The organism is Bacillus daqingensis (genome assembly GCF_042654445.1).
In the GTDB taxonomy this organism is placed as follows: domain Bacteria; phylum Bacillota; class Bacilli; order Bacillales; family Salisediminibacteriaceae; genus Alkalicoccus; species Alkalicoccus luteus.
In genome coordinates, this window is the sequence record NZ_JBHSGK010000004.1 from 112,605 (window position 1) to 312,190 (window position 199,586).

Consider the following 199,586-nt stretch of genomic DNA (forward strand, 5'->3'; position numbering starts at 1 on the left):
CCTTTTTCGTCCATCCGTCTATGCGAAGGCACGGCATCGGACGCAGGCTGCTGGAGGCGGTCTGGGAAGCGGCCGAGGTTGACGCCTACATTGAGCAGCTGAACCTGTACGTCACTGCTCAGAATCACGCTGCTATTTCGCTGTATGAGGAATTTGGTTTTTCGGTGACCGGCAGAGAAGTGGAAGCACTTTTTGTAGACGGCGTGTATTATGATGAGCTGCGCATGACGGCGAAGCTGGAGGAATCGCTGTGAACCCGCTGGATCATCTGGAGCTGTACGTCAGCCGGCTGGATGAATCCGAGGCTTACTGGGGTTGGCTGCTGCAGGAGCTTGGATTTACCCCGTTTCAGCATTGGGAAGAAGGGAGAAGCTGGCGCCATGGCGACTTTTATCTCGTCATCGTGCAGACGGAGGAGCGATTTCAGGACGTTCCGTATCATCGCTGCCGCACCGGGTTGAATCATCTCGCCTTCCGGGTGCCGACGAAAGCCGACGTTGACCGGCTGACGCAGGAGGTCAAAAAAAGAGGGATGCCGATCCTGTACGAGGACCGGCATCCGTTTGCAGGCGGACCGGATCACTATGCGCTTTACACGGAGGACCCAGACCGGATGAAAGTGGAAATTACAGCGGAAGAAGCTTAGTGAGGCAGCTCTAACGCCCGTTTCCGCCAGCGCTCAAAAACGACTCCGAATACCAGCAGGAACGCTAGAAAAACAGCGCCGTAAACGAGGCTGAACAGGAGCTCGCCGGTGCCTATTAAAAAGAAAAGACCGAAATGAACGGGAACCGCGGCAAGCAAAGCGGCATACACCCAGCGCATTTGTTTCACAACGGAGAGCAGGTAGGCGTTTGGCCGTCTGCGGAAATAGAACATGAATAGAAGCAGGCCGATGACAAGGGCCGTCAGCCAGAACGCATAGCGGCCCGGATCGTTCCAGGATCCATACATAATCGGCCACTGCAGGAAAAAGAGCGGGACGAGCATCCCCTGGGAAAGCAGCGGAGCAAGGCCGAGGTTTCGGGGCTGAAACTGCTCGTCGTACCGTTCCTGCTCGGATTCATTCCATTCCGCAGCAAGCTCAGAAGGAGGCGGAAACTGACGCACGGCCAGCTTCTCCGCCTGAACGCTGTCCTCGCCGTGCTCGATAAGCCCGGACTTTACTTCCTCTAACTCCTCACGCACCTGCCGAAGAACCGGTTTTTTCTGCCGGTCCGTAAACATATAGAGCTTTCCGGAAAACGCCCGCAGATAGTCTTCAATCATCTTTCTTCCTCCCGTTTCTAACGCGATCTCTTCTGCAGTCTGCAGCTAATCAAGCCCGCCTTCTGTTTAATAAATTCCCTCAAAAAGTACGGTATATGGTAATCATATTCCAATTTTAGGGCGGGTGTCAACTCGTCTTCTTCCTTCAGCGTACGTGAGAAGCTGAGGAGCAAGGAAAATGTTCAACTTTTTCCGCGAAAGCGTTAACCTCGTCTGGCAAATGTTCAACTTTCGCCCGCAAAGCATTAACCTTGCTGCGAAAGTGTTCACGAGCATCAACTTAGAACTGTTATAACGAAGAAAGCGTTAACTGGCGGAGGAAAACATTCAACTTTCACGGGCAACCGTTCAACTTTTCGAAGGCGAGAGTTAAGGTCAGCTTTCCGAGGGAAGAAAGTTGTTACGGATGTGCGCAAACTTATTATTTGGAGCATCAAACATTTCAATCTCGGTTCTGAACTTATGATTTCCAGGCTGAAACTTGACTTTGTTATCAACTGGCGTTCTTGATAACGAAAATCTTATCACGATCGTGCCGGAAGTTTTCATTCTGGATGTTCAAGTTATCATTTCACCGCTGCGTACTCATATCCGGCGCCTGCAAAAAAGACCGGCACGAAAACGTCGAAAGCTGAACTTGAAGCAGGCGTAACCCCTGCAAAAAACGCTGCCTCTCCGTATAAGCCCGATCCTTCCCCCGCCATAGTCGTTCCCGCACAAAAAAAGGGCCGTCCCGGGCAGGGGGACGGCCTCTCAAGAAAGGGGGAGAGGGGTGTTACTTACTTACTGATTGATGGCGTCGACAGACTGAATCAGACCATTTCCGTAGTCACGCTGGGCGCCGAGCGGTTCTGCTGTGTCGTTCAGCAGCTGGCGTAGCTGGACGTTGGAAAGGTGCGGTTTCGCCTGCCAAACCTGGGCAGCGACACCCGCAACGTGCGGTGCTGCCATAGACGTACCGTTCAGGGCATCGTAGCCGTTTCCAGGCACGGTGCTGAGCACGTTTACACCTGGAGCTGAAATTTCAACGGCTGGTCCGGCGCTGGAGAAGGAAGCTGTGTTGTTGTTCTCATCCACAGCGGCGACAGCCATCGCGGACTCATACTGAGCCGGGAATCCGACTGTATCAAAGAAGCCCATCCCTTTACCGTCGTTACCGGCTGCTGCGACGACAAGAATGCCTTCGTCATAAGCGAGATCGGTAAAGTTTTCAAGCACAGAGGAGCCGGAAGAACCGCCAAGACTCATGTTGATGATGTCCATGTCGTTTTCAATCGACCACTCAATGCCGCGTGCGATGCCGTCGAGGGAACCGCTGCCTTCGTTGCTGAGTACTTTGACCGCGTACAGATCTGCATCCGGCGCGACGCCGAGAACGCCGAGATCGTTTTCAACAGCTGCAACGGTTCCGGCTACGTGCGTTCCGTGGCCGTTTCCGTCAGAAAATGGATTGGAGTTAGCGGAATCACTGAAGACGGAAAAGCCGCCCTGGACGTTAGCTGCCAGATCCTCGTGGCTAATGTCGATCCCTGTATCCAGAATCGCTACATCCATGCCGTCTCCGCGGAAACCGAGCTCCTGCGCCTGCACACCCTGTACGCTTTCAATGCCGTAAGGGATATCCTGCAGCGTTGTTACTTCTGCGTTCTCATCAAGCGCCGCGACGTGCGGGTGATCCTCGAGCGCTTCTGCCTGGCTGTCTGTCAGTTCAACGAGGTTAACCGGGAGGTAATCATATTCGTAAAGCACATCCTCGTCTTCTACGCCGAAAGCATTCATTAAGCCCGCTTCCGCCGGTCCGTCGAACTGGATCAGGTACTCCTCTTTATCGCCTTCCGTTTCCACTTCAGCCGTTTCAGCACCAGCCGTGAACGGAATTAAAAGCAATGCAGCAGTAAGTCCTCCAAAAGCAGCTTTCTTCATCCAATCATCCTTTCATCAAATAGTAGGAATTTTAGTCTTCATAAGGCAGGTCCATCGGCTCGACTGAATCTTCGTAAGGCAGATCAGCCGCTGTGAGAGAGCCTGAGACGGCACCTCCGGCAAACGTGACAATGAGTGCTGCCATGAGCAGGTATTTCATGATTCGTTCACCTCCTTTAAAAAGTACGGTATAGTGAAAAGACCAAGTCCAGAAACAGGTGATGCATAATGAACAGTCAGATGCTCGGGTCTACCATCGCTGCGATCCGCAAAGAAAAAGGAATGTCACAAAAGCAGCTTGCCGACGGAATTTGTACCCAGGGTGCCATTTCCCAAATCGAGAAGGGCGATATGATCCCGAAAATTGATACACTTTACTACCTGGCCCTTCGTCTTGATACACCGCTGACGCTCTTTATCGATGTCTTCATCGAACCTGACTTCGAAGCGCGCGATCAGGTCGTCAGTCAAATTGAAGCGGCTGCCCGTGAACGGAAGCACGAAGAGATTTACGAGCTTATTGAGAAGCTGCGTGCAGAGAGTGCAATTGAAGATGCTTCTCTCGACTGCTATCTCACCTGGTTTCACACCGTCTCCAGCTACTACACTGGGCGGATTGATACGCGGGAAGCGATCCACCGGCTGCGCTATTTGCTTGAAGAAGGAGACGATACGGAAATTCGCCGCCACCATCTTCACCTGCGTATCATGAACACCCTCGCGTACCTTCATGCGTTTGAAGGACGTCCGCTGCAGACGATTTACTATCAGGATCGGATTTTAACCACTCGAGTCCGGACAAAATCGGCAGCTAACGAGCTGGACTATGATGCTTTTCTGATCCGCGTCATGTACAACAAAGCGAAAACGCTGTATGACATGGGTGAGATCGATCAGGCACAGCAGGTGATCAGCCGTGCCATAGAACGTTCGATTGAGCAGGAAAACATGTCGATGCTCGGTCAGCTTTATTACTACCGGGGCCAGTGTCTCGAGCGCACAGCACCGGGAGAGAAGACCGAAATCGAAGAAGCCTACCAGCGGGCGCTGCTGTTTTTTGAAATCTTAAATAAGCGCCAGTATACAAAGCTGTTATGGGAGCAGAAGGCGCAGTACCTTGTGTAAGCTGCTTCTGCCTCTGCGCTAAATTCAGAATACTTGCAACAGTAGGAATTATCAATGCTGTTCGGGCGACGAAATATTAGTGTACTAATATCCAGATCATGGGGAGGAGGGACTTTCATTGATCAGATGCTTCTAAAACAACCGGCACAGCAGAAAACAACCTTTATTAACCGTTTTGGGACTTTTATCGATAGCAGAAAGAGCAACGTCTGTCTTGCATGCAGGTATATGAAGCGCTTTCTTTAAATTGAAAAACATGGTAAACTGCTTGTATAGTCAAAAACGGCTTTTCTTTTTTATTTCGGGATGCAAACGATTGCACAATCAAACAGCGCTGTAAAAGCCGTTTTATCCGTGAAGGGAGATGCATATATGATGAAGCCTTATGTAAAGCAGGATCCATGGTCCATAATTGAAGAGGGATTTGATCCGCAGAAGCAGGAAATATCCGAGAGCTTGTTCAGTATCGGCAACGGCCATACCGGTCAGCGCGCAAATTCCGAGGAAACTTACAGCGGCTCTTCCTTGCAGGGCAGCTACATGGCAGGCGTCTACTATCCGGACAAAACGCGCGTCGGCTGGTGGAAAAACGGCTATCCGGAATACTTTGCAAAAGTATTGAATGCGACGAACTGGATCGGCTTGAAGCTGATCATTGACGGAACAGAGCTTGATCTGGCAAAAGTTGAGGTGACCGATTTCCGCCGAGAACTGAACATGAAGGAAGGCTTCCTGAAGCGGACGTTTACAGCAAAACTCAGTCCGGAAAAACGCGTTCATATTAAGGCTGTCCGCTTTGTGAGCATGGCGCGCAAGGAAATTGGCGCGTTGTCCTATGAGCTGACACCGGAAGGATTCAGCGGGCAGCTGGAGCTGGAATCGTATCTCGACGGCGACATTAAAAATACTGATGCCAACTACGATGAGAAGTTCTGGGATCCGGTGAACCAGTCTGTGAACGGCATGCGCGCCTCTGTTACCGTGAAGACAAAGAAGCTTGATTTTCACTACTGCACGGTGAAGGAAACAGAAATCCACCAGAACGGCAGCTACACCCCGATCGAATCGACACCTGTCCTCCGCGATAAATACGCGGGTGTCCGGGCAGATATCGCGTTGAAAGACGGGGAAGCAACGACGATTTACAAGTATACCGCACACGTGACGAACCGCGATCATGCGAAGGAAGCGCTGCAGGCGAAAGCGGAGCAGGCGCTGGAGGCTGCGCTTCAGGCCGGCTTTAAGCAGCTTCAGAAAGAGCAGGCAGAGGCGTGGGAAACCAAATGGCTCGACAGCGATATTGTGATAGAAGGAGACACGGCAGCGCAGCAGGGCATCCGGTTTAATATCTTCCAGCTGAATCAGACGTATACCGGCGAAGATGCAAGGCTCAATATTGGACCAAAGGGCTTTACCGGCGAAAAGTACGGTGGCAGCACCTACTGGGATACAGAAGCCTACTGCTTGCCGTTTTACTTGGCGACGGCTGATTCCCGCATCGCCCGCAATCTGCTCGTCTATCGCTGGAATCAGCTCGGAAAAGCGAAAGAAAACGCAGCGAAGCTTGGTTTTACAAAGGGTGCCCTTTATCCGATGGTCACGATGAACGGGGAAGAGTCCCATAATGAATGGGAAATTACGTTTGAAGAGATCCACCGCAATGGGGCGATCGCTTATGCGGTTTATCAATATACGGACTATACGGGGGACACCTCTTATATAGAAGAAGCGGGAATCGAGGTTCTCGTGGAGATTTCCCGATTCTGGGAGGATCGCGTGCTGTACAACAAACGGCGCGGGGCATACATGATGCTTGGGGTTACCGGTCCGAACGAGTATGAAAACAACGTGAATAACAACTGGTATACGAACCGGATTGCCGCCTGGACCCTTTCCTACACGCTTGACACGCTTACTGCGTGGAAAGAGAAACAGCCGGAGCTGTTCACAACATGGCAGAAGCAGCTGGGTATAACCGATGACGAATTGACTAAGTGGGGCGACATCCGCTCCAATATGTATGAACCGTATGATGAGGAAACGGGCGTGTTTTTGCAGCAGGACGGGTTTCTCGATAAAGAGCTGATGGCTGTCAGCGAGCTGGAGGAAAAGCATCTTCCGCTTAATCAGAACTGGTCGTGGGACCGGATTCTTCGCTCCTGTTTTATTAAGCAAGCTGACGTTCTGCAGGGGCTGCACTTTTTAAATCACGAGTATGATGACGAAACGAAGCGCCGCAATTTTGATTTTTATGAGCCGATGACGGTGCATGAATCATCGCTTTCCCCGTGTGTGCACGCGGTGCTCGCCTGTGAACTCGGCTACGAGGCAAAAGCGTACGACATGTATCTGCGGACGGCGCGGCTCGATCTCGATAATTACAACAACGATACGGAAGACGGCTGTCATATTACAAGCATGGCCGGCACGTGGATGGCAGTGGTACAAGGCTTCGGTGGTATGAGAGTCCGTAATGGAGAGCTGCACCTGAATCCTGTTCTGCCGGAAAACTGGGACGGCTATTCATTTAAAATCGTCTTTGGAGGCGCCCGCCTGTTGATTCGGGTAGCGAAAAGCGGGATCACAGTCATCAATGAAACAAATCAGAGCGTGGAGCTGTCGGTCAACGGCAGCCGGATCACCGCTTCTGCCAATCAGGAAGTGAAGGCGGGCTGACGGCGGTGCGGACGAATGCTGAGATGCTCAAGCTGATACTGGAAATGGCTGAAACGATGGAGACGGTGCGGGCGGTGACGCTCCACGGCTCCAGAGTTTCCGGAGCCCCGGAAGACGAGTGGATGGACTATGACGTCGCCTATTACGTCACAGAGGTGGAAGATTTGCAGCGGGATAGAGCCTGGCTTGCGCCTTTTGGAGAACGATTGATCATGCAGCGGCCCGAGCTTTCCACACTGGCTGAACCGCACGGACTCGGCTGGTTCCCGATTCTCATGCAGTTCGCCGACGGCAGACGCATTGATCTGACGCTCGTTCCGGTCAAGCTGGCAGAGAACTACCTGCAGCAGGGTGAGCCGGGCAGGATGCTTCTCGATAAAGACAACTTGCTTCAGCATGTTGCCCTCCAGCAGGAACCTGGTTTTACAGTGGCTCTGCCGACAGCAGCTGAATATGCCGACTGCTGCAATGAATTCTGGTGGGTGTCTCCCTATGTCGTCAAAGGGCTGGCAAGAGGGCAGCTGCTCTATGCGTTGGAACACGTATCGATACTCCGAAAAGAATATCGGCGGATGATCAGCTGGAAGGCAGCTGCAGAAGCGAACGAACCAGTCTATGCTGGAAAGCACGGAGACAGCCTGTCAGCGATTGTACCGGGAGCAGAGTGGCAGATGCTTCAACGAACGTATATACGAGCAGATCGAGCGGAAATTGCCGGGCTTCTTCCCGAGATCTGGCAGGCTTTTTCCTCGGCAGCCAGTGAAACAGCAAGCTTGCTCGGATTTTCATTTCATGCGGAAGAACGGTTTCAAACCTGGCTCCATAACCGACTGATGGATAATCAATACAAATGAAAAGCGGTGCCGAGGAGCTGATTCAGCCCTCCGGCACCGCTTTTCTGACTGAAAGCCTCGAGCATTCACGTCCGGCCGCGGAGCAGCAAATAAACAAAATAAGGCGCACCGATTAAGGCGACGACGACACCGGCAGGAATCCCGTCCGTTACCGGCACTGTGCGGCCGATCGTATCCGCCAAAACGAGCAGAAAAGCGCCGATAATCATGGCGAGCGGAATCGTCCGCCGGTAATCGGCCCCGGAAAAGGAACGGGCAATATGCGGCGCCATTAAGCCGACAAACGCGATACCGCCGGTAACGGAAACAGCAGCGGCTGCAAGCGCCACGGCACAAAGGATAAGCAGAATCTGCGTCCGCTTCAGAGCAACGCCAAGACCTGCCGCTGCCTGTTCACCAAGGCCGATCACGTTAAGCGATCTGCTGCCGAAAAGCACAAGCGGAACGAGCAGCAACAGCCACGGAGCAAGTGCCGCAACGAACGGCCAGTCGGTTCCCCAGACGCCGCCGGCAAGCCAGCGGGCAATGAAGTCCACCTTCATGCGATCGGTGCCAGAAATGAGCACGATCATGAAGCCGGACAGTGCTAAGGAAAATCCGACGCCGATTAGCACGAAGGAAGTCGGCTCCAGGCCGGCACCTTTTTGATAGGCAGCTGCATAAATACAAACGGCTGTGACCAGTGCTCCTGCAAAGGCCACGAGCGGAAGAACATAGATAAAGCTGCCCGCATTGATCGGGAAGAACAGAAAAAAGACAGCTACTGCTGTTCCTGCTCCGGCATTGATGCCGATGATGCCGGGGTCTGCCAGATCATTTCTCGTCAATCCCTGCAGCACTGCACCGGAAACGGCAAGCGCTGCACCTGCCAGAAGCGTGACCAAAATCCGCGGGAGACGGATGTCAAAAAGCAAAAACGACTCGGTTTCGGTTCCGAATCCGAAGAGCACCGGAATCATTCTCGAAAGCGGAAGCGATGCCTGACCGAGAGCAGCGGAGCCGGCGGCGGTGAAAAGGAGTAATAGAATGCTGACGATGAGCGCGCGACGATAACGAGGTGTCATGTTCGGCCTCCTTTTCTGATCAGCCATAAAAAGAAGGGAAGACCGACGATTGCCGTCAGCGCGGCAACCGGTGTTTCGTACGGTGCATTCATCGTTCTGCCGAGCGTATCGGCAATCAGTAAAAAAGCAGCACCGACGAGCATCGAAAGCGGCAGAATCAGCCGGTAATCGGTGCCGGCGACTTGCCGGACGATGTGCGGAATCATGAGACCGATAAACGCCATATTTCCCACAAGCGCCACCGCTGAACCGGCCAGTACAATCACAATAAGAAAGAAAGCCGCTTTGATCAGTTCTGTGCGCTGGCCGAGGCCGACAGCTGTCTCTTCATTTAAGCTGAGCACAGTCAGCTGCCTCGATAGCAAAAGAGCCACAGCCAGCCCGGTTACAATGAGCGGCGCGACTACTTGAACTTGAGTCCAGTTCGTGCCAATTAATCCGCCGGCAGTCCACATGGAAACCTCCTGTGAAATACGAAAGAGCAGACCAAGCCCCTCCGCCGCGGCAGCAAAAAAGGCAGTGACGGCAGCTCCAGCGAGGACGATTCGAAATGGCGAAACCGGACCCCGGGCGGCACGGCTGATACCGAAGACGATCGCTGCTGCTATAGCAGCACCGATCATCCCGGCAATCATCGTGCCAAAATAGGTGGTTGTAAAAAAAGCGATGGATACAGCGAGTGCCAGATTCGCTCCTGCTGTCAGCCCGAGCAGTCCCGGGTCGGCAAGCGGATTACGCGTCATTCCCTGTAGGATTGCGCCGGAAGCAGCAAGCGCCGCTCCGGTCAGCGCCGCTGCCGTTTCTCGCGGCAGCCGCATGCTCCGGATAATATCACGATTCTCTCCGCCCTCAGCTGTAAAAAGAGCCCGAAGCACATCTGTTGGGCCAATCTCTGCAGCACCGAGAAACAAGGACATAAAAAAACAGACTGCCAGCAGAAGAAACCCGGCCGGCAGCAGAACAGCAGGAGGAAGGGCACGTTTCATAGCAGGCATGCCGTTCGTCCTTCCCATGGCTTAGTTGAGAAACTCTTCTTCAAATACGTCCAGCTGGTAGTCGAGTGTCAGCGGATCGTTAAAGTAGAACGACATAGCGTCCACTTCGATGACGTTCCCGTTCTCGACAGCAGGAATGTTTTGATAGGTTTCCGTTTCTGTAAACGAGTTGTCAGTATCTGCTACTTTACTGAAGATCATATAGTCACCAGCGAATTCTGGCAGCACCTCAGCAGACAGCGCGTAGTACCCTTCTTCAAGCGCTTCTTCCTCTACGCGCTCCGGCATGGCCATCTCCATTTCCTGATAGAGGATTTCGGTACCGCGGCCCCAGTTATCACCGAAAACATACAGCTGTTTATCGAAGTTTTCGAAAACGGAAATCGTCGCGTCTTCTCCTATTTCAGCTTTGATCTCATCACCCAGTGCGGAAGCTTCCTCCTTAAAGTTTTCGACCCAGGAAGCTGCTTCTTCTTCTTTGTTTAGCAGCTTGCCGATTTCGATATGCTGCTCCAGGTAATCCACCTTTCCGTACTCATATGTGACAACCGGCGCGATTTCTTCCAGCTGGCTGATGTTGTTGATGTTATCAAGACCAATGATTAAATCCGGATCCAGTTCAATCAGCTGCTCGATATTTTCATCGGAAATGGCTTCTGCACCTTCCAATTCTTCTGCGAACTGCGGGTTATCCATACTCCAGGAGTCAACGCCGACAAGCGGCACATCCAGTGCCATAACGTTACCGGCAAATGTTGAAAGCACAGCGACTCGCTGTGGATTTTCAGGCACTTCGACAGGACCGTTTTGAGATTCGTATGTAAACGTCCCTCCGTTGTTCTCATTCGATGCTCCTGCATCGTCTCCAGAACCACAGGCAGTCAGTGCAAGCGTCGAAACAGACAGCAGCAACAATGCTTTTTTCATCCATCATACTTCCCTTCACGATTTATATTGAAAATGATTCTCAATTTCAGTACAATGATTATCATAGTGCGAATGAGAATCGTTGTCAATAAAAGTTTTTACATATTGAATGCAGGAGGCGCAGCTATGAAAGATGTAACGATTATCGGCGGAGGCCCGGCAGGGCTGTATGCCGCTTTTTACAGCGGTCTGAGGGGCATGAGCGTACAGTTACTTGAAGCACAGTCGCAGCTGGGCGGTAAAGTGCGGCTCTATCCGGAAAAAATCATTTGGGATGCAGGCGGAATGCCTCCTGTAACCGGGGAGGAGTTTTGTGCCGGGTTGATTCGGCAGGGTAGAACGTTTGATCCAGAGGTTCATCTTGAAACGGTTGTAGCGAATATCAAACAGACCGAGAATGGCTTCGAGGTCTTGACCGAAGGGGGAAGAACCTTTTCATCTTCATCGGTGATTGTCGCTGCAGGCGGAGGCATCATTACTCCGCAGCGTCTGGAAGTGGAAGGGGCGGAACGATTTGATATGACGAACCTGCATTACACGGCACAGGGGCTGGAAACGTTCCGGAACAAAACGGTTCTCATTTCCGGAGGCGGGAATACAGCAGTTGACTGGGCGAACGAACTGGAAGGAATTGCGGCAAACGTCATGTTAAGCTGCCGCAGTGCGCTGAAAGGACATGAAGCAGTCGTCGAAAAAGTCATGTGCTCCACGGTCGACTGTATGCTGCAAACGTCGATTCAGCGGCTGATTGCCGATGAGAGCGGTACGAGAATCAAACAGGTGGAGCTGCAGTGCGGCCTGGATGCAGGCAGAATTGTTGATGTGGATCACGTCCTTGTGAACCACGGCTATGAGCGGGAGCTGGCCTTTTTGAACGGCACGAGTCTTGCGCTCGAGATGGAAGACCAGCGGATCACCGCCGCCGCGAACGGTGCGACGAGCGTACCCGGCCTGTTTGCCGCTGGCGACGTAGCGGTTCATCCAGGTAAAATCAACTTGCTTGCCGGGGCTTTCCATGACGCAGCCAACGCGGTGAATGCAGCGAAAACGTTTATCGATCCGGAAGCGGCAGCCTCCGGCATGGTCTCGTCTCATCACAGTGGTTTTGCAAAACGGAATGAGGCGTTAAAAAAAGCAGGGCAGGTGTAGCTGAAAGCAGGCTGGGAAGGCAGGGGCACGCTGGAAGCTATCCGTTGAAAGAAAACGCGGCTCGACGGAAATCGACTGAACGTCGCTCGAAAGGAACGTTATGCCGCTGAAATAAATGCAGCGTCAGGCTGACTAGGCGAAAAAAGGCTGTATCAGGAGGAATAAATATGCTTGCAGATGGACGTTGTTAACAGTTCAAAACGGGCCGGACAATACTGCCGGCTCGTTTTTTGCGTGATAAAGCAGCGGATGACCGATCAGGAGCGGCCGAGAAAGCGGATGAATCTGGCTGCTGGATGAATCGCGAGACTTTGAAGCAGCAGGGATAAAAAGACGACGCTGAAGGCAACCGCCGCAATAAGCTCTGCCTGATCAGCCGCAGACTCCTGGATCGTAAGGATTAAATAAACGGATACCGCTCCCTTGACACCGGAAATACTGACGAGAAATCGTTCGGAAAACGTTGGCTTATGAATCGACGGCGTCGCACGCATGATCAGCTCGACAACGATCCAGCGAAGCACGACCATAAAAAGAAAGAAAAGAATGATGACGTGCCAGTAGCTGTTCCAGAGAGACGGACCGGCAGCGATACCGATCAGCAGGAACAACAGCGATAAAATGGAGAGCTCAATGATTTCCCAGAAGCCATCAAGTGATTCCCGCAAATGGCTTTCACGGCTGCTTGCTTTGATCCGGTGCGAAAGAAAGAGTCCGGCAGTAACGACTGCGAGAACTCCGGACGCGTGCACCGCCTCTGCAGCAATAAACGAAGCGTAAGCGATTATAATGCTGAGCATAATCTGATAGCTGCGCTCGTGCGTGTAGTGAAGCGCGAGACTGAACAGCCAGCCAAAGGCAGCTCCGATCGCCGTGCCGCCGAGCGAGGTAACGAGAAGCTGACTAGTCCCCTCCAGAAATGTAGGCGGGCTTTGCACATACCAGCTGAAAACGAGCGAGAACACAACGATACTCGTTCCATCATTGATCATCGACTCGCCCTCGACGACGCTTGTTACGAGCTCATCGTCTAAATCTGAAGAGAGAATTTCAATCACAGAAACCGGATCCGTCGGAATAAGAACAGCTGCAATGAGCAGCGCTGCGATAAATGAGATCGTCATGAACGGAAGCGACACGGCAAAAAAAGCAGCAGCCGTAAGAAAGACCGCGGCTACAATTCCGGCGGTGCTCAGCAGCAGAATAAAACGGCGGTAGCGGAAAAACTGCTGAACGGGAAACCGATAGGCCCCGACAAATAAAAGGGCGGGAAGCAAAATGTGATAAATGAATGAGGCGGTGATTGGCACCTCGGAATAAAACGGAAGAAAGGAAAGCAGGAGCCCAATCAAGACGAGTACAGGCGGAGCCGGAAACGCCTGCTTGTTTCGGTCAAGTGTATAGACGAGATAGCCAATCATCAGCAAGCTTACAAACAGCGCGACATCCTCCAGCATCATTCTACCTCCCCTCTCAGTTTCATTCCTATACCCTATTCTGCACCTCTCCCACCGTCAGAAATGCTGGTGAAATTTCGTATAAAGGGGTGAGATTTAGCCTTACTCGTTGTACACTGATAAAAGAAGTCGCGAAGGAGATTGTTATGGTGAACCAACCCCGAATCCGGCCAGACATACTGGGCGGTGCTGTTTTGCTGTTTATACTTATATTATTTTTATTTCAGGATGTACTGACGCTCGAAACCGCGCCCTCTGCGTGGATCAATGTCAACACGATCTTTCTCGGTATTGTCATTGAAGCAGCGCCGTTTCTTTTGATCGGTGTACTGCTTTCCTCCATGATCCACCTGTACGTTACCCCCGAACAGATCGCACGCTGGATGCCCGGTAAGGGAATTAAAACCCTTGTTCCCGCAGCGCTTGTCGGCACTATTCTCCCGCTGTGTGAATGCGCGATCGTCCCTGTCGTCAGGCGGCTGATTAAAAAAGGGGTCCCCTTTCAGGCAGGGATGGTCTTTCTCGTTGCCGCCCCTATACTGAATCCAGTCGTCCTGGCATCGACCTTTTTTGCGTTCCGCAATCAGCTGGAGATCGTCTATGTCCGCTTCGGTCTTGCATTCGTGCAGTCCCTTGTCATTGGATTGATTTTATATCTTGTATTTAAAAATAAAGGCCCGGTGATCCGCACCAGGCCGGGGGAAGTGCATGTGCATCATCACCACGAGCATGGTCGTGGAATGGCAGCGCGGCTGAAGGAAATCTGCTCTCACGCAGCCGAAGAATTTTTTATGATGGGAAAGTATCTGCTGATCGGTGCTTTTATTGCCGCGCTCTTCCAGACGTTTCTCGACAGATCGGTGCTGCTCAGCGTCGGATCTGATGAAATAGCCTCTGTAGCGGTGATGATGGCATTTGCCTACATTTTATCGCTCTGTTCGGAAGCAGATGCGTTTGTAGCATCATCATTTGGAAATCAGTTTACACCGGCATCGATTTCAGCCTTCCTGCTCTACGGCCCGATGCTTGATCTGAAAAATACGATCATGCTGTTTGCTTTTTTCCGCACGAAATTTGTCATTGTGTTTATCATTACCGTTACTGCCGCTGTTTTTGCAGGCGTCCTGCTGACGTTTGCGGTCATCGGCTGATAAGGAGGGGAAATTATTGTCCTATGCCTTTTTACGAGGTGTCATTCTGATGGGATTCGGCCTGCTGATACTCGGGTTGATTCTGTCAGGCGGCATCGTCTATTACATTGCACCGATTATGATGCCGTTTATTTATTTCGGCATGGTCACGTTTTTTATTCTTGGAGCGGTGCAGCTGTTTCAGGATAAACAGGATGATCATCCGCAGCCGTGGCCGGTGTATATGCTGTTTCTCATACCGCTTACAGCGGGATTCATTCTGCCGGAACGCGGGCTGGACAGCTCCGTAGCTGAAAATCGGGGCGTGCAGTATGGGGCGGCAGCACATGGCCCGGGACTGGCTGCGGAGGAGTCTGAATCCGATACCCCGCGTGCTGACTCCTATCTTGATGATCCGGACGGGTATATGGAAGCGCTCGGCGGAACGGAAGGTGAAGAGGAAGCCGAAGAGCACGCTCCGCTAGATTATGAAGATGAAGAATGGTTTGAAGGCTATTATGAAGAATTGTTTGATACGTACGAAGGGGCAGATGAAATTGCCGTAGACGAGGATACGTTTATCGATGTTCTTACCCTGCTGGATCTGTATACCGATTCATTTGAAGGCGCAGAAGTAGAGGTGTATGGATTCGCGTTTCGCGAGCCGGATTTTGATGAGAACAGGCTCGTGGCGGCACGATTCGGTATGACCTGCTGTGTAGCGGATGCAGGTGTCTACGGCCTTATTATCGATTCTGAAGAAGCGGCTGACTTCGGCGATGACGCGTGGTTCCAGGCACGAGGAACGATTCGTGCCGGCACTTACAACGGTCAGGAAGTAGCCATCCTGGAAGATGCAGAGCTTGAGCCGATCGAGCAGCCCGACAGCCCATATGTGTATCCAGGCTACCAGTAAATTCAACTGTTTTATGAAAAGGGAGCTGCGGTCAAAAACAGAGCCAACGTTAAACATAAAAAAACAGGCACGGCCAGAGGGGTTCAGACCTTTGGCCGTGCCTGTTTGATTAGTAAATTATCCAGTCGAATCAGCTGTCTTCTTACGCCCGAAGTAGAGGATGCCGAACAGAAGCCAGAAGAGCGTCATTGCGGCAGAACCGATTAAAAACGGGATGGCTCCGAATTGGAAGATGAGCGGCATCGCCGCAGCGGTTACCAGTCCTCCACCGACGAACGGTTCGAACAGCACCTGCTTATAGCCGAACCCTTCCAGCGCCGGGGTTTCGTTATTCGGATCGGCTACTTTCATGAGAAGCAGGCCGGTAGCGGCAATACCGGTTGCCTGGCCAAAGTCACCAAGTCCCCGTTCAAACCAGTAGCTCGGGATCATCTTCGGAGCGAGGTAAAGGAACGCGAGTACGTTCCACACAACACCTACAATAGCGAGACCGAGGAAAGCAGCCAAGTTATCGCCGATGACCGCAATGGAAATGGTGGCGAGCGCACTGACGATCAAAATATCCAAGGAAAGACCGCTGACCCGGTTTATCGTTTTGCGGTCGATCAGCTGGAAGCGGTCAAACTTCTGAGAGAACGCCTGCACGATAATGCCGCCTACCATGGCGAGCGGGAAGAGCGGCACGTACTCGAATAAATAAACATCGGTTGCCTGTCCATACGTCACGTCCTCCAGCCAGACGAGAGCCTCCAGCAGCACCCAGCCGACGCCGATCGCGAGTCCAACGTAGGCGATATGAACGGAAAACGGATCAATCGATTCCGGACGTGTTGTCATATCGGCACTGGCATCACGGTTGTCAAGGTCTACAATGCCCGTCTTCCCTTTATCGGAAAAGGACTGCTTACCACCGACAAATTTCGCCTTTCCGGTTCTCGCCCCTATGTTAATTAGGATAATACCGATAATGACCCCGCTTAAAATACCGATTGTCGCAAGTCCAATCGACAAATCGTACCCTTCAGAGAATCCGAGCTCGTTAAACGTTTCTCCGAGGCCGGCTGCAGTACCGTGTCCTCCAACAAAGCTGATTTCAATCAGGGCGCCTGCAAGCGGATTCGTCCCGAATAATGGAGCTAGTACAAGCAGAACAAGGACGATTCCGATCACGTACTGACCCCATGAAACCATCTGCCCCATTGCTACCTGGGGACCGCCGACAATCCAAACTTTCTGAAGATCAGGCAGCCGGGTTCCTAAAAACAAGGAAGCGAATACAATGTTAATAAACAGCCCGGGCAGCTCTGCCCAAACATCGATCATAAAAGCAGGGAACATTCCGCCTGCAAAAACCGATTCCGGTGCAAACTGGGAAACGAGGCTGCCCAGTACTTCCGGTCCAAGAAGGAGCGCGAGCGCTCCCGCGATGATGGAAGAAGGGAGAAACAGCTGCTGCAGTTTGACTGAATAAACCCGAATCCATTTGCCGATGATAAGAAGCATTCCAATAATAATAAAGCTGAAGCCTATTTCATTAGGGCTCATGGCAGGCACTTCCTTTCCATATTATGTAGTCCTTCACTTGGCTATACCCGTGATGTGGGAAAATAGATATGGGAAAATGTGAAATATTTAGCAGGTTGTCATATGCAGCTAGATGATACCTTGATAAAAACGGGTACAGGTACGTAGGAGGTGCTGCCGCTATGCTTGTGTATAGAATTGGATGGATTGTGTCTCTGCTGGCAGCTGCAGCTGGATTCGCAGGTTCAGCGTTCCGGGAGGACGGACTGCTGCTGACATTAGGTGTAGCCATGCTGTTTTGTGCAGCGATATTGTTTTTTCTGGATCGAAAGGGGTTATAGAATCTTTTAGAGTTTTATAGTTTAGTTTGACATGAAAAGCCTGCCGAATCGGGTAGTGTGCAGGATGAATGACTAATACAGACAAAAAGGGTGAGTCAAAACATGAAAAAATCAATTGCATTGACAGGTGCGGTTACAGCGTCACTTGTACTGGCTGCTTGCGGCAACGCAGAAAATAATGGTGCGGAAAACGAGGGTGCAGACAACAATGCCCCGGAAAACAACGCAGCGGAAGAGAATAACGCAGAAGAAAATGACGAAGCGGATGATGTTAACAACGCTGATGATAACGATGAAGAAGCGGAGGACGGCGGTGACATTGAAGATCTTGCTTCCGAATACGATATTGATGTGACGGTCGGTGAAGGGGACGGCGGTGCAGAAGCTTCTATGGAAGAACTGGAAGAATACTTTGCGGCAGTCGCTGCTGCAAGGGACGCAGACATGCTGCCGAAAGACGAGTCACCGGATGAAGGAGAAGGAGAAGAATCCGGCACAGCTGAAGGACATTATCTGATCCCAGGTGCAGAAGAGTCGGATATGCGTGTGCTGCTTTCATTCTCTTATGAGCTCGAAGGCGACCTGGAAGATGAAAGCCGCTTCCCATCGTTCGGAGACGTATCTGATTCTGACATAAGCGTAGATGGATCTGATGTTCTCAGCTGGAACGCTGATTCCGTTGAAGAGGAAATTGTGTCAGCCGGCACAGGAGCTGAGTTCCAGACAGCTGGTGCATGGCACATCGAGGCAGAGGTCGATGGCCAGCACGTAGAAGCGGAGGAAGAGGACGAATTTATCCTCGAATTCAGTACAGGCACCCTCGTCGGACTCGAATAATAATAAACAAAAGAGCTGTTCCACCGGATTGTCCGGGGACAGCTCTTTTCTCTTATCCTAAACGTCTTCTTCTGCAAGCATTTTCCGCGTGAAGCGGTCTACGTTCCCGTTTAACTCATCGATAATATCGTCCATGGATGCAGCATCATCAAGGTGCATGACGACTTCCCCGTTCTCATACAAGATCAGGCATGGAAAGTGCTCAGCGTGAAAATAATCCGGAACCTCCGGATAGTCAGACGCTGAAACGATGTGTGGCTGAATGATATCGAGGTTGTTTACTTCGAGCAAAGCATTGTAGTAAGGGTGGTTGTTCTGATCATTAGAGTCTTCAATCAGTACGATGGCGTGCAGCTTATTGTCTTCCTCAATTTCCGGTATAATGTCATAAACGGACTCCGATCCGCAACCAAGCATTGCTGCGCTCAAACCGATTAATAGGATGATCAGTTTCATGATGTCTCACCTGCTTACTTCTATTTGTCTCTATCATACTGCCTGAACACCAGAAATGGGTAAACGTTACAGAATGATAACGAAACTGTCATCATTCTGAGAAGTGAACGCCGGCCTTGTAGTACGGCTGTCATACAATTAGAGATTGAGCGAGATTTTTCCCGGCATCCAGCAGGAGCTTTTTGCAAAAATGAGGTATACTTGCTAGTAGAAAGAAGGAGCGGAGGAAGCTGATGAAACAAATGGTGAAAACGAGTGCTGCCGTTACTTTTTCATTAAGTGCAGCAGTGATTTTTTTCGTTCTGTTGTTTGCGGTTTCGCTGGATGAGCGAAGCGGAGAGGAAGAAGCAGAACCGGAAGAGCAGCGTACGATCTATATTGCAGCAGAAGAAGTGCCGGAAGAATATTTGGAAGCTTATCAGGAAGCTGCAGAAGCCTACAGCATTCCGTGGGAGCTGCTCGCAGCCATTCACCGGGTGGAAACAATTTTTTCCACTATGGATCCGCTTGTGAGTCCGGTTGGCGCAGAAGGACATTTTCAATTTATGCCGTGTACCTGGACAGGGTGGGGTCATCCCAGCTGTGAAGGGCTCGGCGAAGGGGATATTCCGGAAGAAGAAAAAACCGATCCGGAAGTGATTGAAGCTTACGGTGGCTATGGCCAGGACGCAGAAGGAAATGGAGAAGCTGACCCGTTTGATCTGCACGATGCAATGCACAGCGCGGCCTACTATCTGGCTCGCAACGGTGCAGATGAGGGCAACTACGAACAAGCGGTTTATCAGTACAATCGGGCTGAGTGGTACGTTGACGATGTGCTTAGCTATAAGGAAGCGTACGAAGAGGGCTATCGGCTGTTTAACCTTGAAGAACGTGAAGCGGAATATGCAGGCAGCAGTGATGGCATATCATAGAACGATCAGCAGAAGGGCCCGCAGCGGTCCTTCTTTTTTATAAGCTCTGTTAACGTTTCTTGATGATAGAAGGACTTGTCCCAACAGTTCGGCAGGGTTGCCGTAGTCGAGCTCCTTCGCTTCCTCGCTGCGCTGCGGGATCTTCCCTGCTCATTCTTGCCCAGGCGTCCGCCGGGTTTCGCTTTGCTATACAAAAGAGAGGTCGTTTCGTTCTTTACCTTTCCACTCCGGAAAAGTAAAGGCAAGTTGATTTTTCAGGACGCCCGCGGAAAGAGAACGCGTGAAGATCATCTCTTATGCAAAGAAAGAAGAGCGGAAGGACTTTTTTACCGCAAGTGAATAAAAGCATTTGCAGGATTAAATTATTTCCATTAAAACTAGTCATTAACAGAGTTTTTTATACAGCAGAGCGTATGCCCGGGGCTTTCCATACTTGCATAAATCACGTACAATAAAGGTATGTTTCGAAAATCGAAATATTCAGACGGAAGGTGGAGATGACAAGATGAAAGAAACGCTCGACAGAACGCAAATACCAGAAGAAGAAACGTGGGACTTAACTGATTTATTCAGTGACCGCAGCACGTGGCTCAGTGAGGTGGCACAAGTACCGGAAGCACTCGCAGAGGTAGCAGCATTTAAAGGGAAGAGTGTACAGGATGCTGCGACGCTCTTGCAGCTGCTGGAAGCGAAGGAAAAGCTGGAAGAGCGGCTGACGCGTATTTTTACATATGCGATGCTGAAGGAATCATCGGACGGAGGCAATCCGGAGAATCAAGCAGATGCAGCCCGGATCGCAGCTCTCGGGTCGGAGGCAGGTGCGGCGACGTCGTTCATCAAGTCGGAGATTCTCGAGCTCGATCCTGACACGCTGGAGAAGTGGCTGAATGAGGAGCCGGGACTGGAAGATTTCCATAAAACGCTGAAGGACCTTATGGAAGAAAAGCCGTATCAGCTGAGTGCAGAAACTGAAAACGTTCTGGCTGCTTTCGGTGAAGTCCATGATGCGCCTTTTATGATTTACGAGCGGAGCAAAACATCGGATATGACGTTTCGTTCATTTCAAACGGCTGATGGCACGGAGTATCCGCTCACATTTAATACGTTTGAAAGCTATGAATCGCATCCGGATACCGACGTGCGCCGGAGCGCTTACGAAGCATTTTCCGATGGCCTGCGCGCCTACCAGAATACGTACGCGGCTACTTATGCGACAGAAATCACGCGCTCCATCACAGAGTCCAGGCTGCGCGGATATGAATCCGTGACGCAGATGCTGCTGCACGGCCAGCAAGTAACTGAAGACATGTATCACCGCCAGCTCGATACCATTCAGGAGGAGCTGGCACCGCACATGCGCCGTCTTGCCGCTTTGAAGAAGAAAATGCTGGGATTAGAGAAGATGACCTACGCCGATCTGAAGGCACCGCTTGATCCGGATTTTGACCCGGACATGTCGTATGAGGAAGCGGGGGATATGATCTTAAAATCCCTTGAGATCATGGGAGACGAATACATGCAGTTCATGGAAAAAGGATTGAAAGAGCGCTGGGTCGACCGTGCCGATAACCACGGAAAGCGATCAGGTGCCTTCTGCTCCAGTCCGTACGGCGTTCATCCGTACATTCTCGTGACGTGGAATGATAATATGCGTGACGCATTTACACTTGCGCACGAGCTTGGACATGCAGGCCACTTCAGCATGGCCGGCCGCTATCAGCGCATTTCCAATACGCGTCCGTCGCTCTACTTTATCGAAGCGCCGTCGACGATGAATGAAATGCTCTTAAGCCGTCATATTCTTGATCAGTCCAGCGACACGCGCATGCGCCGCTGGGTCGTGCTGCAGTCATTAGGAACGTACTACCACAACTTTGTCACGCACATTCTTGAAGGCGAGCTGCAGCGTCGTATTTATGCCCTCGCTGAAAAAGGAGAAGCGATCACGGCCCAGGTGCTCAATCGGGAAAAGCGCGATACGCTGCAGCAGTTCTGGGGACCGGATGTAGAGATTGACGAAGACGCAGGATTGACGTGGATGAAGCAGCCGCATTACTACATGGGACTGTATCCGTATACGTACTCTGCTGGTCTGACAGCGTCGACCGCAGCTGCTCAGCATATTCAGCAGGAGGGAGAGCCCGCTGTGGAGCGCTGGCTCGCCGCGCTGAAAGCTGGCGGAACGAAAAAGCCGCTGGAGCTGATGCAGCTCGCTGGTGTCGATATGACTACAAAAAAACCGATTCAGGAAGCGGTTGCCTACGTAGGCACGCTCGTCGATGAGTTGGAGCAAAGCTTCGAAATATCTTAATCTTTTTAAAACAAGAGCCTTCACCCCGGTTGCGGGGTGAAGGCTCTTCATTTTGAATTTGAGATAAAGCTCAGGTCACAGGTATACTTCATACGTGCGAAACAGCATGGCTCCCTTACGTTTCGAATTGGCAGTACTGGAAAGATTTATCTGCGTTTTTCTCCACATTTAAGCCTTAACAGCAGGAAAACAGTCTTCTCTGCCGAACTATTTTAGCAGGATAAAACGGAAGGGGAGATCGGTCGTGAAACAGTGGACGCTGCAGCGAATGAGCAGAAAGGACGCGGATGAAATCAGCAGCTGGATATACGACCCGCCTTACGAACGCTACAGTTTTGAGCCGACTGCTGAGACCTATGAAACGCTTCTCGGCGGCAGCTATTTCAGTATCAGGCACGTTGACGGCAGCCTGATAGGCTTCTGCTGTCTCGGTCGCGAAGCGCAGGTACCGGGCGGACTGAAGAGCAACGTTTACAGCGAGCCGGCTGTCGACATTGGGCTTGGGTTAAATCCTAGTCTGACTGGAAAAAAGCTCGGAGCCCCTTTTACAGCTTACGTTGTACACTGGGCACGCAATGCGATCGACTGCCGTATGCTCCGTCTTTCTGTTGCTGATTTTAACGTCAGGGCCCGAAAAACGTATGAAAAAGTAGGTTTTAAAAAGCATCAGGAATTCACTAACCGCGGCACGCTCTTTTACACGATGCTCCTTCCGGCCTCAGCAATTAAAGATAAAAACCGCTTGGAAGCAAAGGTGGATTGAGAGGTTACATGTATGCAAGTCAGGGAATGGGTTACTAATTCAGCATAGATAAAAGGAGGTTCCTCATGGCGAAATGGCTTAAAGCGGCTGCTGCCGGAGCAGGTGCAGCGGCATTATCCGCAGGGATTGGAGCATTGACCGGATCGATGACGGTATTCGTTCTGCTTATGCTGGCAGCCGTTGCGGTGATGACAGCTCCGGTGGTAATCCGCTTATTTACTTCACCGGGAAGCGCCAAACCTACTGTTTACGGAACATCCACGCCAAATTCATATACGACTATCAGCAAATCTGCAGAGTCGAAGGGACCTAAACCGTTCGACGGCATCCCCGGCATACTCGCTATCGCCGCCTTGATCGTATTTGGGATTCTGCTTTTGACAGCCCTGATAGCTCCGGCTGTTGTTTAACAGAAAAGCTGCTTCAGAAACCATCTGAAGCAGCCTTTTTTTGTGTGAGCGCTTCACATTCAGGCAGCATTGTTCGATATATTCCTTATGATGGAAAAAACGTATTGATAAAGGGGATGTCTGAACGGTGAGTATCGTGACTGAAATGAAGGAGAAGGATTTGCAGACGAAAAACAGGCTCGCTGTCGGTCTTTTTGCAGTTACTGTTGCAGCAGGCGGTTTTATGAACCTGATACTCGGGGACGGACAGACGACGCTTGTTTACGGAATCCAGTTTGCAGCACTATGGGGGCTTTATGCGGCTGCAGTCTATTTCCTGCGTAAGCCGGAACTGGTGCCGCTGCTGCTGATCATTGCGGCGCATGTATTCGTAACGTCGGCCGTTTTTCTGCTTGGAGGAGGAATTGGGGTTGCCGTCATTTACTATTTCCTGCTCATTTTGGCAGTTCTGCATCTATACCGGCACGTGCTGATTACGGCTCTCGTGCTTGGATTGGCTGGCCAGATAATTAATGCTTTTTACAGTACGGCGGAATCTGCGGTGATCAGTGCGAACCTGCCGACCATTTTGCTTACATACGTGCTTGCGGGAGCTTTAGGAGGCGCCGTTATTCTTATAGGCAGCCGCCAATCTGCCGTGCTGGAACAGCTTTTGGATGAATCTCAGCAGGAAACGGAAGCCAAAGAACAAAAAGCAGCGTTTTTACAGGAGCAGGCAGCGGCGCTTCGGGAGTCGCTGACGGGGACAAATGCAGCTGTTCAGCAAAATATCAGCTCCTACAAAGAAATGACGGCCGCAGCTCATGAGCTGGCAGAAGGAGCAGAAGCCCAAAATAGCGATGTCCAGGTATTATCTGAAGAAGCAGAGCGTACGGCAAGAGAGGCAGACAGCATGCAGCAGGAGGTGCTGGAAGCGTCAGCATCTGCAGACACTATGGCAGAAGGGGCGCAGGCATTCCGAACGGAGCTTGAAAAACTGGAAGGTGAAACGGTCGAAATGAATGAGCGCTTTGGAAGGCTGGAGCAGGAATTTGCAAGGGTAACGGCAAAAATAAATGAAGCAGACAGCCTTTCAGCATCGATCATTAAGGTCGGAGAACAAACGAACCTGCTTGCGCTGAATGCTTCTATTGAAGCAGCGCGTGCAGGTGATGCAGGACGCGGTTTTGCTGTCGTAGCCGATGAAATAAGGAAGCTTGCAGAAACATCCGGTCAAGCAGCAGAAGGAATCACTCGGGTGCTTGAGGAGCTGGAACAGGCGAACGGCAATGCGCGCGATGAGATGAAGCGGAGCGGCGAAGCAGCCGGAAATCAACATGAAGCCGCAGCGTCGATGCTGCAGGCCTCTGCAAAAATGGAGCGCGGTATTCATCAGTTAAAGGCCCTGACGGCCTCTCTCACGGAACGTGCAGCTTCTGTGCAGCAGGCGGCCTCCTCCATGAATCAGTCGACTGCCGGGCTTGCAGGCGGCATTGAGCAGTCATCAGCCGCCGTTGAGGAAGTGAGCGCCTCCATTGAAGCGCTGCACGAGCAAAACGAAGGCATCGGCCGGGAAACAGCTGCAGCGGAAGAAGCGGTAGAACGGCTCTCAGCAGAATAGCGGGATTAGTTTGTCAGAGAGGGCAGCTCTATACGAAACCATGCACCTCGATCGTTTCTATTACCAGCAGCAACTTGTCCGCCGCTTGCCAGCACGATTTGTCTTACAATCGCAAGTCCCAGCCCGCTTCCAGGCACTGCAGAGCTCCTCGCCTCATCTGCTCTGTAAAAACGATCCCAGATGTGAGGGAGTTTTTCAGGCTGGATGCCCGGTCCTTCGTCTTGAAGCAGGATGAAGCTTCTGTTTTCATCACAGTTGATCTCCCATGTAATTGCCGTGCCGGCGGGAGTATAGCGGACTGCATTTTGAAACAGATTGAACAGTGCCTGCTCAAGTCGGGCTGGGTCGGCGTATATGGTACTGTCCTTCTGACATATAACGTGTACACGGTGCCCGGTTTCTTCGGCTAAAAGCTGATGATGCCGGGCGATTTCATGTAAAAACGAGCAAAGTTGAATCGTATCCGGCTTAACAGACAGTGCGCCGTCTTCCATTTTTGTTAAGTCGACAATATCTGTAACCAGCTTTTCCATCCTTGCAGCTTCCCGATGGATCACCTCTGCCTGTTTGCGTTCATCTGCCGCAAGCTTTTCTTTGAGCAGGGAAGAGTAGCCTTTTACATACGTTAACGGAGTGCGCAAATCGTGGGATATATTCGCGAGCAGCCGTTTTCTGGAGGCCTGATAAGCTGCCAGGCGTCCGGCCATTTGATCAATGCTGCGGCTCAAATCCCCTATCTCATCCGTGCGCTTCCAGGCCAGCTCAGAAGTGAAGTCACCATTTGCGATGCGGCTCGAAACAGAGCGTATTTGGTTTAATGGAGTGGTAATCCAGCGAGTTAACAGGATCGTTAACCCTCCGGCAAGAAGCAGGCCGAGAAGCATGATGATGCCAGTCAAATAAATAAGGGTTTCCCTCGTAGCGGCAAACTCTCCCGAAGCCTGATCAACAAACAGATATCCTTCGGCACGATCCGTTTCAAACGCGTGGTATGCATAAACGTGCGGCTCATTATGTGTCGAAGCTTCCGTGATAGCTGCTTCCGAGTCGGATTGCTCAATCCAGTCCCAATACCTGGCTGTATCAGCTGGAGTAAGGCGGTCTGAACTTCGCAGGGCTTCTCCGTCAGCTGAAAATTGAACGAACACGACTTCTCCCTGTGCTTCCTCCATTGTTTGTATGTGCGCAAAGGCTCCATCATGATCATCCTGTTCCAATACCCGCCCGTGGGCTGTCATCCGATCGGAAACATCATGAAGCAGACGATCTTCATAAAACTGCCTGGAAAGTTCATAGAAGGCAGCGCCCATGATCAGTAAAAGCAGCAGGATAGCGGAGAAAAACAGCAGGGCAATTCGTAAGGAAAGTTTCATATCCCGGCACCCAGGCGGTATCCTATTCCCCAGACGGTTTCAATCAGCGAAGAAGAGCCGCCTGCACGACGGACTTTTTCGCGTATATTTTTCATGTGCGTGTCCACTGTTCTGTCTGAAGCGGCGCTGCCGTGGTCATCGATCTCGTCCAGCAGCTGCTGGCGCGTAAATACTTGACCTGGCCTCTTTACGAGAAGTGCCACAAGGTCGAATTCTTTTTTGGTAAGCGTAAGACAGGAGCCTTCGAACTCGGCTTCCCGTCTCACGCTGTCCACTGACAGGCCGTTATAGCTTATCACGCTGCCCGTATGCGGGTGTTTTCTCCGAAGAACCGCTTCCACTCTCGCTGCAAGGATAGCAGGCTCAAAAGGCTTCGTCACATAATCGTCAGCACCATTCTGAAGGCCGCGCACAATCTGATCATTGTCACCTAATGCCGTCAGCATGATGATAGAGGGAGGCGCTGGGAGCTCCGCTGTCTCTTTCAGCAGCTCCCACCCGTCAGGAGAAGGCATCATGACGTCCAGTATGACAAGATCAAACGTCTCCGTTTGCAGCTTCTTTCGTGCTGTGGCAGAATCTTGCTCAGTCTGAATGTCGACTGGCAGCAGCTGCAGGCAGTCTGTTATAAGCTCCAGCATTTGCGGCTCATCGTCGACGATAAGAATGGTCGTCATGCTTGTATCCCTCCCTGGCGGAGAAGGCATCAATGATCTGCGTGGCCGCCCCCGTCTTCTGCTTCAATTTCCATTAGTGTATCAATTAATCCTTGCGTATGAAAAGAGATGTCCTCTTCTGTGCCAAGCAGATAGCTGTGATTATAAGGCCCTTCCATCGGGTTATCAGTATAGGAAGGCTTGATCGTTGCTAAATAATCGCGATGTTCGTCATCCAGCTCTCCCTCTTCAAGCCAAAGGACAGGAGCATGCTTGCCTAAATGCGCAAAAGGGGCCCCGGCAAGAGCAAACTCAGGACGATCCGTGGAAGCAAAGACGAAACCGTGTCCCGGCTCTGTGATTCCCCAGCCGAATCCGTCTTCTTCAAATTGGGCAAAGGCAATAGACAGTTCGGCTGGTGTTTCGGCGTCGATCCTGGAGGTGTTTCCAAATTCACTTAGCTCCTGTTCGGTTTCCCCGGATATAATTTCCTCACTTCCGAGCAGATACATCGCTGCTTGATCCCGTTCTGCCAATGCTTCTTCCGTTTCAGCGGGAATACCGTCATCATCTACAAACAGCACTGGTTCATTCATGTGGGAAATCCAGCTTCCGGCGGTCATGGAAAGCAGCTGATGCTCCTCTTCAGAGGAAGCGATTAATACTTTCTCGGGAAATTCACCCAGTGTATCAGCAAAAGCAGCATCTGCTTCCTGGGCAAAGGCAGCAGGAGAGTCAGCAGTCATTTCCGACCACTCATAATCAGCGAGCATCTCTTCTTCGTCAGCTGTCAGTTCTGCAGCGGCAAGGACTTCCAAACCTTCATCATTCCCGAGCGGTGCTAACCGTTCGATTTCCGTCAGGAGCTCTTCACTCAGTCCATCCTCCATCAGCAGAACGGGGCCGTCGTTAGGATGGTGCACGAGCGTAAGTGCACTGAGCGTCTGCTGCCATTCGTCCGGATTGGCAAGAATTACTGTGCCAGGCTGGTTCGTTTCATGAGTGGCAGGCCAGATCGTTTGGGACACCTGTATCGAGAAGTCCTCCGGCTCTTCCTGATCGATTCGAGTAACGTTTTTTGTATTTGTCGTAAGAAGGTTCTCAGGTGCCCCTTCATTTTCAGCTGGAAGCTCGGCTGCGCTCTCTTCGAAGGAATCTCTGCCGCCGTTCGTGCCGTGGTCCATGTCCTCGTTATCGTGGTTCATATCCTCATTCATATTCTCATTATCATGGTTCATTTCATCATGGTCCATTTCATCGTGGTTCATATTGTTGTCATTATTCATATGGTTCTCATCTGAGTGCTGATTTTCGTTCTGTTCGTTTGTTTCGTCAGAGCTCATATTGTTTTCAATTTCGGCATTGCTATTCGTATTCGTTTCCTCTGCATTCGAGCAAGCAGCCAGTGTCAGCAGCACACCAGCACTTAAGATCCAAGTCTTTTTCATTTGCCAATCACTCCTTTACGTTTAAGCCTACTTCCTAAAAATGAAGAAAGTATGAAGCTGCATTGAATTCGAGTTTTTCCCACATTTAGGAGGGGAATAGAGAGGAAAGCATGATACATAATCTGACAGCTTTTCACGTGGGGGCAATGCGGTCTGCTACGGTTGAATAAGAGAGGTGGGGGATGACGATGGCAGTAAACGTAACGTCTGAAATTGGCCGGCTGAAAAAGGTGCTGATCCACCGGCCCGGAATTGAAATTGAGCAGGTGACACCTGATGCGATGGGGCAGCTGCTGTTTGACGATATACCGTATTTACCGGCGATGCAAAAAGAACATGACCGCTTTGCAGAAGTTCTTCAAGAGCAGGGAACGGAAATCGTATATATAACCGATCTGCTTGAACAGTCGCTCCAGTCACACGAGGAAAGGGAGCAGTTTCTGGAGAAAATGATGACAGAATCACGATTAACGGTAAATGGCTCCTCAGAAGCGTTAAAGGAATACCTGCTTGACTTTTCCACAGCCGACTTCGTTCGCAGCATGATCGGCGGTGTGCTGAAGGAAGAGCTGCCAAACCGTAAGAAAAAGCACTTATATGAGTGGATGGACCGGCACTATCCGTTTTATTTGGATCCGATGCCGAACCTTTACTTCACCCGAGATCCGGCAGCAGTCATTGGGAATGGCATCTCGTTGAATCCGATGAGTCAGGAGGCAAGGCGCCGCGAATCGCTTTTGATGGAACATATTATTACCAGTCATCCGGATTATCGTGATGCCCGCGTGCCAACGTGGATAAACAGAGGCTACGATTTTCCGATTGAAGGGGGAGATGAACTCGTCCTTAGCGACACCGTGCTTGCAATTGGCGTCAGTGAGCGCACTTCTGCCCGGACAGTCGAAAAGCTGGCGACGGAGCTGTTCACCTCCGGCTCAGGGTTTGAAAAGGTGGTAGCGGTGGAAATTCCGAAGCGCCGTGCTTCGATGCACCTGGATACTGTCTTTACGATGATTGACCATGATCAGTTTACAACGCATGCCCAGGTGGTCGATAAAGACGGAAAGATGAACATATTTATCCTGGAACCAGGTGATCCGGTACGTATTACGAAACGGTCGAATTTAAAGGATACGCTGAAAGAAGTGCTCAAGCTGGATGATGTGAACCTGATCCCGTGCGGAGGCGGAGATAAAATTGCTTCTGCCCGTGAACAGTGGAATGATGGCTCCAATACGCTTGCCGTTGCTCCGGGAACGGTCGTCACGTATGAACGGAACTATGTCTCCAACGAGCTCCTGCGGCAGAATGGCATCACCGTGCTGGAGGTGCCGAGCAGCGAACTCGTCCGCGGCAGAGGCGGACCGAGATGCATGAGCATGCCGCTCGTCCGGGAACCCGTCTGATTTATCAGCAAAGCACCTGCCGTCTATCCATGGCAAGGTGCTTTTTAGTGTTCAAAAAGCTGTTGTGACGGGCTTTGAACTTCGAAAAATAGGCCGAAAAACAGCTGGTTATTTTCCTGTTTCAGGATTATACTGGGATTATCAGACAGGGAGGTGGAAGGCTGTGGAGATGGAGCGCAAGCTGCGGGAATGGGAACGGGAAAAGCTGCTCAATCAGGAAACGGCTGCAACGATCTTAGCATATGAAAAGCAACAGCATCCTGCCGGTAAAAAGGCGAGGATGCCGCTGCTGATGATTGTTGGTCTCGTTTTTTTTACACTTGCGGTGTTCAGCTTTATTGCTGCAAACTGGCAGGTCATGCCGCCTCTCTTGAAAAGCGGACTCGTGCTGTCGCTGATGTGGCTGTTTTACGGGTTGGGCATGGCGTCTGAAAAGCGAGGCTTTGGAAAACCGGTGCTGTTTCGGCTGATCGGACTTGCCATGTTCGGCGCCTCCTTGATCGTCACAGCCCAGGCGTTTCATTTATCGACATCCGGTGCCATATTACCTTGGGCCGTGTTTCTTGCAGCGCTCTTCCATTACGCGATATGGCGCCATAATGCGTTCGTCGTCGCCGCATTTATAATGGGAGGCGTCACGCTCGGAATGTCTGTTCCGGCCGTTACCTGGCTGGAGTGGAGCTTGTTTACACTGGCAGCACTGATCTGGCTGGTCGTCAGCCGCGAGCAGCTTTCGCTCATTTTCAGCTGGATTCTCGTGTTTGGTTCCGGTCTTAAGCTCTGGGCAACGCCGGCATACGAAAGTCCTTTCTGGCCGGTCTGGACACTCTTTTTCCTCGTGATGCTGCTGTTCGTGCTTCAAAAAGAGCAGCGGCGAATGCTGATGCCGCTCTATCCGATATTCGGCGCCATGACGCTGCTCGTTTATCTGGCGGTTCGCGGCGAAACGGAGGGCATGCTGCCTGACTTAAGCTGGATCGAAGCATGGGGACTTGCTGCTGCGGGAGCTGTTGTACTCGGTATTAGCTTGTGGAAGCTGCGCCCGGTTGTCTGGACCTCGATATTAGGAGCAGTGGGGCTGATGCTGTTTGACCAGTCGGCGATTCTGCTTGCTGTCACAGCGGAAGCGACGGCGCTTGGCTATTTAGTTTATGCACAAAAGCGGGGCATGGTGCTGGCACCGGGATTCGTTTACTTCGTGCTTGTGCAAGCAGTCATTTACGTAATCTTTGCATGGGGACGCCTCGATATGGCCTTGTTCTTCCTGATTGGCGCCGTGCTGTTGTTTGCTCTCTCAGGCGTCGCCTGGTGGGTTAATCATCGCAGGGAAGAGGCCGTATCATGAAAAACTGGGTGATGCCGGCATTGCAGACGCTGTTTACAGTTTTGGTGATCACAAGCTTTTTTGCTGTCAGCTGGTTTGGGGAGTCCTTTACACTCCGGGCAGAGCCTTACGATCCGTTTGATCCATTTCTTGGCGAGTACGTGATGCTGCAGTACCCTGACCTTGAAACGCCGGCTGGCTTGCAGCACGGTCAGGTCTATTTCACCCTGACAGAAGGGGAAGACGGCTACGCCGTCATTGATCAAGCAGACGACCGGCCGTTTTTTGGAGCGATTGAAGGATATTCCTTTGATCAGACGATTACTGCCCCGCAGCTCGAGCAGTTTTACGTAGAGCAGGGCACGGGACCGGAGCTTGAGCGGGAAGAGAATCTTCAGGTCACGATTGATGTAGCTCCATGGGGCGCCATCCGTCCGATAGAGCTGGACGTACGCAACGAATAAGGTGAGCGGCTGTGAGCGGCCATTCGTATGCTCTAGAACAACGTTATCTCATTAGGGAAGGACCCGGCTCGCATTCTGAGCCGGGTCCTCCTTCGTTGTGCATCAGCTATTGTGCATGCTTTTTTGCAGGCTTCGCGGATTCCGACTCCAGCAGCCCGTTGCCGAGTGTGCCGTAAACCTCGTTTCGGGAAGGGTCGATCAGGTTATCACCGTCGAAGTAAGGGCGCGGGGTTTTCCATAATGCAAGAAGCGCCTTGCTCATCGGCATTTCATGATACAGGTGAGGCCAGTATTCTTTAATTTTTTGTTTCACAAGCGGATAATACTTAGAGTTAACCGCAGGAAACAAGTGATGTTCGGTATGGTGGGAGAAGTGAAAGTGGATCACGTCGACCCATTTAGGCACCGTTACCGTCAGGCTGTTTGCAAGTGGATCATTGATCTCCACCTGCGGGTTCAGCCGGTGATTTGTTGAAATATACGCCATCACGATTCCATTGGCAATCAGTAATGGAATCAGGAACATGTAGATCCAGTTGGTGACGCCTGCAATGAACAACAGGGAAATCCAGGTAGCCCAAGGCAGGATCAGCTGCAGCCAGAGCGCAGGTGCGGACGTTGCCTTGAATTCGGATACGTATGTTTTAAACATGCGCAGGGAGTGAAGCGAGAACATCACCGTCTGTGTAGCAAATTCAAAGAAAGCACGAACCGAAAGCGGCAGTCTGTAAATGAAACGCAGCATAGGGTTTCTGTGTACAGCAGCTTCCGTCAGCCATGTGTCAGGATCTTTTTCTTCATGCTGGGTATGAACGTGATGGCTCATGTTGTGCCATTTGCGCCATAGACGCGGTCCGGTGCAAAGAGGCCAGAAAAACAATCCGCCGAGCGTGTTGCGTAAAAACGGAGAACGGACGATCGTTCCATGTAAAATCTCGTGGCCAAGGAAGCCCATAGCGGCAAAGCTCATGCCGATGATCAGAGAGAGAAGCAGGTTAACGGCAAGCGGCAGGGACAATAAGACAATGCTGAGCATGGCAGCTGCCGTGATAAGCAGGTAAGCTGCACCGCCGAGAAGCTTGCCCGGGTCCGGACGGAATGCCTTTTTAGGGAGATGTTCCTTCAGCTGCTTGGCATACCAGCCAAATGAATGAAGTTCGCGCATGATCTTCCTCCTTTTATGTAATACTGCTGTGCTGAGTAAAAGCGTTGACGCGCACAGCTTACCATTATCCCCTCATGTGTACAATAGACTATTATACCTGGTACTAATGTTTCCGCCGAAAAAACCTCTGTGCTGCCGGGCCGGGCAGTACAGAGGTTTTTTTGTGAGACAGGATATACAACATGAGCGGCAGCGGCTGCTTTTATCAACGAGACCTGCAGCAAAATGGCATGGGCAGTGCCAACTGTCAGCTGACAGAAGCTGCATACACACAGGAATAAAGGGGGTATAAGTCCGCCGGCTTACCGGCTGGGCAGGCCGCTGCCTGTTGAATATATTCAGCTTAATATATTCGTTCAACGAGCAGCAAGCGGCTTCGGTAAAATAAATATTAGTATACTAATATTTAAGTTCGTTATCAAGAACGGAAGCGATTAAAATGGGTTTGTTCCCCAAAGTGCAGCAGTTTTTATGAAGGTGCGCTGTTCGAGCTTTAAGGCGGCTACCATATACTCGGCGAGATCCTCCGGCTGCATAAACTTATCGGGCTGCCGTTCTTCGCCGGGACGGGTCATGTCTGTTTCCACGAGACTCGGTGTCAGTGTAGAAACGCGGATGTTGTCGTGTCTGACTTCCTGCATTAAGGCTTCACCAAGTCCGATCACGGCAAATTTCGATGCGCTGTAAGCACTGGAGCCGCGTGTCCCCTTTAAACCAGACATAGAGGAAATATTAATGATATCGCCTCGCTGCTTTTTCTGCATACCGGGAAGAACGGCCTGCGTGACGTGCACGATTCCCATCACATTTGTCTGTAGTACTTTCTGCCAGTCGTCAGCGGAGAGCTCCATGAAGTCCCCTTTGCGGCCAATGCCAGCATTGTTGATTAAGATATCGAACGAACCAAGCTCTTCTTCAAGTTTGCGCACGGCTTCCTTGACGTCAGCTTCATCTGCCACATCTGCTGCAGCAGATGCGGAGGGGACACCAGCTTCTGCGACAAGCCGCTCCGTTTCATGGAGCGGGCCCTCCGAGCGGGAGAGCAGCCCGATCCTGCAGCCTTCAGCGGCCAGAGCCTTTGCCGTTTCCCGTCCAATACCTCTTCCAGCACCTGTAATCAAAACATTTTTTCCTGCCAGTGATTGCACGACGAACACATCCTTTCAGCATAGTATCCTGCGTTTTCATCATAGCAGAAGAAGCAGCGGCAAAAAAAGAAGCACATCGTTATTGACTTACAAAAAGTAAGTGTATATAATGAAATTATCTCGAATTCAAACTATTTTCAGGTGTATATTTTCGGCTGAAAAGGAATAGGATGCCGGAGAGTACAGAAATCAGAGGAGGCTTATAACTATGAATGGATTAAAAGGCCTGCACCACGTAACGGCTATTACGAGCAGTGCAGAAAAAAACTATGAATTCTTCACGTTTGTGTTAGGCATGAGGCTCGTCAAAAAGACGGTAAACCAGGATGACATTCAGACGTATCATCTGTTTTTCGCCGACGATAAAGGTAGTGCCGGAACGGATATGACGTTCTTTGATTTCCCGGGTATTCCAAAAGGAAGCCACGGAACGAATGAGCTCTATAAAACCGGATTCCGGGTGCCGAGCGATGAAGCACTGGAATACTGGCAGAAGCGCTTCGACAGGCTGAAGGTGCAGAACAGCGGTATAAAAGAAATTTTTGGGAAGAAGACGTTGTCCTTTGCCGATTTTGATGATCAGCAGTATATGCTCGTGTCCGACGAGCATAATGAGGGCGTTCCTGCAGGCACCCCATGGCAGGATGGACCGATCCCGCTTGAATATGCGATTACTGGACTCGGACCGCTCCACATCCGCATCGAACCATTTGATGGATTTAAAGAAATTCTGGAAAAAGCGTTTGAATTTAAGGAAATAGATGCGGACGGTTCTCTCCATTTATTTGAGGTAGGCGAAGGCGGGAACGGCGCCCAGATTATTGTTGAGAAAAATGTTGTCCTGCCGCCAGCCCAGCAGGGGTACGGTACAGTGCACCATATGGCGTTCCGCGTAGAAGACCGAGATGCTATTGAGCACTGGATTGAGCGTCTGCATGGCTTCGGCTTTCAGACTTCGGGATACGTTGACCGCTTTTACTTCAAATCGCTTTACGTGCGAACCGGTCCGCAAATCCTGTTTGAGCTGGCGACAGAAGGTCCAGGATTTATGGACGATGAGCCGTATGAAACGTTAGGGGAAAAGCTGGCTCTTCCGCCAAAGCTGGAGCCGAAGCGGGAGGAAATTGAACAGTACGTACGCCATATTGATACGGTCAGAAGCACAAAAACGATTGAAAAAGAATACGAGTAACGATACAGCTTTCGTCCGGCTCTACTCCGGACGAAAGCTTTTTATGGTGTTTATTCAGCAAAAATGAAGCGGCAGTTACAGAAGCGTTTCACACTCTCTGGCAAGCATATATTTGTAATATAATCTATTTTTGTTTACAAATAAACAAACAAAACATATAATTGTTCATAATAATTGTAGAATAGGAGTGGTGTGGATGTCCTATATGGATGAGGCTTCAATAGACGAGATTACACAAGGCTGGCTGACGCGCAACGGCATGAACTCATGCCTGTTTTGCGGATTTCAGACGGAGAACGGAGTGGTGTATCAGCATCAGGGTCACTTGTTTGAAGCAGCAAAACGAATGAGCGTACACATAACGGAGGCGCATCAGTCAGCTGCCGCAGCGCTGCTCGCGATGGACCGCCGCTATACCGGCCTGACGCAGGTACAGCAGGAGGTACTCGTTCACCTGCAAGCTGGCAGCACAGACAAACAGACAGCGGCCAAGATGGGAATAGCAGAAGCGACCGTGCGCAGTCACCGCTTTAAATTGAAGGAAAAGGAAAAGCAGGCGAAGCTGTTTCTGGCACTGATGGCGCAAAAGCCGGAGCGGGAAAAGCTGGTACCTTATCATGAGGGGGCCGTTATGAGAGACGAACGCTATGCCGTAACCGAAGCAGAAGCAGAAAAAATACTCGACACCTATTTAAAGGAGGGGAGGGAGGGGCCGCTCAGCTCATTTCCCCGCAAAGAAAAGCGGAAGCTTGTCCTGCTGCGTCACCTCACTGAGCAGTTTGAGCCAAAGCGGACGTACAAAGAGAAGGAAATAAATGATCTTTTAAAACAGAAGTATGACGATTTTGTGACGCTGCGCCGCTACCTGATCGAGTACGGGTTCCTGGACCGCAGCCGTGACGGGTCCTCCTACTGGGTGAAGCACAGCCGTCCGGCCCCGCAGGATTTCTGAAACCTTCTATGCGCCTGTCCGTACATCATGTATAATAAATATGGATTACAGACGGGGAGGAAATGACAAATGGGTAAACGCATGATGCTGTTGATCGCGACGAACATCCTTGTCTTAACGACAATTGTGATCGTCTGGTCACTTATTGTAAATTTCACTGGTATAGGAGCAGGTGGCTTTGATACAGGTGAAGGTACGCTGGGTATTGATATAGGCGCTCTAGCGCTGTTTAGCTTAATTTTCGGGTTTGCAGGCTCTTTCATTTCACTGGCTATGTCTCGCTGGGTAGCCAAGAAAATGATGAAGGTCGAAGTACTCGATCCGGAAGGCAGCTTGTCTGCGCGTGAGCGTGCGGTAGTCGAAAAGGTACACCGTTTCTCAAGAGCAGCAGGTTTGGCACATATGCCGGAGGTGGGGATTTACCGCTCGCCGGAAGTGAACGCCTTCGCAACCGGGCCGTCGAAGAAGCGGTCGCTCGTAGCGGTATCGGAAGGGCTGCTTCAGAACATGGATGAAAATGCAGTGGAAGGCGTTATCGCTCACGAGGTGGCGCACGTAGCCAACGGTGATATGGTTACGATGACGCTGCTTCAGGGGGTTGTGAACACGTTCGTTGTGTTCTTCTCCCGTGTGGCTGCCATTCTAGTGTCCCGGCTTGTCCGTTCGGAGCTGCAGTTTGTCGTTCGATTTGCGGCAATCATTATTTTTCAGATTCTCTTCTCCATACTCGGTAGTCTGGTCGTTATGGCCTTTTCCCGCTACCGGGAATACCATGCGGACCGAGGCGGGGCAGATCTTGCCGGAAGAGACAAAATGGCACACGCCCTACGCTCTTTAAAAGCTTACGTGGAGCGGGCGAACGTGAAGAACGACCGCACGGACGATTCCGCCATTCAAACGATGAAAATCAGCGGGAAAGGCGGCGTCTCCAAGCTGTTCTCATCCCACCCGGATTTGGATGACCGGATTGCACGACTCGAACAACGATAACGCAAAAAAAGCTGTTCCTGCACGTTCACGTGCGGGAACAGCTTTTTTATGTATGATAAAGCATGTTCAACTGCTTTCACCAGGAAGCTCAACGCCAAGCTCCTGAAATAAGTCCCGGGCAATCCGCATGCCGGACGCTGCTTTCGGAAAACCGGCGTAAGCTGCACAGTGCAGAATAACTTCGACAATTTCCTGAGGAGAGATACCCAGGTTGATGGCAGCACGTATATGAAATGGCAGCTGCTCGAACGCTCCCTGACTGACGAGAGAAGCCATCGTCAGCATCGTGCGCTGCTTTAATTCCAGTGAACCCGTCGTGTATACAGTGCCGAACCCGAAGGAAATCATCATTTCCGTAAATTCAGGGGAGATATCCTTGTAGCTTTGAATCATGGAAATACCATGTTCATCTGTCAGCTTTTTTAATACATCAATCCCTTTTTCATATGACTCCTTATTGTTCACGTCCATCCCTCCAAATAAGAATTATCCTCTCCGCATCGTAGGCGGTATTTCATCCGGGTCTGTCATGACTTCCAAAACCGTGGTCTGTTTTAGGGGGAACAGGTTTTTCATAACTGAACGCAGGCCGTCCTCGGAATCGATTCTGTACGCGTCTGCTCCGAGTGATTCTGCAAACGAAGTGGCGTGGAGCGGTTTTTCATAGGTGGTGCCGGCAGCCCGGCCAATATTTACTTTCATCCCTTTATCAACCATATCCAATGCCTGATTATTGATGACGATAAACAGCAGTGCGGCTCCTCCGGATACAGCAGTGGATACTTCAGCGCCGTGCATGAACATACAGCCGTCGCCGGTGAGGCAGACGATATCGGCATCAGGGTCAGCAAACGCTGCCCCAACAGCGTAGCCGATTCCGTGTCCCATCGCACCAAACACATCATCAAAGAAAAAGTGACCCGGCTCGCGCACGATATATCGCTGGATGGCATAAAACGTGTGGCTTCCATCATCGCCGTAAATGAAGGCACGATCAGGAAGCATCTCGTTCAGAACGTCCATGACGGAACCTGCTGAAAGCCAGCGTCCTCCTCTGCGGTCTTCTGGCTTTTGAACAGCAGGCAGGTGAATCGGCGAAGCAGGGACGGCTTCCAGACGCAAAAGCTGCTGCAGATTTAAACGGAGATCTCCGGCGATCGTGAGAGAAGGACGAGGAAAAGACATTCCGGTGACATGCTGCCGGGCATCAAAGTGAATGATCCGCTCCGGATAATGTTCCGGCTTCCATCCGGCGACGCTCATGTCACTGAGCGATGAACCGCAGACGATAAGCAGATCCGTTCCCTGCTCGATATAAGCATGTGCCTGTTCAGTCCCGCCAAGTCCGAATGCACCGAGTGAAAGGGAATGATCATCCGGAAACGTTCCTTTGCCGCCTGGTGTTGTCATGACAGGCAGCTGATACAATTCGGCAAATGCCCGCACCTCTGAATAAGCTCCGCTCGTGTGGACGCCTTTCCCGAGCAGAAGAACCGGGCGTCTGGCTGAGACCGCTGCCGCCGGAAACTCTTTAATGCGCAGAGAATAGGTGAGATCAGGCTCGGGCATATCGTAGGAAAACGGCTCTGCTTCAGCCATCAGTACATCGGCAGGGATGCTGAGATGGACCGGGCCCGGGACGCCCTCGACAGCTGTTTTTACAGCGTGAAGCAGCATTGGACCGACTTGGTCAGCCCGCTCAACCTGCGCACTGAATTTTGTCACAGGCTTAAACAACGCTTCCGTATCGGTGCCAAAAAAACTTGAATCCTGTCCCTGTGGCTTACCGGTGTTTCCTGCCGACGGGTGGCCGGTGAAGAAAAGAACCGGGAGACCGGACGCTTTTGCCTGAGCAGCGGCAGTCAGCATGTTCGTGGCCCCGGGACCGGATGTGCCGACGGCTGCACCGAGTCCTCTTACCTGCATGGCATAGCCCGCTGCTTCATAGCCTGCGCCGCCTTCATGCCGGCTGAGTACGAACGTGATGCCGCTGTCTTCAGCAGCAAGAATGAACGGGACGACAGGTTTTCCAGGTATGCCGAACAGGTGGTGAATTCCCCAGCGGTGAAGCTGTTCCGCGATCAGTAAAGCCGTTCGTTTCATTCGTCATGACACCTCTTCCAATAGATTGGTCAGCCTGCCGTTTTTTCCGCAATACGTTGCTGCAGTTCATGATAGGAAGTGGAGATCGTATCGGGAGAGATCGGCTCCATAAAATAATAGCCTTGAATATACGTGCAGCCGAGGTCGCGCAGCGTTTTAAACTGGCACCACTCCTCGACTCCTTCTGCGGTTACGTGCAGCTCCAGCGCTCCAGCCATCGCTATGATCGTTTTAATCAGTGCAGCGCCATTGCTTCCGGCTGCAAGATCATCAACAAAGAACTTGTCGATCTTCAGCGTATCAATGCGAAACTGCTTTAAATAGAAAAGAGAGCTGTACCCGGTTCCGAAATCGTCCATGCTAATTGCCAGACCGAGGCCTTTCAGCTCTTCCAGTACGCTTGCGGCATAGTTGGAGTCCATCGCCATCGATTCGGTGATTTCAAAATCGAGATAGCGCGGATCAATCCCGGAGCGGGTGATCACGTCAGCTGTAAATTCGGTGAAATCCTGCTTTAAAAACTGCTGTGCTGAAAGATTGAGGCTGATTTTGAGTGGAGGAAGCCCTTCGCTCAGCCATTGCATATGCTGCCTGCAGGCCTCCTGAATCACCCAGTCGCCAATTGGAACTATCAGTCCGGTTTTTTCTGCAAGCGGGATAAAGGCTGACGGACTCAGCATCCCTCTTTCTGGATGCTGCCAGCGGATCAGTGCTTCGAAGCCGGAAATATGTCCGGTATTGGTTTCCACAAGCGGCTGGTAAAACAAGCGCAGTTCATTGTTTCTAACTGCAGCCCTCAGGTCATTTTCTAAAAGCAGCTCATCGCTGGAGTTCACGTACATTTCCGGTGAGAACATACGGTAATCGTTTTTCCCCTGGGATTTAGCTTTGTACATTGCCGCATCGACGTGCACCATATAGTCTTCAAGACTCGGGGGAGCCTCTTCATACACCGCCGCCCCGATGCTAGCCGTCATATAAAAGCTTCGTTCTCCAAGGTAAAAGGGCTGCTGAAACTGATCCAGCAGATGTTTCGCAAACTGGTTGACAGAGGTCTCGCTGGTTACATCGGTGAGCAGCACCATAAACTCATCACCGCTTATGCGTGCCAGAAGCTGCGAACTGTCCACACAATCCTGGAGCCTCTCAGCGACAGATTGAAGCAGCTTGTCGCCGTTGGAATGGCCGAACGTGTCGTTAATATTTTTAAAGCCGTCTAGATCGATTAAAAGGAGCGCCGTACCGGTCGCATCTTGTTCAATCAAATCTTCCAGCTCACTTTGAAAGTAACGCCTGTTCGGTAGCGTGGTCAATTCGTCGTGGTAAGCGAGATAATTGTACTGCTCCTGGAGCTGGTAACGCTCTGTAATGTCACGCAGCTGCGCAAAAGCACCAATGATCTTTGCATTTTTCGCGTCGTAAATCGGCTGCGCATCAAACAGGCAGATATGTTCATGATTCAGATTGTTGATAAATTTCATTTCAACATCCTTAAACTGCTTTTCGTGATGCAGTACCTGATAAAAATAGTCTCCGGTGATATCGGATTTAAAAATATCACGGCCGATTATCTCCTCCCGCTTAAAGCCGGAGAGCTTTTCGGCAAAATCGTTGTATTCCGTCACCGTTCCTTCTGTATCCGTAATAATGACAGCGTTCCGAGTACGCTGCAGCATAATCTGATTCAAAATGTTTAAACGGCGGTTCTGCTTCCGCAAAAGCAGCTCGCGTTCGATCGAATCGACGACGTTCATCAGCATGTTCAGAAACAAGCTGTTCTCAAGCTGGATGCCCGTCATAATCGAAACGGTTCCGAGCAGATTGTCCAGATCTGTATAGTGAAAAGGGGCAGAATAGCAGGCAGAGCCGTGCAGAAATTCGAAATAATGATCGTCGCCGATTAAAGCGACGGGATGCTCCTGCTGCAGCGCAAGTGAAATAACGTTCGTTCCAAGATCCTCCTGTGTAAAGCGGACCCCTGTCTCAATCCCGAGCTGCTGCACGGTTGAGCGGATCGTGTCATCTCCGTCAATTTTTAAAATATATCCTCGTTCGTCCGAAATGACGATCAGTACCGGTGTTCCGGCGAGTGAATGAAGCACCTTTTTAGCAAAGAAATCGACAACTTCCAGTATTTCTTCGTATTCGTCCCGCTTCTCTGCAAGCTCTTCAGCAGACATTTTTTCTTTCGGTATCCGGATCTCAGCAGGATCCATGCCGGCTTCCTCGCACATTCTGCGTGACTGCTGTACAAAATCTTCTAAAGATGCGTCCTTCATTCGTATCACCGTCCTTTGCACTCATTATACTCGTTCTTCATGAAGAACAATACTCACAACTGTTCAGATTGATGAAGAGAGGTGAATGGACCGGTTCTTTATACCTATAAAACACCGAGCGAACTTGAAGCTTAAGGGACCTGTGGAAGATCAGGCAGCGAGCCTGGTGCCGGCTGCTTTAAACGAGCCGACTGGTGTGTGTTACGATAGGCATATAAACCTTTAGAACGGAAGGGTGACCTAGATGATCACGCTGCATCGACTGCAAAAGGAAAACTGGCCTCAGGCAGCGGCTGTTTATAAAGCTGGTATGGATAATGGGGACGCAACGTTTGAAACAGAAGTGGCAGACTGGGAAACCTGGAATCACAGCCATCACGCCTTTGCACGGATTGCAGCCTGCTGGAACGGTACGTTTGCCGGATGGGCTGCCCTGTCACCGGTTTCTCCGCGACTGGTTTATGCCGGCGTTGCCGAGGTCAGTGTTTATGTGGATCCAGACTTCAGCGGTAAAGGTATCGGCTCCAGTCTTCTTAAGGAAATCGAACGGGAAGGTGCTGTAAACGGAATCTGGACGCTGCAGTCGGTTATTTTCTCATCCAATAAAGGAAGTCTGCATGTACATCAAAAATCAGGGTTCCGGACTGTCGGCTATCGGGAAAGGATAGCAGTAAGGGATGGCGTCTGGCACGACACCGTGCTTATGGAAAAACGACTGCCCGATCAGCCAGCACAGAAGGAGGTTCACGATGAAATACAGCACAATCATGTATGATGCATATGGTACATTGTTTGATCTTCGCTCGGTAGAAGGAGCACTGTCAGAATACTATCCTCAGCAGTCCGCTTCCATCGGACAGCTCTGGCGAAAAAAACAGATCGAATACGCCTTTACCGTCCAGATGAGCGGAAGCTATCGTCCGTTTTCGGTTATTACCGAAGAGGCACTGCGGACAGCACTGCATGCGGAAACTGGTTCAACTGCTGCTGATGCGGTGAACCGGGGCATGCGGGCTTATGAAAAACTGAGCCTGTTTCCTGAAAGTGCACCTGTCTTGCAGCAGCTGAACGGACCGCTCCACATGATCGTATCTAACGGCTCCAGAGATATGCTTGAGCCGTTGATTGAACAGTCGGCTGTCGCACCGGAAATAGACCGGATTGTGAGCGTCGATGATATCAAGCAGTACAAGCCGTCCTCAGCCGCCTATTATCACGCGATGAGAGAGGCGGGCGTTTCCAGAAGCAGTATTCTTTTCGTATCCTCCAATACATGGGATATCATCGGTGCGAAGACATTTGGATTTGATACATTGTGGATCAGCCGAGATAAAGCAGCTTTTGAGTCCGTGCCGGTGCAGCCGGACTATATCGCAGAAGATCTTCACTTTTTAACCGAGCTTTTTGCGGATTAAGCACAGATCGCAGCACGAATGCAAATAAAACCGTTCTGCCAGGGGAAAGCAGAACGGTTTTTTAAAGTATGAAGCGAATGGAAAGGGCAGGCTGTTCTCACAAAGAAAGTATATACCTTTCAGTGCAAAAGCATGAACCTCACAGTCCCTAAAGCTTCAGCTTTCCGCTAACAATGGCCGGCAGCTTGTTACGAGCATCAACATAGAAGGGCTTAGCGATTAAACAAATTAGCTTTTCCGTCAAAAACGTTCAACTATTTAAGAGAGGCAGCTTCTTATGCCGTCCGTTTCTTCTCAGAATCGGGCGGCTTTTTCAGGCTGCGGCGGGCGCAGCCAGGCGCGAGTGCATGATATACACCGCCAGCAGAGCGAAGGAAGAAATGCCCCAGAAAGTCAGCAGACCCGGTACGAAAAAGAACAGCGTAAGCAGAGCAGCTGTGCCGCCTGCAGCTTTTACAAACAGCAGCGGTTTGCTGAATGGGACAAACAAAGCGGCCTGCAGCGAAATGCTGAAACGTTTTTCGGAAAGCACCTCCTGGGCTGGAAAGAAAAAAAGAAGCACGATCAGAAGCAGCACGGCACAGATGATCATGCCCGCAAGCAGCAGCGGAACAGCCGGTCCATTTAACTGAAATACAAGCATGGTATTGAGCGTGATAATGGCAGCACCAGCCCAAAAGAAAAGTCCGTACACGTTCGCACGCCGGAAGCTGCTTCGGTACACGTTCCAGAAGGTAGGCATGACATCGTTCAGCGTTTCACCTGCCACCAGCCGTCTCAGGCAGTGGGAAAGCGCGGCGGAAGCTGGAAATAATCCAAGCAGGACGCCTCCGGCAGCCGTGAAAAGAACCCAAAGAAAATTTAAATAGGCAAGCTTCACCATCCAGTCGCATGCAGCATACACCGGGTTTCCCATCCACGTGATCAGCATGGTTATTCCTCCTCATATAAAAAGTAATCAAAGTCGGCGGCACGCTTCATGCCGCTGTAATCTTGACAGGCCATGCCGACAAAGGTGCCGGTAAAGCGAACCTGCGCAGCTGAGTCGTCCGACATGTGAGTCGTATCCAAAACTGGTCCGATCCGTGTCCATTCCGTCGTACGTTCATCTTTATAGGAGAGAGTCATCGTATCGTGATCGATATCTGCGCGAAGCTGCACGGCTCCTGTTTGAGCCGTTCGGACCGGTGCCAGCAGCAGCTCTTCATACTCGCCGCCTTTTGTACGAATGATCTGCAGGACTCTTCCTTTTTCTTCGTGCCCGGTTAAGTGCAGGTATACATGATCCTCTGTGTCGTAATATATAACGAGGCCCGCTTTATGCTGATAGTATTCCGGGTCAAAGGATACAGAGGTTTCTGCCGTGCAGCGAAAGGATGTCTGCCGGCGTGCAACAAGGCTTTGGTTGTGTAAGGAGCCAAGAGATTCACGACCGTAGAGACGCAGCCAGCCCGGGTTGGCTGACAGCGAACACCATGACTTATCCATCGGTACGCGCAGGGAATTCCAGTGGCCGCTCAGCTCATCGGCATCAAAATCATCCTTGGCATTCTCTTGCGGATAGGGCTGCACCGGCAAATCTGGAGCAGGTGTCTCCATATCGGGATAGCGTGTGCCATTCGCAAGCCGGAGCCAGCCGTCTTCTGTCCATTCGACTTTCTGAATCGCCGTTTCTCTTCCGAGCGTGCAGTAGGAGCCGTTTAACGGCCGTCCGCAGAGATGGACGAAATACCACTCACCGTTCGGAGTATCGACGAGGCTGCCGTGTCCTGCTTTTTGAAGGCCTGAATCAGGCTTTCCCTGAGCGGTGATGAGCGGATAGTCCGGGTCTGTCTCATAGGGACCCCAAATACTGCGGGACCGGGCAACAGTTTCAGCGTGATCGTACTCTGTTCCGCCTTCTGCGACGAGCAGGTAGTACCAATCATCTTTTTTATAAATATGAGGCCCCTCCGTCAGCTTGATCTCCGTTCCGGTATAAATCGTTTTAACCGGCCCGGTGAGCTTTTGCTCCGCTTCGGAAAACTCCTGCAGGACGATGCCGGCGAATGGATTTCGTCCGGAACGGTAGTCCCAGATCATATTCATGAACCATTTGCGTCCGTCATCATCATGGAAAAGAGAAGGATCGAAGCCGCTGCTGTTCAGATAAACCGGCTCCGACCACGGCCCCTCAATGGCAGGCGCAGTCACAAGATAGTTATGTGCATCCTTGTAGGCGCCGTGCCACTGCTTCACGTCTGTGTAAATCAAGTAAAATGTGCCGTTGTGATAGGAAAGGTCCGGAGCCCAGACGCCGCCGGAATTCATGTTTCCTTTCATATCGAGCTGGGAACGGCGCGTCAGCGGAGAAGCAGCAAACTGCCAATTTTGCAAATCTTTGGAGCGGTGAATCCGGACGCCGGGAAACCACTCAAACGTCGAAGTAGCGATATAAAATTCGTCTTCAACACGCAAAATGGAAGGGTCGGCATGAAAGCCCGGGAGAATTGGATTTTGAATGGTGGACATAAACAAACACTCCTTCAGCTAAAATAAACAGCACCTATGTAAGGGAGGAGAGAGGAGAATCCTCCCTCCATGCGGCTATCCTTTTACAGATCCGCTCGTCATCCCTTCTACAATTTTATTGCTCAAAATAAGAAACGCGATCAGAATCGGCAGCATGCTGATGACGAGGGTAGCACCGATGGCGCCCCAGTCGGTTGAGTACTGGCCGATAAAGTTCTGAATCCCGACGGTCAGCGTTTTCAAGCTGTCCGAGCTGATAAACGTATTAACAAAAACGAACTCGTTCCAGTTGTAAATCATATTGATGATCGCCGTTGTTGCAACGACCGGAGCCGTGATCGGCAGGATGATCCGGAAGAACATCCGGTGAATCGAGCATCCATCCATAATGGCTGCCTCTTCAAGCTCACGAGGGAGCGTATAATAAAAGCCGAGCAGAATCATCATCGTCAGCGGCAGGTTAAACGCCGTATACGTTAAGATAATCGACAAGTGATGGTCCATCAGGCCAATCGTATTGAAAAAGCTGAACAGCGGAATCAAAGTGGAATGGACCGGGATCATCAGGCCGACCATAAACAGTCCGAGGACAAGTTTATTCAGCTTCCACTGCATTCTTGTGATCGCAAACGTCACAAGGCTTGCAAGCAGAACCGTCAGAATCACAGCGGTACCGGTCACGATGACGCTGTTAAAAAAGTACAGTCCGATATTGCCATCCGTCCACACTCTCGCATAGTTACTCCACTGCGGATCAGCAGGGAGAGCGAACGGAGCGAGGTTAAACACTTCCTGGTTATCTTTTAGTGAAAAGAGCACGAGCCAGATCAGCGGAAGGATCTGAAGCACCGCAACAAGGCCGAGAATGACATAGAGCAGCAGCTTTCCCGGACGAATCCGCAGCGATCCGAGGCGAAGCCCTTCTGTTTTTTCAACAGCAGCAGTATTAGAAGGCATCTGCAGTTCCTCCTTTAATTAATATTGAACTTCATCTTTGGAAGCCGTTGCTTTGCGAATGAGATAGGTCACGATCAAAATGAGCACGAGCAGGAAGAAGCCGACGGCACTTCCATAGCCGAAGTCATTGGATCGAAACGCAAGCTTGTACATGTAGGAGGCCATTACTTCACTGGCTCCGTTCGGGCCGCCGTCAGTCATAACATAAATCAGGTCAAAGTATTTCAATGAACCGATCACGGCAAGCACAATAGTCACCTTAATGATGCCCGATATAAGCGGGAGCTTGATTTTATAGGCGATCTGAAGCGGGGAGGCGCCGTCGATCTTCGCGGCTTCCTCAAGCTCCTTCGGAATGTTTTTCAGCGCTGCGTAATAAATAATGATGTAGAAACCGGCATACTGCCAGATGATTGGAACAAAAATCGCGAATAGAACGAGACTCGTATCGGCAAGCCACATCGGTGGATTTTCAATTCCGATCGATGTTAAAAACCGGTTCATCACCCCGTTGGATGGATGATAAATACGGATCCACAGCTGGGCGATCGCGACGCTTGAGAGCAGCATCGGAATGAGAAAAATTTTACGGAACATATCGGCGCCTTTGATATTGCCTGCCAATACGAGGGAAACCGTTAAATAAAGCGCGAGGCTTCCAACCGAGAAAAGCGCGAGCAGCAGCGAATGCCAGGCACTGCGCCAGAACATCGTATCTCCGATTAAATTTGCATAGTTTTCAAGCCCGATAAACTCCATGCCGCCAATCCCGTCCCAGTCCATCAGGCCGTAATAGCCCGTCAGGACGATCGGAACATAGATTAACGTAAGTATAAGAAGCAGGGCAGGCAGCGTGTATAGTGCGATCACGCGCTTATCCGACATGATCTGATTCATAAAGACGAACCCCTTTCGTTACGGTCAGCTGGATTAAAAATGCCCCGTAAATTCACGGAGGAACTTACGGGGCGGACGTGCGTGTTTATTCGTCTTCCTGGAGCGCTTCCTCATGCGTCTCTGCAAATTCTTCCGGTGTTACATCCTCTCCGAAGAGGGACTGAATCATATTCAGATGTGTTTCTGCTACGCCTGAGCTCATCTGAACATCTGCAAAGAGCGTAATATCTGACGCGTTGTTCAGCTCATCCAGCACATCAATGAACAGGTCTGGAAGATCTACTTCGTCTGTGTTTACCTGTGTGCCCGGAATCACGCCTGCATCTTCCACAGACTGCTTGCCCCATTCTTCTGTGAAGTGCTTGACGAATGCTTTGGCTTCGTCTTTCACGTCGGAGTTCTCCGCTACGAAAAGTCCGACCCCAGGTCCGCCGACCCAGCTGTTAATATCGCCGTCGCCGCCGTCAACTTCAGGGAACTTAAAGAAGTCGATGCTGTCACGGAATTCCTGCGGTACTTCTTCATTTGTCGTGTAGTTAGGCAGATCCCATGAACCGATCAGGTACATCGCTGCGTTGCCATTCATGAACTCTGCTTTTGCTTCCTGGTCAGAAAGCCCATTAAATCCGGAGATGAAGGCATCATGGTCCACCATTTCCTGAATTCGGTCAGCTGCTTCTACAAGGCGCTCATCGGTGAAGCTTCCGCTGCGGTCAATAGCTGAGTTCAGTGCTTCTGATCCGCCGATGCGGTCAGCAAGGTACATGTACCAGAGGGAGCCTGTCCAGCGATCGCGGTTTCCGAGGGCGATCGGCGTCATGCCGCCTTCTGACAATGTATCAATCACTTCAATTAAGTCATCATATGTTTCCGGTACTTCCACCCCGTACTCATCAAAGATTGCCTGGTTGTAGAAGACAGGCGCTATGTTCAATTCGAGCGGGAGCGCGTAAGCTTCATCATCCACGGAGTATGCTTCGATCGTTCCGGCTACGAAGTCGTCACGCATGTTGTCTTCTTCAAGCACATCATCAAGCGGAGCAAACAAGTCACCGTTGACGTAGGGCTCAAGGAAGCCTGCCGGCCACGTCATTCCAACATCAGGGAGCTGATTGGAAGAAGAGACAACCTGCAGCTTGTTCTTATACTGCTCGTTTTCCAGTACTTCCATTTCAACCGTGACGTGCGGATGCATTTCTTCAAACTCTTCAATGATTTCTGTTACGATCCGGTAGTGGTCAGGGGAGCTTCCCTGCGGCCACAGATGCATAAAGTCGAGCGTGACTTCTTCCTGCTCAGCAGCTTCGTTCGTGTCGCCGCCGTTGTTGTTCTCATCTGCGCTTGCTGCGTCTTCCGAGTCATCGGCTCCGCATGCGCTCAGTGCAATCAGTCCAGCAGTGGAAAGGGCCATCAGTGACAAAAATGATTTCTTTTTCAATTTATTTCCCCCTCAGCGATTTGGTGTAAGCCAAGTATAGCAAGGATGAAAGCGCTTTATAAGGTAACGGTGATTAGGTAAAGTACCACTTTATTTATATGATTGAACTATCATTTTTCGACATCTGTGCTGCTCTCACGCCTGTAGCGGCTGGGCGTCACGCCTTCGTGTTCACGGAAAATGCGGATAAAATACTTAGACGTCTGGTATCCTGTCTGCTCGGCAATATCGGCGATCGGCATAGAGGTAGTAAGAAGCAGCCGTTTTGCGAGCTGGAGACGTTTTTTCGTGACGTATTCGCTGAAGGTCATCGTCATGTGCTCCTTGAACAAGACGCTGAGATAGCTAGGATTTAAGTGCACCTGCTGAGCTACCTCTTTTAAGCTGAATTTCTCGCTGAGACGGCTGTCAATGTAAACGGCAGCTTCTTGAAGGGGCTCCGGCAGCTGATCAGCCGGGACCACATCCGGCTCCTGGAACGCCCGGTCGACCCGCTCGATCTGATCCAGGCGGGACCTGGTTTCAAGTGCCTCCTGCACCGCCTGAAGAAATGCCTCCTTTTTCACCGGTTTCAGCAGATAGTTAACGACGCCCATGTGAAGGGCCTCCTGTGCATAGGAAAACTCCGAGTAAGCGGAAATCACAATGAACACCGGTCGACGCTGAAAGGATTTCGTTTCCGCAATCAGCTCAAGCCCCGTCATTTCCGGCATACGTATATCGGTGATCAGCACGTCAATGTCATGTTCCCGAAGCAAGTGCAGCGCCTCAGGTCCGTCGGAAGCGGTATAGACATGAAGCAGATCATGCTCCCATGTTTCCAATCTCCGCTTCAGACCGTTGCGGGAGCGGGGCTCATCATCTACGATCAGTACTTGTTTCGTGCGCATGAGGAAGACCTCCTTTAATCGGAATTAAGAGCGTGATCGTCGTTCCTGTATGCTCGATGCTGTCAATCAATAGCTGCGGATCATCGTCCGGATAAACGAATTCCAGCCGCTGCCAGACGTTGCGCAGCGCCAGGCCCGTACCTTTTGTATCCACCTTCTCCCGGTTATCGAGAGAAGCCCGCACGCGCTCCAGTACCTCTTTGCTCATGCCGCAGCCGTCATCAGCTACGCTGATTTCAAGATAGCCTTCTACTTTTGCCTGACTGGCTGTAACGGTTACGGTGCCGCCGCCGCGGCACGTTTCAATCCCGTGCAGCAGCGCGTTTTCGATCAGCGGCTGAATCAGCAGCTTTGGAATACGCTGTTCCCGGTAAAGGGGATCGATCTCCACCCGCCAGCTGAGACGGTCCTCAAAGCGGAGCTGCATAATCTGCAGGTACCGCTCTGCGTGCTGCAGCTCTTCTTCAAGTGTCACGAGATCATCATCTGTTTCCGAAATGGTATAGCGGAACAGGTCGGATAACGAAATGATCACTTCTGCCATTTCTTCATCCCGTTCATCAAGCGTCCAGTGAATCGCTTCCAGCGTATTAAACAGGAAATGAGGGTTAATCTGCGCCTGAAGTGCTCGAAGCTCTGCTTTTGTTTTCAGCAGTTCCTTCTCATAGACGGCTTTAATAAGGTGATTGGTTGTTTCTACCATTTCGTTGTACGTGTCATTTAGTTCATTCATTTCGACAGTAGAGGAAATCCGCCGGCTTTTACGCAGAGCACCAAGCGTCCCAAAGCGCATCGCATGAGTCAGCTGCCGAATCGGTCTCGACAAATAGCTTGAAACGATCCAGGAAGCAGGAATAAACAGGATCAGGCCGGTTCCGCCGGCGATTATGATCGCCGTGCCGATACCGGGCAGGCCTTCCAGCAGGAGGGAAACGGGACTCAAAATCACGAGCGTCCAGCCCGTGTTGTCGGAAATCGCCTCAGCCCGGACAAACTCCTCATCGTTATAGAGGACGGTTTCGCTTCCGTTCAAGCTGTCATCTCGCAGTTCTTCCGGCATGTTTCCTGCAATTTCCTGTCCGTTCTGATCCAGAAGTAGCGCATACTCTTCCTGGATATCAAGCTGCTCAGCCGCACCGGCAAGATTAAAGTACGTGTCCTGAACGACGGTGATCAGGTAGCCGCCTCGCTGGAAATCCTCCTCCGGCATATTGATTTGCTTAATCGCAAGAAAAGCCTGAGCATCAAGCGGATCTTCACCGGCCCAGAGGAGCCGGCCGCGTGCTTCTTCAGCAGCGTCAATCCATTCCGGGGATACACGGATGGAAAGGGGAAGTTCATTTAACGGAAACAGCCGGCGCTCATCGGTAAAATACAGTTCGAATGACTGCAGGCCAGTCGTATAGGCCTGGTAGCTGTTGATGATTTCATTCATCGACTGGCGTTCCGCAAAGTTAGCCTGCATCCCGGCAGTTTCCTGCTGCAGAAGCTGCTGGACAGCGGGATCAGTTGCGATTTGACTCGTAATCAAATCGATCGTTTCATACTGCGTATCGATGCGTCCGAGTGCCTGCACAGCCGTCTGCTCGATCTGGCCTTCCGCATTTTCTTTAATGATTTCGGTCACCAGGTTATAGGCGAGCAGGCCGACTGCACCGAGCACGATAACCATCACGGCAGCAAAAACAGCTAATATTTGATTCCGCATCGTGTTAGCCGGCTTTAAAAACGAGAATCGCACCGGAAAGCCTCCTCCTGTCTCAATCAAGTCTTCTTTCATTGTATCGGAAATCAGGCTGGAGACGAACAGCAGATATAATCAGTAATAGTTTTTTCATTAAACTTATGATAGTTGTTTTAGCATGAGAAAACAAGAAAGCGCTTTAGTTCCTTTCATGTGTTCCCTTGTTCTGAATCTGGAAGGCAGCTTAAAGCGCTGAAGGACAAAAAGAAAAGCTTATACTAAAAAACGCCTCCGGCTTTACGACACCGGGGCGCTTGTATGAACTATGATGGAGTAGAGCCTGCTGCTGCAGGAGGGAGAAACTGCTTTTGCAAAAATGTTTCAATGTTAAAGGCAGTCAGGCCGTAAGGAGCAGCGTAGTAATAGGAACGGCTGAAGCTGATATCTGTCTGGTTATACAGCTGTGGAAGCGTTCGTTCCTTCACGGACTTATACATCGCTTCCGCAATAAACCGTTCCGCTTTAGCGAGGCGGTTGCCGATCACGATTTTTTCGGGATTAAACGTATGAATGATATTTGTCAGTCCGACTCCCAAATAGTAGCCAATTTCTTCAAAGGCATTGCGGACAGCTGCATCTGTTTCAGCCTTGCTCAGCAGGTTTTCAAGATCGTGTCCGTTTTCAGGGAAAGAACGGAGCAGCGCCATTTCAGAGGCATACATTTCCCAGCAGCCCTTGCTGCCGCAGCGGCAGGAACGCCCTTCATCCTTAATCGTCGTATGACCGATCTCACCGCTTAATCCACCGGCTCCCATCATAAGACGATCATCGAGCACAATGCCGGCGCCGATTCCGATTCCGGCGCTTACATAGACGAAGGAGCTTGTGTGCCTGGCGCTTCCGAACGTCTTTTCACCGTATGCGCCTGCGTTTGCTTCATTTGTGACGACGACAGGAACGCCGTACTGATCCTCAAAGATTTCCTTTACATTGGACTGCGTCCAGTCCAAATTGGGTGTCGTCAGAATAGTCCCGTTTTTATCGACGAGGCCGGGTACACCAAAGCCGATCCCGACAAGTCCGAACGCAGTATCTTCAGCTTTAGCGAGACATTCATCCAGCATAACTTTTATTTCCATCACGGTACGAGTGAAATCATTTGTATCGAAGGAACGCGAGATTTCATGAATGACAGAGCCGCGGAGATCGGTCAGCACGGTCAAAATGTAATTGACACCGATGTCACAGCTGAGAGAATAGCCGGCCTTTTCGTTAAACTGCAGCATGAGCGGACGTCTGCCGCCGCTTGATTTGCCAAGACCCGTTTGGTAACAGTATTGTTCATTGATCAATTCTTCTACTAATGAAGAAACAGTAGCTTTTGTAAGGCCGAGTGTCTGGGCGAGGGCTGCACGTGAAATGGGTTCCTGCTCCCGGATCGTATTTAAGATGATGGATTTGTTCGCCAGTTTAACCGTTTGCTGATAGGCAGCCATATCGATTCCTCCTACATTGTTTAATGAAGTGCACGGGTTCTTCGATTTAATCAATTGATGAACCGGTTAACATAGTTTAGTTATAGCAAATAGTCGGCTGTGCATTGCTCTTATTATCATTCTACCGCACCTTGCCGGCTGTTACCTAGCAAGAACGAAAGAAGAACCTAAAAAAAGTTCTCTTTTTTTATTAGTTAATTCAATGGACAAACTAAGTTTACCCTGCTACAATACAAATATCAAGAAGTTATCTATAACTTAGGAGGTCATGATCATGGCAGAAACAAGAACGACGTACTTTTCGAATATTCCTGAAATCGCTTACGAAGGTCCGCAATCAGCAAATCCGTATGCATTTAAGTATTATAATCCGCAAGAGAAGGTTGGCGGCAAGACGATGGAGGAGCAGCTTCGCTTTTCAGTCGCTTATTGGCATACGTTGACGCAGGATGCATCTGACCCATTTGGAGCAGGCACCGCTCAGCGTCCATGGGATCACTACAGCGGAATGGATTTGGCAAAAGCTCGCGTTGAAGCAGCGTTCGAATTTATCGAAAAAATCAAAGCGCCGTTTTTCTGCTTCCATGATATTGATATCGCGCCGGAAGGAGATACGCTCCGCGAAACAAATCAAAATCTTGATACGATCGTGGCAATGATCAAAGAGTATATGAAAACGTCAGAGACGAAGCTGCTCTGGAACACAGCGAACATGTTCACACACCCTCGCTTCGTTTCCGGTGCAGGGACGTCAAGCAACGCGGATGTTTACGCGCATGCGGCTGCAAAAGTGAAGAAAGGACTTGAAACTGGTAAAGAGCTCGGAGCTGAAAACTACGTGTTCTGGGGTGGCCGTGAAGGCTACGAATCACTTCTAAATACAGACATGAAGCTGGAGCTTGATAACCTTGCATCGTTTTATCATATGGCTATCGACTATGCGAAGGAAATCGGTTTTGATCCGCAGTTTCTGATTGAACCGAAGCCGAAAGAGCCGACCACGCATCAGTATGACTTTGATGTAGCAACGGCGACCTCTTTTCTTTACCAGTACGGTCTGCAGGATCACTTCAAGTTTAATATTGAAGCAAACCATGCAACGCTTGCCGGCCACACGTTCGAGCATGAGCTTCGCACTGCACGCATCAGCGGAATGCTCGGTTCCGTTGACGCGAACCAGGGTGATCCGCTGCTCGGATGGGATACGGATGAATTTCCAACAGATCTTTATTCCGCGGTCCTTGCGATGTATGAAATTTTGAAAAACGACGGGCTTGGACGTGGCGGCCTGAACTTCGATGCCAAGATCCGCCGAGGCTCCTTTAAGCCGGAGGATCTCTTCTATTCTCATATTGCAGGCATGGACAGCTTTGCAGTCGGCCTGAAAGTGGCGCAGAAAATGATCGATGACCGTTTCTTTGAATCGATTGTGGAAAAGCGCTATGAAACGTTTAACGACGGCATCGGGAAAAAGATTCGCGAAGGTACTACGTCGTTCGCGGAGCTGGAAGCATATGCCCTTGATCAAAAGCAGATTGACCACGCCTCCGGCCATCTGGAGCGGATCAAAGCAGGGATCAATCAATACATTCTTTCTGTCAATTCCCTTTAATCGGGTTGATACGGGCCGTCTCAGTCCCCCTTCTGAGGCGGCCTTTTTTAACAGGAGGAAACGGCAGAAACGGAAATAGTACACAAGAGAGGAGATCGTATATGGCTTACGTACTTGGTGTTGATTTAGGAACGAGTGCTGTTAAGGTGCTGCTCGTAGATGAACAGGGAACAGTTGCGTCAGAAGCTTCAAGAGGTTATCCGCTGTACCATGACGAGCCGGGTTGGAGTGAACAGGAGCCCGAAGACTGGGTGGAAAAAACGATTGAGGCGGTCGCAGAAGCAGTGCGGGATGTCGACCCGGAACAGGTGAAAGGGATCAGCTTTTCCGGTCAGATGCACGGTCTCGTTCTGATCGATGAAGCGGGTGCTCCGCTGCGCCGTGCGATACTATGGAACGATACGCGGACGTCAGAGCAGTGCCGAAAAATTGAAACAGAGCTGACGATTGATACACTGCACCGCATTACGAAGAATCCTGCGCTGGAAGGGTTTACGCTGCCGAAGCTGCTTTGGGTCCAGGAATACGAGCCTGATTTGTTTAAACAAGCAGCAGCCTTTCTTCTTCCGAAGGACTATGTACGCTTCAGGCTCACCGGTGAACTAGGAATGGATTACTCGGACGCAGCCGGCACGCTTCTGCTGGATGTAGCAGACCGGGAATGGAGCCGCACAGTAGCAGATGCGTTCCAGCTCGATACGTCGCTTTTCCCGCCGCTATTAGAAAGTCATGCCGAAGCCGGGACACTGCTCCCTGAGATGCAGGAGCAGACGGGTCTTGGCAGCGTTCCGCTGTTTGCCGGCGGGGCAGACAATGCGTGCGGGGCACTCGGAACGGGCATTTTACAGGAAGGAAGTGTGCTGAGCAGCACGGGTACTTCCGGTGTCATGCTTGCCTTTGAAGAAGACGGCAGCAAGGATTTTGGCGGATCCGTTCATTACTTTAACCATGCGGTGCCAAACGCCTACTACACGATGGGCGTAACGCTCGCTGCGGGTCACAGCCTCAGCTGGTTTAAAGAGCAGCTGGCCCCTGATCGTTCATTTGAAGAGCTGCTTGCGCTTGCAGAAGCATCGCCCGCGGGATCCCGGGGACTTCTGTTTACTCCGTATATATCCGGAGAGCGGACCCCGCATCCGGATGCAGACATTCGCGGAAGCTTCATCGGCCTGCACACCTCGCATACGCTCGGAGATATGACGCGGGCTGTTTTAGAAGGCATTACCTTTTCCCTGAATGAATCGCTTCAGCTTTTCCGTGAGCAGGGGAAGCAGGTTCACACGATTATCGCTTCGGGAGGAGGAGCGAAAAGCCGGCTGTGGCTGCAGATGCAGGCCGATATTTTTGGTGCAGCGACAGAGAGGCTGGAAAGCGAGCAGGGACCGGGACTCGGAGCGGCGATGATTGCGGCTTACGGCCTTGGCTGGACAGACAGCTACAAAGAGTTATCAGACCGGTTCACGAAATCAGCAGACCGCTGCGAACCAGACCCTGAGGCGGCAGCTGTTTACGCCGGTCTGTTTCCGATCTATCAGAAGGTATACCGTGCCACTGAAGAACTGTCGAGAGCGTTAAAACCGTTCCGGCAGGCAGGAAGCAGACAGGGAGCTGAAACAACATCTTAACAGCATGTCATCATGAACAGCCTGCCTCTTATATTGATAAGAAGCAGGCTGTTCTTTTTCGTCAAAAAAATACTGTATTTTGCCGAAATGTTAGAAAATACTACACAGAAAACAGCGACCATTTAAGCAGTAACAGGAGTATACTAAAGGTGTATATATGCTGCTGCAGACGCTTTTTTCATACATATGCCGGTATTTTTGGCATGGCTGAATGAAAGAGGTGAATAAGATGGGAAGAAAGCTTGTTAAACTGATACTGTCCTTTGTGCTGCTGTTCGTTACTGCCTTTGCAGCTTTTCCAGAAACTGCTGATGCAGCTGCTTCCAAGTGGATCACAAAAGGAAACACGACGAGTAAAGTTGTGGCTTTGACCTTTGATGACGGTGCGGATGGAACGAACCTATCCAACATACTGAATACGCTTCAGGATCATAATGTGAAGAGCACTTTCTTTTTAACAGGTACGGGTATGAACCATCACCCTAAAACGGTAAAACGAATCACTGATCATGGACATCAGATTGGCAACCACTCCTACTCCCATCCGGATTTCACCAAGCTTACAGCTACACAGATGAAACGAGAGCTGGAAAAAACAGAGGCGCTTGCGAAGCAGGTTACAGGGAAATCGACAAAGCCGATATTCAGAGCCCCGTACGGAGCGGTAAATAACGCAGTGCTGCAGGCTGCCGGAGCAGCAGGCTATACGCACACGCTTCACTGGGATGTTGATACTGTCGACTGGAAAGGTGTTTCGAAAACGCAGATCGTCAATAAAGTAGTGAACAATGTGAAGCCAGGGTCCATCGTCCTGATGCATACCGGTGCAGGAGCATCGGGAACACCAGGTGCTCTCCCGGAAATCATTAAGCAGCTGAAGGCGAAAGGATATAAGTTTGTGACCGTATCAGAGCTGTTGAAGCTGGAGACGAAGCCTGCAGGCACGTCTGGAACAACCTATACGGTTAAATCAGGTGATACGCTCTATGCGATTGCCCGCAAGTATAATACGACGGTTGCGGCACTGACCTCTTTGAATAAATTAAGTGACCCGAACGCCTTAAAAATCGGACAGGTGCTGCAGATTAAAGCAGCTGCTTCGATTCCGCAAGCCTCCACTTATACGGTTAAGTCAGGCGACACGCTTTATGCGATTGCTGTCAAAAACAACACAACCGTACAGAAGCTCACGTCATTGAACGGTATATCAAATCCTAACCTTATTCGAGTCGGACAAGTACTGAAGCTACCGGCATGACAGTAAAAAAAGAAGCGGGTAACACCTCCTGCCAGCTGCGGCGGGAGGTTGTTTCGTCTTGAGATTTTGCAGCAGTAAAGAGCGACAAAAAAAGCTTGTACAAAGCGTGGTTCCTGCTTTACGAAGCTTGCCGGCTGGATTATGATAAATGCACCAACAGCAGAGGAGGCGGCGCGGATGAGCAGAGTAACAATCGCAGCTTATGATCCAGCATGGCCCCGGCTGTATGAAGAGGAGGCGGCTCAGCTGCGGTCTGTATTCCAGTCCCGCTTAAAGGAGCTGCACCATATCGGCAGCACGGCAGTGCCTGGAAGTGACGCCAAACCGGTGATTGATATCATGGCGGTCTTCACTTCCATCGATGATTCTGACGCAAGTGAAGAACTTCTGAGAGCTGTAGGATACAGCAGATGCACGTCGACAAGCAGTCCGGGCAGGCTCTTTTTCAGAAAGCGCACGCCCGCTGCTTTTCATCTGCACATCTTTCCAGAAGGGAGCAAAGACATTATCCGGCACCTCGCGCTCCGGGACTATCTGCGGGCGCATCCGGCGCGGAGAAAAGCCTACGCAGGTTTGAAAAAGTCCCTCGCCTGGGAATATCCTTTTAATATGAGTGCCTATGCGGAAGGCAAACATGATTACGTCAAAGAACTGGAATGCCGCGCACTGCGCTGGTACCGCAGCCCGGCTTCCAAAAGGAGAGGATAAGGATGCGCGTACTCGTTATTGGAGCGAACGGACAGATCGGCCGTCATCTGGTCAAGCTGTTAAAAGACAGCGACAAGCATGAGGTCAGGGCAATGGTCCGCAAACAGGAACAGGCGGATGAATTCAAAGCAGATGGCATTGAAGCGGTTCTCGCAGACCTCGAAGGGCCGGTGAGCGACATCGCTGCAGCAGCAGATGGTTGTGATGCCGTTGTCTTTACAGCCGGTTCAGGCGGAAGCACCGGAGCAGATAAGACTCTGCTGATTGATCTGGACGGCGCCGTAAAGTCTGTAGAAGCGGCCGAAGAAGCAGGAGCTGCACGGTTCCTGATGGTAAGCGCGATTCAGGCGCATAACCGCAGCAACTGGAGCGAGAAGATCCGACATTACTTTTCGGCGAAGCATTATGCGGATCGAATGCTGATGAACAGCAGCCTGACGTACACGATTGTTCGTCCCGGCGGTCTGACAAATGACAGCGGAAGCGGTAAAGTAAAAGCAGCCGAGAATCTGGAGCGGGCAGATATCCCCCGTGAAGACGTCGCAGCCGTCTTGTATGCAGCACTGGATGAAGAAAATACTTACCATAAAGGCTTTGACCTTGTTTCCGGTGACGACACCCCTGCAGAGGCATTAAAAAAATTGTAGCGTACGATAAGAGCAGAAGCCTGTTTTGGGCTTCTGCTCTTCGTCAGTTTGTTACGCGAGAAAAGGAACCGCTATGCGTATGGTTGGATTTTCCTTCCGCTTCAAGACGCTGCTGCCATGAAAAGAGCGGCAGTGCTTCAGCTGTGTCTGGTGCTTGCAGACAGCCAGCTGCTGTACGCAGCCGTGACAAAAGGAGACAGCCACAAAAAGACCGCTGCCGGTGCGTAGGCTGTAACGGGCACTTGTATAATCGTGCTGCATAAAATAGCAAGCAGGCTCCAAGGGACGAGCCCGGCGAAGACAACAGTGGAGTCGGCAAGAATTCGTGCCAGATGAGACGCTCCGTACGACTGCCGCCAATAGGGCAGCATCGTTCGGCCTGCCAGTAAAATCGGGAAAGACTGATTAGGCGAAACGAGCGCAACGGAAGCTGCAGCCCCCGTCGTTTTCAGCGTGGCGGTGCTTAATGATTCAGAGCCGTGAAAGACTTTCTTCAACAGAGGCTGCAGCATGTCTGTATCTTCCAGCAGCTGACAGAAGGCCCCGACGATGAGAATAAACAAAACAAAGGGGAGCATATCCATTAGGCCGTTAACCCTCTCGGTACCCCTCCAAAGCACGATTATCCAGGATATAGGGTCGCCGCCTCGCAGGAAAGCAATCGCAGATCCTGCTGCAATCGCGGCAGTAAAACAGGTGTACATGCTTTTTCCCCGTACAATCAGGCCAAGCAATAAAAGCGGCGGCAGGAGGGAGAGGAAAAGCGGACCGGCTGCAGGCATGGCCTCATCTGCGAGACCGGTTCTTGGTGCTGAAAGGAGGTCAATGACAAGAAAAAGACATGCTGTAAGCGGTACGGAAATCAAAAGCGTTGGCGTAATCGTGCGCAAGTGATCTCTTGTTGTCAGCCCCGAAGCAAATGCCAGCAGCTGAAACGAGCTCGAAAGGGGAGAAGTTCTGTCGCCGACAAAAGCACCGGAAACAAGCGCTCCGCCTAGCAGGAAAGGTGAGACGCCAAGAGCCGTGCCAGCCCCAATCAATGGGATCCCGACGATGCTGAGGGAGCCGACAGCGCTTCCGACAGTGAGAGACATGACGGTAGCGATCAGAAACGAGGCGGTCAGGAAAAATCCGGGATGAACGCCGGCAAGAAACAGCTGATTCAAATCATCTACAATGCCGGCATAGGTCCAGGCAGGGAGCAGAAGTCCGATGAAGACAAGCAGCCATGCGATCGCCCGGCTGCGGCTCATGCCTTTTAGAATGGTTCGTGAAACAAAGGAAACGGGTGCGCCTTTGTAAAGAATCGCAGCGGCAGCGGCAGCCAGACCGGGAAGCATCGCCGGACCGAGCGGAAGCTCAAACGCAGCTGCGGTCATAAGCGGTGCGATAGCACATATAAAAACGACTGCAATCAGCCTGGTTGAATAGGTGTGTGTCACTATGATCATCTCCGTTCGTCATTGTAGCATATGATACGCACAGCGTTGACAAATAGAGCGGGTGACTATATGCTGAAGAAGAATAAAAACGGAAAGGGTGAAGCAGGCCGATGAAGTAATCTATCCTGAGCAGAAGCTGAACACGAAAGGACGGGCATACAAGGCCCCTTTATGTTCAGATCAGGATAGGGAACGGCTCTGCAGAGTCCATAAACGGGTGTTTTGTATGAAAAATGACCGGCAGATTGCCGGCTGCGTCGAACCTGGATATCAGGATATCAGGCGGCGTATACTTTCATGCACCCTTTTTACCTCTCCTGGTCGAACGACAGCGCTGGGAGAGGTTTTTTGTCTTTCCCGTATTAAAGGAGGGATGCAGCATGATGCTGCATGCACAACAATTATCGGCGGAAGTCAACGGAAGAGAGCTGTTTACAGATCAGACATTAACGGTGCAGGAAGGGGACCGCATTGGATTAATCGGAGCAAATGGAAGCGGCAAATCAACGCTTCTGCAACTATTGGCAGGCCAGCGGCCCCCTGATCACGGCAGCTGTCACGTTGAAAGCAATATCGTGTATTTGCCGCAGCTGAAAGAAGCAGAGGCGAAGAGCGGAGGTGAGCTGACACAGGCCTGGATTCAGAAAGCTTTCGCAGAGCAGGGAGGCTTGCTGCTGGCAGATGAACCGACCACAAGCCTGGATGAGGCTCACATTCAATGGCTGGAGGACAAGCTTCAGCATTGGAAAGGCGCCTATATTATCGTATCCCACGATCGTGCTTTTCTGGATCGGACTTGTTCGTCCCTTTGGATAATCGAACAAAACGCCATTCACACGTTTTCTGGGCCGTATCATCTTTACGAGGAGCAAAAGCGGCGGGAAACGCGTGAACAGCAGCAGGCGTATGAATCGTATGTCAGACAAAAACGTTCACTGGAGGAAGCTGCACGCAGGCGCGAAGAGCGTGCAAATCAGCTGACAAGCACGAAAAACGTCAGCCGGTCAGAAGCCTCCATCACTGGAGCAAAGCCGTACTTCGCTAAAAAGCAGAAAAAAATGCAGCAAACAGCAAAAGCGATGGAAAAACGGATGGAACAGCTGGAAGAGGTAGACAAACCTTGGGAGGAAAAACCGTTGAGAATGACGCTTCCACGCGGCAAGGGCAGGGATCGTCAGGAAGAAGTGTTTGTTAAGCATATGACGGCTGAGGCTGGCGGAAAAAGGCTTTGGACCGTGATGCCTTTTCCTGTGAGGCACGGCGAAAGGCTGGCGCTGACGGGCAGCAATGGATCTGGAAAAACGACGTTTCTAAAGAAGCTGCAGCAGGGAGACGGGGTCACGAAAGCAGGCTGGAGCAGACTCGGCTTTTTTCAACAGGATTTAACCATGCTCCGCTTAGACGACACGGTGCTGGAAAACACGGAACGCGAGGCTGTTCAGCCAAGAGAAGTCATTCGAACGATTCTCGCCAGGCTGGGTTTCCGCGGACGGGATGCAGAGAAAAAGGCAGCAGTGCTTAGTGGAGGAGAGCGAGTGAAGCTGTCTCTTGCGATGCTGATGACGGGCAGCTATACAGGGCTGGTTTTGGATGAACCAACGAGCTTTCTCGACATCGAGGCAGTAGAAGCATTGGAAAGACTTCTGGCAGACTATCCGGGCACACTGATTATCGTTTCCCACGACAGGCGCTTTAGAAGCAGAACGACAAATCTGGAAATTAATATCGAGGCGGGCCGGCTTTGGCGGCCGGATATGCAGGGAAATGCTCAGACGGAAGCAGATGAAGAACTGATGCGAATTGAAACGAGGCTGGCAGAGGTCATCGGCCGGCTCAGCTTGGAGCCTGATGCCGAGCTGGAATCAGAGTTTCAGAAGCTGTTAAAAATGAAAAAAGCCTTTGCAGGACGAAGCTGGCAGCAAAGGTAACTGAAACAGCCCGGGCTGTGGAGCAGCACCGGGCTGTTGCGTGGAGCATCAGCCGTACTTTTTCTGATGCTCCTTTTTCATTTTTAAGTATGTCTCATCTTCGCGGATTTGAATCCATTTCTTTTCGAAAATCTTCGCGGACGCTGCCTTTTCATCGTCGATCTGCCGTTTATTTATATTCCCCTCTTTATCATACTTTTTTCCGCCCTTATAATTAGCGTAGCGTCGTGCGCGCGTATAGCCCATCTGAATAAATTTTCGTGCCATGTCCATCCCGACAAAATCGTTCTTTTTTTTATAATCGAGGTACATATCGTAAATTGCCTCAGATGACTCTTCTGCAATATCCGGCGTCTTGAACCGCCAATGCGGAAGAATTTCGCTTTTATAAGGCTCGACCATCAGGACACCTTGTTCGCCTCTGCCGACGCGGTATTTATGGGGCTCTTCGCGAAAATCAATGTTCTCAAAATCAGCATCGTAGTCAAAAGCCAACCGGGTCACCTCCCTTTCTTGCGGTTCTATACCCGGTTGGAAATTAACAGTAAACCTACCATATAAGGAGAGTGATGCCTTGTGAAGTCCAAACGACAGCTACGATCCGCTATGTGGCAGGAAATAACGAATACGTTACAGTGTCCATTTTGCAAGGAATCTGCTGCAGCTGAGCAGGGAGCGATTGTCTGCAGCCGCGGACACCGATTTGATATGGCGAAAAAGGGCCAGCTGTTTATGCTGCGACGTCCAGCATCAGGAGGCTATGAACAGGAGCTTTTTGCCGCTAGGCAGCGCGTGATTCATGCTGGTTTTTACAAACCGATGCATGATGCGCTCGAGGCCGTTCTGCCGGAGCATGGGCTGGTGCTGGATGCAGGCTGCGGAGAGGGATCTCATTTAATGATGCTGCGAAACCGGAGGACATTCGCAGGAATTGGCATGGATAATGCGAAGCCTGGTATTGAGCAGGCCGCAGCCACTGACAGCAGCCTGATGTGGGTGACAGGCGACATCACCTCTATTCCGCTGCGGAACAATACAGTGGATCTGCTGCTGAATTTGTTTTCTCCTGCTTCGTATCAGGAATTTAAGCGGGCAGCTGGAGAAAGCGGCCTTGTTGTCAAAGCGATTCCCGGGCCGAGGTATCTGAAGGAGATTCGCCAGCTTACCGGAGAAAAAGCCTACAGCAGCGAAGAGGTGGAGGAAGGCTTTTTCACGGCTTTTCCGACAGGAGAAGCCGACCATCTGCAAGCCGAATGGTCTGTTCCGGCTAACTTGAAACAAGACGTGCTGCGAATGACACCGCTCACGTGGAAGCACCGGCATAAGCTGCATGAAACAGATGGACCGGACCAGCTGACGCTGGATGTCCGCCTCCTATTTTCCCGGCCTGTTTGACACAGATCGGCTAAAAGCTCCGTCGCTCGTCATCGAGCGGCGGAGCTTCAATGTGTGGATAACGTTCGTTCAGGTGAATAGCCTTGCATCGGCCTGTATCTGCGGTCCCGCGTTTTTCATTTGAACCAGCTTCAGCTTGTTAAAAGCGGTTCAATATCCTCTCGAATCTTGCGCGGAGCTGTTTGAGGCGAATAGCGTTTGACGACGCGCCCGTCGGCATCGACAAGAAACTTCGTAAAGTTCCACTTTATTTCAGATCCGAGCATCCCCTTCTGCTGAAGTTTCAAGTGCTGGTACAAAGGATGCGCGTCCGACCCATTTACCTTTGTTTTTTTAGCAAGCGGAAACGAAACACCGAAGTCGCGGCTGCAAACGGCAACCATTTCTTCATCTTGGACCGGCTCCTGATTCATAAATTGGTCAGATGGGAAGCCAAGAACAACTAATCCGCGCTCCTGATAATCCTGATAAAGCTCCTCCAGCTCTTCAAATTGAGGAGCGAGCCCGCATTTTGTTGCTGTATTTACGATCAGCATCGGGCGTCCGCGATATGTATCAAGCGGCATTTCCTCCCCTGCAGAAGTGATCATCGTAAAATCATAAACAGTCTCAGCCATTTGTTACCTGCTCCTTTCATCATCGTAGATTCAATGTCAGTATAGCTGAAGCTGTTCGCAACGGTCTTTTATTTTGCTCAGCCATTGAAAGGGAGAGAAAATTATGTTTAAATAGTAATGATTACGATTTGAGGAGAGGTCAGAATGAATAAAATACCGGTTACCGTGCTGAGCGGTTATTTAGGAGCGGGAAAAACGACGATGCTGAACAACCTGCTTGCAGAGAGGGGAGCGCGGCGCACCGCGGTTATCGTCAATGACATGAGTGAAATTAACGTTGATGCGGGGCTGATTGAGCAGGGTGGTTTCAAACGGACTGAAGAAAAGCTTGTTGAGATGTCAAACGGCTGTATTTGCTGCACACTGCGCGAAGATTTGCTGGAGGAAGTGAAGCAGCTGGCGGAAGCGGGCGGCATAGATCACATCTTGATCGAATCATCTGGAATCAGCGAACCAGTCCCGGTTGCCCAGACATTTACGTACGTTGACGAGGAAACCGGCATCGACCTTACCGAGTTCTGTGCGATTCAATCGATGGTAACCGTCGTGGATGCCAACCGGTTCTGGCATGACTTTCGTTCAGGAGAATCGCTGCTTGAACGGCAGCAGGGTGCTTCAGAAGACGACGAACGGGATATTGCGGACTTGTTAATCGACCAAATTGAATTTTGCAACGTGCTGATTTTGAACAAAACGGACCTTGTATCCGAAGAGAAGCTGACCGAAATCGAGCAGGTGCTTCGGAAGCTGCAGCCGGATGCGGAGCTGATCCGTACAACGCATGGAAAAATAGACGCAGATGTCCTTCTGGCTGAACGCAGGTTTGATTTTGATCAAGCCAGTATGTCGGCCGGATGGATGAAAGAGCTTCAGCAGGAGGAACATACGCCGGAAACAGAAGAATATGGCATATCGAGCTTCGTTTACAGAAGTCGTACTCCGTTTCATCCGCAGCGCTTCGTTGACTGGATGCAGGAGCTCCCGGAAGAGGTGGTGCGAATGAAGGGGATCGTCTGGAGCGCCGCCTACGGCGATATGGCGCTCTCGCTTGCTCAGGCTGGTCCGTCCGCTTATCTGCATCCTGTTGCTTATTGGGTGGCAGCGCTGGATGAGGAGGAGCAGGCTCATTATCTTCGGGAAAATAAAGATCTGCGTGACGAGTGGATGGAGGGAATCGGTGACCGGAAAACAGAATTTGTGCTGATCGGACTGCACATGAATCAGGCGAAGCTGCAAACGCAGCTTGATGCTTGCCTGCTGACAAAATCAGAAATGCAGAGCGATATCGTTTATACGGATCCGTTAAAAGAACTATTTCCCGGGAAATAGAAGCGTTTAAAGCGGGCACCCTTCTTACAGGGTGTCCGCTTTTGTAGGAGGAAGCCTGTCAGACTGCCTGGCCTCATGCCGTGCAGAAGCTGGTGAGGTGCGGTATAATAAAGCAATATATATACTGCGAAAGGAGACGCCGGCTTGGTTGATACAACTCAAATTGATACGTATTTGATTTTAAGCGCCTTTATTTTAATCAGCGGTGTTCTCGCGGCAAAGTTTTCCAACAGAGTGGGACTGCCGTCTCTCGTGTTGTTTATTCTTCTCGGCATGCTCGTTGGCAGTGACGGCCTCGGTATCGTGTATTTTGACAGTCCGGAGCTTGCACAGCTTGTCGGTATTTTTGCCCTCGTCATCATCTTGTTTGAAGGTGGTCTGCAGACGAAATTTGCGACCGTTCGCGCCGTAGCGCTTCCTTCGATTTCCCTCGCGACAGTTGGAGTGATTTTAACATCAGGGATCGTCGGTCTGGCGGCGTATCTCATATTTGACATTACAATGATGCAGGCACTGCTTCTCGGTGCAATTGTCGGTTCGACCGATGCCGCTGCCGTATTTGCTGCCCTAAAGGAACGGAACATTAAGGCGAAGATGGGCGCGACGCTGGAGGCTGAATCAGGGACAAACGATCCGATGGCGGTCTTTTTAACAATTGGCTTTATCGAGCTGATTATCATTCCGGAAACGGCCTGGTGGGCGCTTCTGCCGGAATTTGTCTGGCAGATGGGGATCGGTCTCATCGTTGGTATCGCTGTCGGTAAAATTGCCTCGATCGCGATTAACCGGGTGAAGCTGGATTCAAGTGGTCTGTACCCGATCTTTTCGGTAGCGTTTGCGCTGCTTACATACGGGGCAGCATCCGCAGCGGGCGCAAGCGGATTTCTGGCGGTTTACATTGCGGCCCTCGTGATCGGGAACTCAGAGCTTACGTACCGGTACTCTATTTTCCAATTTAACGAAGGATTTGCCTGGATGGCGCAAATTCTGATGTTTATTTTACTCGGCCTGCTCGTCTTTCCGGCAGACTTGTTCAGCCTTGACATTATCATCGGCGGACTGCTTCTTTCTGCAGCGCTGATCTTTATCGCGAGGCCGGCAGCCGTTTATTTGTCCACACTCGGCATGGGCTATAAAAACAATGAAAAGCTGTTTCTGTCGTGGGCAGGTCTTCGGGGGGCGGTTCCGATTATTTTGGCAACCTTCCCGATCGTGGCAGGGGTGGAGAACAGTGAATTTTTCTTCAACATCGTTTTCTTCGTTGTGCTCACATCCGCTCTCGTGCAGGGAACGACGATTTCGCCGCTCGCGAAAAGGCTTGGTCTCATGGGACCGAAGAAGGACAACCCGCACCACTCCATTGAATTGATATCGATGGGGAAAGCAAATGCAGAAATGGTCCAGTTTAAAGTGGACGGCGACGCACTGATTGCAGGACAGAAGCTAAAAGACGTTGACTTTCCGCGTAAAGCATCGATCAGCGCGATCGTAAGGGATGAAACGTTAATCACTCCTTACGGAGAAACAGAAATTCAAAACGGGGATTTTCTTTATATTCTCGTTGCTTCCCGCTATAAGCGAGAACTGAAGCGGGCACTCGAACAGAAAAAATCACCGCAGCCACCGTATTCCTGATTCAGGAATACGGCTGCTGAAAAGGCGGACCGATCAACATCGGTCCGCCTTCCAGAGGGTTGATAAAGTCATTTTAAGTGAATAAGATTGCATCTGCCTGTATCTGCGGACACTCGCTTTCCGGAGGGAACGGGCTCAGCTAACCGCTTCCTCCTGCTGTCGGAAGCGCTGGATCTTCGCCTCGTTCTGATCCTCCCGGAGTCGAGTTCCTTCGACGTCGGCAGCTGGCAGTGCGTTTCACGTGCCTGGCTATGCATACACAATCGGCTTCCATACAGGTAAACCTTCCCGATGAAACGTTTCGATGTTAAGTAGGGAAGTCCGTCCTTCATCGAATTCATGATAAACGTAAAAAAGCAGCTGCGTCTGCCTGTCGTGACGTTGTTCTCCACGAATCAGAGCCGTTTTCCCGATGTGTCCGGCGTACACGTGGAAACAGCGCAGTCTGAAGATGCCGTGCCGTTCAGATCTGCGAACGGCATGAAAAGCGCGAGCGGAGCCGGACTGAGTCTTGAAGGCTTCTTGTGAGAAGCCTGAGTCCGAGTGAAGCCGCGCCATCCTCCCGTTCCTTTCTTCTCTTCATACAGGGGTCACCCTGAGAAGAGCTGAAGGCCAGCCCACGGCAGGCTAGGTAAGCAGAAGGAAAATACAATCATACGAATAAACATGTAAGTTGATAGACTTTTTCAACAGCCTGAAAGGCGGACCGATCAACATCGGTCCGCCTTCTTTTTTATCGATTAGCACGGGCAACCGGCGGGCTTACGCTTATCTGAGCCGCTTTATGTTGTATTTGCCTCAGGCTGTTTTCGCTTTCGTGGCGCTTGTGCCGTTTTATTCGTTATAACGATTTTGTTAGGCCGCTCAAGTTCGTTTTTACAACAGGGTTGCTTACAAGGAGGTCTTAACCGGCATGATTCGATTTGCAGGCTCTGCATCGAGCTTTGCAAATTCCGTTAACTCGCATATACTAGGACGCAGCAGATGCAGGTGTTCAGCCTGCCTGAATAAAAGGAGGAATTGACATGGCAGAACAGCGAGGCATGATGCTGGTGCAGACAGGTAACGGGAAAGGAAAGACGACGTCGGCTGTTGGAACGGCGGTTCGGGCAGCCGGACGAGGGATGAGCGTTAAAATGCTGCAGTTTATCAAATCGCCGGAGCGTACATACGGGGAAACAATATCGCTGCGAAAGCTGGGGGTTGAAGTAGAGCAGCTTGGCATCGGCTTTACGTGGACAAAAACGCCGGAAGAACACCGTGAAGCGCTGCGTGCGGCTTGGCCGAAAGCAGTAGAAGCACTGGATGGGAGCTACGATGTCGTCATTCTGGATGAGCTGAACAACGCGCTTGCCATTGATTCCTTTCCAATTGACGATGTGCTTCCGCTCGATGATGTTCTCTCGGCACTGACCAATCGTCCGAAGCACGTCCACGTTCTCGTAACAGGTCGAAACGCACACGAAAAAATAAAAGAAGCCGCTGATCTCGTTTCAGTCACAGAAGCCGAGAAGCATTATTACGATGAGGGCATTCCGGCGATTAAAGGGATTGAATTTTAATGAAAGCAGCGCCGCTGATGATTCAGGGTACGCATTCCGATGCAGGAAAAAGCGTGCTGACTGCCGGCCTCTGCCGTGTATTTGCGCGTCAGGGCTTTAAGACAGCGCCGTTTAAGTCACAAAACATGGCACTTAATTCGTATATCACGGCGGATGGTCTTGAAATCGGCCGGGCACAGGGCATGCAGGCCGAAGCATGTGGAATGGAAGCGGACACAGACATGAATCCGATTCTGCTTAAGCCATCCGGCTATAACCGGTCGCAGGTCGTTGTAAACGGCAAGGTTCTTCGCGCCATGGAAGCAACGGAATATCGGGAGCAGTACTTTGAGAAAGGCCTTCAGACGGTGACGAATGCCTATAACCGCCTAGCCTCCAGAACAGAGCGGATCGTGATAGAAGGAGCAGGGAGCCCGGCAGAAATTAATTTACAGGACCGGGAAATCGTGAATATGCGCATTGCCCGCATGGCCGAGGCACCTGTCCTGCTTGCAGCCGATATCGACCGTGGCGGCGTTTTTGCATCGATTGTTGGCACGCTTGAACTGTTGAGTAAAGCAGACAGAAAGCGTGTGAAGGGCTTCATCATCAATAAATTTCGCGGAGATCAGTCTTTGCTTCAGCCGGGACTTGACTGGCTGGAGGAGTATACCGGAAAGCCGGTCGCAGGGGTGATGCCCTATCTGCCGGACCTCCGCCTGGAAGAAGAGGATTCGCTTGGCTTGGAGACATACGGAAGGGAAACGGCCGGCAGGGATCTCGATATTGCGGTTATTCGCTTTCCTTATCTATCCAATTACACGGATCTGGACCCGTTCCGGTTTGAACCGGACTGTGCTGTTCGATTCGTCGAGCGGCCTGAGCAGCTAGGCGAACCTGATTTGCTTATTCTGCCAGGCAGCAAAACGACGGTTGCCGATGGACAGTTTTTGATCAGAAACGGATTGAACGAAGCGATTGCAGAAAAAGCGGGAGAGATGCCAATCATCGGAATTTGCGGCGGCTATCAACTGCTTGGCAGAACAGTCGAGGACCCGGCAGCTGCGGATACAGAGCTGAGAGAGTGTCAGGGGCTGAATGTGATTCCGGATATGAAGACGGTGATGGATCCAGTGAAAACGACAGTGCGTATCTCAGCGAGCGTTAACTGGGAGCGTAAGGTGCATTCGCTCACTGGATATGAATTGCACATGGGGCAGACCGTTCACGAAGCTCCGGAGTGGTTATCCGGCGGGATTCATGGCAGCAGCGCGGCAGTGAACAACGTGTACGGCACGTATATGCATGACATTTTTCATAACGATACATTCCGCCACGCACTGCTGGACAGCTTGAGACGTCAAAAAGCGCTCCCGCCTGTCCGGAGAGTGAACGTTTCAGAAGAGAAAACGAAGGCGTTTGACCGCCTGGCCGATGCAGTCGAAGCACATCTTGATATGGAGCTGATTGAACGGCTGATGAACGAAGGGAGACAAACGGATGAACTGGCGTGAAGCGGCAGAGAACATACCTGAGATCGATAAACTAGCAGCTGAAAAGATGCGGATGCATCTGGATACGTTAACGAAGCCGCAGGGAAGCCTTGGACGACTGGAGGAACTTGCTGTCATGCTTGCGGGCATGCAGGGAACGGTTCAGACAGACAAGCCTGCGGTGCTTGTATTTGCAGGTGACCACGGGGTGACAGCTGAAAGGGTCTCGCTTTACGGATCAGAAGTCACCGCGCTGATGGCGCAGAATTTTGTGACCGGCAAAGCAGCGGTTAACGTTCTCGCGAGACAGATCGGAGCAAATGTTTATGTGTATAACGTGGGGATTGATGCAGCTGATACGGCAGCTATCAACCGCAACGTTCGTCGCGGTACCGGAAATATAGCAAAGGAACCGGCGATGACTGCAGCAGAAGTGAAGCAGGCACTTCAAATTGGAGCCGACGCCGTTGAAGCTTCAAAGGCAGATATTATCATCCCCGGGGATATGGGCATCGGCAATACAACGGCAAGCAGCGCGCTGCTGTGTGCGTACACGGGACTTTCTCCGGAAGCGGCAGCGGGCAGTGGGACAGGTGTAGAGGGGCAGCAGCTCAAGCATAAAATCGAGGTGATCGGGCGAGCGGTGAAGCGGTCTGATGCGAAGGAACCGCTTCACATATTAGCTGATTTAGGCGGTTTGGAGATCGCGGCTATGGCCGGAGCCATGGTTCGCGCGGCTTCAATGCGGAAGCCGGTTCTCGTAGACGGGTTTATTGCAACTGTTGCCGCTATAGCTGCAGCAAAACTTGCACCAGGAGCAGAGCGCTTTTTTCTTTACGGACACAAATCTGCAGAAGCAGGTCATGCAGCGGCGCTGGAAGCAGCTGGCGGAAAACCGCTGCTTGATTTAGGGATGCGTCTCGGCGAAGGGACCGGGGCGGCCGCTGCTTATCCTCTGCTAAAAATGGCACAGGCGCTGACGGAAGAAATGGCGACGTTTGCCGATATCGGCCTTGCCTGACAGAACAGATGTAGACTTTTTCCAGCAGTCCATACTATAATACAAAGTAGAACTGAAAAACGTAACGCTCGTCAGCAGAGAGGTGTCGGCATCAGCCGATGAAAAGGGAAGCCGGTGTGAATCCGGCACGGACCCGCCACTGTAAACGCACAGGCATTTCACAATCCACTGCATTCCGCGGGAAGGGTGAGGCTGCCGTTTATGCGTAAGTCAGGAGACCTGCCTCTCTGTCGATTTAAACACCTTCGGGAAAAAGGTTGTTTGAAGTGCAGACGAGGAGATTTCCGGGAATCTGAAACGGCTCTCTTCATGCATTTTATTCAGCGCAGTCCTTCGAAGGGCGGCGTTTTTTTATGTTCCACTACATAATCATGGGGGAGTAACGATGAAAAAAATGACGGCACCGCTTCTGCTATCAGCCGCGCTCATCATCAGCGCATGCGGGACAGAGGAAAACAATGAGAACGGGAATACGAACACGGACAATCAGGAAGCAAACGAAGACACGACTGGCAACAATGAGGCAGCGGAAGATGAAGAAGGAGCTGCAAATAACACAGAGAACAATGTATCAAACGAGGAGCAAAATGATGAGGATAATGAAACAGCCGGAGAGTTCCCGGTAACGATAACGGATAACGCAGGCAATGAAGTGACGATCGACGAAGAACCGGAAACTATTGTTACGCTGCAGCCAAGCGATACAGAAATATTATTTGAAATCGGCGCAGGCGACAGACTCGTAGGGGTTTCGGAGTATTGCAATTATCCGGAAGAAGCGCTCGAAATTGAAAATGTCGGGGCGCAGGACATGGATTTGGAACGCATTCTCTCTTTAGAGCCTGACATGGCACTCGTTTCGGATTATCACGCCTCCAGTCATGATGATAGTTTAGAGCAGTTGCGTGATGCCGGAATTGATGTCGTTGTTGTGCGGAATGCCGAATCGTTTGAAGGCACTTATGACACGATTGAAACACTCGGCATGCTTACCGGAACAGAAGAAAATGCAGAAGAACTCATAGCGGAGATGGAGAGCGGCATGGAAGAGCTCGCGGAGCTTGGAGAAACGATCGACGAAGAAGAGCGCAAGCGCGTCTGGGTGGAAGTAGCACCATCTCCGGATATTTTCACTACTGGTACCGGCACCTTCATGCATGAGATGCTGGAGACGATCGGGGCGGAAAACGCAGCGGAAGAGCATGAAGGCTGGGTGAATTTGACCGAAGAAGAAATTGTCACGCTCGAGCCGGACACGATTGTCACTACCTACGGATACTATGTGGAGGATCCTCAAGAAGAAGTAATGAACCGCGATGGCTGGAGTGATGTTCCTGCTGTGGCAAACGAGGACGTACACGATGTGCAAAGTGATATCGTGACGCGCTCCGGTCCGCGCCTTGTAGAAGGAACCCGTGCCGTAGCTGAGGCTGTATATCCGGATGTTTTCGAATAAAGCGTGGCTGTACTATGCAGGGAGCCTCGGTCTTCTTGCTGCTGCGATAACACTTGGACTGTTTTATTCAAGCGTAACGGTCCCGGTTCCGCATATTTTGCATATTATTCTGGATAAAACAATCGGCGCTCAGCTGCTGGATGACGTTCCGTCCAACCAGTACTCGATTATTTGGGAAATCAGGCTGCCGAGAGTGCTGCTGGCTCTATGTGTTGGCGCGTCTCTCGCGCTTGCCGGAGCAGCATTTCAGGGGTTGCTGAGAAACCCGCTTGCGGACCCATATACGATCGGCGTTTCCTCCGGTGCGGCCCTCGGCGCTGTTTTCGTTATCTTTTTCCAGCTCACGATCGTAGGACTTGGTGCATTTACGCTCCCGGCTGTATCGATTGTGAGCGGGTTTCTCACGCTCATGCTTGTGTTCGGGCTTGTAAAGCTCAGCAGCAGAAGTTTGGCGATCGAAACGATTATCCTTGCGGGAATTATCGTCAGTGCATTTATCGGATCGATCATTTCACTGATTATCTCGCTCGGCAGCCAGGATGAAATGACGCAGATTATTTACTGGCTGTATGGGAGTGTTGGTATGAGAGGCTGGAGCTACGTGCAGCTGATCGTACCGTTTCTGATTATCGGTTCCATTATGCTCGTCACCCGCTACCGGGACCTGAATGCACTTGCGCTCGGAGAAGAAGCTGCCGGTCATATTGGTGTAAACGTCGGCCGCGGGAAAGTGTTTATTCTTGGCGGCGCGTCGCTGCTGACTGGTGCGGCCGTTGCTGTATCGGGTACGATTGGCTTTGTTGGTCTAGTTATCCCGCACCTTGTAAGGCTTGTTACGGGACCAGATCACCGGCATGTGCTGCCAATTTCCATGATCATCGGAGGGGCCTTCTTAATCTTTGCAGATATCACGGCAAGAACGATTATTGCACCAAAGGAACTGCCAATCGGTGTGATCACGGCGCTGATCGGCGCACCAATGTTTGCGTTTCTGCTTATTAGAAACCGCATCGGAAAGGGGAAGAAGCTGGCATGAACATCACCGGACTGAGCGGCGGCTACGGCGGCCCTCCAATCATTGAATCGATGGACCTTCATATAAAACAGGGAGAATTTTTCGGCCTGCTCGGTCCGAATGGCAGCGGAAAAACGACGCTGTTTAAGCTTGTCAGCGGTTCCCTTAAGCCAGACCATGGAGACGTATCGCTTCAGGGTGCTTCGCTGTTAACGATGTCTCCAGTGCAGCGTGCCAGAAAAATAGCCGTTCTCACACAAGAAACAAATGTCTCCTTCGATTTTACTGTCGAGGAAGTGATCCGGCTCGGCCGCTATGCTTTTCAAAAAGGCCTGTTTAAAATGCTGAGCCGGGAAGACAGGGCGCTCATCGATGAAATTATGGCGCTGACCGACACAGAAAAATTTCGCGATACGTCGTTCTTCCGGTTAAGCGGAGGTGAAAAGCAGCGGGTACTGCTCGCAAAGGCACTTGTGCAGGAGCCGGAGGTGCTTCTGCTGGATGAACCGACGAATCATCTTGATATTCGTCATACGTTTGACATGCTGAACGTATTGAAAGAGCGGCAGGAAACGCAGGGACTAACCGTCTTTGCCATTTTGCATGATTTAAATATTGCGGCCCTTTACTGTGACCGCGTCGGACTTCTTCATGAAGGAAAGCTTCAGGAAACGGGTCCGGTCGATATTATGCGCCGTTCAGAGCGGCTGTCCAGTATTTACGGAGTAGAAACGTGGACGCAGTCGCATCCGACATTGCCGCGGCCGCAGCTGCTCATGAACCCGAAAAAGCAGGATGAATCTGCCATGTCTCTTCACGACAGTGTCACCGTAGAAGCTGATCGAAATCTGGTCCAAATTTCGAGTCCAAAGCCGCTCCGGACAATTTCCAACGGGGTGGCCGGTGAGGGAATTCAGTGGATTCGCCACATTGCCAATTTTCACGTCGACAAACAATACAGCAGCCGTACTCCGGAAGCTGATATGAAAGCGTGGCTGGAAAAACGCAGTCTGCCGGTTGAACAGTCGATCGGCCTGATGACCGCTGTGAAAACAGAAATGGCCGTTGTCCGAAAAGAAACCATCAATGGCATCGCGTTTACCGCTGTCGTGACGGCAGGCACCGGAAACGCGGTTGATATCACTTATGACGGTCCTGAATTGGAGCGGGAAAAAATCGGTACGATTAATACGTTCCTGGCGGTGGATGCGAACCTGACGGACGGGGCGCTCGTGAACGCGTGTATGTCTGCAGTAGAAGCGAAGGTGCAGGCACTGCGGGATGAAGATGTTCGTGATCCTCAAACTGGAACTCCCGCCACAAGCACTTCTACGGATGCGCTCGTTATTGCCGCGACCCAGCAGGGAAAACGGACGCCTTACGCAGGGTCTGGAACCCCGGTCGGGCGGGGGATAGGCCGTATCGTCTATGAAGCGACGAGAGAAGCGGTGCGGGCAGACAGGCGCTGGAAGGAGACGCACACATGATCATTCCGGGATGGACAGCTGCGGCGGCTCTCATCGTTGACTGGGTAATTGGGGATCCGAAACGTCTCCCGCACCCGGTTTCTGGGATGGGACGTTTGATCGCATTCGGCACCCGGCATCTGAATCATGGGTCGAACCGAGCCAGAAGATGGAAAGGTGTTTTGCTCGCTGCTTTCGTACCAGGCTTCGTCTGGTGTGTCTCCGCTTTGCTGCTTTATGCAGCATGGGTGCTTCATCCGGCTGCCTCCATGGCAGCAGGGGTTCTCATGACCGCGTCAACGATTGCCTGCCGCGGTTTAAAGGAAGCGGCCTATGCGGTCATGACGCCGCTCGCAAAAGGAGATTTACCAGCAGCCAGAGGTGCGCTTTCGATGATCGTCGGTCGGGATACGGCCCAGCTGAGCGAGTCGGAGATTGTACGGGGTACGGTGGAAACAGTTGCAGAGAACACAGTGGACGGCGTGACCGCTCCACTGTTTTATGCGTTTATCGGCGGACCGCCGCTTGCGATGGCCTACCGCGCTGTCAATACGCTCGATTCCATGGTCGGGTACCGCAGTGAACCATACGCTGCCTTTGGCTGGGCTTCTGCAAGACTCGATGATGTTGTAAACTGGCTCCCGGCGAGGCTGACGCTGCTGCTCATGACAGGAGCAGCACTGGTAATGAATCCAAAGCAGGCAGGTCAAGGGTTTCGCTGGGCCTGGCAGGATGCAGGAAAACATCCCAGCCCGAACAGTGGCTGGTCCGAGGCATTTATTGCTGGATTTTTAGGGGTCAAGCTCGGCGGAACCAACTATTATCACGGGGTAGTTTCCCGTCGTGCGGAAATGGGACCGGGGGCGAAGGTGCTTGAACGAACCCACATTATCTCTGCTGTCCGGATGCTGTATGGCGCTTCGCTGCTCGGTGCAGCGGCTGGCGTCACTCTGTTTGTTTTGATAGGAGGAATGTAAATGGTGCAATGGCCTGATCACGGCGGCCAGCCGGATTATCTAAAAGCGTACACATCCGGCAAGACGCAGTGGCTTGATTTCAGTGCAAATATTAATCCGCTCGGTCCTCCGAAAGGGATGCTGGAGCTCGCTGCCAATGCGTTATACGAAACGGACCGTTATCCGGATCCGGCCTATACAAACTGCCGCGGCCAAATCGCAGCGGCAGAGCAGGTAGACCGGGAGCAGGTCTGTGTCACTAACGGTGGAGCGGAGGCCATATTTCTCGCAGCCTCGCTTTCTGCCGGTAAAACAGCGGTGATGGCAGAGCCGTCATTTAGTGAATACCGGCGGGCTTGTCGTCACTACGGTATTAACGTCTATGCAGTTGACGGGGCGGTTGACCACGGAATCTGCGAAAAACTGGTGCAGGAAGTGGAAAGAACCGGAGCAGACTTGCTGTTTTTAAACCGCCCGCACAATCCGAGCGGAGTTGTACTGCCTAAACGGGACGTTCGCCAGCTATTGGAGCAGATTCCAACTACTACCATAGTGGTGGACGAAGCATTCGTTGATTTTCTGCCCGAATATGAAAAGCTGAATGATCTGCTGGTTCAGCATGATCACCTGATTTTACTGCGTTCGATGACAAAAATGTTTGCCGTTCCGGGACTTCGCTGCGGGTTTGCTCTTGCAGGGGAAGAACTGGCCGGCCGGATGAGAAACAATCAAATTCCGTGGAGCGTTAATACGATCAGTGAAATCCTGCTCGGCAGCATGATGCAGGAACATGCATTTATTCGTCAAACAAGGCTGTGGCTGCAGGAGGAACTGGAATGGATTCAAACACAGCTTCCAACGAGTATGACGATGTCGGATACGAGCGTGAACTATTATCTGCTTCAGGAGGCATCGCTTTCTGATCATGAACCATTGCTGGCACATTTGGCCGAAAGCGGAATCGCTGCCCGGCATACATACGGCTTTCGAGGAATTGAGGGACGTGCGCTTCGGCTGGCTGTGCGTCAGAGGAAAGAAAACAAGCGACTGATGGAGGTGCTCCAGCAATGGGCAGATCCGAGTTGACGTTTATCAGCGGAGGCGCGCGATCCGGCAAAAGTGCCTGGGCAGAACACCTCGTTCTTACCCAGGCAGAGCATCCCGTATACTTGGCGACGGCCAGCGTGACAGACGCGGAAATGGAAGCACGCATAAGCAAGCACCGTGAGGATCGGAACAGCCGGTTTCGTCTGATTGAGGAACAGACAGATCTGATCAAGGCGCTTCCGAAACAAGGAGCTGTCCTGCTGGATTGTTTGACAATCTGGACGGCAAATTTATTGTATCAGCAGCATAATTCAGAGCATGATGTCATAGATGCGGTCACGGCTCTTCTGGATGAAGCCCGGCGGAGGGAGCTGATGCTTACGATCGTGTCTAATGACGTAAATGAATCGGTGCTGCCACGTGCAGAGGAGGTACACCGCTATGTGCGGGTGCTGGAAGCTGCCCACCGGCAGCTTGTAAAGCGCGCCGATCATGTTTATCAGGTGCAGGCGGGCATGCCCGTCTGCTGGAAGGGGAGCCCATTGTGAAGCAGGCCGGCTACGGATTTATCTTAACGATGCAGTTTTTAACAAGAGTACCGATGCCGATTCAGGCTGACTGGAATAAGACGTCAGCCAGGTGGGCCCTCCGCTTTTATCCATTAATCGGGTTGCTGATCGGTCTGCCGGCAGCCGCGCTTGCTGCGCAGACTATCACCTCATCAGCGGTCACAGCTGCGCTTATTCTCACTTATTTCATCTGGATCAGCGGAGCGCTGCATCTGGATGGCTGGATGGATACTTTTGATGCGATAGGATCCAATGCCCCCTTGGAGCGCAAGTGGGAGATCATGCAGGATCCTCGGGTTGGAAGCTTCGGCATGGTAAGCGTTATCGTGCTTTTGCTCTGGAAGCTGATTCTAATCCATGAACTGCTTTCCGCAGACATCAGCCCGTGGCTCTTTTTACTAGTTCCTGCAGCAGGACGAATGACGGCTGTTTATTTACTCGTGTTTACGAAAACAGCGCATTCGGACGGTTTGGCAGCAGTGTGGAAACAGTACACCAAGCCTGCAGACGCCTGGATCGCTGCTTTGCCTTTGGCGGCTGTCTGCATCGCAGCAGGAACACCGGGAGTGCTGGCCGGACTGGCGTTGGTTTTGTTCTGTGCGGGCATTCGCAGCTGGTATCTTAAGCAGTTTAGGGGCATAAACGGGGATTTGGCAGGAGCTTCAATAGAAGGAGGAGAGCTATGGATTCTAACGACACTATTTATCTGGACATTGTTCGTCATGGCGTAACGGAAGCGAACTTGGCCAAGCAGTATTTGGGGTGGACGGATGAGCCGATATCGCCACAGTCCGCACCGGCATTAAAGGAATTGAAGCGGCTGCTCGTTCCGGCAGAGTGGCAGGAGGTGCACGCAAGCGACCTGCTGCGCTGCCGGCAGACCGCTGCAGCACTAGACCTGACGCCTCAGTTTGATGAGCGGCTCCGCGAAATGCATTTTGGAAAATGGGAAATGCGCACGTATGAGGAGCTGAAGCATGAGGAGGCTTACCGGAGGTGGGTGGACGACCCTGTCACGAGAAGGCCCCCGGGAGGCGAATCATGGAATGATTTGAATGAGCGAGTTGGAGACTGGTACGCAGACATGCTTGAACGAGCGCCGGAGCGGGTAGTCGCTGTAACCCATGGAGGCGTTATACGAACGCTGCTCATGCTGACAGGGGCCGCTGAGCATCTCTGGCAGTATAAAGTCCGGCACGGAGGCGCCTTCCGTCTAACGATAAGCCGGCAGAAAGAAGGGTGGATATGCACATCATTATCGGCGGTGCCTACGCTGGAAAAAGGGAGCATGCCGATCGAAGCTACCCCGAAGCAGAATGGATAAATGCAGGCGGGAAACGTCCGCCGAAAGCAGATGTCACGATCGTAACCGGCTGCTCAGCATGGCTGCGGAGCGGACATACATCAGCAGACGTAATCGACTGGCTTGAGACGCTTTCCGATCAAACCTGCGTCGTTGTCATTATCGAAGAAATGGGAAACGGCATCGTACCGGCTGACGCCGGCGACCGCCGGCTGCGTGATGAAAACGGCAGACTTGCTCAAAAGCTTGTAAAGGCAGCCGAAACGGTAGATTACGTCTGGCACGGGCTCGTGAAGCGAAAAAAGCCTTAAAAACAAATGGAGTGGTAACAGTCTTCCTCGGGATGTACAGCAGCAGTCTGCCTGGCGGCATATCACGTTCTCCTCGCAGAGGGACGGCTTCCTGTGTAAAATAAAGAACAGGGGGGAGACAAATGATCCTGAATTATATCCTGCTTGTTTTGATTTTCTGGCTGATTTTGTTTGCACTGCTCCGGGCAATGGTGTTTGTGACGAAACGGCCCTGGAAAAAAGATTTACAACTGACATTTTTCCAGGCGATCCTGCTGACAGTGCTGTGGCTGATCCTCGCCGGCTGAGCTGGGACGGGGAAGTCGAGACAAACTGCAAAACATGATACACTGTCACCAATGACTGTTTGAAGGAGGCGGTACGATGGCACAAAAAATGAACGTAGAAAGCTTCAACCTGGATCATACGAAGGTGGACGCACCGTATATTCGCCTGGCAGGCAAGGTGGAAGGAACGAACGATACGATTTATAAATACGACATCCGCTTCTGCCAGCCGAATGAGGAGCATATGGATATGCCGGGGCTTCATTCACTGGAGCACATGATGGCCGAGTTCAGCCGCAATCATCACGAGCGCATCGTTGATGTTTCACCGATGGGCTGTCAGACGGGCTTTTACTTGAGCCTGATTAACGATGACCATTATGAAGGTGTGCTGGAGCTGGTAGAAAAAACGCTGAAGGATGTTCTCGAAGCCGAAGAGGTTCCTGCCTGCAACGAGGTGCAGTGCGGATGGGCAGCTTCTCACTCGCTGGAAGGAGCAAAGGAAATTGCTTCCGGGATGCTTGAGCGGCGCAGTGAATGGACAACTATTTTTAAACATGCGTAAAACGAAGAACGGGACGCACGGCCTTTGCTGCCGGCGTCCTTTTTTTGGCGGCTGGAGGTAACGCCGCCTCCTTGGTGCAACGAAATAATCGAAGGGCACAATCATTGACGAGCAATTAATAATATTATATTATTAATACAACTTAAGAAGAGGAGGAACATATCCATGCTGAATGTATTTAAGCTCGGTTATGTGGAGTTCAATGTTCAGGATCTTCAGGCGATGAAAACGTATTATGAGTCCATTGTCGGCTTTCGCTTAACGGACGAGAGAAATGGAAGCGCTTACTTCAGTAGCTCGACGGATCACCATAACATCATCCTGAAAGAAGGCGCTGAGAGCGGAATCAGCAAGTTTGGCTTTCAGTATACGGCAGAGGGAGACATTCACGACGTAAAAAATCATCTCCAGTCGCTTGAGATTGAGGCAGAACTGTTGCACGATCCGGCCCCTGGAGTAAAAGAGGCGCTGCAGTTCAAGGATCCGGACGGCTACACCGTAGAGCTTTATCCAACGATGGATCTGGCGGAAGAACGAGGATTCCAAAAAGAGGGGATCCGTCCGAATAAGGTAGGTCACCTGTCGATTCGTGTATCTGACGCGAAAAAGCAGGTAGCGTTTTACGAAAAGCTCGGGTTTTACAACACGGACTGGATCGAAGACTTTTTCGGATTTATGACGTGCAACCGGGATCACCACGTACTCAACTTCTTTACGTCGGAGAAGAAGGGCATGCATCACTTGGCGCTTGAGCTTCGAAACTACAGCCACCTCGTTGAAACGCTCGATTTTATGCGTCTGAACGGCGTTCATCTGGAATGGGGTCCTTCCAGACATGGGGCGGGCCATAACATTGCCTGCTATCATTACGATCCGGAAGGCAACCTGATTGAGCTGTTTACGGATGGCGATGTATTCATTAAAGAGCTGGGCATTTTTGATCCTCGACCATGGCACCGGGATTTTCCGCAAAAGCCGAAAGTTTGGAGCACGGAAGAATGCTTGTCTCTTTGGGGCGTTGATTTCGAAAAAGCGCTCGTTTAACTTCAGGACTTCACAGACTGCGTCTTTCAGCTTATGCTGAACGTACCGATTCAGGAGGAGAGTGGAGTCTATGCCTAAAAATTTGAGTGAACAGCTGCTGCATGAGCTTGGGAGCAGCATTGTCCAGGGAAAGCGCCAGCCAGGGGAGCTGCTTCCTAAAGTAGAAACACTGAGCGAAATGAAAGGTGTCAGCCGCACGGTGGTGCGTGAGGCTATGAAAGGACTTAGTGCAAGGCGGCTGATCGAGTCGTCCACGCGGACTGGGACGGTCGTGCGCCCTCGCGAAGCGTGGCTTTGGTGGGACCCGGACATTATCTCTTGGGCTGCAGCCGCAGAAGAAAATCAGTCGTTTCTCATGCAGCTGACAGAAGTCCGCCTGGCGATGGAGCCGGCAGCTGTCAAACTGGCTGCGAAAAATGCAGACGAAGAAGACATTGCCGCGATCCGGCACCGGTACGATCTGCTGGAGCAGTCGGTAAACAGCGAGGACGAGTGGGTAGCAGCAGACGCGGCCTTTCACGAAGCGATTCTGCACGCTTCCCACAACGAGCTGATGCAAAGTTTGATTCAGACGCTGCAGGAAGGGCTTTACCAGAGCAGGCATACAACGATGAGAATTCTCCAACGCGCAGGGGACAGCAGCAGAAGGATGGCTCTGGATCTGCACCGGGATGTGATGACAGCGGTAATTGAAGGAAAGGAAGACGAGGCAAGGATGCGGATGGAAACGCTGCTCCATACAGTAAGCCGTCTCCTGAAAGAATACGAAGCAGAAGTGAAAAAGGAGGCGCCAAAATGAACGGATACAAGCTCATGCTCCTGCACGGTGCAGGGGGCAGCCCCGCTAAGTGGCGCCGGCTTTCTCCTAAGCTGGAGGAATACGACGTTCAGGCAGCTGACTTGTCTCAAGGCGATACGATTCAGAAAAAGAGTGCAGCTCTTTCAGTAGATACCAGCACCGTCCTGATCGGCCATTCCATGGGAAGCCTGTGCGCGTTGGAGGCTTCTGGCATACAGCAGCCGGCAGCTGTTATTATCGTAGCCGGACACCCCGAACTGCCGGTACACGAGCATGTGTTGAAAAAACTCAAGGAAGGTACGTATCCGGCTGGCCTTTTTCATGCATCCTATGGAAAAAAGGTAGATGCTGAGCTGCTGGAGGAAGAAAAAACAGATACGTACGGTGGATCACCGCAGCAGGCATATATTGATTTCAAAGCATGCGCTGATTACCGGAACGGCTGGAACCGGCTGGATCAGCTGAAGGCTCCGATTTTGTTTGTATATGGCAGCGAAGACCGGCTTTTGCCGGAGCAGGCTGTGGAAAAGGTCCGCGGAGTAAAACCGCAAGCTGACGTGAAAGTGATTGAAGAGAGCGGACACTACGTGATGCTGGAAAAGCCGGAGGAAACGGCAGAGGCGATTCTCAGCTGGCTTGAGGAACGAAAGGAGCACTTATGATATGAAAACAACTGTACTTGTAGGCAGCATCCGCAAGAATTCTTATAACAGAAAGATCGCGGATTTTATGAAGAAACGCTACGGTGATACGTTTCAAATGGACATGCCCGATCTCGTCAACCTGCCGTATTTCGATCAGGATGCAGAGGAATCTCCTGCAGAAGAAGTGACGGCATTCAAGCAGCAGATTAAAGACAGCGACGCGGTGATCATTGTCACACCCGAGTACAATCATTCCGTTCCGGGCATGCTGAAAAATGCACTGGACTGGCTTTCCAGAGTCGATAAAGTATTGACCGGCAAGCCAGTGCTGATCGTTGGGGCAAGCCCCGGCTTCCTCGGAACAGTCCGCTGTCAGATGCATCTGCGGCAGATTCTTGCAGCTCCAGGCATGAGTGCACGAGTACTGCCTGGGAATGAAGTGTTTATCGGCGGCGTGCATCAGAAATTAGCTGAAGACGGTTCGATTACCGACACCGGAACCGTTGATTTTCTCGATACCGTGATGAAAAACTTCGAAACATTTGCAAAAACAGAGCCAGCATTGTAACGGCTCAACAACATGAATGGAGGCGGATACAGCATGGGTAAGCGAATTGTACGTTATGAACATGATGGAATTCATTGGGGGCTTCTGACGGAGGAAGGGATTTATCCGGCAGGGCAGTTCGATACGCTGGCAGCCTTTCTGGAGCACGGAGCCAAACAAGCGGAGCCGGCCGGCAATCCGATTAATCCGGAGCATGTAACCTTGCTCAGTCCGGTAACAACGCCTGCGCAAATCGTCTGCCAGGGGGCCAACTACTCTTCGCACCGTGAAGAAGGGGGGCTGGATGCCGGACGTCCTCCGTTTAATTTGATCTTCACGAAAGCAGCAAGCTCGATCGCACCGCCGGACACCGAGATCGAAAGCCCTGCGCACGTCACGCTATTGGATTATGAAATCGAGCTTGGGCTTGTGTTCGGGAAGAAGCTTGATCAAAAGCTGCCGGACGACTTCAGTGCACTCGGTGACTACATCGCAGGCTTTGTCATCACCAACGACATTTCTTCACGTGACATACAATTTGCAGAAAACCAGTGGTATAAGGGGAAAAGCTTCCGTACCTTCTGTCCGACCGGCCCTGTTCTGTATCTGTTTGATAAAGATGAAGCACAGCACGTGCACGACCTGGAGCTGACCCTGAAAGTGAACGGAGAAATACGCCAGCAGGCCAACTCCTTTCAGCTTTTGTATAAGCCGGAGGAAACGCTGGTCGAGCTCTCAGGTATGATGGACTTCTGGCCGGGAGATCTGCTCATGACTGGCACCCCGGGAGGCGTCGCGTTAAAGCTTTCGCCGGATGAAATGAATGAGCTGCTGAACCCGTTTGAAAAAATGGATAAAAAAATGGCAACGTTAAATAAAAGTCAGGAAAAGAATGAGCATTATTTGCAGGACGGAGACATCATCACCAGTGAAATCAGAAGCAGAGACGGCAGCATCGATCTGGGAAAGCAGACGAACCGCGTAACGTTTTTAAGCTAGGAGGCCCACCGTGCGTATCGTAATTAAGCGAGCACCTGATGGAAAGATTACGCTGCAGGAAGGCGCCGGAATCGCCGTCATCACAATCAGCCGGCCTGAAGCGAGAAATGCACTGACCACCGCTATGTGGAAAGAGCTCGGCAGAACAGCAGCAGAAATACAGGAAAACCCGAAAAATAAAGTGGTTGTCGTCCGTGGTGTACCAGGGAACTTCACCGCCGGCTCGGACATCAAGGAATTTGCCGGGATGACAAAAGAAGAGGCAGACAATGCATTTCGAACGATGGAAAAGACGATAGCAGCCTTTGAAAACTTGAAAATGCCGGTGATTGGAGCGATTGACGGACCGGTGTACGGAGCCGGGTTTATCTTGTCTCTTACCTTCTCGCTCCGCCTCGGGACTAAGCACACAAAAATGGGCATACCGGTTGCAAAGCTGGGTATCCGCCTCGGACCGGAATTTCTCGAAAGAATCGACCGCTTTCTCGGCTCCCACCGCACGAAGGAGCTTCTGCTGATGAGTGAAATTTACGGACATGAAACAGCCGCAAGACTCGGACTGCTCAACCGGATCGTTGAACGGGAAGCACTTGATAAAGAAGTGCTGGAACTGGCAGGAAGCATTACGAAGTTGTCGAAAGGGTCAGTGGACGCTCTTTTTGCACCTGAGGCCTACGGAACATTCCACTATGCGGATGAAACCGATTTTCGGGAAGGCTGCAGAGCATTTATGGAAAAGCGGGTTCCGGATTTCCCGTCAAGGAGAAGGCGTTCGTGAAGGTCTACGGTCTTCACGGAAAGAGCGGTACCGGGAAAAGCCACCGTGCGACAGAGATTGCTGAACAGACGGGAGCTGCGGCGATCATTGACGATGGTTTGCTGATCAGGGAAGGCAGAAGACTTGCAGGACGATCCGCTAAAAACGAGCAGCTTCTGCTTGCGGCCGTCAAGCGGGCCGTGTTTCATGCAGAAGCGCACCGCGATGAAGTGAAGCAGGCCCTGGCCGAGCACCAGCTGCACTCCCTGCTCGTGATCGGAACGTCGAAGCGGATGGTGCGTACGATCGTCCGAGCGCTCGATCTTCCTGAACCATCCGAATGGATTGCGATTCAGGATGTACAGTCAGAAGATGAAACGCTTTATGCCGGACAGCAGCGGAACCGGAACCTGCACGTCATCCCTGTCCTGCCGGAAGAAGCGGGCACAGCCTTCGCCGGCAGCTGGTTTAGAAAACTGCTGATACGGCTTCGCAGAAGGGATCAGGAAGTGCTTGTCGTCAAGCCTGTTTACACCGGAAAAGATCGTATCGTCATTTCTCCGAAGTGTTTAAAGGATATGACAAGAATTCATGAACAGCCCGGGATCCGGCTTGATCAGATTCAGACAGGCTTCGAGCAGATTGCCGTTCAGATTTCAACTAGCCCGGAAATCACGATCGCAGATATAGCATCATGGAAAAAGCATCTCGAACAAGCAGTGCGCACACAGCTCGGTATGATTTGCACGGTGCACATAAAGTGGAAAAAAATCATGATCGATCATGCTTAGAGAGGAGCGGTATGTATGAGTAAAAAGTTGATTAAAGGCGGTATGATCCTGACAATGGATCCGGCAAAAGGGGATTTTAAAAAAGGGGACATTCTCATTGAAGACGGGAAGATTGTAGATGTTCACCACGACATTCAGGCAGAGGACTGTGAAGTTATCGATGCTGAGAACATGATTGTTATGCCAGGCCTTGTCGACAGCCACCGGCATACGTGGGAATCAGTCATTCGCAATACAGGAGCAGACTGGTCCCTGCAGAAATATCTGGGCAGCATTTATTACGGCAACATTGGTTCTAAAAGGCGGCCGCAGGACGACTATATTGGCAACCTGCTTGGCGCACTGGAGGCACTTGAAGCCGGTGTGACGACGATTTTGGATTGGACGATGGTCATCTCCAAGGATCACGCTGAAGAGATGATCCGCGGCCTGCAGGAATCCAAAATTCGCGGCGTGTTTGCTTACGGATGCCCTGGTGACGGGGATTATTGGAACAGGGAAAGCACGTTGACCAACGGAGATGACGCACGTTCGATTGCCAATCAATATTTTTCCTCAGGCGATCAGCGGCTGACGATGGGACTTGCGATCCGCGGTCCTGAGTTTTGTTCCTGGGATACGTCAGTGGAAGAGATAAAGCTGGCAAGAGAACTAAACGGCGTAGCGAGCATGCACCTCGGATTTGGAACGTGGGGGGCGATTGACAGATCGATCGAAAAGCTGCATCAGGCAGGCTTGCTCGGATCAGACCTCAACTTTGCTCATGCAAATGCCGTCAGTCCGGAAGAAATGAAGCTCTTGGCAGAGCACGGCGGATCGATTTCAGTCACGCCTGAAGTTGAAATGGCGATGGGACACGGGTATCCGGCAACAGGGCTCTGCCTGGAAAACGGCGTAAAGCCTGCGCTCGGTGTCGATGTTGTTACTTCAACAGGCGGGGACATGTTTGCCCAAATGAAGTTCGCGCTCCAGGCAGAGCGCTCCCGCATCAATGATCAGCTGCTTGCAAAAGGAGAAATGCCTGGACCACCTTTGAATATTCATGCGCATCAAGTGCTGGAAATGGCTACAATTGAAAGTGCGAAGGCGCTGAAGCTGGATCACAAAACGGGCAGTCTCACTCCAGGAAAAGAAGCCGACATCATCATGATTCGAACAGATGACCTGAACCTCTTCCCCGTCAACGATCCGATCGGTGCTGTCGTTACAAGTACGCATACCGGCAACGTAGACTCCGTGTTTGTCGGCGGCGAAGCAGTAAAGCGAGACGGAAAAATGGTTGGACTCGATTATAAAAACCTGCGCAGACAAGCTGTGGAGGCCCGTAATCACATTTACAGCGAATTCGGCAATCCAGATGACCTGTGGCTGCATGAGAACAACTGAGTAATGAGGATGGAAAACCGGAAGCAGTTCATGCTTCCGGTTTTTGACGCTTCATAAGCGTGGATCTTTGTTTTGAAGCCGAAAAGGGAAGGAGAGATGAGAAAGTCTCGTGTTATTCATAAAAAATCACGACAGATTTAGTTCCTATTACTCATATGAACGAATCGGCTAAGGGGTATAATAGTAACAAAAATAACATGTGACAAAGGCAAACCAATCTGAAAAGATGGGACGCAAAGCCGTGAGCCTAACCGCTGAATAGCGTATGGTCGTCAGGTTGCCGGGCCCGTTTCTGTGAGCCTCGGCTGGCACAGAAAGGGGTTTTTTGCGATGAAAAAAGTCCTGTTACTGCTGGTGGTGACTGCTATGGCAGCTGGAATTTGGGCGGCTCCCGCTGGAGCAGCTTCAGCTCCGAACGCAACTTGGCTCTGGAACCCGTGGATGTTTGTCGAAGATGAGAGTGGAACCATTGCCTTTCTAAAAGAAAAGAATGTCGAGCGTGTATTTGTACAAATTGATCGCAGTGTCCCACAGGCTTCCTACAGAAGTTTTATCCGTCGTGCAGGAACGGAAGGAATCAGCGTCTATGCCCTCGATGGCGCACCGGAATGGGCGGCACCAAAAGGAGATCGTCATTTGACGACAATGATGAACTGGCTGGGAGACTACCAGAAGCGTGCGGGAGCAGCAGAACGCTTTCAAGGCGTTCACTTAGATGTAGAGCCGTACCTGCTTAGCAGCTGGAACAGCAATCGTGCGAAGACGATCGCCGATTTTCAATCACTTCTGCTGACAGCGAAAAGACAGAGTGCTGCGGCAGGACTGCCGCTGGAAGCAGATCTGCCATTCTGGTTTGACGAAATCAGCTTTAAAAACAAAAACGGAAGCGGGAATCTCGCAGAATGGGTGATTCAGCAGCTTGATGGCGTGACACTTATGGCTTACCGGGATACAGCTTCTGCAATCAATGAAATCGTAAAAAATGAAATGGCCTTCGCAGCAAAGCACAAAACGCCGGTCACCGTCGGAGTGGAAACCATGCAGTCTCACGAAGGCAATCATGTAACGTTCTTTGAAGAAGGCGAAGCATACATGAAGCAGCAGCTTGACCTGGTATCGGCCCGGTACGCGGGTCCCTACTATGGAGGAACAGCGATCCATCACGTCGACAGCTGGAAAACGATGAAGCCGTAAGGCGCTTTCGGCAGTTTCTCTCGACCACTCACCTTTAGCAGGTGGGTGGTTTTTGTCGTTTCCCAAAAAAACAAGGTTCCACGTCTGATTTGCCGCTTTTCCACATGAATCCGAGCTGTTGTTTACAGTTGATATATGATCTTTACAAGACGTTAATAGGAGTTCAGGCTGGTGATGCGGTACGATAGAGAAAAAGAGGAGGGTGACAGATGAAACCAGCTATCGTTGCACATCGAGGATTCTCACGCGCGTTTCCGGAAAATACCATGATCGCTTTTCGGGAAGCAGTTGCTGCTGGCGCAGAGGGGATTGAATTAGACGTCCAGCTGACAGCAGATGACGAACTCGTTATCATTCATGATCACACGCTTGACCGGACAACAGACGGTCATGGAGCAGTCAACCAATCTACTCTCAAGCAATTGTCGGGCCTGTCTGCAGGCAGCTGGTTTGACCATAAATTTGCATCTGAACGGGTTCCAGCTCTTCAAGAGGTGCTGAAATGGGCTCAGCCGCAGAATATCCAGCTGAATATAGAACTAAAGCATTTACCCGAGGATCGAGAACGAACGGCAATGGAAGCGGTCAATCTGCTGCAAAAATATCCGCAGAGAAGAAGACCCGTATTCTCCTCTTTCGACCACCCCGTGCTGCCCATGCTGAAAGGAGCAGAAGCTGATACAGCATTGCTCAGCCTGGGAGCGGTTTTGGAACCGGATCGGTACAAAAAAGAGCACGGCATCACAGGGCTGCACATTCAGTACACCATGATGACACCGGCAGAAATCTGTGAGCTGGAGAAACGCGGCATGGCAGTCCGTGTGTACACCGTTAATCACCCGGACGATCTGGAAAAGCTTTGCCGCACCGGATGCACGGCTGTCATCACGGACGACCCGGCTCTTGCGCTCAGAATACGAACCACGGTAGAACACTCGGTTAAATAACAGCTTAACAGAGCATGAAAACGGGAAAGGGAAGGGGGAGCATGGCACGGGTTGAAGAAGGGCAGGGATTCGCGATGACCGCAAAACTGAACGTAGGCCTTGGAGCCGTAGTTATTGTAATTTGGCTGTACATAGCAGATGTCGATATCGTGTCAGCTGCCCTCGTGCTGTCGTTTCTCATATTGATTCCGCTTCTCCTGCATATCGCTGTTCCGAAGCGGCCGAATATGAAAGCAGAGTTCATATTGCGCTGGCTCTCCCAGCGCTCCTTTTTAGCAGGCATTTTCGGTCTGGCCTCGGTCACGTTTGAACCGCTGGTGCTGTCGATCGTGCTGGCATCCATCTGGTTTTTGTTCATGCTCGTCGTTGCGCTATGCGGCGCATGGAGAATCTACCGCAGGGGGCTTTATCCGGCTGAGGAAACGATTATTGATGTTGGCCTGCTTTTTACCGGGGTCGGAGGTATCTGGCTGATTCTTTGGCAGGCTGGGATTGATCAAGTTCTTCCATATGATGAACTGACGATGTCGCTGACGACGGTGCACTATCATTATTCGGCGGTCGTTATTCCTGTATTAACAGGGGCCTTCGGCCGGCTTCTCGTGTCGCTGCGCGGCGATACCGGCACGGCATACCGGTTTCTTGCAATCGGTGCGGCGATCGGTTCCCCATTGATTGCATTGGGTGTTATCCAAGGTCCGCCGCTGGAGCTGGTTTATGTTACGATTTATGCAGGACTCCTTTACTGGCTCAGCATCTGGTGGCTGATGCTGCTGCCGAAGATGACTCTTCGCACGAGAGCGTGTCTGCTGCTTGCGTGTACATCGCTGCTCGTATCGATGGGCGTCACGTTTCTGTATGCGTTCGGCGTGACGTTTCAGGTGGACATTATTTCGTACAGTATGATGTTTGTCTGGCATGGTGCAGTCAATGCGATTGGCTTTTCCCTGTTTGGTGTGCTGGGCTGGTATTTGCTTGGATCACTCCCTAAACGAAAACGTCTCGGCAGCGGTATCGTCAATCCAAAAGAGGCCGGGCATCATGAAGAACTATAAGGAAGGAAGACATGTATGACGAAACGAATTATTGTAGGCATTTCCGGCTCGACCGGACCAATATACGGTATCCGTCTGTTACAGGCACTTCAGCAAATGAACGATATTGAAACACATCTGATCGTCAGCTCATGGGCGGAAAAGACGATCCGGATTGAAACAGACTGGACGGCAGAAGAAGTGAAGCAGCTGGCAGACGTCGTGCATCCGCCTGAAAACCAGGCTGCCCGTATTTCCAGCGGATCCTTTCAGACGGATGCGATGGTCATCGTACCGTGCAGCATGAAAACCTTAAGTGCGGTTGCTCACGGTTTTGCCGATAATCTGATTGCGCGCTCAGCTGACGTGGTGATGAAAGAGCGCAGGAAGCTGATTCTTGTACCGAGGGAGACACCGCTGCATGATATCCATTTGGAAAATATGCTGAAGCTCAGCAGAATGGGTGTGCATATCGTTCCTCCAATGCCGGCGTTTTACAACCAGCCTGAGACGATTATGGATATGGTGGATCATACGGTAGCAAGGCTTCTCGATCAGCTGGATATTCCGAACAACCTTACAAAACGCTGGCTGGAAAAATAAATCTATTCTGTTATTCACCGAAACCGCTCCTGAAATCACGAGCGGTTTTCAGGCTGTTAAAAAAGTCTTTCCACTTACATGTTATTCGTTTGGTTGTCTTTCCCCTCTGCTTACCTAGCCTGCCGCGGGCTTGCCTTCAGCTATTTCTCAGGGTGACCCCTTTTAGCAGGGAGAATGGCTCGGGAGGATGGCGCGGCTTCGCTCGGACACAGGCTTCTCACGAGAAGCCTTCAAGAGCCGGTCCGGCTCCGCTCGTGCGTGGATGCCGTTCACAGAACTGAACGGCACGAAATCTTCAGACTGCTTGTTGCGCCTCCGCCGGACACATCAGGAAAACGGGTCTGCTTGTTGGAGAACGACGTCACGATAGGCAGACGCGACTGCTTTTTTTACATTTATCATAAATTCGATGAAGGACTGGCATCCCTATTCAATATCGAAACGTCTCTTCCGGAAGGTTCTATCTGTACGGAAGCCGATCGTGCAGGCCTAATCAGGTACGTGAAACGCACTGTCAGCTGCCGACATCGAAGGACCTTGGATCAGAACGAGGCGAAGATCCAGCGCTTTCGACGGAAGAAGCGATTAGCTGAGCCTGTTCCCTCGGGAAAGCGAGTGTCCGCAGATACAGGCAGATGTAATCTTATTCACCTAAAATGACTTTATCGACACTCTGGAAACCGCTCCTGAAATCAGGAGCGGATTTTTAGTCGGAAAAACAGAAAGCAGCTTCATACCCTGATCGAAACGTATGCGGAGCCTATTTCCTTCTCCGCATATCAGTTGAAAGCGCCTGATTATGTCGTCCATAAAAAACAGCGCAATTTTAGTGTCGCTGTAACGTTTGAATGCGGTTGAACAGGGAAGATGTCTAGTATAATAAGCCTATGAAAGGCGTATATTGGAAAGGGGATGGGACGCAGTGACTGTAAAGGATACGCAAATGCTGATCAAGGATATGATGAAGCGGCTCTATGAGGATGATACGTTTCTGCCGGAGGAAAACGGCGATGCACGAGAACGATTTTTCCAAAGCGGCACCGAAATACTGACAACAACCGATAAAGTGATTAAAAGCTACATTCGGGTATCGCGAGATAACAGAGAGATTGAACGCATCCCCGCTTACCGCGTACAGCACAATAACATTGCCGGTTTTTATAAAGGCGGAATCCGTTTCAACGAGCATGTGAATGAAGAAGAAGTAGAAAATCTGGCAGTGCTCATGACGCTGAAAAATGCTCTGCATGATCTACCCTATGGCGGAGCAAAGGGAGGCGTAGTCGTTTCACCTAACCAGTATTCGACGCGGGAACTGAATATGATCAGCAAAAAGTACGTCCAGCGCTTTGCACCGGATATTGGTCCGACACACGATATTCCGGCTCCGGACATGGGAACAAATGAAGAAACGATGGACTGGATGGTCGGCGAATTTAAAACAATCCATCCAGGTAACAACTACATGGGAGCTTTTACAGGTAAAAGCGTCGCGAATGGCGGAGCACAGGGAAGACGGGAAGCGACCGGGAGAGGTGTTTATCACAGCTACCTGTGGCTTGCTGACAGCTGGGCCTCGAATGTGAAAGAGGAAGAGGTGCCTGAAGGCGTTCACCGTCAGCAGCTTCGGTCGCTGCACAGAGTACGGAATAAAAATGAATCAGGCGAGCCGATTACAGCAGCCGTTCAAGGGTTTGGTAACGTAGGCAGTGTGGCCGCGCAGATGGCAGACAGCTGCAGCAGGCTGAATCACCGCATCACCGCTGTCAGCGATCATCAGGTGACGCTTGTTAATGAAAGCGGACTTGACGTTGACCGGCTGATTAAATATCAGGAGAAGCATCGGGAACTGCCGGTGTCAGAAGAGCTTCTGAGCCGCATCGGCGTCAAAGCAGACATTCTTCCTCCTGAAGAGCTTGTCTATCAAAAAGTGGATGTGTTATTCCTTGCAGCGGTGGAGGATCAGATCACGGCGGATAACAAAGAACTGATTCACGCGGATATTTTCGTTGAAGGAGCGAACGCCCCTATTGATAAAGAGGCCGATCGTTATTTGCACGAGCAGGGAAAAGTGGTAATCCCTGACGTTCTTGCAAATGCCGGCGGTGTCATGGTCTCCTATATCGAGTGGAAGCAGGATCGCGTCACCTATTTGTATTCTGAAGAAGAAGTGCTTAAAGATATGACCGATCATATGTCGAAAAGCTGCGAAAAAGTGTTTGACTCTTATTTTAGAGAAGGGCTGTCAGGCATCCGGAACACGTGCTACATGCATGCATTGAAGCGGCTCTTTACGCTGCTGTACCGGCACGGTAAGTTATTCTGATAAAAAACACCCTTCGTCCGGTAAAGGCCGGTACGCAGGGTGCAGCTTCAGCGGTTGTGCGGAGAATCTTCATCAGGCTCCAGAAATTCAATCCGGTTGCCGTCCGGGTCCCGGACCCAGCACTGACGGTTTTGTCCAACACCCCTTTTTGGCTCTGTATCCAGGTGAAGGCCCCGGCTTTTCAAGCGCTCTGCGACGTCATCCACGCTGTCCACAAGCAGACAAAAGTGATGCGGCCCGATTTCCTGCTTCTGGGGCTCGTAAACGCCGCTGCCTCCATAAAACAGCTCAATGTATTGACGAGGAGCGACTTTTATATACTCTATCCACGGTTCGCCTTTATCATTTTTTATTTGAAAAGCGTGTTCGAGTCCGAGATCTTCGCAGTAAAACTGAAGCGATTTGTCCATATTGCCAGTAACAAACGCTGTATGTGCAATGCCTTTAATCATCTGCTTCACTCCTATCGGTCTTGATCCATCGTTACATGCAGATACATGTTCCCTTACCATAGCACAATCAAGCAGAAATACGCGGAAATTTGTAAAAAATACCTTATTTCGTTTCTCAAAGTCGGATAACGGGTAAAACCATTTCTGTAAGCAATTTTGGAAAGAAGGTGAAGGATATGGCTAAATTCAGAAGACTGATCGCCATCGTCCAGTTAGTTGTTGTAGCGTGGCAGCTCGTGCAGAGACTGCGTAAAAAATAGGCTAGTAAACAAGTAAAGGAGTGCAGGTTATCTATGAGTAAAATCGCTTGTGTGATGACAGATATGTTTGAGGATTCTGAGTACACGTCGCCGCTGGAAGCTTTCCAAAAGGACGGTCATGAGGTAACAGTCATTGGCGATGAGAAGGGCAAAAAGGTCACCGGTAAAAACGGGGATGCTACAGCAGAGGTGGACCTTGGCATTGATCAGGCTGACCCCGCTGACTATGATGCGTTGTTTATTCCGGGCGGGTTCTCGCCGGATATTTTACGGGGAAATGAAGATTTTGTTACGTTTTCCAAGCATTTTATGCTTCACGATAAACCCGTCTTTGCTATTTGCCACGGGCCGCAGCTGCTTATTACAGCTGATGTTTTACAAGGGCGCAAAGTAACCGGATTTAAATCCATTCACATGGATCTGCGTCACGCTGGAGCGAATTTGTTTGACGAAGAAGTGGTCGTCTGTGGCAACCTTGTCACAAGCCGCACCCCGAATGATCTGGAAGCATTTAACCGTGAATCAAAAGCGCAGCTTCAATAACAGCTGCTGCTATAGTACCTGATACAAGACAGGCTTCAGAATTCGTCTTTTCTGAAGCCTGTTTCGCTATGTATAAAAAGGAGGAGTTCGATGATACAGGCAGATCGAATATGGGTAGGGGCCCGCGTATTGACGATGGAACCCGGTGAAGAAATAATTGTCGATGGTGCAGTAGCTGTAAAGGATAATCGCATAGCAGGCGTCGGTACGAGTGAAGCATTGAGACAGACCGTAGAAGCAGCCGAAATAATCGATGCACGAGGGAAGCTGATCATGCCGGGACTGATCGATGCTCATATTCATTCCAGCTATGCGGTAATCCGCGGAGTCGCTCAGGATATGGATCACTGGATGCAGAAGGGTATTTGGCCATGGATGAAATACATGACGATGGAAGATCGGCTCGCCGGGTCTTATATGAACATTATCGAAGGCATCCGCGCCGGCACGACAACGTTTGCTGATTACGACAGAAAAATGGACAGTCTGCTTGAACAAAATGCCTCACTCGGTGTCCGCTTTCATGCAGCAGAAATGATTAACGAACTGCCGGATGATATTGGAGACCTGCCGGTATCAGAGCTGTATCCGTTGGACAGAGAAGCGGGAAAGCGCCGGTTGCTTGCAGGTACAGACCTTTATGATAAATGGCACGGTGCAGAGAATGGACGCATCACTGTGCTGCTCGGACCACAGGGACCTGACATGATGAGCCTTGAGTTGCTCCAGCAAACAAAGGCTGAAGCAGATAAACGAGGAATCCGTCTGCATATGCACGTCTGTCAGGGGGACCGCGAGCTGTACCAGCTTGAAAAGCGGTACGGTAAACGGTCGATTGCTTTTCTGGAGGAGCAAGGTTTATTAAATGAGCGGTTAACAGCTGTGCATTTGACCGAGGCAGACGAGGAGGAGACCGCTTACGCTGCTTCAAAAGGCGTGAATATGATTCACTGTCCCGGCAGCATTGGCATTATCGATGGCATCGTCCCGCCGGTGCAGGCGTTTTTGGAAGCCGGGGGCAAGGCTGCGATTGGGACCGATCAAGCGCCGGGCAACAACAGCAGCAGTATGTTTCAGGAAATAAAAGCAGCAGCAGTGCTCAATAAAGTAAAGGCTCGCGATCCGAAAGTCTTTCCCGCACAGCAGGCTCTCCATATGGCGACGCTGGGAGCAGCAGAAGTCCACGGACTGGACCATGAAATAGGAAGCCTGCGCACCGGTAAAAAAGCGGATTTGATCGTTGTTAACTTAGAAACGCCGGCCCTGACACCGGCATTGACGAAACCAGTTGATACCATTACCCCGAATTTGGTGTATGCGGCTTCTGGTGAGGAAGTAGAAGATGTAATCGTGGACGGCCGCTTCGTGATGAAGCAGCGTAAGCTAGTGCATGCTGATGAAACAGCTGCTGCTCAGCGTGCGCAGCAGCGTGCCGAGCAGTTAGCCCGGAAGGTAAAAATCTAGCTTGCCAGCGCACAGGACATCTCGTAGAATAGATGGAGCTGTGCTGAAATTATCTGGAAAGAAGGACGTTTTACCATGTGGGAAACTTTAAATATCATCGGGACGATTGCTTTCGCGCTGAGCGGTGTCAATGTGGCGCTTGAAGAGCGGTATGATCTGATGGGGGTGTATATACTTGGTTTTATTACGGCGTTTGGAGGAGGTGCAGTCCGCAATCTGCTGATCGGACTCCCCGTCTCTGCGCTGTGGGACCAGGGCTGGCTCTTTACCGTGGCGTTCGTCGTCATGACGTTTGCTTTTCTGTTTCCTCGGCTCGTACGCTGGACGCTGCTGCGAAGAGGCGTTTTCTTTGATGCGATTGGGCTTGGGGCCTTTTCTGCTCAGGGCGCACTCTTTGCCGCATCGATGGGGCTGCCGTTAAGCGCATCGATAGCAGCTGCAGCGCTCACCGGAACAGGAGGCGGCATGATCCGGGATATACTGGCCGGCCGCAAACCGTTATTCCTGCAAAAGGATATTTACATTGCCTGGACGCTGATTCCAGGCGTGGTAATCGGCATGAACTGGGTTACCGGCGGGGCAGAGGTGCTTGGTATCGTTGCACTCGTCGTCATCATGAGGCTGTGCTCCGTTTATTTCGAATGGTCACTCCCAAGTCGGGAGCCGGAGAAAGCTGCATAACAAAAGGCGCTGCGGATTATCCGCAGCGCCTTTTTATAAGTGGGATGGTGTTTACAGCGCCATTCCGTCCGGAGCATTCGTGACAACAATAATTACTTTTCCGTGGTCAAGCTTTTCTTCCAGCTCGCCGGCCATGTCTTTGGAGAATCCAAGCTCCTCAAACTTTGCGCGAAGCTCATCGCCGGGCTTACGGAAAATATTTTTAGCCGCAGTACCGAAGTCCATGTCGCCAGTGCTGACCGTATTTGCATCTGCATTATCAGCAACACGCTCCGTGCGGTCGTCATCGTGCGTCAGAATGTAAATATCATCTTCATTTACACCTTTTTCTTTAATTCCTGTTACAGCATCTACTACTTCCTGATCGTTATAAAACTCTTTGTAAAGTGGATTCATGCGTATTCATTCCTCCAGTTCAATTTTAATGGTAAAGAACATCCTGGTGACGTCCTATTCGTATTAATACCATCAATAGAGGAAATTAAAACCTGAAAAGGTAAAAAACTGCCGGGAAGCTTGCTATGGCAGGGAATCAATCATTTTTTCTGCAGCACGCCGGTATAAATTACTTTGATGAATAAAGCTTAAAATCAACAGTACCTGCTGCACGTAAGGATCTGCCTCTTTTTTCTCCATGTCTGCTGCCTGTTTAATCATCTCACTGCGGACGAGCTCTGTTTTTTCATCTGCACAGTTCAAATAGCTGCGATAAAGCGAAGCAGCACTTCCGTTTTTAGGCTCCTGTGCTGTCACGCCGGCTGTGTCGAGAACCTTCTTAATATCCTTTAAAGAAAGCGCGCCTTTCATTTCGTAAATCATGCTGATCATCATGACATGCTCCTTCGTATACCGCTTGTTTTTAGCAGGCAGCAGAAGGTGCCCTTTGGCATAATTGTTAATCATTGTTTTCGTCATGATTTTTTCTTTTTCATCCCGCTTTAAATCCTGATAAGCAAGTTCGAACAGCTGAATGACCTGGTCCATATACAAATCCAGATCCGGCAGCTGCTCAACGTGTACGTGCCGGTCCAGCATCATCGCCTCTACTTGTTTTCCCAATGACATTGTTCGTCACTCCTCCTGTTTGCATCTACGTGTTATTGTACCTTACTTTTGCGTGAAGCAGGCCAAACGGTAAAAAAGCGAAAGGAAAAACTGGATTTCATCATAGAGGCATGGTATTATGTAGTTATCGAAACTACGTTATGGTTTATGGAGGTTGCGAATGAGTACATTCACATTTACGAGAGAAGAGGAGAAGGTTAACGCCGCCACACACGGGGTCGGCATCGTGATCAGCCTTCTTTCCTTAATTCTGCTCACCGGTTACGCGGTAGAGCATGGAACGACGACACACGTGGTCAGCTTCGCCTTGTTTGGCGTGTCTATGCTGCTTTTGTACACATCTTCCACGCTGCTGCACGCTCTGCCGGAAGGGCGAGCGAAGGATATATTTGAAATCGCAGACCATGCCTCCATTTATTTCTTTATAGCAGGCACCTATACACCGTTTCTCTTCATCGCCGTACAGGGCTGGCTCGGATGGGCGCTCTTCGGCATTGTTTGGGGCTTTGCTCTGCTTGGTACGGTGCTGAAAATCTTCTTTGTTAAAAAATACATGTTTTTGTCAACGCTCGGCTATGTTATTCTCGGCTGGCAGATTGTTTTCGCCTGGAGCAGCATATCAGCTGTGCTTCCGGCGGCCGGACTGCAGCTGCTTGTGCTTGGAGGAATATTGTATACCGGAGGCGCGGTCTTTTATATGTGGCGCGGCTTCAAATACCATCACGCCGTCTGGCATCTGTTTGTGCTTGCCGGAACGATTTCCCATATCGCTGCCGTCGCACATCTGCTCATGATTTAAAACGAGTAGAACCCCTTTCCGAATCGCTTATCCGGAAAGGGGTTCTTTTGTGAAAGGCTTGCTTTATCCCGCTTCTTTTTCGAGGTTTTTTTCCTTGCGCATGGCATTGATTTCTCCGCCGATAAGCAGGATAAGGGAAATGAGATGAAACCAGACCATCAGGGCAATGACGGCTCCAATCGTCCCGTAAGTAGCAGAGAAGTCGGCAAAACGCGATACAAACGCAGAAAAAAAGTACGAGGCTACCTGCCATCCGACAGTTGCAGTGAGTGCACCGATATACACATCCCGAAACCGCAGCATTCGGCTTGGACCAGTCCAATACAGCAGCATAAATACAGCAAAGAGCATAAGGGACGTCAGACTCCAGCGGACGAGATCCATGTTAAACAGCATCAGTTCAAGCTGCAGCCAGTCCCGTATATGCACCCCGACCACTTGGAGAACAAGTGCTGCAATAATAACAAAAAACATAGCAATCGTGAGGAGCAGGGCAATCCCTCTTTCCTTCAAAAAGGGGCGGGTTTCTGTCGTGTTGTAAGCCAGATTTAAGGAGCTGATAATGGAGTTCAGAGCAAGAGAAGCTGTCCATAGCGTCAAGAGCGCCCCAACTGATAAAAGGGCAGGCTGCGTATCTGCTGTCAGCACATTCCACTGGCTCTCTACGACCTCAAGCGCTCCTGGAGGGACATAAGCATTCTGAAGCAGCAAAAACACGTCAGAGGGCCGAAACGGCAGGTAGGATAAAAAAGCGATCACAACAAGCAGGAAGGGAAACAGCGACAGGAGCAGGAAATAGGCGCACTGCGCACCGAGATTTATCAGCTGATGATCTTGAAATCTGCGCCAGAATTCCTTCATGTGAACCGCTCCTTTCTAAGCAAACGCCTTTTTCAGACGCTTTAAGCCTTCCTTGACTGTATCCCGCGGACAGGCGATATTCATGCGGACAAAGCCGGATCCGGCTTCCCCGAAGCTTTTACCAGGATTCAGGGCAAGCCGTCCCTTCTCCTTTAACGCCTTGTTTATTTCAGCATCGGACAGACCGGTTTTGCGGCAGTCAATCCACATGAGATAGGTTGCTTCAGCCGGAACGAGTCTTAAGTCCGGTAGCTCCGCCTGCAGATAGGAATCAACGAGCTTCATATTGTCCTGGAGATAATCAAGCAGCTCTTCCAGCCACCGTTCTCCCTTTTCATAGGCAGCTTCCATCGCAAGAATACCGAACGTGTTCAACGTGAAAAATCCATTTTTCTTATCGATCTGCTCCATTTTTTTTCGAAACGATTCGTTTTCCGTCACGATAAAGGAGGCCTGCAGTCCCGCCAGATTAAACGTTTTACTCGGCGCTGCGAGCGTGATGGTGCGTGCAGAGGCTCCGGCGATCGAAGCGATCGGAATTTGTTTATATGGACCAAAAACGAGATCACCATGTATTTCGTCAGAGACAATGATGACATCATGCTTCTCGCATAACTCTGCGATCCGGGTCAGCTCATAGTGCGACCAGACCCGGCCGACAGGATTGTGCGGCGAGCACATTAAAAACATGCGCGACTGCTTCAGCTTTTCTTCAAAATCGTCAAAATCAATCGTATACGTTCCTCCGGATTCTACGAGAGGAGAATCAATAACGGTTCTATCGTTATCTTTTATCATAGAGAAGAACGGCGGATAGACCGGGGACTGCAGGAGAACACCGTCTCCACGCTCTGTTAGCGCCTGTACAGCCTTACCGATCGATGGAACGACGCCGTGACTGAACTGGATCCATTCCGGTTGAATCGTCCAATCCATGCGCCGCTGCATCCAGTCCACAATCGCCTGCTTTACGCTGTCGGCAATGTATGTATACCCAAATAATCCGTGGCCAGCACGCTCGCTCACGGCCTGCCTGACAGATTCGGGAGGGTGAAAATCCATGTCAGCCACCCACATTGGCAGCAGTTCATTTTCTGCATGATAAAGCTGCTTTACTTTATCCCACTTTACGGAATACGTCTCGCGACGGTCGATAAATTCCTGAAAATAATTCATCATCATTCCTCCTTCTGTTTTCATTATACAGAATCAGCTGGTTGCTGACCCGTGCTGTGCATTCTATGCTACAATACGTGTGGCGGAGGTGTTAGGATGATCTGGACATGGATCGGCATCACAGCTGTAGTCGCCGTCCTTATTCTGCTTACAGCAGCGGTGCTGAAGGAAAAGCAAAAGCTGCAAAAGCTCGAAAAGCAAACGCAGGAACTCCGCGATGAGCTTCACAGGAGGAAAACGAAATGAGAAAAGCTGGCATCTGGGTATGGGAGCTGACAAAGCTTGCGGGCGTCATGTTTGTGGCACTGCTCATCTACAGCGTGGTTAATGCCCTGCTGCTTGAAGCAGCTGGAGGTATGGAGGCGCTGGAAGCGAGTGGGCTGTTCACCGTCTTTTTCCTGCTGCAGACAGGCGGCGTACTTGCTCTGATTACCGTTTATTACCGAAACAGACTGCTCCCGCGTTCAAAACTGCAGCTTCCTGCCCGGGAGCCCTTGTCACAAGCCTGGACACGCAGGCTGATCGGCATCGGGGTTGCTGCTATTACAGCATCGTATATTATTTTGTTTATGATTATTCTTTAAGACAGGGAGGGAAGTCTGGTGCTTCAAGCTTTACAAGGGGTACTCGCAGTGCTTGCGCTGATGTGCATCGTTCCAGCTGTTCTGTTCGGCTCTCAGGGATTTGTCTACGGGGCCATTGCCCTGGCATTTGCGGCCTTTATCGTTCAAATCGTTTCGAGGCGAAAAAACAATGCAGAAGATAAGAGCTCTTCCTGAGGGAAGGGCTCTTTTGTGGATAGTCAGCCGTCAGATGATCCGATGCCGCCCCAGGAGATTAAAAAGACAAAAAGAAGAAGACTGGAAAACCAGCCTTCTTCTGTTCCACTTCATAAGGGACCCAACCGTCTCTGCTTTCCTGCTTCCCGGCTCAACATAGGCTTTTCCGTCGATTCTCATCGTTGGAACGGATCCGCAGAGTGTTATTCCGTGGTATCACGTTAGATTACTCAGCGCCTTATCCATTATCGCAGTACAAACAAAATTCGTACACGATCTATTCACACGGAATGACGAGGCTGAGTCTCTTATAAAGTGGAGCTACTTTACAATACCCGCTATGAGAAAAAGCAAAACATACTTTTTGGTTTTTTTCAGCAGACGAAATGGTCATGCTGCTTGAACAGCAAACAACGGGGGTTTTGGCGGTAGGCGTGCTACAATAAGGCTGTCGATAAGATTAAGTCGTTTAGCAAAGGGTGATAGTCGAATGCAAATTGCAATAGCTGGAGCAGGACTGGCAGGCGTGTTCGCAGCACAGACACTTGCCGCTGCTGGTCACGAACCGTTTTTAATCGATAAAGGCAGAAGTGCCGGCGGCCGGATGGCAACGAGACGAATTGGGCAGGGCAGGGCCGATCATGGAGCTCAGTTTTTTACAGTCCGGACAGAAATCTTTCAGAAGGAAGTGGACCGCTGGCTTGAGCGAGGCCAGGTTAAAAAGTGGTTTGGTGACGACCATCCGCGATACATGGCACCTGACGGAATGAATACGTTAGTAAAGCAGATGGCTTCTGCTTTTGACCTCCACTTGGAAGAAAAGATTGTCCGAATGGAAGCGGAGGCGGACAGTATTCTGCTCGCAGCAGATTCCGGCAGCATTTTCCCGGCAGATGCCGGAATCGTCACGTTCCCCCCTCCGCAGACCGCAGAGCTCATGCACCGTTCTGCTATTCCGGGCACCAAAGAAACGGTGAAAACGTTGGAAATGTTAACCTTCCGCCCTGCCATTGTTGGACTGGTGACGCTAAAGCAGCCGGCAGAAGCCGGTTCACATGGAATGTTGGACCGGGATTTACCTGAAGGGATTGAGAAAATCATTGCCGCCGATCAAAAAGGACTGACGTCTGAACCGATTTTATCTGTTTACATGACAGCAGACTGGAGCAGGCGCTACCTGGATGAACCGGATGAGAAGGCAGCCGAAGCGCTCAATAACTCACTCGCTGAATGGAAACAGCTTGAAGTAAAGGACTTGCAGGTTAAACGCTGGCGCTATTCAGAAGCAGAACAGACACACGCAGGTGCATGGCTGCAGGCAGAGTCACTGCCGCTGTACTTTGCGGGAGACGCCTTTTTACACAGAGATGATGCAAGTGGAAGAACCCGTGTTGAAAGCGCCGTGCTTTCCGGCATTGCAGCTGCCGAGGCACTCATCAAACAGCATGGTTAACTATAGCAACTGTATTCACGAACCGAGCAGCATCTTCGGCCTGTCAGACAACTGACAGGCTTTTTTGTAAAGCGATTTTCTTTCATGCGGGACGTTGATTGGCCCCAATCTGAACGTGCACATCTGTATAATGCAGCGTGTCGAAAAAGAAGTACCGGAAGACACAGCGGGTCGATTCCAATTTATATCAATAATAGGTCGATTGGACAGCAAAAAAATAGGAGATACTTACACTATTTCTGAAATTTTAGTTAATTCATTGAACTTACTAACTTTCGTGCGTATGCTGAAAGAGAAATGATAGCGCTGTCATGATCCGGGAAGGCTGGTGAAAAGCAGAAGGTGTGATCAACAAACAGCACATGAATAACAAACTCAGCATCTCATAAAAGGAGAGGGTTTTTTGAGACAGGTAAAACGAACGATCGCAGCTGTAGCCGCTTTATCGCTTACGGCACCATTTGGAGCAACAGCTTTTGCCGACAGCCACAGTCCTCATGCGCTCGATGCAGACTCCATGCAGGAACGGTTTGCAGACTCTTTTGATATTGGTGCAGCCGTAGAGCTTTATCAGCTGGAAGGTGAGCATGGAGATATATTGAAGCACCATTATGGAAGTGTAGTCGCAGAAAATGTGATGAAGCCGCTTTATATACAGCCTGAAGAAGGGGAGTTCTACTGGGATGAAGCAGACCAGCTGGTATCATTTGCTAATGAGCATGATCTGGATCTCAGGTATCATACGCTCATCTGGCACAGTCAGGTTCCAGAGTGGTTTTTTATCGATGAAGAAGGCAATGAAATGGTAGACGAAGAAGATCCGGATCAGCAGGAAGCAAATAAAGAACTGTTGCTGGAGAGGCTGGAAACGCATGTTAGCACAGTAGTTGAGCGATACAAAGATGACATAGATGCTTGGGACGTGGTGAATGAAGTCATTGATGATGAAGGCGGATTACGCGAATCAGAGTGGTATCAAATCACCGGAGACGAATACATTAAGCGTGCATTCCATACCGCTCGTGAATACGGCGGGGAAGATGCGAAGCTGTTTATCAATGATTACAATACAGAAATCAATCCGAAGCGCGACGATTTATATGCCCTCGTGGAGGAACTTCTCGATGAGGGAGTACCAATTGACGGCATCGGCCATCAGTCTCATATTCAGCTTGACTGGCCGACGCTTGAAGAAATTGAAGAGTCGATCCGCTTGTTCGATGGCCTTGGGCTTGAAACGCATATCACGGAATTAGATGTCAGTCTTTACGGCTATCCGCCGACCCCGGCGTTTGATACGTACGCTGATATTCCGGATGAGGCGTTTGAGGTTCAGGCGGAGCGGTATCATCAGCTCTTCACGCTTTACGAGTCGCTGGATGAGATGATCACGAACGTGACGTTCTGGGGCATTGCAGATGACCATACGTGGCTTGATGATCGTGCGGAGGAGTTTAATGACGGCATCGGAAAAGACGCTCCATTTGTATTTGATGTCGACAAAAACGTGAAGCCTGCCTACTGGGCAATGATGAGCGATGAACCGGCGACAGAAGCAGAAATGGAAGCAGGCGTTGAACCAGTAGACGTGGAAGAACACGGAGATGAGCTGCCAGCTACAGCGACTAATATGCCGCTGTATGGATTGCTGGGGCTTGTTGCAGCTGCCGTGGGCGTCATTCTTCTTAAACCGAGAAAAACAGAAGAATCACGCGCATAAGCATAAATTAAAAGCACAGTCCGTCGTTGCGGACTGTGCTTCTTTTAACAAGTTATTCAGCTGATTCGATCTGCCATGAACCGTTACGGCGCGGGTCACCACCGCCGTACATGCCGGACACATTTCCATCTTCATCAAGCGTCAGGCCGAGGCCTTGAATGCCGCCGTAGAAAAGTGGGGAGGTGTGCTCAACAACAGAGTAGTTCATTGCCTGCAGCTCCTGAACCGCTTCCGGATCAAAATCGGTATCCTCTACATAAATGACGTTATCTTCATTATAGAAGCGAGGATGTTCAATCGCTTCCTGCAGAGACATCGATTCACCGTCGTCATTTACTCCGTGCTGGTAGCGCATAATCGTCTGCAGCACCATAGCGGGAATACGACGTCCGCCAGGTGAGCCCATTCCGAGAACAGGACGTCCCTGCTCTTCAAAGATCATCGGTGCAACAAACGTACGCGGACGTTTACCTGCCTCATAATAGTTAGGAGATTCCTCATCGAAGCTGAAGTTATCTACCTGGTTGTTTAAGAAAAAGCCGTTCGTGTATATACCAGATCCGTAAAACTCCCCAAGAGAGTGCGTTGCAGATACCATCCGACCATCGGAGTCTACAATGACAAAATGAGTCGTATGCCGGGCATCCGCTGTCTCAGAAGGAGTGTCAAACAAGTCTGTATCAGTTTCGCCGATCTCTTCTGCAGAGAAATTGTCGACGAGCGTATCGATGTAGCTGTCAGCTGTCAGCTGATCGTTGTCGACATTTGTATAGGCCGGATCACCAAGCGTATCAAGTCTGCTTGCATACGTGATACGCGTGATTTCATTAATCATGTGCGTGTAGGCAGCTGCATGCTCGGGTTCGCTGGCCAACTCCTCAAGTGTCACGTCACTTTCTTCTGCAATGCGCTCAGCCATCTGAAGCGCCTGTACAACTACAGCACCGGAAGATGGGGATGCACCGCCGTGAACGACCTGTTCGCCAACCTCAGCTGAAACCGGATCGTTTTCCTGTGCTTCATAATTTGCTAAATCGCTCAGCTCAAAGGGAGAACTATTGTTGGCTCCAAAATCCGGGTTATCGATAACGCGTTCCATTTCTGCGACGATTGCTTCCGCAATCTCGCCGGTATAGAACCCGTCCGCTCCTTCTGCCTGAATCGTTTCCAGGGTATTTGCAAGTTCATCCTGAACGAGCGTGGAGTTTACTTCGAACGGCTGACCGCCCGGGAAAAAGATTTCCCGTTCATCAGGCGTGAGCGTATTCAGGCGGCGAGCCGCGTTACCAGTCGTTTGATTGAGCACGTTTCCAACGTCAAAGCCTTCACGGGCTGTTTCGATCGCGGGATCAAGCAGTTCCTCCCACGATAGCTCAGAATGGTTCTCATGGATCATTTCCATCCCTTTTACGAGGCCTGGCACAGCGATGCCTCGCGGCGTACCTTCGCTGTTCTCTACCATGTCCACGTCAATACTTTCAGCGGCAGCCTCCCGGTAATCGTAGCTCAAAATGCCTTCTTCGGGATCGTGGACGAGCATAAGCCCGCCTCCGCCAATCCCGGAGCCGTATGGCTCGACGACGTTCAGCATGAAGGAGATCGCAACGGCGGCATCAACTGCATTCCCGCCGTTTTCCATAACTTCCATACCAACATCTGCAGCGAGAGGATGTACGGAGCTGACGCCGTACACGCCGATTGACGGCTGCGTTTCTTCTGAATGATTTGTATTCGAAGTGTTCTGTTCATTGTTCGGCTCTTCAGTCTCATTGCTTCCGGATACCTCAACAGAGTCTGTCTGCCGATCCTGAAAGGCACCGGAGTATGGTTCGCGGAACGGATCGAATTCGTCCGCAAAATAAAGGTTCCATGCGACGAGTCCTACAAAAATGACGGATGCTGCTGCATAGGTCCAGCGGAGATATGGTTTGTAATTCATGATGGTCCAACTCCTTCAAGCACTCCAGCAGCGTCCAGATCCACCTTGAGGCGGCCATCCTCGACTGTCCACAAGTCGGAATCAAGTTCTTTACGCAGCGTACGGAAAATGCGGAAATCGTGATAGCTTTTTAACGGTCCGGCCGTTTCATACGGTTTTGTATCTCCAATCCGGATCGGCACAAAGGACATTTCCGTTGAGCCGTCATCCAGAAAGTCGAGCTGGGCAATGACCGATTCCTTCGTACGGGACCAGCCCTGGTCAAATACGAAATTTCCTAGGCTGTTCATGACAAACGTGCGGTGGCCATCGTTATTTTCAACAACTGTTAACGGCTCCAGCACGTGGCTGTGGTGACCGATGATAATATCGGCGCCGTAGTTGTTCATAAACTGGGCCAGCGCTTCCTGGGTCTCGTTGTAGCCTACCTGATACTCATCGCCCCAGTGCACGTGCACCATCATCACATCAATGCCAAGACCGCCGTCTTCTTCAGGAAGTTTTGCCTCCTGCAGCTGTTCCCGCAGGATGGTCAGTCCGACATATTCGGATGTAAAGACCCCGCCGACGTAATCAGAGGCGCTGAAGCCTTGTACGAAAACGTCGGTGAAACCGATAATGCCAAAGCGGACGCCGTCTTCATTTTCAAATGTTTCAATGCGTGAAGCATCGAGATCCCCTGTATCCTCTTCATCAATGTTCAAAGCATCCCCAATGCCAACCAACTCAATATCTGCATCGCGCATGTGGTCAAGCGTTTGATTTAATGATAAGTCACCGTAGTCGAGCATATGGTTGTTCGCCAAGTTCACAGAATCAAAGCCGGCATCGATCAAGGCATCAACGGAGTCCGGCTCCGCAAAGAAATGAATATCCTTATTGTGAAGCTCGGCGTCTTCTATTTGCGGGGCAATTTCCGGATCATCGGGGTCCATCACCGGATTCTCAAAATTTCCCGTTGTGTAGTCAGATTCGTGAAAGAACGGTGTCACGTAGTCAAATACGCGGTCAATTGGTTCATTTGCCTGGTTTGCGGCCTCCAGCACGTGCCGGCCCATCATCATGTCTCCGACCATGGATATGCGGTAATCAACGTTATCCGGTCTCGTATCCTCTGCTTCCTCAGCAGGAATGAACCAGCTGTACCCAAATAGGGGGACAGAGATGACAGCCATGGCAATGAGGGAATCACGCAGGGCCGTTTTTTTATGTTTGATTTGGAGCAGCTTCATGCGCTCCTGAAAGGTAAACTTTCTTTCCATAAACTATTCTCACCTGCTTTAAAATAAATGAAACACTGTGATAATAACAAAGGTAGCAAAGGCTATGACAAAGGTGGACGAGAAGGTGGGCAGAACGCCCTGCTTTTGAATCGAATTTGCTATCAGCCCCGGCACGATAACACCTATGCCCCGGAGCTCAAATATCTCGAACCCGACAAGCGGATAAGAAAAGTCAACGGCCATTTTTAATAAAATCCCTACCGTCAGCATCGCACCAAACTTTCGTCTGCCGTATAAAACTGTCATGCGTCCGATCACCTGCGTGACGATTAAATATGTAAGCAGACTGATTGCGGCAACAATCACTAAGTACATAATCTGATCAAATACGAGGGCCAGATAGCCCGGTACAACAAGTCCTGCAGGAACAATTCCTGTTTTCTCTGCATAAAGAAGGGATAGCAAAACCCCGACAACAATCGCAATGTATAAATCCGTACCAAACAAGCTCAGCCAACTCCTTTAAAATAAGTGAAATATGCATGCCGAGAAGGCTGCCCCGTAAAAGAACAGCCTTCCACGACTTGCCGATTAATGCTGCTCGGCCAATACGCGGTCCCGTCGTTTCGGAAAGTAAGCTGCACCTGACTGCTTGCCAGGATCTTTCCGTTCGGCACCGAGTTCTTCCATGGCGTCAGCAATTTCCTGACCGCCGCCGTGAATATTTCCAATCCCATAGAGCAGCGTCTCATCCGGGAGCTTTTTCAGTTCATCAATAACTTCCTCTGTGTCTGCTTTTTCCAGGTTAATCAGCTTATTCACCTGGATGCTGCCTTCCTCATAAGCGCGGACAATGGGCTGGACGGCTTTACCAGCTACGATCAATGTGTCCATTTTCAGCTCGGGAAGCACTTCTTCAGCAAACTGAATCGTTCTGTCAACACGGTCATCCCGGCAATTCATGATAACTGCCTTGTGCCTGTGACGGTAGCCAGAGGCAAGAATTTTATTCCAGATATTCCGCGTGGAAGTAGCATCATTTGCAGCGAAACCATTAAAGAAATAGCTCGGTTCAGATGCTGTACCGAAGGAATGAATTTTCATCGCACCCGGATCTACCGGTGCATTCAGCATCCCCCGCATCGCTGTGTCACGGTCTATTCCAAGAATGCCGGCAACGGCTAAACCAATCGCCGCATTTTCCGCAAACATCATGTAAGGGAATTTCTTCAAGTACGACTCATCAATGCCCTTCGTAGAATAGTAGACCACTTCAGAGCCGCGGTTTTCTGCGATATCCTCAAAAAAATCATTATAGTCTGTTTCCGGCATGACGACATATCCGTTTTTCGGAATCGTACGGGAAAAGGCTTCAGCAATCTGATCGAGGGTAGGACCCATGACATCAAGATGATCTTCCACAATATTCGTGATAACCGTAATGTGCGGACGAACAAATCGGTCTTCGAATACCTTCTGATACTCCGGGTTTACTGCCATACACTCTGCAACAAACGTGGAAACGTTGCGGTCAGCTACTTGATCATTGATGATTTTCTGCTCAGAAATGTTAGCACCCTGCAGGCTTCGCATAATCGGTTCTTCCTCTTCAGAATCCCAATAAAACAAACGGGGAGAGGTGCCGGTTGTTTTACCAGCAGTTCGCTGTCCATCTTCTTTCGCGATTCCCATTAAGAGTCGGGTGACGGTTGATTTTCCTCGAATTCCATTTACAAGAATTCGTGTCGGAATCTTTTGCAGCTGCCGATCCATTTTTCGGCGTTCCTTGATGCCAATATAAAAAATGACTGCTGCAATGACTCCGAGATACATTAATTCGGCCATTCCTGCTACCTCCTGAAATAACTTGCACCTTCTGTTCTGTCCAGTAAGCGGACGTTCTCCAATTATAAGAACGTCAACCATCCTGTTATGTTTCACTCAACAGAGAAAGTTTCTTATAGTAAGGACGTCAGCTGTGTCAGACTGGAAAATAGAACGGAAAAGACACTATCCTTAGAACTATTCCCTTGAAAGCATGCCCCTAACCGCTGAATTTACATGAAATATTTACCATGAGGCAGGCGGGAGTAAGCTTCAAGCATTTCTATTATACGCTGTACCTGATACACTTATACAGGAATCCTAATGAAAAATCTATTATTTCGTCGAACTGTAAAAGGAGCTTAATATTCATGAAGTCGATTTTAATTGTGACAGCGGTTGAAAAAGAGCGTGAAGCAGTAAGACGAGTGTTTGCGGAATCAGAAGCTGCAGTGGAACTGTGCGGCTTTGGACCGGCAGAATCAGCAGCGAGAACCATGAAGGCTGCACTGACACATAAACCAGACGTGATCATCAATGCCGGTATAGCCGGAGCATTTCCCGGAAGAGCCGTAATCGGTGACGTCATCGTTGGCACACACAGTATTTTTGCGGATTTAGGAGCGGAATCAGAAGCTGGATTTTTAAGTACGGATGAATTAGGATTTGGAACGTCTGCTTTTTCTTCAGAGGCTGCCTCTCAATTTGCGGAGCTTCAAGCACACTATCTCCCTATCTTAACAGTTTCTACTGCTGCTGGAACAGAGTCCCGAGTCTCAGAACTTATGGTGAGGTATCCTGAAGCCGGAGGAGAAGCGATGGAAGGTGCAGGAGCTGCTCATGCCGCGTTAATCTGTGGGATTCCATTTGTTGAAATTCGTGCGGTTTCAAATATAACTGGGCCGAGAAGCTTACAAAAATGGGATATCGAGCAAGCGCTTAAACAGCTCTCGCTCGTTCTGCAGCAATGGAAGGAGAGAGTAGAATGAAAATTGCATTTTCACCATGCCCTAACGACACATTTATTTTTCACAGCCTGGTCAATGGATCTGTACCGGGGTTCGATGATGTTAAAGTCACATACGCTGATATCGATCAAACGAATGGATGGGCTGCTGAAGGAGAAGGTCCATCTGTCATGAAGATATCATTTGCCGCACTCCCGTACGCGGCGTCGGACTATGACCTGCTGCAATGCGGCGGCGCGCTCGGCCGAGGCTGCGGGCCGCTTTTGCTGATGAAGCAGGAAGATACATCTGACTGGCACGAAAAAACGATTGCCGTGCCGAGTGACAAGTCCACTGCCTATCTGCTCTTCCGCCTCTGGCAGAAGCAGCAATTCTCAGGTGTTAAGGCAGCAGTAACGGTGATGCCGTTTGAAGACATCATGCCGGCAGTGGAGCGCGGTGATGTAGATGCAGGTCTTGTCATCCATGAAGCGCGATTTACGTATCAGAACTTCGGCCTGAAAAAGCTGGTGGATCTTGGAGACTGGTGGGAACAGGATACCGGCACACCTATTCCGCTCGGGGCGATTATTGCCAAAAAGGGAACGGACACAGACATGTTGGCAGCCGGGATTCGAACGTCACTCACCGCAGCGTGGGAGAATCCGGAGAAGGTTATGCCTTACGTGATGGAGCACGCGCAGGAAATGTCCGAGGAAGTCGCAAAATCGCACATTGATCTCTACGTGAACGAATTTTCATTCGCGCTTGGCAGTACCGGCCGGGAAGCAGTCGAACAGCTGCTTACCCGTGCAGCTGACGAAGGTCTCGTACCAGAAATGAATTGGGACGATCTCTGGAATAAACAGAGCTAGGCAGAGGCGATCCCTTTGTCTGTATGTAATCAACGTAATTCAAAAAAAGCCTGCTGTGAAGGTGCACAGCAGGCTTTTTGTTATGAAATGCAGGTATTATCAAGAAGGCTTGTAGGTTTTTTGGGTAGAGCCGTCCTGTTTCTGGACGATAACCGACGTTTCTTTATTCCGAGCAATCTCCTCGGCCCGGGAGACGGCCTCCTGTTTTTCCGAAAAGGTGTCTGAAGGCTGTTTCGCACTTTTTGATTGAACCGCCCAGCCATTTTCGTGGGGTTTTACGTAAACATCCTTATCCGTTAACTCAGGGCGCGCGGAATCATCACCGTCTGCGGACTCGATTTCCTTTTGGGATGCTTGCTTAAGCTGCTCGATTTCCTTGTCAGATGCATTTTTCTGCCATTCCTTAGCTTGTTCGGTCGCAATCGGGATTGCTTCCCCTTCCTTATAGCCTTCTTCGAGCATCGTATTCGCGATATCAATTGCTTTTTTGCGCACGGCAGTATCTAAATTTTTCAGAGAGCTTGGGTAATCCTGCATATTCCATGGCATGGAGGTCACTCCTTCAGAATGTAGTGTACAGCTCTTTTCCCAGATCCCTTTTAAAATAATCGTGTTTAGGAAAAAGAAGGGAAAGGAAATAGAAGCAGTAATGAAACCATTAAGAGGAGGAATGCTTCATGAATGAGATTCAAAAAGATGAACTGATGAAAGCATTGCATGACTGTATGGAAGCCTGCAACAGATGTTTTGATGAATGCTTAAAGGAAGACGACGTTAAGATGATGGAAGCGTGCATCCGAATCGACCGTGAATGTGCGGATGTCTGCTCCTTTACCGAACAGGCTGTTTCCAGAGATTCTCCGTTTCTTGATGAATATTTAAAAACATGTGTGGTCGTTTGCAAGGCTTGTGCTGATGAATGCGGCCAGCATGATCACGATCACTGCCAGCACTGCGCAGACATGTGTAAAAAATGTGCTGACGTATGCGAGCGGTTTATCGCTTAATAAATAAAGAAACGGAAAGCATCGACCACTCAGGTGCTGTCTCTACTACAGGGGCAGCACTCTTTGCTGTCTGCGGGAAGAAAAGATGCTAAATACGTTTGCCGAAAAAGGATACCTGCTATACTTTTGGAGGGGAGGGGGAACTTCATGCAAAATACAAGACTGATCACCTTAACAGCAATGCTTACAGCTATTGGAATTGTCGGTGCAGCATTTATCTGGTTTCCAGCTGGTGTTGCCCGAGCGTATCCTGTCCAGCACGCGGTAAACATCATTGCTGCCGTCCTATTAGGGCCCGGGCCTGCGGTGCTGATTGCATTTTTAATCGGGCTGCTTCGAAACCTGCTCGGACTGGGAACGATTCTGGCCTTTCCCGGAGGGATGGCAGGAGCGCTGCTGGCAGGATTGGCATACCGATGGTCACGTAAAACGTGGGCGGCAGCTGCTGGAGAAGTAATCGGAACATCCATTGTCGGAGCGCTGTTGGCTGTACCAATCGTCATTTTCTTTTTAGGAGATTCAGCAGCTATCTTTGCTTTTGTACCAGCATTCTTTGTAAGCAGTGCAGCGGGTGCCGTCCTAGCTCTGCTTATTTTAAGCCGCTGGCGGCCGGATCGAAAAAGAAACGAATCGGAATAAAACGAAGAAAACAGAGTAGGGCCAGTGCCTTCCCGGCGACGTGCACTTCCCGCGCCTCGTCAATTCTTTAAGGCGTCGAGCAGTTAACATCAACGAAAAAGTCTTTCCACTTACATGTTTATTCGCTTGATTGTATTTCCCCTCTGCTTACTTAGCCCGCCGCGGGCTGGCCTTCAGCTGTTTGATCCCTGTTATGAAGGGAAGAAAGGCACGGGAGGATGGCGCGGCTTCACTCGGACTCAGGCTTCTCACAAGAAGCCTTCAAAAGCCAGTCCGGCTCCACTCGTGCGTGGATGCCGTTCACAGATCTGAACGGTACGAAATCTTCAGACTGCTTGTTGCGCCTCCGCCGGACACACCGGGAAAATGGCTCTGATTCGTGGAGAATAATGTCACGACAGGTAAACGCGACTGCTTTTTTACCTTTTATACGGAATTGTAGGAAGTACGGACACCCCTGTTCAACATCGAAACGTCTCATCGGGAAGGTTCTATCCTGTATGGAAGCCGATCGTGCAGTCCGAACCAGGCACGTGAAACGCACTGCAGCTGCCGGCATCGAAGGAGCTCGGATCAGAACGAGGCGAAGATCCGGCGAAGGGAAGAAGGGAAAGCCGAGCCCGTTCCCTCTGGAAAGCGAGTGTCCGCAGATACAGGCAGATGCAACGTGATTCACCTAAAATGATGTTATCAACACTCTGAAAAGCGAGCCGATCATCATCGGCTCGCTTTATTCTGCAGTCACAGGCGTAAAATCAGAATGCCTGTGAGCTGAAACTTGGGATAAGAAGGCGTTCTGCCGTTCGTCGATACGAACGGCAGAAAATATTTATTGCTCAAGCTCTGTATACACGACAAGTCGTTCACGGTGGGTGCCAACATTGCGGTCAAATTCTCCGGTGCACGTAATTAAGTTTAAATTGCGCGACGCCGTGCCGCCAAAAACCTGGTCAACTGGTGCATCGTCATACGGATAACTCTCCATTGACTGTACAATAAAGGTCATCTGTTCACCGTCTTCGTCATACAAATGAATGCTGTCACCTGGCTCTAACTCTTTCAGGTCATAAAATACGGCCGGACCTTCATAGTCATCAACATGGCCTGCCAGAACCGAATTACCTTGCGCTCCTGGTTTGGCACCTCTGTTAAACCAGGCAACTGTTTCACCCTCATCCGGAACAGCCATTTGACCCTCTTCGTTCAATCCATACCCGTCCACGACCGCATCTACATCGATTGCGGGAATTTCAATGCGAACCGGTTCCATTCCGGAAGAAGTTCCACCAAGAACAGGTTGAATCGGCTCTGCCTCCTGAACGTCTTCAACTGTTTCTTCAGCTTGATTTTCTTCGGGATCGTTCTCTTCTTCGGAAACTGCATGTTCCTCAGGCTCGTTCGACTCGCTGCTTGATGCAGTTTCTGAATCTGGCGCATACTCGGCATCCGCGTCACCGGGTTCAGCCTCAACCTCTTCTGATACAGCCGGCTCCATTGGGCTCTCAGGGGACAACGAAGTTTCCGGAGAAGAGAAATTGTCCTCCCCGGAACCGGAACAGGCTCCGAGGAAGACAAGAAGACTTACCCAGTAAAGGTTACGCTTGTGGAGCAAAACGTCTGCGGAAGAATACTGCTGCAGCGAGAGCCCCTGCTGCAATTGTCAATGCAATCGGCATCAGGCTGGAAGACTGGGAAGCTCCGCCCATACCAGTTTGCGGCATATCAGATGGAGCAGCGTGTGCTTCGTCAGCGACGAGAACAACATCCAGCTCATCAGCATCTGCGCCTACTGCGTATGCAGAGTACACCATATCTGCTTCAAGCGTTGTACCGGAAAGGTCCAGAACAGCATCTTCCGTACCAGCTGCACGGATTTCCAGATCATACGTGTCTGGGTCAAGCTCGAGGTAGTCCGTTACTGCGAAGAATTCAGCACCTTCGAAAAGGGAATCTCCACCGACAAGCCCGACGTCAACAGCTGGTGCACCTGGAGACAGGTGGCCGACACGTATTTTCGTCATACCTTCTGTTACCGTGTTATCGTCAGCAAAAGCTTCAAGACGGAGGTTTTCAAGCGTGTCGACAGCAGCTACTGTGTAGTACATGCCGCCTTCGACTGTGAGTGTCTCTTCAATGACAGGATCACCTTCGCCGCCTTCACCGGCTGGGAAAATCGCTACGTCGTGATCGCCTGCAGGAAGTTCAAGGTAGTCAGTGATATCCTGGAATGCTGCTCCTTCAACTGCTGCATCACCGTTCACATACACGTCTACTTCCGGAGCATCAGGAGAAGCATGGAATACCCTCACCATCGCGTTGTCGCCGTCATCCCCGTGACTGTCCGCAAATACAGGAGCTGCTGCGCTTCCAAACATAAGCATAGCAACGAAAACAATCATAAGCCACTTCAACTTTCTCAACCTCATCATCTCCTTGATCATTTTTGTATTGGTTGAATAACTTCTATACAATGTATGTAAAGAGATTGTTCAACCAACGTATAGACTATATATCCCGTTTGTACAAAAGGTAAACCAATAATCTGAAAACTTTTTTATGTTGCTAACAATGTCACGAAAGAAGCTGTGACGATCGTGACTATTTGGAATACGTGTCATTTAAAAAAGTTTTTATCTTCCATATAAGTAACAGTCACACAGAGATTATTTCTTTAAGGAGAACCGTTGCTTTATTGAAAAGACTCTATAAATGACTGATATCGGAATAAAGAAAGTACGCCTGCGGCACTTCCGTCCGGAAGGATCGACTCGTCACGCTCTCTTTTTCTTCAGGCCTGCGAAAAAGCTGGGAAGTTCATGCAGCTTGGTTCCTTCAATCAACCAAGGGCGTGAAATTAGTAAAATAGGATATACAGCTGAACGTGTTAGCATCATGACAACTCGTAAAGAAGGATGAATATCGTTGCAGTGCAGCAAGGACGTGCCTGAGCACATTCGTTTCTCTAAAATGTACAAAGTGAGTTAGACGCGAAAAATTTAGTCGTCATCATTCATTGACGTAAAAGACAGCGCTTCCAGCAGACTAAGCATTGCAATCGCTGCGATTTTCCCTTAGAATGAGGAATTATCACGTTAAACTAAATATTCTGACGAACTTTCTTATCAAGAGAGATGGAGGGACCGGCCCGTTGATATCTCAGCAACCAGCCTTTGGCAAGGTGCTAAATCCTGCAGTTTCCGAAACTGGGACTGTAAGATAAGAAGAAAAATCACGACACTTTCTTCTTTATCGCAGCCGGTAAAGAAGTTTTTTATATTTACAGACTCGTTACCAGACTCGTCAGTCTATAACCAGAGAAGGGAAGAGCGCAGCCATGACAGACCGGAAGTACTCACTGGAAACAAAGCTTGTACAAGCAGGGAACCGCAGCGATCAGACAACTGGAGCCGTTAATGCTCCCGTTTATTTTTCCACTGCCTACCGGCATGAAGGAATCGGCCAGTCCACCGGCTTCGATTATTCACGAACAGGAAATCCGACTCGCGCGGTGCTGGAGCAGTCCATTGCTGAGCTGGAAGGTGGCGTGAGAGGACTGGCCTGTGCATCGGGGATGGCCGCGGTACAAGTAGTCCTGTCCTTATTCGAACAGGGTGATGAAATTATTGCGACAAGCGATCTGTACGGCGGAACGTACCGTCTCTTTGAGAACGGCTGGACGAGATGGGGTATCACGTTTCATTATGCAGAGCCTGACCAGCCGGATTCCTTTGAGGCTAAAATCAACGAGCGCACGAAAGCGCTGTTTATCGAAACACCAACGAATCCGCTCATGCAGGAAGCCGATCTGGCTGTCTACGCAGCGCTTGCGAAGCGGCACGGTCTGCTTCTGATCGTGGACAATACGTTTTATACGCCGGTGATTCAGCGGCCTATAGATGAAGGGGCTGACATCGTTATTCACAGTGCCTCCAAGTATTTATCCGGACACAACGATGTCATTGCCGGGTTAATTGTCGCAGCAGATGAAAAAGTTGGAGAGGAGTTGTTCTATTATCATAACAGCATCGGAGCTGTACTTTCTCCGTTGGATTCGTGGCTCGTGATCCGCGGGATGAAAACGTTGCAGCTCCGGATGGATAAGCATACCGAAAACGCACGGATTATCGCTGACTTCCTGGAGAAGGAAGACCTCGTCACAGACGTTATTTATCCAGGAAGGGGCGGGATGCTATCCTTCCGGGTGGAGGATGAAGCGATGGTCAATCCGATCCTGCAAAACTTGTCGGTTATCTCATTCGCCGAGAGCCTCGGCGGAGTTGAGAGCCTTATGACGTATCCGGCTACGCAGACTCATGCAGATGTTCCGGAAGAAGTGCGTATGAAGCTTGGTGTCTGTAACAGGTTGCTCCGATTTTCGGTAGGCATCGAATCAGCTTCAGACCTGACAAACGATTTAAAAGCGGCATTTCAACAAGCAGCGCTGGAAAGGAAGATATAAACCATGACCCACTATTCTAAACAAACATCACTTTTGCATTCGCCTCATAAAACCGATCCGGTTACTGGTGCAGTAAGTGTGCCAGTACAACACGCTTCCACGTTTCACCAGCCTGATATTGAACAATTTGGTGACTATGATTATGCACGATCCGGCAATCCGACGCGTCAGGCTCTTGAAGAGACGATTGCCGGGCTTGAGAACGGCACTCATGGATTCGCCTTTGCTTCCGGAATGGCGGCTATTTCGACCACATTTATGCTTCTTTCCACTGGTGACCATCTGGTCATTACAGATGACGTGTACGGCGGCACCTTCCGTTTGACCACGAAGGTGCTTCATCGGCAGGGAATAGAGCATACATTTGTCGATATGACTGATCCTGAAGCAGTTAAAGCAGCGGTTAAGCCAAATACAAAAATGATTTTTATGGAAACACCGTCAAATCCGACGATGAATATTACGCCGATTCGTGAAATCGCTGAATTTGCAACAGACAACGGCATTTTGACGGCGCTTGATAATACATTTATGACGCCGGTTCTGCAGCGTCCGCTTGATCTTGGAGTCGATGTTGTACTGCACAGTGCAACTAAATTTATAGGCGGGCACAGTGACGTCGTTGCCGGACTCGCTGTCGTAAAAGATGCCGATTTGGCAGCAGAGCTGCAGTTTCTGCAGAACAGCTTCGGTGCGATTTTAGGTCCTCAGGACTGCTGGCTTGTCATGCGGGGGCTGAAAACACTGCATGCAAGAATGAGTGTGTCGGAACAGTCGGCGCATGAACTGGCAGCCTGGTTTTTAGAGCAGCCCGAAGTAGAGCACGTGTACTATCCCGGGCTCGAAACGCACCCTGGCTATGCAGTGAACAAAGAACAGTCAGAAGGAGCCGGTGCTGTTTTATCTTTCCGCCTGAAAGATAAAGAGGCCGTCCGCCGTTTCGTGGAGCACGTGGAAATTCCGGTGTTTGCAGTCAGCCTTGGTGCGGTGGAATCGATTCTTTCCTACCCGCGAACGATGTCCCACGCCGCGATGTCGGACGAAGAACGGCATGCGCGGGGCATCACGGATGGCTTGCTCCGTCTGTCCGTCGGACTGGAAAAGACAGAGGATCTGAAGCAGGATTTCGCCAACGCATTTGCTGCTGCCAGAAAGGAGGAGCAGGTATGACCCTGAAGGAAAAACTGAGTACAAGCCTCGTCATCGGTGACGGGGCCATGGGGACCCTGCTCTACCAGAAAGGAATTCAGGGCTGCTTTGAAGAGCTGAACGTATCCGATCCGGATCAGATTGAAGAAATTCACTGGCTTTACATCGAAGCTGGAGCAGATCTGATTCAAACAAATACCTACGCGGCGAATGCCTCCAAGCTGGCACGCTATCAGCTTTCCGACTGTGTGGAGGAGCTGAACCGGGCTGCTGTCACTATCGCAAGGAAAGCTGCGGCGGGTCGTGCCTATACAGTCGCAACAATTGGCGGTGTTGCGACGATGCATCAGGAAAAAACACCGCTGGACGAACGGTTATCCGTCCTGCGGGAGCAGGCGGATGTCCTGCTTGATACGGATGTGGACGGTTTTTTGTTAGAAACCTTTTATGATTTTGAGGAGCTGAAGCAGATTCTAACATATGTCCGGGCAAAGACCACACGGCCGGTCATTGCTCAAGCCACACTCGGTGATATCGGCGTGCTGCACACAGGAATGCCCCTGCAGCAGGCACTTGAAGAGCTCGAAGAACTTGGCGCTGACGTCTGTGGAATCAACTGTCGCATGGGACCTTATCATATGCTGCAGTCGCTGGAGGAGACAGCTACCTTAAGCAGGGCGGTATTGAGCGTTTATCCGAATGCAAGTCTGCCAAACGTCCGCGACGGGCGTTTTTCCTATCAATCCAATCCGTCGTATTTCGGCGACATGACGACCTCTCTGGCAGCGGAAGGAGCAGTCTTGATCGGAGGCTGCTGTGGAACGACACCTGAACACATTCGAGAAATCCGAAAAGCAGTGACAGAGCACGAATTGCAGCCGGTCACGAAAACAGAGCCGAGCAGAAGGCGGGCAGCTGCCGCTCCAGAATTGGAAGGGGAACGAATTACAAAGCTGACAGAGCCGAGCGGACAAACGTCCGTCATTGTCGAGCTGGATCCGCCAAAGGCGCTTTCTGGTGTTCCGGCATTTATGGAAGGAGCGCGCAAGCTGACGGGAGCTGGAGTCGATGCGGTCACGTTAGCGGATAATTCACTAGCGTCGTCGCGGATTGATAATCTTGCGCTCGGTGCTCGTATTAAAGCAGAGGGCTCTCGGCCGCTTCTGCACATCGCCTGCCGGGACCGCAATATCATCGGCTTGCAATCCCATCTGCTTGGGATGCATGAGCTCGGCATACGGGATATTCTTGCGATTACAGGCGACCCGGCAAAGGTCGGCGATTTTCCAGGGGCTACGTCTGTATATGATATGTCCTCTATGGACTTAATCCGTTTGATTAAACAGTTGAACGAAGGCACGTCCTTCTCCGGAAAGGACCTTGGGGCGAAAACCGACTTCACTGTAGGAGCTGCATTCAATGCTAATGCAAGACGACTTGATCGGGAAGTACAGCGTCTGGCGAAGAAGAAGGAAGCCGGAGCTGATTTCTTTATGAGTCAGCCGGTGTACAGCAAAGAACGAATCGAAGCAGCAGCAGAAGCCGTAAAGGATCTTGAGGTGCCCGTGTATATTGGAATTATGCCGCTCGTCAGCAGCCGAAACGCTGAGTTTCTGCATCATGAGGTGCCGGGTATCACGCTCACAGACGATGTGCGCGAGCGGATGAAGCAGACCGACGGAGACAGAGAAGCAGGAGAGCGGGAAGGGATTCAAATGGCAAAAGAGCTGATCGATACCGCGCTGAAGCATTTCCGAACCGTGTATCTGATTACGCCGTTTCTGCGTTATTCCATCACAGAAACACTGACGGCGTACATTCGGGAGCAGGAGAAAACAGCCGTCATCAGCGGACGGGCAGCAGGGAGAGGATGACAAGCATGACGACAGCATTTGAACAGCAGCTGCGCGAACGAATTTTGCTTTTAGATGGAGCGATGGGAACGATGCTTCAGGAAGCAGACCTTCACGCCGATGATTTTGGCGGGGAGGAGTATGAGGGCTGCAATGAATATTTAAACGAAGTTTCCCCGGATGTCATTCGCCGGATTTACCGAGCTTACCTGGAGGCGGGTTCGGATATTATCGAAACCAATACGTTCGGGGCCACCTCTATCGTACTGGCTGATTATGATTTGCAGCATAAAGCCTATGAACTGAACGTCGCAGCAGCCAAGCTTGCGAAGCAGGAGGCAGAGGCCTTCTCTACGCCGGAGAAGCCTCGTTTTGTAGCTGGTGCAATGGGACCGACAACAAAATCGCTGTCCGTTACCGGAGGAACGACGTTCGAGGAGCTTGCTGAGACTTATGAAGAGCAGGTGCGCGGACTTGTGGACGGCGGTTCTGATCTTTTGCTGCTTGAAACAAGCCAGGACATGCGGAACGTCAAGGCAGCCTATGTGGCGATTGAACGGGTGCAGCAGGAATATGGGCGTACATGGCCGCTCATCGTATCCGGTACGATCGAACCGATGGGCACGACGCTTGCAGGGCAGAGCATCGAAGCATTTTACATTTCGCTGGAGCATATGAATCCGACCGTCGTCGGACTGAACTGTGCGACCGGACCGGAATTCATGCAGGATCATCTGCGCTCGCTGTCTGATTTGTCCACGACCTTCGTTCATTGTTATCCAAACGCAGGGCTGCCGGATGAAGAAGGGCATTATCACGAATCCCCTGACATGCTGGCTAAGAAATTAGCCGGGTTCGCAGAGAAAGGGTGGCTGAATGTCGTCGGTGGATGCTGCGGAACGACGCCGGAGCACATTCGCGTCATGGATGAAACACTGAAAGCGTACAAGCCTCGTGCGCTTCCAGAACGGCACGGCCATGTCGTTTCCGGCATTGAACCGCTCGTCTACGACGAATCCATGCGCCCGCTGCTGGTCGGCGAACGGACAAACGTTATCGGGTCCAAAAAATTTAAGCGCCTGATTGCAGAAGAAAAGTTTGAAGAGGCGTCTGAGATCGCAAGGGCGCAAGTGAAAAAGGGAGCCCACGTAGTGGACGTCTGCCTGGCCGATCCGGATCGCGACGAAATGGAGGATATGGAGCATTTCCTCAGCCAGGTGATCAATAAGGTTAAAGTGCCTCTTATGATTGATTCGACCGATGAACACGTCATCGAAAAGGCGCTCACGTACTCGCAGGGAAAAGCGATTATTAACTCCATTAACCTGGAGGACGGAGAAGAACGCTTTGAAGCGGTGGCACCTCTCATACGGCGATTCGGAGCTGCTGTCGTCGTCGGGACAATCGATGAGGAGGGCATGGGCGTAACCGCACAGCGGAAGCTCGATATCGCGAAGCGATCCCATGACCTGCTGACAAAAAAATACGGAATTCCTGCAGAAGACATCATCTTTGATCCGCTCGTTTTTCCGGTCGGCACCGGAGACGAGCAGTATATTGGTTCTGCAGAAGCAACCGTGCAGGGGATTCGGATGATTAAGGAGGAGCTGCCGGACTGTCTGACCATCCTTGGAGTCAGCAACGTTTCCTTCGGTCTGCCGCCCCTTGGGCGCGAGGTGCTGAACGCAGCCTTTACGTACCACTGCACACGGGCTGGACTTGATTATGCGATCGTGAATACAGAAAAACTCGAGCGGTATGGTTCTGTTTCAGATGAAGAAAAGCGGCTCGCTGACGAGCTGCTGTTTGACACAAACGATGAGACACTGGCCACCTTTACTGCGTTTTACCGGAAAAAGAAGCCGAAGGCGGAGCAGGCTGCCGAAACGATGACGCTCGATGAACGTCTCGCCAACTACATCGTAGAAGGTACGAAAGAAGGGCTTTATGCGGATCTGGACATGGCGCTGGAAGAGTATGACGAGCCGCTCAGCATCATCAACGGTCCGCTCATGACGGGCATGGATAAAGTAGGAAAGCTGTTTAACGACAACGAGCTGATCGTAGCAGAGGTGCTTCAAAGTGCCGAAGCGATGAAAGCAGCCGTTGCTCACCTGGAGCCGCATATGGAGGAAAAGAAGGACGATCGCGGGAAAGGAAAAGTGATTCTTGCGACCGTTAAAGGCGATGTGCATGATATCGGAAAAAACCTCGTGGAAATTATTTTGAAAAATAACGGTTTTTCCATCGTCAACCTTGGGATCAAGGTAACGCCGAACGAGCTGATCCAGGCAGTGGAAAAAGAACAGCCGGATGTTATTGGGCTTTCCGGGCTGCTCGTAAAATCAACACAGCAGATGGTGATCACCGCGAATGACCTTCGGGAGCATGGCATTGATCTGCCAATTCTTGTCGGCGGTGCCGCCCTCACCAGACGATTTACAGATACAAAAATTGCCCAGCAGTATAACGGCATGGTACTGTATGCCAAAGATGCGATGAACGGACTCGATATTGCCAACAAGCTCGTGAAGCCGGAGGAGCGGGAAGCACTTCGTTCTCATACAGAAGAAAAGCAGGCTCAGGCACGAGAACGAGTGGCGGCTGACGCGGAAAAGAAGCAGGCAGCGACAGCTGTTGCAGAAAAACCTGTTTCAGACGTTAATCGACAAGCACCTCTGTTCATTCCCGAGGACTATAAGCCGCATATTATGCGCGACTACAGCCTGAAGCATCTGTATCCATATGTGAACATGCAGACGCTGCTTGGTTCCCACCTTGGTCTTCAAGGAAACGTGAAACGGAAGCTGGAGCGTGGAGATGAAAAGACAGAAGAGCTGAAGGCGCGGGTAGACGGCTTTTTACAAAAGGCTGCAGCTGAAAAACAGCTGCGCGCAGACGGCATGTATCAGTTCTTTCCGGCTCAGTCCGAAGGAGACAGCGTGTACATTTATGATCCGGCAGATCCGAAGCGCGTCCTGGAAACGTTCACGTTTCCGCGTCAGGATAAAGCGCCCTACCTCTGCCTCGCCGATTTCCTTAGAAGCAAAGAGAGCGGCGTCATGGACCACGTTGGGTTTCTGGCTGTGACTGCAGGTAAAGGCGTACGCAACCTTGCAGAAGAAGCGAAAGAAGCCGGTGAATATATGGACAGCCACCTCATTCAGGCAGCAGCGCTGGAGCTCGCGGAAGGATTTGCAGAGCGTGTTCATCAGATGATGCGTGACAAGTGGGGTTTCCCGGATTCGCCGGACTTTACGATGCAGGAGCGCTTTTCTGCAAAGTATCAGGGAGTACGGGTTTCCTTTGGATATCCGGCATGTCCGAATTTGGAGGACCAGGAGAAGCTCTTCAGCTTAATCCAGCCCTCCCAAATCGGGATGGAACTGACAGACGGCTTTATGATGGAGCCGGAGGCAAGCGTCACAGCGATGGTATTTGCCCATCCTGAGGGACGGTATTTCGCTATATAAGCTCTTTAGGTCCCGCTTCGAGGGTGGAGAAGGAGCCGTCTGCACGATGTTTGAAGAAGGACGCAGCGAAACAGGGTGAACGTTTTCCTGGGAAAGTGGAACATTTGGCTGCTGTAAATAATGGCAATTTCGTTATGCCAGCCTTAAGTTGATGCTCGTGAACACTTGCCGGCAAGGATAAAGCTTTCATAAGAAAAGTTGTAGCTTTCAGGAGCGTGATTAATGCTTTTCCTCAGAAAGTTAAACACTTGTGAAACCATGTTTCACAAGTGAGAAGCTGTTTCACCGATATATGCGGCAGCCGCGACTGTGAGCTGCAGCGCAGCCCTGCTGTCGAGCGCTGCTCCAGTATAGCAGGGACCACCTGTGAAAGAGCGCAGGTACAGGATGTCTGCTTTCAATACCGAAATATGGTATACTCAATCCAGAATGGCACCCATCACTTCCGAAAAGGCTTTTGCGGAGAGGTGCACTGACGGAAACCATGAATTCGGACGATCGTCTTTGGAAGGGCGGGAGGAAGCATGCGGAAAAAAATTGCAGTGCTGCTGATTACAGGCGGACTCGCCGGAGCAGCTTGGAACGGTTACGCTTGGGCCACAGAAAGCTCTTCCGGTCGTGAAGCACTGGATACGGCTGATATTGTCATGCAGGAGCCGGAGCCCGAGCCGGAAGAAAGTGCTGAAGCAGAGGCTGAACCGGATGAATCAGCTGAGCTGCCGACGCCTGCTTTTGATTCGCCGGAGCCTGGAGAACCGAGAGTGTACGACGAGTATGACAATGGAGATGACATTGGCTGGCTGCTGATTCCGGCGGTCGATATGAAGTACCCAATCTATTGGGGTACAGACGATGAAACGCTGAAGCAGGGGGTCGGCTACCACGAAGGTGATTTTACCGTTCCGCCAGACGGCATGGGACATACCGTATTGTCTGGACATCGTGATACGGTATTTCGAGAGCTCGGCGAACTCGAAGACGGCGACAGTATGTATATCCAGTTTGAAGGCGTCCAGTATGAATACGAAATCGATAAAACATGGATTACGGACGCCGAAGACCGAACCGTTATCGTGGATAAAGAGGAACCGATTTTAACACTCACGACGTGCTATCCGTTCACGTTTATCGGACCAGCACCGGACCGCTACATTATCGAAGCTCCGCTCGTAGACACCGTCCCTATGGAAGATGAATGATAAAGCTCTCCGGCTTGCCGGGGAGTTTTTTTGCCGGATGAGGACTCATCTTTTGCAAAGCTCTCAGAGTTGTGTGCTGGACGATTGGTCAAGCTTGTGAAGCGTTGTCTCCAGGCTGTTCGTCAGCTGACCCCTGCTGCTCCCATAAAAAAGGCGGTCGAGGTTTCTGCACCGTTGGTCTGGTCTGCTCTGATCAGGAATGATAAAATGAAGCGGGAAACATTACTACAGCTACTACTAAAGGAGCGGTCTTCATGAACAAAGAAAAGAAGCTCATTTTTGGACACAAAAATCCAGATACGGATACGATTGCCTCAGCGCTTATTTATGCAGACTTGAAAAAGCAGCTTGGTGAAGAAGTGGAAGCAGTCCGCCTCGGAGAAGTGGGAGCAGAAACGCAGTATGCGCTCGATCATTTCGGGATAGAAGCTCCGCGTCACGTCGAGCGTGTATCGGATGAAGTGGATACGGTTATTCTCGTCGATCATAATGAATTTCAGCAGAGCGCCGATGACATCCGGGACGTGCAGGTGGCAGAAGTGATTGACCACCACCGGATTGCCAACTTTGAAACAGAGGGGCCGCTCTACTACCGGGCAGAACCTGTAGGCTGTACCGCAACGATCCTGAAAAAAATGTATGCGGAACACAACAAAGACATCAGTAAAGAAGTGGCGGGTTTAATGGTTTCAGCGATTATCTCCGACTCTCTCCTGTTTAAATCACCTACGTGCACAGAGGAAGATAAGCGTGCAGCAGAAGAGCTTGCTTTAACAGCACAGGTCGATCTGAAGGAATATGGACTTGACATGCTAAAAGCCGGTGCTGACATGAGCAGTAAATCAGTTGATCAGCTGCTGACGATGGATGCGAAGGAATTCACGATGGGCGCTCACACGGTCAAGGTGGCTCAGGTAAACGTTGTAGATGCAGCGGATGTGCTGAATCGAAAAGAAGACGTGCTGCAAGCAATGGAGCAGGAAGTTTCCAGCAACAGCTACGGTCTGTTTGCGCTGGCTGTTACGGATATTCTCTCCAACGATTCCGTCCTCCTTACTGCCGGCGGAGAAGAGAAAGCCGTTGAACAAGCATTCAGCGTTACGCTGAACGATCACGAAGCGGTGCTTGAAGGCGTCGTTTCCCGTAAAAAGCAGATCGTACCACCGCTGACAAATGCATTATCCTGATTCACTCAGAAAAGGAACGACACGGGAGGCGGAGGCATCCCGCCAGGCTGTTGAAAAAGTCTTTCCACTTACATGTTTATTCGCTTGATTGTATTTCCCCTCTGTTTACCTAGCCTGCCGCGGGCTGGCCTTCAGCTATTTCTCAGGGGGACCCTGTATGGAGGGAAGAAAGGCACGGGAGAATGGCGCGGCTTCACGCGGACTCAGGCTTCTCACAAGAAGCCTTCAAGAGCCAGTCCGGCTCCGCTCGTGCGTGGATGCCATTCGCAGATCTGAACGGCACGAAATCTTCAGACTGCTTGTTGCGCCTCCGCCGGACACAATGGGAAAACGGCTCTGCTTGTTTGAGAACAACGTCACGACAGACGCGACTGCTTTTTTCCGTTTATCATGAATACGATGAAGTACGGACACCCCCTATTCAACATCGAAACGTCTTATCGGGAAGGTTCTATCTGTATGGAAGCCAATCGTGCAGTCCGAACCAGGCACGTGAAACGCACTGCAGCTGCCGGCATCGAAGGAGCTCGACTCCTGGAGGATCAGAACGAGGCGAAGATCCAGCGCTTCCTACGGAAGAAGGAAGCGGTTAGCTGAGCCCGTTCCCTCCGGAAAGCGAGGGTCCGCAGATACAGGCAGATGCAACCTTATTTACCTAAAATGATGTTATCAACACTCTGACGGGATGCGGAGGCATCCCGCTTTTTTACAGCTATAAATGGAAAATAAAGGATTTAGGAGGGGTTGGATGACAAACGTTGCGTTAGTTACAGGGGTAGGCAGGAGAGCAGGGCTTGGGGCTGCTATCTGCCGCAAATTAGCAGCTGATGGTTTTCATGTTGTGTTTACATGGTGGGGAAGCTACGATTCGGAAATGCCCTGGGGAAAAGATGAACAGACGGTAAATGAATTGATCAGGGAGCTTGAACAGAACGGCGTGAAGGCAGCAGCGATTGAAGCGGATCTGGAGCGGCCGCAAGCCGCAGTGGAGATTATGAAGGAAGCCGAAGCGGCCATGGAACAGGCGCCGTCTGTTCTTGTCAATAACGCAGCCGTTTCGATTAATGATCACCTTGGAAATGTGACAGCAGAAGCGCTCGACCGTCACTATGCAGTAAATACGCGAGCGGTCGTGCTGCTGATTCAGGCGTTTGCGGCTATGCTTCCGCGAGGAGAAAAAGGGAGTATCGTAAATATTGCAACCGGCTGGTCTAAAGGGCAAATGCCGGATGAGCTTTCCTATGTGGTAACAAAATCAGCCGCAGAAACACTCGTATATTCAATCTCGTCCCAGCTGATGAAGCGGGGAATCCGTTTAAATGGTGTCAATCCGGGACCGACTGACACCGGTTGGATGACGGAAGAGATCAAGGAGGAACTGAAGGAGCTGTTCCCCGACAAACGTATTGGCGAACCAGAAGATGCTGCACGGGCAGTCGCCTGGCTTGCGGGAGAGGAGGCTCGCTGGATCACCGGGCAGGTGCTTCATTCTGAAGGCGGGTTTTTAAACCGGGACAGTCCGGGTACAGAGCTGTAAGACAAATTTCGGAAGGAGTAGATGACGAATGGAAATGGCAGGCGCGTTAGGCATGCTTTTTTTCATCGCCGTTTCTTTGCTGCCGCTCATTCTCGCCATTCTGCTGATTGTTTGGGTTTATCAGCTGAAGAAAAACTCAGACCTGCAGGCGGAGCAGATGAAGCGGGTGATCGCGCTGCTTGAGCAAAAAAGCAGTTCAGCAGGAAAAGATCTGGATCGAGACCGGATGTAAAAAAGCACCGTCCCCCATTCTGACTGGGAAGACGGTGCTTTTCGTCTGGCTGCTATAAAGCGCCGTAGCGCTCGTATCGCTTTTCCAGGTAATTTTGCAAAAGCGTCATTACGGAGCATACTGCCCAGTAAATCAGCGCTACAAGAATAAACATGGTCATGTAATCCATCTCTCGTCCTGCTACAATCCGCGAAAGCTGGAAAATTTCCGGAACCGTAATCATCGCAGCGAGAGAGGATGCTTTAATTAAATCGAGCAGCACGTTTGTCAGCGGCGGAACAGCAATTCGTGAAGCCTGCGGCAGAATGATCCGGCGCATCATTTTCGGATAGGTGAATCCAAGTGAGCGGGCGGACTCCCACTGCCCCCGGGGGATCGCGGCGATCGCCGAGCGGTTGATTTCCGCCATGTAGGCAGCACTGTTTAAGCTGAAGCCGATAATGGCAGCAGTAACGGCAGCAAACTCGATTCCAATGAACGGAAAACCGAAGTAGAGCAGAAATAAAATGATGAGAATCGGCACGCCTCGCATAAACGAAATATAAACGCGTGCCGGCCATCTCAGATAGAAGCGCGGAGAAGCTCGGGCAACCGCAAGCAGCAGGCTGATCACAAGTCCGATCACCATACTGACGAGAGAGATGAGCAGCGTCAGCCCAAGTCCCTGCAGCACGTAAGGAAGTGAATTCCATGCAAGCTCAATATCAAAAATGTGCTCCCAGCGAACAGAACTCACAGCCAGCTCCCCCTTCCCATTTATTCCTCGAGCTCGTCAAGGTCTTCTTCTTCATCCATAAAGGTTTCATCGTCTGCAAAGTCGACATCCGGCTCCTGGGATACATCCTGGCCACCGAAAAAAGTCTCGGACAATTCTGTGATCGTTCCATCTTCCATCATCTCGGCAATCACCTCATTCAGCTGATCGCGAAGCTCTGTATTTTCCAGGTCCATAATCATGGCCTGATTATTCGGATGGTAGAACAAGTCCGGATGCACGGTAACGTCAATGTCAGGCAGTGCTTCAACAGCCAGAGACTGCAGATAGAAGTCGTTCAGAACAACGTCCGTTTCGCCTCGCTCCACGTCGCGCAGGTACACATCGTTCGTGACATTCTCGTACACAACACCCTCAGCGCCAAACTCTTCGGAGATCTGCATGTAAATCGTAGTAGCAGCACCTCCCGCGCGTTTTCCTTCTAAATCCTCAAGCGTTTCAATGCCGGAAAGATCGTCTTCCCGGACGACCATGCTTCCATATGAGAATTTATACGGATCAGTAAAGAGAAAATTTTCTTCCCGTGCCGGATTAACGTCAATATCATTGACAGCAAGATCGACCTGTCCGTTGTTGATAGACGTCAGCATCCCGTCAAAGCCCATTTCCGTAAATTCGACGTCAAGATCAAGGCGCTCGGCTGCTTCTCGGACAACCTCTACTTCAAATCCAGTTAACTCATCGGAATCTTCATCCCGGAATGATGTAGGGTACAGAGTGCCGGAGGTTGCAACCTCGAGCACGCCTTCCTCTTCAATCTGTTCCCATCCGGAAGCATCATCTGTTGTACCGCAGGCAGAGAGGAGCAGAACCGCTCCGGCGCCTGTCAAAACTGCTTTCTTCATCTATGTTCCTCCTGTTATCATAATGAGTGAAAAAGTGAACATACAAAACATAGCATGTCACCCTTCCGTCTGGCAATGGAGCTGCTTCAAGTTCTTTTGCAAGAATTGAAACAGAGGGTTAAAATGGACCGGTACAGGGTATAGAACGTTAGTTTAGGGGTGGAAAGGAAGCGTTGAAGATGGGACGAGCGAAAACAATCGATGAGGTGCAGCTTTTCCAGGAAACAGAAAAGCTGATACTGGAGTCCGGTTACGCCGGTTTTCACTTCAAAGCACTTTCGGAAAGGCTTGGGGTGGCTAGAAGCACCATCTACAATTACTACTCGAAAAAAGAAGAGCTGATCACGGCTTTTATGGTCCATCTGCTCGAGCAGGTCGTTGAAAACATGGACCGGGCCAGCCACGCAGGCAATCCGGTACACGCTCTGATTCAGCTCTGGGGACGATACGCGAACATCCATCAAATGATGCAGGTGATGCCGTATATTGATAAGGAAGCATCACCAAAGGTTCAAAAAAGCGTAGAAGCGATGTTTCAACTTCTGCAGCAAATGCGTTCCAAGATTAAAGATATTCTGATTGAAGAGCAGCAGCGCGGCAGCGTCAGGGAAGATGTACCGCTGGACACACTGGCCGGCTTTGTTATGTCAGCGGTTCAAATTCCGTTCCGGCATGAGTCGGAGGAGGCATGGGCGGACGAAGTGTATAAGCTGATCCGAAGCGGTCTTTCTGCTTAGCAGTACATTCTGCTTTTCATAAAGCCGCTTATTGCTTATAGTTATAAATGACACTATCGTCATAAAAATGGAGGGCATCAGCATGATTGACAAAATTATATCGAGACCGAAAATTACGATGATGTTTATCAGTATTTTTATCCTGTTGGGGGTACTGACCCTTTTTCAACTTCCACAGCGGGAAATTCCAGAGATTTCGTTCGACGTTGCTAACATATCGACGCCTTATCCCGGCGGTGCCCCTGAAGAGGTAGAGCAGCAGGTAACCGTTCCGCTCGAAGGAGCTGTTGAAGGAATCGACGGTATTGCCGAGATTCAGTCAGTTTCGACTTCCGGCTTTTCGACCATTACTGTGGAGCTGGAGGACGGGGTTAACCGGAGCGAAGTCTTCACAGAAATCCAGCAGGCGGTTGCGCAGGCAGAGAGTGAACTTCCGGATACGGCAGAACCGGAATTTGCTGAGGTAGAAGGGCTTGGAGGGCTGTCGAGCTACCATATACTCGGCGATGACTATGAAGAGCTGTACGATCTTCGCGAGTTGATCGAAGGCTGGGAAGAAGAAATTGAATCGATTAATGATGTAGCCTCCGTTGGCATAAAAGGCTTTCCGGATCAGCAGCTGCTGATCGATGTTGATGCAGATGAGCTGTTTGACGCGGGCCTGCAGCTGCCGGACGTCATTGATGCCATAGGGGGTGAGCTGAATCCGCAGCCGCTGGGTATTCAGCAGGCTGACGGGGAAAACGTACAGCTGGAGCTTTCGACGCTGCAGAGCTCTGATGAGATTGGCTCCATTTTTGTAGGGAACGATCTGGACGGCGATCGGGTCTACATAGAGGATATTGCCGAGGTCGGCATTGATCTCGATGTCCCGGATGACCTGATTACATTTGAACAGACCCCGGCACTCGCCTTCACCGTCTTTCCGGAAGAAGGAGCCAATATTCCTACCCTGCATGACGCAGTGGATGAGCGGATGAATGAGCTTGGCGAACAGCTGCCTGGCGGTGTGGAGCTGGACCTGTTTTATACACAGGTGACCATTGTAGATGAAATATTTGGTGATCTCGCGCTTTCCTTTTTATTCGCCGCGATTTCAGTTATTGTCGTGACGCTGCTTGGACTGAATATTTCATCGGCCGTGATCGTGGCGCTGGCGATTCCGACCTCTGTGTTTATCGGGCTGATTCCGCTGCCATTTGCAGGTGTCGACTTGAACCAGATTTCGATTATCGGACTGATTGTGGCACTCGGAATTCTCGTTGATGACGCCATTGTGGTTGGCGATAATATTCGAAACAAATACCGGGAGGGACTGGACCCGGTTAAAGGAGCACTGACAGGCGTGCGAGAGGTGCGTACGTCGATTATCGTTTCGACGCTTACGATTGTCTTTACGTTTTTGCCGCTCGTATTTATCACAGGCGCAAACGGAAACTTCATCCGGGCGCTCCCAACTGTGCTGATTACGACGATTCTTGCATCGACCATTGTCGCATTAACATTCGTACCGATTTTCTTGATTTGGCGTCGGAGAAAGCAGCTTGTGAAGAAAGCAGGCTCACACCGGGCAGAAGTCGACGGTATCCTGGGGCGGCAGTTTAACCGGCTCGCTGACTGGTACAGCGATGTAATCCTCGCAAAAGTAGTCCGTCATCCTTGGAAGGTGGCTATTTCCGGACTTGTCGTTACTACCGCCTTTTATGCACTGATTCCGTTCATTCCGGTTGTCTTTTTCCCAAGTACGGATCGGGATGAAGTTACAGTAGAACTGCGCATGCCGGCAGGAACGTCTCTTGAAGAGACGGAAAATGTGCTGCAGGATATGCGGACGATGATCACAGCTGAAGATGAAAACGTCTATGAAACAGCTGTTTACGCTGGAGACGGGCTGCCGCCTCTGTTTGGTGACGGCCTGGACAATACCGGAGAAGAAACAGGAAATATTTTGCTGCGGGTGGAGCGTGAGGCCCAGTCGGCGGAGGAAACGATCGACCGCTGGACAGAGCCGCTGCAGGAAGAATTTCCTGATGCAGAAATTGAACTTGGAACGATTGAGGCAGGTCCGCCTGTCGGAGCGCCTATCGCTCTGACGCTGCAGGGTCCGGATGTTGACACGCTCATGGACATCAGCAGCGATTTGCAGCAGGAGATCAGCGAGATTCCGGAAAGCGGGACAGTACTCGATGATCTCGGTCCGCGACGTCCGACGCTCGTGTACGAGCCGGATCGTGACGAACTCGAAGAAAATGGACTTACACCGGCTGACATCAGTGAACAGATCGGTCTTCGTACAGAAGGCATTCCACTGCTCACATTCCGTTCAGCGGAAGAAACCGTAGACCTTCAGCTCGCCCTCGACCGAGTGCCGCAGGGAGAAGATATCGATATCAGTGAAATCGAAGTACCGAGTATGGAGCAGATGGAAGAGTCCGGGGCTCCGGAGCTGCTTACACTCGATACACTTGTAAGTGAAGAACGAACAGAGGAAATTCCACAAATCATCCGTGACGGCGGAGAACGGACCGTAACGGTGCGCGTTTTCCCGGGCGAAGGGGACGACCAGGCACTGGAGGAGGAAATTGAAAGCATTATTGCCGATGTGCAAACAGACTACAGTGATGACTATACGATCAGTCTCGGCGGGGAAACCGAGCAGCGGACTGATTTCATTTTGGAGCTGGCAACACTGTTTGTGCTTGTGCTGTTCCTGATTTATATCGTCATTGCGATTCAGTTCTACTCCCTCGCTATGCCGTTTCTCGTGCTGTCGACGGTACACATTGCCGCATCAGGCGCGATCGTCGGGCTATTCGTCACGCAGACCGGGCTCGGCTTTACCGCACTGCTCGGAATTGTGTCCCTTGCCGGGATTGTTGTCCGAAACTCGATTGTGCTGCTGGAATTCATCCGCCAGCGCCGCCAAGAAGGCATGGGGCTGCATGAATCTGTCATTGAAGCGGGACGTGTGCGTTTACGGCCGATTCTGTTGACTGCATTCACGGCTATTGGCGCACTGACGCCTGTCGCACTGAGCGGAGATGTACTGTTTCAGCCGCTCTCTATTTCCATCATTGCCGGTCTGCTGTTTTCAGCGGTACTGACCGTCATTATCGTACCAGCGCTCTATACGGCTTTTGCCGGAAGGGCTTTGAAAAAGCAGAAAGCGTAACGTCTTTTACTTGGAGGCACCTGGACAGCGATGTTCCGGTGCCTCCGTCTTTTTTCATTAACCCTGTTCATGACGGGAGTCGATAGTGAAAAATTGTCTGAACAGTGCCCCGAAAAGGCAGGCTTTTGACGATGCAGCTGTTTGATTAGTTTACTCTGCCCCTTTGCGCACAGGCTTCAGCGGATGGAGGCAGTTGCTTTTTTCAGCAAAAAAGAGTAAGACTAAAGAAACGATACGTCACGATCTGGGGGAGTCACCTTGAAAGAGCGCATATTAATTGTGGAAGATGAAGAAAAGATTGCTCGAGTGCTGCAGCTGGAGTTACAGTATGAAGGATATGAAGCAGACACCGTTCATGATGGAATGGATGCGTGGCTGACGATACAGGATAAACGCTATCAGCTCTACATTTTAGACGTTATGCTGCCTGGTTTAAGCGGGATTGAACTGCTGCGGCGGATTCGCAGAGAACAAAAGCAGGTGCCGATTCTCATGCTGACAGCACGGGATGCAACTGTGGATAAAGTGACGGGCCTCGATCAGGGGGCCGATGACTACGTCACGAAGCCGTTTGATATGGAAGAGCTTTTGGCTCGCGTGCGAGTTTTGTTAAGACGGAATGGGGCCGGGCAGGACGATAAACAGGATGAAAAGCTGTCGTTTCAAGATGTGGAAATCAATATTCCACGAAGAGAAGCACGGCGGGCCGGCGAGAAACTGGAGCTTACACCAAGGGAGTATGACCTGCTCGTATACTTCATGGAAAACCCGTACCGGGTCCTCTCCCGGGAACAGCTTATGGACCGGGTGTGGGGATTTGACTACGCGGGGGAAACGAACGTGGTCGACGTGTACGTCCGCTACTTGCGTCAGAAGCTGGATAAGCCGTTTGACAGTTCTTATGTGCATACGGTGCGCGGAGTCGGCTATGTGCTGAAGGATGAGTCGGAATGAAGCTTGCACAGCGGATGACGCTTTACTCCACCGGGCTGCTGCTGCTTATTTTAATTGCAGTCAATATCGGCATCTACCTTGTGTTTCAGCAAAACCTGCTGGAAGGGGAGCAGAACCGGACGCTTGAGCAGGCGCGCACGATGACCGAAGCTGTCAGCTCGCAGCCAGATCAAAATCCGGCTTCTTTTTTGGAATCATACGTTTCCGGAGACAGCATGATCCGCGTGATCAGCCCGGAGGGGAGCAGTCTGCTGACCGTGACCACTCAAAATACGGAACTTGCCACCATTCCGGTTACGGACCCGCAGCCAGGAAGAGAAACAACCCGAGTCTTTAATTTTGCGGGATCTTCCTATGCATCGGCTCAGGTTCCGCTGCTGTGGGAGGAAGGAGCAGTCGTCACACTTGAAGTAACTGAGCCGATGCCGATGTACGAAGAAACGCTTCAGATTCTGCGGTTCGTGCTGCTCCTGGCGACAGCTGTGATCGTACTGCCGTCTTTTCTGGCGGCACGATCGCTCAGCCGGTTTGTACTGCGGCCGGTGCAGGCACTTGTGGCCACGATGAAACAGATTGAAGAACAAGGTACCTTTAAGAAAATTGATTTGGAAACGAAACGAAAAGACGAGCTCGCAGATATGGGACGAACATTTAATCATATGATTGATCTTTTGCGGGAAAACTATGAGAAGCAGCAGCAGTTCGTTTCGGATGCTTCACACGAATTAAAGACGCCGCTTACAGTCATTGACAGCTATGCGCAGCTATTAAAGCGCCGGGGCCGTGATAAGCCGGAAGTCGTTGATGAAGCGGTTGACGCCATCACTTCAGAAGCGCAGCGAATGAAAGAGATGACCAATCAGATGCTTGCGCTTGCGTCCGGTGAAAACAGAGCGGTTGAGAAGGGGCCGGTGCGGCCGGGGCCTGTCTTTGCGGACACTGCCAGACAGCTGTCCGTTGCCTACAGTCGACCGGTACATGTGAAGACAGACGATACAGCGGTTATTGAAGGAAACGAACTGCAGCTGAAGCAGCTGGCTTATCTGCTGATTGAAAATGCGCTGAAATACAGCTCAGAAGATGTATCGGTCACCGTTGAACGTCAGACCGAAGGAGTAACCTGTACAGTCGCTGATAAAGGAATCGGCATTGCTGAAGAGGATATCCCCTATATTTTCGACCGGTTTTACCGGGTCGATAAGGCGCGCACACGAGCGAGCGGAGGTACCGGTCTCGGGCTGTCTATCGCAAAGGAGATCACAGAGTCACACGAGGGCCGGATTTATGTCGACAGCGTGATTGAGCAGGGAACAACGTTTACGGTTCTGTTTCCGGAGGAGGGGCTGGCATGACTGGAAAAACGATACGACTGATTCTTATACCTGCGGCTGCAGCAGCTGCCTTAGCCGCTCTCCTTTTTTTATTCTTTCAACAGGAAGAACAACTGGAAGGGAGTGCTGTAATAGAAGCTCTTGAAAATCGGTATCAGGCTGATGTTTCGAACCTGTATTTGGAAGCGGACGGCTACCATGCGTCCTTTTCGACAGCTTCAGGAGAATACGAAGCTCTCGTTGATCCAGTTTCAGGCGAGGTGCTTTCACTGGAGCAGACGAGGGTGCTGGAGGAAACGGACGAAGCCGCATCTCCGGACATGCTGACCGAAGAAGAGGTACGCGCCATAACTGAAGAAACCGTCTCCGGTGATATGGATATAACTGCCGTTGACCTGCATGAAGAAGGCGGGACGCCCTATTATGATGTTGCGTTTCAGGTGGACAGCCGCAGCGGCAGGCTGGAGATTGACGCCTTCAGCGGGGCAGTGGACTTGTTTACCCTTGAGGAAGAGGCTGCGCTGGAGCCGCTTACGGAAGACGAAGCGATAGAGATTGCACTGCAAGAGCACGAGGGCGACGTGGATGATATCGATCTTGAAGAAGAAGACGGAAGACTTATCTTTGAAATCGAAGTAGAAAACGATGAAACGGGTGTCGATGCAGATATTATCATTGATGCCTATACCGGCGAGGTGCTCTCCGTTATATACGATGATTGATGCTAAAACCGTCTCTGGCCCCGGTCAAAGGCGGTTTTTTATTTAAGTATACTCATAAAGCAATTGTCTGAGAAAAAAATCATATCATTCTAATCGAATTCTCATTTTTTCTTCATGATGTTCTCATCTCCACTGGATATAGTAGAACCAGATCAACAAAACACTTACAAAAAAGGAGCGAGTATCATGAAAAAAACAATGCTTTCGATCGCAGTGATTTCGATTATTGGAGGAACATCCGCATTTGCACTGGCTGGTGATGAACCGACAGCTGATCTGACAGAGATCAATCAGACAGAGCAAAACAACACAGAGCAACAGACAGACTCCGCAGCGGATGAGAGTGATCGCATTACGCCGGAGCAGGCAGTCGATGCCGCGAAGACTATTGTCGATGGCCAGCTGGATGAAGTGGAGCTGGATACGGAAAATGGAAGACTCGTTTATGAGGTCGAGCTCGACTACATGGACGATGACTATGATATTAAAGTCGATGCGTATACTGGTGAAGTCGTAAAGGTAGATGATGACTTACTCGGTACAGGAGCAGAACAGCAGGTTGCCATTTCCATTGAAGAAGCAGAGCAGACAGCGCTGAGCCTTTTTGACGGAGGCACGATTGATGACCGCGAACTTGAAAAAAAGAATGGCCGTTATGTGTATGAGCTGGAAGTAGAAATTTTCGACGAAGACGGAGATGTGTATATTGATGCTGAATCCGGCGAAGTCATTCATGTCGAAAGTGACATCCGCGGCTACATGACAGAAGGGAACAGCAGCCAAGCAAGCGAGGAGCAGCACACAGAAACCAATGAGTCTGGGAACAGCAATGAACAGATTTCTTCTCAGAAAGCAGCCGATATCGCGCTTAATCACGTAGGCAAGGGACACGTTGATGATATAGAGCTGGAACGGGAAAACGGGATGCTCGTTTATGAAGTAGAAGTAGAGTACGGAGATGACGATGTGGATGTTTATGTGGATGCCTTCACTGGTGAAGTCATTTACGTGGACCATTAAGATGAAAAAGCAAGTGAAGCAAGCGCTGCCGCTTTTATGCGGTGGTGCTTTCCTGGCAGGAATGTACGGACTATTTGGAAATGATCCGGAGCTTCTGCATGCAGAGGAAGCAGTCGACATGATGGAATCGCGCTACAAAGGGGAAGTAACAGCTTTTCAGGCACTTGAAGATACGTATACGATGCAGCTGACTGCAGCTGACGGGACTTATCAGATTGACCTGCATCCGGTCACCGGGGAGGTGCTGTCGTTTGATCCAGTGAGTGAACAGGGGCTTGAACAACAGGAAGAAGAAGAGTTGGAAAAGCTGGAGTCAGCTGATGTTGAAGCGATCGTATCTGAAACAGCTGCTGGAGCTGTGATCACTGAAATGGAGCTGAAAGAAGGGGAACAGAACGTGTACGATGTCGTATTTTCTCAAGATGGAGCGACAGGCCGGCTGGAAATTGATGCCTACAGCGGGGACATCGAGCTGTTTACGCTTGAGGAAACGGCCCCGGTCGATCCGATTGACCGTGATAAAGCAGCTGCTCTCGCCGTTAAAGCTTTTGAAGGCGAAGTAGATGACATAGATCTGGAAGAAAAGAACGGGCGGCTCGTTTATGAAATCGAGGTAGAAAATGAAGCCGCTGATCGTGAGGCTGATGTGATCATCGATGCGTACAGCGGAGAAGTGCTGGAGATTGTTCATGACTAACATGAAACAGCCCGCAGGCCAATCAGGCTGCGGGCTGTTTGGTGATTTAATCCTCTGACGTTAAGCTTGTCCGGGCAGCCTGGAGATAGCGGCAGTAACTCGCCGTGCGCTCAGACGTATCGTCCTGCATCGCATCCTCCAGAAATAAAAAGTTATCCGTTAAATGTTTTGTACTCATTCCGTGGCGCGTCAGGATGCCGTTCAGCCAGTGGGCATAGTCAACGAACATGGCTTCACTGTTTACCGTAAAGGCTGCAGAAAGCTGTTTCAAATGATGATGGTTGTCTTCGCGGCACTTTTCGACACCACGTTCACCGTATTTTTCAAGCAGTTCAGGATCAGCCTCATACATCCGCTTTGTCACGCGATCGATGATAATGTCAGCGGTGAGCGTCATGTAGCCACCACCTTATGCTGGGATACGGAAGGAATAATCGAGGCGAGCTCTTGATCGGGATATTTCTTTTCAAGATCGTGAGTTCGCTTAAAATCTCCCCCGCGAACCCAATTCATATACGATTCTTTCGTATCGAAAAACAGTTGTACGGTAATCTCGCCGGCTTTTTTATCGTTTTGCAGCAGCAGAAAATCGAGAAACCCCGGGGCATTATCGACGATACGCGAACGGTTCTGATAAATGCCGATCACTTCGTCCGCTTTCTCTTCGGGGACGTGAAACGTAGAAAATACGGTATACATGGCAGTAGCCTCCAATAGCTTTTCATTTCCTCCAGACTACCACAGGCTTCGCCTGTCTGCCTATTGCAGTCTGATAACATTTCTGCGTATGCTGCGAAAGAGCCTTTGCAAATGGCTTGTAATTGTTTAGAATGAAAAGGATAGTAATGCAAGTGAATTTACGCAATAAGCAGTGAGGGATTACAATGACAAATAAAATTAATCATACAGAAGCCGCATATGAACGGCTCGCATCAGTACTCGGAGACGGGCTTGTAAAACGAAACGAACCGATGAGCAACCATACATTGACGAAAATGGGCGGCAGCGCTGATATATTTGCAGCGCCGGAAACGTTTGAACAGGCAGCAGAAGTTGTAGCGATTCAAAAGCAGTTTGACATCCCATTTATGATTCTTGGAAATGGATCCAATTTAATTGTCAGAGACGGCGGCATCCGCGGTCTGGTTATGCACTTTAAACATCTTCAGTCGATTACGGTTGACCAACAGTCGCTGACGCTGAAGGCGCAGGGCGGAGCTAATATTAAGGAAGCTTCCCGCCGAGCACTGGACTACAGCCTGACAGGTCTTGAATTTGCCTGCGGTATTCCGGGCACGATCGGCGGCGCGATGGTCATGAACGCCGGCGCTTACGGCGGTGAAGTAAAGGATGTCATCGATCATGTGACGGTCATTACGCCGGAAGGACAGATCAAGCGTCTTCATAAAGACGAGCTTGAACTGGACTATCGTAAAAGTATTATCGGGCGCAAGCGCTATATCGTACTTGAAGCGGTATTTCAGCTGGCTGAAGGTGATGCAGGCGTGATTAAAGAAAAGATGGATGATTTGACGTTTCAGCGTGAATCGAAGCAGCCGCTTGAATATCCGTCTGTCGGAAGTGTCTTTAAACGTCCGCCGGGATACTTTGCCGGGAAACTGATTCAGGACAGCGGCCTGCAGGGAAAAGGCTTTGGAGATGCGGAAGTGTCGACGAAGCATGCAGGCTTTATCGTGAATAAAGGCCGTGCCACAGCGACAGACTATTTGAAAACAATTGATATGGTTCAGCGTACCGTGAAGGAAAACTTCGGTGTAGAGCTGGAGCTGGAAGCGAAAATCGTCGGCGAGGAATAAGCAGCCGGTCTTAAGAAAAAAGGGTCGCCACACCGGACGTTTTAAAATCCGGCACAGGCAGCCCTTTTTGTCGTTTCCTTAAGAAGGACCTGCCAGAAGGAAACCAAATAGAAACGTACCGAGTGAACCGATGATGGTGATAGAGGAATACCAGAGGGCCGGCATCCAGGCCCCGCGCCTCAGCAGTGTAATAGTTTCAACTGCAAAAGTGGAAAATGTCGTGAATGCCCCGAAAAAGCCGACTCCGACTATTAAAAAAACAGGGTCTTCGTATGCATCCAGCGGGATATAGCCAAGATAAAGGCCTAGAAAAAGGCCAAGACCGAAAGAACCGGTCAAATTCACTGCAAGCATGGGAATCGGAAAACTGCTTTTCGTAAACCGGTCGGATAACAGGACGCCAATCATGTAGCGCAAAAGCGCACCAATACCTCCGGCGAGTGCCGTCAGCAAAATCATCCTCCTCCCTCCTTTCGTTTCGCTACATAGTACATTCCGAAAAAGCCTGCTGCCGCAGCAGCAAGTCCTCCGAAAATAGAGACAGCCAAGTACACAACTGGTGCGGTTTCGCTCAGTCCGGCCGTCAGAACGGTATCAGAGGCGAGCGTTGCCATCGTGGTAAAGCTCCCGCAAAAGCCAGCGCCAAGGCCTGCTTTAAGCCAGGCAGGCAGAGGCTTCAACAGCGTCCAGGCGGTGAGGGCACCAAGCACAAGGCTGCCGCTGATATTTTCAATAATGGTGCCGTAAGGATAGCCGGTATCTAAAAATGCCAGGGTTACCCAGTAGCGTGAGACCGCTCCTGTCATACCGCCAATAAAGACGGCCAGTAACATAATGGGATGCATACATGCGCCCCCTTTCTAATTTGCCTGAAATCTGGTAACGTGTACGCCAGTGCGTACGCATCCACTCATTATACAGGAGGAATTGACTTTACCATATGACTGAATTTATTGCGTTACTTCAATACATTTTTCTCGGAGCAGTACAGGGATTGACCGAACCTCTTCCGGTATCATCAAGCGGCCACTTACGTCTCGTGCAGCACTTTTTCGGAATCGATGTTCCGGACTTGCATTTTGAGGTCTTCCTGAACGGGGCATCCTTGATTGCCGTTTTTATCGTCTATCGCCGTGATTTGATGGAAATGATCAACGGCACTGCCCGCTATGTCATGACGCGGGAGCGCCGGCACTATGGCTCGTTCCGGTTTGCATGGCTGATTGTGCTCGGAACGATTCCGGCGGTGATCGTAGGGGGACTGTTCGCAGACTTTATCGGAGGCGAACTGACGGCGATTCACATGGTCGCGCTTGCCCTGATGATCACGGCGATCGCACTCTGGCTCATTCGCAACCTTCGCGGAGATAAAACAGATGAGCAAATTACCGTCATGGATACCGTCATTATCGGCCTTGCTCAGACGCTCGCACTTGCGCCGGGGATCAGCCGGTCCGGGGCAACGGTCGTAGCGGCACTTGCCCGAAAAGTGAGTCCGGAAACGGCGCTGAAATTTTCCTTCTTTTTATCCATTCCGGTCAGTATCGGAAGCCTTGTGTTTATGATTCCGGAAATGCATGCGGCTATGACAGCTCCTGGCATGTTCGTGCCGTATGTTATATCGTTTATAGCTTCTGTTATCGTATCCGTTTTTGCGATCAAACTGTTTATTAATCTGGTCACGAATGGCCGCCTGATTTATTTTGCAGCCTACTGCCTGACAGTTTCTGTCTTGATTTTGTTTTTTGGTTAGATAGAAAAATGTTGCCAATGGCAAAATATTTTCAAGGATATGGTTGACACCTTGAAACTGCCCATGCTACATTTTCATAAGAATATCAGCTGAATACCTCGTTAGGTGAGGCTCCTGTGCAGGAGATACGCTGCTGCCCAAAAACGTCCAGAGACGCCAATGGGTCAACAGAAACCATCGACTTAAGGTGGTTTTTAACGCAGCTGGGAACATCCCTATGCCGCACAGTGCTAAAGCTCTACGATAGGGGGAGTACCGGCAGTTTTGCCGGTATATGTGAGTGCGTATTCAAGGCACCCTCTATTTGTGGAGGGTGCTTTTTTTGATGAATTCAGCTGAAAAGCAGGTTCAAGGAAAGGAGTGGGGAAAGATGGACCCCGATTCATGTTTATTCACAGAGGGTAAAAAAACAACAACAATAGAGGGAGTCGCTTTCCCTGCTTGTGGAAAGTGCTCCTTTTGATAAGGAGGCAGACACATGGTAAAACTCAATACGTATACTCGCGAAGAGTATAAGAAATATATCATTCAACAGATCGATGAAGAGCAGACGCTGAAGGTGCACGAGACGGTGATGGATCTTCATCCGACAGACCGGGCAGAGATCTACCGGGAGCTCACCGATAAACAGAAGGAGTTTATTCATACCGTTCTCAGTCCGGCTGAAATGGCAGAGATTTTCGAGCAGCTGGAGGCAGAAGACCAGGCTCACTTTATTCGAACGGTAGATGAGCTGTATGTAGCAAACATGTTTGATGAGCTGAATGCGGATGATGCTGCTGACTTTCTTGCAGAAATGGAAGATAACAAAGCAACTGAAATTTTGAGCATTATGCAGCAGGAGGAAGCGGAAGAAGTCCGGGAACTGATGGCATACGAAGAAGAAACAGCCGGGGCCATCATGACTAAGGAATTCATTGCGCTTCGTGCAAGCGATCAGGTAAAAGACGTGATGGAGCGTCTGCGCGAAGAAGCACCGGACGCAGAAACGATTTACTACCTGTACGTGGTCGACGACAAAGATAAACTCGCAGGCGTTGTGTCACTTCGGGATCTGATTACGGCAAGGCCGGAGGATACGGTGGCGGATGCGATGAGTACCCGTGTTGTATCCGTCGACGCTGAAGAGGATCAGGAGGATGTTGCCCGGCTTATTAAAAAATACGACTTTCTTGCTGTTCCGGTTGTAACAAAGCAGAATACGTTAGTCGGGATCATCACCGTCGATGATATTTTAGATGTTGTTGAAGAAGAAACGGAAGAGGATTTTGGTGAGATTTCCGCTGTGCGCGGCTCGCTCGACGCTAAAATCTCTTCTTTTACAGCAGCTAAGAAACGGGCTCCGTGGATTGTGGCCCTCATGTTCCTCGGGTTGATTACGGCAAACGTAATCGATCAGTTTGAAGAAACACTGGAAGCTGTTGTAATTCTTGCTGCCTTCATTCCGCTGATTATGGACTCTGCTGGTAATACAGGTACACAGGCGCTCGCTGTTGTCGTTCGCCGGCTGGCAACTGGCGATGTAGAGCGTGGACAGATTGGCGGCATGATCCGGCGTGAATTCGGAACCGGTGTTTATCTAGGTTTATTCTGCGCTGTCACCATCATGGTGCTCATTCCATTTTTATACGGAAACTGGGTCCTTGCAGGTGTTGTCGGTACGTCCATCTTTATCACGCTGAGCATCGCAACGGTTGTCGGAGCGACGATTCCGCTGATTATTAACAAGCTGAAAATTGATCCGGCAGTCGCATCCGGTCCGTTTATTACAACATTGAACGACGTAATCGGCCTGATGATTTACTTTACCATCGCCACTTCCATGCTGGCGTACCTGCCAAACTAATAGCAGCTGAAACTGCCTGTCGCATCTTGCGGCAGGCAGTTTTCAACGTATCGGCAACGTTCTAATGGCTGAAAACTCTTGTATGTGCGACACCCTCTTTGAGGAAGGGAATGGGCTCAGCTGACAGCTCCTTTTTTAGCAGGTAAGGTATTCGTCCATTAAAACAGCAGTTTGAGCCTGTTCACTAAAGAAGAGCCTGAATGGCAGGGAGCCGGTTGCGTTTTAATGAAGGGTGCGTTACACTCTGTATATAAATGATTGCTTATATACATAAAGACGGAGGATGATGTATCATGACAAAACAAATTCGTGTATTTGATCCTGCTCTCTGCTGTTCAACTGGCGTATGCGGACCGGATGTGGATCCGGCACTGACAAAAATGGCCAAGCTGCATCTGGATGTTCAGAAAGCAGGCTTTGATATGGAACGATATAATCTTGCCCAGGAGCCTCAGCCTTTTGTGGAAAACAGCGCTGTGAAACAGCTGCTCGATACAGAGGGAGCGGATGCACTGCCGGCGATAACAGTAGATGGAGAATTGGTGATGAACGGACGTTATCCGGACAGAAGCGAGCTGGCGGCTTTTCTGGATGTCGAAGAAAAAGAGTTGCAAAGTAAGGCTCCATCTACAAAAGTTGACCTGCTGTAAACGCGGCCGAAGGAGTGTTGAACGTGAAGCAATTTGACCCGACTGATCTAACGGTTCCATATCTATTTTTAACAGGTAAGGGAGGAGTAGGGAAAACGTCCACCGCTGCGGCACTTGCTGTCAGCCTTGCCGACCTAGGCAAGCAGGTGTTAATCGTAAGTACGGACCCTGCTTCTAATCTTCAGGACGTATTCGACATGGATCTCGGACATGAAACAGCAGCAGTTCCTGGCGTATCAGGTCTGTCCGCTATTAATCTGGATCCGGAGGAGGCGGCAGCGGCTTATCGGGAGAGAGTGCTCGGGCCATACCGGGACCTGCTTCCGCAGTCGGCTGTTGATTCGATGGAGGAGCAGATGTCCGGTGCATGCACAGTCGAGATAGCAGCATTCGACGAGTTTACCCAGTTGCTGACGAACAAAGATAAGACCTCCCCCTATGACCATATCATTTTTGATACAGCTCCTACCGGGCATACCCTTCGTCTGTTGCAGCTGCCGCAGGCATGGACAACATTTCTCGATGAAAACGAGCACGGTGCCTCCTGCCTTGGTCCGGTCTCTGGCTTAGCTTCTAAGCGGGAACAATACGCAGAAGCTGTCCGGGTGCTTGGAGACCCAAAACGTACAAAGCTGATTCTCGTTGCACGTCCGGACAGGGGCAGCCTTGCCGAAGCGCAACGGGCAGGAGCAGAGCTAGGTGAACTTGGAATCAACAGTCAGCAGCTGCTGATCAACGGTGTATTTGAGCGCAGGACCAGAGATGAAACGGCCGTGCAGCTTGAGCGGGTTCAGCAGGAAGCACTGACGCAAACAGACACGGATCAGGCTTCTTTTATACCGCTGAAGCCTCATAACGTGACCGGACTTGAAGCACTTCGATCGTTCTTTGACAAAGAAGCAGCCTTCCAGGAAGAGGTGGCAGGTTTCCGTTCGGAGCCCGGGCTTGAACTGCTTGCAGCGGATCTTTCTCAAATGGAAAAAGGCGTGATTATGACGATGGGAAAGGGCGGCACTGGTAAAACGTCGGTAGCAGCTGCGATTGCTTCTGCACTTGCAGCGACGGGACATCGCGTTCATTTAACTACGACGGACCCGGCTGCTCACGTGGAGCAGGCGATAGGCAGCGAGCGTCCCGCCTCACTTACGGTAAGTGCTGTGGACCCTAAAGAAGTCACGAAAGCCTATAAGGAGAAGGTGCTCAGAGAAGCGGGAGCCGGACTTTCACAAGACGAGCTGTCATTTATGAAAGAGGATCTGGATTCGCCATGTACTGAGGAAATTGCTGTCTTTCAGGCATTTGCTGAAATTGTAGACGAGGCTGCAGATGATATTGTTGTGATTGATACCGCACCGACCGGCCATACGCTTCTGCTTCTCGATGCAGCGGAGGCTTATCATCGGGAGGTGGAACGAAAGGGAGGCAACGTATCAGAAGCAGTTCAAAAGCTGCTGCCCCGCCTTCGCGACCCGCAGTATACAAAGGTTTTATTAGTCAGTCTTCCGGAAGCTACACCGGTCCTGGAGGGAGAGCGTCTCCAACAGGATTTGGAGCGGGCGTGCATTACGCCTGCCTGGTGGGTGCTGAATCAAAGCTTTTCAGCATCGGATACAAAAGAGCCGCTGCTCATGCACCGCGCTGCTGCTGAACAGACATGGATCAGCCGCGTTCAGGCAGGAGGCACCCCCTATGTAACAGCGGCTTGGAACAGCCGCGGCGAAGCAGCTGGACTGCTTGACCAGTTTTATGTCAGAAAATAAGGGAAGCAGAGGCCAGCCGGGACGTTCCGGCTGGCCTCTTACCATTCGTATGTACGGAGCAGCTAAGGCAGAGTGCCATAAAAAAGAGCCTGATCCATAAGAGGAGAGGCTGCTTTTAACTGCTCTGCGGTTTTTAGCTTCCAGTATCAGAAGAGGCAGCGAGCGCATTGCGTTTGGAAAAGTACTGGTTCTTCGTAAGCTGCCAGTTCACCATTTGTAAATGCTCCGTCTCCGGGAACAAGTGATTATTTTCCAGGACGCGGATGGAGCCCAGGTTATCGTGTCGGCATTCCGCAGTCACTCTGGTCACTTCTGTTAATTGAAAGCAATAGTTTAATATCGCTTCAAGTGCTTCAGTTGCATATCCCTGTAAGCGATAAGGCTTTCTGATTCCGTAGCCGACTTCCACTGTATGCCAGTTGTCCGGCTTCCCTTTAAATCCGATATCTCCAATTACCTCATCTGAATCCCGCAAATAAATTATCCAAGGGCCCCAGCCGTAGCAGGCCGAGTTCATCCGTAACCCTTGTAAATGAGCGTCAAGATGAGCTGGAAAATAGTTAGCCTGTCGCAAATGAGGGAAAAGGTCGAGAGAAAGAGCTTTTAAAGTAAGCCTCGATGAATGAACGACCAATCCCATGAAACATTCTCCTTTCAAGACAGGGTATTCTGTCACTGACCTCATTCCCTAAACGAACAAACTTAAACAAAACATATTCTGTTAAAATAAGAAATAAGCAATATAAACGAGTGATGCGATAAAGAGAAGCATTTCAACCCAAGAGCCGGTCCGGTAAACAGGAAGACTCGTGCGTTTTCTCGTCAGAGGGTAGAATAATGGAATGCCGCTTCTGGAAAACAAATCCCCGGTGAGATGAGCAACAAAGCCAAAACAGAAAGCTTCAATAAAGGCGTGATCAAACCGAAGCAGAACAAGCACGGCGACGAGGGCTGCAATACCGGAGTGAGTCAGGCCGCGGTGGCCGAACAATAGCTTTACCCAGAAGGCCAGCCCTCTTGAGCGTCTGCCGATCCAGGAGGTCGTTTCATCGATGTCCGGGAAAACGGCGCCAAGCATCAGACCGGCCGCGGTAAAAGCTGGGGCTGTTTCTGTGAATGAAAAAGCCGTATAATGATCAACGGCAAGCGCTGCCGCACATGCCGTCGAGAGGTGTGTATAATAACGCATGGCGAACGTCCTTTCGTATCGATCTTTTATTATCTTACCATAATGATAGATGTGCAGCAGTAGAAAAATTAGAAGGAAAGAAGGCCAGCAGCCATGACGACACCACCTTTACATAAAAACCGGGCTTTTTTACTCGTCTGGATGTCAGGCCTCACCATTATGCTTGGATTTTCCATGTTTTTTCTCTCTATTTCCTGGTTCATCGTCGACGAACTGCAAGATCCGGCTGTTTTAGGAATCGTTATGATGAGTGTGTCCATTCCAAGGGTTATCATGATGATTTACGGCGGGATTTTAGCAGACAAAATACGCAAGTCGAATATCATGTTTGTCACCAATTTTCTGCAGGTATGCGTTATGGCTGCCATGATTATTCTTTACGTGAACGATTGGCTGACAGTTACGGCACTAGTCATTATCGCACTCGTGTTCGGATTCCTCGACGCGTTTTTCTTTCCGGCAGTGTCTTCGATGATTCCTATCATTGTCAGAGATGCGGAGCTTCAGCGTGCTAATTCACTGTTCCAGGGATCGACTGAAATGATGTTTATTATAGGACCGATCATTGCAGGGCTGCTGCTGTACATCGGTGACTTCACCCTCACGTTTTCGGGGGCTGCGATTTTGATAGCTGTTTCGACAGTGCTCGTCTTCCCTCCGTTCATTAAAGACCCGCGGCCGGATAAGCGCACAGATGGCCAGTCGGCGCTCACAGACTTAGTGGAAGGACTGCGCTATGTGAAAGGATCTGAACTTCACCGGACCGGCACGCTTACGATTGTCGTGCTGAACTTATTTATGATCGGTCCGATCATCATCAGCTTTCCGATTATCGTCAGTGCACTTGGCGGTACCCCGCTTGAACTGAGTCTGTTGGAAGGGGGTCTTGCAGCAGGAACGTTTACAGCAAGCGTTGTTCTTGTCATTTGGAACCTGAAGCGTAAGCGGGGCCGCCTCGTGTTTCTATCGCTTGCACTGACGTTTTTGCTCTTTCTGCTCTTCAGCCGCTCAGAGGCGATGCCGATGCTTGTAGGTTTAACAGCCGCAGCAGGGTTTGCAGCTATGTTCGTCTATTTGCCTGTTGTTACGATGGTGCAGGAACAAACAGAAAAAGCGAAGCTGGGACGCGTGATGAGCATTATTACGCTGGCAGCAAGCGGATTTGAACCAATCGCGTTCGGACTGATTACGATGCTGGTTGCTGCCGATCTGCCAATTACAACGATTTTAACTGCCTCCGCTTCGGCCGGGCTCCTGCTCAGTCTGCTTCTGATATGGCTCAGTCCAGGTTTCAGGCGCAGAGATTGACGTTTCCCTTTTAAAGGCCTAGAAAATCGAATAGACACGTACGTTGCGGACAAGCCATCAGCCGGCTGTCCGCATTTGTGATTGACAGCGTTTCCATTAGCCGATATGATAAGAGCAGTTGCTTAGTGAACCGGTTAACCTGCAGCATAGATGCGGAAGGGAGCCATGATGAAAAAACGACCAACTATTACAGATGTAGCGCGGCATGCCGGCGTTTCCAAGGCTTCCGTCTCTTATGTGCTGAATGATGTGAAAAAAGTGTCTCAATCGACGAAAGAGCGGGTATTGATGTCCATTGAGGAACTTGGCTATGAACCGGATTTCACAGCTGTTTCGCTTACCCGTCAGCGCTCGCAGCTGATAGGGATAATATTGCCGCTTGTTAATCAGTCGATTGCACATGTGATGCGTGAAAATACTTACTATAATGAGATGATCAGTGCAGTTGAACAACGTGCGCGCGAAAGCGGATTTGATGTTCTGCTGACCGGTTTGTCCAGGCCGGAGCACTACCGGACCTGGGTGCACAAGCGTAAGCTTGACGGTCTGTTGTTTTTCGGATTATTTCCGAAAGAGATTTACGACGAAATGCGCAGTATCGATGTGCCGGCCGTTCTGATTGATACGTATGAGGAACATACGGACAGGTATCCGTCTGTCAATATTGAAGATGAGAAGGGGGCCTACCTTGCCACCTGTCATCTGGCGGAACTTGGCCATTCACGGATTCTGTTTACCGGTACCAACTTGCACAATCCGGTCGAACATTACCGGTATACCGGCTATGAGCGAGCGTGCAAAGAGGCTGGGATTCAGCCTATGAATCCGGTTGAAACGCCTCATTCTCATAGTTTTTTAAGCGGATATGAAGCTGCAGAGCGCGTGTCTGCAACGGATGCAACAGCTGTATTCTGCACCTCGGATATCATTGCTCAAGGTCTGATACGGGCCCTTTATGAACGAGGAATCCGGGTGCCGGATGATCTGTCCGTAGCTGGATTTGATGACATTCATTCAAGCCGGTACAGCATTCCTTCTTTAACGACGATTCGGCAGCAGATTCAGTTGAAAGGAGATGCAGCAGCCGGGAAGCTGCTTGAAGCGATGAAGGGCGGAAGTCCGGAGCCTGAAGTGCTGGATGTCAGCTTGATCATCCGAGAATCCACAGCGCCGCCTGACATAGGAAGCGCGTCACAATAGCTAAAGGAGTGGTTCGATGCATATTACAATTTGGAACGAATACCGTCATGAAAAAGAAAACCCGGAAGTGCAGAACATCTATCCGGACGGCATCCATGAAGCCATCCGCAGCTTTTTAGCGGAAGAGTATGAGTCGATCAGCACGGCGGTTCTTGATGAACCTGAGCACGGATTAACAGATGAAGTGCTTGATAAAACCGACGTCCTGATCTGGTGGGGACATAAAGCCCATGAGGAAGTAAGCGATGAAATAGCAGCGAAAGTGCAGGAGCGCGTCTGGAACGGCATGGGCCTTGTCGTGCTGCATTCCGGACACTTCTCAAAGGTGTTTCAGCGCCTGATGGGGACCGGCTGCGATTTAAAGTGGCGGGAGGCGGATGAGAAGGAACGCATCTGGGTCGTCGATCCGACGCATCCTCTGACGAAAGGAATCGGCTCTCATATTGAACTGGAAAAGGAAGAAATGTACGGAGAGCATTTTGACATTCCGGTGCCTGATGAGCTGGTGATGGTCAGCTGGTTTGAAGGCGGAGAAGTCTTTCGCAGTCTCTGCACGTTCCGGCGCGGAAGCGGAAAGATCGTCTATTTCCGGCCGGGGCACGAAACCTATCCAACGTACTATCACCCGGATGTGCAGCAGGTCATCAAAAATGCAGCAGGGTGGGCAGCACGCCATGCCGGTGAAAAGCCGGTATACGGCCATCATCCCGAAGCGCTTGAACCAATCTCATCTAAAGAGGAGGACGAATAAATGTTAAAAGCAGCAGTTATTGGATGTGGAAGTATTGCAAAATATCGGCACCTGCCGGAATATGCGGCAAACCCGGAGGTGACGCTTACTGCGGTATGCGATATCAATCAAGAGCGGGCCGAAGAGCTTGGCAGTATGTTCGATGCGATGGCTTACACAGACTATCAGGAAATGCTGGAGCGCGAAGATATTGATATCGTCAGCGTCTGCACTCCGAACTACCTGCACGCACCAGTTTCGATTGCAGCGTTGAACGCAGGCGTGCATGTTCTTTGCGAAAAACCGATGGCGACATCCAGCAAGGAAGCAGATGACATGATTGAAGCAGCTAAAAATGCGCGCAAGTGGCTGATGATTGCGCATAATCAGCGGTTTGTTCCTTCCCATCAGCGGGCACGGGACATGATCGCGCGCGGCGAGCTTGGTAAAATTTACAGCTTTCGAACGGCGTTTGGGCACGGCGGACCGGAAGGATGGAGTGCTGATGGCGCAGACAGCTGGTTCTTTAAAAAGGATGAAGCGTTTATTGGCGCCATGGGCGACCTTGGTGTTCACAAGACAGACCTGCTCCGGTTTATTCTCGGCGAAGACTTTACGAGCGTCGGCTCGTTTATCGAAACGAGCGCCAAAGACCACAGCACGGTCGACGATACGGCAGTATGCATTCTCCGGACTGGAACAGGAATCATCGGAACGCTTGCTGCAAGCTGGTCCTACACAGCCGGAGAGGATAATGCGACAGTTATATACGCTGAAAAGGGCATCATGAAGCTGGAAGACGATCCGCAGTACAACGTGGTGATTGATTATGTGGACGGTGAGAAAGCGAGGTTCGAACTGGGCGGCATTCAAACGAACGAGAGCGGCGGTCAGACAAACTCCGGCGTAATCGATTCGTTTGTCAGCTCAATCCAGGCAGATGAGGAACCTGCCATTCCTGGTGAAGAAGGGAAGAAATCGCTGGAAGTTATTCTTGGCGCACTGGAAGCAAACGAATCAAAAACAATCGTCGATCTGGACTTGGGCTGAGGAGGATACGCATGAACCGTTTACGCATTGGATTAATCGGGGCCGGCGGAATTGCCCGTCACCGTCATATCCCCGTCCTGCTGGAGCTAAAGCATGAAGTGGAAGTAACAGCCGTCTGTGACATCAACCTGGAAACAGCCAGGCAGGCAGCGGTCTCGTTTCACCAGCCGCTTGTCACGGATGACTTTCGCGATGTGCTGCCAAAAGTAGACGCTGTCATTATTTGTACACCCAATAAATTTCACGCGGAAGCTGCGATTGCTGCCCTCGATGCGGGCGTGCACGTCATGTGTGAGAAGCCGATGGCGATGACAGCGGAGGAAGGCGCAAGCATGCTGGAAGCGTCCAGACGGAGCGGAAAACAGCTGATGATTGCTTATCACTACCGCTCGATGAAAGAGAGCCAGGCTGCTAAAAAGCTCGTCGAGGCTGGAGAAATCGGAGCGCCGATGGTGGCAAGAGTGCAGGCGCTGCGCCGTCGAAAAGTACCCGGCTGGGGCGTGTTCACCAATAAAGAGCTCCAGGGAGGAGGCAGCTTGATTGATTTTGGCTGTCATTTCCTGGATTTATCCTTATGGCTGCTGGGCAGTCCAAAGCCGGTTGAAGTCAGCGGGAACACGTACAATAAGCTGAGCCGGATGCCGGACCAGATAAACGAATGGGGGCGTGTTGATCATACGACATTCGAAGTCGATGATCACGTCACGGCATATATCCGTTTTGATAACGGGGCAACGATGCTGTTTGAAACATCATGGGCCGCAAACGTAAAAGAAGATAAAGAATATGTGTCGATATCCGGTGATACGGGAGGCGTTGATCTGTTCCCGCTCGAGGTTAACCAGGCGAAGCACGGGATGCTGCTCGACAGTACCCCGAACTGGGTGCCGGGAGAAGCGGACCCGGGACTGTTTCAGCTGCAGAATTTTATTGATGCCTGCCGCGGTGATGGAACACTGATCATTAAGCCGGAGGACGCGCTTTACGTGCAGCAGATTGTTGATGCGATTTACAGAAGCAGCGTGGAAGGACGCAGCATCTCACTGGAGGATTAACCAGTCATAAGGCTGATAGAAATGAAAGACGGAAATGCTTCATGATTTTCGTCTAAATCGAGGAGGAGATTTGCATGAAATCTGGCGTATTTACGGTTCTGTTCGGAGACAAGTCTTTTGAGGACATGCTCGATTATGTCAAAGCTGCCGGATTGGAAGCAGTGGAAATCGGCACGGGCGGTTACCCGGGAAACGCGCACTGCGATCTGGACGGCCTACTGGAAAGCGAAGATAAGCGAAATGAGTACATGAAGAAGGTGGAGGACCGCGGCTTGATGATCAGTGCATTCAGCTGTCACGGGAACCCGATTGATCCTAATGAAGCCTTTGCAAAAGAATCAGTAGAAGTCATGAAAAAGACCATTAAGCTGGCGTCATTAGTCGGCGTGCCGGTTGTCAACGGCTTTTCCGGTACTGCCGGTGATCACGAAGGAGCTAAGCTGCCAAACTGGCCGGTAGCCCCTTGGCCGGCTGAATACGGCGACATTTTGAAGTGGCAGTGGGAAGAAAAGCTGATCCCATGCTGGAAAGAACTCGGCGCTTACGCAGAAGAACACGGTATTAAAATCGGCATCGAGCTGCACGGAGGCTTTCTCGTCCATTCGCCGCACACGATGCTGAAGCTGAGAGAAGCAACTTCTCCTGCGATTGGCGCCAATCTCGACCCGAGCCATCTCTGGTGGCAGGGCATCGATCCGGTAGCTGCGATCAAAATACTTGGAAAAGCAGATGCGATCCATCACTTCCATGCGAAAGACACGTACATTGATCAGGATAACGTAAACATGTACGGTCTGACCGATATGCAGCCATACAGCGAGGTGCAGACACGCGCCTGGTCGTTCCGGTCTGTCGGATGCGGGCACAGCATGCAGGAATGGTCGGATATGATCAGTGCGTTGCGTACGTACGGCTACGATTATGTTGTCAGCATTGAGCACGAAGATCCGATTATGTCTATTGATGAAGGCTTTCAGCGCGCCGCTGATAACGTCAACAGCGTACTCATTCGTGAAAAGCCTGCGGACATGTGGTGGGCGTAAGCACAGGAACATAAGAGCGGAACCGGGGATGACCGGTTCCGTTTTTTTTTTGATTACGACATAAGGGGAAGCAGGAGGCTGATGGTTTGAGCGCCGAAAGATACCGGCCGTGAACGTAACAGGCTGTTATAACGAATAAAACAACTTGAGTCTTCGCAAGCGTTGCGTAACGTGCTTTCAGATTAACAATCTCCTGCAATCATTTGCAAGAGTGGTTCTCAGCAGTGTTCACCCATATGACCCACGTATCCTGCATCATTGAAAGTGCCGGAACCACCTGTTCCACTGCTTCAATCCAGTCAAAAACGGGTAAAGAACAACAATACGATTCGTAAAAAGGAGGGGTACAGTGAGGAAGCGCGACTTATTCCGTGATATGAAGCAGCTCGTATCCGACTTAAAAACCCAGGACCACTCAACCGTCATTCGTTCTGAGGAAAAGCAGGTCGGTATCGGAAAGGGACGACCGGTCTTGAAGAAAGAATCTGTTTTCCGTGCCAAAGTGGGCATCACGGCCGACGACCTTCCGCAACGGCAACATCCCCGCAACCGTTTACGAGGCAGACTTCCCGGGGAAGATAAGTAGTCCGGGATATTGAAATCAGAAAGGATGACGTCTTATGATGTGGCTGCTTGCCATTTTACTGCCGCCTGTAGCGGTCCTTCTAGCAGGGAAACCGATTCAGGCACTGATTAACCTCGTATTAACCCTGTTTTTCTATATACCAGGCATGATTCACGCGATCCTTGTCGTAAAGGAAAATAAGGATGACAAACGAATGGACAAATACATGCGAGGCACGTGACAAGAAAATGAATACGAGCCGCCCAACCCGGGCGGCTCGTCTCGTTTTAAGCTGTTTTTTTCTGCGGGGCAGGAGCTCCTGCGGCAGGAACTTGATCGATGTCCTTTTTCAGAATCGCAAGCAGTCCTGCTGTAACAAGTGAGCCAATTAATATGGCGACTACATATAGAACCGGCTGCGTCATGATCGGGATAACGAACACGCCTCCGTGCGGTGCTTCAGAAGCGGCACCGAAAAACATGGACAGTCCGCCTGCTACGGCAGAGCCGGCGATGAGCGAAGGGATTACCCGCAGCGGATCAGCTGCTGCGAAAGGAATCGCTCCTTCCGTAATAAACGAAGCTCCAAGAATGTAGTTTGTGCGTCCGGAGTCACGCTGCTCCTTCGTGAACTTTCGCTTGAAAAACGTCGTAGCCAGTGCAATACCGAGCGGCGGAACCATACCTCCCGCCATAATAGCGGCAATCGGTGCATACAGTCCGGCGTCGATCATAGCGAGTCCGAATGCATAGGCGGATTTGTTGATCGGGCCGCCCATGTCGACTGCCATCATCCCGCCGAGAATGATTCCGAGAATGACGAAGTTGCCTGTCTGCATATCGCCGAGCCAGCTGACGAGGCCACCTTGCACGGCTGCCATCGGTACGACGAGGAAGTACATAATGAACCCGGTTGTAAAGATACCAAACAGCGGGAGAATCAAAATCGTTTTAATGCCTTCAAGTGAAGCAGGCATAAAGCTGAACAAACGACGGATGCCAAGTACGAGATAACCTGCAAGAAAACCGGCTACAATCCCGCCGAGGAAACCGGCGTCGCCATTGTGAGCCATGAGACCGCCGACCATACCGGCAGCAAAACCGGGACGGTCTGCGATGCTGTAAGCGATGAAGCCTGCAAGCACTGGTACGATGAAGAAGAAGGCATTGGCACCGCCGATCGTCATCAGAACTTCTCCAAACCAAGTCATCTCTTGATTTTCCGGATTCTCAAAGAAGAAGGAAAGAGCGATCAGGATACCGCCGCCGACGATAAATGGCAGCATGTTTGATACACCGCTCATCAAGTGCTTGTAAAACGCGGCACCTGCCGATTTAGCTGAGCCAAGACCCGATGCAGAAGCGGCCTGGCGCTCTCCGCCGCCGGCTGCCTGGTGCACAGGTGCATCAGGTGCTTCCTGCAACAACTTCTCCGGCTTGCGGATGCCTGCGGCTACCGGCGCTTTCAGTAAAGGCTTGCCATCGAACCTGTCAGTTTCCACCCGCGTGTCCGCCGCGATGATCACCGCGTCTGCTTTTTCAATATCTTCTGCGGTCAGCGTGTTGCGTACACCGTCTGAGCCGTTTGTTTCTACTTTAATATCGTAGCCGAGCTTTTCAGCAGCAGCTTTTAAGCCGTCTGCCGCCATGTACGTGTGTGCAATTCCGGTCGGGCAGCCTGTGACAGCGAGAAAATACGGGCGGTCTCCGGATGCTTCCTTTGGATCCTCTTCAGCAAGCTTTTCCGTTTCTTTCCGGTCAACTGCTGCAAGTAAATCTTCTTCCGAGGAAACGGTCATCAGCTCTTCTCGGAAGGACTCGTCCATAAGCAGTGTGGAAAGGCGGGACAATGCTTGAAGGTGAGTTTGGTTCGCTCCTTCGCTGGCTGCGATCATGAAGAATAAGTGAGCCGGCTGAGCATCGAGAGAATCATAGTCGATTCCCGCTTTGGAGCGGCCGAAAACGATCGCAGGGCGTGACACAGCTTTCGTTTTTGCGTGAGGGATCGCGACCCCTTCGCCAATACCGGTCGAGCTTTGTGACTCCCGCTCGTGAATGGCTGCTTTGAAGGCAGCAGGATCATTCAGGTTGCCTGCCTGATCCAGTTTGGCCGTTAGCTCATCGATGACGCCGTCTTTTGAGTCAGCTGTCAAATCCAGTACAATTGTTTCAACTGTGAGCAACTCTGTGATTTTCATACCGATTCCTCCTTATATTCGTGAACAGAGACGGACGGCAGCAGATCTTCAACATGCTCTTTCGTGCAAAGGGATTCTGAAAATGCCGTGGCAGAACCGGCAGCGATGCTCCAGCGGAATGCTTCTTCAGGTGCAAGACCGTTCTCCAGCCCCGCGAGAAATCCGGCAACCATCGAATCACCTGCTCCAACAGTAGAGTGGATCGTTCCGGTTGGAACAGCTGCTTCCAGCACACGTTCGGCGGAAACGAGCAGGGCGGATTCAGCTCCACGGGAGACGAGAACATTTTTTGCACCATCGGCAACAGCTTTTTTCGCCAAACGTACAGCTCCTGGTGTATCCGCTGATTCCTGGCCGTACAGGGCGGTCAGTTCATCGATATTCGGCTTAATCAGATACGGCCTGGCCGAGAGCGCTTTTTGCAGCGGCACACCGCTTGTATCGATCACCGTTCGAAGCGTGAGCTTTTCAGCTATCATCCGGTACGTTTCAGACGGGAGTGACGGTGGAAGACTTCCGGAAAGAACGAGCAGATCATGTTCCTCCGCTGAATCTAGTCCGGCAAGCAGCTGATGGACATGTTCCTCACTGATAGCTTGAGAAGGGCCATTAACCTCGGTTTCCTTTGCGGTCTTGAGTTTCATATTGATTCGTGTCATACCAGGTGTGTCAGTAAAATGGGTGCGCAAGCCCTCTGCAGCAAGCTCTTCCTTTAAAAAGGCGCCGGTAAATCCTGCTGTAAAACCGAGCAGCGTTGAGGCAATGCCAAACCGGTGCAGCACGCGGGAGACGTTTATGCCTTTCCCGCCTGGAATCATCCGCTGCTCGGTAGCGCGGTTTGTAGCACCTTCGACCAGCTCCGGCAGTTCCATAAAGCAGTCAATCGACGGGTTAAGGGTGACGGTGTAAATCATGGCTTCACTCCTTCAATCGTAGTATGCTCACTCAGCTGCTCGAGAAACAGTTCTGTATCAGCTTTTATCTCCGTAATCAGTGCAGCGTCGTGAATGGAGGCAAAACGCGAAAAGGATGTCTGCTGCAGCTTGGACGCATCTGCGAGTACAAACGCCTCTTGGGACGCTTCCAATGCGAGCTGTTTAATAGCAGCTTCTTCCGGGTCCGGAGTGGAAAAGCCAAATTCCGGGTCGACTCCGTTTGTGCCGAGAAATGCTTTATCGAACCGATACTGCTTCAGTGATTCAGCGGCTGTCCTGCCGATAAAAGCAAGCGTTCCCGATTTGACGTAGCCGCCGAGAACGTAAGTGCGAAATCCTCGCTTGAGAGCAGGCTCTACAATGTTCAGGCCGTTTGTAACGATAACGATCTCCTTTGCCTCAATATAAGGAAGCATCGCCTCCGTTGAGGTTCCGGCATCGAGGTAGACGGAATCACCGTCTTCAATAAAGGAAGCGGCCAGTCTGCCGATTCGCTGTTTTTCTTCGGCGAAAACTGTTTTTTTATCGAGCATCGTTGGTTCATCCGACTTCCTGGAAGGAAGAGAGGCACCACCGTGTATACGCTTTAATTTTTGTGCATCTTCAAGTTCACTCAGGTCACGCCGGATTGTAGATTCTGAAGCACCGGTTGCTTCTGTCAAATCTGTCAATTTCACTGTCCGCCGCTGCCGGAGCAGTTCAAGAATTGTGTCGTGCCGTTCGTATGTCAGCATTGTTTCCGCCTCCATGTAAGGGATTACATTGAGTATAAAACATGAAACAATCAAAATCAATCATTTTATTTCAAAAACATTCAAAAACATTCATTTTCCTTTTGATCCGCTGAGGTCAGTATAGATACATGCTGCTGAATAGCTGGATGCAGACAGAAATATCAGCAGAAAATAAAGAGGAGTGATTGCTTTTGAACGATTATGAACGATGAAGATTTTCGTGTCAGGTTGTGCGATGACTGGAATCATGCTACGATAAAGATACTTAATTAAATTAATTAATAAAGGGGTGTCCTCATGACAACAGTAGAGAAAACATATGAAGAATTGTTTCGCGAGCGTGCAGACGCGGTTTATTTTTCACCGGGAAGAGTAAACTTAATAGGAGAACACATTGATTACAATGGAGGACTCGTGTTTCCAGCTGCGCTGACAATCGGAACTTACGCAGCGGTTTCTCCTCTGGAAGAGCGAAAAGTAGAAATGTATTCGATCAATTTTCCGGATGATGGCATACAAACGATTCATCTCGGTGGGAAGGTAGAGCTGCAGGGCGGATGGACAGATTTTATTCGGGCTATGACAGCGGTCATCGAGGCTGAAACAGGACGCCGTGTTCACGGATTTCGCGCGGTTGTAGAGGGAACCATCCCGAACGGTGCAGGGCTTTCTTCTTCAGCTTCATTTAATGTCCTGATTGGTACCGTGCTAAACGCATATAACGAGCTCGGACTCGATCAGGTTACCCTGAGTAAATTGGCACAGCAGGCAGAGAACGATTACCTTGGAGTTAACTGCGGTATTATGGACCCGTTCGCAATCGCTAACGGTAAAGAAAAGCAGGCGATGCTGCTCGATACAAGAACGCTGGACGTATCGTATGCCCCGCTTGATCTGCAGGACAACGTCCTCGTGATTATGAATACAAATAAGCGAAGAGAGCTTGCAGACTCGGCGTACAATCAGCGCAGGGAAGAATGCAAATCCGCGTTAATGAATCTGCAGGAGAATGGAGCACCCGCATATTTGTGTGAAGTGCCGCCGGAAATGCTTGAGGAAAAGGCAGGTCATCTTTCTAAGGTAGAATATGCACGTGCCCGCCATGCCGTAACCGAGCAGCAGCGCACGAAAGAGGCGCATGCAAAGCTTGTGGATGGTGACGTTGATGGGTTCGCCAAACTGCTGAATGCCTCACATCAATCGCTGAAACAGGATTATGAAGTGACAGGAGAGCATCTGGATGCACTCGTTGAGGCTGCCTGGGCAGAGGAAGGTGTTCTTGGAGCAAGAATGACAGGAGCAGGATTTGGCGGCTGTGCAATTGCGGTTGTTAAGCAGCAGGGCTTGCAGGAAACGCTTGAGCGCATTGGAAATACTTATCAGGCAGCGGTCGGCTGGAAACCGGCATTTTATGTAACAGATATCGGCGGAGGAGCCGGAAAATGGAAGGGAGAGGCATAAAATGAGTGTACTCGTTTGTGGAGGAGCAGGATACATTGGAAGCCATGCTGTTGCAGCGTTGCTGGAAGCGGGTGAAGAGGTAGTAGTAGCAGATAACCTGCAGACCGGTCATCGGGGAGCAGTGCCGGATCAGGCTGCTTTTTATCACGTCGATCTCCGTGATGAACAAGCCCTTGAGGCCATGTTTGCATCGGAATCGATAGATGCTGTGATGCATTTTGCCGCAGATTCGCTCGTCGGTGTCAGCATGGAAAAGCCGCTTGACTACTACGACAATAACGTAGGCGGCGCCATCAGCCTGATGAAGGTGATGAAGCAGCATCGTGTTCAGCATATCGTATTCTCGTCAACGGCCGCTGTATATGGGGAACCGGAATCTGTACCGATCACAGAGTCGGCCCCCACAAAGCCGGGCAACACGTACGGTCAGACGAAACTTGCGATCGAACAAATGCTGCACTGGTGCCGGCAGGCCTATGACATGGAGTACGTCGTGCTGCGCTACTTCAATGTAGCAGGGGCGCATACGACCGTTGATATTGGAGAAGATCATGATCCGGAAACCCACCTGATTCCAATTATTCTGCAGACGGCGCTCGGACAGCGCGAGAAAATCATGATTTTCGGAGATGATTATCCAACAGATGACGGCACCTGCATCCGCGATTATATTCACGTCGAGGATCTGATTCAAGCTCACATTCAGGCGCTGCAGCACCTGCGCAACGGCAAATCGTCAGATACGTTTAACCTTGGCAACGGCAGCGGCTTCAGTGTGAAGCAGGTGATTGATGCTGCTGAACATGTAACGGGACGTCCTATTTCCCGGGAAATAGCTCCGCGCCGGGCGGGAGATCCGGCAGAGCTGGTTGCTTCCTCCGAGAAAGCAGCATCCGTACTGGGCTGGAAGCCGAAGTATGCTGACTTGCACACGATCGTAAAAACAGCGTGGGAGTGGCACCAAAAGCATCCGAATGGCTACGGGGAGGAAAACTGAATGAACATCAGCCGATTAGTGGAAGAATTGACGGCATGGGCTGTCAGAAAAAAGCTGATTGAGAAAGAAGATCACGTTTACTGCCGGAATCAGCTGCTTGAGAAGCTGCAGATTGCTGATTTTGAACAGCCGGTATCCGCAGCAGAACGGGACCTTCATTCGATCATGGAGGATATCTTGAAATGGGCACTGGATGAAGGCAGGATAGAAAATGATACGGTAACGGAACGAGACTTGTTTGATACGAAGCTGATGGGTGTCTTTGCAGATAAGCCTTCTGTGATCGCGAGCCGGTTTGGCAAAGAGGAAGAGAAAAGCCCGGAACAGGCTACGGCCTGGTTTTACGAGTGGAACAAAGCGATTGATTACATTCGGACAAAGCGTATTGAAAAGAATGTAACCTGGAAGACGGATACAGAATACGGTGCGCTTGATATGACGATCAATTTATCGAAGCCGGAGAAAGATCCGGCTGAAATTGAAAAGCTTAAGCACCAGCCGGCTTCTTCCTATCCGCTCTGCCTGCTTTGCAGAGAAAATGAAGGCTATGCAGGTAGGCTTAATCACCCTGCCAGGCAGAATCTGCGAACAATTCCGGTGACCTTAAATGAAGAAGCGTGGCATTTTCAATTTTCTCCATATGTCTACTACCATGAACATGCTATTGTGCTGAAAGAGAAGCATGAGCCGATGGTCATCACCGGCGACACATTTACCCGGCTGCTTGCTTTTACTGAACGGTTCCCGCACTACTTTATAGGCTCCAATGCGGACTTGCCTATCGTCGGAGGCTCTATCTTGAGCCACGATCATTACCAGGCCGGCTGCTATACGTTTCCGATGGCCCGCGCTGAAGCAGAAGAAACAATGGAACTGCCACAGTTTACAGGAGTGACTGCAGCCAGAGTAAAATGGCCGATGTCCGTCGTCCGGCTTCAGGGAGACGATCGTACGGAAGTCAAAAAAGCAGCAGAACACATTTTGAACAGCTGGCGTGCTTACAGCGATGAAACGGCAGGGATTTATGCAGAGACAGACGGAACGCTCCATCAGACAATCACTCCGATTGCCAGACGGCGCGGAAGGGCATTCGAACTTGATCTTGTGCTCCGGAACAACCGCACCTCCAGCGATCATCCGGACGGTATATTTCATCCGCATGCGCATGTGCATCACATTAAAAAAGAAAATATCGGCCTGATCGAAGTCATGGGGCTGGCCGTACTGCCAGGTCGGCTGAAGCAGGAGCTTCGTGAAACTGCGGAAAAGCTAGCGGGTGTTTCCCCTGAATCGGCGTTGTATGACGGGATCACGGCAAAGCACGCTGATTGGGCACTGAAGGTTTCGGAAGGACGCCGTACCGCGAGCGTGGAAGAAATGGAGACGCTTCTGCAGGAAGAAACGGGGCTTGTCTTTGCAGAGATCTTAGGTCATGCGGGCGTGTTTAAACGTGACGATGCCGGTATTCGCGCGTTTCAACGGTTTATGCAGACGATCCAGCAATAGGGGGATAGGTGATGAGCAGTTTTCAGCATATGAAAGCACGAAACAGAAGCCGGGTGCTGCAGGCGATCCGACAGAGTACGTCAGGAATTTCACGCGCGAGCATTGCCGACCGTACAGGTTTGACCGCAGCATCCGTTACAAATATTGTGACGGCGCTGCTTCAGGAAAATCTCGTGCGTGAGACGAAAGCAGGAGCCTCCAGCGGCGGTCGAAAGCCGATCCTGCTGCAAATGAATAACCGGGCCCAGCGGATTGTCGGTATTGATATTGGATCCAGCGAGCTGCGAATCGCGTCAGCAGGGCTGGACACCGTACTGCTGCGGAGCAGGACGATTGCCATCCCGGAGCAGGTGACGGAAAACACCTTTCTCTCCTTTCTTACCTCTTTGCTGCATCAATTTTTGAGTGAGGAACCGGAACCGGTGCTTGGAATAGGCGCAGCCGTACATGGAATCGTAGACAGACGCAGCGGTGTTTCGGTTCACGCCCCCGCTCATGGGATAAAGGGCGTTCCGCTTCGGCATGCGCTGGAGACAGCTTTTGGGCTCCCGATTTCCACCTGTAATGACGTGAAGGCAATGGCGCTGGCCGAATCGTGGTACGGGAAGGGGCGCACGTATGATTCCTTTTTGTTTATCAATGCTGGTCGAGGGTTGGGAGCGGCTTACGTGGAAAACGGAAGAGTCGCAGAAGGTGCTTCCGGCATAGCTGGAGAAATCGGCCACACGCTCATCGATCCGAACGGCGTCCAGTGTTCATGCGGAGCAAGCGGCTGCCTGCAGACGCTTGCTTCGGCTGAAGCGCTCGTACGGCAGGCAAATGAAGCGACTGAGCACAGGCCTTACACATCCGGCGCAGACGTTGCAGCCGCTGCAGGCACCGATCCTGCTGCAGCTGAAGCACTGAAGCAGATTGGCACGTGGCTTGGGTATGCTCTTGTGAACGCTGTGCATACGTTCAATCCGAGTGCAGTCGTTTTCGGGGGCGGGTTAAGCCGGAACGAACAGCTGATGGAAACAGCGCGTAAAGCTGCATATCCACGCTTTCTGACCAAGCACGCTGCCGATACAGATATTCATGTATCAACACTGGAAAACAGTACGCTGCGAGGAGCCTGTTCGCTCGTTCTGCGTGATCATATTCTGCAAGAGCCGGAAGCATAATCAGCTCCGGCTTTTCAAGCGTTTGTAAGTTGGGTACAATAGAGACACGTTTAACGGAAGCAGAAGCAAAGGAGCGATAACGTGGTTACGGACTTACAGGCACTTAAAAATAAAATCCTCGAAAAGACACAGCTCGTCTTTATCATCAGCGATCCGCAGCAGCCGGATAACCCGATTATTTACGCAAACCAGGGATTCACCAAGTTGACCGGCTATTCCCAGGAAGACATCATCGGTCAAAACTGCCGGTTTCTGCAGGGTGAAAAGACAGATCAGCGCGAAGTCGATAAAATTCGCAGCGCAGTTAAAGAAAAAGAGCCGGTGTCAGTCGAACTGCTTAACTATAAAAAAGACGGAACGCCGTTTTGGAACCTGCTGCATATCGATCCGATTTATCTGGAATCAGAGGATCAGTACTACTTCGTCGGGATTCAAAAAGATATTACCGATTTCAAAGAAGCAGAGGAAAAGCTTGCCTCCTATAATAAAGAAATTGAGCTCCTTTCCACTCCAGTTGTGCCGATTAAAGAAACGATTTCCGTTCTGCCGCTTATCGGAAACATTGATGAGAAGCGAATGAACATTATCATGGAGCGTATTCTTCCTGAACTGGACCGATCTGCGATTGAGACGCTGATTTTGGATCTCTCCGGTTTCCGTGAAGTGGATGAAGCAGCCGTCGTCGGTATTTTTCAGCTTGGTGATTTAATGAAGCTGAAAGGAGTGACGATGATCATCACCGGCATCACACCAAAAGTCGCAATGCACACACGGGGGCTGGATATCGATTTATCCTCTTTAAAAACCTATGGTTCAGTGAAGCAGGCAATTGAAGCGATCGATGCCGATTAACAATTAAACAGCCTCCGCCCATTCATCGGGCAGAGGCTGTTTTCTGCGTAATAGACAAATTAAGCAGGATCCTCATCAGGCGTTCGGACAGCGATAATTAAAAAGACAAAGTAGCTGATCATCAGCACAGATCCGCTGATGATATAGAACAGCAGGGTCACTATTCCCGGGAGCGGAAACGGCTCCATCATATAGAGATACATGCCGAGGCAGAGTCCAATGGTTCCGATCAGGGCACTCCATACATGAATTTTGGTAAGCAGCGTTTTTCCAGGACGGTATACTTTGTAGTAGATCGACCAGGCGAATAAAGACAGCCAGCCGGCAGTCAGAACGTGAGCATGGATCGGACGCAGTGAAGGTCCGCCTGAGCCGGCCATGTGACCACCCATGAACGTACCGATGACACCGAAGACGGCAGCGGTAATAAGCAGCATTTTACTATATGACATACACAAAACCTCTCTTTTCAAATATGAATGCTCGAGATCGCGGTGCAACATACACAGTCTGTTTTCTATTATATGCGAAACGACAGACGGTAGAAACCGGAAGCCCGTCTGTGATTATGAATGCTTTATGACAGTTTAGCGAAACAGCTCCGTCAGAAGCCTCCAAAAAGCAGGAAAAGAACCGTCTTTGATCGAAAAGGTATAATGACTAGTCATTAGAGGAGGACCATTTATGCGAACGATCGTCATTGCACAGGATTTGCAGGAGGAGCTCATCAAGAAAATTAAAGAAGCAGTCCCAGATTGGAATGTGGTTATCGGCCGGGAGGAAGAAACGTGGAAGCCTTGGATGCCGGAAGCAGAAGCAGCTGCTGGATGGAAGGCAGACATGATGGAGTATGCGGGAGAACATCTGAAGTGGATCCAAACGTGGAGTGCAGGCGTCGACCATCTTCCACTCGATACATACTTTAAGCAGGGAATTCAGATTTCAAGTGCCAATGGAGTCCACGCCGCGCCCATTTCGGAAACGATTTTTGCCTTTATGCTCGGCTGGACAAGGCGCATGTCTGCTTATGCAAAGCAGCAGACTGAAAAGAAATGGCATCATGCTGGATTGAAGCATGAAATTCATGGAGCTTCAATCGTGATATACGGGATGGGAGCGATCGGAGAGGAAACGGCAAGGCTCGCAAAAGCGTTCCGAATGGATGTTACCGGCGTTCGCAAAAGCGGAGCGCCGTCAGATTATGCAGATAGAATCGTCACGCCGGAGGAAGCCGATCAGCGGCTTGCGAAGGCCGATTTTGTCATCAATGCCCTGCCGCTGACAAAAGATACGGAACAGTTTTTTTCAGAGGCACGACTTCGACTGATGGGAAAACAGACCTTTTTCATTAACATAGGCCGGGGCGGCACCGTAGATGAAGCGGCAATGACGGAATTACTTGCACAAAAGCAGCTCGGCGGAGCCGGACTGGACGTTTTTCAAGAAGAGCCGCTTCCAGAAGCGAATCCGCTTTGGGAGATGGATAACGTACTTATCTCTCCGCACACAGCAGGCTCAACCGAATTTTACAACGAACGGGTCGTCTGCGATATTTTAATACCAAATTTAATCGCCTATACAAAAGGGGAAATACTTCCGGTCAATCAGGTTAATCAGGAAAATGGCTACTAACGGCCAGTTTGTCTATGTTGTTTAATAAAAGGCGGTGGGAACGGAGGTGATTATCCTCGCCACCGTCTGCATCTGCGGACCTGCTCTTTTCGGAGGAAACGGGTTTGGCTTTCCTCCGGTTGTCGGAAGCGCTGGGTCTACCCTTTATTCTGAGCCGAGGCTCTCTGGTTTCGACAGCTGGCAGAGAAGGTAAACACCTGATGTTTTTAGCAGGAGCCTGCAAGTGCCCATAGAACCTTCTTCGTGCAGGGTCTTTTTCATAGAGCGGGACCCGGGTGCTTCGCAGCATTCGTCTTAGGAGCAGCGAGCAGGAGGAAAATTCTTTGCCGCTTTGTTTCGGAGCGGCAGGCTGATGAAGCGAAGAAGGATGATATAAAAAAAGAGTAACTAGGTAATCAGACGGACTTTTTCAAAAGCCTGATAACGAGCTGCCGGCTGGCAGCTCTATTCGTCGTACATCTGTTTCCTGAAAATGGATTGACGAACTCCTTCGTATATCGTAATATTAGGGAACGAAGTATTTGCGATGGAGGACGACTGGTAATGAATCAGCCCATAGAAAAACTGCTTTCCTACGAACTTGGTATGACTGCACACATGCTTCAAAACAATATTAATCGTAAGTTTTCAGGGTTAGGGCTGACACGCTCTCAAAGTAATATCCTGTTTCTGCTTTACAAAGAAGGCAGTATGACGCAGGCGGAGCTGATGCAGCGGCTGAATGTGCAAGGATCAACGATGAACGGACTGCTGGAAACGATGCTGAAAAAAGAACTGATTCGGAAAATGCAGAGCCGCGAAGACCGGCGCAGCAGAGTGATTTCTCTTACGGAAAAAGGCATGCATATCGAAGAAGAGATGTGGACAGCACTGGAACATGCAGAGTCGAAAATAACCAGTGCTCTTTCAGCTGAAGAGGACAAACAAATGCGGCGGCTGCTGGAGAAAATACGTCTGTCGTTCCGTGAGGAGGAAGGCCGGTGAGCTCCCAAAAAGAACAAAGTGCAAGGCTTGGATCTGAGCCGATCCCTGCCTTGCTGAAGCGACTTTCTATTCCTGCAATTGCAGGAATGCTTGCGATGTCCGTGTACAACCTGGTCGATACCATCTTTATTTCCTATGCGGTCGGCATTGACGGAGTGGCTGCTGTGACGCTGGCTTTTCCGCTTATGATCGTCATGATGGCTGTTGCCGGGGCGTTAGGCATGGGTGGTGCTTCTGTTATTTCCAGAAGGCTCGGAGCCGGGAAAGAAAAAGAGGCAGATCATGTATTTAGTAACATGATGATGCTCGTTGTACTTATTGGTGTCATCGGCGTGATCGGCTCCTATACACTGCTGAACCCGGTTCTCCAGCTGTTTGGGGCAGGCGATACCGTTATGGCGATGGCATATTCCTATATTTTCCCAATTACAATGGGGACAATCTTTTTTACATTTGCATTTACGACAAACGCCGTCATCCGCGCAGAGGGAAATGCCAGGTTTGCGATGATCACAATGATTATTCCGTCTGTGCTCAACATCATTCTGGATCCAGTTTTTATTATCTGGCTGAATATGGGAGTGCAGGGAGCGGCTATTGCGACTGTCATTTCACAGGCTTCCGTAACCTTTATGGTGTTAAAGTATTTTATCAGCGGGAAAAGCTCCCTTCATATTCGTCCAGTTCTCATGCTGCCGGTTTGGCGGATTATTAAGGAAGTCTCTATCGTTGGGATGCCGGCATTTGCCCGGCAGGTAGCAGGAAGCGTGATGATGATCGTCATTAATGCGATGCTGATCCGCTACGGCGGCGAATTTTACGTCGGGGTATTTGGTGTTGTGCAGCGAATCGCGATGATTACGCTAATGCCGATGATGGGAATTCTACAGGGGATGCAGCCGATCGTCGGCTATAACTTTGGGGCTCGGCAGTTTGGACGAATGAGTGAGGCGATTAAGCTTTCTCTCAAAGTCGTAACGCTGTTTTCGTTTCTCGTATTTGGAGCAGCGATGGTCATCCCGGACTGGCTTATGCGAGTATTTACGCAGGATCAGGCTGTGATCGACGCAGGAGTTGATGCGCTGCGAATTATTTTTGCTGTCGCGTTTGTGATCGGCATCCAGGTGATCAGCGGCGGCCTTTATCAGGCGCTTGGAAAAGCGAGGCCGGCTTTAATTCTATCGATGGCCAGGCAGGTGCTGTTTTTGATTCCGCTCGTTCTGATTCTCGCACCGGTGATTGGTGTCTGGGGAGTCTGGATTGCATTCCCCGCGGCCGATATTCTTGCTGTTCTTTTGTCGCTTTATTTCTTGCGGCGAGACCGGAAGCTGTTCTTTCCACCGGATGCTCAAGCAAAGAAAGAAGAAAACCTGCAGGAAAAGCATGCCTGATCAACGAAAGACCGCTCTCTATTCACAGAGAACGGTCTTTTCAGAATGTAGATATAGTCATTTTAGGGGAATAACGTTGCATCTGCCTGTATCTGCTGACACTCGGTTTCTGGAGAGAACGGGCTCAGCTAACCGTTTTTGCCTGAGCCTTGCCATAAGTTTCGCTTCGTAGCCGCTGCCGCAGGCAATGTTTCGTACACGGCTGGAAACCAGGGAAGTGCCAAGTACTACCGTGCTGCATGTGTGAGGCACATAGGGTGATCCGGTTCCATGTTTTCAGGAAGGATCCGTTCTCCAGTTTCTTGCACCACCAATCAGCACCGTTTACTATAACGCTTATTTAACGATCAAAACCGGAACTTCGACGTACTTCATGACTTTGTGACTGACGCTTCCAAGCACCATCGTCTGCAGCGAGCTGCGTCCGCGGCTTCCGATTACGAGAATATCCGCTCCGGACTCTTTCGTGTAATCGATAATGGAGGAAGCGACGTTTTCCCGCTCCATAATAACCGTTTCCTTCCATTCTGCAGGGCCGATGTCGACTTTTTTATATTCATCAAACAGCTCCTGCTGCTCCTCGGCCGGCGGGTGAGGTTTCTCATCCTCCAGCTCGTCTGTAACAGAACGGCTGCGCATTTCCACATGAAGCAGTTCAACCACGGCGTTCCGCTCTGCTAATGAAGCAAGCTCTGCTGCTTTTTCACATGCCCTGAAGCTGTGTTCGGATCCGTCTGCTGCGACTAAAATATGAGTAAACATAAGGAGCCTCCTTATTCCGTTAAAGTAGTGTATACAGCTATCTTCCCATATTTGCATGATTCAAACAAACAGTCACTACAGGAAAAAATCAAAACATACATGAGCCAGACCAAAAAAAGCGCAGACTTTTCAGAGAAGAACGACAGGACGTCGTTTTGGTTGCAGGTCCCCTCCGCTTTGCCAGAATAGGCCCATTTTAGTGAGCAGCACTTGGCAGAAGGACACGGCTTCACTAGGTTTGAGGCTTTTTCACCTTTAGAAGCCGTGATGCGGAAGATAAAGAAAGACTTCTCAGGGTAGAAGATCTGGAGGTCAGGAGGGAAAGTCGTGCTCGTTCCTTCCTCATCCTTTCGGAGGCGGAACCAGCTGTCAGTGCATAAAAAAGAACCCTCCATTTGGAGAGTTCTTCTCGTGAAGAGGAGCATTGCAACGTGCGCTCTTTTTCCTTATTTAACCATCATGACCGGGGCTTTCACATACTTCATCACTTTATGGCTGACGCTTCCGAGAACCATCGTCTGCATCGTGTTCCGTCCACGGCTTCCAATCACAAGCACATCGTACGCGCCGTCGTTCGCATGAGAAATGATAGGCTCTGCTACGCCGTTCTTTCCGTGAAGAACGGTTGAGGTAACAGAGATGTTCTCAGCGGCAATCATGTCCTCAAATGAAGCGAGCATACGGCGGCGCTTCGCAGAAGCTGCATCAGAATCCCCATAGTGCAGGATATCTGTTTTAGAGCGGCTGCCGTCGACTACATAAAGCAGTTCAATTTCAGAGTCTTCCGTGATCCTGGCAAGTCCAATTGCTTTTTCGGCGGCCCGATTGCTGTGATCAGAGCCATCTACTGCAAGTAAGATACGTTTCATAATCGAACGGCCTCCTTAATGGCCGGAGGCTTTGTTTAAGCCGCCGATTTTTTCCATTAGCTTGTAGCTTTCTTTGTTTAACCCTGTAATAGATACTTCAATATTACGGAGTCCATATTTGTGCTTCACCTTATCAATAGCGCCAACTGCTGAGTCGTCCCACAGCTGTGTATTCGATAAGTCGAGAATAACGTGACTGACATCGGTGTTAAAATCAAGCTGGTCCGTAAAATCCTGTACGGAAGCAAAGAAGAGCTGTCCGTGAATTTCGTACGTCATCTCCCGGGTGCGAACATTGAAATGTTCCTCGACTTTGATCTTGGAAAGCTTCCAGGCAAAGAAGATAGCGCTCATTATTACCCCGGCGAACACACCAATCGCCAAATCGTGCGTATAAACTACCGTACCGACGACGGTGACCATGACGAGCGCATCCGTCCGCGGCACTTTATGAATGTTCGTCAGCGACGACCAGTCAAACGTGCCGATGGATACCATGATCATGACGCCGGCTAGAGCTGCCATCGGAATTTGCACAACCCAGTCTCCGACGACGAGAATGAGAAACATAAGAAATGTACCGGCGACCAAAGCGGATAGTCTGCCCGTACCACCGGACTTGACGTTGATGACTGATTGACCGATCATTGCACAGCCGGCCATGCCGCCGAAGAAACCTGTAGTGACGTTGGCAATTCCTTGCCCGCGGCTTTCTTTGTTTTTATCACTGTCCGTATCGGTCATGTCATCCACGATCGAGGCCGTTAACAGAGATTCCAATATCCCAACCATCGCAAGCGCTAATGAATAAGGGAAGATAATCATCAGCGTTTCCATGTTCAGCGGGATGTTTGGCAGGGCAAAGATCGGCAGCGTATCCGGGAGTGCCCCCATATCGCCGACTGTACGAACGCCTGCGTTCATAATGATCGCTATCGCCGTAACGACAACGATGGCGACAAGTGTAGACGGAACGGCTTTCGTAAACTTAGGCAAAATATAAATGATCGCCAGCGTGAGCGCCACCATCGCATACATCACCCAAGTCTCGTTGACAAAGTGCTGCAGCTGGGACGTGAAGATTAAGATTGCAAGCGCATTGACAAAGCCGATCATAACGGATCTCGGCACAAATTTCATCAACGCAGCGAGCTTAAACACCCCGAATAAAATCTGCAGAATACCTGTCAGAATCGTAGCGGCGAGCAGATACTCCAAACCATGGTCTGCTACAAGCGTAATCATGAGCAGAGCCATTGCTCCTGTTGCTGCCGAAATCATGCCGGGGCGTCCACCGACAAACGAGATAATGACAGCAATACAGAAGCTGGCATAGAGGCCGACCATCGGGTCAACACCAGCAATGATGGAAAAAGCAATCGCTTCCGGGATCAGAGCGAGGGCTACAACCAGCCCTGCCAGCACGTCTCCTTTCACGTTGCTGAACCATTCCTGTTTCCATTTTTCAATTGTAGACAACACGTGCACCTCTTTCTATTAGATTGATAGAGTCCTTCCTAGAAAGACTCGGTCCGTAGAGAACGGAATGAGTATAGCAGATTATGAGAAAAAGTCAAAAATTCGATGAAAGCGTACGTCATACAGCAGTATCGCTTGTTTGATCATTCATTCTCCATTTTTCATAGGAACTTGTTGAATGAAATTAGCTGTGGTCGGTTCGCTTCAGGAAAAGCGGATCTTTACAAAACGTTTAAAATGGAGCCTCAACCTTTAAGCTTCCTTAACACGGGATTTACGTTCAGCGGGTATGGTGTAGGTATAGAAACAGGAGAGGATGAAACAGACATGCGCATAAGAGCTGTATTTCTCGATATGGATGGTACTCTGTTAAATACCGAAGATGCAATTTCCCATAAAATGAGACAGGTGATTGAAGAACTGAAACGAGCTGGCATTTATGTGTTTCTCGCTACGGGAAGACACCTGGATATTACCCTGCCGCATCATCGGAGTCTCGGACTGAAAACGCCGATGATTTGTTTAAATGGGGCTGCCGTCTACGACTGGTTTTCGCTTGATCCGCTGCAGATGAAGTACATGCATTCACCGTGGGAGCTGCACGAAGCGGTCGTCCGCTCCGGTGCTAGAAATATAATGGTTCATGCAGAAGAAGGCCTGTACTGCCTGGAACAGGATGAAATTGTACAGGCATGGGTTAATGAGGGCGGAAAGTATCCGGTCTACACAGGGCCGCTTCATACGGTGAAACCGGAGAAAATATTAAAGTACAGCGTTCGGTCTACGGACTTCATTACGCTCCCGAAAAAGCTCTACAGCCGTACGGCGGAATTAATCCGCTGGCAGGACGGATTTGAACTGGTTCGTAAAGAAATCTCAAAATGGTCAGCGATGGAATACCTGTTGTATCAATACGGTATTTCCAAGCAGGAAGCGATCGCGTTTGGCGACGGACCGAATGATATCGACATGCTGCGCCGCGCCGGCACTGGTGTGGCAATGGGCAATGCCATACCGGAATTAAAAAAGGCGGCGGACTTTGTTACAGGGACGAATGCCGAAGATGGAGCAGCTGATTTTCTTATGCGCCATGTCCTGCAGGCAGGAACAGTAGAAGCCCAATAGCGCGGCCAACTGTTTTCTTTACCTCAGCCCCCAGCTTTAGGTAAAATGAGAGGGAATGGAAAACAGGAGGGAAAGCAGATGAAGGCAGGAGTGCTGTTCTTTATCGTATCCGTGATTACACTGCGCGGATGCGGGGAGGCTGGTCCATATGAGCAGGCGGAATTGTATCTGGATCCGGAGTTTGCTGGAGGAACGCTTTCTGTCACGCCGGTTGTGTTACACAACGGTGAACAGGAGGCATTGTTTCAGTATGAAGGACATATTGCTGTAATCAACCGGATTGAGCAGGGAGATACGCTGCTTTATGAAGCGGAAGAAGATGCCGGTGGAGACATACAGCAGATCATGCTCGACGAAGACGCTGAACACAGCGGAAATCACATTGAGGTTGAAGCTGATCCGGGTGAATTTACGATTGAAGCAGAAGCGGTCTTTACTGTCGCACCAGCCGGCGGCGAGGGAGAAAGCAGAGAATATAAGCATACACTGCGCCAGCGGGTGGAGGTTCAGCGGGGGACTAATGCGGAAGAAGACTGATGTATCAACTGCGTAAGCGGTATCATTTTTTCTGGATAATATTGATTGTTTTGTGCAATTATGCTAACATCAGCCTTGTACATGTTTGAATTGGCAATATCAACGGCCTCTTGGCACGACCAGGGTACGAATGATTCGCACGATTCAACAAATTTCTTTTAGGGAGGCCGATTTATATGGTCACAGGAACAGTAAAATGGTTTAACGCAGAAAAAGGATTTGGTTTCATCGAGCGCGAGGACGGCGACGACGTATTCGTTCACTTCTCCGCAATCAACGCTGAAGGCTTCAAGACACTTGATGAAGGACAAAACGTTGAGTTTGAAATCGTTGACGGCGACCGTGGCCCACAGGCTGCGAATGTATCAGCGGTATAATCATAGCTTCGAATAGAAAGAGACACGGCAGCGATCGCTTCCGTGTCTCTTTTTCTGTCTATTATGGCTTAACGAGATGAATTAACTTGTCCATTCGGGCTTTCTTACAAGTCTGAAGAGCTTCGCTGGAAAGGCCGCTGACTGAAATAGAAGCATGACAGCGCCTCATCAGCGTTGCAAGAATGCCGAGAAATAATGTATCGATTACAAATCGTTCTGAACCTTGAAAGTAAAAATTCCGGCCGCCGCGATTGCCGTGCTCAAGCAGGCGGCTTCGCATGGCAGCGGCATCTTCAGCTGAAAGGTGCGCGGGGAGCAATACGTGCACAGCGCTTCCGGTATCTGTTATCTCTACGGTCATACCTGGCGCCCTCCTTCAGCTGTTGAAAATTGATTTGTTTGTTCCAGTAAACCGCCGGCGAGTGCTGTCATCTGCTCCGTGCTGGCCGCAATTTCCTCCAAGGAATGACTCGCTTCAGAGGAAGCGGAAGCGACAGCCTCCGCATGATGATCGGTATCATCTGTAAAGGAGCCGATCTCATCAATAAACGAGATAATTGCAGCAGAGGAAGCTGTTTTCTCACCGGCAAGCTCCTTAATTTCTGTTATATCATCAGATGTTTTGGATACCGCTTCGTAAATCGTGTCAAACAACTGTTTTGTACGGGTAACTTCTTCTGCCCCGGCAGCTACCGATCGCTCATTTGTTTCCATTGCATCTGCAGCCAGTGCGGCAGTATCTGTTATAGAAGTGATAATACCCGTTACATGCTCCGCTTCGCGTGAGGTTTGTTCAGCCAATTTGCGAACTTCGTCGGCAACGACGGCAAAGCCGCGGCCGGCCTCACCGGCTCTGGCAGCTTCAATCGCTGCATTGAGTGCGAGCAAATTGGTTTGATCAGATATCTTCGTAATCGTATCAACGATGCTGTTTATTTGGCCTGCATATTTATCAAGGGACTGCACGTGAATTCCTGCCTCTGAGGCATCCTGTTTCATTTGATCCATTTTCGAAGCAACTTCTTCCAAGCTGCTGCTTCCTTTCCCAGTAAGAGAGAGGGTATCCTCGGCCGCTTTTCCGGATCGATCCGATCTTGTGCTGATTATTTGTAAAAGAGAAGAAAGCTCCAGCAGTGCCTGGGATGTATTCTCAACGGCTGTTCGACCGGATGCGGCCTGGCTGCGCATGACGTTTGCACTGTCCGAAACGACTGCAGAGCCAGCGCTGATTTCCTCGATTGAGGCTGCATTTTGTTCCGCTTGAGCCGCTGTCTGCTCGGCAGCCGCTTTCACATGCACAATCGTGTCGGAGAGGGAGAGACGAAGACTGTCAAAGGCACGTGACAGCTGGCCAATCTCATCGGCAGAATCATTTTCGGCACGGTGCGAGAGGTCCAGCTTTTCCCCTTGAATGCGCTGCATGACGTCATTTAACCGCTGGAGGGGCTTCACAACGAAGAATCGCAGCCCTGTAAATACAAAGGCGAGTAAAATGAGCGTATTAACAATCAGCGTAAAGTAGGTTTGGAGCAGGTTAGCAGCTGTCGTGCCAACGAGATCCAGTGCACCGGATTGTGCAAGCAGGTACTGAGCGTAAGCAACCGGTGCCCCTGCAGCTAAGCTGAACAGTGTGGCACCCAGGACAACGAGCGTCATTTTTCGGGCGATGGATGAAGTCAGCACAGATTTAGATAAATAAGCAGGCAATTTGATAACCCCTTCCACGGGTTTAATTAGTTCTATCATCAGGGTTCTTATTACCCAAGATGAGGAGGAATCAAGCATTATTCTTAAAATGGTAACAAAATACCTACTGAGAATCACATGAGATGACAGGGTTTTCATCTTCGTGGTAGGATATCGATGAGGTGAGAGTGATGGTCACAATAAACGACATTGCAGATAAAGCCGGCGTTTCCAGAACGACGGTGTCCAGAGTGCTGAATGATTCCGGCTATGTCAGTGCAGAAGCTCGGGAGCGGGTACGCCGCATCATTGAAGAAACGGGATACAGACCGAGCGAACAAGCAAAGTCACTTCGGCTGAAGCGCACAAAAGTAATCGGTGTCGTGCTGCCAAAGCTGTTTACAGAGACATCCAGCCGGATGGCGAATGGACTCGACGATGTGTTCCAGCAGAATGGCTATCAAATGCTGCTCGCAAGCTCGAATCTGAATCATGAACAGGAGCGGCGGCAGCTGCAGCTGCTTGAAAGCAGACGAGTAGACGGCATTATTTTGACGGCGACCAACCAGAACGAAGAGCTGCTGGCTACGCTGCGGGCTATGCAGGTGCCGGTTGTCGCACTCGGTCAAAACCTTCCAGGCGTGTCTTCGGTTTATTTTGACGACTATCACGCTGCCGCAGATTTAACAGAGCATATGATTCAAAGCGGGAAACGCCGAATCGGTTTTATTGGAGTAGACGAATCGGATTATGCTGTCGGTGTGCTGCGCAGGCAGGGCTTTTTGGACGTGATGAATCGACACGGGCTTGAGGTTCGGTCCGAATGGATCCGCAAGGCCGATTTTACAAGTGAGTGCGGAAAAGCGGCATTTGAACAAATAGCAGCCTCCGATTCAGAGTGGCCTGACGCCGTGCTTGCAGTGACAGACAGACTGGCAGTAGGTGCGATGCAGGCTGCGAAAGAAAAAGGGCTTCAGGTGCCTGAACAGATCGGCTTTGCCGGTGTAGGCGCTACCGACATGTCGCAGTACGTTACCCCGGCGCTGACTACCATCGATTACAAATACGAAGAAGCTGGAAGAGAAGCTGCGCAAATGCTGCTTCGATCGTTAAACCAGCAAAATGTCGAAAAATCTGTAATGGGCTATGGACTTTTGAAGCGGGATAGTTTATCATGTTGATGGAATCGATTACACAAGAGATTTATTTTATTTTGCACAATATGGAATCGATTACATGTTCAGGTGATCGATCCTGTATAGGTGCTTGATTTAAAAAAAGAAAGGGGTATGAAGCATGGCTGATGAGAACCGCAGAATAGCGGAAGAACTGATTGAAGCCATTGGCGGGCAAGAGAATATTGATTCTGCTGCCCACTGTGCGACACGTCTTCGTCTCATGGTAAAAGACAAGGAAAAGATTGATCAGGAGAAGGTCGAGGAGATTGATAAGGTAAAAGGTGCTTTTTACAACTCCGGACAGTTTCAGGTCATCTTCGGAACGGGTACAGTAAACCGGATTCACCAGGAAGTCATTGCACTAGGTGTATCGGAATCATCGAAATCGGAGCAGAAGGCGGAATCTGCGAAGCAGGGTAATGCGATGCAGCGTCTACTCAGAACGTTCGGTGACGTCTTTGTTCCAATCATTCCGGTACTCGTTGCTACTGGTTTGTTCATGGGTCTTCGTGGTCTTGTTACGCAGGAAGCGGTGCTGGGTCTGTTCGGTACGACACCAGAAGCGATCCCGGATAACTTTATCTTATATACAGAAGTGTTAACCGATACAGCCTTTGCCTTTCTGCCGGCGCTGATTGCCTGGTCGGCGTTTCGGGTGTTCGGCGGAAGTCCGGTTATCGGTATCGTTCTCGGTTTAATGCTCGTCAACCCGGCCCTGCCAAACGCATATGAAGTCGGGGAAGGTGCAGCAGATCCGCTTATGTTCTTCGGATTTATTCCGTTGATCGGCTACCAGGGTTCTGTTCTTCCGGCGTTTATCGCTGGGTATCTCGGGGCAAAGCTCGAAAAATGGCTTCGTCAGCGAATTCCTGAAGCACTTGATCTGATTTTAACTCCGTTTTTAACGCTGTTTATTATGATAACGGCGGCCTTGTTCATCGTAGGACCGATTTTCTCAGCAGTAGAAGCTGCGATTATGGTCGGGGCGACGTTCGTACTGGAGCTTCCGCTCGGTTTGAGCGGACTGATCATCGGTGGTCTCCATCAGGTGATCGTAATCACCGGGGTGCATCACATTTTCAACTTGTTTGAAATTCAGCTGCTGGCTGATAACGGACTGAATCCGTTCAACGCACTGATTACAGCTGGTATCGCAGCTCAAGGTGCTGCAGCTCTTGCAGTCGGTTTAAAAACAAAGGCGAAAAAGCTGAAAGCTATTGCGCTCCCTTCATCTGTTTCTGCTTTTCTCGGTATTACGGAGCCGGCCATTTTTGGTGTCAACCTTCGTTACGGAAAACCTTTCGTGATGGGTCTGATTGGCGGTGCAGCAGGTGGATTTTTCGCAGCACTGTTTAACCTGCAGGCAACCGGTATGGCGATTACGGTAATCCCGGGCATGCTGCTTTATATCGAATCACTGAGCAGCCTTGTGCTTTATATTCTCACAAACCTGATAGCCGGTGGTACGGCGTTCGTTCTCACATGGCTCTTTGGGTACAACGACGACATGCAGCAGTAGAGGGTACTACACGCTGTTACATGTAACAAAGGGCCCGGAATCATCATTGATTCCGGGCCCTTTTTATTGATTAATTCTTCTTGTCGGTTGAATCGGTGTCCTCATCTGACAGATGATCTTCGAATTCTTCCCGAAGATCGTCGTAGATCTTTTCTTTAAATTCTTCATACGCTTCTTCTTTCAGATCGTCATAGACTTCTTCTTTCACCTGTTCATACACTTCTTCTTTTACTTCCTCTTTCATTTCTTCATAAATTTCGTCGCGGACGTCTTCTTTTAAATCGTCACGGACGTCATCCAATGCATCGTCAAACACGTTTTCTTTCATTCCGCCATAGACTTCTTTTTTCACTTCGCGCCGTTCCCGCTTACGCTTTTTCACTTTATCAATTTTTACATCACGTGACATCATAATCAAGAGCGAAAAGATCATGACGACCATGATGATCGCAAACGGAAGTGCCGCCACAATAGAAGCGGTCTGCAGTCCTTCCAGTCCGCCGCTTAACAGGAGCACAGAAGCGGTTCCGGCAATCAGGAAGCCCCAGATGATCTTGATGTAAAGCTTAGGACTCAGGCTGCCGCTGCTCGTCATAGCGCCGAGCACGTAGGAAGCAGAGTCGGCAGAAGTAATAAAAAAGATAATAATCAGAACGATCGCAAGACCACTCATAACCGCTGCAAACGGCAGCTCGCCGAGTGTTGCAAACAGGGCAAGCTCTTCCTCTTCCATGACGAGATCCCCAATCACATCGTTCCCGCCGAGAATCATGCTGAGCGCGGTGCCCCCGAACGTAGTAAACCAAAGGGCAGCCAGAACAGAAGGAACGATAAGAACACCAGCAACAAATTCGCGGATCGTACGGCCGCGGGAGATACGGGCGATGAAAATACCCATAAACGGAGACCAGGAAATGTGCCACGCCCAGAAGAAGATCGTATTATTTCCAAGCCATTCCCCGTCGCCGTAAGGATCAAGATCAAGGCTCATCGTGACAACATTAGATAAGTATCCTCCAATCGTTGTCACAAAGTTTTGTGCGATAAATAAGGTTGGGCCTGCTATTACGACAAACAGCAGTAAAACGGCCGCAATGGTCAAGTTAATCGTACTAAGTATACGAATGCCTTTATTAACACCGGTAGCGGCAGAAAAAATAAACAAAACAGTGATGATGGCAATGATCGTCAGCTGTGTGGACGGATTATTAGCAATACCGTCGAATAAGTAGGAAAAGCCGCCCGAAATTTGCAGGGCACTGAGACCAAACGTGGTCGCTACCCCGGTGGATGTAGCAAGCACGGCCAGCGTATCAATGCCTTTTCCGAAGGGTCCGTATGCACGGTCACCAAGAATAGGCTGAAACGCCGAGCTGATTAATGCAGGCTGATCCTTTCGGAACTGGACGTAGGCGAGCGTCAGCGCTACGAGTGAAAAGATCGCCCACGGATGCAGCGCCCAGTGGAAAACGCCGTAACGAAGGCCTGCCGTAGCAAGCTCCCCCTCTGTTGAACCGGCAAAGTCCGGGTGAGGATCGAAGAAGTAGAGGACCGGTTCGGCAACGCCCCAGAACACAAATCCGACCCCGATACCGGCTGAGAAAAGCATGCCGATCCAGGTGAAAAAGCGGTACTCCGGTTTCTCATCAGGTTTTCCAAGCTTCAGCTTACCAAATGGACTGATAGCAAGAAAAAGCACAAAGCCAATAATAAAAGCAGTGGACAGCATATAAAACCAGCCGAAGTTATCAAGTGTAAACGCAAGACCTTGATTGGAGGCATTCTCTAATGATTCAGGACCGAGAAACCCCCAGATAACAAATGCAGCTACAATGGGAGCAGAAATATAAAAGACGATACTAGGTTTTTTCGTTTCGTACTGATAATGTTCAGCCATAAGTAGTTAAATCCGCGACAGCGGATCGTTCCCCCTTTTTCTATGTCGTGGTCAAGCATGTATGTTATCAGGATGTATCATATGCATCCTGTCAAATAAGTACAGAAGGGATTATAAAAACATTCCCTAATATAGGACGTAAGAAACCAAACTTTGCATGGTCTTCCTGTTATCACCCAATTCCTGTTGCAGAAAAGCAGGAACACGCCTTCATGTTGTGGAACATACATGAAGCACACTTAAAGCACAAGGGAAAAGGAGGAATTCACGGTGGCTCAACTAGAAGACTTTTTAAAGCTGGATATACGGATCGGCACCATTCGTGAGGCAGCACGGTTAGAAAAAGCACGGGTACCCGCAATGAAGATGACGATCGATTTTGGCAGTTTGGGAACACGTCAGTCCAGTGCGCAAATTACCGAGCGATATGGACCAGAGGAACTAATAGGCCGGCAGGTAACGGCGGTGGTTAATTTTCCACCTCGTAAAATTGCCGGCTTTACTTCCGAAGTGCTCGTGCTGGGTGCTGTACCGGGAGAAGGGGATGTCGTGCTGCTGGCGCCGGACACCAATGTGCCGGATGGCACTAAAATAAGCTGATCCTAAGGAACGGTCACGACGAATGACTGCATGTCGAACAGTTCGTCGTCGAGATACACGTCCACCCGGTATTCACCCTCCGGCAGTTCCGGATCCTCAGCATTGAGCAGGTTTAAGGAGAGCGTACTGCCGGAAAAGAACGGATAAGCCTGGCCGGCAATACGCTCTTCTGCGCCAAGCCCTAAGTAATGGAGCTCGTAGCGCAGTTCGCGGCCGTCGAGAGCTTCACCGATGTAATACAGCTGGATCATGGATTCATACTTATAAAAAACGGGGTTCTCTACTGTATCCAGCTCGCCGGACGGCGGCTGATCGCCGTCATACACATAAATTCCGGGATCCAGGGGAGGATTCCAAGCCCAGCTGAACAAAAACAGGGCCGGAGCAGCAGCAAGCAGAAGCATTCCAGCTGAAACAACCGCTCCAGCTTTTTTGGACTGTCCTCTTCCACGAAAAAGCGGAGGAGAAGGCTTTCCTGCTCTCTCGAGCTGTGCCATTTTTTTCACTTTCCGCCAATAAACGGCGTTAGCAGCTAAACCGAACGCCACATGCAGAAAGAGAATTGGGGCAGCGAGAAATACGGGCGTCGCAGAAGCACCGGCACCCAGGTCCAGTAAAGCAGGCAGCAGCGATTCTAGCAGGAGAAAAGTGAGGTAAAGGAGAAAATACCCGGCAGCGAGCACGTAAAGATGCCGGGAGGCTGCCCAGACGGGGCCGAGCAGAAAAGCTGCCCAGTTCCAGCCTGCAAAGCGGGCTGGATGGGAATGCTGCTTCCATTTCTGTTCATAGTAAGCGGCGTTTTTTCCAATATAAGGATGGTACTCATTCATAACATGCGGTCTCCTTCAGCGGCGAATATGCACATTTCTGCGGGACGTTTGTGCATCAGCCGTTAAGTAAGTCGAGCGGCCGAGATAAAGCGGGAGCGGATTCGCTTCCATGTTTGGCAGGCCGTTTTCCTGAAAACAGGAGGGATCCTGGTGAAACTGCGTAATATCAGCGACAAACCAATCGTGGTCGCCGTACGTGTTTCGGTCAATAACGCGGCATTCATATGCCACGTAGGCGCAATCTAGCACCGGTACAGGAACAGAACGGCCCTTTTGCCAGGAGAGACCGATTTTCTCCAGCTTCCCTCCATCAGATCCGCTGTATGTACCTGCCTTTTGAATAACTGCAGCGTGCTCTGCAGCAACGAATTGTACGACAAAACTTCCGGATTCGTTGATGAGACGATGAGAATAACGTTCTTCGGCCACGGCTACTCCATAAATGGGAGGATCAAACGAAATATATGAGTGCCAGCCGGCGGCCATAATATTTGTTTCTCCTTCAAACGCGGAGGTGATCAGAGCAACGAGCCCCGGGTAACTGTGCATCACCGTTTTATTGACAGGCTTCAGCATGCATAAACTTCCTTTCCTGCAGAGGCACAAAGAAAGCTGGTCCAGCCGTTTTTCGCTGGTCCAGCTTTTCATTTCGGCTTCCCTGCATAGCCGTATTATATAAGACTTGAAACCAATGATTCAACCATGAGCCTGCGTATTACTCCATCGATTGAAAGTCTTCCGGATTACCAGCCTGAACGGCTTCGTTCAAATCAGTATGTCCGAGCAAGGCGCCGGCACTCTCGCCGTCTACTAAAATAGATGTTTCCTCAGCTCCGAACTGATGCATCATCATCGCAATCTGCTCGAGCAGCATCATTTCACCGCTTGAACCAAGATTTGCATCTTCGATCTCAGGGGAGAGGGACACTTCCGCAGAGGAATCCTCCAATGTTACAGACTGGACAGTCGTTCCTTCAGGAAGCAGCGGATACAGTTCTTCATGAGTCGGTCCAGCTGCCCAAAGCTCCATCGCTTCCATCGCACCAGCTTCATCCATGCTTACTTCGTTATCTGCTTCCACGCGGTAATTATTCAGCAGCTCTGCATCTGAAAAATAAAGGTACAGAGGAGAGACCATTGCTTCGGTTTCATCAGCTGCTTCTTCATTGGACGCCTCATCATCATTGGACGCGCTGTTCTCAGCCTCAGCTTCTTCTTCGCTGGATTCGTTCTCGTCACCAGTATTAGCTTCTTCGTTGTTCTCATTGTTCTCAGAGTCGGGTTCTGCTACATCTTCTTCAGCATTGTTTTCATCATCTGCTTCATTGCTGACATTTGCGTTCTCATCTTGATTAGAAACGCCTTCTGTATTTTCGTTCAGATCATCCAAATTTTCTTCCACCTCATTGGCGCCGCCGACATTATTATTTGCTTCATTCTCGTTATTGTTCGTTTCATTCACCCCGCAGGCTGCTGCAAGACTAAGGGCCATGGCCCCAATGACAAACGTACGCATTTTACGCATGAGAAAACCACCTTTTCCATATTGTTTTCGTGAGTACTTACAGGATTTGTCGTTCTTCTTGGAGAAATGTTACAAAGGCTCCCTCATCCGCTATAATAGAGGTACAGCTGGTTTTATTCAAGGAGGAGGCAGTTCACGTTGAGCAGAAAGCGAACCTCACCGGAAATGATATACGAGGGTCTGATGGTTCTGCTCGCATTTGCAGCTGTATCCACGATCTGGTTTGAAACAAGGTACGAAGATCCGATTGTCTGGGGCACGTGGGGAGTATTCTTCGTTGATTTCTGCGTCCGATTTTACCGGGCAGATCGAAAGCTTTCCTTTTTTAAAGATAATCCGTTTATCGTTATTGCGATTATTCCGCTGGACGCTATTTTTCAGGCTGCCCGTCTGGCACGTATTCTGCATTTTCTGCGGCTGAAAGCAATGACAAAATACTACGCCAAACCGGCAATTAAAGTGCTCTCCAAACAAAAGCTGATGCACGTGCTTCCGGGCGTCGTTCTGTTTGTGTTTTTATGCACGATTCCGCTCTATTGGGCCGAGCAGGAGAAACTCGCGCATTATGCAGAGGCCTGGGTCGGCGCTGCTGCTTCTCTTATTTTTTTCGGATACGCCTATATTGATCCGGACTCGATTACGGGGAACATTGTGATTGCGCTGCTGACGTTCAGCGGCGTCATCCTTCACGCCTGTGTGCTGCGCTGGGTATTTGATACGGTGAAAGAAACGAAAGCAGCCAAGGCAGCCGAAGAGAAAGGAAAGGATTTATTCTCGTAAATAAGGCTGACGAACACGTAAAAGGAAACAGGTTTCACACAGAAAAATCAAAATAAAACCCCGGCCATTTTATGGCCGGGGTTTCCTGTTATCAAAAGATGTTTTCTTTTACTGAAGATCTTCGATGGAGTCGATGTCCATGTATTCTGGAACAACGAGTCCTGTACGAGCACCCTCGAGGTTAGCGCCGAGATCTTCCATGCTGTCCCCATACTCTTCGACGAGGTGGTCGTGCGTAAGCGGCAGCCATGCAGCTACCATTGCGTCAGCCTGACCGTCTGCAACTGCCTGGAACATGAAGTTAGCTTCAAGCGGATCCATGGAAACTTCATAGCCGAGATCTTCCAGAACGAGTGCGATCATGTTCGTCGAGGCGATTTCAGAATCCCATGCTACAAATACGAGATCAATCTGCTCTCCGTCTACTTCTTCAACCCCATCTGTCCATTCTGCAACCATATCTTCGTTTGCATCGATCCACTCACGTGCAGCTTCCTCTTCGTCCATGCCTTCCTGGATAGAAACCATGATTTCACCCATGTCATCTTCTGACCACTGGAAGTTGTCCAGTACCTGATACGCTTCAGGCATATCAGATTCCAGGTCTTCACGAACGAACGTGTGAATGTCTTCTGCTTCACCGAAAACGCCTTCCGGATCATCAAGGAATTTCAGATCATACTCTGAAAATTTCCAGTGTGGTGTCCAGCCAGTAACAATGATTGGCTCTTCGTTCTCAAACGCGTCGCCGAGCGCCTGTGTCATGGCAGCGTCAGAGCTTGCAGAAACATCCCAGTCACTCAGCTCATATGTTTCAAGTGCATCTTCTGCAGCAGACATAATCCCTGCGCCAGCATCGATACCAGTGATCGTATACTCGAGCTCTTCCCCGTAGTCAGAACCGGAAGCTTCGCCGTCGTTGTCTGCATCATCATCTGCTGCGTTGTTTTCTGCTGCATTGTTGTCCGCACCGTTATTCTCTTCAGCAGCGTTATCTGCGTTGTCGTTTCCAGCAGCGTTGTTGTTTTCTTCTGCATTGTCTCCGCATGCTGCAAGCAGTGCGACGGACAGACCAGCGGCAAGACCGAACTTGTGCATCTTTCTCATTGTAAAACCCTCTCCTTTTATCTATTGTTTTTCTATCTATGCGACCTTTTTGAGAAAAAGGTTAAAACCTAAGCTTGTCGCTTCTCAGGATTCAGTGCCTGAGTAAGGCGGTCGAGAATGATGGCAAGGATAACAAGGCTGATTCCAGCTTCAAAGCCCATCGCCATGTCGTTTCGTCCAACGGCATAATAGACCTGACGGCCGATGCCATCTGTTCCAATCATGGCAGCAATAACAACCATGGAAAGAGCCAGCATGATCGTCTGGTTTACACCGGCCATAATCGTAACCTTCGCCATCGGCAGCTGTACTTTAAACAGCTTCTGATTCGAAGTCGAACCGAATGCATCGGAGGCTTCAATGGTTTCTTTCGGCACCTGACGGATACCGAGATTCGTCAGCCTGACGGTGGGCGGCATTGCAAATATAACGGAAGCAATAACACCTGGGACGATTCCGATACTGAAAAAGGCGACGGCCGGAATCAGATACACGAATGCCGGCATCGTCTGCATGAAGTCGAGAATCGGTGTCACGATGTTGCGGACCAGATCATTTTTAGCCATCCAAATTCCAACAGGTACCCCTATTATAACGGAAATCAAGGTCGCAGTGATAACAAGCGACAATGTCAGGATCAAGTCATCCCAGTAATCGATGCTCTCAATGAAGAGGAGACCGAAGAAAATAAGAATCGGGAGACCGAACTTCCCGGTTTTTCTGACGAGCAGATACCCGATGACGGTAAGAACTAAGATCAGCACGATCGGCGGTATCAATCCGAAAAAGCTGTTCAGGACACCGGTAATCCAGCCGACTGAATTACGGATCCCTTCGAAAATAAACTCAAAGCCTTCAGCATTTCGAAGCCAGTCTACAAAATCTTCTGCCCATGTTCCGACTGGAAGGCGGGGCAGGAATTCCAAAATAGCGTCAAACCAGTCATAAATTGCTTCACTCAACGCTGTTCACCTCTTTTCCAGATAATGCCGAAAGAATCTTGCTTCGAATAACAATGCCTTCTAATTTCCCGCTGTCGTTTGTAACAGCGATCGGCACAGTGGAATTTGATGTCATTTCAAACAAGTCGTGCATCGGCGTTTCCAGGTTACACGTTGGTACTTCTTTTTGAATATATGGAGCGATGTCACGCTCTTCCCGTTTCACAGCTTCAGCGATATCAGAGGCATGCACGATACCCTGCAGCTCACGAGAACGGTTGACGACGTAGACGGAAGAAATGTCTGCATCACGCATCCGCTGCAGTGTTACCCGCGGACCATCCTTCTCAGCGTTCACTGTCTCTGGGCGAGTCATAATATGCTCAGCTGTATATACCTTGGAACGATCCACGTCTTCAACGAAGCGGGCAACATAGTCGTCTGCCGGATGCATCAGAATGTCTTCCGGTGTACCGATTTGTACGATCGCCCCGTCCTTCATGATCATTATGCGGTCACCGATACGCAGCGCCTCATCCAAATCGTGTGTAATAAAGATGATTGTTTTTTGCATCGAGGCCTGCAGATCGAGTAATTCATCCTGCATGTCCTTTCGGATCAGCGGGTCCAGTGCAGAGAAAGCCTCATCCATTAACAGGATGTCTGGGTCATTAGCAAGCGCTCTTGCGAGTCCGACCCGCTGCTGCATTCCGCCGGAAAGCTGGTCCGGATATTGATCCTCGTATCCTTGCAGCCCTACAAGCTTTAAAGAATCCATTGCTTTTTGACGTCGCTCTTCCTTCGGCATTCCTTGTACTTCAAGACCGTATTCAACATTCGACACGATCGTTCGGAATGGAAACAGCCCGAATTTTTGAAATACCATACTCATTTTTTTACGGCGAACTTCTCTAAGCGCCGAATCGTCCATTTTCGCCAGGTCGTCGCCGTCGATCTGAATCTGACCTTCCGTCGGGTCAATCAGACGGTTCAGCAGACGGACAAGTGTTGACTTCCCGCTTCCGGAAAGTCCCATAATAACGAAGACTTCTGCCTCGTTCACGTCAAACGTCGCACGGTTAACACCGACTGTAAGACCAGTTTCTTTAAGTATTTCGTCCTTCGACTTCTTTTCTTTCAACATTTCAAGTGCTGGTTTCGTTCGTTTTCCAAAAATCTTGGATAGATTGCGCACTTCGATTTTAGCCACGTCTGCCACCTCTTTTCATTTTCATGGTTTCTCACACTCTTTGCTACCTTTGACGCATGGAATAACATGGAACTAGGTACAAAGCAGTTGAAATCACACCTTGTTCACTATACGCATCTTTTTCTCATCCTTCAACTGTTGTGCAGAGACATAATCAGGGATAAAGTTTGTACAGAAAAAACTGTACAAAACTGACGCGCTAATATCTTTATAATACTACAATTTACTCAATATAAGGACGCATCCTTTCGTTTTATCAGTTCTTTTCATCATGCTACTATGAGAAAGGTGTAAAAAAAGGAGGCTGCTGTGATGGACGTTGAAGAGAAACTGGAGCAAGCCAGAGCCAGGTTTACGAACGAAATAGCGAACAATATCAGCTTGTATGATCTCCCTGCTTCAATCGGCAGACTGTACGGGACTATCTTTTTTTCAGAAGATCCGGTTACGCTTGATGAACTGAGCCGTAAGACCGGTATGAGCAAAACGAGCATGAGTACGGGCGTCCGGACGCTGGCAGATGCAAATATGATTGAAAAAACATGGCGTAAAGGGGTGCGAAAGGATTTATATCAAACCGATCCAGATTGGTATAAATCGTTCTCGACTGTTTTTATTAAACGGTGGAGCGAGGCGTCTGAGCTGAATTTAAAGGCGCTGCGAACCGCGAAAGCAGAGCTCGAAGACGTCCAACAAAAAGCAGGCGAAACTCTTGCCGAACGTGCACAAACCGATATTGACAAGCTCGAATCAGCTGAAGCATACTATGAGTGGCTTCAGGAAGTGATTTCTTTATTTGAGACCGACAAAATTTACGAGCTGGTACCGAAAAAAGAAGTGCCGGCGAAAGACATAGAAAAACCATTCGTCCGTAAAGGATGAATGGTTTTTCTATGTCTGATTTCTTATAATCCGGAATTATTCCCGGCACCGAGCTGGTATCTGATACAATAAGCATGTGAAACGTATGGAGATTGTTTCACATACAAATGACAGGCCGGAATGTCGACTGTCGTGAATCGGGTTTCTTCATAATGAGAAAGATCCCGTAAACGCATACATAAATTCGTAAACAGGTTGTAACACTATCAGCGCGTAAGCGACTAACTAGATGACACAGGGAGGGAATATTGTGAGGGAGGAGTTTGAACGGCTTTACACGACCTACCACCAGCAATTATTCCAGTATTTATTTTACTTGGTCCGAAGCCGGGAAACGGCCGAAGAACTGGTTCAGGAAGTTTATATTAAAGTACTGCATTCCTTTGAAACGTTTGAGGGCAAAAGCAGTGAGAAAACATGGCTCTACTCCATCGCAAAGCATGTTGCGATTGACTGGATACGCAGACAATCCCGAAAAAAGCGCAAATTCGAAGGCAAGGAATACGAATGGAGCGAACGGGAGTTTGAAATCGAGGACAAGCAGCCGCTCCCTGATCAAATTGTTGAGCAGCAGGAAGAGATTCAGCAGGTGTATCAGATGCTTGAAAAATGTACAAAGGATCAACAGCAGGTGATCGTTCTCCGCTACGTGCAATCCCTGTCGATCGCCGAGAGTGCAGAAATTCTTGGATGGTCGGAAAGCAAGGTGAAAACGACGCAGCATCGAGCGATCAAAGCACTGCAGAAGCATTTGAAGGCACATGAAGATGTACAGGATGGAAAGGAGGAAATGCAGTGAGCAGAAGGAAATGGTCAGAGGATGATATTGAAAAAACACTGACAAAGCTTCCGAAGATTGAAGACCGGCGCTCCAAGGACGAGCTGTTCCAGGCGGTAGAAAAGCAGCGCGGCGGAAGAATGCCGTCCAGGATGGAGCAGCGGAAGCGGCAGTGGTTTTTTCCGGCCATGGCTTCGGCAGCCGCCGTTCTTCTCGTAGTTCTCATGATCCCTTCATTCATGAACAGCGGCATGTTCATGAGCGGAGACGATATGAACTCCGCTGAACAGAACAACATGTCGACCATGAGTGAATCGGATCTGCAAACCAACTCAGAAGAACAGGCTGCAGATGACGAGAGCACCAATGATGCAGGCAACGACTCTTCCAATACAAGCTCCCCGAACGATGGAGCAGAGGAAGAGAGCGCTGACATACAGGTGAACGAGGAAGAGGAAGCTGCGGACAATGAACCGGTGAACACGTCTCCGGGAGAGGCAGATCTAAGCGGCAATATTTTAAATAATGAGGAAAATAACGGGAACGGCATGCAGGAAGCACAGATCGATTACACGTATGAAGAAGAAAGCACAACCTATGTAACAGCAGCGTTGGAAGAAGAGGATGGCTCACTGGTCACGCTTACCCCTGAGAGCGGTTCAGGTCTCACAAAAGCAGAGGCTGTGACAGAAGCGTTGGCAGCCAGCGATCCGACAGAAGAAGATGGTGTTTTCAGCATGCTGGAGTCCATTGAACTTCATCAGCCGGAAGAGGGGGCGGTCAGCCTTTATTTTGAGGAGGGAACCGATTTCTCCAGCCTGTCAAGCGCCCAGACAGACTACGCGCTTGAAGTGCTGCAGGAAGTCCTGTCTATTCATCAAATTAACCAGGTATACTTCTTCGAAGGAGAAGACCCGCTGGAATTTGGTCCAGTTGGTGAGACAAATGTAGGTCTCTCCCTTATGAATCGTGGATTTTACCAGGTTGACGGCAATCTCGTCAGTGCCCGGCAGGCAGGAGCTCCGATGACCAATGGAGCAGGAGAACCGTTGACGTTTGATGAAACAGTCGAGGAGATGGCGAACTCAGAAGATGAGAGCTTTTCATCGGTTGTGCCAGAGGAAGTGGAGATCAGCGACATTCGTTATGAAGATGAAACGGCGTTTGTATTTTTTAGTGACGACGGCGCATCGGAAGAAGAATTCGAGCTGTTTCAGCAGGCTGTTGAATTGACTGCGAAATATTTTACACTCGACACGATGCAGTTGGTGAATAATGAAGAAGAAGAAGTGACAGTGATTCCGCTGCAGCTGCCGGAGGCAAGCAGCGAAGAACAGCAGGCGAATGATTCGGACAATGAACTTTCCGAAAACGATGAAACAGGAAATGAAGAAGAGTCTGACGATCCGGCAAACACTGAAGAAAATGGTAGTGAGAACATCAACACCAACAGCAATGAAGAAGATGATGAAGAAACGACCACCGGCAATGAAGAAAATGAGAATGAAAACGAAGAGGAAGACGAGAACGAGAATAACGACAACGCTTAGCTGGTAAGCCGCCCAAATCGGGTGGCTTTTTCAGGTGGTTGACAACGTCATTCGGATTTAACCGTTTAGTCATTTCTATGCATTCTTTCTTCCCTTATCCAGCCAGCTATGGGCCGGCCTTCAGCTCCTTTTCAGTGTGACCCCTTTCTGCAGGGAGAATGGCACGAGAGGAGGGCGCGGCTTCACTCGGACACAGGCTTCTCACGAGAAGCCTTCAAGAACTAGTCCGGCTCCGCTCGCGCTTGTCATGCCGTTCAAGTTCGAACGGCTATGAGGCTTCACCCGAGCAACGTTCCAAACGGCATTGAATCTATTACTGCGATATGCATCGGCTGTTCCGGCGATTGCAGGGCCGGATCAGCTGGATGTGAATTCGGACAGATCAGAACGGGAACGTTATAATAGAGGCAGAATGGAAGCAGACAGGGAGTGGCACAAATGCCGGAGCAAAAGCGATTTACGTGGCGCGAATTTTATGACTTAATACGAATGACAAAGCCGCCGGTATGGATTTTGGCTGCTGCGCTGATCCTGAGCTTATTTGAAACCGCGGTCGGTCTTCTCATCCCACTGTTTACGCAGCAAATTGTCGATTCAGTGACCGCAGGCGGACTGGAAACGGGGACAATCGTGCTGTTTTTGAGTTTATTTCTGCTTCAGGCTGTGGGGACCGGAGTATCGATGTACCTGCTCACCTATACAGGTGAACACATTGTGCGGGAGCTGCGAAGCCGTATCTGGCGGCATATTCTCCGCCTGCCCGTATCTTATTTTGATCACGTACAGAGCGGGGAGACGGTCAGCCGTTTGATTAATGATACCGGGATTGTGAAAGGTCTGATTACGAGACACCTTGTATCAGCGGTCACAGGGGTGCTCTCCATGACAGGAGCCGTCATGATTCTGCTTTGGCTGGACTGGCAGATGACGCTGGTTATGCTGACAGCTGTGCCGGTGATGCTGTTTATTATTATTCCGCTCGGCAGGAAAATGTACCGGATTTCCAAATCACTTCAGCAGGAGATGGCCTCTTATACGGCTGTGCTCAGCACCGTCCTTTCTGAAATAAGGCTTGTAAAGATGTATACAGCTGAAAAACACGAAAGACAGCGTGGGGAATCGCGCACGAAAGAGCTGTTTCGCTACGGGTTAAAGGAAGCAAAAGTGCTGGCAGTTCTGCATCCGCTCATGACGCTCGCTATGATGTTGATGCTAGTGTTTATCATCGGCTTCGGAGGAGTGAGAGTGGCAGCTGGAGCGCTTACGGCCGGTGAATTGGTCGCGTTTATTTTATACTTATTTATGATCATTGTGCCTGTCAGCCAGTTCTCATCATTTTTTGCCGAGCTGCAAAAAGCAGCTGGAGCGACAGAGCGGATCCGCGGTCTTTTGGATGAGACTGAAGAGCCGGAGTCAGCTGAGCGCCAGCCTCCGACTGTCCTGCAGCCGCTGACGATGGAGCAAGTATCCTTTTCCTACGAACAGGATCAGGTATTAACCGATGTTTCTTTTGAGGTTCCGGCAGGCAGTGTGACAGCAGTGGTAGGACCGAGCGGGGCTGGAAAGACGACGCTGTTTTCCTTAATTGAACGGTTTTACGAGCCCGGCGCGGGTTCGATTCGCTACGGAACCGACCCGGTTGCTTCGTACCCGCTCCGGTTATGGAGACGCAAGATCGGTTACGTATCGCAGGAAAGTCCGCTGCTGGCTGGAACTGTGCGTCAAAACCTGATGTATGGTCTATCAGAAGAACCGCCGGAGTATCGTTTTTGGGATGTGCTTGAAGCAGCGAATGCCTCGTCTTTCGTACAGGAGCTTCCCAATAAGCTCGATACAGAAGTAGGAGAGAGGGGAATCCGTTTGTCAGGGGGACAAAAGCAGCGAATTGCGATTGCCCGAGCCCTGCTGCGCGATCCGGAAGTACTGCTGCTGGACGAAGCCACTGCGAGCCTGGACAGCCAGTCGGAAAAGCAAGTGCAGGAAGCGCTTGATATTCTGATGAATGGCAGAACGACGATCATCATTGCACATCGTTTCTCAACAATCGCAGGAGCGGATCAAATCATTGTGATGGAAAACGGGCGGGTAACAGGGAGAGGGAGCCACCGGACGCTGTACGACAGCCACTCTCTGTACCGAAAGCTTGCGGACCATCAGCTGTCCGCTGTATCAGAACGATAAATCTGCAGCTTTTTCAGCCGGTATTGCAGACTTTGTCTACTCATGCCAAGTATATTTGCAGCGCGGGTGACATTTCCATTCGTGCGGCGGAGTGTTTCTTTTAAATAGGTGCGCTCGCTGTCTTCAAGGTGCTCCTTCAGCGGCTTTTGTTCGAAAGCAGCCGGCTCTGAAGCGCGGATATCTTCCTTCAGCATTCGCAGCCTCATGTGGCCAGGCAGGTGATGTGGCTCGATGCTGCCTGCATGATGAATAATATTCATGGCACCTTCGATGACATGCTCGAGCTCACGTACATTGCCCGGCCACTCATAGTCGTTGAAAAGAGCTTCTGTTTCCTTTGAAAGGCCGGCGACGTTCAGCTGAAACCGCTCGTTAAACAGCGATATAAAGAAATTGCTTAAAAGCGGAATGTCCCGTGGCCGTTCCCGGAGCGGCGGAACCGCTAAGGAAACAACGCTCAGCCGGTAATACAAATCAGGCCTGAGCCGGCCCTGCTGCATGGCAGTAAGGGGGTCTTCATTTAAAACAGCAATAATCCGCACGTCGACTGGGACATCTTTCGTACCGCCAAGCCTGCGCACGGTTTTTTCCTGAATGACACGCAGAAGCTTTGCCTGCATCGGTGTCGATAAGGAATTGACCTCATCCAGGAGCAGTGTACCGCCTGCTGCCTGCTCGAACAAGCCTGTTTGTCCGGATGCACCTGTAAACGCGCCTTTCACCGATCCGAACAAAATGCCTTCTATCAGTGATTCCGGCAGGGCAGCGCAGTTTTGAGCGATAAATGGACCGGCTGCCCGAGGACTTTCCGAGTGGATGCTTTGGGCGAAAAGCTCTTTCCCGGTGCCTGTTTCTCCATACAGCAGCACTGCCGAAGCAGTGCGCGACGCCTGTCTGGCCCGCTGTACCGTTTCCTTTAATTGAATACTTTCTCCAACAATCCGCTCAAATGTAAAACGCAGATTATCCTGCCGTTTCCGGCGGGTCATTCTCTCCAGCTTTGTGATATCCTCTGCAATTTCAACTGCACCAGCCCGCACACCGTCAACCTCAATTGGAAAAATATCGTTAACCGTCGTAATTTCCTTTCCTTTAAAAGTGAAGTAGGTTTGTCTCTCGCTGCGGAAAGAGCGGCCGTGCTTTAAAGCTTGGAGCAGTCGGCTGTCTTCCTCGGATGCAAAGAGAAAGATATCCATTATATTTTTGCGGAGCACTTCGTCTTTGTCCATTCCTTCAATTTGGGACATTTTTTCATTGTAGATCAGCGATTGGCCATTACGGTCTACAATGTGTATTCCTGCATCAAGCTTGTCGATCAGTTGTTTGTAAACAGCCGGCATTTCAGGCAGCATCGTCATTCCTCCATTAGTGAACGCTTCCTCCTCATCTTATAAGGCAACAGCGCTTGAATGCAAAAATAATTTTCGTAGAGGTGCAAATTATAATGGCACCGCAAAATAAATGAAGCGTGGTTTCGTTGAAAAGGCTTACAGGTCAAGTGTTTTATTATTGGCATTGTTTTTGCATTACTGAAACAGTGCGGCGGTCAATGGTTGAAAAGCCGAAGCAGCGGGAAAAGAAATGTACTGGCATTTGTCCAGCAGCGCATGTCCTGCCGTACCAACGAGAAGAAAGGGGATGACCTTCCTGATGATTACACGTAATATTTTTCTTTTTCTGGCCCAGAATGATTTTGTGAAAAACCGGGCAGAAAAATGGGGACCTAAATTCGGAGCGAAATCCGTTATAGCTGGAGAAACGATTGATGAGGCAATGGAAACAGCCCGAAAACTAAATGAAAAAGGATTGTCCGTCACAGTGGATCATCTTGGCGAATTTGTCTACAACAAAGACGAAGCAATGGATGCTGCTGATTACTGCGTGCGGACACTAAACGCAATGGCAGAAGCAGGGGTCGACTGTAATCTTTCTTTGAAGCTGACGCAGCTGGGACTTGATATTGATAAAGAACTTTGCTTATCAAACATGCGGACCATTTTGGACACGGCGAAACAGCATCAAAATTTTGTGCGGATTGACATGGAAGACTATTCACACCTGGATCCGACGCTGGAGGTGCTTCAGGAGCTCCGCCGCGACTATGATAATGTCGGGACTGCTATACAGGCCTACTTATTCCGTTCTGAAAAAGACATTGACGATCTGAAGGGGATGAACCTTCGACTGATTAAAGGGGCGTATAATGAGCCGCCTGAAGTGGCGTATCAAAAAGCAGAAGACGTATATGCCAATTACATGAACATTATTAAGCGCCATATGCTGAATGGAAGCTATGCAGCAGTCGCTACGCATGACCATAATATCATTGCAGAAGTAAAGCAGTTTGCGGAAGAGAACAATATCAGCCGGGATCGATTTGAATTCCAGATGCTCTACGGCTTCCGGACTGAGATGCAGGAGCAGATTGCTGCTGAAGGATACAAAATGCGCGTGTACGTGCCGTTCGGCAACGACTGGTACGGATATTTCATGCGCCGTCTTGCTGAACGCCCGCAAAACATCACGTTTGCCGTGCGCGGCCTGCTCTCCAAATAAACGAATAAGAGGAGCCGCTTCCCGAAGCGGCTCCTCTCCTCTGCCGCCTTCCAGAGCTGCACGACACATAACCGCTGCCTTGCAGCATAAAATACATCATCAAATGGAGTGAATTGAATTGAAGCAAAAAATTACAATTGTTGGAGTACCGATGGACTTAGGACAAATGCGCCGCGGCGTGGATATGGGACCGAGTGTTATCCGTTATGCAGGCGTGGTGGAACGCCTTGAATCACTTGGATATGAAGTGGAAGACCGGGGAGATATTCAAATCGGCCGTCCTTCCCGTCTTGACGTTAAAAACGATCAGAACTTGAAGGACTTGGACGTTGTCGTAAAAGCGAATCAAATGCTCGCAGATGAAGTGATGGATATCGTTTCTGAAGGGGCATTTCCCCTGATTTTAGGAGGCGATCACAGCATTGCCATCGGCTCACTTGCCGGCACAGCGAAGGATAAAGAGAACCTCGGAGTTATCTGGTACGATGCCCACGGCGATCTGAACACCGGCGAAACCTCGCCCTCCGGCAACATTCACGGTATGCCGCTTGCCGCGAGCATCGGGCTCGGTCACGAGAACCTGACCTCAATCGGGGGATTCAGCCCGAAGGTAAAGCCGGAAAATATCGTCATTATCGGTGCCCGTTCTCTCGATGAAGGCGAGAGAGTGCTGATCAAGGAACGTGGCATCCATGTGTATACGATGCACGAAATTGACCGTCTCGGCATGTCAAAGGTCATGGAAGAAGCGACAGACATAGTTACGAAGAATACAGACGGTGTGCATCTGAGCCTGGACCTTGATGCGCTTGATCCAAACGATGCACCAGGTGTCGGCACGCCGGTGATCGGTGGACCTACATACCGGGAGACGCATCTTGCAATGGAAATTCTTGCAGAAAAAAACATCATTACATCTGCTGAGTTTGTTGAAGTTAACCCGATTCTGGATGTGAAAAATCAGACAGCAGAAGCTGCAGTCGCGTTGATTGGCTCTCTCTTTGGAGAAAAGCTTCTCTAAACCTATACAGAATACAACGGGACTGATCCGGGAGGCTGCGCTGACGTGCAGCCTCCCATTTTGCAGACAAGAATAAACCGGGAATGAGAATGAAGCAGACACCGTCAGAAAGTTGTGAACAGTTTGAGACAACTGCCGCTGCAGGTTGACCGGGAAAATTGAGGTGTGCTATACTTCAGTAGAAATGAAAATCATTCTCAATTAGATTATAATGATTCTAAATAAGCAAGATAGACAGGTCGTCGGCGTGCTTCGGAAATTCTGCAACTGAGAGCGTACAGGGGGAAATGGCATGAGCTTTATTCAGCTTGATAACATCACGAAATCATTTTCAACTACCGGGCGTCCGGCAGTAGATGGTCTCAGCCTGAAAATTAAAGAAGGCGAGATTGTATCTCTGCTTGGGCCGAGCGGATGTGGTAAGACGACTACATTGCGTATGATCGCTGGGTTCGAGAATCCGACATCCGGAACGATTCGAATCGATGGCGCCTCGATTGTGTCAGAATCTAATTCACTCCCGCCGGAAAAGCGCGGAATTGGCATGGTATTTCAGGATTATGCGCTTTTCCCTCATATGACGATTGCTAAAAATGTCATGTTCGGACTCAATAAGTGGAAGAGCCGTGAGAAGAAAAAGCGTGTGAAGGAAGTACTGGATCTTGTTGGACTGGAAGAGTACGCAGATCGATTCCCATCGCAGCTATCAGGCGGTCAGCAGCAGCGCGTGGCTCTCGCCAGGGCACTGGCGCCAAAACCGCACGTTGTTCTGATGGACGAGCCGTTCAGTAATCTGGATGCCGGACTTCGGGAAAAGATGCGGTTTGATGTTACGAATATTCTGCGCAGAGCGAATACGACAGCGATTATAGTGACGCATGATCAGAAGGACGCATTTGCCGTTTCTGACCGTGTCGTTGTCATGAACGAAGGCGTGATTCAGCAGATTGCAGCGCCGAAGGAAATGTACCGCTGTCCGAAAAACTGTTTCGTCGCCCAGTTCGTAGGAAAAACGAATTTGCTGACCGGCAGAATGGATCAGGATCTGAAAAGCATTCATACCCATATCGGCCGCGTCTCACTTCCGGAAGAGTCGCAGGAGCAGCTGGAAAAAGTAACGCTTTCCATCCGTCCAGAGGGATGTATGCTGTCTGAACAAGGCGCCTACTGTGGTCGCGTTGACAGAGTTACGTACGGCGGTGAATATCAGGAGCTGCACGTCCGGCTGCATCGGGAGCAGGATTTGACAGCGGCACCGATGATTATCTATGCGCCGGTTGAACAGGATGTAGAAGTCGGAACGCTTGTTTCTTTTGATATTAAGCCGGAGCTGGTTGCGCTGGTTGAGTAGATAAGAAGAGAAAACGTCGCAGCTGCGGCGTTTTTTTATTGGCTTTGTTAAAGGGCGACAATCTTTTTAACAATGTACAACAATTAAACAAAAACTCATTGACAATGATTCTCATTGTCGGTAAAATGAGAACTGAAATAAATGATAATCATTTTCAATTAAGCATTGAAGGAGTGGAAGGTGTTTATGAAGGTTCATTACAAGGTGTTAACAATTTCTCTGTTATCTGCTGGACTGCTTGCAGCGTGCGGCGCAGAGAATGAAGGTAATAACGGGAACGAAGGAAACGACGAAGCTGCTAACAATCATGCAGCTGAGAATAACGAGACTGCTGACGACGAAGCAAATGAAGCAGGTGATGAGGAAGCTGCTGAAGAGCTGGACGGCGAACTGGTCGTATATTCCTCCCGAAATGAAATCTTCGTAGACGCGCTTCTTGATAAATTTGAAGAAGAAACCGGTGTTGAAGTGCTTGCGCTTCACGAAGTAGAGCCGCTTCAGCTTCAGGAAGAGGCAGGCAATGTACAGGCAGATATCTTTATATCCAACGATGTTGGAGCGATGGAATACTTAAACCAGCAGGATCTGCTGGCACCGTCTGAGCCGGAAAATGTCGACACGATTGATGAACAGTTTCGTGCGGAGAACAACGAGTGGGTTGCCCTTTCGACACGTGCCCGCGGGTTTATTTATAACAAAGATATGATTGAAGAAGAGGATGTGCCACAGCGTATGGAGGATCTGCTGGATGACTCCTATGCTGATGTAGAAGGCGGCTATGCGATCACGCGCGGCGGAAACGGCGGCATGATCGGGAACGTTTCTGCCCTTCGCTACGAGTGGGGCGATGAGGACACACAGGAATGGATCGAGTCTATTCAGGAAAATGCCGCTGGTATTTTTGAAGGGCACGGCGATATCCGCCGCGCGGTTGGAGAAGGAACTCACGCGTTTGGCCTTGTCAACAACTACTACTACCATCAGCAGCTGGAAGAGCCACAAGATAACAACGTTGGCTTTGTCTATGCAGACCAGGGTGACGACGAGATGGGCGCTATCGTGAACGCTGCCGGAGCTGGAATGGTAGCAGGCGGACCGAATCAGGAAAATGCAGAAGCGTTTATGGATTGGGTGCTTGAAGAAGAAAATCAGCTGGCGTTTGTCGGTGAATCATTGGAAGTACCAATCAATCCAGAGCTGGAACCTCCATTTGAAGAAGCGGTCCCATTCTCTGAGCTGCACGTTCAGGATATGCCGCTGCGAGAGCTTGGCGACTACTTTGAAGATACCCGTCAGCTCATTGAAGACGCTGGACTCGATCTCGAGCTTCGCTGATTTCAAGCGTCAAACTGAACCGCGTTTCGGAGGTTTTTACTTCCGGAGCGCGGTTTTTTCTGTCGGTGAGCAGACGGTTTGTGTGGCAGAACACGCGTAATTATGATTGAATAGAGAAGGAGAAAAAGTCAGGTAAACGAAGTCAGGAGAATGTTTGTATGTCGAATCATACTGAGGAGAGCGGGGTAAACAGTAGGCTGACTGCCTTGCAGAAACTGCAGCGTCAGTGGCGCCATATGTGGAATGGGAATCCGCCGGGTTTTGTGCTGCTGTTGATCGGAACTATCACGGGTCTGCTCATGTCCGTTCCTCTTGTATATGTGATTGTCCGGTCTCTTTCCGCAGGGGCAGACAGCTGGGCCCGTCTCATCGGGGGGCGTATACCGGGCCTCCTTTGGAACACGCTTTCTCTGACCGTAGCTGTTACCGTGATGGCGGTCGTAATCGGTGTGTCGCTCGCCTGGATCGTGATTCGTACAGACGTGCCGGGCCGAAAAGTCTGGCAGTGGCTGCTCGCGATTCCACTCGTGATCCCACCTTATGTAGGAGCTGTAACATACATTATTGTATTCGGTCCAAGCGGCTGGATGCGCGATTTTTGGAACGACAGCTTTTTGTCTGTATTAGGGACGTATTCGCTGAATGTTTATTCATTCTGGGGCGTGTTTTTCGTGATGACGATGTTCACGTACCCGTACGTGTTTCTTATAGCAAGCGCGTCTCTGCGAAAAATGAACCGGAATTTTGAAGAGGTCGCGCGTTCACAGGGGATGACCACCTCCCAAGTGTTCTGGAAGGTGAATTTGCCTCTGCTGCGTCCGGCTATCGGCGCAGGAGCAATTCTGATTTCACTGTATGTACTTTCCGATTTTGGTGCCATTGCCATGATGCGCTACGTTACATTCACAGCTGCCATTTATTATCAGAGAGCAGGCTTTGATATTCCATCTGCGGCTGTGCTTAGCCTGGTACTGATCGTACTTACGGTGATCATCCTTTGGCTGGAAGCATTTTCACGGAGACGAAACAAGTTCTATCAAACTTCAAACACGTATCGTCCGCCAGAAATTTTGAAGCTCGGCCGGTGGAAGCCATTCGCTTTTCTGTACGTTATCTTTATTTTTTCACTTGCTGTGCTGATGCCGATTTATGTGCTCGTGCACTGGACAGTTGTCGGTGCGGGGGCAGGTGTCATTGATGCCAGCTTCTTTGAATATGCGTTGAACAGTGTGCAGGTTTCCGGGTTGGCGGCCCTCCTTTGCATGGTGTTGGCTCTGCCGCTGATCTATTTGAAATCTAGACACCCTTCCGTCATCTCGTCCGGAATTGACAAACTCAGCTATACAGGCTACGCCTTGCCGGGGGTAATTGTGGCGCTCGGTATGGTGTTTGTGTTTAACAACCATCTTCCGGCTTTGTATAATACGTTCTATATGATCGCGATCGCTTTCGTCGTCCGCTTTCTGCCGCAGGCGATGCAGGCTGGGGAGGCTTCCTTGTCGCTTGTATCACCCAGAATGGACGAAGCTGCCAGAAGCCTCGGCTATCCTGCTTGGAAGGTTATGTTGAAGGTCACGCTTCCTTCCATTCTTCCGGGGATTCTTGCGGGTGGAGCGCTCGTGTTCGTAAGTTCAATCAAAGAGCTTCCGGCAACGCTGATGCTTCGGCCTCCAGGATTTGATACGCTTGCTGTGCGTGTTTACTACGAGGCATCAGAAGCGCTTTATGCGCAAGCCGCGCCGGGCGCGCTCCTCATTGTTCTCGTTTCGATTCTGCCGCTGCACTACCTGCTGAAGCGGTATTAAAAAGATACGCGTGAGACCCAGACTTCGGTCTGGGTCTTTTCAAAGTGTGGATAAAGTCATTTTAAGTGAATAACGTTGCACCTGCCTGCATCTACGGACACTCGCTTTCCGGAGGGAACGGCCTCAGCTAAC

The 199,586-nt window shown here is 50.4% G+C and carries 189 protein-coding genes, 2 pseudogenes and 4 riboswitches (1 of these 195 only partly in view); of the genes and pseudogenes, 125 read left to right on the forward strand and 66 right to left on the reverse strand.

Annotated features, from left to right (window positions below):
• On the forward strand, positions 1–254 hold the end of the coding sequence (locus ACFO4L_RS05400) for a GNAT family N-acetyltransferase (RefSeq protein WP_377908679.1). Its footprint begins 259 nt before the window's first position; 254 of the gene's 513 nt are visible here — the last part of the coding sequence; its start codon lies beyond the left edge, outside the window; the stop codon is at positions 252–254.
• A gap of 5 nt (positions 255–259) precedes the next feature.
• On the forward strand, positions 260–646 hold the full coding sequence (locus ACFO4L_RS05405) for a VOC family protein (protein ID WP_377908858.1): 387 nt from the start codon (positions 260–262) through the stop codon (positions 644–646).
• Here the strand turns inward: ACFO4L_RS05405 and ACFO4L_RS05410 are convergent.
• The 3 genes from ACFO4L_RS05410 to ACFO4L_RS05420 all read right to left on the reverse strand — a co-directional run bounded on the left by ACFO4L_RS05410 (position 643) and on the right by ACFO4L_RS05420 (position 3,352).
• Positions 643–1,269, reverse strand: a complete 627-nt coding sequence (locus ACFO4L_RS05410) for a hypothetical protein (protein ID WP_377908680.1) — start codon at positions 1,267–1,269, stop codon at positions 643–645. The genes ACFO4L_RS05405 and ACFO4L_RS05410 overlap by 4 nt on opposite strands.
• Before the next feature lie 783 nt (positions 1,270–2,052).
• On the reverse strand, positions 2,053–3,192 hold the full coding sequence (locus ACFO4L_RS05415) for a S8 family peptidase (protein ID WP_377908681.1): 1,140 nt from the start codon (positions 3,190–3,192) through the stop codon (positions 2,053–2,055).
• Between the two features lie 31 nt (positions 3,193–3,223).
• A complete protein-coding gene (locus tag ACFO4L_RS05420; protein WP_377908682.1) occupies positions 3,224–3,352 on the reverse strand; it encodes a hypothetical protein in 129 nt (42 codons plus the stop codon).
• 68 nt (positions 3,353–3,420) lie between these two features.
• Here ACFO4L_RS05420 and ACFO4L_RS05425 point away from each other — a divergent pair, with 68 nt between their 5' ends.
• The 3 genes from ACFO4L_RS05425 to ACFO4L_RS05435 all read left to right on the forward strand — a co-directional run bounded on the left by ACFO4L_RS05425 (position 3,421) and on the right by ACFO4L_RS05435 (position 7,847).
• Entirely contained in the window at positions 3,421–4,317 is an 897-nt protein-coding gene (locus tag ACFO4L_RS05425; RefSeq protein WP_377908683.1) for a helix-turn-helix domain-containing protein, read from the forward strand.
• 375 nt (positions 4,318–4,692) lie between these two features.
• Positions 4,693–6,993: a glycoside hydrolase family 65 protein gene (locus ACFO4L_RS05430; protein WP_377908859.1), complete on the forward strand. Its 2,301-nt coding sequence runs from the start codon at positions 4,693–4,695 to the stop codon at positions 6,991–6,993.
• Between the two features lie 5 nt (positions 6,994–6,998).
• Positions 6,999–7,847: an aminoglycoside 6-adenylyltransferase gene (locus tag ACFO4L_RS05435; protein WP_377908684.1), complete on the forward strand. Its 849-nt coding sequence runs from the start codon at positions 6,999–7,001 to the stop codon at positions 7,845–7,847.
• Positions 7,848–7,912: 65 nt separating this feature from the next.
• Here ACFO4L_RS05435 and ACFO4L_RS05440 read toward each other — a convergent pair whose 3' ends face one another.
• From ACFO4L_RS05440 to ACFO4L_RS05450, 3 genes are read right to left on the reverse strand one after another with little or no spacing between them, the layout of a single operon-like run.
• A complete protein-coding gene (locus tag ACFO4L_RS05440; protein ID WP_377908685.1) occupies positions 7,913–8,911 on the reverse strand; it encodes a FecCD family ABC transporter permease in 999 nt (332 codons plus the stop codon).
• Positions 8,908–9,906, reverse strand: a complete 999-nt coding sequence (locus ACFO4L_RS05445; protein WP_377908686.1) for a FecCD family ABC transporter permease — start codon at positions 9,904–9,906, stop codon at positions 8,908–8,910. The genes ACFO4L_RS05440 and ACFO4L_RS05445 overlap by 4 nt, the downstream gene beginning before the upstream one ends.
• 21 nt (positions 9,907–9,927) lie before the next feature.
• The gene (locus ACFO4L_RS05450) at positions 9,928–10,833 is read right to left on the reverse strand and encodes an iron-hydroxamate ABC transporter substrate-binding protein (protein ID WP_377908687.1); all 906 of its coding nucleotides are present in this window, start codon (positions 10,831–10,833) and stop codon (positions 9,928–9,930) included.
• Between the two features lie 126 nt (positions 10,834–10,959).
• Between ACFO4L_RS05450 and ACFO4L_RS05455 the strand changes: the two genes are divergently transcribed.
• The gene (locus tag ACFO4L_RS05455; protein WP_377908688.1) at positions 10,960–11,982 is read left to right on the forward strand and encodes an NAD(P)/FAD-dependent oxidoreductase; all 1,023 of its coding nucleotides are present in this window, start codon (positions 10,960–10,962) and stop codon (positions 11,980–11,982) included.
• 257 nt (positions 11,983–12,239) lie between these two features.
• Here ACFO4L_RS05455 and ACFO4L_RS05460 read toward each other — a convergent pair whose 3' ends face one another.
• Positions 12,240–13,439 (reverse strand): cation:proton antiporter, encoded by a 1,200-nt coding sequence (locus ACFO4L_RS05460; RefSeq protein WP_377908689.1) that lies wholly within the window; start codon positions 13,437–13,439, stop codon positions 12,240–12,242.
• Positions 13,440–13,585: 146 nt separating this feature from the next.
• Here ACFO4L_RS05460 and ACFO4L_RS05465 point away from each other — a divergent pair, with 146 nt between their 5' ends.
• Positions 13,586–14,590 (forward strand): permease, encoded by a 1,005-nt coding sequence (locus ACFO4L_RS05465; protein WP_377908690.1) that lies wholly within the window; start codon positions 13,586–13,588, stop codon positions 14,588–14,590.
• Between the two features lie 16 nt (positions 14,591–14,606).
• Positions 14,607–15,485 (forward strand): TIGR03943 family putative permease subunit, encoded by an 879-nt coding sequence (locus tag ACFO4L_RS05470; RefSeq protein WP_377908691.1) that lies wholly within the window; start codon positions 14,607–14,609, stop codon positions 15,483–15,485.
• Between the two features lie 117 nt (positions 15,486–15,602).
• Here the strand turns inward: ACFO4L_RS05470 and ACFO4L_RS05475 are convergent, their stop codons facing one another.
• Positions 15,603–17,030 (reverse strand): sodium/glutamate symporter, encoded by a 1,428-nt coding sequence (locus ACFO4L_RS05475; protein WP_377908692.1) that lies wholly within the window; start codon positions 17,028–17,030, stop codon positions 15,603–15,605.
• A gap of 161 nt (positions 17,031–17,191) precedes the next feature.
• On the opposite strand from ACFO4L_RS05475, the gene ACFO4L_RS05480 reads away from it, so the two are divergent.
• Together ACFO4L_RS05480 and ACFO4L_RS05485 are read left to right on the forward strand one after the other, a co-directional pair.
• Entirely contained in the window at positions 17,192–17,350 is a 159-nt protein-coding gene (locus ACFO4L_RS05480) for a hypothetical protein (RefSeq protein ID WP_377908693.1), read from the forward strand.
• A gap of 102 nt (positions 17,351–17,452) precedes the next feature.
• Entirely contained in the window at positions 17,453–18,187 is a 735-nt protein-coding gene (locus tag ACFO4L_RS05485; RefSeq protein WP_377908694.1) for a hypothetical protein, read from the forward strand.
• A 57-nt stretch (positions 18,188–18,244) separates the two neighbouring features.
• Here the strand turns inward: ACFO4L_RS05485 and ACFO4L_RS05490 are convergent, their stop codons facing one another.
• Positions 18,245–18,643 carry a hypothetical protein gene (locus tag ACFO4L_RS05490; RefSeq protein WP_377908695.1) on the reverse strand — a complete coding sequence of 133 codons (399 nt, stop codon included), beginning with the start codon at positions 18,641–18,643 and terminating at the stop codon, positions 18,245–18,247.
• 233 nt (positions 18,644–18,876) lie between these two features.
• Here ACFO4L_RS05490 and ACFO4L_RS05495 point away from each other — a divergent pair, with 233 nt between their 5' ends.
• The 5 genes and pseudogenes from ACFO4L_RS05495 to ACFO4L_RS05515 all read left to right on the forward strand — a co-directional run.
• A complete protein-coding gene (locus ACFO4L_RS05495) occupies positions 18,877–19,557 on the forward strand; it encodes a lytic transglycosylase domain-containing protein (RefSeq protein WP_377908696.1) in 681 nt (226 codons plus the stop codon).
• Between the two features lie 505 nt (positions 19,558–20,062).
• Entirely contained in the window at positions 20,063–21,868 is a 1,806-nt protein-coding gene (gene pepF, locus ACFO4L_RS05500) for an oligoendopeptidase F (protein WP_377908697.1), read from the forward strand.
• A 244-nt stretch (positions 21,869–22,112) separates the two neighbouring features.
• Positions 22,113–22,631 carry a GNAT family N-acetyltransferase gene (locus tag ACFO4L_RS05505; protein ID WP_377908698.1) on the forward strand — a complete coding sequence of 173 codons (519 nt, stop codon included), beginning with the start codon at positions 22,113–22,115 and terminating at the stop codon, positions 22,629–22,631.
• 65 nt (positions 22,632–22,696) lie between these two features.
• The gene (locus ACFO4L_RS05510; protein WP_377908699.1) at positions 22,697–23,041 is read left to right on the forward strand and encodes a hypothetical protein; all 345 of its coding nucleotides are present in this window, start codon (positions 22,697–22,699) and stop codon (positions 23,039–23,041) included.
• Positions 23,042–24,137: 1,096 nt separating this feature from the next.
• Positions 24,138–24,641, forward strand: a pseudogene (locus tag ACFO4L_RS05515) (methyl-accepting chemotaxis protein); the annotation flags it as partial.
• 5 nt (positions 24,642–24,646) lie between these two features.
• Here the strand turns inward: ACFO4L_RS05515 and ACFO4L_RS05520 are convergent.
• The 3 genes from ACFO4L_RS05520 to ACFO4L_RS05530 are packed head-to-tail and all read right to left on the reverse strand — an operon-like array spanning position 24,647 to position 28,118.
• On the reverse strand, positions 24,647–26,014 hold the full coding sequence (locus ACFO4L_RS05520; protein WP_377908701.1) for a sensor histidine kinase: 1,368 nt from the start codon (positions 26,012–26,014) through the stop codon (positions 24,647–24,649).
• Positions 26,011–26,721 carry a response regulator transcription factor gene (locus ACFO4L_RS05525; RefSeq protein WP_377908702.1) on the reverse strand — a complete coding sequence of 237 codons (711 nt, stop codon included), beginning with the start codon at positions 26,719–26,721 and terminating at the stop codon, positions 26,011–26,013. Before ACFO4L_RS05525 ends, ACFO4L_RS05520 begins: the two co-directional genes overlap by 4 nt.
• Positions 26,721–28,118: a cell wall-binding repeat-containing protein gene (locus tag ACFO4L_RS05530; protein WP_377908703.1), complete on the reverse strand. Its 1,398-nt coding sequence runs from the start codon at positions 28,116–28,118 to the stop codon at positions 26,721–26,723. The genes ACFO4L_RS05525 and ACFO4L_RS05530 overlap by 1 nt, the downstream gene beginning before the upstream one ends.
• A 182-nt stretch (positions 28,119–28,300) precedes the next feature.
• Between ACFO4L_RS05530 and arcA the strand changes: the two genes are divergently transcribed.
• The 3 genes from arcA (at position 28,301) to ACFO4L_RS05545 (ending at position 31,312) form a co-directional block, all read left to right on the forward strand.
• On the forward strand, positions 28,301–29,524 hold the full coding sequence (gene arcA / locus ACFO4L_RS05535) for an arginine deiminase (protein WP_377908704.1): 1,224 nt from the start codon (positions 28,301–28,303) through the stop codon (positions 29,522–29,524).
• Positions 29,525–29,693: 169 nt separating this feature from the next.
• Entirely contained in the window at positions 29,694–30,869 is a 1,176-nt protein-coding gene (locus ACFO4L_RS05540; RefSeq protein WP_377908860.1) for a DUF2157 domain-containing protein, read from the forward strand.
• Positions 30,866–31,312 carry a GDYXXLXY domain-containing protein gene (locus tag ACFO4L_RS05545; protein ID WP_377908705.1) on the forward strand — a complete coding sequence of 149 codons (447 nt, stop codon included), beginning with the start codon at positions 30,866–30,868 and terminating at the stop codon, positions 31,310–31,312. The genes ACFO4L_RS05540 and ACFO4L_RS05545 overlap by 4 nt, the downstream gene beginning before the upstream one ends.
• A 106-nt stretch (positions 31,313–31,418) precedes the next feature.
• Here the strand turns inward: ACFO4L_RS05545 and desB are convergent, their stop codons facing one another.
• Together desB and ACFO4L_RS05555 are read right to left on the reverse strand one after the other, a co-directional pair.
• Positions 31,419–32,477, reverse strand: a complete 1,059-nt coding sequence (desB, locus tag ACFO4L_RS05550) for a Delta(10) desaturase DesB (RefSeq protein ID WP_377908706.1) — start codon at positions 32,475–32,477, stop codon at positions 31,419–31,421.
• 434 nt (positions 32,478–32,911) lie between these two features.
• Positions 32,912–33,625, reverse strand: coding sequence for a 3-ketoacyl-ACP reductase (locus ACFO4L_RS05555; protein WP_377908707.1), 714 nt, complete (start codon positions 33,623–33,625; stop codon positions 32,912–32,914).
• 208 nt (positions 33,626–33,833) lie between these two features.
• On the opposite strand from ACFO4L_RS05555, the gene ACFO4L_RS05560 reads away from it, so the two are divergent.
• The 3 genes from ACFO4L_RS05560 (at position 33,834) to htpX (ending at position 36,759) form a co-directional block, all read left to right on the forward strand.
• On the forward strand, positions 33,834–34,817 hold the full coding sequence (locus ACFO4L_RS05560) for a ring-cleaving dioxygenase (protein ID WP_377908708.1): 984 nt from the start codon (positions 33,834–33,836) through the stop codon (positions 34,815–34,817).
• A 196-nt stretch (positions 34,818–35,013) separates the two neighbouring features.
• Positions 35,014–35,769: a DUF2087 domain-containing protein gene (locus ACFO4L_RS05565; RefSeq protein WP_377908709.1), complete on the forward strand. Its 756-nt coding sequence runs from the start codon at positions 35,014–35,016 to the stop codon at positions 35,767–35,769.
• A gap of 69 nt (positions 35,770–35,838) precedes the next feature.
• Positions 35,839–36,759, forward strand: coding sequence for a protease HtpX (gene htpX, locus ACFO4L_RS05570; RefSeq protein WP_377908710.1), 921 nt, complete (start codon positions 35,839–35,841; stop codon positions 36,757–36,759).
• 66 nt (positions 36,760–36,825) lie between these two features.
• Here the strand turns inward: htpX and ACFO4L_RS05575 are convergent, their stop codons facing one another.
• Genes ACFO4L_RS05575 through ACFO4L_RS05585 form a run of 3 tightly spaced genes read right to left on the reverse strand, consistent with a single transcriptional unit; the run spans position 36,826 to position 41,141 of the window.
• Positions 36,826–37,224 (reverse strand): carboxymuconolactone decarboxylase family protein, encoded by a 399-nt coding sequence (locus ACFO4L_RS05575; protein ID WP_343033687.1) that lies wholly within the window; start codon positions 37,222–37,224, stop codon positions 36,826–36,828.
• A gap of 21 nt (positions 37,225–37,245) precedes the next feature.
• Positions 37,246–38,862, reverse strand: a complete 1,617-nt coding sequence (locus ACFO4L_RS05580) for a thiamine pyrophosphate-binding protein (protein ID WP_377908711.1) — start codon at positions 38,860–38,862, stop codon at positions 37,246–37,248.
• A gap of 29 nt (positions 38,863–38,891) precedes the next feature.
• Positions 38,892–41,141, reverse strand: a complete 2,250-nt coding sequence (locus ACFO4L_RS05585) for a putative bifunctional diguanylate cyclase/phosphodiesterase (RefSeq protein ID WP_377908712.1) — start codon at positions 41,139–41,141, stop codon at positions 38,892–38,894.
• Positions 41,142–41,385: 244 nt separating this feature from the next.
• Here ACFO4L_RS05585 and ACFO4L_RS05590 point away from each other — a divergent pair, with 244 nt between their 5' ends.
• Both ACFO4L_RS05590 and ACFO4L_RS05595 read left to right on the forward strand, forming a co-directional pair.
• Complete coding sequence (locus ACFO4L_RS05590) at positions 41,386–41,916, forward strand: GNAT family N-acetyltransferase (RefSeq protein WP_377908713.1); 531 nt, start codon at positions 41,386–41,388, stop codon at positions 41,914–41,916.
• Positions 41,891–42,556 (forward strand): haloacid dehalogenase type II, encoded by a 666-nt coding sequence (locus ACFO4L_RS05595; RefSeq protein ID WP_377908714.1) that lies wholly within the window; start codon positions 41,891–41,893, stop codon positions 42,554–42,556. Before ACFO4L_RS05590 ends, ACFO4L_RS05595 begins: the two co-directional genes overlap by 26 nt.
• A 313-nt stretch (positions 42,557–42,869) precedes the next feature.
• Here the strand turns inward: ACFO4L_RS05595 and ACFO4L_RS05600 are convergent, their stop codons facing one another.
• The 8 genes from ACFO4L_RS05600 to ACFO4L_RS05635 form a co-directional block, all read right to left on the reverse strand.
• A complete protein-coding gene (locus tag ACFO4L_RS05600; RefSeq protein WP_377908715.1) occupies positions 42,870–43,487 on the reverse strand; it encodes a YesL family protein in 618 nt (205 codons plus the stop codon).
• Positions 43,488–43,489: 2 nt separating this feature from the next.
• A complete protein-coding gene (locus ACFO4L_RS05605; RefSeq protein WP_377908716.1) occupies positions 43,490–45,067 on the reverse strand; it encodes a glycoside hydrolase family 43 protein in 1,578 nt (525 codons plus the stop codon).
• 75 nt (positions 45,068–45,142) lie between these two features.
• Positions 45,143–46,024, reverse strand: a complete 882-nt coding sequence (locus tag ACFO4L_RS05610) for a carbohydrate ABC transporter permease (RefSeq protein WP_168006533.1) — start codon at positions 46,022–46,024, stop codon at positions 45,143–45,145.
• Between the two features lie 18 nt (positions 46,025–46,042).
• On the reverse strand, positions 46,043–46,921 hold the full coding sequence (locus ACFO4L_RS05615; RefSeq protein ID WP_168006531.1) for a carbohydrate ABC transporter permease: 879 nt from the start codon (positions 46,919–46,921) through the stop codon (positions 46,043–46,045).
• Positions 46,922–47,006: 85 nt separating this feature from the next.
• Positions 47,007–48,359, reverse strand: a complete 1,353-nt coding sequence (locus ACFO4L_RS05620) for an extracellular solute-binding protein (protein WP_377908717.1) — start codon at positions 48,357–48,359, stop codon at positions 47,007–47,009.
• 110 nt (positions 48,360–48,469) lie between these two features.
• Entirely contained in the window at positions 48,470–49,249 is a 780-nt protein-coding gene (locus ACFO4L_RS05625) for a response regulator transcription factor (protein WP_377908718.1), read from the reverse strand.
• Complete coding sequence (locus ACFO4L_RS05630; protein ID WP_377908719.1) at positions 49,218–50,990, reverse strand: cache domain-containing sensor histidine kinase; 1,773 nt, start codon at positions 50,988–50,990, stop codon at positions 49,218–49,220. The genes ACFO4L_RS05625 and ACFO4L_RS05630 overlap by 32 nt, the downstream gene beginning before the upstream one ends.
• 266 nt (positions 50,991–51,256) lie before the next feature.
• Positions 51,257–52,429 (reverse strand): ROK family protein, encoded by a 1,173-nt coding sequence (locus ACFO4L_RS05635; protein WP_377908720.1) that lies wholly within the window; start codon positions 52,427–52,429, stop codon positions 51,257–51,259.
• A gap of 274 nt (positions 52,430–52,703) precedes the next feature.
• Here ACFO4L_RS05635 and xylA point away from each other — a divergent pair, with 274 nt between their 5' ends.
• The 5 genes from xylA to ACFO4L_RS05660 all read left to right on the forward strand — a co-directional run bounded on the left by xylA (position 52,704) and on the right by ACFO4L_RS05660 (position 58,279).
• Positions 52,704–54,041, forward strand: coding sequence for a xylose isomerase (gene xylA, locus ACFO4L_RS05640; protein WP_377908721.1), 1,338 nt, complete (start codon positions 52,704–52,706; stop codon positions 54,039–54,041).
• A 101-nt stretch (positions 54,042–54,142) separates the two neighbouring features.
• A complete protein-coding gene (gene xylB, locus ACFO4L_RS05645) occupies positions 54,143–55,666 on the forward strand; it encodes a xylulokinase (RefSeq protein WP_377908722.1) in 1,524 nt (507 codons plus the stop codon).
• 229 nt (positions 55,667–55,895) lie between these two features.
• Positions 55,896–56,924 (forward strand): LysM peptidoglycan-binding domain-containing protein, encoded by a 1,029-nt coding sequence (locus ACFO4L_RS05650; RefSeq protein WP_377908723.1) that lies wholly within the window; start codon positions 55,896–55,898, stop codon positions 56,922–56,924.
• Positions 56,925–57,101: 177 nt separating this feature from the next.
• Positions 57,102–57,632 carry a GrpB family protein gene (locus ACFO4L_RS05655; RefSeq protein ID WP_377908724.1) on the forward strand — a complete coding sequence of 177 codons (531 nt, stop codon included), beginning with the start codon at positions 57,102–57,104 and terminating at the stop codon, positions 57,630–57,632.
• A 2-nt stretch (positions 57,633–57,634) separates the two neighbouring features.
• Positions 57,635–58,279 (forward strand): SDR family oxidoreductase, encoded by a 645-nt coding sequence (locus ACFO4L_RS05660; RefSeq protein WP_377908725.1) that lies wholly within the window; start codon positions 57,635–57,637, stop codon positions 58,277–58,279.
• 137 nt (positions 58,280–58,416) lie between these two features.
• Here ACFO4L_RS05660 and ACFO4L_RS05665 read toward each other — a convergent pair whose 3' ends face one another.
• A complete protein-coding gene (locus ACFO4L_RS05665) occupies positions 58,417–59,721 on the reverse strand; it encodes a Na+/H+ antiporter NhaC family protein (RefSeq protein ID WP_377908726.1) in 1,305 nt (434 codons plus the stop codon).
• Positions 59,722–60,101: 380 nt separating this feature from the next.
• On the opposite strand from ACFO4L_RS05665, the gene abc-f reads away from it, so the two are divergent.
• A complete protein-coding gene (abc-f, locus tag ACFO4L_RS05670; protein ID WP_377908728.1) occupies positions 60,102–61,649 on the forward strand; it encodes a ribosomal protection-like ABC-F family protein in 1,548 nt (515 codons plus the stop codon).
• Positions 61,650–61,697: 48 nt separating this feature from the next.
• Here the strand turns inward: abc-f and ACFO4L_RS05675 are convergent, their stop codons facing one another.
• Entirely contained in the window at positions 61,698–62,144 is a 447-nt protein-coding gene (locus ACFO4L_RS05675; protein ID WP_377908729.1) for a DUF4385 domain-containing protein, read from the reverse strand.
• 81 nt (positions 62,145–62,225) lie between these two features.
• On the opposite strand from ACFO4L_RS05675, the gene ACFO4L_RS05680 reads away from it, so the two are divergent.
• Positions 62,226–63,044 carry a methyltransferase domain-containing protein gene (locus ACFO4L_RS05680; RefSeq protein ID WP_377908730.1) on the forward strand — a complete coding sequence of 273 codons (819 nt, stop codon included), beginning with the start codon at positions 62,226–62,228 and terminating at the stop codon, positions 63,042–63,044.
• Between the two features lie 131 nt (positions 63,045–63,175).
• Here the strand turns inward: ACFO4L_RS05680 and ACFO4L_RS05685 are convergent, their stop codons facing one another.
• On the reverse strand, positions 63,176–63,661 hold the full coding sequence (locus ACFO4L_RS05685; protein WP_377908731.1) for a glutathione peroxidase: 486 nt from the start codon (positions 63,659–63,661) through the stop codon (positions 63,176–63,178).
• A gap of 144 nt (positions 63,662–63,805) precedes the next feature.
• Here ACFO4L_RS05685 and ACFO4L_RS05690 point away from each other — a divergent pair, with 144 nt between their 5' ends.
• The 29 genes from ACFO4L_RS05690 to ACFO4L_RS05830 all read left to right on the forward strand — a co-directional run bounded on the left by ACFO4L_RS05690 (position 63,806) and on the right by ACFO4L_RS05830 (position 92,705).
• On the forward strand, positions 63,806–64,990 hold the full coding sequence (locus ACFO4L_RS05690) for a GTP-binding protein (RefSeq protein WP_377908733.1): 1,185 nt from the start codon (positions 63,806–63,808) through the stop codon (positions 64,988–64,990).
• Positions 64,991–65,134: 144 nt separating this feature from the next.
• Positions 65,135–66,625: a potassium/proton antiporter gene (locus tag ACFO4L_RS05695; protein WP_377908734.1), complete on the forward strand. Its 1,491-nt coding sequence runs from the start codon at positions 65,135–65,137 to the stop codon at positions 66,623–66,625.
• A gap of 1,025 nt (positions 66,626–67,650) precedes the next feature.
• Positions 67,651–68,187, forward strand: coding sequence for a cob(I)yrinic acid a,c-diamide adenosyltransferase (locus tag ACFO4L_RS05700; protein ID WP_377908735.1), 537 nt, complete (start codon positions 67,651–67,653; stop codon positions 68,185–68,187).
• Positions 68,187–69,680: a cobyric acid synthase gene (locus tag ACFO4L_RS05705; protein ID WP_377908736.1), complete on the forward strand. Its 1,494-nt coding sequence runs from the start codon at positions 68,187–68,189 to the stop codon at positions 69,678–69,680. Before ACFO4L_RS05700 ends, ACFO4L_RS05705 begins: the two co-directional genes overlap by 1 nt.
• Positions 69,667–70,680, forward strand: coding sequence for a nicotinate-nucleotide--dimethylbenzimidazole phosphoribosyltransferase (gene cobT, locus ACFO4L_RS05710; protein ID WP_377908737.1), 1,014 nt, complete (start codon positions 69,667–69,669; stop codon positions 70,678–70,680). The genes ACFO4L_RS05705 and cobT overlap by 14 nt, the downstream gene beginning before the upstream one ends.
• A 63-nt stretch (positions 70,681–70,743) precedes the next feature.
• Positions 70,744–70,921: riboswitch (cobalamin riboswitch) on the forward strand.
• Positions 70,922–71,065: 144 nt separating this feature from the next.
• Complete coding sequence (locus ACFO4L_RS05715) at positions 71,066–72,136, forward strand: ABC transporter substrate-binding protein (RefSeq protein WP_377908738.1); 1,071 nt, start codon at positions 71,066–71,068, stop codon at positions 72,134–72,136.
• Complete coding sequence (locus ACFO4L_RS05720) at positions 72,123–73,172, forward strand: FecCD family ABC transporter permease (RefSeq protein WP_377908739.1); 1,050 nt, start codon at positions 72,123–72,125, stop codon at positions 73,170–73,172. Before ACFO4L_RS05715 ends, ACFO4L_RS05720 begins: the two co-directional genes overlap by 14 nt.
• Entirely contained in the window at positions 73,169–74,638 is a 1,470-nt protein-coding gene (locus ACFO4L_RS05725; protein WP_377908740.1) for an adenosylcobinamide amidohydrolase, read from the forward strand. The genes ACFO4L_RS05720 and ACFO4L_RS05725 overlap by 4 nt, the downstream gene beginning before the upstream one ends.
• Positions 74,635–75,594: an adenosylcobinamide-phosphate synthase CbiB gene (gene cbiB / locus ACFO4L_RS05730; protein WP_377908741.1), complete on the forward strand. Its 960-nt coding sequence runs from the start codon at positions 74,635–74,637 to the stop codon at positions 75,592–75,594. Before ACFO4L_RS05725 ends, cbiB begins: the two co-directional genes overlap by 4 nt.
• Positions 75,595–76,659 (forward strand): pyridoxal phosphate-dependent aminotransferase, encoded by a 1,065-nt coding sequence (locus ACFO4L_RS05735; RefSeq protein WP_377908742.1) that lies wholly within the window; start codon positions 75,595–75,597, stop codon positions 76,657–76,659.
• Positions 76,641–77,168, forward strand: a complete 528-nt coding sequence (locus ACFO4L_RS05740) for a bifunctional adenosylcobinamide kinase/adenosylcobinamide-phosphate guanylyltransferase (protein WP_377908743.1) — start codon at positions 76,641–76,643, stop codon at positions 77,166–77,168. Before ACFO4L_RS05735 ends, ACFO4L_RS05740 begins: the two co-directional genes overlap by 19 nt.
• Positions 77,165–77,920, forward strand: coding sequence for an adenosylcobinamide-GDP ribazoletransferase (cobS, locus tag ACFO4L_RS05745; protein WP_377908744.1), 756 nt, complete (start codon positions 77,165–77,167; stop codon positions 77,918–77,920). Before ACFO4L_RS05740 ends, cobS begins: the two co-directional genes overlap by 4 nt.
• On the forward strand, positions 77,872–78,513 hold the full coding sequence (locus tag ACFO4L_RS05750; RefSeq protein ID WP_377908745.1) for a histidine phosphatase family protein: 642 nt from the start codon (positions 77,872–77,874) through the stop codon (positions 78,511–78,513). The genes cobS and ACFO4L_RS05750 overlap by 49 nt, the downstream gene beginning before the upstream one ends.
• Positions 78,435–78,803 (forward strand): bifunctional adenosylcobinamide kinase/adenosylcobinamide-phosphate guanylyltransferase, encoded by a 369-nt coding sequence (locus tag ACFO4L_RS05755; RefSeq protein ID WP_377908746.1) that lies wholly within the window; start codon positions 78,435–78,437, stop codon positions 78,801–78,803. Before ACFO4L_RS05750 ends, ACFO4L_RS05755 begins: the two co-directional genes overlap by 79 nt.
• A gap of 122 nt (positions 78,804–78,925) precedes the next feature.
• On the forward strand, positions 78,926–79,090 hold the full coding sequence (locus ACFO4L_RS05760) for a hypothetical protein (protein WP_168009253.1): 165 nt from the start codon (positions 78,926–78,928) through the stop codon (positions 79,088–79,090).
• A 76-nt stretch (positions 79,091–79,166) separates the two neighbouring features.
• On the forward strand, positions 79,167–79,634 hold the full coding sequence (locus ACFO4L_RS05765; protein WP_377908747.1) for an S-ribosylhomocysteine lyase: 468 nt from the start codon (positions 79,167–79,169) through the stop codon (positions 79,632–79,634).
• Between the two features lie 165 nt (positions 79,635–79,799).
• Entirely contained in the window at positions 79,800–80,678 is an 879-nt protein-coding gene (locus tag ACFO4L_RS05770; RefSeq protein ID WP_377908748.1) for a VOC family protein, read from the forward strand.
• Positions 80,679–80,748: 70 nt separating this feature from the next.
• The gene (locus ACFO4L_RS05775; RefSeq protein WP_377908749.1) at positions 80,749–81,477 is read left to right on the forward strand and encodes a FadR/GntR family transcriptional regulator; all 729 of its coding nucleotides are present in this window, start codon (positions 80,749–80,751) and stop codon (positions 81,475–81,477) included.
• The gene (locus tag ACFO4L_RS05780; protein WP_377908750.1) at positions 81,474–82,139 is read left to right on the forward strand and encodes an alpha/beta fold hydrolase; all 666 of its coding nucleotides are present in this window, start codon (positions 81,474–81,476) and stop codon (positions 82,137–82,139) included. Before ACFO4L_RS05775 ends, ACFO4L_RS05780 begins: the two co-directional genes overlap by 4 nt.
• 1 nt (position 82,140) lies before the next feature.
• A complete protein-coding gene (locus tag ACFO4L_RS05785; RefSeq protein ID WP_377908751.1) occupies positions 82,141–82,689 on the forward strand; it encodes an NADPH-dependent FMN reductase in 549 nt (182 codons plus the stop codon).
• A 33-nt stretch (positions 82,690–82,722) separates the two neighbouring features.
• Positions 82,723–83,667 (forward strand): fumarylacetoacetate hydrolase family protein, encoded by a 945-nt coding sequence (locus tag ACFO4L_RS05790; RefSeq protein WP_377908753.1) that lies wholly within the window; start codon positions 82,723–82,725, stop codon positions 83,665–83,667.
• Positions 83,668–83,677: 10 nt separating this feature from the next.
• Entirely contained in the window at positions 83,678–84,445 is a 768-nt protein-coding gene (locus ACFO4L_RS05795; RefSeq protein WP_377908754.1) for an enoyl-CoA hydratase/isomerase family protein, read from the forward strand.
• Positions 84,442–85,215, forward strand: coding sequence for a P-loop nucleotide/nucleoside kinase family protein (locus tag ACFO4L_RS05800; protein ID WP_377908755.1), 774 nt, complete (start codon positions 84,442–84,444; stop codon positions 85,213–85,215). Before ACFO4L_RS05795 ends, ACFO4L_RS05800 begins: the two co-directional genes overlap by 4 nt.
• 15 nt (positions 85,216–85,230) lie before the next feature.
• Complete coding sequence (locus ACFO4L_RS05805; RefSeq protein ID WP_377908756.1) at positions 85,231–86,601, forward strand: amidohydrolase family protein; 1,371 nt, start codon at positions 85,231–85,233, stop codon at positions 86,599–86,601.
• Positions 86,602–86,798: 197 nt separating this feature from the next.
• Positions 86,799–86,886, forward strand: a riboswitch (cyclic di-GMP riboswitch).
• Between the two features lie 45 nt (positions 86,887–86,931).
• Entirely contained in the window at positions 86,932–87,795 is an 864-nt protein-coding gene (locus tag ACFO4L_RS05810; protein WP_377908757.1) for an amidase, read from the forward strand.
• A gap of 209 nt (positions 87,796–88,004) precedes the next feature.
• Positions 88,005–88,742: a glycerophosphodiester phosphodiesterase gene (locus ACFO4L_RS05815; RefSeq protein WP_377908758.1), complete on the forward strand. Its 738-nt coding sequence runs from the start codon at positions 88,005–88,007 to the stop codon at positions 88,740–88,742.
• A gap of 41 nt (positions 88,743–88,783) precedes the next feature.
• Positions 88,784–89,797 carry a YndJ family transporter gene (locus ACFO4L_RS05820; protein WP_377908759.1) on the forward strand — a complete coding sequence of 338 codons (1,014 nt, stop codon included), beginning with the start codon at positions 88,784–88,786 and terminating at the stop codon, positions 89,795–89,797.
• A 15-nt stretch (positions 89,798–89,812) separates the two neighbouring features.
• The gene (locus ACFO4L_RS05825; protein ID WP_377908760.1) at positions 89,813–90,379 is read left to right on the forward strand and encodes a non-oxidative hydroxyarylic acid decarboxylases subunit B; all 567 of its coding nucleotides are present in this window, start codon (positions 89,813–89,815) and stop codon (positions 90,377–90,379) included.
• A gap of 922 nt (positions 90,380–91,301) precedes the next feature.
• The gene (locus ACFO4L_RS05830) at positions 91,302–92,705 is read left to right on the forward strand and encodes a Glu/Leu/Phe/Val family dehydrogenase (RefSeq protein WP_377908761.1); all 1,404 of its coding nucleotides are present in this window, start codon (positions 91,302–91,304) and stop codon (positions 92,703–92,705) included.
• A 47-nt stretch (positions 92,706–92,752) separates the two neighbouring features.
• On the opposite strand, the gene ACFO4L_RS05835 is transcribed toward ACFO4L_RS05830, so the two are convergent.
• Positions 92,753–93,157: a VOC family protein gene (locus tag ACFO4L_RS05835; protein WP_377908762.1), complete on the reverse strand. Its 405-nt coding sequence runs from the start codon at positions 93,155–93,157 to the stop codon at positions 92,753–92,755.
• Between the two features lie 293 nt (positions 93,158–93,450).
• On the opposite strand from ACFO4L_RS05835, the gene ACFO4L_RS05840 reads away from it, so the two are divergent.
• The 3 genes from ACFO4L_RS05840 to ACFO4L_RS05850 all read left to right on the forward strand — a co-directional run bounded on the left by ACFO4L_RS05840 (position 93,451) and on the right by ACFO4L_RS05850 (position 96,105).
• Positions 93,451–93,960, forward strand: coding sequence for a type 1 glutamine amidotransferase domain-containing protein (locus ACFO4L_RS05840; RefSeq protein ID WP_377908763.1), 510 nt, complete (start codon positions 93,451–93,453; stop codon positions 93,958–93,960).
• 90 nt (positions 93,961–94,050) lie between these two features.
• A complete protein-coding gene (locus ACFO4L_RS05845; RefSeq protein ID WP_377908764.1) occupies positions 94,051–95,424 on the forward strand; it encodes an amidohydrolase family protein in 1,374 nt (457 codons plus the stop codon).
• A 75-nt stretch (positions 95,425–95,499) separates the two neighbouring features.
• Positions 95,500–96,105: a trimeric intracellular cation channel family protein gene (locus ACFO4L_RS05850; protein WP_377908765.1), complete on the forward strand. Its 606-nt coding sequence runs from the start codon at positions 95,500–95,502 to the stop codon at positions 96,103–96,105.
• Between the two features lie 51 nt (positions 96,106–96,156).
• Here the strand turns inward: ACFO4L_RS05850 and ACFO4L_RS05855 are convergent, their stop codons facing one another.
• Both ACFO4L_RS05855 and ACFO4L_RS05860 read right to left on the reverse strand, forming a co-directional pair.
• Positions 96,157–96,501 (reverse strand): YflT domain-containing protein, encoded by a 345-nt coding sequence (locus tag ACFO4L_RS05855; RefSeq protein WP_377908766.1) that lies wholly within the window; start codon positions 96,499–96,501, stop codon positions 96,157–96,159.
• 123 nt (positions 96,502–96,624) lie between these two features.
• Entirely contained in the window at positions 96,625–97,170 is a 546-nt protein-coding gene (locus tag ACFO4L_RS05860) for a DUF1836 domain-containing protein (protein ID WP_377908767.1), read from the reverse strand.
• 160 nt (positions 97,171–97,330) lie between these two features.
• Between ACFO4L_RS05860 and trhA the strand changes: the two genes are divergently transcribed.
• Positions 97,331–97,969, forward strand: coding sequence for a PAQR family membrane homeostasis protein TrhA (gene trhA, locus ACFO4L_RS05865; RefSeq protein WP_377908768.1), 639 nt, complete (start codon positions 97,331–97,333; stop codon positions 97,967–97,969).
• A 63-nt stretch (positions 97,970–98,032) separates the two neighbouring features.
• Here the strand turns inward: trhA and ACFO4L_RS05870 are convergent, their stop codons facing one another.
• On the reverse strand, positions 98,033–98,830 hold the full coding sequence (locus ACFO4L_RS05870; RefSeq protein WP_377908769.1) for a YihY/virulence factor BrkB family protein: 798 nt from the start codon (positions 98,828–98,830) through the stop codon (positions 98,033–98,035).
• 15 nt (positions 98,831–98,845) lie between these two features.
• Entirely contained in the window at positions 98,846–100,006 is a 1,161-nt protein-coding gene (locus tag ACFO4L_RS05875) for a MalY/PatB family protein (RefSeq protein ID WP_377908770.1), read from the reverse strand.
• Between the two features lie 96 nt (positions 100,007–100,102).
• Here ACFO4L_RS05875 and ACFO4L_RS05880 point away from each other — a divergent pair, with 96 nt between their 5' ends.
• The 5 genes from ACFO4L_RS05880 to ACFO4L_RS05900 all read left to right on the forward strand — a co-directional run bounded on the left by ACFO4L_RS05880 (position 100,103) and on the right by ACFO4L_RS05900 (position 103,958).
• Positions 100,103–100,252 (forward strand): hypothetical protein, encoded by a 150-nt coding sequence (locus ACFO4L_RS05880; RefSeq protein WP_377908771.1) that lies wholly within the window; start codon positions 100,103–100,105, stop codon positions 100,250–100,252.
• Entirely contained in the window at positions 100,249–100,590 is a 342-nt protein-coding gene (locus tag ACFO4L_RS05885; RefSeq protein WP_377908772.1) for a hypothetical protein, read from the forward strand. Before ACFO4L_RS05880 ends, ACFO4L_RS05885 begins: the two co-directional genes overlap by 4 nt.
• Positions 100,591–100,608: 18 nt before the next feature.
• Positions 100,609–100,785, forward strand: a complete 177-nt coding sequence (locus ACFO4L_RS05890; protein WP_377908773.1) for a hypothetical protein — start codon at positions 100,609–100,611, stop codon at positions 100,783–100,785.
• A 490-nt stretch (positions 100,786–101,275) separates the two neighbouring features.
• Positions 101,276–102,238: an NAD(P)/FAD-dependent oxidoreductase gene (locus tag ACFO4L_RS05895; protein WP_377908774.1), complete on the forward strand. Its 963-nt coding sequence runs from the start codon at positions 101,276–101,278 to the stop codon at positions 102,236–102,238.
• A gap of 403 nt (positions 102,239–102,641) precedes the next feature.
• Positions 102,642–103,958, forward strand: coding sequence for an endo-1,4-beta-xylanase (locus ACFO4L_RS05900; RefSeq protein WP_377908775.1), 1,317 nt, complete (start codon positions 102,642–102,644; stop codon positions 103,956–103,958).
• Between the two features lie 52 nt (positions 103,959–104,010).
• Here ACFO4L_RS05900 and ACFO4L_RS05905 read toward each other — a convergent pair whose 3' ends face one another.
• The 4 genes from ACFO4L_RS05905 to pgsB all read right to left on the reverse strand — a co-directional run bounded on the left by ACFO4L_RS05905 (position 104,011) and on the right by pgsB (position 108,965).
• Positions 104,011–105,897 (reverse strand): gamma-glutamyltransferase family protein, encoded by a 1,887-nt coding sequence (locus tag ACFO4L_RS05905; protein WP_377908776.1) that lies wholly within the window; start codon positions 105,895–105,897, stop codon positions 104,011–104,013.
• Complete coding sequence (locus ACFO4L_RS05910; RefSeq protein ID WP_377908777.1) at positions 105,894–107,159, reverse strand: CapA family protein; 1,266 nt, start codon at positions 107,157–107,159, stop codon at positions 105,894–105,896. The genes ACFO4L_RS05905 and ACFO4L_RS05910 overlap by 4 nt, the downstream gene beginning before the upstream one ends.
• Before the next feature lie 18 nt (positions 107,160–107,177).
• Complete coding sequence (pgsC, locus tag ACFO4L_RS05915) at positions 107,178–107,627, reverse strand: poly-gamma-glutamate biosynthesis protein PgsC (RefSeq protein ID WP_168008011.1); 450 nt, start codon at positions 107,625–107,627, stop codon at positions 107,178–107,180.
• Positions 107,628–107,711: 84 nt separating this feature from the next.
• Positions 107,712–108,965: a poly-gamma-glutamate synthase PgsB gene (gene pgsB, locus ACFO4L_RS05920; protein WP_246238235.1), complete on the reverse strand. Its 1,254-nt coding sequence runs from the start codon at positions 108,963–108,965 to the stop codon at positions 107,712–107,714.
• A 350-nt stretch (positions 108,966–109,315) separates the two neighbouring features.
• On the opposite strand from pgsB, the gene mqnB reads away from it, so the two are divergent.
• Together mqnB and ACFO4L_RS05930 are read left to right on the forward strand one after the other, a co-directional pair.
• Complete coding sequence (gene mqnB / locus ACFO4L_RS05925; RefSeq protein WP_377908778.1) at positions 109,316–109,933, forward strand: futalosine hydrolase; 618 nt, start codon at positions 109,316–109,318, stop codon at positions 109,931–109,933.
• Positions 109,930–110,766, forward strand: coding sequence for a 1,4-dihydroxy-6-naphthoate synthase (locus ACFO4L_RS05930; protein ID WP_168008015.1), 837 nt, complete (start codon positions 109,930–109,932; stop codon positions 110,764–110,766). Before mqnB ends, ACFO4L_RS05930 begins: the two co-directional genes overlap by 4 nt.
• 99 nt (positions 110,767–110,865) lie before the next feature.
• Here the strand turns inward: ACFO4L_RS05930 and ACFO4L_RS05935 are convergent, their stop codons facing one another.
• Positions 110,866–111,315, reverse strand: coding sequence for a DUF2188 domain-containing protein (locus tag ACFO4L_RS05935; RefSeq protein WP_168008017.1), 450 nt, complete (start codon positions 111,313–111,315; stop codon positions 110,866–110,868).
• 128 nt (positions 111,316–111,443) lie between these two features.
• Between ACFO4L_RS05935 and ACFO4L_RS05940 the strand changes: the two genes are divergently transcribed.
• Positions 111,444–111,773: a four-helix bundle copper-binding protein gene (locus ACFO4L_RS05940; protein WP_168008019.1), complete on the forward strand. Its 330-nt coding sequence runs from the start codon at positions 111,444–111,446 to the stop codon at positions 111,771–111,773.
• Between the two features lie 147 nt (positions 111,774–111,920).
• A complete protein-coding gene (gene thiW / locus ACFO4L_RS05945) occupies positions 111,921–112,412 on the forward strand; it encodes an energy coupling factor transporter S component ThiW (RefSeq protein WP_377908779.1) in 492 nt (163 codons plus the stop codon).
• An 829-nt stretch (positions 112,413–113,241) separates the two neighbouring features.
• Here the strand turns inward: thiW and ACFO4L_RS05950 are convergent.
• Positions 113,242–113,907, reverse strand: coding sequence for a class F sortase (locus ACFO4L_RS05950; protein WP_377908780.1), 666 nt, complete (start codon positions 113,905–113,907; stop codon positions 113,242–113,244).
• A 100-nt stretch (positions 113,908–114,007) separates the two neighbouring features.
• Positions 114,008–114,832 carry a DUF4397 domain-containing protein gene (locus ACFO4L_RS05955; protein WP_377908781.1) on the reverse strand — a complete coding sequence of 275 codons (825 nt, stop codon included), beginning with the start codon at positions 114,830–114,832 and terminating at the stop codon, positions 114,008–114,010.
• Positions 114,833–115,528: 696 nt separating this feature from the next.
• Positions 115,529–115,635: riboswitch (SAM riboswitch) on the forward strand.
• A gap of 111 nt (positions 115,636–115,746) precedes the next feature.
• Between ACFO4L_RS05955 and ACFO4L_RS05960 the strand changes: the two genes are divergently transcribed.
• From ACFO4L_RS05960 to ACFO4L_RS06000, 9 genes are all read left to right on the forward strand, one after another.
• Entirely contained in the window at positions 115,747–116,871 is a 1,125-nt protein-coding gene (locus tag ACFO4L_RS05960; protein WP_377908782.1) for a methionine biosynthesis PLP-dependent protein, read from the forward strand.
• 3 nt (positions 116,872–116,874) lie between these two features.
• Complete coding sequence (metC, locus tag ACFO4L_RS05965) at positions 116,875–118,041, forward strand: cystathionine beta-lyase (RefSeq protein ID WP_377908783.1); 1,167 nt, start codon at positions 116,875–116,877, stop codon at positions 118,039–118,041.
• Positions 118,038–119,894 carry a bifunctional homocysteine S-methyltransferase/methylenetetrahydrofolate reductase gene (locus ACFO4L_RS05970; protein WP_377908784.1) on the forward strand — a complete coding sequence of 619 codons (1,857 nt, stop codon included), beginning with the start codon at positions 118,038–118,040 and terminating at the stop codon, positions 119,892–119,894. Before metC ends, ACFO4L_RS05970 begins: the two co-directional genes overlap by 4 nt.
• 5 nt (positions 119,895–119,899) lie before the next feature.
• The gene (metH, locus tag ACFO4L_RS05975; protein WP_377908785.1) at positions 119,900–123,346 is read left to right on the forward strand and encodes a methionine synthase; all 3,447 of its coding nucleotides are present in this window, start codon (positions 119,900–119,902) and stop codon (positions 123,344–123,346) included.
• Positions 123,347–123,870: 524 nt separating this feature from the next.
• Positions 123,871–124,545: a class D sortase gene (locus tag ACFO4L_RS05980; protein ID WP_377908786.1), complete on the forward strand. Its 675-nt coding sequence runs from the start codon at positions 123,871–123,873 to the stop codon at positions 124,543–124,545.
• Positions 124,546–124,799: 254 nt separating this feature from the next.
• A complete protein-coding gene (locus ACFO4L_RS05985) occupies positions 124,800–125,732 on the forward strand; it encodes a manganese-dependent inorganic pyrophosphatase (protein ID WP_377908787.1) in 933 nt (310 codons plus the stop codon).
• A 157-nt stretch (positions 125,733–125,889) separates the two neighbouring features.
• Positions 125,890–126,126, forward strand: a complete 237-nt coding sequence (locus ACFO4L_RS05990; RefSeq protein WP_377908788.1) for a hypothetical protein — start codon at positions 125,890–125,892, stop codon at positions 126,124–126,126.
• 354 nt (positions 126,127–126,480) lie between these two features.
• Positions 126,481–127,269 carry an SDR family oxidoreductase gene (locus tag ACFO4L_RS05995; protein ID WP_377908789.1) on the forward strand — a complete coding sequence of 263 codons (789 nt, stop codon included), beginning with the start codon at positions 126,481–126,483 and terminating at the stop codon, positions 127,267–127,269.
• 28 nt (positions 127,270–127,297) lie between these two features.
• Positions 127,298–127,501, forward strand: a complete 204-nt coding sequence (locus tag ACFO4L_RS06000) for a hypothetical protein (protein WP_377908790.1) — start codon at positions 127,298–127,300, stop codon at positions 127,499–127,501.
• Positions 127,502–127,553: 52 nt separating this feature from the next.
• Here the strand turns inward: ACFO4L_RS06000 and ACFO4L_RS06005 are convergent, their stop codons facing one another.
• Together ACFO4L_RS06005 and ACFO4L_RS06010 are read right to left on the reverse strand one after the other, a co-directional pair.
• Positions 127,554–128,237: an amino acid ABC transporter permease gene (locus tag ACFO4L_RS06005; protein ID WP_377908791.1), complete on the reverse strand. Its 684-nt coding sequence runs from the start codon at positions 128,235–128,237 to the stop codon at positions 127,554–127,556.
• Positions 128,238–128,257: 20 nt separating this feature from the next.
• Complete coding sequence (locus ACFO4L_RS06010; protein WP_377908792.1) at positions 128,258–129,121, reverse strand: transporter substrate-binding domain-containing protein; 864 nt, start codon at positions 129,119–129,121, stop codon at positions 128,258–128,260.
• Positions 129,122–129,300: 179 nt separating this feature from the next.
• Here ACFO4L_RS06010 and ACFO4L_RS06015 point away from each other — a divergent pair, with 179 nt between their 5' ends.
• The 7 genes from ACFO4L_RS06015 to ACFO4L_RS06045 all read left to right on the forward strand — a co-directional run bounded on the left by ACFO4L_RS06015 (position 129,301) and on the right by ACFO4L_RS06045 (position 137,754).
• Positions 129,301–129,858, forward strand: coding sequence for a TetR/AcrR family transcriptional regulator (locus ACFO4L_RS06015; protein ID WP_377908793.1), 558 nt, complete (start codon positions 129,301–129,303; stop codon positions 129,856–129,858).
• Between the two features lie 82 nt (positions 129,859–129,940).
• Positions 129,941–133,030: an efflux RND transporter permease subunit gene (locus ACFO4L_RS06020; protein ID WP_377908794.1), complete on the forward strand. Its 3,090-nt coding sequence runs from the start codon at positions 129,941–129,943 to the stop codon at positions 133,028–133,030.
• A 258-nt stretch (positions 133,031–133,288) separates the two neighbouring features.
• The gene (locus ACFO4L_RS06025; protein ID WP_377908795.1) at positions 133,289–133,984 is read left to right on the forward strand and encodes a response regulator transcription factor; all 696 of its coding nucleotides are present in this window, start codon (positions 133,289–133,291) and stop codon (positions 133,982–133,984) included.
• Positions 133,981–135,336 carry a sensor histidine kinase gene (locus ACFO4L_RS06030; RefSeq protein ID WP_377908796.1) on the forward strand — a complete coding sequence of 452 codons (1,356 nt, stop codon included), beginning with the start codon at positions 133,981–133,983 and terminating at the stop codon, positions 135,334–135,336. The genes ACFO4L_RS06025 and ACFO4L_RS06030 overlap by 4 nt, the downstream gene beginning before the upstream one ends.
• Complete coding sequence (locus ACFO4L_RS06035; protein ID WP_377908797.1) at positions 135,333–136,037, forward strand: PepSY domain-containing protein; 705 nt, start codon at positions 135,333–135,335, stop codon at positions 136,035–136,037. Before ACFO4L_RS06030 ends, ACFO4L_RS06035 begins: the two co-directional genes overlap by 4 nt.
• A gap of 186 nt (positions 136,038–136,223) precedes the next feature.
• Complete coding sequence (locus tag ACFO4L_RS06040; RefSeq protein ID WP_377908798.1) at positions 136,224–137,057, forward strand: PepSY domain-containing protein; 834 nt, start codon at positions 136,224–136,226, stop codon at positions 137,055–137,057.
• On the forward strand, positions 137,032–137,754 hold the full coding sequence (locus tag ACFO4L_RS06045) for a PepSY domain-containing protein (RefSeq protein WP_377908799.1): 723 nt from the start codon (positions 137,032–137,034) through the stop codon (positions 137,752–137,754). The genes ACFO4L_RS06040 and ACFO4L_RS06045 overlap by 26 nt, the downstream gene beginning before the upstream one ends.
• 46 nt (positions 137,755–137,800) lie before the next feature.
• On the opposite strand, the gene ACFO4L_RS06050 is transcribed toward ACFO4L_RS06045, so the two are convergent.
• Both ACFO4L_RS06050 and ACFO4L_RS06055 read right to left on the reverse strand, forming a co-directional pair.
• The gene (locus ACFO4L_RS06050) at positions 137,801–138,151 is read right to left on the reverse strand and encodes a hypothetical protein (protein ID WP_377908800.1); all 351 of its coding nucleotides are present in this window, start codon (positions 138,149–138,151) and stop codon (positions 137,801–137,803) included.
• Complete coding sequence (locus tag ACFO4L_RS06055) at positions 138,148–138,453, reverse strand: antibiotic biosynthesis monooxygenase family protein (RefSeq protein WP_377908801.1); 306 nt, start codon at positions 138,451–138,453, stop codon at positions 138,148–138,150. The genes ACFO4L_RS06050 and ACFO4L_RS06055 overlap by 4 nt, the downstream gene beginning before the upstream one ends.
• Before the next feature lie 197 nt (positions 138,454–138,650).
• On the opposite strand from ACFO4L_RS06055, the gene murB reads away from it, so the two are divergent.
• Positions 138,651–139,571, forward strand: coding sequence for a UDP-N-acetylmuramate dehydrogenase (murB, locus tag ACFO4L_RS06060; RefSeq protein ID WP_377908861.1), 921 nt, complete (start codon positions 138,651–138,653; stop codon positions 139,569–139,571).
• Between the two features lie 78 nt (positions 139,572–139,649).
• Here murB and crcB read toward each other — a convergent pair whose 3' ends face one another.
• Entirely contained in the window at positions 139,650–140,030 is a 381-nt protein-coding gene (gene crcB / locus ACFO4L_RS06065) for a fluoride efflux transporter CrcB (RefSeq protein WP_377908802.1), read from the reverse strand.
• Positions 140,027–140,416, reverse strand: coding sequence for a fluoride efflux transporter FluC (locus tag ACFO4L_RS06070; protein ID WP_377908803.1), 390 nt, complete (start codon positions 140,414–140,416; stop codon positions 140,027–140,029). Before ACFO4L_RS06070 ends, crcB begins: the two co-directional genes overlap by 4 nt.
• A gap of 95 nt (positions 140,417–140,511) precedes the next feature.
• Between ACFO4L_RS06070 and ACFO4L_RS06075 the strand changes: the two genes are divergently transcribed.
• From ACFO4L_RS06075 to arsA, 4 genes are all read left to right on the forward strand, one after another.
• Complete coding sequence (locus ACFO4L_RS06075) at positions 140,512–141,324, forward strand: undecaprenyl-diphosphate phosphatase (protein ID WP_377908804.1); 813 nt, start codon at positions 140,512–140,514, stop codon at positions 141,322–141,324.
• Between the two features lie 90 nt (positions 141,325–141,414).
• A riboswitch (M-box (ykoK) riboswitch) is annotated at positions 141,415–141,580 on the forward strand.
• A 222-nt stretch (positions 141,581–141,802) separates the two neighbouring features.
• Positions 141,803–143,170, forward strand: coding sequence for a magnesium transporter (mgtE, locus tag ACFO4L_RS06080; RefSeq protein ID WP_377908805.1), 1,368 nt, complete (start codon positions 141,803–141,805; stop codon positions 143,168–143,170).
• Between the two features lie 293 nt (positions 143,171–143,463).
• A complete protein-coding gene (gene arsD, locus ACFO4L_RS06085) occupies positions 143,464–143,820 on the forward strand; it encodes an arsenite efflux transporter metallochaperone ArsD (RefSeq protein ID WP_377908806.1) in 357 nt (118 codons plus the stop codon).
• Positions 143,821–143,843: 23 nt separating this feature from the next.
• A complete protein-coding gene (gene arsA / locus ACFO4L_RS06090) occupies positions 143,844–145,580 on the forward strand; it encodes an arsenical pump-driving ATPase (RefSeq protein ID WP_377908807.1) in 1,737 nt (578 codons plus the stop codon).
• A gap of 133 nt (positions 145,581–145,713) precedes the next feature.
• On the opposite strand, the gene ACFO4L_RS06095 is transcribed toward arsA, so the two are convergent.
• A complete protein-coding gene (locus ACFO4L_RS06095) occupies positions 145,714–146,220 on the reverse strand; it encodes a GNAT family N-acetyltransferase (protein ID WP_377908808.1) in 507 nt (168 codons plus the stop codon).
• A gap of 81 nt (positions 146,221–146,301) precedes the next feature.
• Positions 146,302–146,769, reverse strand: coding sequence for a metal-dependent hydrolase (locus ACFO4L_RS06100; protein WP_377908809.1), 468 nt, complete (start codon positions 146,767–146,769; stop codon positions 146,302–146,304).
• A gap of 93 nt (positions 146,770–146,862) precedes the next feature.
• On the opposite strand from ACFO4L_RS06100, the gene ACFO4L_RS06105 reads away from it, so the two are divergent.
• From ACFO4L_RS06105 to ACFO4L_RS06140, 8 genes are all read left to right on the forward strand, one after another.
• Complete coding sequence (locus ACFO4L_RS06105; protein WP_377908810.1) at positions 146,863–148,077, forward strand: MFS transporter; 1,215 nt, start codon at positions 146,863–146,865, stop codon at positions 148,075–148,077.
• Positions 148,078–148,245: 168 nt separating this feature from the next.
• A complete protein-coding gene (locus ACFO4L_RS06110; RefSeq protein WP_377908811.1) occupies positions 148,246–149,277 on the forward strand; it encodes a LacI family DNA-binding transcriptional regulator in 1,032 nt (343 codons plus the stop codon).
• A 16-nt stretch (positions 149,278–149,293) separates the two neighbouring features.
• On the forward strand, positions 149,294–150,028 hold the full coding sequence (locus tag ACFO4L_RS06115) for a ThuA domain-containing protein (protein WP_377908812.1): 735 nt from the start codon (positions 149,294–149,296) through the stop codon (positions 150,026–150,028).
• Positions 150,029–151,057, forward strand: coding sequence for a Gfo/Idh/MocA family protein (locus tag ACFO4L_RS06120; RefSeq protein ID WP_377908813.1), 1,029 nt, complete (start codon positions 150,029–150,031; stop codon positions 151,055–151,057).
• Between the two features lie 11 nt (positions 151,058–151,068).
• Positions 151,069–152,112 carry a Gfo/Idh/MocA family protein gene (locus tag ACFO4L_RS06125; protein WP_377908814.1) on the forward strand — a complete coding sequence of 348 codons (1,044 nt, stop codon included), beginning with the start codon at positions 151,069–151,071 and terminating at the stop codon, positions 152,110–152,112.
• 74 nt (positions 152,113–152,186) lie between these two features.
• Positions 152,187–153,155, forward strand: a complete 969-nt coding sequence (locus tag ACFO4L_RS06130; protein WP_377908815.1) for a sugar phosphate isomerase/epimerase family protein — start codon at positions 152,187–152,189, stop codon at positions 153,153–153,155.
• Between the two features lie 349 nt (positions 153,156–153,504).
• Positions 153,505–153,741 carry a hypothetical protein gene (locus tag ACFO4L_RS06135; protein WP_377908816.1) on the forward strand — a complete coding sequence of 79 codons (237 nt, stop codon included), beginning with the start codon at positions 153,505–153,507 and terminating at the stop codon, positions 153,739–153,741.
• Positions 153,742–153,775: 34 nt separating this feature from the next.
• Positions 153,776–153,961: a YqaE/Pmp3 family membrane protein gene (locus ACFO4L_RS06140; protein WP_168009538.1), complete on the forward strand. Its 186-nt coding sequence runs from the start codon at positions 153,776–153,778 to the stop codon at positions 153,959–153,961.
• Between the two features lie 46 nt (positions 153,962–154,007).
• On the opposite strand, the gene ACFO4L_RS06145 is transcribed toward ACFO4L_RS06140, so the two are convergent.
• The 3 genes from ACFO4L_RS06145 to ACFO4L_RS06155 are packed head-to-tail and all read right to left on the reverse strand — an operon-like array spanning position 154,008 to position 157,587.
• Positions 154,008–155,918: a PTS fructose transporter subunit IIABC gene (locus ACFO4L_RS06145; protein WP_377908817.1), complete on the reverse strand. Its 1,911-nt coding sequence runs from the start codon at positions 155,916–155,918 to the stop codon at positions 154,008–154,010.
• Positions 155,915–156,832: a 1-phosphofructokinase gene (gene pfkB, locus ACFO4L_RS06150; protein ID WP_377908818.1), complete on the reverse strand. Its 918-nt coding sequence runs from the start codon at positions 156,830–156,832 to the stop codon at positions 155,915–155,917. The genes ACFO4L_RS06145 and pfkB overlap by 4 nt, the downstream gene beginning before the upstream one ends.
• On the reverse strand, positions 156,829–157,587 hold the full coding sequence (locus ACFO4L_RS06155; protein ID WP_377908819.1) for a DeoR/GlpR family DNA-binding transcription regulator: 759 nt from the start codon (positions 157,585–157,587) through the stop codon (positions 156,829–156,831). The genes pfkB and ACFO4L_RS06155 overlap by 4 nt, the downstream gene beginning before the upstream one ends.
• 297 nt (positions 157,588–157,884) lie before the next feature.
• On the opposite strand from ACFO4L_RS06155, the gene ACFO4L_RS06160 reads away from it, so the two are divergent.
• The 5 genes from ACFO4L_RS06160 to ytvA all read left to right on the forward strand — a co-directional run bounded on the left by ACFO4L_RS06160 (position 157,885) and on the right by ytvA (position 163,566).
• Positions 157,885–159,048 carry a galactokinase gene (locus tag ACFO4L_RS06160; protein ID WP_377908820.1) on the forward strand — a complete coding sequence of 388 codons (1,164 nt, stop codon included), beginning with the start codon at positions 157,885–157,887 and terminating at the stop codon, positions 159,046–159,048.
• A gap of 1 nt (position 159,049) precedes the next feature.
• The gene (gene galE, locus ACFO4L_RS06165) at positions 159,050–160,045 is read left to right on the forward strand and encodes a UDP-glucose 4-epimerase GalE (protein ID WP_377908821.1); all 996 of its coding nucleotides are present in this window, start codon (positions 159,050–159,052) and stop codon (positions 160,043–160,045) included.
• Complete coding sequence (galT, locus tag ACFO4L_RS06170; protein ID WP_377908822.1) at positions 160,046–161,551, forward strand: UDP-glucose--hexose-1-phosphate uridylyltransferase; 1,506 nt, start codon at positions 160,046–160,048, stop codon at positions 161,549–161,551.
• An 11-nt stretch (positions 161,552–161,562) separates the two neighbouring features.
• On the forward strand, positions 161,563–162,714 hold the full coding sequence (locus ACFO4L_RS06175) for an ROK family transcriptional regulator (RefSeq protein WP_377908823.1): 1,152 nt from the start codon (positions 161,563–161,565) through the stop codon (positions 162,712–162,714).
• Positions 162,715–162,795: 81 nt separating this feature from the next.
• A complete protein-coding gene (gene ytvA / locus ACFO4L_RS06180; RefSeq protein WP_377908824.1) occupies positions 162,796–163,566 on the forward strand; it encodes a YtvA family blue-light photoreceptor in 771 nt (256 codons plus the stop codon).
• A 59-nt stretch (positions 163,567–163,625) separates the two neighbouring features.
• On the opposite strand, the gene ACFO4L_RS06185 is transcribed toward ytvA, so the two are convergent.
• Positions 163,626–164,018, reverse strand: a complete 393-nt coding sequence (locus tag ACFO4L_RS06185; protein WP_377908825.1) for a hypothetical protein — start codon at positions 164,016–164,018, stop codon at positions 163,626–163,628.
• Between the two features lie 232 nt (positions 164,019–164,250).
• On the opposite strand from ACFO4L_RS06185, the gene ACFO4L_RS06190 reads away from it, so the two are divergent.
• The 3 genes from ACFO4L_RS06190 to ACFO4L_RS06200 all read left to right on the forward strand — a co-directional run bounded on the left by ACFO4L_RS06190 (position 164,251) and on the right by ACFO4L_RS06200 (position 167,573).
• The gene (locus ACFO4L_RS06190) at positions 164,251–165,198 is read left to right on the forward strand and encodes a D-2-hydroxyacid dehydrogenase (protein ID WP_377908826.1); all 948 of its coding nucleotides are present in this window, start codon (positions 164,251–164,253) and stop codon (positions 165,196–165,198) included.
• Between the two features lie 543 nt (positions 165,199–165,741).
• Entirely contained in the window at positions 165,742–166,182 is a 441-nt protein-coding gene (locus tag ACFO4L_RS06195; protein WP_377908827.1) for a MarR family winged helix-turn-helix transcriptional regulator, read from the forward strand.
• The gene (locus ACFO4L_RS06200) at positions 166,179–167,573 is read left to right on the forward strand and encodes an MATE family efflux transporter (protein ID WP_377908828.1); all 1,395 of its coding nucleotides are present in this window, start codon (positions 166,179–166,181) and stop codon (positions 167,571–167,573) included. The genes ACFO4L_RS06195 and ACFO4L_RS06200 overlap by 4 nt, the downstream gene beginning before the upstream one ends.
• Positions 167,574–167,909: 336 nt before the next feature.
• On the opposite strand, the gene ACFO4L_RS06205 is transcribed toward ACFO4L_RS06200, so the two are convergent.
• The 3 genes from ACFO4L_RS06205 to ACFO4L_RS06215 all read right to left on the reverse strand — a co-directional run bounded on the left by ACFO4L_RS06205 (position 167,910) and on the right by ACFO4L_RS06215 (position 170,683).
• Entirely contained in the window at positions 167,910–168,335 is a 426-nt protein-coding gene (locus ACFO4L_RS06205) for a universal stress protein (RefSeq protein WP_377908829.1), read from the reverse strand.
• A 446-nt stretch (positions 168,336–168,781) separates the two neighbouring features.
• Positions 168,782–169,204: a universal stress protein gene (locus ACFO4L_RS06210; RefSeq protein ID WP_377908830.1), complete on the reverse strand. Its 423-nt coding sequence runs from the start codon at positions 169,202–169,204 to the stop codon at positions 168,782–168,784.
• 15 nt (positions 169,205–169,219) lie between these two features.
• A complete protein-coding gene (locus ACFO4L_RS06215) occupies positions 169,220–170,683 on the reverse strand; it encodes a SulP family inorganic anion transporter (RefSeq protein WP_377908831.1) in 1,464 nt (487 codons plus the stop codon).
• 327 nt (positions 170,684–171,010) lie between these two features.
• Between ACFO4L_RS06215 and ACFO4L_RS06220 the strand changes: the two genes are divergently transcribed.
• The 3 genes from ACFO4L_RS06220 (at position 171,011) to ACFO4L_RS06230 (ending at position 172,722) form a co-directional block, all read left to right on the forward strand.
• Positions 171,011–171,808, forward strand: a complete 798-nt coding sequence (locus tag ACFO4L_RS06220; RefSeq protein ID WP_377908833.1) for an HAD family hydrolase — start codon at positions 171,011–171,013, stop codon at positions 171,806–171,808.
• Between the two features lie 78 nt (positions 171,809–171,886).
• The gene (locus tag ACFO4L_RS06225) at positions 171,887–172,345 is read left to right on the forward strand and encodes a hypothetical protein (protein WP_377908834.1); all 459 of its coding nucleotides are present in this window, start codon (positions 171,887–171,889) and stop codon (positions 172,343–172,345) included.
• Positions 172,346–172,521: 176 nt separating this feature from the next.
• Positions 172,522–172,722 carry a cold-shock protein gene (locus ACFO4L_RS06230; protein ID WP_168008495.1) on the forward strand — a complete coding sequence of 67 codons (201 nt, stop codon included), beginning with the start codon at positions 172,522–172,524 and terminating at the stop codon, positions 172,720–172,722.
• A 61-nt stretch (positions 172,723–172,783) separates the two neighbouring features.
• On the opposite strand, the gene ACFO4L_RS06235 is transcribed toward ACFO4L_RS06230, so the two are convergent.
• The 3 genes and pseudogenes from ACFO4L_RS06235 to ACFO4L_RS06245 form a co-directional block, all read right to left on the reverse strand.
• Entirely contained in the window at positions 172,784–173,083 is a 300-nt protein-coding gene (locus tag ACFO4L_RS06235; RefSeq protein ID WP_377908835.1) for a hypothetical protein, read from the reverse strand.
• Positions 173,080–173,910 carry a methyl-accepting chemotaxis protein gene (locus ACFO4L_RS06240; protein WP_377908862.1) on the reverse strand — a complete coding sequence of 277 codons (831 nt, stop codon included), beginning with the start codon at positions 173,908–173,910 and terminating at the stop codon, positions 173,080–173,082. The genes ACFO4L_RS06235 and ACFO4L_RS06240 overlap by 4 nt, the downstream gene beginning before the upstream one ends.
• A 132-nt stretch (positions 173,911–174,042) precedes the next feature.
• Positions 174,043–174,567, reverse strand: a pseudogene (locus tag ACFO4L_RS06245) (HAMP domain-containing protein); the annotation flags it as partial.
• Positions 174,568–174,599: 32 nt separating this feature from the next.
• Between ACFO4L_RS06245 and ACFO4L_RS06250 the strand changes: the two are divergent.
• Positions 174,600–175,589, forward strand: coding sequence for a LacI family DNA-binding transcriptional regulator (locus ACFO4L_RS06250; protein ID WP_377908836.1), 990 nt, complete (start codon positions 174,600–174,602; stop codon positions 175,587–175,589).
• A 115-nt stretch (positions 175,590–175,704) separates the two neighbouring features.
• Entirely contained in the window at positions 175,705–177,105 is a 1,401-nt protein-coding gene (locus ACFO4L_RS06255; RefSeq protein WP_377908837.1) for a sucrose-specific PTS transporter subunit IIBC, read from the forward strand.
• A 70-nt stretch (positions 177,106–177,175) separates the two neighbouring features.
• Here ACFO4L_RS06255 and ACFO4L_RS06260 read toward each other — a convergent pair whose 3' ends face one another.
• The gene (locus tag ACFO4L_RS06260; RefSeq protein WP_377908838.1) at positions 177,176–179,002 is read right to left on the reverse strand and encodes a BCCT family transporter; all 1,827 of its coding nucleotides are present in this window, start codon (positions 179,000–179,002) and stop codon (positions 177,176–177,178) included.
• A 270-nt stretch (positions 179,003–179,272) separates the two neighbouring features.
• Here ACFO4L_RS06260 and csaA point away from each other — a divergent pair, with 270 nt between their 5' ends.
• The gene (gene csaA, locus ACFO4L_RS06265) at positions 179,273–179,602 is read left to right on the forward strand and encodes a chaperone CsaA (RefSeq protein WP_377908839.1); all 330 of its coding nucleotides are present in this window, start codon (positions 179,273–179,275) and stop codon (positions 179,600–179,602) included.
• A 2-nt stretch (positions 179,603–179,604) separates the two neighbouring features.
• On the opposite strand, the gene ACFO4L_RS06270 is transcribed toward csaA, so the two are convergent.
• The 3 genes from ACFO4L_RS06270 to ACFO4L_RS06280 form a co-directional block, all read right to left on the reverse strand.
• Positions 179,605–180,432, reverse strand: a complete 828-nt coding sequence (locus ACFO4L_RS06270) for a DUF2628 domain-containing protein (RefSeq protein WP_377908840.1) — start codon at positions 180,430–180,432, stop codon at positions 179,605–179,607.
• 15 nt (positions 180,433–180,447) lie between these two features.
• Complete coding sequence (locus ACFO4L_RS06275) at positions 180,448–181,008, reverse strand: flavin reductase family protein (protein WP_377908841.1); 561 nt, start codon at positions 181,006–181,008, stop codon at positions 180,448–180,450.
• Positions 181,009–181,147: 139 nt separating this feature from the next.
• Positions 181,148–181,957, reverse strand: coding sequence for a GerMN domain-containing protein (locus ACFO4L_RS06280; protein WP_377908842.1), 810 nt, complete (start codon positions 181,955–181,957; stop codon positions 181,148–181,150).
• Between the two features lie 138 nt (positions 181,958–182,095).
• Between ACFO4L_RS06280 and ACFO4L_RS06285 the strand changes: the two genes are divergently transcribed.
• The gene (locus tag ACFO4L_RS06285) at positions 182,096–182,737 is read left to right on the forward strand and encodes a hypothetical protein (protein ID WP_377908843.1); all 642 of its coding nucleotides are present in this window, start codon (positions 182,096–182,098) and stop codon (positions 182,735–182,737) included.
• Between the two features lie 108 nt (positions 182,738–182,845).
• Here ACFO4L_RS06285 and ACFO4L_RS06290 read toward each other — a convergent pair whose 3' ends face one another.
• The 3 genes from ACFO4L_RS06290 to ACFO4L_RS06300 form a co-directional block, all read right to left on the reverse strand.
• The gene (locus ACFO4L_RS06290) at positions 182,846–183,844 is read right to left on the reverse strand and encodes a glycine betaine ABC transporter substrate-binding protein (RefSeq protein ID WP_377908844.1); all 999 of its coding nucleotides are present in this window, start codon (positions 183,842–183,844) and stop codon (positions 182,846–182,848) included.
• A gap of 68 nt (positions 183,845–183,912) precedes the next feature.
• The gene (locus ACFO4L_RS06295; protein WP_377908863.1) at positions 183,913–184,770 is read right to left on the reverse strand and encodes an ABC transporter permease; all 858 of its coding nucleotides are present in this window, start codon (positions 184,768–184,770) and stop codon (positions 183,913–183,915) included.
• 28 nt (positions 184,771–184,798) lie between these two features.
• Positions 184,799–185,995, reverse strand: a complete 1,197-nt coding sequence (locus ACFO4L_RS06300; RefSeq protein ID WP_377908845.1) for a quaternary amine ABC transporter ATP-binding protein — start codon at positions 185,993–185,995, stop codon at positions 184,799–184,801.
• A gap of 312 nt (positions 185,996–186,307) precedes the next feature.
• Between ACFO4L_RS06300 and ACFO4L_RS06305 the strand changes: the two genes are divergently transcribed.
• The 4 genes from ACFO4L_RS06305 to ACFO4L_RS06320 all read left to right on the forward strand — a co-directional run bounded on the left by ACFO4L_RS06305 (position 186,308) and on the right by ACFO4L_RS06320 (position 191,386).
• Positions 186,308–186,877, forward strand: coding sequence for a GbsR/MarR family transcriptional regulator (locus ACFO4L_RS06305; RefSeq protein WP_377908846.1), 570 nt, complete (start codon positions 186,308–186,310; stop codon positions 186,875–186,877).
• Between the two features lie 250 nt (positions 186,878–187,127).
• On the forward strand, positions 187,128–187,676 hold the full coding sequence (gene sigX / locus ACFO4L_RS06310; RefSeq protein ID WP_377908847.1) for an RNA polymerase sigma factor SigX: 549 nt from the start codon (positions 187,128–187,130) through the stop codon (positions 187,674–187,676).
• A complete protein-coding gene (locus ACFO4L_RS06315) occupies positions 187,673–189,205 on the forward strand; it encodes a hypothetical protein (protein ID WP_377908848.1) in 1,533 nt (510 codons plus the stop codon). The genes sigX and ACFO4L_RS06315 overlap by 4 nt, the downstream gene beginning before the upstream one ends.
• A gap of 438 nt (positions 189,206–189,643) precedes the next feature.
• Positions 189,644–191,386: an ABC transporter ATP-binding protein gene (locus tag ACFO4L_RS06320; protein ID WP_377908849.1), complete on the forward strand. Its 1,743-nt coding sequence runs from the start codon at positions 189,644–189,646 to the stop codon at positions 191,384–191,386.
• Here ACFO4L_RS06320 and ACFO4L_RS06325 read toward each other — a convergent pair.
• Entirely contained in the window at positions 191,359–192,738 is a 1,380-nt protein-coding gene (locus ACFO4L_RS06325; protein WP_377908850.1) for a sigma-54 interaction domain-containing protein, read from the reverse strand. The genes ACFO4L_RS06320 and ACFO4L_RS06325 overlap by 28 nt on opposite strands.
• Positions 192,739–193,036: 298 nt before the next feature.
• Here ACFO4L_RS06325 and ACFO4L_RS06330 point away from each other — a divergent pair, with 298 nt between their 5' ends.
• The 5 genes from ACFO4L_RS06330 (at position 193,037) to ACFO4L_RS06350 (ending at position 199,454) form a co-directional block, all read left to right on the forward strand.
• Positions 193,037–193,942, forward strand: a complete 906-nt coding sequence (locus ACFO4L_RS06330; protein WP_377908851.1) for a proline dehydrogenase family protein — start codon at positions 193,037–193,039, stop codon at positions 193,940–193,942.
• A gap of 151 nt (positions 193,943–194,093) precedes the next feature.
• A complete protein-coding gene (gene rocF, locus ACFO4L_RS06335) occupies positions 194,094–194,963 on the forward strand; it encodes an arginase (RefSeq protein WP_377908864.1) in 870 nt (289 codons plus the stop codon).
• A 292-nt stretch (positions 194,964–195,255) separates the two neighbouring features.
• The gene (locus ACFO4L_RS06340; protein ID WP_377908852.1) at positions 195,256–196,314 is read left to right on the forward strand and encodes an ABC transporter ATP-binding protein; all 1,059 of its coding nucleotides are present in this window, start codon (positions 195,256–195,258) and stop codon (positions 196,312–196,314) included.
• Between the two features lie 186 nt (positions 196,315–196,500).
• Positions 196,501–197,649, forward strand: a complete 1,149-nt coding sequence (locus ACFO4L_RS06345) for an extracellular solute-binding protein (RefSeq protein ID WP_377908853.1) — start codon at positions 196,501–196,503, stop codon at positions 197,647–197,649.
• A 158-nt stretch (positions 197,650–197,807) separates the two neighbouring features.
• Entirely contained in the window at positions 197,808–199,454 is a 1,647-nt protein-coding gene (locus ACFO4L_RS06350) for an ABC transporter permease (RefSeq protein WP_377908854.1), read from the forward strand.
• Positions 199,455–199,586: the final 132 nt, after the last annotated feature.

Bases quoted from the DNA above. Each gene is read 5' to 3' on its own strand.
- ACFO4L_RS05410 (WP_377908680.1), bottom strand. From the start codon at position 1,269: ATGATTGAAGACTATCTGCGGGCGTTTTCCGGAAAGCTCTATATGTTT.
- ACFO4L_RS05415 (WP_377908681.1), bottom strand. From the start codon at position 3,192: ATGAAGAAAGCTGCTTTTGGAGGACTTACTGCTGCATTGCTTTTAATT.
- ACFO4L_RS05420 (WP_377908682.1), bottom strand. From the start codon at position 3,352: ATGAAATACCTGCTCATGGCAGCACTCATTGTCACGTTTGCCGGAGGT.
- ACFO4L_RS05425 (WP_377908683.1), top strand. From the start codon at position 3,421: ATGAACAGTCAGATGCTCGGGTCTACCATCGCTGCGATCCGCAAAGAA.
- ACFO4L_RS05430 (WP_377908859.1), top strand. From the start codon at position 4,693: ATGAAGCCTTATGTAAAGCAGGATCCATGGTCCATAATTGAAGAGGGA.
- ACFO4L_RS05440 (WP_377908685.1), bottom strand. From the start codon at position 8,911: ATGACACCTCGTTATCGTCGCGCGCTCATCGTCAGCATTCTATTACTC.
- ACFO4L_RS05445 (WP_377908686.1), bottom strand. From the start codon at position 9,906: ATGCCTGCTATGAAACGTGCCCTTCCTCCTGCTGTTCTGCTGCCGGCC.
- ACFO4L_RS05450 (WP_377908687.1), bottom strand. From the start codon at position 10,833: ATGAAAAAAGCATTGTTGCTGCTGTCTGTTTCGACGCTTGCACTGACT.
- ACFO4L_RS05455 (WP_377908688.1), top strand. From the start codon at position 10,960: ATGAAAGATGTAACGATTATCGGCGGAGGCCCGGCAGGGCTGTATGCC.
- ACFO4L_RS05460 (WP_377908689.1), bottom strand. From the start codon at position 13,439: ATGCTGGAGGATGTCGCGCTGTTTGTAAGCTTGCTGATGATTGGCTAT.
- ACFO4L_RS05465 (WP_377908690.1), top strand. From the start codon at position 13,586: ATGGTGAACCAACCCCGAATCCGGCCAGACATACTGGGCGGTGCTGTT.
- ACFO4L_RS05475 (WP_377908692.1), bottom strand. From the start codon at position 17,030: ATGAGCCCTAATGAAATAGGCTTCAGCTTTATTATTATTGGAATGCTT.
- ACFO4L_RS05480 (WP_377908693.1), top strand. From the start codon at position 17,192: ATGCTTGTGTATAGAATTGGATGGATTGTGTCTCTGCTGGCAGCTGCA.
- ACFO4L_RS05485 (WP_377908694.1), top strand. From the start codon at position 17,453: ATGAAAAAATCAATTGCATTGACAGGTGCGGTTACAGCGTCACTTGTA.
- ACFO4L_RS05490 (WP_377908695.1), bottom strand. From the start codon at position 18,643: ATGAAACTGATCATCCTATTAATCGGTTTGAGCGCAGCAATGCTTGGT.
- ACFO4L_RS05495 (WP_377908696.1), top strand. From the start codon at position 18,877: ATGAAACAAATGGTGAAAACGAGTGCTGCCGTTACTTTTTCATTAAGT.
- pepF (WP_377908697.1), top strand. From the start codon at position 20,063: ATGAAAGAAACGCTCGACAGAACGCAAATACCAGAAGAAGAAACGTGG.
- ACFO4L_RS05510 (WP_377908699.1), top strand. From the start codon at position 22,697: ATGGCGAAATGGCTTAAAGCGGCTGCTGCCGGAGCAGGTGCAGCGGCA.
- ACFO4L_RS05520 (WP_377908701.1), bottom strand. From the start codon at position 26,014: ATGAAACTTTCCTTACGAATTGCCCTGCTGTTTTTCTCCGCTATCCTG.
- ACFO4L_RS05525 (WP_377908702.1), bottom strand. From the start codon at position 26,721: ATGCCTTCTCCGCCAGGGAGGGATACAAGCATGACGACCATTCTTATC.
- ACFO4L_RS05530 (WP_377908703.1), bottom strand. From the start codon at position 28,118: ATGAAAAAGACTTGGATCTTAAGTGCTGGTGTGCTGCTGACACTGGCT.
- arcA (WP_377908704.1), top strand. From the start codon at position 28,301: ATGACGATGGCAGTAAACGTAACGTCTGAAATTGGCCGGCTGAAAAAG.
- ACFO4L_RS05540 (WP_377908860.1), top strand. From the start codon at position 29,694: ATGGAGCGCAAGCTGCGGGAATGGGAACGGGAAAAGCTGCTCAATCAG.
- ACFO4L_RS05545 (WP_377908705.1), top strand. From the start codon at position 30,866: ATGAAAAACTGGGTGATGCCGGCATTGCAGACGCTGTTTACAGTTTTG.
- desB (WP_377908706.1), bottom strand. From the start codon at position 32,477: ATGCGCGAACTTCATTCATTTGGCTGGTATGCCAAGCAGCTGAAGGAA.
- ACFO4L_RS05560 (WP_377908708.1), top strand. From the start codon at position 33,834: ATGAATGGATTAAAAGGCCTGCACCACGTAACGGCTATTACGAGCAGT.
- ACFO4L_RS05565 (WP_377908709.1), top strand. From the start codon at position 35,014: ATGTCCTATATGGATGAGGCTTCAATAGACGAGATTACACAAGGCTGG.
- htpX (WP_377908710.1), top strand. From the start codon at position 35,839: ATGGGTAAACGCATGATGCTGTTGATCGCGACGAACATCCTTGTCTTA.
- ACFO4L_RS05580 (WP_377908711.1), bottom strand. From the start codon at position 38,862: ATGAAACGAACGGCTTTACTGATCGCGGAACAGCTTCACCGCTGGGGA.
- ACFO4L_RS05585 (WP_377908712.1), bottom strand. From the start codon at position 41,141: ATGAAGGACGCATCTTTAGAAGATTTTGTACAGCAGTCACGCAGAATG.
- ACFO4L_RS05590 (WP_377908713.1), top strand. From the start codon at position 41,386: ATGATCACGCTGCATCGACTGCAAAAGGAAAACTGGCCTCAGGCAGCG.
- ACFO4L_RS05595 (WP_377908714.1), top strand. From the start codon at position 41,891: ATGAAATACAGCACAATCATGTATGATGCATATGGTACATTGTTTGAT.
- ACFO4L_RS05600 (WP_377908715.1), bottom strand. From the start codon at position 43,487: ATGCTGATCACGTGGATGGGAAACCCGGTGTATGCTGCATGCGACTGG.
- ACFO4L_RS05605 (WP_377908716.1), bottom strand. From the start codon at position 45,067: ATGTCCACCATTCAAAATCCAATTCTCCCGGGCTTTCATGCCGACCCT.
- ACFO4L_RS05610 (WP_168006533.1), bottom strand. From the start codon at position 46,024: ATGCCTTCTAATACTGCTGCTGTTGAAAAAACAGAAGGGCTTCGCCTC.
- ACFO4L_RS05615 (WP_168006531.1), bottom strand. From the start codon at position 46,921: ATGAATCAGATCATGTCGGATAAGCGCGTGATCGCACTATACACGCTG.
- ACFO4L_RS05625 (WP_377908718.1), bottom strand. From the start codon at position 49,249: ATGCGCACGAAACAAGTACTGATCGTAGATGATGAGCCCCGCTCCCGC.
- ACFO4L_RS05635 (WP_377908720.1), bottom strand. From the start codon at position 52,429: ATGGCTGCCTATCAGCAAACGGTTAAACTGGCGAACAAATCCATCATC.
- xylA (WP_377908721.1), top strand. From the start codon at position 52,704: ATGGCAGAAACAAGAACGACGTACTTTTCGAATATTCCTGAAATCGCT.
- xylB (WP_377908722.1), top strand. From the start codon at position 54,143: ATGGCTTACGTACTTGGTGTTGATTTAGGAACGAGTGCTGTTAAGGTG.
- ACFO4L_RS05650 (WP_377908723.1), top strand. From the start codon at position 55,896: ATGGGAAGAAAGCTTGTTAAACTGATACTGTCCTTTGTGCTGCTGTTC.
- ACFO4L_RS05655 (WP_377908724.1), top strand. From the start codon at position 57,102: ATGAGCAGAGTAACAATCGCAGCTTATGATCCAGCATGGCCCCGGCTG.
- ACFO4L_RS05660 (WP_377908725.1), top strand. From the start codon at position 57,635: ATGCGCGTACTCGTTATTGGAGCGAACGGACAGATCGGCCGTCATCTG.
- abc-f (WP_377908728.1), top strand. From the start codon at position 60,102: ATGATGCTGCATGCACAACAATTATCGGCGGAAGTCAACGGAAGAGAG.
- ACFO4L_RS05685 (WP_377908731.1), bottom strand. From the start codon at position 63,661: ATGGCTGAGACTGTTTATGATTTTACGATGATCACTTCTGCAGGGGAG.
- ACFO4L_RS05690 (WP_377908733.1), top strand. From the start codon at position 63,806: ATGAATAAAATACCGGTTACCGTGCTGAGCGGTTATTTAGGAGCGGGA.
- ACFO4L_RS05700 (WP_377908735.1), top strand. From the start codon at position 67,651: ATGGCAGAACAGCGAGGCATGATGCTGGTGCAGACAGGTAACGGGAAA.
- ACFO4L_RS05705 (WP_377908736.1), top strand. From the start codon at position 68,187: ATGAAAGCAGCGCCGCTGATGATTCAGGGTACGCATTCCGATGCAGGA.
- cobT (WP_377908737.1), top strand. From the start codon at position 69,667: ATGAACTGGCGTGAAGCGGCAGAGAACATACCTGAGATCGATAAACTA.
- ACFO4L_RS05715 (WP_377908738.1), top strand. From the start codon at position 71,066: ATGAAAAAAATGACGGCACCGCTTCTGCTATCAGCCGCGCTCATCATC.
- ACFO4L_RS05720 (WP_377908739.1), top strand. From the start codon at position 72,123: ATGTTTTCGAATAAAGCGTGGCTGTACTATGCAGGGAGCCTCGGTCTT.
- ACFO4L_RS05725 (WP_377908740.1), top strand. From the start codon at position 73,169: ATGAACATCACCGGACTGAGCGGCGGCTACGGCGGCCCTCCAATCATT.
- cbiB (WP_377908741.1), top strand. From the start codon at position 74,635: ATGATCATTCCGGGATGGACAGCTGCGGCGGCTCTCATCGTTGACTGG.
- ACFO4L_RS05735 (WP_377908742.1), top strand. From the start codon at position 75,595: ATGGTGCAATGGCCTGATCACGGCGGCCAGCCGGATTATCTAAAAGCG.
- ACFO4L_RS05740 (WP_377908743.1), top strand. From the start codon at position 76,641: ATGGGCAGATCCGAGTTGACGTTTATCAGCGGAGGCGCGCGATCCGGC.
- ACFO4L_RS05750 (WP_377908745.1), top strand. From the start codon at position 77,872: ATGGATTCTAACGACACTATTTATCTGGACATTGTTCGTCATGGCGTA.
- ACFO4L_RS05755 (WP_377908746.1), top strand. From the start codon at position 78,435: ATGCACATCATTATCGGCGGTGCCTACGCTGGAAAAAGGGAGCATGCC.
- ACFO4L_RS05760 (WP_168009253.1), top strand. From the start codon at position 78,926: ATGATCCTGAATTATATCCTGCTTGTTTTGATTTTCTGGCTGATTTTG.
- ACFO4L_RS05765 (WP_377908747.1), top strand. From the start codon at position 79,167: ATGGCACAAAAAATGAACGTAGAAAGCTTCAACCTGGATCATACGAAG.
- ACFO4L_RS05770 (WP_377908748.1), top strand. From the start codon at position 79,800: ATGCTGAATGTATTTAAGCTCGGTTATGTGGAGTTCAATGTTCAGGAT.
- ACFO4L_RS05775 (WP_377908749.1), top strand. From the start codon at position 80,749: ATGCCTAAAAATTTGAGTGAACAGCTGCTGCATGAGCTTGGGAGCAGC.
- ACFO4L_RS05780 (WP_377908750.1), top strand. From the start codon at position 81,474: ATGAACGGATACAAGCTCATGCTCCTGCACGGTGCAGGGGGCAGCCCC.
- ACFO4L_RS05785 (WP_377908751.1), top strand. From the start codon at position 82,141: ATGAAAACAACTGTACTTGTAGGCAGCATCCGCAAGAATTCTTATAAC.
- ACFO4L_RS05790 (WP_377908753.1), top strand. From the start codon at position 82,723: ATGGGTAAGCGAATTGTACGTTATGAACATGATGGAATTCATTGGGGG.
- ACFO4L_RS05805 (WP_377908756.1), top strand. From the start codon at position 85,231: ATGAGTAAAAAGTTGATTAAAGGCGGTATGATCCTGACAATGGATCCG.
- ACFO4L_RS05810 (WP_377908757.1), top strand. From the start codon at position 86,932: ATGAAAAAAGTCCTGTTACTGCTGGTGGTGACTGCTATGGCAGCTGGA.
- ACFO4L_RS05815 (WP_377908758.1), top strand. From the start codon at position 88,005: ATGAAACCAGCTATCGTTGCACATCGAGGATTCTCACGCGCGTTTCCG.
- ACFO4L_RS05820 (WP_377908759.1), top strand. From the start codon at position 88,784: ATGGCACGGGTTGAAGAAGGGCAGGGATTCGCGATGACCGCAAAACTG.
- ACFO4L_RS05825 (WP_377908760.1), top strand. From the start codon at position 89,813: ATGACGAAACGAATTATTGTAGGCATTTCCGGCTCGACCGGACCAATA.
- ACFO4L_RS05835 (WP_377908762.1), bottom strand. From the start codon at position 93,157: ATGATTAAAGGCATTGCACATACAGCGTTTGTTACTGGCAATATGGAC.
- ACFO4L_RS05840 (WP_377908763.1), top strand. From the start codon at position 93,451: ATGAGTAAAATCGCTTGTGTGATGACAGATATGTTTGAGGATTCTGAG.
- ACFO4L_RS05845 (WP_377908764.1), top strand. From the start codon at position 94,051: ATGATACAGGCAGATCGAATATGGGTAGGGGCCCGCGTATTGACGATG.
- ACFO4L_RS05850 (WP_377908765.1), top strand. From the start codon at position 95,500: ATGTGGGAAACTTTAAATATCATCGGGACGATTGCTTTCGCGCTGAGC.
- ACFO4L_RS05855 (WP_377908766.1), bottom strand. From the start codon at position 96,501: ATGAATCCACTTTACAAAGAGTTTTATAACGATCAGGAAGTAGTAGAT.
- ACFO4L_RS05860 (WP_377908767.1), bottom strand. From the start codon at position 97,170: ATGTCATTGGGAAAACAAGTAGAGGCGATGATGCTGGACCGGCACGTA.
- trhA (WP_377908768.1), top strand. From the start codon at position 97,331: ATGAGTACATTCACATTTACGAGAGAAGAGGAGAAGGTTAACGCCGCC.
- ACFO4L_RS05870 (WP_377908769.1), bottom strand. From the start codon at position 98,830: ATGAAGGAATTCTGGCGCAGATTTCAAGATCATCAGCTGATAAATCTC.
- ACFO4L_RS05875 (WP_377908770.1), bottom strand. From the start codon at position 100,006: ATGAATTATTTTCAGGAATTTATCGACCGTCGCGAGACGTATTCCGTA.
- ACFO4L_RS05880 (WP_377908771.1), top strand. From the start codon at position 100,103: ATGATCTGGACATGGATCGGCATCACAGCTGTAGTCGCCGTCCTTATT.
- ACFO4L_RS05885 (WP_377908772.1), top strand. From the start codon at position 100,249: ATGAGAAAAGCTGGCATCTGGGTATGGGAGCTGACAAAGCTTGCGGGC.
- ACFO4L_RS05895 (WP_377908774.1), top strand. From the start codon at position 101,276: ATGCAAATTGCAATAGCTGGAGCAGGACTGGCAGGCGTGTTCGCAGCA.
- ACFO4L_RS05905 (WP_377908776.1), bottom strand. From the start codon at position 105,897: ATGAATTACAAACCATATCTCCGCTGGACCTATGCAGCAGCATCCGTC.
- ACFO4L_RS05910 (WP_377908777.1), bottom strand. From the start codon at position 107,159: ATGGAAAGAAAGTTTACCTTTCAGGAGCGCATGAAGCTGCTCCAAATC.
- pgsB (WP_246238235.1), bottom strand. From the start codon at position 108,965: ATGGCCGAATTAATGTATCTCGGAGTCATTGCAGCAGTCATTTTTTAT.
- mqnB (WP_377908778.1), top strand. From the start codon at position 109,316: ATGAAGTCGATTTTAATTGTGACAGCGGTTGAAAAAGAGCGTGAAGCA.
- ACFO4L_RS05930 (WP_168008015.1), top strand. From the start codon at position 109,930: ATGAAAATTGCATTTTCACCATGCCCTAACGACACATTTATTTTTCAC.
- ACFO4L_RS05935 (WP_168008017.1), bottom strand. From the start codon at position 111,315: ATGCCATGGAATATGCAGGATTACCCAAGCTCTCTGAAAAATTTAGAT.
- ACFO4L_RS05940 (WP_168008019.1), top strand. From the start codon at position 111,444: ATGAATGAGATTCAAAAAGATGAACTGATGAAAGCATTGCATGACTGT.
- thiW (WP_377908779.1), top strand. From the start codon at position 111,921: ATGCAAAATACAAGACTGATCACCTTAACAGCAATGCTTACAGCTATT.
- ACFO4L_RS05950 (WP_377908780.1), bottom strand. From the start codon at position 113,907: ATGGAGCCGGCTGTATCAGAAGAGGTTGAGGCTGAACCCGGTGACGCG.
- ACFO4L_RS05960 (WP_377908782.1), top strand. From the start codon at position 115,747: ATGACAGACCGGAAGTACTCACTGGAAACAAAGCTTGTACAAGCAGGG.
- metC (WP_377908783.1), top strand. From the start codon at position 116,875: ATGACCCACTATTCTAAACAAACATCACTTTTGCATTCGCCTCATAAA.
- ACFO4L_RS05970 (WP_377908784.1), top strand. From the start codon at position 118,038: ATGACCCTGAAGGAAAAACTGAGTACAAGCCTCGTCATCGGTGACGGG.
- metH (WP_377908785.1), top strand. From the start codon at position 119,900: ATGACGACAGCATTTGAACAGCAGCTGCGCGAACGAATTTTGCTTTTA.
- ACFO4L_RS05980 (WP_377908786.1), top strand. From the start codon at position 123,871: ATGCGGAAAAAAATTGCAGTGCTGCTGATTACAGGCGGACTCGCCGGA.
- ACFO4L_RS05985 (WP_377908787.1), top strand. From the start codon at position 124,800: ATGAACAAAGAAAAGAAGCTCATTTTTGGACACAAAAATCCAGATACG.
- ACFO4L_RS05990 (WP_377908788.1), top strand. From the start codon at position 125,890: ATGGAGGGAAGAAAGGCACGGGAGAATGGCGCGGCTTCACGCGGACTC.
- ACFO4L_RS05995 (WP_377908789.1), top strand. From the start codon at position 126,481: ATGACAAACGTTGCGTTAGTTACAGGGGTAGGCAGGAGAGCAGGGCTT.
- ACFO4L_RS06000 (WP_377908790.1), top strand. From the start codon at position 127,298: ATGGAAATGGCAGGCGCGTTAGGCATGCTTTTTTTCATCGCCGTTTCT.
- ACFO4L_RS06010 (WP_377908792.1), bottom strand. From the start codon at position 129,121: ATGAAGAAAGCAGTTTTGACAGGCGCCGGAGCGGTTCTGCTCCTCTCT.
- ACFO4L_RS06015 (WP_377908793.1), top strand. From the start codon at position 129,301: ATGGGACGAGCGAAAACAATCGATGAGGTGCAGCTTTTCCAGGAAACA.
- ACFO4L_RS06020 (WP_377908794.1), top strand. From the start codon at position 129,941: ATGATTGACAAAATTATATCGAGACCGAAAATTACGATGATGTTTATC.
- ACFO4L_RS06030 (WP_377908796.1), top strand. From the start codon at position 133,981: ATGAAGCTTGCACAGCGGATGACGCTTTACTCCACCGGGCTGCTGCTG.
- ACFO4L_RS06035 (WP_377908797.1), top strand. From the start codon at position 135,333: ATGACTGGAAAAACGATACGACTGATTCTTATACCTGCGGCTGCAGCA.
- ACFO4L_RS06040 (WP_377908798.1), top strand. From the start codon at position 136,224: ATGAAAAAAACAATGCTTTCGATCGCAGTGATTTCGATTATTGGAGGA.
- ACFO4L_RS06050 (WP_377908800.1), bottom strand. From the start codon at position 138,151: ATGACGCTCACCGCTGACATTATCATCGATCGCGTGACAAAGCGGATG.
- ACFO4L_RS06055 (WP_377908801.1), bottom strand. From the start codon at position 138,453: ATGTATACCGTATTTTCTACGTTTCACGTCCCCGAAGAGAAAGCGGAC.
- crcB (WP_377908802.1), bottom strand. From the start codon at position 140,030: ATGATTTTGCTGACGGCACTCGCCGGAGGTATTGGTGCGCTTTTGCGC.
- ACFO4L_RS06070 (WP_377908803.1), bottom strand. From the start codon at position 140,416: ATGCATCCCATTATGTTACTGGCCGTCTTTATTGGCGGTATGACAGGA.
- ACFO4L_RS06075 (WP_377908804.1), top strand. From the start codon at position 140,512: ATGACTGAATTTATTGCGTTACTTCAATACATTTTTCTCGGAGCAGTA.
- mgtE (WP_377908805.1), top strand. From the start codon at position 141,803: ATGGTAAAACTCAATACGTATACTCGCGAAGAGTATAAGAAATATATC.
- arsD (WP_377908806.1), top strand. From the start codon at position 143,464: ATGACAAAACAAATTCGTGTATTTGATCCTGCTCTCTGCTGTTCAACT.
- ACFO4L_RS06095 (WP_377908808.1), bottom strand. From the start codon at position 146,220: ATGGGATTGGTCGTTCATTCATCGAGGCTTACTTTAAAAGCTCTTTCT.
- ACFO4L_RS06100 (WP_377908809.1), bottom strand. From the start codon at position 146,769: ATGCGTTATTATACACACCTCTCGACGGCATGTGCGGCAGCGCTTGCC.
- ACFO4L_RS06105 (WP_377908810.1), top strand. From the start codon at position 146,863: ATGACGACACCACCTTTACATAAAAACCGGGCTTTTTTACTCGTCTGG.
- ACFO4L_RS06110 (WP_377908811.1), top strand. From the start codon at position 148,246: ATGAAAAAACGACCAACTATTACAGATGTAGCGCGGCATGCCGGCGTT.
- ACFO4L_RS06115 (WP_377908812.1), top strand. From the start codon at position 149,294: ATGCATATTACAATTTGGAACGAATACCGTCATGAAAAAGAAAACCCG.
- ACFO4L_RS06120 (WP_377908813.1), top strand. From the start codon at position 150,029: ATGTTAAAAGCAGCAGTTATTGGATGTGGAAGTATTGCAAAATATCGG.
- ACFO4L_RS06125 (WP_377908814.1), top strand. From the start codon at position 151,069: ATGAACCGTTTACGCATTGGATTAATCGGGGCCGGCGGAATTGCCCGT.
- ACFO4L_RS06130 (WP_377908815.1), top strand. From the start codon at position 152,187: ATGAAATCTGGCGTATTTACGGTTCTGTTCGGAGACAAGTCTTTTGAG.
- ACFO4L_RS06140 (WP_168009538.1), top strand. From the start codon at position 153,776: ATGATGTGGCTGCTTGCCATTTTACTGCCGCCTGTAGCGGTCCTTCTA.
- ACFO4L_RS06145 (WP_377908817.1), bottom strand. From the start codon at position 155,918: ATGAAAATCACAGAGTTGCTCACAGTTGAAACAATTGTACTGGATTTG.
- pfkB (WP_377908818.1), bottom strand. From the start codon at position 156,832: ATGATTTACACCGTCACCCTTAACCCGTCGATTGACTGCTTTATGGAA.
- ACFO4L_RS06155 (WP_377908819.1), bottom strand. From the start codon at position 157,587: ATGCTGACATACGAACGGCACGACACAATTCTTGAACTGCTCCGGCAG.
- ACFO4L_RS06160 (WP_377908820.1), top strand. From the start codon at position 157,885: ATGACAACAGTAGAGAAAACATATGAAGAATTGTTTCGCGAGCGTGCA.
- galE (WP_377908821.1), top strand. From the start codon at position 159,050: ATGAGTGTACTCGTTTGTGGAGGAGCAGGATACATTGGAAGCCATGCT.
- galT (WP_377908822.1), top strand. From the start codon at position 160,046: ATGAACATCAGCCGATTAGTGGAAGAATTGACGGCATGGGCTGTCAGA.
- ACFO4L_RS06175 (WP_377908823.1), top strand. From the start codon at position 161,563: ATGAGCAGTTTTCAGCATATGAAAGCACGAAACAGAAGCCGGGTGCTG.
- ACFO4L_RS06185 (WP_377908825.1), bottom strand. From the start codon at position 164,018: ATGTCATATAGTAAAATGCTGCTTATTACCGCTGCCGTCTTCGGTGTC.
- ACFO4L_RS06190 (WP_377908826.1), top strand. From the start codon at position 164,251: ATGCGAACGATCGTCATTGCACAGGATTTGCAGGAGGAGCTCATCAAG.
- ACFO4L_RS06195 (WP_377908827.1), top strand. From the start codon at position 165,742: ATGAATCAGCCCATAGAAAAACTGCTTTCCTACGAACTTGGTATGACT.
- ACFO4L_RS06205 (WP_377908829.1), bottom strand. From the start codon at position 168,335: ATGTTTACTCATATTTTAGTCGCAGCAGACGGATCCGAACACAGCTTC.
- ACFO4L_RS06210 (WP_377908830.1), bottom strand. From the start codon at position 169,204: ATGAAACGTATCTTACTTGCAGTAGATGGCTCTGATCACAGCAATCGG.
- ACFO4L_RS06220 (WP_377908833.1), top strand. From the start codon at position 171,011: ATGCGCATAAGAGCTGTATTTCTCGATATGGATGGTACTCTGTTAAAT.
- ACFO4L_RS06225 (WP_377908834.1), top strand. From the start codon at position 171,887: ATGAAGGCAGGAGTGCTGTTCTTTATCGTATCCGTGATTACACTGCGC.
- ACFO4L_RS06230 (WP_168008495.1), top strand. From the start codon at position 172,522: ATGGTCACAGGAACAGTAAAATGGTTTAACGCAGAAAAAGGATTTGGT.
- ACFO4L_RS06235 (WP_377908835.1), bottom strand. From the start codon at position 173,083: ATGACCGTAGAGATAACAGATACCGGAAGCGCTGTGCACGTATTGCTC.
- ACFO4L_RS06240 (WP_377908862.1), bottom strand. From the start codon at position 173,910: ATGCGCAGCCAGGCCGCATCCGGTCGAACAGCCGTTGAGAATACATCC.
- ACFO4L_RS06250 (WP_377908836.1), top strand. From the start codon at position 174,600: ATGGTCACAATAAACGACATTGCAGATAAAGCCGGCGTTTCCAGAACG.
- ACFO4L_RS06255 (WP_377908837.1), top strand. From the start codon at position 175,705: ATGGCTGATGAGAACCGCAGAATAGCGGAAGAACTGATTGAAGCCATT.
- ACFO4L_RS06260 (WP_377908838.1), bottom strand. From the start codon at position 179,002: ATGGCTGAACATTATCAGTACGAAACGAAAAAACCTAGTATCGTCTTT.
- ACFO4L_RS06270 (WP_377908840.1), bottom strand. From the start codon at position 180,432: ATGAATGAGTACCATCCTTATATTGGAAAAAACGCCGCTTACTATGAA.
- ACFO4L_RS06275 (WP_377908841.1), bottom strand. From the start codon at position 181,008: ATGCTGAAGCCTGTCAATAAAACGGTGATGCACAGTTACCCGGGGCTC.
- ACFO4L_RS06280 (WP_377908842.1), bottom strand. From the start codon at position 181,957: ATGCGTAAAATGCGTACGTTTGTCATTGGGGCCATGGCCCTTAGTCTT.
- ACFO4L_RS06290 (WP_377908844.1), bottom strand. From the start codon at position 183,844: ATGAGAAAGATGCACAAGTTCGGTCTTGCCGCTGGTCTGTCCGTCGCA.
- ACFO4L_RS06305 (WP_377908846.1), top strand. From the start codon at position 186,308: ATGGACGTTGAAGAGAAACTGGAGCAAGCCAGAGCCAGGTTTACGAAC.
- ACFO4L_RS06320 (WP_377908849.1), top strand. From the start codon at position 189,644: ATGCCGGAGCAAAAGCGATTTACGTGGCGCGAATTTTATGACTTAATA.
- ACFO4L_RS06325 (WP_377908850.1), bottom strand. From the start codon at position 192,738: ATGCTGCCTGAAATGCCGGCTGTTTACAAACAACTGATCGACAAGCTT.
- ACFO4L_RS06330 (WP_377908851.1), top strand. From the start codon at position 193,037: ATGATTACACGTAATATTTTTCTTTTTCTGGCCCAGAATGATTTTGTG.
- rocF (WP_377908864.1), top strand. From the start codon at position 194,094: ATGGACTTAGGACAAATGCGCCGCGGCGTGGATATGGGACCGAGTGTT.
- ACFO4L_RS06340 (WP_377908852.1), top strand. From the start codon at position 195,256: ATGAGCTTTATTCAGCTTGATAACATCACGAAATCATTTTCAACTACC.
- ACFO4L_RS06345 (WP_377908853.1), top strand. From the start codon at position 196,501: ATGAAGGTTCATTACAAGGTGTTAACAATTTCTCTGTTATCTGCTGGA.
- ACFO4L_RS06350 (WP_377908854.1), top strand. From the start codon at position 197,808: ATGTCGAATCATACTGAGGAGAGCGGGGTAAACAGTAGGCTGACTGCC.